The organism is Halomonas sp. ATBC28, assembly GCF_005937175.1.
In the GTDB taxonomy this organism is placed as follows: Bacteria; Pseudomonadota; Gammaproteobacteria; order Pseudomonadales; family Halomonadaceae; genus Vreelandella; species Vreelandella titanicae.
In genome coordinates this window covers 114,248-342,877 of record NZ_VCQL01000002.1, presented here as the reverse complement: position 1 = coordinate 342,877, position 228,630 = coordinate 114,248, and the positions used below count along the sequence as shown (strand labels likewise).

At 55.0% G+C, this 228,630-nt stretch carries 215 protein-coding genes and 2 pseudogenes (2 of these 217 only partly in view); 127 read left to right on the top strand and 90 right to left on the bottom strand.

The features are described from left to right. A protein-coding gene (locus E0L35_RS03610) for an acyl-CoA thioesterase (RefSeq protein ID WP_022521117.1) crosses the window boundary here: on the top strand, positions 1-60 show its 3' end. Its footprint begins 357 nt before the window's first position; only the last 60 of its 417 coding nucleotides appear in the window; its start codon lies off the left edge, out of view; its stop codon occupies positions 58-60. 79 nt (positions 61-139) lie between these two features. Here E0L35_RS03610 and E0L35_RS03605 read toward each other — a convergent pair whose 3' ends face one another. From E0L35_RS03605 to hexR, 3 genes are all read right to left on the bottom strand, one after another. After that, positions 140-1,234, bottom strand: a complete 1,095-nt coding sequence (locus E0L35_RS03605; protein WP_022521118.1) for a TRAP transporter substrate-binding protein — start codon at positions 1,232-1,234, stop codon at positions 140-142. A gap of 131 nt (positions 1,235-1,365) precedes the next feature. Then, positions 1,366-3,564, bottom strand: a complete 2,199-nt coding sequence (uvrD, locus tag E0L35_RS03600; protein ID WP_138799615.1) for a DNA helicase II — start codon at positions 3,562-3,564, stop codon at positions 1,366-1,368. A 77-nt stretch (positions 3,565-3,641) separates the two neighbouring features. Next, positions 3,642-4,496 (bottom strand): transcriptional regulator HexR, encoded by an 855-nt coding sequence (gene hexR, locus E0L35_RS03595; RefSeq protein ID WP_022521119.1) that lies wholly within the window; start codon positions 4,494-4,496, stop codon positions 3,642-3,644. Positions 4,497-4,823: 327 nt separating this feature from the next. Between hexR and E0L35_RS03590 the strand changes: the two genes are divergently transcribed. Further along, positions 4,824-5,039 carry a hypothetical protein gene (locus E0L35_RS03590; RefSeq protein ID WP_035556145.1) on the top strand — a complete coding sequence of 72 codons (216 nt, stop codon included), beginning with the start codon at positions 4,824-4,826 and terminating at the stop codon, positions 5,037-5,039. Positions 5,040-5,072: 33 nt separating this feature from the next. On the opposite strand, the gene E0L35_RS03585 is transcribed toward E0L35_RS03590, so the two are convergent. Continuing rightward, the gene (locus tag E0L35_RS03585) at positions 5,073-6,416 is read right to left on the bottom strand and encodes a sodium-dependent transporter (protein ID WP_138799614.1); all 1,344 of its coding nucleotides are present in this window, start codon (positions 6,414-6,416) and stop codon (positions 5,073-5,075) included. Between the two features lie 155 nt (positions 6,417-6,571). Further along, positions 6,572-7,426: a DUF72 domain-containing protein gene (locus E0L35_RS03580; RefSeq protein WP_027958715.1), complete on the bottom strand. Its 855-nt coding sequence runs from the start codon at positions 7,424-7,426 to the stop codon at positions 6,572-6,574. A gap of 210 nt (positions 7,427-7,636) precedes the next feature. Here E0L35_RS03580 and E0L35_RS03575 point away from each other — a divergent pair, with 210 nt between their 5' ends. After that, the gene (locus tag E0L35_RS03575) at positions 7,637-8,998 is read left to right on the top strand and encodes a VOC family protein (RefSeq protein WP_138799613.1); all 1,362 of its coding nucleotides are present in this window, start codon (positions 7,637-7,639) and stop codon (positions 8,996-8,998) included. Positions 8,999-9,056: 58 nt separating this feature from the next. Then, a complete protein-coding gene (gene aroQ / locus E0L35_RS03570; RefSeq protein WP_039857779.1) occupies positions 9,057-9,500 on the top strand; it encodes a type II 3-dehydroquinate dehydratase in 444 nt (147 codons plus the stop codon). Here the strand turns inward: aroQ and E0L35_RS03565 are convergent. Then, positions 9,493-10,272 (bottom strand): IclR family transcriptional regulator C-terminal domain-containing protein, encoded by a 780-nt coding sequence (locus tag E0L35_RS03565; RefSeq protein ID WP_138799612.1) that lies wholly within the window; start codon positions 10,270-10,272, stop codon positions 9,493-9,495. The genes aroQ and E0L35_RS03565 overlap by 8 nt on opposite strands. Before the next feature lie 230 nt (positions 10,273-10,502). Between E0L35_RS03565 and E0L35_RS03560 the strand changes: the two genes are divergently transcribed. The 3 genes from E0L35_RS03560 to E0L35_RS03550 all read left to right on the top strand — a co-directional run bounded on the left by E0L35_RS03560 (position 10,503) and on the right by E0L35_RS03550 (position 13,653). Further along, positions 10,503-11,489: a tripartite tricarboxylate transporter substrate binding protein gene (locus E0L35_RS03560; protein ID WP_138799611.1), complete on the top strand. Its 987-nt coding sequence runs from the start codon at positions 10,503-10,505 to the stop codon at positions 11,487-11,489. A gap of 76 nt (positions 11,490-11,565) precedes the next feature. Continuing rightward, on the top strand, positions 11,566-12,072 hold the full coding sequence (locus tag E0L35_RS03555; RefSeq protein WP_041157417.1) for a tripartite tricarboxylate transporter TctB family protein: 507 nt from the start codon (positions 11,566-11,568) through the stop codon (positions 12,070-12,072). 75 nt (positions 12,073-12,147) lie between these two features. After that, positions 12,148-13,653, top strand: a complete 1,506-nt coding sequence (locus E0L35_RS03550; RefSeq protein ID WP_041157416.1) for a tripartite tricarboxylate transporter permease — start codon at positions 12,148-12,150, stop codon at positions 13,651-13,653. A gap of 10 nt (positions 13,654-13,663) precedes the next feature. On the opposite strand, the gene E0L35_RS03545 is transcribed toward E0L35_RS03550, so the two are convergent. The 16 genes from E0L35_RS03545 to E0L35_RS03470 all read right to left on the bottom strand — a co-directional run bounded on the left by E0L35_RS03545 (position 13,664) and on the right by E0L35_RS03470 (position 30,767). Further along, a complete protein-coding gene (locus tag E0L35_RS03545) occupies positions 13,664-14,392 on the bottom strand; it encodes an SDR family oxidoreductase (RefSeq protein ID WP_138799610.1) in 729 nt (242 codons plus the stop codon). A gap of 29 nt (positions 14,393-14,421) precedes the next feature. Continuing rightward, positions 14,422-15,372, bottom strand: a complete 951-nt coding sequence (locus E0L35_RS03540) for an AEC family transporter (RefSeq protein WP_138799609.1) — start codon at positions 15,370-15,372, stop codon at positions 14,422-14,424. Positions 15,373-15,573: 201 nt separating this feature from the next. After that, on the bottom strand, positions 15,574-17,436 hold the full coding sequence (locus E0L35_RS03535) for a sugar phosphate isomerase/epimerase and 4-hydroxyphenylpyruvate domain-containing protein (RefSeq protein WP_138799608.1): 1,863 nt from the start codon (positions 17,434-17,436) through the stop codon (positions 15,574-15,576). Positions 17,437-17,510: 74 nt separating this feature from the next. Further along, positions 17,511-18,299: a sugar phosphate isomerase/epimerase gene (locus E0L35_RS03530; protein WP_159178007.1), complete on the bottom strand. Its 789-nt coding sequence runs from the start codon at positions 18,297-18,299 to the stop codon at positions 17,511-17,513. Next, complete coding sequence (locus E0L35_RS03525; protein ID WP_138799606.1) at positions 18,299-19,039, bottom strand: SDR family NAD(P)-dependent oxidoreductase; 741 nt, start codon at positions 19,037-19,039, stop codon at positions 18,299-18,301. The genes E0L35_RS03530 and E0L35_RS03525 overlap by 1 nt, the downstream gene beginning before the upstream one ends. Then, positions 19,036-19,986 carry an NAD(P)-dependent oxidoreductase gene (locus tag E0L35_RS03520; protein WP_051430510.1) on the bottom strand — a complete coding sequence of 317 codons (951 nt, stop codon included), beginning with the start codon at positions 19,984-19,986 and terminating at the stop codon, positions 19,036-19,038. The genes E0L35_RS03525 and E0L35_RS03520 overlap by 4 nt, the downstream gene beginning before the upstream one ends. Continuing rightward, a complete protein-coding gene (locus tag E0L35_RS03515) occupies positions 19,979-20,668 on the bottom strand; it encodes a DUF4286 family protein (RefSeq protein ID WP_022521144.1) in 690 nt (229 codons plus the stop codon). The genes E0L35_RS03520 and E0L35_RS03515 overlap by 8 nt, the downstream gene beginning before the upstream one ends. A gap of 46 nt (positions 20,669-20,714) precedes the next feature. Continuing rightward, entirely contained in the window at positions 20,715-21,992 is a 1,278-nt protein-coding gene (locus E0L35_RS03510; protein ID WP_022521145.1) for a TRAP transporter large permease, read from the bottom strand. 28 nt (positions 21,993-22,020) lie between these two features. After that, positions 22,021-22,488 carry a TRAP transporter small permease gene (locus E0L35_RS03505; protein WP_022521146.1) on the bottom strand — a complete coding sequence of 156 codons (468 nt, stop codon included), beginning with the start codon at positions 22,486-22,488 and terminating at the stop codon, positions 22,021-22,023. Positions 22,489-22,492: 4 nt separating this feature from the next. After that, positions 22,493-23,479, bottom strand: a complete 987-nt coding sequence (locus E0L35_RS03500) for a TRAP transporter substrate-binding protein (protein WP_022521147.1) — start codon at positions 23,477-23,479, stop codon at positions 22,493-22,495. Between the two features lie 620 nt (positions 23,480-24,099). Continuing rightward, the gene (locus E0L35_RS03495; RefSeq protein ID WP_158414237.1) at positions 24,100-24,765 is read right to left on the bottom strand and encodes a GntR family transcriptional regulator; all 666 of its coding nucleotides are present in this window, start codon (positions 24,763-24,765) and stop codon (positions 24,100-24,102) included. 333 nt (positions 24,766-25,098) lie between these two features. Continuing rightward, positions 25,099-25,977 (bottom strand): shikimate dehydrogenase, encoded by an 879-nt coding sequence (locus E0L35_RS03490; protein ID WP_022521149.1) that lies wholly within the window; start codon positions 25,975-25,977, stop codon positions 25,099-25,101. Further along, positions 25,974-27,845 (bottom strand): sugar phosphate isomerase/epimerase and 4-hydroxyphenylpyruvate domain-containing protein, encoded by a 1,872-nt coding sequence (locus tag E0L35_RS03485; RefSeq protein ID WP_138799605.1) that lies wholly within the window; start codon positions 27,843-27,845, stop codon positions 25,974-25,976. The genes E0L35_RS03490 and E0L35_RS03485 overlap by 4 nt, the downstream gene beginning before the upstream one ends. 28 nt (positions 27,846-27,873) lie before the next feature. Next, positions 27,874-29,139: a TRAP transporter large permease gene (locus tag E0L35_RS03480; protein ID WP_171051102.1), complete on the bottom strand. Its 1,266-nt coding sequence runs from the start codon at positions 29,137-29,139 to the stop codon at positions 27,874-27,876. Further along, the gene (locus E0L35_RS03475; RefSeq protein WP_039857768.1) at positions 29,136-29,633 is read right to left on the bottom strand and encodes a TRAP transporter small permease; all 498 of its coding nucleotides are present in this window, start codon (positions 29,631-29,633) and stop codon (positions 29,136-29,138) included. Before E0L35_RS03475 ends, E0L35_RS03480 begins: the two co-directional genes overlap by 4 nt. An 87-nt stretch (positions 29,634-29,720) precedes the next feature. Continuing rightward, a complete protein-coding gene (locus E0L35_RS03470; RefSeq protein ID WP_138799603.1) occupies positions 29,721-30,767 on the bottom strand; it encodes a DctP family TRAP transporter solute-binding subunit in 1,047 nt (348 codons plus the stop codon). A 168-nt stretch (positions 30,768-30,935) separates the two neighbouring features. On the opposite strand from E0L35_RS03470, the gene E0L35_RS03465 reads away from it, so the two are divergent. The 13 genes from E0L35_RS03465 (at position 30,936) to E0L35_RS03405 (ending at position 44,486) form a co-directional block, all read left to right on the top strand. Then, entirely contained in the window at positions 30,936-31,601 is a 666-nt protein-coding gene (locus tag E0L35_RS03465; RefSeq protein WP_138799602.1) for a TetR/AcrR family transcriptional regulator, read from the top strand. 198 nt (positions 31,602-31,799) lie between these two features. Continuing rightward, entirely contained in the window at positions 31,800-33,128 is a 1,329-nt protein-coding gene (locus E0L35_RS03460; protein WP_138799601.1) for an adenylosuccinate lyase family protein, read from the top strand. A 175-nt stretch (positions 33,129-33,303) separates the two neighbouring features. Beyond that, on the top strand, positions 33,304-34,134 hold the full coding sequence (locus E0L35_RS03455; protein ID WP_138799600.1) for a CoA-transferase: 831 nt from the start codon (positions 33,304-33,306) through the stop codon (positions 34,132-34,134). 5 nt (positions 34,135-34,139) lie between these two features. Continuing rightward, a complete protein-coding gene (locus E0L35_RS03450) occupies positions 34,140-34,907 on the top strand; it encodes a CoA-transferase subunit beta (RefSeq protein WP_349304628.1) in 768 nt (255 codons plus the stop codon). Between the two features lie 26 nt (positions 34,908-34,933). After that, positions 34,934-36,136 carry a 3-oxoadipyl-CoA thiolase gene (gene pcaF / locus E0L35_RS03445; protein WP_138799629.1) on the top strand — a complete coding sequence of 401 codons (1,203 nt, stop codon included), beginning with the start codon at positions 34,934-34,936 and terminating at the stop codon, positions 36,134-36,136. Positions 36,137-36,146: 10 nt separating this feature from the next. Beyond that, complete coding sequence (locus E0L35_RS03440; protein ID WP_138799598.1) at positions 36,147-37,325, top strand: alpha/beta fold hydrolase; 1,179 nt, start codon at positions 36,147-36,149, stop codon at positions 37,323-37,325. A 63-nt stretch (positions 37,326-37,388) separates the two neighbouring features. Beyond that, positions 37,389-38,336 (top strand): pca operon transcription factor PcaQ, encoded by a 948-nt coding sequence (pcaQ, locus tag E0L35_RS03435; RefSeq protein ID WP_138799597.1) that lies wholly within the window; start codon positions 37,389-37,391, stop codon positions 38,334-38,336. Positions 38,337-38,440: 104 nt separating this feature from the next. Beyond that, positions 38,441-39,172, top strand: coding sequence for a protocatechuate 3,4-dioxygenase subunit beta (pcaH, locus tag E0L35_RS03430; RefSeq protein ID WP_138799596.1), 732 nt, complete (start codon positions 38,441-38,443; stop codon positions 39,170-39,172). Positions 39,173-39,189: 17 nt separating this feature from the next. Next, positions 39,190-39,822 (top strand): protocatechuate 3,4-dioxygenase subunit alpha, encoded by a 633-nt coding sequence (gene pcaG / locus E0L35_RS03425; protein ID WP_171051101.1) that lies wholly within the window; start codon positions 39,190-39,192, stop codon positions 39,820-39,822. 321 nt (positions 39,823-40,143) lie between these two features. Then, the gene (locus E0L35_RS03420) at positions 40,144-41,175 is read left to right on the top strand and encodes a TRAP transporter substrate-binding protein (protein ID WP_138799595.1); all 1,032 of its coding nucleotides are present in this window, start codon (positions 40,144-40,146) and stop codon (positions 41,173-41,175) included. 6 nt (positions 41,176-41,181) lie between these two features. Then, on the top strand, positions 41,182-41,727 hold the full coding sequence (locus tag E0L35_RS03415; protein ID WP_138799594.1) for a TRAP transporter small permease subunit: 546 nt from the start codon (positions 41,182-41,184) through the stop codon (positions 41,725-41,727). Next, a complete protein-coding gene (locus E0L35_RS03410; protein WP_138799593.1) occupies positions 41,717-43,006 on the top strand; it encodes a TRAP transporter large permease in 1,290 nt (429 codons plus the stop codon). The genes E0L35_RS03415 and E0L35_RS03410 overlap by 11 nt, the downstream gene beginning before the upstream one ends. Before the next feature lie 28 nt (positions 43,007-43,034). Then, positions 43,035-44,486 (top strand): aldehyde dehydrogenase, encoded by a 1,452-nt coding sequence (locus E0L35_RS03405; RefSeq protein ID WP_138799592.1) that lies wholly within the window; start codon positions 43,035-43,037, stop codon positions 44,484-44,486. Here the strand turns inward: E0L35_RS03405 and E0L35_RS03400 are convergent. Further along, a complete protein-coding gene (locus tag E0L35_RS03400) occupies positions 44,479-45,393 on the bottom strand; it encodes a helix-turn-helix domain-containing protein (RefSeq protein ID WP_138799591.1) in 915 nt (304 codons plus the stop codon). The two genes, E0L35_RS03405 and E0L35_RS03400, sit on opposite strands and share 8 nt — an antisense overlap. A 142-nt stretch (positions 45,394-45,535) precedes the next feature. Between E0L35_RS03400 and pobA (E0L35_RS03395) the strand changes: the two genes are divergently transcribed. Together pobA (E0L35_RS03395) and ltrA are read left to right on the top strand one after the other, a co-directional pair. Further along, positions 45,536-46,720, top strand: a complete 1,185-nt coding sequence (gene pobA / locus E0L35_RS03395; RefSeq protein ID WP_039857751.1) for a 4-hydroxybenzoate 3-monooxygenase — start codon at positions 45,536-45,538, stop codon at positions 46,718-46,720. 447 nt (positions 46,721-47,167) lie between these two features. Beyond that, on the top strand, positions 47,168-48,529 hold the full coding sequence (gene ltrA, locus E0L35_RS03390) for a group II intron reverse transcriptase/maturase (RefSeq protein ID WP_138799627.1): 1,362 nt from the start codon (positions 47,168-47,170) through the stop codon (positions 48,527-48,529). Positions 48,530-48,748: 219 nt separating this feature from the next. On the opposite strand, the gene E0L35_RS03385 is transcribed toward ltrA, so the two are convergent. The 7 genes from E0L35_RS03385 to E0L35_RS03355 form a co-directional block, all read right to left on the bottom strand. Beyond that, on the bottom strand, positions 48,749-49,222 hold the full coding sequence (locus E0L35_RS03385) for a MarR family transcriptional regulator (RefSeq protein ID WP_138799590.1): 474 nt from the start codon (positions 49,220-49,222) through the stop codon (positions 48,749-48,751). Between the two features lie 140 nt (positions 49,223-49,362). Continuing rightward, a complete protein-coding gene (locus E0L35_RS03380; protein WP_138799589.1) occupies positions 49,363-50,622 on the bottom strand; it encodes a TRAP transporter large permease in 1,260 nt (419 codons plus the stop codon). A 4-nt stretch (positions 50,623-50,626) separates the two neighbouring features. Continuing rightward, positions 50,627-51,145 carry a TRAP transporter small permease gene (locus E0L35_RS03375; RefSeq protein ID WP_035581674.1) on the bottom strand — a complete coding sequence of 173 codons (519 nt, stop codon included), beginning with the start codon at positions 51,143-51,145 and terminating at the stop codon, positions 50,627-50,629. 48 nt (positions 51,146-51,193) lie between these two features. Further along, on the bottom strand, positions 51,194-52,195 hold the full coding sequence (locus tag E0L35_RS03370; protein WP_009286265.1) for a TRAP transporter substrate-binding protein: 1,002 nt from the start codon (positions 52,193-52,195) through the stop codon (positions 51,194-51,196). Positions 52,196-52,365: 170 nt separating this feature from the next. Then, positions 52,366-53,541 carry a 3-hydroxybenzoate 6-monooxygenase gene (locus E0L35_RS03365; protein WP_009286264.1) on the bottom strand — a complete coding sequence of 392 codons (1,176 nt, stop codon included), beginning with the start codon at positions 53,539-53,541 and terminating at the stop codon, positions 52,366-52,368. Further along, positions 53,538-54,395: a fumarylacetoacetate hydrolase family protein gene (locus tag E0L35_RS03360; protein WP_035581672.1), complete on the bottom strand. Its 858-nt coding sequence runs from the start codon at positions 54,393-54,395 to the stop codon at positions 53,538-53,540. Before E0L35_RS03360 ends, E0L35_RS03365 begins: the two co-directional genes overlap by 4 nt. A 30-nt stretch (positions 54,396-54,425) precedes the next feature. Then, positions 54,426-55,445, bottom strand: coding sequence for a cupin domain-containing protein (locus E0L35_RS03355; RefSeq protein WP_009286263.1), 1,020 nt, complete (start codon positions 55,443-55,445; stop codon positions 54,426-54,428). Between the two features lie 336 nt (positions 55,446-55,781). Between E0L35_RS03355 and E0L35_RS03350 the strand changes: the two genes are divergently transcribed. Continuing rightward, positions 55,782-56,561 carry an IclR family transcriptional regulator C-terminal domain-containing protein gene (locus E0L35_RS03350; protein WP_133731767.1) on the top strand — a complete coding sequence of 260 codons (780 nt, stop codon included), beginning with the start codon at positions 55,782-55,784 and terminating at the stop codon, positions 56,559-56,561. Positions 56,562-56,644: 83 nt separating this feature from the next. On the opposite strand, the gene E0L35_RS03345 is transcribed toward E0L35_RS03350, so the two are convergent. From E0L35_RS03345 to E0L35_RS03290, 13 genes are all read right to left on the bottom strand, one after another. After that, on the bottom strand, positions 56,645-58,102 hold the full coding sequence (locus E0L35_RS03345) for a benzaldehyde dehydrogenase (RefSeq protein ID WP_166650375.1): 1,458 nt from the start codon (positions 58,100-58,102) through the stop codon (positions 56,645-56,647). 264 nt (positions 58,103-58,366) lie between these two features. Beyond that, on the bottom strand, positions 58,367-59,425 hold the full coding sequence (locus tag E0L35_RS03340; RefSeq protein WP_009286254.1) for a hypothetical protein: 1,059 nt from the start codon (positions 59,423-59,425) through the stop codon (positions 58,367-58,369). 31 nt (positions 59,426-59,456) lie between these two features. Continuing rightward, positions 59,457-60,461 (bottom strand): transporter, encoded by a 1,005-nt coding sequence (locus tag E0L35_RS03335; protein WP_009286253.1) that lies wholly within the window; start codon positions 60,459-60,461, stop codon positions 59,457-59,459. A gap of 437 nt (positions 60,462-60,898) precedes the next feature. Then, complete coding sequence (locus E0L35_RS03330) at positions 60,899-61,876, bottom strand: helix-turn-helix domain-containing protein (protein WP_166650374.1); 978 nt, start codon at positions 61,874-61,876, stop codon at positions 60,899-60,901. 257 nt (positions 61,877-62,133) lie between these two features. Beyond that, positions 62,134-62,757 carry an isochorismatase family cysteine hydrolase gene (locus E0L35_RS03325; protein WP_133731764.1) on the bottom strand — a complete coding sequence of 208 codons (624 nt, stop codon included), beginning with the start codon at positions 62,755-62,757 and terminating at the stop codon, positions 62,134-62,136. Positions 62,758-62,811: 54 nt separating this feature from the next. Beyond that, complete coding sequence (locus E0L35_RS03320) at positions 62,812-64,170, bottom strand: TRAP transporter large permease subunit (protein ID WP_022521194.1); 1,359 nt, start codon at positions 64,168-64,170, stop codon at positions 62,812-62,814. Continuing rightward, positions 64,163-64,789: a TRAP transporter small permease subunit gene (locus E0L35_RS03315; protein ID WP_022521195.1), complete on the bottom strand. Its 627-nt coding sequence runs from the start codon at positions 64,787-64,789 to the stop codon at positions 64,163-64,165. Before E0L35_RS03315 ends, E0L35_RS03320 begins: the two co-directional genes overlap by 8 nt. A 2-nt stretch (positions 64,790-64,791) precedes the next feature. Further along, complete coding sequence (locus tag E0L35_RS03310) at positions 64,792-65,874, bottom strand: TRAP transporter substrate-binding protein (protein WP_138799588.1); 1,083 nt, start codon at positions 65,872-65,874, stop codon at positions 64,792-64,794. Between the two features lie 1,033 nt (positions 65,875-66,907). After that, positions 66,908-67,099, bottom strand: coding sequence for a hypothetical protein (locus E0L35_RS26565; RefSeq protein ID WP_244286539.1), 192 nt, complete (start codon positions 67,097-67,099; stop codon positions 66,908-66,910). After that, positions 67,100-67,381 carry a MarR family transcriptional regulator gene (locus tag E0L35_RS26560; RefSeq protein WP_244286538.1) on the bottom strand — a complete coding sequence of 94 codons (282 nt, stop codon included), beginning with the start codon at positions 67,379-67,381 and terminating at the stop codon, positions 67,100-67,102. Between the two features lie 130 nt (positions 67,382-67,511). Beyond that, entirely contained in the window at positions 67,512-68,771 is a 1,260-nt protein-coding gene (locus E0L35_RS03300; RefSeq protein WP_138799587.1) for a TRAP transporter large permease, read from the bottom strand. A gap of 4 nt (positions 68,772-68,775) precedes the next feature. Further along, positions 68,776-69,294 carry a TRAP transporter small permease gene (locus E0L35_RS03295; protein ID WP_035581674.1) on the bottom strand — a complete coding sequence of 173 codons (519 nt, stop codon included), beginning with the start codon at positions 69,292-69,294 and terminating at the stop codon, positions 68,776-68,778. A 48-nt stretch (positions 69,295-69,342) separates the two neighbouring features. After that, positions 69,343-70,350: a TRAP transporter substrate-binding protein gene (locus E0L35_RS03290; RefSeq protein WP_133731761.1), complete on the bottom strand. Its 1,008-nt coding sequence runs from the start codon at positions 70,348-70,350 to the stop codon at positions 69,343-69,345. Between the two features lie 350 nt (positions 70,351-70,700). Here E0L35_RS03290 and E0L35_RS03285 point away from each other — a divergent pair, with 350 nt between their 5' ends. Continuing rightward, positions 70,701-72,590: an FAD-dependent monooxygenase gene (locus E0L35_RS03285; protein ID WP_133731760.1), complete on the top strand. Its 1,890-nt coding sequence runs from the start codon at positions 70,701-70,703 to the stop codon at positions 72,588-72,590. 605 nt (positions 72,591-73,195) lie between these two features. Here E0L35_RS03285 and E0L35_RS03275 read toward each other — a convergent pair. Continuing rightward, on the bottom strand, positions 73,196-73,639 hold the full coding sequence (locus E0L35_RS03275) for an antitoxin Xre/MbcA/ParS toxin-binding domain-containing protein (RefSeq protein ID WP_208862680.1): 444 nt from the start codon (positions 73,637-73,639) through the stop codon (positions 73,196-73,198). Positions 73,640-73,843: 204 nt separating this feature from the next. Here E0L35_RS03275 and E0L35_RS03270 point away from each other — a divergent pair, with 204 nt between their 5' ends. Beyond that, complete coding sequence (locus E0L35_RS03270) at positions 73,844-74,476, top strand: FUSC family protein (RefSeq protein ID WP_349304627.1); 633 nt, start codon at positions 73,844-73,846, stop codon at positions 74,474-74,476. A gap of 45 nt (positions 74,477-74,521) precedes the next feature. Here E0L35_RS03270 and E0L35_RS03265 read toward each other — a convergent pair whose 3' ends face one another. Then, entirely contained in the window at positions 74,522-76,228 is a 1,707-nt protein-coding gene (locus tag E0L35_RS03265; protein WP_138799586.1) for a sigma-54-dependent Fis family transcriptional regulator, read from the bottom strand. A 363-nt stretch (positions 76,229-76,591) separates the two neighbouring features. On the opposite strand from E0L35_RS03265, the gene E0L35_RS03260 reads away from it, so the two are divergent. From E0L35_RS03260 to E0L35_RS03230, 7 genes are all read left to right on the top strand, one after another. After that, complete coding sequence (locus tag E0L35_RS03260; protein ID WP_138799585.1) at positions 76,592-77,008, top strand: cytochrome c; 417 nt, start codon at positions 76,592-76,594, stop codon at positions 77,006-77,008. Positions 77,009-77,012: 4 nt separating this feature from the next. Next, positions 77,013-77,549 (top strand): hypothetical protein, encoded by a 537-nt coding sequence (locus tag E0L35_RS03255; protein WP_138799584.1) that lies wholly within the window; start codon positions 77,013-77,015, stop codon positions 77,547-77,549. Positions 77,550-77,580: 31 nt separating this feature from the next. Next, complete coding sequence (locus tag E0L35_RS03250; RefSeq protein ID WP_138799583.1) at positions 77,581-79,131, top strand: FAD-binding oxidoreductase; 1,551 nt, start codon at positions 77,581-77,583, stop codon at positions 79,129-79,131. 120 nt (positions 79,132-79,251) lie between these two features. Continuing rightward, positions 79,252-80,256, top strand: coding sequence for an MBL fold metallo-hydrolase (locus E0L35_RS03245; protein ID WP_133731753.1), 1,005 nt, complete (start codon positions 79,252-79,254; stop codon positions 80,254-80,256). 51 nt (positions 80,257-80,307) lie between these two features. Beyond that, positions 80,308-81,774, top strand: a complete 1,467-nt coding sequence (locus E0L35_RS03240; protein ID WP_138799582.1) for an aldehyde dehydrogenase family protein — start codon at positions 80,308-80,310, stop codon at positions 81,772-81,774. 92 nt (positions 81,775-81,866) lie between these two features. Further along, complete coding sequence (locus E0L35_RS03235) at positions 81,867-82,775, top strand: transporter (protein WP_138799581.1); 909 nt, start codon at positions 81,867-81,869, stop codon at positions 82,773-82,775. 58 nt (positions 82,776-82,833) lie between these two features. Continuing rightward, positions 82,834-83,922: an NAD(P)-dependent alcohol dehydrogenase gene (locus tag E0L35_RS03230; RefSeq protein WP_138799580.1), complete on the top strand. Its 1,089-nt coding sequence runs from the start codon at positions 82,834-82,836 to the stop codon at positions 83,920-83,922. Positions 83,923-84,051: 129 nt separating this feature from the next. On the opposite strand, the gene E0L35_RS03225 is transcribed toward E0L35_RS03230, so the two are convergent. The 3 genes from E0L35_RS03225 to E0L35_RS03215 all read right to left on the bottom strand — a co-directional run bounded on the left by E0L35_RS03225 (position 84,052) and on the right by E0L35_RS03215 (position 86,689). Then, on the bottom strand, positions 84,052-84,846 hold the full coding sequence (locus E0L35_RS03225; protein ID WP_133731749.1) for an IclR family transcriptional regulator C-terminal domain-containing protein: 795 nt from the start codon (positions 84,844-84,846) through the stop codon (positions 84,052-84,054). Positions 84,847-85,435: 589 nt separating this feature from the next. Next, positions 85,436-86,386 (bottom strand): AEC family transporter, encoded by a 951-nt coding sequence (locus E0L35_RS03220; protein WP_138799579.1) that lies wholly within the window; start codon positions 86,384-86,386, stop codon positions 85,436-85,438. Between the two features lie 72 nt (positions 86,387-86,458). Then, positions 86,459-86,689, bottom strand: a complete 231-nt coding sequence (locus E0L35_RS03215; protein ID WP_138799578.1) for a hypothetical protein — start codon at positions 86,687-86,689, stop codon at positions 86,459-86,461. 54 nt (positions 86,690-86,743) lie between these two features. Here E0L35_RS03215 and E0L35_RS03210 point away from each other — a divergent pair, with 54 nt between their 5' ends. The 9 genes from E0L35_RS03210 to pcaG (E0L35_RS03170) all read left to right on the top strand — a co-directional run bounded on the left by E0L35_RS03210 (position 86,744) and on the right by pcaG (E0L35_RS03170) (position 95,481). After that, the gene (locus tag E0L35_RS03210) at positions 86,744-87,127 is read left to right on the top strand and encodes a hypothetical protein (protein WP_138799577.1); all 384 of its coding nucleotides are present in this window, start codon (positions 86,744-86,746) and stop codon (positions 87,125-87,127) included. Positions 87,128-87,468: 341 nt separating this feature from the next. After that, a complete protein-coding gene (locus tag E0L35_RS03205) occupies positions 87,469-88,797 on the top strand; it encodes an adenylosuccinate lyase family protein (RefSeq protein ID WP_138799576.1) in 1,329 nt (442 codons plus the stop codon). A gap of 187 nt (positions 88,798-88,984) precedes the next feature. Then, entirely contained in the window at positions 88,985-89,818 is an 834-nt protein-coding gene (locus E0L35_RS03200; RefSeq protein ID WP_133732218.1) for a CoA transferase subunit A, read from the top strand. Continuing rightward, on the top strand, positions 89,818-90,591 hold the full coding sequence (locus tag E0L35_RS03195) for a CoA-transferase subunit beta (RefSeq protein ID WP_089691070.1): 774 nt from the start codon (positions 89,818-89,820) through the stop codon (positions 90,589-90,591). The genes E0L35_RS03200 and E0L35_RS03195 overlap by 1 nt, the downstream gene beginning before the upstream one ends. Positions 90,592-90,617: 26 nt before the next feature. Beyond that, positions 90,618-91,820 carry a 3-oxoadipyl-CoA thiolase gene (gene pcaF, locus E0L35_RS03190; RefSeq protein WP_138799626.1) on the top strand — a complete coding sequence of 401 codons (1,203 nt, stop codon included), beginning with the start codon at positions 90,618-90,620 and terminating at the stop codon, positions 91,818-91,820. Positions 91,821-91,831: 11 nt separating this feature from the next. Continuing rightward, positions 91,832-93,001: an alpha/beta fold hydrolase gene (locus tag E0L35_RS03185; RefSeq protein ID WP_138799575.1), complete on the top strand. Its 1,170-nt coding sequence runs from the start codon at positions 91,832-91,834 to the stop codon at positions 92,999-93,001. A gap of 66 nt (positions 93,002-93,067) precedes the next feature. Further along, positions 93,068-94,000 carry a pca operon transcription factor PcaQ gene (pcaQ, locus tag E0L35_RS03180; RefSeq protein ID WP_088700075.1) on the top strand — a complete coding sequence of 311 codons (933 nt, stop codon included), beginning with the start codon at positions 93,068-93,070 and terminating at the stop codon, positions 93,998-94,000. An 88-nt stretch (positions 94,001-94,088) separates the two neighbouring features. Next, positions 94,089-94,820 carry a protocatechuate 3,4-dioxygenase subunit beta gene (gene pcaH / locus E0L35_RS03175; RefSeq protein WP_088700076.1) on the top strand — a complete coding sequence of 244 codons (732 nt, stop codon included), beginning with the start codon at positions 94,089-94,091 and terminating at the stop codon, positions 94,818-94,820. A 16-nt stretch (positions 94,821-94,836) separates the two neighbouring features. Further along, on the top strand, positions 94,837-95,481 hold the full coding sequence (gene pcaG, locus E0L35_RS03170; RefSeq protein ID WP_171051099.1) for a protocatechuate 3,4-dioxygenase subunit alpha: 645 nt from the start codon (positions 94,837-94,839) through the stop codon (positions 95,479-95,481). Positions 95,482-95,576: 95 nt separating this feature from the next. Here the strand turns inward: pcaG (E0L35_RS03170) and E0L35_RS03165 are convergent, their stop codons facing one another. The 3 genes from E0L35_RS03165 to E0L35_RS03155 form a co-directional block, all read right to left on the bottom strand. Beyond that, positions 95,577-96,599, bottom strand: a complete 1,023-nt coding sequence (locus E0L35_RS03165) for a TRAP transporter substrate-binding protein (RefSeq protein ID WP_138799574.1) — start codon at positions 96,597-96,599, stop codon at positions 95,577-95,579. 71 nt (positions 96,600-96,670) lie between these two features. After that, the gene (locus tag E0L35_RS03160; protein WP_133732208.1) at positions 96,671-97,639 is read right to left on the bottom strand and encodes a PDR/VanB family oxidoreductase; all 969 of its coding nucleotides are present in this window, start codon (positions 97,637-97,639) and stop codon (positions 96,671-96,673) included. Then, positions 97,636-98,703, bottom strand: coding sequence for an aromatic ring-hydroxylating dioxygenase subunit alpha (locus tag E0L35_RS03155; RefSeq protein ID WP_249362080.1), 1,068 nt, complete (start codon positions 98,701-98,703; stop codon positions 97,636-97,638). Before E0L35_RS03155 ends, E0L35_RS03160 begins: the two co-directional genes overlap by 4 nt. 141 nt (positions 98,704-98,844) lie before the next feature. On the opposite strand from E0L35_RS03155, the gene E0L35_RS03150 reads away from it, so the two are divergent. After that, positions 98,845-99,522, top strand: a complete 678-nt coding sequence (locus E0L35_RS03150) for a GntR family transcriptional regulator (RefSeq protein ID WP_138799573.1) — start codon at positions 98,845-98,847, stop codon at positions 99,520-99,522. 215 nt (positions 99,523-99,737) lie between these two features. Next, on the top strand, positions 99,738-100,931 hold the full coding sequence (locus E0L35_RS03145; RefSeq protein ID WP_138799572.1) for a DcaP family trimeric outer membrane transporter: 1,194 nt from the start codon (positions 99,738-99,740) through the stop codon (positions 100,929-100,931). A gap of 161 nt (positions 100,932-101,092) precedes the next feature. On the opposite strand, the gene E0L35_RS03140 is transcribed toward E0L35_RS03145, so the two are convergent. Together E0L35_RS03140 and E0L35_RS03135 are read right to left on the bottom strand one after the other, a co-directional pair. Continuing rightward, entirely contained in the window at positions 101,093-102,328 is a 1,236-nt protein-coding gene (locus E0L35_RS03140; protein WP_138799571.1) for a thiolase family protein, read from the bottom strand. A 91-nt stretch (positions 102,329-102,419) separates the two neighbouring features. Then, the gene (locus E0L35_RS03135) at positions 102,420-104,228 is read right to left on the bottom strand and encodes a feruloyl-CoA synthase (RefSeq protein WP_249362079.1); all 1,809 of its coding nucleotides are present in this window, start codon (positions 104,226-104,228) and stop codon (positions 102,420-102,422) included. A gap of 143 nt (positions 104,229-104,371) precedes the next feature. Between E0L35_RS03135 and E0L35_RS03130 the strand changes: the two genes are divergently transcribed. The 9 genes from E0L35_RS03130 (at position 104,372) to E0L35_RS03090 (ending at position 113,773) form a co-directional block, all read left to right on the top strand. After that, the gene (locus E0L35_RS03130) at positions 104,372-104,875 is read left to right on the top strand and encodes a MarR family winged helix-turn-helix transcriptional regulator (RefSeq protein WP_138799569.1); all 504 of its coding nucleotides are present in this window, start codon (positions 104,372-104,374) and stop codon (positions 104,873-104,875) included. A 153-nt stretch (positions 104,876-105,028) separates the two neighbouring features. Continuing rightward, complete coding sequence (locus tag E0L35_RS03125) at positions 105,029-105,673, top strand: TRAP transporter small permease (RefSeq protein WP_138799568.1); 645 nt, start codon at positions 105,029-105,031, stop codon at positions 105,671-105,673. After that, complete coding sequence (locus E0L35_RS03120) at positions 105,673-106,992, top strand: TRAP transporter large permease (protein WP_133732201.1); 1,320 nt, start codon at positions 105,673-105,675, stop codon at positions 106,990-106,992. Before E0L35_RS03125 ends, E0L35_RS03120 begins: the two co-directional genes overlap by 1 nt. Before the next feature lie 163 nt (positions 106,993-107,155). Then, on the top strand, positions 107,156-107,986 hold the full coding sequence (locus E0L35_RS03115) for a p-hydroxycinnamoyl CoA hydratase/lyase (protein WP_138799567.1): 831 nt from the start codon (positions 107,156-107,158) through the stop codon (positions 107,984-107,986). A 51-nt stretch (positions 107,987-108,037) separates the two neighbouring features. Then, positions 108,038-109,486: an aldehyde dehydrogenase gene (locus E0L35_RS03110; RefSeq protein ID WP_138799566.1), complete on the top strand. Its 1,449-nt coding sequence runs from the start codon at positions 108,038-108,040 to the stop codon at positions 109,484-109,486. A 56-nt stretch (positions 109,487-109,542) separates the two neighbouring features. Further along, entirely contained in the window at positions 109,543-110,589 is a 1,047-nt protein-coding gene (locus E0L35_RS03105) for a TRAP transporter substrate-binding protein (RefSeq protein WP_138799565.1), read from the top strand. Positions 110,590-110,928: 339 nt separating this feature from the next. Then, complete coding sequence (locus E0L35_RS03100; RefSeq protein ID WP_138799564.1) at positions 110,929-111,954, top strand: TRAP transporter substrate-binding protein; 1,026 nt, start codon at positions 110,929-110,931, stop codon at positions 111,952-111,954. Positions 111,955-111,966: 12 nt separating this feature from the next. Beyond that, positions 111,967-112,494, top strand: coding sequence for a TRAP transporter small permease subunit (locus E0L35_RS03095; protein ID WP_138799563.1), 528 nt, complete (start codon positions 111,967-111,969; stop codon positions 112,492-112,494). Then, entirely contained in the window at positions 112,484-113,773 is a 1,290-nt protein-coding gene (locus tag E0L35_RS03090) for a TRAP transporter large permease (RefSeq protein WP_138799562.1), read from the top strand. The genes E0L35_RS03095 and E0L35_RS03090 overlap by 11 nt, the downstream gene beginning before the upstream one ends. A gap of 143 nt (positions 113,774-113,916) precedes the next feature. On the opposite strand, the gene E0L35_RS03085 is transcribed toward E0L35_RS03090, so the two are convergent. Together E0L35_RS03085 and E0L35_RS03080 are read right to left on the bottom strand one after the other, a co-directional pair. Then, positions 113,917-115,026, bottom strand: coding sequence for an NAD(P)-dependent alcohol dehydrogenase (locus E0L35_RS03085; RefSeq protein WP_138799561.1), 1,110 nt, complete (start codon positions 115,024-115,026; stop codon positions 113,917-113,919). Positions 115,027-115,054: 28 nt separating this feature from the next. Beyond that, on the bottom strand, positions 115,055-116,464 hold the full coding sequence (locus tag E0L35_RS03080) for an aldehyde dehydrogenase family protein (protein WP_138799560.1): 1,410 nt from the start codon (positions 116,462-116,464) through the stop codon (positions 115,055-115,057). A gap of 266 nt (positions 116,465-116,730) precedes the next feature. Between E0L35_RS03080 and E0L35_RS03075 the strand changes: the two genes are divergently transcribed. Continuing rightward, on the top strand, positions 116,731-117,411 hold the full coding sequence (locus tag E0L35_RS03075) for a hypothetical protein (RefSeq protein WP_171051098.1): 681 nt from the start codon (positions 116,731-116,733) through the stop codon (positions 117,409-117,411). A gap of 7 nt (positions 117,412-117,418) precedes the next feature. Continuing rightward, positions 117,419-117,625, top strand: coding sequence for a helix-turn-helix domain-containing protein (locus E0L35_RS03070; RefSeq protein WP_212751651.1), 207 nt, complete (start codon positions 117,419-117,421; stop codon positions 117,623-117,625). Positions 117,626-117,652: 27 nt separating this feature from the next. Here the strand turns inward: E0L35_RS03070 and E0L35_RS03065 are convergent, their stop codons facing one another. Continuing rightward, on the bottom strand, positions 117,653-118,555 hold the full coding sequence (locus E0L35_RS03065; RefSeq protein WP_138799557.1) for a helix-turn-helix domain-containing protein: 903 nt from the start codon (positions 118,553-118,555) through the stop codon (positions 117,653-117,655). 146 nt (positions 118,556-118,701) lie between these two features. On the opposite strand from E0L35_RS03065, the gene pobA (E0L35_RS03060) reads away from it, so the two are divergent. The 4 genes from pobA (E0L35_RS03060) to E0L35_RS03045 all read left to right on the top strand — a co-directional run bounded on the left by pobA (E0L35_RS03060) (position 118,702) and on the right by E0L35_RS03045 (position 123,473). Then, the gene (gene pobA / locus E0L35_RS03060) at positions 118,702-119,886 is read left to right on the top strand and encodes a 4-hydroxybenzoate 3-monooxygenase (RefSeq protein ID WP_138799556.1); all 1,185 of its coding nucleotides are present in this window, start codon (positions 118,702-118,704) and stop codon (positions 119,884-119,886) included. A gap of 704 nt (positions 119,887-120,590) precedes the next feature. Continuing rightward, complete coding sequence (locus E0L35_RS03055; protein WP_171051097.1) at positions 120,591-122,093, top strand: DASS family sodium-coupled anion symporter; 1,503 nt, start codon at positions 120,591-120,593, stop codon at positions 122,091-122,093. Positions 122,094-122,204: 111 nt separating this feature from the next. Next, positions 122,205-123,026 (top strand): 3-keto-5-aminohexanoate cleavage protein, encoded by an 822-nt coding sequence (locus tag E0L35_RS03050; RefSeq protein WP_138799555.1) that lies wholly within the window; start codon positions 122,205-122,207, stop codon positions 123,024-123,026. 39 nt (positions 123,027-123,065) lie between these two features. After that, entirely contained in the window at positions 123,066-123,473 is a 408-nt protein-coding gene (locus E0L35_RS03045) for a nuclear transport factor 2 family protein (protein ID WP_138799554.1), read from the top strand. A gap of 13 nt (positions 123,474-123,486) precedes the next feature. Here E0L35_RS03045 and E0L35_RS03040 read toward each other — a convergent pair whose 3' ends face one another. Continuing rightward, complete coding sequence (locus tag E0L35_RS03040) at positions 123,487-124,392, bottom strand: LysR family transcriptional regulator (protein ID WP_138799553.1); 906 nt, start codon at positions 124,390-124,392, stop codon at positions 123,487-123,489. A gap of 203 nt (positions 124,393-124,595) precedes the next feature. Between E0L35_RS03040 and salA the strand changes: the two genes are divergently transcribed. The 20 genes from salA (at position 124,596) to E0L35_RS02940 (ending at position 145,687) form a co-directional block, all read left to right on the top strand. Further along, the gene (gene salA, locus E0L35_RS03035; RefSeq protein ID WP_138799552.1) at positions 124,596-125,939 is read left to right on the top strand and encodes a salicylate 1-monooxygenase; all 1,344 of its coding nucleotides are present in this window, start codon (positions 124,596-124,598) and stop codon (positions 125,937-125,939) included. A gap of 39 nt (positions 125,940-125,978) precedes the next feature. Next, positions 125,979-127,151, top strand: a complete 1,173-nt coding sequence (locus E0L35_RS03030; protein ID WP_138799551.1) for an ABC transporter substrate-binding protein — start codon at positions 125,979-125,981, stop codon at positions 127,149-127,151. Between the two features lie 510 nt (positions 127,152-127,661). Next, complete coding sequence (locus E0L35_RS03025; RefSeq protein WP_138799550.1) at positions 127,662-128,780, top strand: muconate/chloromuconate family cycloisomerase; 1,119 nt, start codon at positions 127,662-127,664, stop codon at positions 128,778-128,780. 87 nt (positions 128,781-128,867) lie between these two features. After that, the gene (catC, locus tag E0L35_RS03020) at positions 128,868-129,158 is read left to right on the top strand and encodes a muconolactone Delta-isomerase (protein ID WP_138799549.1); all 291 of its coding nucleotides are present in this window, start codon (positions 128,868-128,870) and stop codon (positions 129,156-129,158) included. Positions 129,159-129,222: 64 nt separating this feature from the next. Then, the gene (gene catA, locus E0L35_RS03015) at positions 129,223-130,194 is read left to right on the top strand and encodes a catechol 1,2-dioxygenase (RefSeq protein ID WP_138799548.1); all 972 of its coding nucleotides are present in this window, start codon (positions 129,223-129,225) and stop codon (positions 130,192-130,194) included. Positions 130,195-130,283: 89 nt separating this feature from the next. Next, positions 130,284-131,651, top strand: a complete 1,368-nt coding sequence (locus E0L35_RS03010) for a Rieske 2Fe-2S domain-containing protein (protein WP_138799542.1) — start codon at positions 130,284-130,286, stop codon at positions 131,649-131,651. 33 nt (positions 131,652-131,684) lie between these two features. After that, a complete protein-coding gene (gene benB, locus E0L35_RS03005; RefSeq protein ID WP_138799547.1) occupies positions 131,685-132,173 on the top strand; it encodes a benzoate 1,2-dioxygenase small subunit in 489 nt (162 codons plus the stop codon). Positions 132,174-132,197: 24 nt separating this feature from the next. Continuing rightward, the gene (benC, locus tag E0L35_RS03000; RefSeq protein WP_138799546.1) at positions 132,198-133,223 is read left to right on the top strand and encodes a benzoate 1,2-dioxygenase electron transfer component BenC; all 1,026 of its coding nucleotides are present in this window, start codon (positions 132,198-132,200) and stop codon (positions 133,221-133,223) included. Beyond that, a complete protein-coding gene (gene benD, locus E0L35_RS02995) occupies positions 133,220-134,020 on the top strand; it encodes a benzoate diol dehydrogenase BenD (protein ID WP_138799545.1) in 801 nt (266 codons plus the stop codon). The genes benC and benD overlap by 4 nt, the downstream gene beginning before the upstream one ends. 63 nt (positions 134,021-134,083) lie before the next feature. Then, a complete protein-coding gene (locus E0L35_RS02990; RefSeq protein WP_138799544.1) occupies positions 134,084-135,328 on the top strand; it encodes a benzoate/H(+) symporter BenE family transporter in 1,245 nt (414 codons plus the stop codon). A 526-nt stretch (positions 135,329-135,854) separates the two neighbouring features. After that, positions 135,855-136,826: a catechol 1,2-dioxygenase gene (gene catA / locus E0L35_RS02985; protein WP_138799543.1), complete on the top strand. Its 972-nt coding sequence runs from the start codon at positions 135,855-135,857 to the stop codon at positions 136,824-136,826. An 89-nt stretch (positions 136,827-136,915) separates the two neighbouring features. Further along, positions 136,916-138,283 (top strand): Rieske 2Fe-2S domain-containing protein, encoded by a 1,368-nt coding sequence (locus E0L35_RS02980; RefSeq protein ID WP_138799542.1) that lies wholly within the window; start codon positions 136,916-136,918, stop codon positions 138,281-138,283. Between the two features lie 33 nt (positions 138,284-138,316). Further along, positions 138,317-138,805, top strand: a complete 489-nt coding sequence (gene benB, locus E0L35_RS02975) for a benzoate 1,2-dioxygenase small subunit (protein WP_138799541.1) — start codon at positions 138,317-138,319, stop codon at positions 138,803-138,805. A 99-nt stretch (positions 138,806-138,904) separates the two neighbouring features. After that, positions 138,905-140,077: an ABC transporter substrate-binding protein gene (locus E0L35_RS02970; protein WP_138799540.1), complete on the top strand. Its 1,173-nt coding sequence runs from the start codon at positions 138,905-138,907 to the stop codon at positions 140,075-140,077. 65 nt (positions 140,078-140,142) lie between these two features. Then, positions 140,143-141,003, top strand: coding sequence for a branched-chain amino acid ABC transporter permease (locus tag E0L35_RS02965; protein ID WP_022521206.1), 861 nt, complete (start codon positions 140,143-140,145; stop codon positions 141,001-141,003). A 12-nt stretch (positions 141,004-141,015) separates the two neighbouring features. Beyond that, complete coding sequence (locus E0L35_RS02960) at positions 141,016-142,074, top strand: branched-chain amino acid ABC transporter permease (protein ID WP_138799539.1); 1,059 nt, start codon at positions 141,016-141,018, stop codon at positions 142,072-142,074. A 3-nt stretch (positions 142,075-142,077) separates the two neighbouring features. Then, positions 142,078-142,845: an ABC transporter ATP-binding protein gene (locus tag E0L35_RS02955; RefSeq protein WP_138799538.1), complete on the top strand. Its 768-nt coding sequence runs from the start codon at positions 142,078-142,080 to the stop codon at positions 142,843-142,845. Continuing rightward, positions 142,842-143,573, top strand: a complete 732-nt coding sequence (locus tag E0L35_RS02950) for an ABC transporter ATP-binding protein (RefSeq protein WP_138799537.1) — start codon at positions 142,842-142,844, stop codon at positions 143,571-143,573. Before E0L35_RS02955 ends, E0L35_RS02950 begins: the two co-directional genes overlap by 4 nt. Positions 143,574-143,647: 74 nt before the next feature. Further along, positions 143,648-144,844: a benzoate/H(+) symporter BenE family transporter gene (locus tag E0L35_RS02945; protein ID WP_138799536.1), complete on the top strand. Its 1,197-nt coding sequence runs from the start codon at positions 143,648-143,650 to the stop codon at positions 144,842-144,844. A gap of 39 nt (positions 144,845-144,883) precedes the next feature. After that, positions 144,884-145,687, top strand: coding sequence for a universal stress protein (locus E0L35_RS02940; protein ID WP_138799535.1), 804 nt, complete (start codon positions 144,884-144,886; stop codon positions 145,685-145,687). 18 nt (positions 145,688-145,705) lie between these two features. Here the strand turns inward: E0L35_RS02940 and E0L35_RS02935 are convergent, their stop codons facing one another. Beyond that, complete coding sequence (locus E0L35_RS02935; protein WP_009286235.1) at positions 145,706-146,608, bottom strand: LysR family transcriptional regulator; 903 nt, start codon at positions 146,606-146,608, stop codon at positions 145,706-145,708. Positions 146,609-146,816: 208 nt separating this feature from the next. Between E0L35_RS02935 and E0L35_RS02930 the strand changes: the two genes are divergently transcribed. Beyond that, positions 146,817-147,260: a universal stress protein gene (locus E0L35_RS02930; RefSeq protein WP_138799534.1), complete on the top strand. Its 444-nt coding sequence runs from the start codon at positions 146,817-146,819 to the stop codon at positions 147,258-147,260. Positions 147,261-147,411: 151 nt separating this feature from the next. Beyond that, complete coding sequence (mscL, locus tag E0L35_RS02925) at positions 147,412-147,939, top strand: large-conductance mechanosensitive channel protein MscL (RefSeq protein ID WP_138799533.1); 528 nt, start codon at positions 147,412-147,414, stop codon at positions 147,937-147,939. 54 nt (positions 147,940-147,993) lie between these two features. Here mscL and E0L35_RS02920 read toward each other — a convergent pair whose 3' ends face one another. The 4 genes from E0L35_RS02920 to hemC are packed head-to-tail and all read right to left on the bottom strand — an operon-like array spanning position 147,994 to position 152,480. After that, positions 147,994-149,271 (bottom strand): heme biosynthesis HemY N-terminal domain-containing protein, encoded by a 1,278-nt coding sequence (locus E0L35_RS02920; protein ID WP_138799532.1) that lies wholly within the window; start codon positions 149,269-149,271, stop codon positions 147,994-147,996. Continuing rightward, entirely contained in the window at positions 149,268-150,746 is a 1,479-nt protein-coding gene (locus E0L35_RS02915) for a uroporphyrinogen-III C-methyltransferase (RefSeq protein WP_138799531.1), read from the bottom strand. The genes E0L35_RS02920 and E0L35_RS02915 overlap by 4 nt, the downstream gene beginning before the upstream one ends. Before the next feature lie 13 nt (positions 150,747-150,759). Then, the gene (locus tag E0L35_RS02910) at positions 150,760-151,539 is read right to left on the bottom strand and encodes a uroporphyrinogen-III synthase (protein ID WP_138799530.1); all 780 of its coding nucleotides are present in this window, start codon (positions 151,537-151,539) and stop codon (positions 150,760-150,762) included. Further along, the gene (hemC, locus tag E0L35_RS02905) at positions 151,536-152,480 is read right to left on the bottom strand and encodes a hydroxymethylbilane synthase (protein WP_138799529.1); all 945 of its coding nucleotides are present in this window, start codon (positions 152,478-152,480) and stop codon (positions 151,536-151,538) included. Before hemC ends, E0L35_RS02910 begins: the two co-directional genes overlap by 4 nt. 136 nt (positions 152,481-152,616) lie before the next feature. Between hemC and E0L35_RS02900 the strand changes: the two genes are divergently transcribed. The 8 genes from E0L35_RS02900 (at position 152,617) to E0L35_RS02870 (ending at position 160,860) form a co-directional block, all read left to right on the top strand. Next, positions 152,617-154,674 carry an EAL domain-containing protein gene (locus E0L35_RS02900; protein WP_138799528.1) on the top strand — a complete coding sequence of 686 codons (2,058 nt, stop codon included), beginning with the start codon at positions 152,617-152,619 and terminating at the stop codon, positions 154,672-154,674. 97 nt (positions 154,675-154,771) lie between these two features. Continuing rightward, positions 154,772-156,175 carry an argininosuccinate lyase gene (argH, locus tag E0L35_RS02895; protein WP_022521219.1) on the top strand — a complete coding sequence of 468 codons (1,404 nt, stop codon included), beginning with the start codon at positions 154,772-154,774 and terminating at the stop codon, positions 156,173-156,175. Then, complete coding sequence (locus E0L35_RS26555) at positions 156,172-156,303, top strand: lipoprotein (protein WP_022521220.1); 132 nt, start codon at positions 156,172-156,174, stop codon at positions 156,301-156,303. Before argH ends, E0L35_RS26555 begins: the two co-directional genes overlap by 4 nt. Before the next feature lie 33 nt (positions 156,304-156,336). After that, positions 156,337-157,608 (top strand): diaminopimelate decarboxylase, encoded by a 1,272-nt coding sequence (lysA, locus tag E0L35_RS02890; protein ID WP_022521221.1) that lies wholly within the window; start codon positions 156,337-156,339, stop codon positions 157,606-157,608. Further along, positions 157,608-158,441: a diaminopimelate epimerase gene (gene dapF / locus E0L35_RS02885; protein WP_022521222.1), complete on the top strand. Its 834-nt coding sequence runs from the start codon at positions 157,608-157,610 to the stop codon at positions 158,439-158,441. Before lysA ends, dapF begins: the two co-directional genes overlap by 1 nt. A gap of 16 nt (positions 158,442-158,457) precedes the next feature. Then, positions 158,458-159,168, top strand: a complete 711-nt coding sequence (locus E0L35_RS02880; protein WP_022521223.1) for a DUF484 family protein — start codon at positions 158,458-158,460, stop codon at positions 159,166-159,168. Next, on the top strand, positions 159,161-160,105 hold the full coding sequence (locus tag E0L35_RS02875) for a tyrosine recombinase XerC (RefSeq protein ID WP_138799527.1): 945 nt from the start codon (positions 159,161-159,163) through the stop codon (positions 160,103-160,105). Before E0L35_RS02880 ends, E0L35_RS02875 begins: the two co-directional genes overlap by 8 nt. Further along, on the top strand, positions 160,102-160,860 hold the full coding sequence (locus E0L35_RS02870; RefSeq protein WP_138799526.1) for an HAD family hydrolase: 759 nt from the start codon (positions 160,102-160,104) through the stop codon (positions 160,858-160,860). The genes E0L35_RS02875 and E0L35_RS02870 overlap by 4 nt, the downstream gene beginning before the upstream one ends. Here the strand turns inward: E0L35_RS02870 and yihA are convergent. Continuing rightward, complete coding sequence (gene yihA, locus E0L35_RS02865; RefSeq protein ID WP_009286228.1) at positions 160,833-161,471, bottom strand: ribosome biogenesis GTP-binding protein YihA/YsxC; 639 nt, start codon at positions 161,469-161,471, stop codon at positions 160,833-160,835. The two genes, E0L35_RS02870 and yihA, sit on opposite strands and share 28 nt — an antisense overlap. Before the next feature lie 350 nt (positions 161,472-161,821). Between yihA and E0L35_RS02860 the strand changes: the two genes are divergently transcribed. The 12 genes from E0L35_RS02860 to E0L35_RS02805 all read left to right on the top strand — a co-directional run bounded on the left by E0L35_RS02860 (position 161,822) and on the right by E0L35_RS02805 (position 171,414). After that, complete coding sequence (locus E0L35_RS02860; RefSeq protein ID WP_022521226.1) at positions 161,822-162,451, top strand: c-type cytochrome; 630 nt, start codon at positions 161,822-161,824, stop codon at positions 162,449-162,451. Positions 162,452-162,654: 203 nt separating this feature from the next. Next, positions 162,655-163,287: a thiol:disulfide interchange protein DsbA/DsbL gene (locus E0L35_RS02855; RefSeq protein ID WP_138799623.1), complete on the top strand. Its 633-nt coding sequence runs from the start codon at positions 162,655-162,657 to the stop codon at positions 163,285-163,287. 5 nt (positions 163,288-163,292) lie between these two features. Beyond that, the gene (locus E0L35_RS02850) at positions 163,293-164,126 is read left to right on the top strand and encodes an endonuclease/exonuclease/phosphatase family protein (RefSeq protein ID WP_089691363.1); all 834 of its coding nucleotides are present in this window, start codon (positions 163,293-163,295) and stop codon (positions 164,124-164,126) included. Positions 164,127-164,227: 101 nt separating this feature from the next. Next, positions 164,228-164,788: a TRAP transporter small permease subunit gene (locus tag E0L35_RS02845; RefSeq protein ID WP_009286227.1), complete on the top strand. Its 561-nt coding sequence runs from the start codon at positions 164,228-164,230 to the stop codon at positions 164,786-164,788. After that, a complete protein-coding gene (locus tag E0L35_RS02840; RefSeq protein ID WP_022521229.1) occupies positions 164,788-166,194 on the top strand; it encodes a TRAP transporter large permease subunit in 1,407 nt (468 codons plus the stop codon). Before E0L35_RS02845 ends, E0L35_RS02840 begins: the two co-directional genes overlap by 1 nt. 168 nt (positions 166,195-166,362) lie before the next feature. After that, complete coding sequence (gene dctP / locus E0L35_RS02835; protein ID WP_009286225.1) at positions 166,363-167,475, top strand: TRAP transporter substrate-binding protein DctP; 1,113 nt, start codon at positions 166,363-166,365, stop codon at positions 167,473-167,475. Between the two features lie 139 nt (positions 167,476-167,614). Beyond that, positions 167,615-168,445, top strand: a complete 831-nt coding sequence (gene thiD / locus E0L35_RS02830) for a bifunctional hydroxymethylpyrimidine kinase/phosphomethylpyrimidine kinase (protein WP_022521245.1) — start codon at positions 167,615-167,617, stop codon at positions 168,443-168,445. A 127-nt stretch (positions 168,446-168,572) separates the two neighbouring features. Further along, on the top strand, positions 168,573-169,418 hold the full coding sequence (locus E0L35_RS02825) for a universal stress protein (protein ID WP_027957986.1): 846 nt from the start codon (positions 168,573-168,575) through the stop codon (positions 169,416-169,418). A gap of 105 nt (positions 169,419-169,523) precedes the next feature. Then, entirely contained in the window at positions 169,524-170,105 is a 582-nt protein-coding gene (locus E0L35_RS02820) for a chalcone isomerase family protein (protein WP_009286223.1), read from the top strand. 46 nt (positions 170,106-170,151) lie between these two features. Further along, positions 170,152-170,589, top strand: a complete 438-nt coding sequence (dtd, locus tag E0L35_RS02815) for a D-aminoacyl-tRNA deacylase (RefSeq protein ID WP_022521247.1) — start codon at positions 170,152-170,154, stop codon at positions 170,587-170,589. Positions 170,590-170,614: 25 nt separating this feature from the next. Further along, positions 170,615-171,223, top strand: a complete 609-nt coding sequence (locus E0L35_RS02810; protein ID WP_217920557.1) for a zeta toxin family protein — start codon at positions 170,615-170,617, stop codon at positions 171,221-171,223. Beyond that, the gene (locus E0L35_RS02805) at positions 171,220-171,414 is read left to right on the top strand and encodes a hypothetical protein (protein WP_022521249.1); all 195 of its coding nucleotides are present in this window, start codon (positions 171,220-171,222) and stop codon (positions 171,412-171,414) included. Before E0L35_RS02810 ends, E0L35_RS02805 begins: the two co-directional genes overlap by 4 nt. Before the next feature lie 81 nt (positions 171,415-171,495). Here E0L35_RS02805 and E0L35_RS02800 read toward each other — a convergent pair whose 3' ends face one another. Further along, complete coding sequence (locus E0L35_RS02800) at positions 171,496-173,472, bottom strand: ATP-binding cassette domain-containing protein (protein ID WP_022521250.1); 1,977 nt, start codon at positions 173,470-173,472, stop codon at positions 171,496-171,498. A gap of 29 nt (positions 173,473-173,501) precedes the next feature. Here E0L35_RS02800 and E0L35_RS02795 point away from each other — a divergent pair, with 29 nt between their 5' ends. The 7 genes from E0L35_RS02795 (at position 173,502) to E0L35_RS02765 (ending at position 179,971) form a co-directional block, all read left to right on the top strand. Continuing rightward, the gene (locus E0L35_RS02795) at positions 173,502-174,089 is read left to right on the top strand and encodes a TIGR02444 family protein (protein WP_039857680.1); all 588 of its coding nucleotides are present in this window, start codon (positions 173,502-173,504) and stop codon (positions 174,087-174,089) included. A 185-nt stretch (positions 174,090-174,274) separates the two neighbouring features. Further along, positions 174,275-175,336, top strand: a complete 1,062-nt coding sequence (locus E0L35_RS02790; protein WP_022521252.1) for a TRAP transporter substrate-binding protein — start codon at positions 174,275-174,277, stop codon at positions 175,334-175,336. Positions 175,337-175,690: 354 nt separating this feature from the next. Continuing rightward, positions 175,691-176,269: a TRAP transporter small permease gene (locus E0L35_RS02785; RefSeq protein ID WP_022521254.1), complete on the top strand. Its 579-nt coding sequence runs from the start codon at positions 175,691-175,693 to the stop codon at positions 176,267-176,269. Between the two features lie 30 nt (positions 176,270-176,299). After that, positions 176,300-177,583: a TRAP transporter large permease gene (locus tag E0L35_RS02780; protein WP_022521255.1), complete on the top strand. Its 1,284-nt coding sequence runs from the start codon at positions 176,300-176,302 to the stop codon at positions 177,581-177,583. Between the two features lie 21 nt (positions 177,584-177,604). After that, positions 177,605-178,048 (top strand): universal stress protein, encoded by a 444-nt coding sequence (locus E0L35_RS02775; protein ID WP_022521256.1) that lies wholly within the window; start codon positions 177,605-177,607, stop codon positions 178,046-178,048. 132 nt (positions 178,049-178,180) lie between these two features. Then, positions 178,181-178,861, top strand: a complete 681-nt coding sequence (locus E0L35_RS02770; protein WP_138799525.1) for an FKBP-type peptidyl-prolyl cis-trans isomerase — start codon at positions 178,181-178,183, stop codon at positions 178,859-178,861. 3 nt (positions 178,862-178,864) lie between these two features. After that, positions 178,865-179,971: a PHB depolymerase family esterase gene (locus tag E0L35_RS02765; RefSeq protein ID WP_138799524.1), complete on the top strand. Its 1,107-nt coding sequence runs from the start codon at positions 178,865-178,867 to the stop codon at positions 179,969-179,971. 13 nt (positions 179,972-179,984) lie between these two features. Here the strand turns inward: E0L35_RS02765 and E0L35_RS02760 are convergent, their stop codons facing one another. Together E0L35_RS02760 and E0L35_RS02755 are read right to left on the bottom strand one after the other, a co-directional pair. Continuing rightward, positions 179,985-180,578 (bottom strand): SCO family protein, encoded by a 594-nt coding sequence (locus E0L35_RS02760; protein ID WP_138799523.1) that lies wholly within the window; start codon positions 180,576-180,578, stop codon positions 179,985-179,987. Between the two features lie 5 nt (positions 180,579-180,583). Then, positions 180,584-181,087 (bottom strand): hypothetical protein, encoded by a 504-nt coding sequence (locus tag E0L35_RS02755; protein WP_039857676.1) that lies wholly within the window; start codon positions 181,085-181,087, stop codon positions 180,584-180,586. 106 nt (positions 181,088-181,193) lie between these two features. On the opposite strand from E0L35_RS02755, the gene E0L35_RS02750 reads away from it, so the two are divergent. From E0L35_RS02750 to E0L35_RS02740, 3 genes are all read left to right on the top strand, one after another. After that, the gene (locus E0L35_RS02750) at positions 181,194-182,108 is read left to right on the top strand and encodes an AEC family transporter (RefSeq protein WP_022521262.1); all 915 of its coding nucleotides are present in this window, start codon (positions 181,194-181,196) and stop codon (positions 182,106-182,108) included. A 529-nt stretch (positions 182,109-182,637) separates the two neighbouring features. Further along, positions 182,638-182,802: a hypothetical protein gene (locus E0L35_RS02745; RefSeq protein ID WP_231500633.1), complete on the top strand. Its 165-nt coding sequence runs from the start codon at positions 182,638-182,640 to the stop codon at positions 182,800-182,802. A 45-nt stretch (positions 182,803-182,847) separates the two neighbouring features. Then, positions 182,848-183,450: a glutathione S-transferase N-terminal domain-containing protein gene (locus E0L35_RS02740; RefSeq protein ID WP_138799522.1), complete on the top strand. Its 603-nt coding sequence runs from the start codon at positions 182,848-182,850 to the stop codon at positions 183,448-183,450. Positions 183,451-183,456: 6 nt separating this feature from the next. On the opposite strand, the gene trmB is transcribed toward E0L35_RS02740, so the two are convergent. The 3 genes from trmB to thiS are packed head-to-tail and all read right to left on the bottom strand — an operon-like array spanning position 183,457 to position 185,269. Further along, complete coding sequence (trmB, locus tag E0L35_RS02735; protein ID WP_138799521.1) at positions 183,457-184,227, bottom strand: tRNA (guanosine(46)-N7)-methyltransferase TrmB; 771 nt, start codon at positions 184,225-184,227, stop codon at positions 183,457-183,459. A gap of 15 nt (positions 184,228-184,242) precedes the next feature. After that, positions 184,243-185,052 (bottom strand): thiazole synthase, encoded by an 810-nt coding sequence (locus tag E0L35_RS02730; RefSeq protein ID WP_022521265.1) that lies wholly within the window; start codon positions 185,050-185,052, stop codon positions 184,243-184,245. 10 nt (positions 185,053-185,062) lie between these two features. Beyond that, positions 185,063-185,269, bottom strand: a complete 207-nt coding sequence (thiS, locus tag E0L35_RS02725; RefSeq protein WP_088700159.1) for a sulfur carrier protein ThiS — start codon at positions 185,267-185,269, stop codon at positions 185,063-185,065. A 137-nt stretch (positions 185,270-185,406) separates the two neighbouring features. Between thiS and E0L35_RS02720 the strand changes: the two genes are divergently transcribed. From E0L35_RS02720 to paoC, 5 genes are all read left to right on the top strand, one after another. After that, entirely contained in the window at positions 185,407-185,802 is a 396-nt protein-coding gene (locus E0L35_RS02720; protein WP_138799520.1) for a DUF423 domain-containing protein, read from the top strand. A gap of 110 nt (positions 185,803-185,912) precedes the next feature. Beyond that, positions 185,913-186,359 carry a DUF411 domain-containing protein gene (locus E0L35_RS02715; protein WP_138799519.1) on the top strand — a complete coding sequence of 149 codons (447 nt, stop codon included), beginning with the start codon at positions 185,913-185,915 and terminating at the stop codon, positions 186,357-186,359. Positions 186,360-186,611: 252 nt separating this feature from the next. After that, complete coding sequence (gene paoA, locus E0L35_RS02710) at positions 186,612-187,178, top strand: aldehyde dehydrogenase iron-sulfur subunit PaoA (protein WP_138799518.1); 567 nt, start codon at positions 186,612-186,614, stop codon at positions 187,176-187,178. Next, positions 187,175-188,125, top strand: a complete 951-nt coding sequence (locus E0L35_RS02705; RefSeq protein ID WP_138799517.1) for a xanthine dehydrogenase family protein subunit M — start codon at positions 187,175-187,177, stop codon at positions 188,123-188,125. Before paoA ends, E0L35_RS02705 begins: the two co-directional genes overlap by 4 nt. A gap of 3 nt (positions 188,126-188,128) precedes the next feature. After that, positions 188,129-190,318, top strand: coding sequence for an aldehyde oxidoreductase molybdenum-binding subunit PaoC (gene paoC / locus E0L35_RS02700; RefSeq protein ID WP_138799516.1), 2,190 nt, complete (start codon positions 188,129-188,131; stop codon positions 190,316-190,318). A 35-nt stretch (positions 190,319-190,353) separates the two neighbouring features. Here the strand turns inward: paoC and E0L35_RS02695 are convergent, their stop codons facing one another. Both E0L35_RS02695 and E0L35_RS02690 read right to left on the bottom strand, forming a co-directional pair. Beyond that, entirely contained in the window at positions 190,354-190,770 is a 417-nt protein-coding gene (locus E0L35_RS02695) for a PaaI family thioesterase (RefSeq protein WP_039857653.1), read from the bottom strand. A gap of 70 nt (positions 190,771-190,840) precedes the next feature. Beyond that, positions 190,841-193,027 carry a malate synthase G gene (locus E0L35_RS02690; protein WP_138799515.1) on the bottom strand — a complete coding sequence of 729 codons (2,187 nt, stop codon included), beginning with the start codon at positions 193,025-193,027 and terminating at the stop codon, positions 190,841-190,843. Between the two features lie 217 nt (positions 193,028-193,244). Between E0L35_RS02690 and E0L35_RS02685 the strand changes: the two genes are divergently transcribed. Beyond that, positions 193,245-194,228: an alpha/beta hydrolase gene (locus E0L35_RS02685; protein ID WP_022521274.1), complete on the top strand. Its 984-nt coding sequence runs from the start codon at positions 193,245-193,247 to the stop codon at positions 194,226-194,228. A gap of 72 nt (positions 194,229-194,300) precedes the next feature. On the opposite strand, the gene E0L35_RS02680 is transcribed toward E0L35_RS02685, so the two are convergent. Beyond that, entirely contained in the window at positions 194,301-195,203 is a 903-nt protein-coding gene (locus E0L35_RS02680) for a LysR family transcriptional regulator (RefSeq protein ID WP_009286202.1), read from the bottom strand. A 140-nt stretch (positions 195,204-195,343) separates the two neighbouring features. On the opposite strand from E0L35_RS02680, the gene wrbA reads away from it, so the two are divergent. Continuing rightward, the gene (gene wrbA, locus E0L35_RS02675) at positions 195,344-195,955 is read left to right on the top strand and encodes an NAD(P)H:quinone oxidoreductase (protein WP_009286201.1); all 612 of its coding nucleotides are present in this window, start codon (positions 195,344-195,346) and stop codon (positions 195,953-195,955) included. A gap of 15 nt (positions 195,956-195,970) precedes the next feature. Then, the gene (locus E0L35_RS02670; protein ID WP_022521276.1) at positions 195,971-196,606 is read left to right on the top strand and encodes a DsbA family protein; all 636 of its coding nucleotides are present in this window, start codon (positions 195,971-195,973) and stop codon (positions 196,604-196,606) included. A gap of 77 nt (positions 196,607-196,683) precedes the next feature. Here E0L35_RS02670 and E0L35_RS02665 read toward each other — a convergent pair whose 3' ends face one another. Continuing rightward, entirely contained in the window at positions 196,684-197,994 is a 1,311-nt protein-coding gene (locus E0L35_RS02665; protein WP_022521277.1) for an esterase-like activity of phytase family protein, read from the bottom strand. 219 nt (positions 197,995-198,213) lie between these two features. Here E0L35_RS02665 and E0L35_RS02660 point away from each other — a divergent pair, with 219 nt between their 5' ends. Then, the gene (locus tag E0L35_RS02660; protein ID WP_249362078.1) at positions 198,214-198,792 is read left to right on the top strand and encodes an NAD(P)H-dependent oxidoreductase; all 579 of its coding nucleotides are present in this window, start codon (positions 198,214-198,216) and stop codon (positions 198,790-198,792) included. A 112-nt stretch (positions 198,793-198,904) separates the two neighbouring features. Here E0L35_RS02660 and E0L35_RS02655 read toward each other — a convergent pair whose 3' ends face one another. Together E0L35_RS02655 and E0L35_RS02650 are read right to left on the bottom strand one after the other, a co-directional pair. Beyond that, positions 198,905-199,165, bottom strand: a complete 261-nt coding sequence (locus E0L35_RS02655; protein ID WP_041157294.1) for a HigA family addiction module antitoxin — start codon at positions 199,163-199,165, stop codon at positions 198,905-198,907. 42 nt (positions 199,166-199,207) lie between these two features. Then, positions 199,208-199,870, bottom strand: a pseudogene (locus tag E0L35_RS02650) (ATP-binding protein); the annotation flags it as partial. Positions 199,871-200,011: 141 nt separating this feature from the next. On the opposite strand from E0L35_RS02650, the gene E0L35_RS02645 reads away from it, so the two are divergent. From E0L35_RS02645 to E0L35_RS02625, 4 genes are all read left to right on the top strand, one after another. Further along, positions 200,012-200,692, top strand: a complete 681-nt coding sequence (locus tag E0L35_RS02645) for a TnsA endonuclease N-terminal domain-containing protein (RefSeq protein ID WP_120386061.1) — start codon at positions 200,012-200,014, stop codon at positions 200,690-200,692. Then, positions 200,685-202,613 carry a Mu transposase C-terminal domain-containing protein gene (locus E0L35_RS02640; protein WP_120386062.1) on the top strand — a complete coding sequence of 643 codons (1,929 nt, stop codon included), beginning with the start codon at positions 200,685-200,687 and terminating at the stop codon, positions 202,611-202,613. Before E0L35_RS02645 ends, E0L35_RS02640 begins: the two co-directional genes overlap by 8 nt. Beyond that, positions 202,610-203,494 carry a TniB family NTP-binding protein gene (locus E0L35_RS02635; RefSeq protein WP_027957960.1) on the top strand — a complete coding sequence of 295 codons (885 nt, stop codon included), beginning with the start codon at positions 202,610-202,612 and terminating at the stop codon, positions 203,492-203,494. The genes E0L35_RS02640 and E0L35_RS02635 overlap by 4 nt, the downstream gene beginning before the upstream one ends. Before the next feature lie 1,606 nt (positions 203,495-205,100). Further along, positions 205,101-206,006, top strand: coding sequence for a hypothetical protein (locus tag E0L35_RS02625; RefSeq protein ID WP_027957958.1), 906 nt, complete (start codon positions 205,101-205,103; stop codon positions 206,004-206,006). A 126-nt stretch (positions 206,007-206,132) separates the two neighbouring features. Here the strand turns inward: E0L35_RS02625 and E0L35_RS02620 are convergent, their stop codons facing one another. From E0L35_RS02620 to E0L35_RS02605, 4 genes are all read right to left on the bottom strand, one after another. Continuing rightward, complete coding sequence (locus E0L35_RS02620; protein WP_230805336.1) at positions 206,133-207,149, bottom strand: L,D-transpeptidase family protein; 1,017 nt, start codon at positions 207,147-207,149, stop codon at positions 206,133-206,135. Between the two features lie 80 nt (positions 207,150-207,229). Beyond that, positions 207,230-208,762: an apolipoprotein N-acyltransferase gene (gene lnt / locus E0L35_RS02615; protein WP_027957957.1), complete on the bottom strand. Its 1,533-nt coding sequence runs from the start codon at positions 208,760-208,762 to the stop codon at positions 207,230-207,232. Positions 208,763-208,766: 4 nt separating this feature from the next. Further along, on the bottom strand, positions 208,767-209,270 hold the full coding sequence (lspA, locus tag E0L35_RS02610) for a signal peptidase II (protein WP_027957956.1): 504 nt from the start codon (positions 209,268-209,270) through the stop codon (positions 208,767-208,769). Beyond that, positions 209,267-211,453, bottom strand: coding sequence for a heavy metal translocating P-type ATPase (locus E0L35_RS02605; RefSeq protein WP_027957955.1), 2,187 nt, complete (start codon positions 211,451-211,453; stop codon positions 209,267-209,269). Before E0L35_RS02605 ends, lspA begins: the two co-directional genes overlap by 4 nt. A gap of 86 nt (positions 211,454-211,539) precedes the next feature. On the opposite strand from E0L35_RS02605, the gene E0L35_RS02600 reads away from it, so the two are divergent. Beyond that, on the top strand, positions 211,540-211,998 hold the full coding sequence (locus E0L35_RS02600) for a helix-turn-helix domain-containing protein (RefSeq protein WP_027957954.1): 459 nt from the start codon (positions 211,540-211,542) through the stop codon (positions 211,996-211,998). A gap of 28 nt (positions 211,999-212,026) precedes the next feature. Here the strand turns inward: E0L35_RS02600 and E0L35_RS02595 are convergent, their stop codons facing one another. The 4 genes from E0L35_RS02595 to E0L35_RS02580 all read right to left on the bottom strand — a co-directional run bounded on the left by E0L35_RS02595 (position 212,027) and on the right by E0L35_RS02580 (position 215,616). Further along, on the bottom strand, positions 212,027-212,809 hold the full coding sequence (locus tag E0L35_RS02595) for a ZIP family metal transporter (protein ID WP_016916429.1): 783 nt from the start codon (positions 212,807-212,809) through the stop codon (positions 212,027-212,029). A 112-nt stretch (positions 212,810-212,921) separates the two neighbouring features. Then, complete coding sequence (locus E0L35_RS02590) at positions 212,922-213,911, bottom strand: M23 family metallopeptidase (RefSeq protein WP_016916430.1); 990 nt, start codon at positions 213,909-213,911, stop codon at positions 212,922-212,924. Then, on the bottom strand, positions 213,911-214,588 hold the full coding sequence (locus E0L35_RS02585; RefSeq protein ID WP_016916431.1) for a thioredoxin domain-containing protein: 678 nt from the start codon (positions 214,586-214,588) through the stop codon (positions 213,911-213,913). The genes E0L35_RS02590 and E0L35_RS02585 overlap by 1 nt, the downstream gene beginning before the upstream one ends. Positions 214,589-214,701: 113 nt before the next feature. Then, positions 214,702-215,616, bottom strand: coding sequence for a cation diffusion facilitator family transporter (locus E0L35_RS02580; RefSeq protein ID WP_016916432.1), 915 nt, complete (start codon positions 215,614-215,616; stop codon positions 214,702-214,704). 204 nt (positions 215,617-215,820) lie between these two features. On the opposite strand from E0L35_RS02580, the gene E0L35_RS02575 reads away from it, so the two are divergent. After that, entirely contained in the window at positions 215,821-216,741 is a 921-nt protein-coding gene (locus tag E0L35_RS02575; RefSeq protein WP_027957952.1) for a bile acid:sodium symporter family protein, read from the top strand. Positions 216,742-216,851: 110 nt separating this feature from the next. Here E0L35_RS02575 and E0L35_RS02570 read toward each other — a convergent pair whose 3' ends face one another. The 7 genes and pseudogenes from E0L35_RS02570 to E0L35_RS02540 form a co-directional block, all read right to left on the bottom strand. Beyond that, on the bottom strand, positions 216,852-218,621 hold the full coding sequence (locus E0L35_RS02570; RefSeq protein ID WP_027957951.1) for a hypothetical protein: 1,770 nt from the start codon (positions 218,619-218,621) through the stop codon (positions 216,852-216,854). Positions 218,622-218,701: 80 nt separating this feature from the next. Continuing rightward, a pseudogene (locus E0L35_RS02565) lies at positions 218,702-219,550 on the bottom strand (magnesium chelatase domain-containing protein); the annotation flags it as partial. Positions 219,551-219,656: 106 nt separating this feature from the next. Beyond that, positions 219,657-220,556, bottom strand: coding sequence for an ABC transporter substrate-binding protein (locus E0L35_RS02560; protein WP_138799513.1), 900 nt, complete (start codon positions 220,554-220,556; stop codon positions 219,657-219,659). 174 nt (positions 220,557-220,730) lie between these two features. After that, positions 220,731-222,833 (bottom strand): TonB-dependent siderophore receptor, encoded by a 2,103-nt coding sequence (locus E0L35_RS02555; RefSeq protein ID WP_138799512.1) that lies wholly within the window; start codon positions 222,831-222,833, stop codon positions 220,731-220,733. 157 nt (positions 222,834-222,990) lie between these two features. Then, on the bottom strand, positions 222,991-223,989 hold the full coding sequence (locus E0L35_RS02550; RefSeq protein WP_138799511.1) for a helix-turn-helix transcriptional regulator: 999 nt from the start codon (positions 223,987-223,989) through the stop codon (positions 222,991-222,993). Positions 223,990-224,038: 49 nt separating this feature from the next. Then, positions 224,039-226,048: a TonB-dependent receptor gene (locus E0L35_RS02545; RefSeq protein ID WP_230805313.1), complete on the bottom strand. Its 2,010-nt coding sequence runs from the start codon at positions 226,046-226,048 to the stop codon at positions 224,039-224,041. Between the two features lie 311 nt (positions 226,049-226,359). Then, positions 226,360-226,707 (bottom strand): accessory factor UbiK family protein, encoded by a 348-nt coding sequence (locus tag E0L35_RS02540; protein ID WP_022521302.1) that lies wholly within the window; start codon positions 226,705-226,707, stop codon positions 226,360-226,362. A gap of 344 nt (positions 226,708-227,051) precedes the next feature. Here E0L35_RS02540 and E0L35_RS02535 point away from each other — a divergent pair, with 344 nt between their 5' ends. Together E0L35_RS02535 and E0L35_RS02530 are read left to right on the top strand one after the other, a co-directional pair. Next, positions 227,052-227,390 carry a P-II family nitrogen regulator gene (locus E0L35_RS02535; protein WP_007112359.1) on the top strand — a complete coding sequence of 113 codons (339 nt, stop codon included), beginning with the start codon at positions 227,052-227,054 and terminating at the stop codon, positions 227,388-227,390. Between the two features lie 45 nt (positions 227,391-227,435). Then, positions 227,436-228,630 carry the 5' portion of an ammonium transporter gene (locus tag E0L35_RS02530; protein WP_009286189.1) on the top strand. Its footprint extends 53 nt past the window's final position, so the window shows 1,195 of its 1,248 coding nt (coding positions 1-1,195); its start codon is at positions 227,436-227,438; the stop codon falls past the right edge of the window.

Genomic DNA, 228,630 nt, shown 5'->3' with positions numbered 1-228,630 from the left:
CGCTTTGTGATGGTTGCGCTGGACGATAATGGGCGCATCCGAGCAGTACATAGCGACTAGCTCACTTCAACTTGAAATAGCAAAAGGGCGCTTAGGGCGCCCTTTTGTCGTGCTTATCGTTTATTTGTCTAGCGGCTCATTAACCGTCGACGTTATCGCGGTTCTTGAGGTAGGCGTATTCACCCACATCGCTGAACGGGCGCAGCAGCTTCTGGAAAGCCGAATAAGACTCGTAAACACGGCGAGACTCTTCGTCGCTGTCGACCTGGCGCTGGATGGCTTCCAGTGAAGAGGTGTGAAGCGCTGCCATTACGTCGTCAGGGAAAGTACGTAGCTGAACGCCATGCTCATCGACCAGAGTTTCCAGTGCTTGCGCGTTGCGGAAGGCAAATTCGCTGATCATGGCCAGGTTAGACGCCCGCGCCGCTTCGCGGATCACGTCCTGCAGGTCTTCTGGCAGGGAGTTCCAGGCATCCAGGTTGATCGTCCCTTCCAGTACCGCAGAGGGCTCGTTCCACGCCGAGGTGTAGTAGTAGTCAGCCACCTGATGCAGGCCGAATGCCATATCGTTATACGGCCCCACCCAGTCAGCGGCATCCAGCGCGCCGGTTTGCAGCGAGGTGAAAATTTCTGAGCCTGGCATAGTAACCGTACTGACGCCGATGCCGTTCATCGCCTCACCCGCCAGGCCCGGCAGGCGAAGTTTCAGCCCCTGCATGTCGTCGAGTGAGTTGATCTCTTTCTTGAACCAGCCCGCCATCTGCGTGCCGGTATTGCCCACGGCAAACGGCTTCAGATTGTGATTGGCGTAGATCTCATCCCAAAGCTCCTGACCGCCACCATGGTACAACCAGGCATTCATTTCGGTAGTCGTCATACCGAAGGGTACGGCGGTAAAGAACTGCGAGGCAGCTACTTTGCCGCGCCAGTAGTAAGAGGCAGAGTGGCCCATTTCAGCGGTACCAGCCGCTACCGCATCGAAGACTTCCAGGGCCGGTACCAGTTCACCCGCGCCGTGGACGCGGATCTGCATGCGGCCGTTGGAAAGCTGTTCTACCCGGCGGGCGAAATCATTCGCACCAGTACCCAGGGCAGGGAAGTTTTTCGGCCACGAGGTGACCATGTCCCAGGTGAAGGTTTCTTGAGCGCGAGCACTTGAGGTGGTTACGAAGGGGGCGGCAACGGCCCCGGCGACGCCAAGGCTGGCAGTTTTGAGGAAGTGACGGCGTTGCATGGTGAGCAAAACTCCGGAGATTATAGGATTTTTTTGTCAGCGCGCACAAAGGCGCAATGTCCGTTCGCCAGTATGCGCTAAGCGGGTTTTAATCGGCAAGCTATTGCACTCAACGCCACGCGCGTAGCGGCTTAAAGCGGCGTTAGCTTAGCAAAACCGAGCACTAGCCATTTCACCCCTTCGCCTTCAAAGCTGACCTGTACCCGGGCGCGGGCACCTTCGCCTTCCGCGTTAAGGATAATCCCTTCACCGAACACCGGGTGCTCAACGCCTTGCCCAACATGTAAAGCGGGTAAATCACCACTGCTCTCGACGCTTTGCTGGGCAAAGGAGGTGCGCGATGCGGTCACCGGGCGGGAAATATGCCCGCGCAGGCGAACTTCTTCCAGCAGGTGCGGCGGTAGCTCGCGCAAGAAGCGGGATGGGCGTGGAAATACCTCTTTGCCGTGTAGGCGGCGGGTTTCGGCGTGGGTCAGGTAGAGCTTCTGCATGGCGCGAGTGACGCCGACGTAACACAGCCGGCGCTCCTCTTCGAGCCTACCCGGCTCTTCCAGGGACATCTTGTGCGGGAAGAGTCCCTCTTCGACCCCAGCAATAAACACCACGGGAAACTCCAGGCCTTTGGCGGAGTGCAGTGTCATTAACTGTACGCTGTCTTCAAACTCTTCGGCTTCGTGGTCGCCAGCGTTAAGGGCGGCTTCTGAGAGAAACGCTTCTAGCGCCGCCATGCCTTCGCCCGCTTCGGGGGCTTCAAAGACATCGCCTTGGATAAAGGCGCGGGCAGCGTTAACCAGCTCTTCCAGGTTCTCGACCCGTGCCTGGCCTTTCTCGCCGCGTTCACTTTTGTGATGCTCTATCAAACCGGTATGAACGGTAACGTGATCGATGATCTCGTGCAGCGCCATACCAGAAGCATCGTTATCGAGCTGTTCAATCAGGTTGGCGAAGGTTTGTACGGCATTGGCCGCGCGACCTTTCAAGGTATCGTCGTTAATCGCATCGTGGAGTGCCTGCCACAGCTGAATGCCTTGTTCACGAGCGCGCAGGCGGACAATCTCGACCGTGCGCGTGCCGATGCCGCGGGTGGGTACGTTAATCACCCGCTCTAGCGAGGCGTCGTCATCGCGGTTGAGCATCAGGCGCAGGTAGGCCAGGGCATTCTTGATTTCCAGGCGCTCGTAGAAGCGGTGACCGCCATAAATACGGTAGGGCATGCCTTGGCGAATCAGCGTCTCTTCCATCAGCCGCGACTGGGCGTTTGAGCGGTAGAGAATGGCGATATCGCGGCGGTTAAAGCCTTCGTCGACCTTTTCTTTGATGGTGTCAACGATATAGCGCGCTTCTTCCAGGTCGTTAAACCCGGCGTAGATCGAGATCGGCTCGCCTTCGATGCCGTCGGTCCAGAGGTTTTTACCCATCCGCTCGCTGTTATGGCTGATCAGCGTATTGGCGGCTTCCAGAATCGCGCTGGTGGAGCGATAGTTCTGCTCTAGACGCACGGTATGGGTTTGCGGGAATTCCTGCTCAAAGCGGCTGATATTCTCCACCTTGGCGCCGCGCCAGCCGTAGATCGACTGGTCGTCATCACCGACGGCGGTCATTGGCGTTTTCATGCCGGTGAGCAGTTTTAGCCAGGCGTATTGCAGGGTATTGGTATCCTGAAACTCATCAACCAGCACGTGACCAAAGCGCTCCTGGTAGTGATTTAACAGCGCTGGGTTATCGCGCAGTAGCTCCAGGCTGCGCAGCAGCAACTCGCCGAAATCGACCAGACCGCCGCGCTCACAGGTGAGCTGGTAGCGCTCGTAGAGCTCAACCATCTGGCCCATGTAGGCATCGCCATCCACATTGACCTGGTGCGGGCGCAGTCCCTCCTCTTTGCAGCCGGAGATAAAGTGCTGCACTTGGCGGGGCGGGTAGCGTTCGTCGTCGATGGCGTAATCTTTCAGCAGCCGTTTGACCAGGCGTAACTGATCGTCGGAGTCGATGATTTGAAAGTGTTGCGGCAGCTTGGCGTCCTGCCAGTGGGTGCGCAGCAGGCGGTGGGCGATGGAGTGAAAGGTGCCTACCCATACATGGCGCATCGAGATGCTCAGCAGCGCCTCGAGGCGGGTGCGCATCTCCTTGGCGGCTTTATTGGTAAAGGTGACCGCCAGCAGCGCGTAGGGTGAAAGCCCTTCGGCCTGCATCAGCCAAGCAATGCGATGAACCAGCACGCGGGTTTTGCCCGAGCCTGCGCCTGCGAGCACCAACAGATTACCTTGGGGGGCGCTCACTGCTTCGCGCTGGGCGGAGTTGAGCTGATCGAGAATCGCCGTGACGTCGTCCATAGTAGCCGCTGCCGGATCAAAAAATAGGCGGCTAGTCTAGCACAGCCAGCAAACTGGCTGTGTATACAGGTTAACGATTAGGACTCTTCAGGAAAGCGCAGCGTGTTGAGGCTCTTTTTAACGGCTTTAAGCTGTTCGGCGAGTTTTGGGCCGCGGGTTTTAGCGACCCCGACCGCGAGCACATCAATCAGCACCAGATGCGCTATACGCGAGCTAAGGGGGGTATAGATTTCGGTGTCTTCATGAACATCGATATACAGTGGCAGGCTGACCTCCTCGGCGAGCGGTGAGCCGCTGGGGCATAGCCCAATCACTGTGGCACCAGCTTCACGGGCGAGCCGCACGCTGGCAACCAGCGCTTTGGTGCGACCCGTTTGCGAAATGGCCACCACCACGTCGCCATCGTTTAAGGTTACTGCCGACATATTCTGCATATGCGGGTCGGCGTAAGCCGAAGTGGAGATCTGCAGCCGGAAAAACTTGTGCTGGGCATCAAAGGCCACGGCTCCGGAAGCCCCAAAGCCATAGAACTCGACCCGGTTGGCCATCGCTAGCGCATTAACCGCTCGGCCCAGGGCGTCGTTATCCAGCCGGTCACGCACAGAGAGCAGCGTACCCACGGTCGAGTCGAAGATGCTATGGGAAAATTCAGCGACCGAGTCGCTATCGTTCATGGAGAACTGCGCGAACTGACTGCCGCTGGCCAGCATTTGCGCCAGCTGTAGCTTGAAGTCCTGAAAGCCATTGCACCCCAGCGCACGGCAAAAGCGCACCACGGTGGGTTCGCTAACGGTGGCTTCGGTGGCCAGATCCACAATTCGCATGTGGATGACCTCTTCGGGGTTGCGCAGTACAAACCGCGCCACTTTTTGCTCGGAGCGTCGAAAGTGCTCCATGCGGCGTCTCATTTCATCGAACAGGGCGCGACTCACGTTCAGCTCCTTGGGTGCTCAACCAACAGATATTCAACAGTACGTCAATATACGGTCGTTTGAAACGGCCGTTTCTGTCTGTCTGTTCATTGTTATGCTTTGCGTACATTCAATGCTGATGTTCACAGTATGCCTCAATGAGTGGATAGGGCCACTAACTATCGGGCCGTGTTTCGTCAGCGTTTAAAGGTCGTTAGCCAGTTTTTTTAAGATTGGTCATCATTTTGTCAAGTAGGTTATAGTAATAATTGAAGTGCCGCACTGCATCATAACAGTCGTCACGGATGCAGGTGGACGAAGGCATATTCATCTGGAGGAACGTCGATTATGAGAAACGTCGAACGAATCACCTCGGTTAAAAGCGAATTGCTCGACATTTTTATGAGTTTGCAAGTGGATGAGCATGCTCAGCGCCAGCGAAGTGCTGCCCAGCGTAGCTTGAGAGCGCGCCGTGGTATTGAGCTGCACAGGGAGTTCCAAAAATTATCGCGGGATATCGCCCCCTTGCCCGACGAAGATCGGCAAGAGAGCGAATTGCACTGAGGTTAGCAAACAGCAGGGAAGTGACGGCTTACCTTAAATAAGCCCTGTCACGAACACCGCAATAACGCCAGCGGGCGCTACATAGCGCGCGATGATATTCCATACGCTTTTACCGGTCGCTGAAAGTTCAAGCTCAGCTTCGACACTTTTGCGATCCAGGCACCAAGCGGCGAAGAGAATCGCGCCTAGCCCGGTTAGTGGCAGCATTATTTTGCTGGTCAGCGTATCCAGCAGATCGAACACGCCCAGCCCAAACATGAGCGGTTCGCTCCATACGTTGAACGATAGCAGCGCCGCAATGCCGAGCAACCAAGCCCCCACGCCGGCCACAACAGTTGCCATGACACGGCTGAGCGGCGTGCGCTCTTCAATAAACTCAACTACGGGCTCAAGCAGTGAAATCGCCGAAGTCAGCGCCGCAAACGTAAGCAGCAAGAAGAACATCAAGCCTAGGATCAAGCCACCATCCATATTGCCAAATGCTAGCGGCAGAGTGACGAAAATCAGCCCAGGGCCCGAAGCGACATCCAGATTATTAGCAAACACGATCGGGAAGATAGCTAAACCCGCGCCTAAAGCGATGACGGTATCCATGATGATGACCGTGCGGGCGGTTTGCAGCAGATCGATCTCTTTGTCCAAATAAGAGCCGTAAGCCATCATGATGCCCATACCCAGTGAGAGGGTGAAGAAGGCGTGGCCCAAGGCGGCTAGCACGGTTTCTGCTGTGAGCTTGCTCCAGTCCGGGTTGAACATATACGTCAACGCCTCGCCAAAGTGGCCGGTTGTCATGCCATAACCGATCAGCACGACCAGCAGTAGTGCGAGGACTGGCATCAGAATGCGTACAGCGCCTTCAAGGCCTTTGGTAACGCCGCGGGCGACAATCCCAATGACCAGCAGCATAAACACGGAGTGGCCCAGCAGCAGCAACCCAGGGTTACTCAACATGCCATTAAATAGCGCGCCAATGCCATCGGCATCTTGACCGCTAAAAGCACCGCTCACCGAGTTGACGGTGTAGTAGAGCGACCAGCCGCCAATCACGCTGTAAAACGACAAAATCAAGAAGGCCCCGACAATGCCGCTAATGCCCACGATGGCCCAGGCTTTGGGCTTTTTCGCCGTGCGCGCTAGCTCTGACATGGTGCTGGCGGGGTTCTTCTGGCCGCGCCGCCCCAATAGCCACTCAGAGACAAGAATGGGCAAGCCGATCAGCGCGATACAGAGCAAATACACAAATACGAAAGCAGCGCCGCCGCTTTCACCCACCATATACGGAAATTTCCAGATATTCCCTAGACCCACCGCTGAACCAGCGGCGGCCAGCACAAAGGTCATTCGCGATGACCACTGCGCATGCGCAAGCTTCGCCATACATCACCCATTAAGTCGATTGTTGTGTAAGTCACTGCGTGTTGAACACGCTAGTTTTCGGAAAATTGCGTCATTGCCAGCGTACTTTTCCGAAAGTAAGCGCAATTTATCTGATCGACCGCAAGCATGCCAGTTAGCTGACCTAAAAAGGTGGGTTAAAACAGTTGGCTTTGCTTTTCACCCGCGAAGGGGCCAAGAGCGGGTAATGGCGTCACTTCTCCTAGTGCGTTATAGAGTAAGCGGGCCATGTGGGGAGACTCGCGGTTGTCCGCAGTATGCACAAATAAGAAAGGGGTTTTCCCCTGACTTATCCACAGCTTTAGGCGGGCTTTCCAGGCGGTGAAGTAGTCACTATTAATCGTTTTGTCAATATGGCCAATAAAGCGAATGACAGGAAAATTTGCCGTGGAAAGCACGTGTAGCGGGAGTTTCGGCTTTTCTTGCTGGGCGTGGGCCAAGCCCAAATGGTCATTTGCCGGGGTTGAGAAGAGCGGGCGCACGTCGAGCATCACGCGGTTGGCCGAATAAGTTATCAACAGGCGGTTAAGGGCAATTTCGGCGGCCCCTTTGTGGAAAAACTCAGGATGCCGAACCTCGACCGCGCAAGGCAAATGGGTAGGCCAAGCGGCAAGTAGCGCTTCAAGCTGGGGAAGCTCTTGGGGGCCGAAATCTCGTGGTAGTTGCACCATGGTGGGGCCAAGGCGGTCGTGCAGAGGTTCTAGCGCCGCTAAAAATGCCCAGGCCTCCTCTAACCGCGTTAGCCGTTGATCGTGGGTTACGCTGGCCGGTAATTTAAAACAAAAGCGAAAGTGGGATGGTGCCTGGCGCGCCCAGGCAGCAATGGTGTCCGGCTTTGGGGTACCGCTATAAAAGGTAGTGTTGCCCTCAACGCTGGAAAACACCGCCGCGTAATCGCTTAGCAGCTCAGTTTTGGCGTGGCGTGGATAAAGGTTGCCCAGCCAGTCTTGATTGGCCCACATAGGCAAGCCTAGATAAAGAGGAAGCGTCATGGGTGCCAGCCTACATCGACAAGATCAAGCGCTAATGTAACAGGTTAAGAGCCTTGCCCGTTAAGCGTGAATGGCGGCTTTTATATAACCTTTGTATGGCTTATATGTATAGCAAGGCGCGGAAAAAGTGAAATTGTTAAGGCGCCGATAGCGCTACTATGTAGGTATAGCCCTTTATTGGCAGTAGCCGTTTACAAACAGGATAGCGCCATGTGTTCAGCTTACGTTAGCAGTGATGAAATCCGCGACCAGTTTTCCCAAGCGATGTCGGCAATGTATCAGCAGGAGGTGCCGCAATACGGCACCTTGCTGTCACTGGTTGAGGCAGTCAACCAGGAGGTGCTAGCCGCTAACCCAGGGCTAAATAACGCATTGCAAAATAGCGATGAGCTGGCGCGTATCAACGTTGAACGCCACGGCGCTATTCGAGTGGGGAGTCCAGGCGAGCTTGCTATGCTGCGGCGAATGTTTGCGGTCATGGGGATGGAGCCAGTGGGGTATTACGACTTATCGACCGCAGGCGTGCCGGTACATTCCACCGCGTTTCGGCCGGTCGCGGATAGTGCGCTCAAGCGTAACCCCTTTCGTGTCTTTACCTCGCTGTTGCGCCTTGAACTAATTGAAAAGTTCGAGCTAAGAGAACAGGCGAGTGAAATTTTAAGTGCCCGCGATATCTTCACTGCCAAAGTGAAAGCGCTTATCAAGCGTTTTGAGCAGCAGGGTGGCCTAAGCGCCGATGATGCCAAGCAGTTTGTTCAGGAAGCGTTGGAAACGTTCCGCTGGCACGACAACGCCACGGTCGACTTGGCCACCTATGAGCGTTTGCATGCCGAACACCGCTTAATTGCCGATGTGGTCTGCTTCCGCGGCCCGCACATTAACCACCTAACGCCGCGCACGTTAGACATTGATGAAGTGCAGCGGCGCATGCCCAGCGTTGGCATCGACCCTAAAGCGACTATTGAAGGCCCACCACGCCGGGATTGCCCAATCCTTCTACGTCAAACCAGCTTCAAAGCACTGGAGGAGACGATTGCTTTCGCGGACGCTGCTGAAGGTAAACACACCGCCCGCTTTGGTGAAATCGAACAGCGCGGTATCGCATTAACGCGCAAAGGACGCGAGCTATACGACCGCCTGCTAGCAGCTGCCAAAGAGAACTCGCCCACAGCAGCCAATAATGACGCCCATCAAGCGTATTTATCTGACGTGTTTAAAGAGTTTCCCGATACGTATGAAACGCTGCGTCGTGAAGGATTAGCGTTTTTCCACTACCAGGCGGTTCAAGGTGTATCTGTGCAAGGGCCGATCTCAGTTGAGCAGGTGGATAGCTTGATCGAGCAAGGCGCTCTGAGAGTTACCCCCATGATTTATGAAGACTTCTTACCCGTGAGTGCGGCCGGTATTTTTCAATCCAACCTGGGGGGAAGCAGTCATGACCATTACGCCAGTAGCGCAAGCCAGCAGGCGTTTGAGCAGGCCCTGGGGAGAGCCGTCATCGATGAAATCGAGCTGTATGCCCAGCGCCAGGAAGCATCGCTTGAACAGGCGCTGGCGCAGTTGGCGGTTTAAGTGATAAAACAGGTAGCTACGTCAATTTACCCACTAACGCTGAAGGTTGAAGAGAGTTATGAGTCAAGGAAAGGTATTGGTATTACATGGCCCCAACTTAAATTTGCTGGGTAGCCGTCAGCCAGAAATATATGGGTACGAGACGTTAGACGACGTGAATAACATCTTGCGGGAGAAAGCAGTGATGGCCGACTGGGACATCACATGCCTGCAGAGCAACCATGAAGGCGAACTGATTGACGCCATTCACGCCGCACGCCTGGATGGCACCCAAGCGATTATTATCAATCCCGCTGCCTACACGCATACCTCAGTGGCCATTCTTGATGCGCTCAATGCTTTTGATGGCAAAGTAATTGAGGTGCATTTATCCAATGTTCACAAGCGCGAAGCCTTTCGCCATCACTCCTACGTCTCGCTGCGCGCCGATGGCGTCATTGCTGGCCTCGGGGTTCAAGGCTATCGAGCTGCGCTAGAGGCAGTGATGGTAGAGGCTAATTAATATGCGCCCTTACTTGAGCCACTTTATTTTGTAAAACAGGTAAGTACACATTAATCAACGTATCAAGATCGACCCGGGCAGCGTTAGTGCTGATATTGATTGCGCCCATTAAATGCTGCTTGGCGTCATAGACAGGAACGGCAATGGAGCGCAAGCCGGAGTCAAGCTCTTGATCAGAAATTGCATAGCCCTGCTGCCGCGCTTTTATTATCTGGTTTCGTAGCTCACTCACATCTGTCACCGTTTTATCGGTGTAAGACTCTAGAGCAACCGACGAAAGAAAGTGATCAAGGTCGGTATCGCTGAGTTGAGCGAGCAACATGCGCCCCATGGAGGTATGAGCTGCTGGCAGTCGAGTGCCCACTGAAAGCGTAATCGCCATCAAGCGATGCTTTGCTGCCGAGCGCGCTACGTAGATAACATCATTGTCATCGAGCACACCAAGCGAGGAGGACTCACCGGTTTCAGCGGTAATGTCTTCGAGATGTTGCTGAATAACATCTCGGTAATTATTAGCCGATAAAAAGGCATAGCCGAGCTGAAGCACGCGGGGTGCCAATTCAAAGTAACGTTGCTGTTTTCGCACGTACCCCAGTGCATGCAGAGTGAGCAAGAAGCGCCTAGCCTTTGCTCTATTCATTCCCGTGCGCGCGGCGACTTCGCTTAGTGTCATACGCGGGTGCTCATGATCGAATGCCTGGATAACTTCCAGGCCACTAGCAAGCGCCGTTACAAAGTCGCGATTGTCTTCACTCAGCATTTCTTCCTGCATTTTTACTATCCATTGTCCTAAAATCTGAGATAAAAGATTAGCGTAAAAAAGTTCGCAGTGCGAACGTGCCTCACTCTTCCAGCCAACTATCTCGCCTCTTACTACTAAAGTTGTGTTTTTTAAAGGGTTAGCAACAACGTAATCTCAAGCTAGATATTACGAATACGTGTACGTCTTACGAACAATAGTTAAGTATAAGCAATCGCTTAGCAACGCACAGGAAGATAACAATGAATAAACTCCTTAGCGCAACATGTCTGGCTGCCTTCGGTAGCGCTCTGGCGCTGGGCCTTGTGGTTTCCTCCGCCAGTGCCAATGAGTGGCCCACCGACGATATTCGTCTTGTCGTCCCTTACGCCCCAGGTGGCACTACGGATGTGTTGTCCCGCCGCGTCGCGGATCTTCTTCAGCAAGAGCTTGATGCTAACGTGGTTGTGGAGAACCGCCCGGGGGCGGGCTCTACGGTGGGCACCGGTCGTCTCGCCCGCGGTGGACGTGATGCCAACCATACGATTCTGATGGCATCACCTGGTCACACCATTGGCGCTGCCATTTACCCTGACCTTACCTACGATCCAGTCGAAGATTTTGTCTTCCTGCAAAATATGATCGATATTCCCAATGTCATGGTGGTGCCCGCCGATAGCCCTTATGAAAGTGTTATTGAGTTCGTTGAAGCGGCCAAAGAAGAAAACATGACTTTTAGCCACAGCGGCGTGGGTAGCTCCATCCATATGTCCGGTGAGTTATTTAAAACGTTGACTGAGTCCAATATGACGGCAGTGCCTTTTGCCGGCAGCGGTGCGTCGCTTCCTGCGCTATTGAGTGGTGATGTCGATGTCTCATTCGAGAACATGCCGACCGTTCTTTCGCACATTCGCGCTGGTGACTTGCGCGCTCTGGCGGTAACCTCCGCTGAGCGGTCAGAGTACTTGCCGGATGTACCCACCCTGTCGGAAGTGGGCGAATATAACCTCGACCAGTTCGTCACGACGGCATGGTTTGGCCTGGTGGCACACAGCTCTTTCCCTGAAGAGGCGCAAAGCGTTATGCAGGACGCCCTGGCTAAAGTGATGGAACGTGAAGAGTTTTTGGACTTTGCTGATCAGTTGGGCGCCGAACCGGGTCAGGTGTCTGGCGAAGAGTTCAAGCGGTTCATCGCCGATGAAGTTGAACGTTGGGAAGGTGTTGCACAACAGGCCGGTATTAGCCAGTAACTGAGTAGTCTTCCGTCATAGCACTGAGGCGAGGGCCGCTGCCCTCGCCTCTCTTGTTTCCCAGGAGAAGGCCGCGATGACACCCTCGGGTTCCAAGCGCAGAGTAAAAATAAAAGACACCAGCGACCTCATCACCGGCATCGTTTTGCTGGGATTTGCCATTGTGTTGGTCTTTTACCTGGTACCCAACTATATAAACGAACCGCCGATCCTACAAAACCCAATGATGTCGCCACGGTGGCTGCCGGCGATTATCGGCTGGTTGATTCTGCTGTTTTCGATTCTACTCATTCTTCAGGCCTTCATTTTGGAGGGAAAAACCGAGGAGGATGAGAGAGCGATTGAGAAAGGCTCTACGCGGCGTTTCGTGCTAATGGTGCTATCGCTGGTGATATATATTGCCTTGTTTGAGGTGATGGGCGCCGTGTTCTGCGGCATTTTGGCAACATTAGTTCTTTTCGTAGCGCACCCGGTTCGCACCTGGTGGGTATATAGTCTGGCATTTCTGTTTCCTGTTGTTGTGGCGCTCTTATTTGTAGAAGTAATGAACGTGCCGCTACCTATAATGCCGCTCGGATTCTGATTCGTGACAACTCTCCTGACACCGGGGTTGGCACAGACCGAGATTGACACACACCGAGAGAGTGCTAGGTGACCTATGGAAAATTTTTCGGAAGTCGTTGGGATATTCTTTAGCCTGGACAACTTTCTGGCCATAGCCGTAGGCGTGGTTATCGGCGTGGTTGTTGGTTCTATCCCCGGTTTAACCGCCACCATGGCGGTGGCATTGGCACTCCCCTTTACCTTCTCCATGCAGCCGGTTGCCGCTATCCTGCTGCTGGTAGGTATCTATAAAGGGGGGATGTACGGCGGCTCCATTACCGCCATTCTAATCAGAACCCCTGGCTCCCCCGCCTCGGCCTGTACGTTGTTAGACGGCTACCCGATGGCCCAGCAGGGGCATGCAAAAAAAGCACTAAAGGCTGCGCTTTATTCGTCGGTGATTGCCGATTTTATCTCCAACATAGCGTTGATCTTTTTTGCCGCCTACTTGGCCAAAATTGCACTGAACTTCGGGGCACCCGAATTTTTCTGGCTGATCTGTTTTTCTCTCACCATTATTATCTCGCTAGCCAGCGGTTCTATGATCAAGGGCCTGATGGCAGCGCTGCTAGGCATTTTGTTGTCCATGATAGGGCTGGATGAGGTCTTCGGTTCCCAGCGGCTTACCTTCGACAACTACAACTTGATGGACAGCATCTCCTTTATCCCCTTGTTGATTGGCCTTTTTGCGATTCCAGAGATTATCGAGTTTTATCGTAAGAAAGCGATCCCTCATATTAAGGCGAAGGCAAGTGGTGCTGGTTTGGCCTTCTCTGAGCTCAAACGTTGTATGAAAAGCATTGTGCGCGGCAGCTTAATTGGCGTCATTATTGGCGCTATCCCCGGCACTGGGGCGACGGCGGCAGCGTTCATCTCCTACAGCGATGCACGTCGACGCTCTCCCAATAAAGCAAATTTCGGCAAGGGTGAGGTAGAAGGGGTGGCAGCGGCTGAGGCCGGTAACAATGGCGTGGCCGGGGCAACACTAATTCCGCTGTTATCGCTAGGTATTCCAGGGGATGTCATCACCGCCATTATCCTGGGGGCTTTTATGGTGCATGGGTTAACGCCTGGCCCGCTTATGTTCCAGGAAAATCTGTCGCTGATCTATGCACTGTTCCTGGGTATTATGTGCAGCTCGGTCATCCTGCTAGTGGTGGGTAACGTTGCCATCAAGTACTTCTCGTTAATTGCTGATATCCCCAAGTCAATTCTCTTTCCCATCGTCTTGATGTTCTGCGTCTACGGCGCTTATGCGGTCAATAACACCACTTTCGACGTGTGGCTAATGCTGGCTTTTGGGGTGTTGGGATATATCTTCAATCGTGCCGCCATACCGGCGGCGCCTTTTCTGATTGGCTTCATTCTGGGGCCGATGTTCGAAGACAACCTGCGTCGTTCTCTGCTCATCGGCTCCAACGACCTGTCGATCTTCGTGCGTGGGCCTATCACCTGGGCTTTCATCGTGCTGACGGTGGGTTCTATTGGCCTAGCCGTTTATCGCTTTGCTGCATCCCGACGTGGCGCGCGAAATAGCACTGACGAGTCACGCCAAACCTGAGTTGCCCGGTCTAACCGACCGTGACTCCACCGCAGACAAACAACGTCTGGCCGGTAATGAAACTGCTGCGCTCGTCGCAAAAGAAACTGACAGCCTGAGCCACGTCTTCAGGTTGTCCCATTCGGCCTAGCGGAATGTTATCGATGATACGTCGGGCGCGCTCAGAGTCGGGCGGGTTGTTCTGCCAGAAGGCACTGGTGGCGATAGGGCCGGGTGCCACGCAGTTGACCGTAATACCGTGCTCAGCAAGCTCCAGCGCCCAGGTGCGGGCCATGGATTGCAGTGCTCCCTTTGTCGCGCTGTAAATAGTGCGCGCCTCTTTACCGAGCACCACACGACTGGCATTCATGACGATACGGCCCATGCCCTGTGCCTTTATAGTGGGCAGTAGCGCTTGAGTGCAGACCAGCGCCGAGCGCACGTTCAGATGCATGAGCTTATCGAAGTCCTCAATCCGTGCCTCTTCAAGCAGCGCTGGTGCCACAATACCCACATTATTGATTAGCCGGGACACCGCATATCGTTCGGCGATTTCCTCCATCACCCGGTGAGTAGCGTTGGCGTCGGCAAGGTCAACTCGGTAGGCGTCTTCTTGTAAAGAGTCGACCTCCGGCGCAACGATATCCGCCACGATAACGCGATAGCCATCCTGCTGGAGACGCAAAGCAATGGCTTGGCCGATGTTTCTCGCTCCGCCGGTTACCACGGCGCAGTCCTGCAGATCAGAGTGTTGGTACATGTTTGTTTTTCTCCGAACACTTTTGCTATTTAAAACGCCATGAGCCCTGACAGTGTCATTAGCCAGATAATCAAGCTAAGGGTAAAGAAAGAGGCTACCGTCGCCACAAGCATTGAGGCAGCACTAACGCCACCTAAACCATAGCGTTGGCCAAACAGTGGGTAAATGCTGATCATTGGCGAGGCCGCAAACAGCAATGCACCGGCCATATAAAGGGGATCAATGTCTGGAACAAAATAGAAGGCGATGAAAATGACCAGCGGGTGAATAAGCAGTTTGCCGACAACGATCTGACCAACATCATTCGCCATACCTTTAACCTGAAGGCCAAATAGTGCGCCGCCGATCACAAACAGCGCCGCTGGGCCCGCCGCTTCGGCGAGCATATCGATGGCTTTAAACAGCGGCGCGGGAATCTTGACGCCGGAAACGGCCAGACAGATGCCGGTTAGTAAGCCTACCAATATGGGGTTTTTGATGAGGTTAAGGGCTGTCTGCTTAAACGTTTTCCATACGCTGGAGCCTTGGTGGTTATCCATTTCGGCCAGAATCAGTGCTGCGGGAATAACCAGCAGGTTTTCAATGAGCATATTGAGCGCTAACAGAACTGCCGCAGGCGAGCCAATCACCATGGCTGCTAAGGGATAGCCAACAAAACCACTATTAGCCGCTGCCATACCGAGTGCCTGCATGGCACTGGCGTTAAGTGGTTGGCGCTGTAGTTTTAAGCAGAGCAGTAACCCCGCACCGAAAACAGCAATAGAGCCCAGGCCGTAAGCAATCAGATAGTGGAGCTTGAAAATATCTTCCAGAGGCTGCTGGGTTAATGCACGAATCACGAGCGCGGGCAGCGCGCAGTAGAGCACAAATACGCCCACTCCTTGCATCTGATCGCGCTGGATAATACCGCTCCATCTCGCTATATACCCTAAGCCAATCAGTAGGAATATGGGAGTGGTAATCCCAAGTATAGCGAGCATGGCGGCCCCTTAGCGCATGAAGGCAAATGGTTAAGTTCGAATAACGAATAATTGTACGCTATTTCTCTTGCGCTTCATGGCATGGAGTGAACAGAAGGCGTGACAAGTTGCTCGATATAATGCGTACGCAGCGGTATCACATGCGGATCGATCTGTTCAGAGGTGATGCAATCGGTGTTTTCAGCCCGCAGACGGTCAGGGTCAAACCGCAGCATCTTGAGCGCTGCCGTTAATTTTCGCTTCCAAGCGCTGCTGCGCGGTGACGCGCACAAAAGCATTCGGCGCACCCAGCCCTTGGTACCCTTCACGCTGCACCAGCTCAAAGAAGAACGCCTGGCGGCCGGGTTGGGTATACAGCTGATGGAAGTCGCCGCCACTGTCTTGATCAAAGAGAATATGGTGATCCTGCATCCACGCATGGGTTTGTGCCGAAAGGTCAAAGCGCGCGGCCAGGTCGCGGTAATAGTTGCCCGGAATTGGCAGTACCGGTATGCCCGCCTGTTGGAGTGCTGCGCTGGTATCGCGCATGGCGTGGGTGCGCAGGGCGACATGGTGAATCCCCGAGCCGCCGTATTGGCGCACAAAACGGTTGCTGGCGGTATCCGGCGAGGCACTGGCGTTAAGCGCCAGACGAAAGCGGCCGTTGTGGTTCTGCAGCACCTGGCTCTGGATCAGCCCGCGGGGATCGGTGACATCGAAGGAGGGCGTTGGCGCCAGCTGGAAAATAGCGCGGTACTGCAGCATCAGCGAGAGGTAGTCGTGGTAGGAGAGTGCCACGCTGATATGGTCGATATCCACCAGCGAACCTTGGGGAACCGGCTGCACATCGACAGGAAACTCACGATCCCAGGTACGGCTTAGCTGCGAGTCATCGATAATATAGGAGAGGCTGCCATCCACATTGCGCAGTGCGCTCATGCGGTGGCTGGCACCGACTTCTTCAGGCTCGACGATAGCGTAACCCAGTTTGTCCGCCCGCTTGAACGCTTCATAAGCGTTGCCGACGCGCAGGCCGATGGCAGTAATGGCGGTCGCGTCACGCCCCGGCACACGGCCGGTGAAACTCGAATCGGTATTGAGCACCAGGTTGACGTCGCCCGCGGCCCAGCGCTCGGCGTTAAGCGTGTGGTGGCGCCCCACGCAGGCCATACCCAACGCACTGAGCAGCTCGCGCAGCGGTGCTAAATCCGCAGGCTCAACGGCGATTTCCAGAAAGGCGACCGACTCGATCGGCTGTGGTGCGGGAATGCCACTGTCGCCCTGCATGCTGCGCAGCAGGTTGTAGGAACGCAGCCCATCCCGGGCCGTCTGGTCGCTGTGGCCCATGCGGAAAACATCGTTAAAGATCTCGTGGGAGAGCGGGCCGTCGTAGCGGGTCTCATCCAACATGGCCATGAATTTATCCATCTGCAGCTCGCCCTGGCCAGGGAAACAGCGGTAGTGGCGGCTCCACGACAGGTGATCCATGGAGAGACGCGGTGCATCGGCGGTCTGCACCAGAAAGATGCGATCCCCCGGAATGCGGCCAATGGTGCCCAGCTCGGTCTGGCGGGAGAAGATATGGAAGGTGTCCAACACCAGGCCGACATTAGGGTGGGCTGCACGGCGAACCACCTCCCAGCTATCGCGGTAGTCGTGAATATGCCGACCCCAGGCCAGCGCCTCATAGGCCACGCGGAGATTACGCCGCGCGGCACGCTCGCCGAGCTCATAGTAGTCATCGGCGGCGCGGCTCAATCCCGGTAGCGAATCAGGGTGGACGGTACTGCACGCCATGAGCAGATCCGTGCCGAGCTCCTCCATCAGATCAAACTTGTGCTCGGCGCGGTCAAAGGCCCGCTCCCGTGCGCGGCCCTGGAGACCCTCAAAATCGCGGAACGGCTGAAGCGTCACCAGCTTAAGGCCGCGGGAGCGAATCAACTCACCCGCTTCCCGCGGCGTGCCGGTGAACGCCGTGAGGTCATTTTCAAACAGCTCAAGCCCCTCAAAGCCGGCTTGAGCAATGGCGTCTACCTTCTCTTCCAGTGATCCGCTTAGGCAAACCGTGGCAATGGATGAGTACATGGCATCACGCTCCTTACATTGAATAGCATCAGTAACCCGCCAGGCGTGGCAGGAAGGTGACTAGCGTGGGTGCTTTACCTACACAGCTTCTCAACCTGTGCCCGTGCTTCGGCCAGTGCTGTACGCCTGGCGTCTCCTTCACCCATGCCAGGTAGTTCAAGAGCTGCATTCCATGTGCCGCGTAGAGCTGAGAGCATGTCCGGAATGGGTAGTGCGCCTTGGCCAGGCATGAGTCGGCCGCCACGTGCTTCGGCAATAATATCGCCTTGAAGCTCAGCCGTGGCGTCGCAAATCTGCACCAGATTGACGAGATCCGGTGGCAGCGTGGCTAACTCTTCAGCAGTTCCGCCTGAGCGGGCAAGATGCAACAAATCCACCAGAATTCGTGCATTGTGCTGTTCAGACTGCGCTACCACCTCACGTGCATCCGACAGCGTGCCAACAGCACGCCAGCGCATGAATTCAAGATGGACAAGCAGCCCGTGTGCTGCTGCGTTTTTGCAGATTGCTGCAAAGCGGTCAATCAACAACGCTCGATCATCGATATCACCGGTAACAATCAATCCGGTTGCTCCCAGCTCCTTTGCTACTTGCAGAAGAGGTCGTAGGGTGTCCGGCGCAAGGTTGTGGGTGATCGGCACTAGCTCTATTTCGCTAATAGCTACGCCCCGGGAATGGGCATAATCACGCAGCGCCAGTGTCTCGACAGAGCCAGGAACCATCGGGTAGACGGGCGTGCCGGCCGCCGCTGAATGTAGGCGCAGCGCGACCGAAGCATGCCCAGTGTCGGCCGCCAAGTCGATGAGCGCAGCAGGCTCGAGTTCCATTGCACTCAAATGTGCGAGTCCGATGGGATGAGCCATTAGTAAGTCGCCCGCCCGCCCGATGCATCGAACACGAAGCCCGTGGTACATGAGCATTCAGGACTAGCTGCGAAGGCCACGACAGCTGCCAGCTCCTCAATACCGAGTAGGCGTTGCATCGGGATCTTCGCTTTCGAAGCAGCGATATGCTCTGCCGTCATTTGCTCTAATAGTTCTGTTTCAACCATTACTGGGGCCACAGCATTAACAGTAACCCCGCTGGTCACTAGCTCTTTCGCGAGCGACTTCGTGAAACCGATGGCTCCCGCTTTAGCCGAAGCGTAGGCAGCGATGCCGGGTACTCCTTCCTTTCCAGCAATGGAGGCGACGGTAACAATGCGTCCGTAGCTCTTTTCAACCATGGCGGGTACGAAGGCGCGGCTAACCAGGAACACGCTATCAAGGTTCACTTGTATCACCCGTCGCCATGTCTCGAAATCATAATCAGCCACGGGGACGACGGGCCCATTAATTCCCGCGTTATTTACAACAATAGATGGAGCGCCATACGTAGTCAGCACTGTTTGAGCGGCAGTGGCAACACTTTCGGGATCAGCAACATCGACGGCCATGGTGTCAATTGGCTCGAAACCCGCAGCCACTGAGTCGAAATACTCGGGCCGGATATCCCAGATAATGACCTGCGCGCCGTCTGCCGCCAGGCGCTTAGCGATCCCACGTCCAATGCCGCGAGCCCCTCCGGTAATGATCGTGATTTGCCCTTCCAGCTTCCTTGTCATGATTCTACTCCAGCGTTCGCTCGGTAATATTTGATCGTCTGTTTCAGCCCTTGAGAAAGTGGTGTGGGCGACCAGTCCACCAATATGGCTGCACTGTCATCGGGTGGCGGAAGCACAATTGGCATCGGATCCCCCGTTGCTGTAACCGAGATATCCTCGCTGGCCTGCTCGTCAAGCATGCGCGCCACCTCGACGGCCTCGATTCTTTGGCCGAACAAATTCACCACGTGCGCGCCCGCAATATCGGCTTTCAGTGCGGCCATAAAGGCTGTGGCCACGTCTGCGACATAAATCATGTCAAGCAACCCTGTAAAGGGAATCGTGAACGATCGACCTTCAGCCACAGCACGTGCAGCAAGGCTTGGTCCAGCAGAAAGGCCTATCTCACGACCAGGCCCGTAAACCACATAAGGCCGCACCCCGACGGAGGCGAGCCCATCATTATCCCAGAAAGACTGCGCGCAGATTTCGCCGGCCAACTTAAAGGCCCCATACAGCGTTGTTGGCTGGGGGGTTGAGCCCCCGCTAGGGCCGTAAACCCCGGCAGAACTCATGTAGATCACGCTCTTCTGGTTGAGTGTTTGTGCGACAGCAAAGACGTTAAGCAGGCCGATCAGATTCACTTCAGCCCCGAGCCGAGGGTTAGCACGGCAGCCGGGAGTCAGCATGCCTGCTAGATGAATGATGCGCTCAGTCCCCATGGCTGCTGCTTGCAACTGATCGGTGTCCCGGATATCGCCTATGTGCCAATTGAGCATGTTGGCGGCATCCGAGCCACAGATCGCGGCCACCAAACGGCGATCCTCTTTCAAGTCAAATACGACGGGGCAGTAGCCCTCAAAGAGTAGTGCGCGCAGTGTCCAAGCGCCGATGAAACCCGCGGCCCCAGTCACAAGAACTTTGGGCGCCTCTGCGGAGGGGAGTGGAGGGAAGGCAAGATCACTCATGGGCATCGACATCGCTCAGTACGTGCTGGGTTTGGTAAAGCGTGATGCAGTCAGACGCAAGTGCTCCCAGGTGATTCTTAAGCGCCACTATCGCCGCCTCAACAGAGGCACGATCCATTCCTTCAACCAACAGAGCAACGGCGACGGTAATGTCTTTATCGCGAGATTCGCGGAAGATTTTCTCCTTTGTGGGCTGCTGGCCAGTGGTAGGATCACCTTCGAGCGCATGAGCTGCCAATATGCCATCAAGGTGCATTATCTTATCTATCCAGTCGCCGTTAGCGAATGCGGTTGCCGTGTCTCGCTTATCTTCTCCAAACTCAAAAGTGGCGATCCAACCCCCGACACCACGCCCTGCACTGCCAAGGACACGGCAAATCGTCCGCGAGGGCGCTATGTATTCCGATAAAATTCGCTGCGTCCAGGGCGTTGGGTCGTTAAGGCGCGCAAGATAAGGCGAAGACTCTAATGTCTCAAGCGTGCGAGTCTCATACATCATAAAGTAGCGACGGTGAGCCGGCGTTCCTTCCACCGCAATACAGCGTCGACCACGAAGGAATCCCGGAACCGACATTCTTTCAGGCATGTGCTCAAGGCTGTGCCAAGCGTTGTAATCCGTCTCTGCTACCTCGGTCACACCGCCCCAATTGGCAAGTATTCCTTGCCCCAAAAATCCCGTCATTATTTGGTTCTCCTGCCGCATTGCCTAAGGAACTGCAGCTGATGACTCAGTAGAATAGTTTTGGTAGTGCCAGCGTCAGCCAAGGCCAGAAGGCCACGAGGCACAGCGCCAGCATGTTGACGGCCAGGAAAGGCAACGAGGCAATAGATAGGCGCCCAACACCGACTCGCGCAATCACCGAGCCTAGATAGATACAGTTGCCCACGGGTGGCGTTACCAGGCCAATCCCTAACGTCATGATCATAATGATGCCGAAGTGCACTGAATCGTAGCCTGCCGCCTCTGCCACAGGCAGCAGTATTGGGGCGAAGAGCACCAGCGCCGGGACAAGATCCATGAACATCCCAACCACCAGCAAAAAGAGAATGATCAATAGGATGATCGTCCAAGGACCGTATCCACCCGTCTCAAAAAGACTTACCAAGGTGGCTGGGTATCTCTCCACAGCAACAATCCAGGCTGTAACGGAGGTGGTAGCGAGGATAAACAGTGGCACGGCCGTGTTGATCGCAGAGTTAACCAGAACCTTCCACATCTGTATCAGCGTCTGATCACGATAGACCACACCGCCTAGCAGCAGCGCATAGATCACGCCGATAACGCCCGCCTCTGTCGCCGTCGTCAGTCCACTTACAATGGCACCGAGCAGGAAGACCGGAAGCAGCAGCGAAAGAAAGGCACTTTTAAAGCTCTCCCAAAGCTCCCTGCGGGTGGCACGGCGTTCGCGGCGTGGCCACTTTTTGCGTTTGGCCATCGTGAAGACCGCCGCCATCAGCATCAGACCCACTAACAAGCCAGGCACAATCCCCGCGAGAAATAGCTGACCCACGCTTTCACCCACCGTAATACCGTAGAGCACCATGGGAATTGAGGGTGGTATCAGTACGCCGATGGTGGATGAGCAAATGGTAATGGCACCCGCATCTTCTCGGGTGTAACCCTGCCGTTCCATTGGCGGTACCATGAGTGAGCCGAGCGCCGCGGTATCGGCCACCGCCGACCCGGAGATACCGCCAAAGAACATGGAGGCGGCAACATTCACTTGTCCCAAGCCACCACGAATATGCCCAACAACTGCATCGGCGAAACGCACTAGACGCTGCGCAATAGACGTTTCGCCAGCCAATGCTCCTGCAAGAATGAAGAGCGGCACCGCAACCAGCGAAAACGACGAAATGGCATTCACCATTTTGTGCCCGATGATCAGCAGCGGGTAGCTGCCATCCAGCCAAATAGCGATGGTAGCCGCAAGCCCCATACCGAAACCGATGGGCACGCCAATGAGCAGCAGCAAGACAAAGACGAGTGCGATTGTCAGCAGCATTTGTTAGTTTCCTATCGGATTAGTTTTATTATGCGTCGCGTCTGACCGCAGCCTTTAATGCCGGGCCCAACCGTTCTAGCACCATGAGCACGATCAGCGCCGAGGAAAAGGGTATAGCGCCATATACCCATGCTTTAGAGATGCGCAACGCTTCAGTGAACGAGGTCATACCCTGTTGTGTTAGCAGAACGCCCTGCCACAACATGATGCCGAAGAAGACTAGCGTCACCATCAGCACAATCACCGCGTTCCAGCGACCGAGCCAGCCTGGCAGCATTTCGCTCACCACGGTGAAAGCGATGTGCGAGTGCTGGTGATAAGCGGCAACGCTGCCGAGAAAGACCAGCCAGACCAGGATGATGTTCGGCACTTCAGTCCCCCAATAAAGAGAAGACTGAAGGAAGTAGCGATAGACAACGCCCAGCGTGACGACAGCCACTAGCGCAGCCAGCAGTAGGCCGATCAGGATCTTCAGGATCCGGCTAATCAGTTCCATGGTTTCAATCCTGGCCAGCGGTGCGGACGGCTTCAATTAGATCGGCGCCAATGCGATCCTCATAGGCTGCCCATGAAGCCTCGGCACCAACGCGAAAACTCTCACGATCCACATCTGAAACGATGGTCATACCACGGTCGGACAGTTCATTCACCAACGCTTCGTTAGCTTCACGTGTAGCTTGCACCTGAGCATCACGACTGATCGTCGCTGCTTCCATGACGGCTTCTTGCAAATCGGAGTCTAAGCCTTCCCAAAAGCGGGCAGACACAATGAACTCCGATGGGATCGAGGCATGCTCAGTCAGCGAAAGCGTGTCCTGAACCTCATCGAAACGTGAGTTAACGATAACCTCAGGTGGGTTTTCCTGCGCGTCCACTACGCCTTGCTGAAGTGCCGAGTAGAGTTCAGAAAAATCGAGCGGTGTAGGGTTTGCGCCCCATTCACGAAAGGCGATGAGCCATGGCTCGACATTCGGCACTCGGATATCGAGCCCCTCCAAGTCTTGGGCCTTGCGGATTGGTACTCCAGAAGTGGTAATGTCGCGGAAGCCCAGCTCCCCCCAACCTAGCACCTTGAAGCCATTTTCGTACATGATGTCATCTAACGTCTGCTGAACCTCACTACCACTGCGTAGGACCTCATCTAGATGGTTGGCATCTCTGTAGATCATCGGCAAATTTAGAACTTCGAGTCGCTGATCAATCTGGCCGTGGCGTCCGACTACGGCTCCTTCAATCACACCAAACTGCATACCTTCAAGGTATTCCGTCTCGGTTCCGAGTTGGGCATTCGGGAAAGCTTCGACCTCAATTTTACCTGGAGCCAAGCGTTCTAGCTCGACCGCGAAATCCTCAATCCAGGACTGGTAGCTATGAGATGTAGGCATAGAGTGTGCTACGCGAAGCGTGATCGTATCTTGTGCAGTGGCGTATTGGGTTCCCAGCGTTATTGCAACAGCAACCGCTAAGGTAAGGGGCTTCTTAAACATTTTGTTTTCCTTTGTTTTTAAGATTACTGGCGGCCTCACTGATAGAAATCTAATTCACTGACATACAGTATGTCAACAAGCAGATAAATGATCACTCAGGAGTATCTTTGCCTTATGGCAGGACGTAAGCACGGGCTCTCAATGAATGAAAAAAGCCTGCATTCAGTCTTTTCAACGGGTTAGCATTGCCTCTGCCTCTGCCTCTGCCTCTGCCTCTGCCTCTGCCTCTGCCTCTGCCTCTGCCTCTGTCTCAGACGCAACGTCATGCTCCCTGGTAAACCATGGCGTTTCGCTGAGTGACTCTGGAAGATATTGGATTGTGTAACAGGATGGCGGGTAAGTGAGGTGCTGTTAGCAGTTCCTTGGGGCTAAGCTAGTCTCTTTGCTATTGCTAGTATGAATCCGAGGTGGTTGAGCTTAGATAGAGAACGCCGCATTCAGCGAGCAAACAGGACCAATGACATGTCAGGCCTGAATTCTGCGAAACAAAGTTCAAGCCATCGTTATCGATTGGTTTGAATAGCTGAAGGGAGGGTTTAAAGACACGTACGCCGTATATAGGCAATATCACCCTTATGCGAAAAAGGGTGTCGAGCCTATGGCTGTCAATTCGGCAGGTATTAGAGCGAGGCAAGCGCCTTCACATAGTTTTCTGTCATTGCCGAGATATGCTGCTCCAAGACAATCAGAAGCTTTTCCTCGTCCCTTTCCTCGAAGGCGTTCCCGATGGCTAAATGCTCGTCATAAGCCTTCGTGCGGTAAATCTGCAGCGGCACGGAAAGGTGCGCACGAAGTGCACTAATACGCCCCGAGATCAGCTCGTAAGCTTGTCCATAATAAGGGTTACCGCAGAATTCGAAGAAAGTGGCATGAAAGGCGTCGTCAGCCTCGGTGTAGGCTAGTAACTCATCGTTGTTACGCGCGTGGCCCATGCTTTCAATTATACGGTTCAGTGCAGACGACGTTTCGGCGGGCGCACTGTTAATAGCCAGCTTCGCTGCACCCAGTTCCATTTGCCGGCGGAAGTCGACCAGCATCTCAATGTCGCTAGCATCTGGACGGAAGACAATGCTGCCTCGACGAGGTAGCACTGTAAGCAGCCCCTGGTGCTGAAGAATCGAGAAAGCCTCGCGGACAGGGGTTCTGCTAACACCCATTTCGGTCGCTACACGCTCTTCCGAAAGTATTTCTCCTAGACCAATCTTGGTGGAGATGATTGCCGCCTTCAGTTCATCCGCTACTTCCATCGCTAGAGTTCGCGGACGTTTAATGCGTCCTAAGTTCATGGTTTGCTTGCTGGGCATATTGGTCTAGTTACCCTCTTTCCGGCTTTTATAGCCCACTATAAATCGCCACTATAAAAAAAAATCTACCATTAGCATACAGTATTCAATTTCTTACGTGCCTATCTTTCCAAATACAACTCTGAAAATAAGTCGTATTGAAGTAGATCATGTCGATTTATATAGCACTCTCTGGTTGAAGCTATCATGTAACCTGAAAAGGGGAATTAGGTTGAGTTTCCTCATAGACCTGTCGTTCTGACAAGGGTTGACGTTGGTGCTTTAAGAACGAAAACGCAGCTCCCTTGCATCTGTTCGTGCTTCATGGCCCGAGCTTTATGTTACGAATTGAGCAGAAGAGGAGACCAACTGTTCAATATAATGCGTACGCAGCGGTATCACATGCGGATCGATCTGTTCGGAGGCGATGCAATCGGCGGTGAAAAAGCGAAACGCATCCACGCCCTGGAACACAAACAGGTCAACACCCGACAGTGTTTTGGCGTCCGCCTGGTGGGCGGCGTTTAACAGCTCGGTGTGGGCGGGGATGTAAACCGCATCAAAGACCCAGTGCTGGCTACTCAGCCCAGCGGTATCGATGGGGCAGCCGGGGTGATTGATGTGACCAATGGGGGAGCAGTTGACCACGCCCTGCCAATGAGGCAGTTCTCGCTGAGCCTGCTCTGGCGTGATGCACGTCGCCTTAATGCCCATCGCGTTAAGATCACGGCTGAGGCTCTCTGCCCGGGCAGTGTCATGTTCAAGAATATTGATGTGGCTAACGGCAAGTTCTCCCAGCGCGCACGCTACCGCACGCCCAACGCCACCGGCGCCAATCAGCAGTACCTCACCCGCGGGTTGGTCGCCGAAAGAGTGGCGGTAGGCGCTGATAAAACCGGTGTAATCGGTGTTTTCAGCGCGTAGACCGCGCTCATCGAACAGCAGCGTGTTGGCGGTGCCTACCCGGCGCACCCCTTCACCGCGGATATCGGCCAGCTGCGCGGCTCTCTCCTTAAAAGGGAAGGTGACATTGGTCCCCCGGTAGCCCTCACTGCGCAGTGCTTGGATAGCGCTGGGAAAGTCAAAACCCGTCACCCCCAGGCTGTCGACTAAATCGTAGCGCACCGGCACTCCCAATGATTCCCCCAAGCGCTCATGGAGATCGGGAGATTGTGATTTTGCTATACCCTCGCCTACTAGCCCCAGTTTGATCATGCTTGGCTCTCCCCCTTGTCTTGATGACGACTGCTAATAGCCGCTTCCAAACGCTGTTGCGCGGTGACGCGTACAAAGGCGTTCGGCGCCCCGAGCCCTTGGTAACCTTCCCGCTGCACCAGCTCGAAGAAGAACGCCTGGCGGCCGGGTTGGGTATATAGCTGATGGAAGTCACCGTCGCTGTCCTGATCAAAGAGGATGTGGTGTTCTTGCATCCATTGCAGGGTTTGCGCCGGTAGGTCGAAGCGCGCGGCCAGGTCGCGGTAGTAGTTACCGGGAATCGGCAGCACCGGCGTGCCCGCCTGCTGCAGTGCTGCGCTGGTGTCGCGCATGGCGTTGGTGCGCAGGGCGACATGATGAACCCCCGAGCCGCCGTATTGGCGCACGAAGCGGTTGCTGGCGGTATCCGGCGAGGCGCTGGCGTTAAGCGCCAAGCGAAAGCGGCCATTGTTGTTCTGCAGCACCTGGCTTTGGATCAGTCCGCGTGGGTCGGTGACATCGAAGGAGGGCGTTGGCGCCAGCTGGAAAATAGCGCGGTACTGCAGCATCAGCGAGAGGTAGTCGTGGTAGGAGAGTGCCACGCTGATATGGTCGATATCCACCAGCGAACCTTGGGGAACCGGCTGCACATCGACAGGAAACTCACGATCCCAGGTACGGCTTAGCTGCGAGTCATCGATAATATAGGAGAGGCTGCCATCCACATTGCGCAGTGCGCTCATGCGGTGGCTGGCACCGACTTCTTCAGGCTCGACGATAGCGTAACCCAGTTTGTCCGCCCGCTTGAACGCTTCATAAGCGTTGCCGACGCGCAGGCCGATGGCAGTAATGGCGGTCGCGTCACGCCCCGGCACACGGCCGGTGAAACTCGAATCGGTATTGAGCACCAGGTTGACGTCGCCCGCGGCCCAGCGCTCGGCGTTAAGCGTGTGGTGGCGCCCCACGCAGGCCATACCCAACGCACTGAGCAGCTCGCGCAGCGGTGCTAAATCCGCAGGCTCAACGGCGATTTCCAGAAAGGCGACCGACTCGATCGGCTGTGGTGCGGGAATGCCACTGTCGCCCTGCATGCTGCGCAGCAGGTTGTAGGAACGCAGCCCATCCCGGGCCGTCTGGTCGCTGTGGCCCATGCGGAAAACATCGTTAAAGATCTCGTGGGAGAGCGGGCCGTCGTAGCGGGTCTCATCCAACATGGCCATGAATTTATCCATCTGCAGCTCGCCCTGGCCAGGGAAACAGCGGTAGTGGCGGCTCCACGACAGGTGATCCATGGAGAGACGCGGTGCATCGGCGGTCTGCACCAGAAAGATGCGATCCCCCGGAATGCGGCCAATGGTGCCCAGCTCGGTCTGGCGGGAGAAGATATGGAAGGTGTCCAACACCAGGCCGACATTAGGGTGGGCTGCACGGCGAACCACCTCCCAGCTATCGCGGTAGTCGTGAATATGCCGACCCCAGGCCAGCGCCTCATAGGCCACGCGGAGATTACGCCGCGCGGCACGCTCGCCGAGCTCATAGTAGTCATCGGCGGCGCGGCTCAATCCCGGTAGCGAATCAGGGTGGACGGTACTGCACGCCATGAGCAGATCCGTGCCGAGCTCCTCCATCAGATCAAACTTGTGCTCGGCGCGGTCAAAGGCCCGCTCCCGTGCGCGGCCCTGGAGACCCTCAAAATCGCGGAACGGCTGAAGCGTCACCAGCTTAAGGCCGCGGGAGCGAATCAACTCACCCGCTTCCCGCGGCGTGCCGGTGAACGCCGTGAGGTCATTTTCAAACAGCTCAAGCCCCTCAAAGCCGGCTTGAGCAATGGCGTCTACCTTCTCTTCCAGTGATCCGCTTAGGCAAACCGTGGCAATGGATGAGTACATGGCATCACGCTCCTTACATTGAATAGCATCAGTAACCCGCCAGTCGCGGCAGGAAGGTGACCAGTGCGGGGACGAAAGTAATCAGCAGCAGAATCAAAAACTGCACGCCCAGCATCGGCAGAATGCGGCGGATAATCGGCCCCATTCCCACGCCGGAGACGGAGTCGGCAACAAACAGGCAGAGCCCCATGGGCGGTGTGATCAGCCCCATCATCAGGTTGAAGATCACCACGATGCCGAAGTGCAGCGGGTCGATACCCAGCGCCATGGCGATGGGGTGAAGGATGGGTACCAGTACCAAAATGGCCGCGATGCCCTCCAAAAACAGCCCCACCACCAGTAGCAGGAGAATGACGGCAATCAGGAAAGTCCACTGGGTGTCGATGCTCATCAGCGCCCACTCGGTGAGCATGTTGGGCACGCGCTCGAAGGTTAATACCCAGTTGGCTGCGGCAACGGCCCCCATGATGACCATGATCACGGCGCTGTCGCGCATGGCCCGGGCGAAGATGCCAGGCAGATTCACCAGTTTGATATTGCGGTAGAGCACCACGCCCAGAATCAGCGCGTAGACCACGGCAAAGGCTGCCGCCTCGGTGGGCGTGACGATACCGGAAAGAATGGCCCCGACCACAAACACTGGCATGAGCGCAGGCAGCAGGCCGTGGAGAAGGGCGTGGCGGCGCGACTGCTGTTTTGACTGGGTGGCGCCAAGGTCACCGGCAAAAAAGTAGACGTAGACGGAGAGCCCCAATGCCAGCAAAAAGCCCGGCACGATACCAGCCAAAAACAGTCCCGGTACCGACACACCCGACACCGTCAGTGCATAGATAATCACCGGAATACTGGGTGGAATAATCGGGCCAATGACCGAAGAGGCAGCTGTGAGCGCAGCGGCAAAATCCCGGGGGTAGCCCTCTTTTTCCATTGACGGTATAAACACCCGCCCTAACGCGGAGGTGTCGGCAATCGCCGAACCGGAAAGACCCGCAAAAATCACCGAGGCCCAGATATTGACGTGTGCCAGCCCCGCCTTTAGGCGGCCGACAATGGCGGTGGCCAGGTTAATAATTCGATGGGTGATACCCGCTTCGTTCATCAGCTCGCCGGCCAGAATAAACAGCGGTATGGCCAGCAGTGGGAAGGACTCCATACCGCCGAAAAACTGCTGCGAGACGATACGGATGTGGTAGGGCAAATCGCCGGTACTCATTAACACCGTCAATGAGCCGAGGATGGCAAAGGCAAACGGCACCCCGAGCAGTACGAGGGCTAAAAGTAGTATAAAAATCATGATGAAGCCTCCTCACCACGCTGATCACACAGACGCAGCGCGCCCATTACCAGTGCAGAGAGACAGAGCAGCGCGCCACCGATGAGCATGGAGGCTTGAAACAGCCACATTGGCATTCCTGTGCTCGACGAGGTGCGGCCTCCGCGGGAGGCGATAAACTCAACGGCTGACACCATCAAGCCAATGCCCACTACTAGCACTATTAGGTCGACAGCCACGGCTTGCCAGCGCACCCAGCGCGGCGGCAGCAAGCGACGAATAAGGTCAAACCCGATGTGCTTGTCCTGTAGGTACGCCCAGGACATGCCAAACATCAGCCCGTAAATCATCAGGTAGATGGCGGTATCTTCTCCCCAGGTAATGGAGCCGCCAAAGGTGTATCGCGCAAAGGCATTGCCTGCGACCAGCAGAAAAATCAGCACCATGGCAAGCCCTGCCAAGCTGCCATTGAACAGGATCAGACCGCGGTGTAACCGGGCGAGAAGAGGAGACATAAGAGCACCTTCGATCGATAGTCAGGCACGCAGGGTTGCGAGTGAACCTCCGAAGGCCCACTCGCAAGCGCTTTGGTTCGGCGGGGATTAGAAGCGCGCGGAAGCCTCTTCCACAGCGGAAGAAAGGCGCTCGATCCACTCTGCGTCATCGCCAAGTTCTTCTGTCAGGTACGCCTGAACCGGTGGCTGGGCGGCTTCGCGGAAGGCCTCCATCTGCTCAGCAGTGGGCTGGGTGATCTCCATACCCTCCGCTTCCAGTTTGGTGATCCCCTCTGCCGAATTGAACTGCTGAATGGCACGGCCGGTAGTGCCGGCGACCACAGCGGCGCGCTTCACCGCGGCTTGCTCCTCTTCGCTAAGCGACTGAAATATCTCATCGTTGATCAGCAGGTGATCCACGCCGTAAACGTGACGATCCAGGGTCAAATAATCCTGAAACTCATAGAAGTTATTGCCGTAGATCACTGAGATGGGGTTCTCCTGGCCATCGACTACGCCGGTGGCAAGGGCCGTTGGCACCTCTCCCCAGGCGATGCCCTGAGGCTCTCCACCTAAAGCACTGACCATTTCCAAGTAGAGCGGAATAGTCTGCACGCGGAACTTCAGGCCCTGCATATCCTCAGGCGAGTTGATCGGGCGCACGGAGTTGGTGAAGTGGCGGAAGCCCGTTTCGCCGTAAGCCAGTGTGCGTAGGCCAGTCTGTTGCAAGCAGTGTTCGGCTAGTGCTGTACCAAACTCGCCGTCCATTACTTGCCACGCCACTGGCGCTGACGGGAAGGTGTAAGGGATATCCGTTACGGCGACCGCCGGGCAGAAATTAGCGTAGGCGCCGGAGACCATCGCAATGCTGATGGTGCCATCCTGGGCGCCTTCAATCAGCTCGGTTTCACCGCCTAGTGAGCCAGCGGGGTAGAGCTCCACGGTGAGATCAGTTTCGGCTTCCACCAGGTTTTTAAACACCTGACCAGCTGCGCCTTTTTTCGAAGTAGTCCAGTCATCTGGGTCAACGTGGGCGAAGCGTAGCGTCTGGGCAGAGGCGTTTGCGGCAGTCACTAGCGTGGCAGCGGCGATGGTGGCTGCTAGCGTGCGCTTCATGGACGTTTGTTTTAGTGCAAACAGTGGGTGTAGAGACATTGTTGTTGTCCTCTTATTGGGCCGTTGTCATGGGGTCTGGAGAAGCCTTCGGTCTTGGCGTGCTTGGCTCTTCCATCCTTTCCTGAGTAACAATGTACGAAATGGTACGTTCAGTCAAGCTATGGCATACTAGACAAAAGACGACCACGACAATAAAAGGCACGCTCTATGACAGCCCCTTCGACCAAGGCCAACCCCCCTGCCGCGCGGCGACGGCGTAAAAATGATCCCGAATCCGTGCGCGCCGATATTCTTGCGGTGGCTACCCGCGAATTCTCAGAAAAAGGCCTCTCTGGGGCCCGGATCGATGAGATTGCCGAGAAAACACGCGCCTCTAAGCGCATGATTTACTACTACTTTAATGATAAAGAGACACTCTACCTACACACCTTGGAAGCCGCCTACCAGAAAGTGCGCCTGCAGGAGGCCGAGCTGGATCTTGACCACCTGGCCCCGCTCGAGGCGCTTAGCCGACTGGTGCGTTTTACCTTCTGCCACCACGCCAAAAACCCTGACTTTATTCGCCTGGTAATGATCGAAAATATTCATCATGGCCGCTTTTTAGCGCAGTCAGAGTTGATTCAATCACTCAATGCCGGGGTGATTGATGTACTCACCAACGTCTATATCCGCGGTGTAGAAGAGGGTTGTTTTCGTGAAGGCTTGGATCCTCGGGAACTGCACTGGCTGATTAGCGCGCTGTCGTTTTTCAATGTCTCAAACCAGCACACCTTTTCGCGGATTTTTGATTGGCACCAAGCCGCGCCTGAGAACCAGCAAAAATTAGAGGAGCATGTTACCGAGATGGTGCTGCGTTACGTGCGTCCTGAATAAGCAACGCCTCAATTGTAGTCAAGAGTCAGCACATGTTGATCCGCAAGCTTGCCTTCCGAAGCAGGGCGACGCTTGTGAGTTCACGCCTACCTAGTTAACGTACAGTTCGAATAGCGAACATATGTACAATTTTGTCTTGAGCCATGCTTTTTGAGCTATTTTTAGGCTCAGGACAGCGTTAATAGGAAGCCTACCGCCATGCCCTCTGCATTTTTAAAACACCCTTTCATGAGCCAGCGAGCCGTTGCTGAGTGTGACGATGACGCCATGGTGCGTGCCATGCTGGCCTTTGAGTTGGCTCTGGCCGAGGTTCAGGAAGCCAGCGGAGCCGTGCCTAGTGGCGTTAGCCAGCAAATGCGTGAGCAGCTTGAGTGCGCCAACGTTAATGTCGCTGAGATCGCCGAGGGCATCGCCAGCGGAGGCAATGTGGCGATTCCCTTCGTTAAACAGAGCCGTGGGCTGCTCGCCGATGAGATCAAGCGCTACTGGCACCAAGGCGCGACCAGCCAGGACGTGGTCGACTCTGCGCTGATGCTGCTACTTAAGCCACGCTTGGCGGCGCTGGATGAATTACTGCTGCGCTGCCGTTCGGCGGCGGTAGCACTTATGGAGACTCACATCGACACGCCCATGGTGGGGCGCACCTTAATGCAGCAGGCGCTGCCGATCACCTTTGGGGTGAAGGTGGCTCACTGGGCAATCGGCCTGGAGCAAGCGCGCCGCCGTTTAAGCGCTGTTGAGCTTCCCGTGCAGTTTGGTGGCGCGGTGGGGGTGCACTCGGGTTGGGATAATCTCGGGCTTGAGTGGATGGACGCGCTAGCCGAGCGTTTAGGCTTGGCGGTGCCGGTGCTGCCCTGGCATACCGACCGCTACCCCATTCATGCCCTCGGCACGGCGCTAGATGCTGTCGCCGGGGCCGCTGAAAAAATCGCCCTGGATGTGTCTTTGCTCACCCAAACCGAAGTCGGCGAAGTGGCGGAACCTTCCGCGCCAGGGATGGGGGAGTCGTCATCCATGCCTCATAAGCGTAACCCTGTACGCAGCGCGCTGATTCGCGGTGCAGCGCGACAAGTGCATGGCCACACAAGCGTGTTGATCAACGCCGCCGCCCAGTCGCTGGAGCGCGGGCTAGGCGAGTGGCATGCGGAGTGGGCGCCGCTGATGGAGAGCGCTCTGCTGGTAGAGGGCGCGCTAGAGCAGGTGGCCGTGCTGCTGGAGGGGCTTGAGGTGTACCCCGACAACATGTGGCGCAACCTGGCGGCCACCGGTGGCGGCATTATGGCCGAGCCCGTCGCACGCTTGCTGGCACCTACGCTAGGCGTGGAAAAAGCCAAAGCGGTTAGCGCGGAAGCGGCTGAAACCTCACGCCGGGAAGCACGCCCCTATTCAGAGGTGCTGGCCGAGCATCCTGAGGTGAAAGGGGCCGTAGACCCCGATGCGCTGAGTAACGCCTGCGACCCCGCTTTATACCTTGGTAGCAGCGCCGCCCAGGTCACTCGTGCCAAAAAATGGTTAGCAGCGCAATAAGCGTATTTAAAAACAAAGCGTTACGTTTAGGTTTGGCGTGGTGGGTGGATTCAGCAGGGTAATTAGGTAAGCACCAATGGGTTTGACCCTATTAGCGTTCAGCAGTAGATTGTTCGTATAGAGGATCTATGTTCGCTTAACGAACATTTCTGCTAATCGCTAAGAGGCACCCATCATGGCCGAGTTTCTCAGCTTGCATGACGCGGTAGCGCGCTACGTCGAAGACGGCGCCACCGTGGCCATGGAAGGTTTTACCCATCTAATTCCGTTTGCCGCCGGTCACGAAGTGATCCGCCAGAAGAAGCGTGACCTGACGCTGATCCGTATGACCCCCGATATTATTTACGATCAAATGATCGGTGCGGGTTGTGCCAAAAAAGTCATCTTCTCCTGGGGCGGTAACCCCGGTGTCGGCTCGCTGCACCGCCTGCGTGATGCGGTTGAGAAGGGCTGGCCGCGCAAGATCGAGATTCTGGAGCACAGCCACGCGGCCATGGCCTGCGCCTTTGAAGCGGGCGCCGCCGGACTGCCGCTGGCGGTTTTTCGCGGCTATATCGGCAGCGAGCTGCCCAGCGTCAACGATCAAATAAAATTCATCGAGTGCCCGTTTACCGGCGAACGCTTGTCCGCCGTGCCGTCGGTGCGCCCGGACGTCTCGATTATTCACGCCCAGCGGGCGGATCGTCAGGGCAACGTGCTGGTAGAAGGTATCGTTGGTGTGCAGAAAGAGGCGGTACTGGCGGCCAAACACAGTATCGTCACGGTGGAGGAGATCGTCGATGACCTCAACGCCCACCCCAACGCCTGTGTGATTCCCAGTTGGGCTATCAGCGCCATCGCGGTAGCCGAGAAAGGCGCATTGCCCTCCTATACCCACGGCTATTACGGCCGCAGCAACCGCTTCTATAAAGAGTGGGATGCCATCGCTCGGGATCGCGACACCTTCACCCAGTGGCTCAACGACAACGTCTTTAATGCCGCCGATAATGTGGGAGGCCAAGCCTAATGAGTCTGGAATACACCTCTTCTGAAATGATGTCGGTGACCGCCGCGCGGGCGCTGGAAAATGGCATGACCTGCTTTGTGGGTATCGGGCTGCCCTCGGAAGCCGCCAACCTGGCACGGCTGACCCACGCCCCCGATGTAGTACTGATTTACGAGTCCGGTACGCTGCAGACCAAGCCCGATATTCTGCCGTTATCTATTGGTGATGGCGAGCTGTGCGAATCAGCGCTGACCACCGTGGCGGTGCCGGAGATGTTCCGCTACTGGCTCCAGGGCGGCAAAGTCGACGTGGGCTTTTTAGGTACCGCGCAAATCGACCGCTTTGCTAACCTGAATACCACGCTGATCGGTGATTACAAAGCGCCCAAGGTTCGTCTGCCGGGCGGCGGCGGTGCGCCGGAAATTGCCACCAATGCTGGTGAAGTCTTTATCACCCTGAAGCACTCCAAGCGCGCCTTTGTAAAAGATGTCGACTTCGTCACCACGCTAGGCTTTGGCCGCGACGGCAAAGGCCGCGACAACGTACCCAATATCGGCAAGGGGCCCACCCGGGTAATCACCGACCTGTGCGTGATGAAGCCCGACCCTGAGACCAAAGAGCTGGTAGTCGTCTCTCTGCACCCTGGCGTTAGCCGTGAAGATGTCGTTGATGCCACTGGCTGGGAAGTCCGCTTTGCCGAGCAGCTTGAGAGCACCCCAGAGCCCAGCGAAAATGAGCTGACGATTTTGCGTGAGCTGAAAGCACGCACTGAGCGGGCCCACGCGGACGTATAAAGGAGCTATTTATGAGCGATGTTGTGATGCAAGACGTCTTTCTATGTCATCCCCGCCGCACCGCCGTGGGACGTTTTGGTGGCTCCCTGGCCAGCGTACGCCCAGATGATTTCGCCGCGACGATTTTTAAAGCCGTACTGGCAGAAGCGCCGGATCTCGACCCTGCCGCCATTGAAGAAGTCTTTATGGGCTGCGCCAACCAGGCCGGGGAAGATAACCGTAACGTGGCGCGGATGTCGTCGCTGCTGGCGGGCATTCCTACCTCAGTGCCCGGCACCACCATGAACCGCCTGTGCGGCTCGGGTATGGATGCGGTGGGTACCGCGTTTCGCGCCATTAAAGCGGGTGAGATGGAGCTGGCGCTGGCAGGCGGCGTGGAGTCCATGTCTCGCGCGCCCTACGTGATGGGCAAGGCCGATAGCGCTTTCGCCCGCAATCAAAAACTCGAAGACACCACCATTGGCTGGCGCTTGGTCAACCCGCTGATGAAGAAAGCCTACGGTATCGATTCCATGCCGGAGACCGCAGAGAACGTCGCCGAGCAGTTCAATATCTCGCGGGAAGACCAGGACGCCTTTGCCCTGCGCTCCCAGCAGAAAGCCGCGGCTGCCCAAAAAGCGAGGCGCTTTGCCCAAGAGATCACCGCCATCGAGATCCCGCGCCGCAAGCAGGAGCCGCTGATCTTTGACCAGGATGAGCATCTGCGGGAAACCACGTTGGAAAAACTGGCAGGTTTGCCCACGCCCTTCCGTGAAGGCGGCAGCGTTACCGCGGGCAACGCTTCTGGCGTCAACGACGGTGCGGCGGCGATGCTGGTGGCCAGCGAAGCGGCGGTTAAACAGCATGGTCTTAAGCCGATGGCGAAAATCATCGGCATGGCCACGGCAGGCGTTGAGCCGCGCATTATGGGCTATGGCCCGGTACCGGCAGTGCAGAAGCTACTCAAGCGCACCGGCATCTCGATGGATGAGATCGATGTGTTTGAGTTTAACGAAGCGTTCGCCGCCCAGGCGTTAGCCTGTATGCGCGACCTGGGTCTTAAAGACGACGACCCACGGGTTAACCCCAACGGTGGCGCGATTGCGCTGGGGCACCCGCTGGGCATGTCCGGTGCGCGCCTGTTAATGACCGCTGCCCATGAGCTGCAAAACAGCGGCAAGCGCTACGCGCTGTGCACCATGTGTGTAGGTGTTGGCCAAGGTATCGCAACGCTGATTGAGCGGGTTTAACGGAGGCTTTATGGCATTTCACACAATCAATGGCCGCAGCGTGGCCTACCGGCTGCTCGGCGCTGAAAGCAATCCTCTGGTGGTGCTGGCGCACCCCCTGGGCATGAGCCAAGCGGTGTGGGATGACGTGATTCCCGCGCTGCTGTCTCGTTACCGAGTATTGACCTGGGATCTGCCTGGCCACGGTGCCAGTCAAGCGGTGAGCGGCGAACAAATCACTCCCGCAGACCTAGCCGCCGAGGCCTTGGCATTGGTGGAACTTGCGGGCGCACAGCGCTTCCACTTTGCCGGGACGTCCATTGGCGGTGTCGTCGGCCAACAGTTGATTGCTGCGCATAGCGACCGCTTGCTCTCCGCTACGCTGACCAACACCGGCGCAGTGATTGGTAATCCGGATCTCTGGAACACCCGTGCAGGCCGCGTACGTCAGGAAGGTTTGGCGGCGATGTCCCAAGAGATTGTGCCGCGCTGGTTTGCCCCGGCAGCCTTTGAGGCAAGCCCGGCGCTGAAAGCGGGCTGGTGCATCCAAATGGGCCGTGGCGACGATGAGTCCTACGCTCAGCTGTGTGAGATGCTCGGCCGCGATACGTTCACCGGCAAATTAGCTGCTAAGAACGTTAAGGTGCAGTTATTTGGTGGCAGCGAAGATATGGCCACGCCGCCCGCGACGCTGGAAGCCCTGGCAGCGGAGTTCGATGACGCACCGCTAGAGATTTTTGACGGCGTGGGTCATGTGCCTGCGGTAGAAGCCCCGGCACTATTTGCTGAAAAACTACTAGCCGTATTGGCGACTGATTTAGGCGACGTGGCCAACCACGGCGTTGCTTACGCCACTGGCCTAGAGACCCGCAAGCAGGTGTTGGGCGAAGAGCACGTGGCGCGCTCCACCGCCAACGCCAACAGCTTGGACGCGCCCTTCCAACAGATGATTACTCGCCTGGCCTGGGGCGAGCTGTGGAGCAATGATGATCTCACGCGGCGCGAGCGCAGCATGATCACCACCGGGATTCTCGCCGCGCTTGGCCGTGAAGAGTTAATGCTGCACTTGAAAACCGCCAAGCGGATTGGCCTAACCCAGGCTGAGCTGCGCCAAGTGTTGATGCATGTGGCGATTTACGGCGGCGTCCCGGCAGCCAATCATGCTTTTGCCTTGGCTAAAGAGCTGGGTTGGGGTGAGTCGTTGAGTTAACGCTCGCCGGTGATGTTCTGACACGCTATCCTCATAACCTAAAGGTTATGAGGATGTTTTTTTATGCTGAACGCACGGATTAAGCTGCGTCATCTACAGGCGTTTCTTGAGGTGGCGCGCCAGCGCAGTTTTGCCCGCGCCGCTGAACGGCTCGCCATTAGCCAGCCGGGTATCTCTAAAACCATCCGTGAGCTGGAAGATACGCTTGCCGTTTCTCTGTTTGAGCGCACCCCGCTTGGCGTTTCACTCAGCCAAGCGGGGCTCACGCTACTTCGCCATGCGGGGCCGGCGGTACGTGCCTTGGAAGAGGGCGTGGATGCCCTCCAATCACAGCAAAAAGGTGCTGACTGGCTACGTATTGGGGCACTTTCTACCGTAGAAAGCCAATTAGTACCTGAGGCACTGCAGCGCTGGCAATCCAATACCACGACCGAGCGGGGGGCGCAGGTGCTAACGGGTACCAGCGCCTTTTTGCTTTCTCGTTTACGTCGTGGGGAGCTGGATGTTGTGGTCGGGCGAATGACCGAGGCTCGGGAAATCCATGACCTGAGTTTTGAACACCTCTACTACGAACGCCTCCAACTGGTCGTCCGCCATAATCATCCTCTCTTGGCACTGCCAACGCTCACCGCCGAAAGCATCAGCACCTACCCTTGGGTTGTCCCACCGCCGCAAACTACGCTGCGCCACCAAGTCGATAGCTTCTGTGTTCGGCATGCCATTGTACTGCCACCTCAGCGCATTGAGACGCTTTCGCTGGCACTTGGCCAGCGCTATGCGCTAACCGGCGATGCCATTTGGATAGCACCGGAAGAAGCAGTACGCACCGTAATTGGGAGCAGCGAGCTGTGCGAGCTGGCGCTGCCCCTGGAGCAGCATGGTGGCTCCGTTGGGATATGTAGTAATCGCTCACTGCGTCCCACGCTTGCCGCCGAGGCGTTTTGTGAAGCGCTGCGTGAAGTCGCTGCTGACGTGGTGGCAGGGCATCGTGATAAAAACCATAACCAATAGGTTATGAGGGTAAGATAAGTTATCAATAGTCAGCTCGAGCGTTAAAAAGGACACTCTCTAAGTAGGACATTACGTCCACCTGTTTAGCTTAGCGAGATATCCATATGCAAAATGACAATAAACGCTTTGTAGCCCGTGACCGCAACTGGCATCCACCTGCCTATGCGCCGGGCTATAAGACCTCGGTGGCGCGCTCGCCCCAGCAGGCGCTGGTAAGTATGCAGCAGCCCACGGCATCTGAGTTGACCGGCCCGGATTTCAGCCACCTACGCATGAGGCCCCACGATAACGACCTGCTGCTGAACTTTCGCCAGGACCCAAGCCAGGGCGGGCTACCCCAGGGCGAGCGGATTATCATGTTTGGTCGAGTGGTCGATCAATTTGGTAAGCCGATACCCCACACCCTGGTTGAGATGTGGCAGGCCAACGCGGGTGGCCGCTACCGGCATAAAAACGATAAGTATCTGGCGCCGTTAGATCCTAATTTCGGTGGAGTGGGGCGCTGTTTGACCGATGAGCAGGGAATGTACCGCTTCCGTACTATTAAGCCCGGCCCCTACCCTTGGCCTAACGATATGAACAGCTGGCGCCCCGCGCATATTCATGTATCAGTCACCGGGCCTTCAATCTCCACCCGGCTGATTACCCAGATGTACTTTGAAGGCGACCCACTGATTCCCCTCTGCCCCATCGTGCATACGCTGAAAGACCCGCTTGCGGTGGAAACCATGATTGGGCGACTGGATATGGCTCACAGCAAGCCGATGGACTGCTTAGCCTATCGCTTTGATGTGGTGGTGCGCGGCGAGCTGCAGACCTATTTTGAAAATCAATAAGGGCAGGGGACAACATCATGAATCAGCCTAACAGCCAGCCGACCAGCGAATTGATGCTGCGTGAAACCGCCTCACAAACTGCTGGCCCCTATGTGCATATCGGGCTTGCTCTCGCGGCAGCGGGCAATCCCGTGCGGAATGAAGAGATCTGGAACGAGATGGCCAAGCCCGACGCCGAAGGCGAGCATATCGAAGTGGTGGGTATCGTCATCGATGGCAACGGCGACCTGGTGCGCGATGCTTTTGTTGAAGCATGGCAGGCCGATGCTAATGGCGACTACCAAGCCGATTACGATCTAAAAAAGCCGTTTAATAGCTTTGGCCGCACCGCTACCACCTTCGATCACGGCAGCGAGTGGTCGCTAACCACCATCAAACCCGGCGCAGTGAAGCACCCCAGCGGCCAGCTAATGGCCCCGCACATTAACCTGACGCTGTTTGCCCGAGGGGTGAACATTCACCTGCAAACACGGCTCTATTTTGAAGATGAAGCTGAAGCCAACGCCCAATGCCCGGTGCTTTCGCGGATCGAGTCACCGGCGCGCCGCCAAACGCTGATCGCCAAGCGCGAAGAGGTCGATGGCAAAGTGTGTTACCGGCTGGATATTCGTTTGCAGGGCGAAGGTGAAACGGTATTTTTTGATTTTTAACCGTTCTAATCAGGTGAAGTCAGAACAAAAAGCGTTGCTCATTACTGAGTAGCGCTTTTTTATTGAGTTAAGACCATGGTCGGGGATAGATGTTGGAAAAGTCCAATTTAATGCTGCCAATGTGCCTTACTGAATGCGCTGATGAGTCGTAACACTGGGGGCATCGGCGTGGGTTTAGGGTAAGCGTGGTTTGACTGCGTTTCACCATAGACGAATGTCGATTAGCTCTAGGCGCTAGAGTGGACTAATCTGGCCTTTTAGAGCGAACTAGTATTCGTTATGCGAACTTATAATAATCTAACAAAAGTCCTGGAGTACCCCATGAAAATAACCCTATCCCGGTGCCTGTTGGCGACCGCTATTGCGGGTCTTGGCATCAGTTCGGTTCAAGCGGAAACCACCCTGCGTATGGCGCACTTTTGGCCTGGCCCCTCTGGCGTTAATGAAGATGTTCTGCAGGCCTGGGCTGATACCGTGGCCGAAGAGTCCGGCGGCGAGCTATCGATCCAAATGTTTCCCGCCGGTACCTTAGCCAAACCGGATTCCATTTATGAAGCCGCCGCCAACGGTATTGCCGATATTGGTGCCACGGCACAGGGCTACACCGCTGGCCGCTTCCCGCTGTCACAGATCGTTGAACTGCCTGGGGTAGCGAGTACGGCAACGCAAGGGGCGTGTGTACTGCAAACGCTTTACGACGACGGTCATTTGGATAGCGAATACGAAGATACCCGCCCGCTGTTTATGTTTACCACGGGGCCTGGCGGCATTCACACCATCGATACTGATGTGCAAACGCCTGCTGACCTGCAAGGGCTACGTATTCGCCGCCCCACTGCTGTCGCGGGTGAAATGCTCGAAAACATGGGTGCAAGCCCAGTGGGTATGCCAGCACCAGATATCTATACCTCCATGCAGCGCGGCGTTATTGATGGCCTAAGCTTCCCCTGGGAAGGCTTAAAAGGTTTTCGCGTTAATGAGTTAGTCAGTTATCACACCGAAGTACCGTTCTATACGCTGATCTTTGTCGCCACCATGAATCAACGCGCTTATGAAGGCTTATCTCCCGAGCAGCAGGCGGTCATCGACAATAATTCAGGCATGAAGTGGGCTGAAAAGGCCGGTGAAGTGTTTGACCGTCTAGATGTGGAAGGCAAGCAGGAAGCGGTTGATGCGGGCCACACCATCCGTGAAATCGAAAACCCGCTTGAGCACCCAGACTGGCAGGAGCCGCTGCAAACCGGTATTGAAAACTACTTAACGCAGTTAGAAGAGCGCGGTTTGAGCCAAGCCCGTGAGGTGTATGAAGCTGCACTAGCAGCGAGCGAGTCTTGTGGTACCCAACAGGGATAAGGTGTTATGCAGTCGACTCTCCACTTTCAGCATATTCTCAACAGGGCCAGCCATTGGCTGGCCCTTATTTGTCGTTTGATTGCCGGAATAGCGCTGATTGGCTTACTGGCAGTCACAATTGCCGATGTAAGTACTCGCTACCTTGCCCGCGTGACGGAAGGCGCTATTTCGTTACGCGTGTCAGGAAGCGTGGAGTTAGTTAGCTATTTAATGCTGTTTGCTTTACTAGCGGCAATGTCCGCGAACGTTGAGAAGAGCCAAGTGGTGGTAGAAGCCTTTTCACACCGCTTGCCCCAAACCATTAAAAACCGCTTACAAGGTCTCTATTTTCTTGGCTTTATGGCGCTGGGATTAATTTTATTTGTAGGTTTATGGGCCTCAGCAGCGGCGGCTGCCCGGCATGGCACTACCACCCAGGATCTGCGACTGCCCATGGGGCCCATTTATCAGCTGGCAGCCGTGCTCAGTTTACTACTGGGGTTACGCAGCTTTATCCATGCCTTGCTAGGCATTCTTTATGGCAAGGGCGAGGAGGCTGCTCATGGGGAGTGAAGCGATTGGCGCTATTGGTCTTGGGTGTTTGCTGGTACTGATGATCCTGCGTGTCCCAGTAGCGTTAACCATGCTCATTGTCGGCGTGGTGGGGTTTGCCCAAATCGTCAGTTGGGATGCGGCAATTGCACAGCTTAAAACGGTACCCGTAGAGGTGCTTTCCAACTACAGCTTCAGCGCCGTACCGATGTTTATTTTGATGGGCGTTTTGGCTGCCCATTCTGGCATGGCCGGAAAGCTGTTTGATTCAACACGTACCATTTGCGGCGGCTGGAAGGGGGGCTTGGCGATTGCGGCCATTGGCTCTTGTGGCATCTTCTCTGCTATTTCCGGTTCATCGCTGGCGACGGCGAGCACCATGACCCGGGTAGCGCTGCCGGAAATGGAGCGCTATGGCTATCACCGTGGGTTGGCCACCGGGGCGCTTGCTGCAGGCGGCACGCTGGGCATTATGATTCCACCCAGTATTGCGCTCTTGATCTATGCCATTCTCACCGAGCAGTCGGTGGGCGATATGTTTATGGCGGGGTTAATTCCTGGCCTGTTGGGCTTGGTGATGTACGCGCTGACGATCTCCGTTGTCATGCGGTTGCGTCCCTCTCTAGCGGTGGCAGGAGAGCCAACGCCCTGGAAAGAGAAGCTGGTGTCGCTCACTGGCTTAATACCGTTCTTTGGCGTTTTCCTGGTGATGATTTTAGGTATCTATTTTGGTGCCTTTACCCCCACCGAAGGGGCCAGCGTAGGGGCATTTGCCACACTGATTTACGCCCTCGTGAAAGGCATGCGCAGTGCCCAGCTGTGGCGCAGCGTACAGGAAACGCTGGCGCTCTCTGCGGTGGTGTTCTTTATGTTGGTAGGGGCTGAAACGCTGGGTTACTTCATCTCGGTATCGCGTATTTCGTTTTCGATTACTGACATGCTCTACGGCATGGATCTCACACCGCTCGTTGTGGTGCTGTGCATCCTGGCGCTCTACTTTGTGCTGGGCATGTTTATGGACTCCATCGCCATGCTAGTAATCACCGTGCCTGTGGTTTACCCGATCATTCAGGCGATGGGCATTGACCCTGTATGGTTCGGTATTCTGACTGTTTTGACGGTAGAGCTGGGGCTGATGACCCCTCCAGTGGGGATGAACGTGTTTGTGATTAAAGCGATGGCGCCGCATGTTGGGCTGGGGGAGATTTTTAAAGGCGTCGCGCCCTTTGTGGTGTCTGACTTAATACGCCTGGCACTGCTAATCGCTTTCCCGATTTTGAGCACGCTGTTTCTGCTCTAGGCTGGTTTTATTACAAGGAGTTAATGCCATGGTCACTATTCAGCTATTGTCCGCGGGTGAAGCAAAAGCCGCTGAGCAAGAGGCCACTTTTACCCGAGCGAATCCGTTGAGTGGCGAGGTTGTCACCACGGCGGCGGCAGCAAGCGTAGGTGATGCAAATGCGGCTGCCGACGCGGCTGGCCGGGCGTTTGATAAATGGTCGCAAACAGGCCCAGGCGAACGGCGCGCCAAATTGCTAAAAGCGGCTGAGCTGATGGAAGCGCGTCAGGGCGATTTTATTGATCGTATGATTGATGAGACTGGGGCCACGCCGGGTTGGGCTGGGTTTAACGTCAAGGTGGCCGCCGATGTATTGCGTGAAGCTGCAGCGTTAACCACGCAAATCCAGGGCGATATCATCCCCTCGAACGTACCTGACAGTATGGCGATGGGCGTGCGTGTTCCCTGTGGCGTTGTGGTCGGTATTGCGCCCTGGAATGCGCCGATTATTTTAGGTACTCGAGCCATCGCTACGCCCTTGGCCTGCGGCAACACCGTTATTTTGAAAGCTTCCGAGCAGTGCCCGGCGACGCATCACTTGATTGGTGAAGTGTTGCAGGAAGCGGGATTTGGCGACGGTATCGTCAATGTGATTACCAATGCACCGGATAACGCCGCTGATGTCGTAAGCGCGTTGATTGCCCACCCTGCGGTACGCCGGATTAACTTCACTGGCTCCACTGGTGTAGGCAAAATCATTGCCGAGCAAGCGGCCAAACAGTTGAAGCCCGTGTTGCTTGAGTTGGGTGGCAAGGCACCGTTTGTGGTATTGGATGATGCGGATATCGATGCCGCCGTGGACGCAGCGATTTTTGGCGCGTTCTTTAACCAAGGCCAGATCTGCATGTCCACCGAACGTGTCATTGTTGATAACCAGGTGGCAGATGCTTTCGTGGAGAAGTTTGCTGAGCGCGCTCGGGTGTTAAAAGCAGGCGACCCGCGTGATGAGAGCAACACCCTGGGCACGTTAATTAACGCGCAGTCAGGTGAGAAACTAAATAGCCTGATTGATGATGCCGTGACGCAAGGCGCGCACTTAGCCGCTGGCGGAAAAGCGCAAGGGGTGGTGATGCAGGCCACGGTCATCGATGGTGTCACCAGTGATATGCGGCTGTATAGCGAAGAGTCGTTTGGTCCTATCGTGGCGGTGATTCGCGTTAACGGCGAAGAAGAGGCAGTGCGCATCGCCAACGATAGCGAGTACGGCCTCTCATCAGCGGTGTTTAGCCGCGATAGCGCACGCGCCATGAAAGTGGCAGGGCGCTTACAAACGGGTATCTGCCATATCAATGCCCCCACGGTACATGATGAGCCGCAAATGCCTTTCGGCGGCGTCAAATCCAGCGGCTACGGGCGCTTTGGTGGTAAAGCAGGCATTGAAGAGTTCACCGAACTGCGCTGGATGACCATGCAGATCGGGCCGCGACACTATCCTATTTAGTGGATTCGTTAGCCGCCATTTGCCGTAGCCGAAAATCCCTTGGTGAAAGGGCGGTATTGCGCTTAAAAAAGCGCGTGAAGTAAGCCGGTTCTGAGAAGCCTAAGCTGTCGGAAACCTCACCAATGGTCATATTGGTGTAGGTAAGCTGGCGCTTGGCTTCCAGCAGTAGGCGTTCATGCAGTAATTGAAGGGCGCTACGCCCGGCAAGTTGGCGGCATAGCAGGTTCAAGTGTGCGCTGCTCACACCTATCTGCTCGGCTAACTGTTCAATGCTTGGCTGTTCACGGTAATGAGCTTCGATCAGCGCTTGGAAGTTCTCAAGAAGCATGCGCCCCTTATCGTACTGGCGGGGGCCATGGCGCTTTGCAGGCCTGTCAGGATAATCGGTAAGACGCGATAACTCTACAACTAACGCCTGTACCAGCGCTTCAAGCAACCGGTTTCGTCCAGGAGCGGGCTGGCGGTACTCCTGGTCAATTTGGTCGATTAACGTTGCAATGCGCTGGGTGTTAGCGGGCTGATTAAGGCGAAGAAAGTCGGCTTTGCGTAGCGCACTGCTTTCACCCATTAGCTCGTTAAGGTGATCGGCCAACGGCTTCGCCAGGGTAATAATGTGACCGCCGATATCGGGAGAAAAATGAAAACCATGGATGGCCATCGCGGGCACAATAATAGTTACCGCGCCTTCAAGGCGTTGTTTAGCTCCTTCAAGCTCTAGTTCAAGGCTGCCGTGGCTGATAAATAGAATATGCACTAAATCAACATGCCGGTGAGGGCGAATGCGCCAATCATGCAGACGGCTGCGCTCGGGAATTGACTCACAGTGTAATAAGTCCGGCGTCGGCCAGTGCTGGGTTTCACCGTATAGCTTGAACACGGGAACATGGGTTGTCGTTGCTGTTTTCACGCGCTGCTCCTCATGCGACTAATGTCGTGCCATAACGCTTGGAAAGTCCAATTAACTGTTCCATTCATGCCTTATTATGCGCATCGTTTCATTGAAAAATACAAGTAACAAGCATTTATATAATGACAACGATGAGGCCCCTATGAAAACCCAGGTCGCGATAATTGGCGCAGGCCCCTCTGGCCTATTGCTGGGCCAGCTACTACACCGCCAAGGCATTGATAACGTGATTGTTGAGCGGCGTAGCGGAGAGTATGTATTAAGCCGTATTCGCGCCGGTGTGCTTGAGCAGGGCATGGTGGACCTACTGCGCGAAGCGGGGGTTGACCAGCGGATGGATGAAGAGGGCTTACCCCATGATGGTTTTGAGCTTGCCTTCGACAACCGCCGCGTGCGTGTCGCTCTGGATGAGCTGACCGGTGGCAGTAAAGTCATGATTTACGGTCAAACCGAGGTAACGCGGGATTTAATGGAGGCTCGTGAAGCTAACGGTGCAACAACACTTTATGAAGCAGAAAACGTTCAGCCCCACGATCTGGAGAGTGACAGCCCCTATCTCACCTTTGAGCACAACGGCGAAACGGTCAGGCTCGATTGCGATTACATTGCCGGTTGTGATGGCTACCATGGTGTATCCCGCCAATCGATTCCTCAAGAGCGTATTAAAGAGTTTGAAAAGGTCTATCCGTTTGGCTGGTTGGGGGTTCTCTCGGACACGCCCCCGGTCTCTGATGAGCTGATCTACGCGCGCCATGAGCGCGGCTTTAGTCTGTGTAGCATGCGCTCCGCCACCCGCAGCCGTTACTACCTGCAAGTGCCGTTAGATGAAAAAGTTGAAAACTGGTCAGATGAGCGGTTTTGGCAAGAGCTGAAGCACCGCCTGCCTGACGACGTTGCCGCAAAGCTGGAGACTGGGCCTTCGATTGAGAAGAGCATCGCGCCGCTGCGAAGCTATGTGGTTGAACCCATGCAGTACGGGCGGCTGTTTCTGGTCGGCGATGCGGCGCATATCGTGCCGCCCACTGGTGCCAAAGGGCTGAACTTGGCTGCCAGCGATGTCAATACGCTTTACCGGTTAATGATGAAGGTCTACCAAGAAGGCCGTACAGATCTGATCGAGCGCTACTCGCAAACGTGTCTGAAACGCATCTGGAAAGCCGAGCGTTTCTCCTGGTGGATGACCTCCATGTTGCATAACTTCTCAGATGAAGAAGATTTTAACAGCCGCATGCAGCTGGCCGAGTTGGATTACGTGACTAGCTCTAAAGCGGGGCTAACCACCATTGCAGAAAACTATGTTGGCTTGCCCTATGAATCGCTTGAGTAGCGTTTAGCCCTTTCTCATTTTCCTCATTGCCCAAGCGTCTGCTTGGGCTTTTTTGTGCGCCCGGCACGGGCGCACTCCTGGAGGTGCAAGTCCTCCCGTAAGCTGGCCACAGCGAACGAAGCGAAGCGCAACTGCGGAAGGGTGACCAACCGTGGGAAGGAAGCGTGGAGCGTAAACCGCGAGCCGATGAACAAGAACCGGATAGGAGGCGCTGCCAAGCAGGGCGAGCGGGCAAGAAGCCGCGAAGCTCTTGTGGCCAAGGCGACGTAGCGTATATCCGGCGGTTGTGCGGTGAAGGAGTGTGTTCTTACCCGGGGAGATCTCGCCTTATGCCTGAAAGGGCAACGTGACCCCACGGAGCGAGAAGTCAGCAGAGGCCGTAGTAGCTCCTCGTTTTTTTTTTTGGAGCAAAGGGCCGAACGAGAAGGAGCGTCAAACGTCTTGTCGATGAGATCAGTAACGCATCAGATGCCCGCGACTGCGGGGCGGGAGAAGGCATGCCAAGGTGAAGCCTTGTCGTCCTGCTCCAGCGATGAAACTGGCCTCCCGCGACAAGTGCCGGAGGACGCAGGGCAAGGTCTGCTTGAGCGGGCCTTCGCAAGAGAGAACATGCTACGTGCATGGAAGCGCGTGCGTGCCAACAAGGGAGCAGCAGGCATCGATGGTCTGGATATTGCTCAGACCGCCGAGCACCTAAGGTGGGCCTGGCCCGATATTCGACAGCAGCTTCTTGCAAGTCGATATTATCCTCAGCCTGTCCGCCGAGTGGCTATTCCGAAGCCAGATGGAAGAGAACGAGAACTGGGGATACCCACCGTGACTGACCGTCTTATCCAACAGGCACTGCTGCAAGTTCTACAACCGCTGATCGATCCTACTTTTAGCGAGCACAGCTACGGCTTCCGTCCGGGCCGCCGTGCCCATGATGCCGTACTAGCTGCTCAGAGCTTCGCCCAACAGGGTTACCACACCGTTGTCGATGTTGACTTGTCTCGATTCTTTGACCGAGTCAATCATGACATCCTGATAGACCGCCTGAGGAAACGCATTCAGGATAATCGTGTTATCCATCTGGTTCGTGCGTATTTGAATGCGGGAATAATGGAGGGAGGGGTGGTCATTTATCGGCATGAGGGGACACCGCAGGGTGGCCCATTATCGCCGCTACTGGCCAATATCCTGCTGGATGAGGTGGATCGCACACTGGAACGTCGCGGACACCACTTTGCTCGCTATGCCGACGACTGCAACGTTTACGTGCGTAGTCAGAAAGCAGGGGAGCGAGTCATGGCTTTGCTACGTCGCTGTTACAGTAAGCTGCGCTTGACGATCAATGAGTCCAAAAGTGCGGTCACCAGCGTGTTTGGCCGCAAGTTCCTGGGCTACGCCCTATGGGAAGCTAAGGGTGGAGATGTCCGACGTGGTATATCAGCAAAAGCGTTGGGGGCATTTAAACAGCGGATTAGGCAACTGACACGCCGAAATGGCGGACGCAGTATCTCACAGGTCGTCGCCTATCTACGACGCTACCTTTTAGGCTGGCAAGGCTACTTTAAGCTGTCGCAAACACCTCGTATCTGGCGGTCGCTGGACGGGTGGATACGACGACGGTTAAGAGCTTTGCACCTTAAGCAATGGCGTCGGGGTAAGACGATTTATCGTGAGCTGATGCGTCTTGGCGCTACGCCGAGGGTAGCACAATCGGTGGCGGCGTTGAGTCGTCGCTGGTGGCACAACAGTCTGTCGGGAGTCCATCATGTATTAACGGTGGCCTACTTTGATCGGCTGGGCGTGCCCCGTCTCTCATAACCTTAACTTCTCGAACCGCCCGGTGCGGACCCGCATGCCGGGTGGTGTGGCAGGGGACCGGTCAGCCATGCTGACCGCCCCTATGCCGATGCTTAAATGTCATGAAAAGTTGTAAAGTTCTCCACGCTTTCATGTCCGGTAATAAAGACATTCTCGGGAGCTTCTTAATAACCAAAGTGGAAGTTATGGGAGGCGTAGGTTCCGCTACAGATAACAGTACTATCTTTCGTTTAAGCGCACTGGCACACGGCTTAAATGGTTATTACCGTTAGCGATCTTTTGCAGCAGAGAAAGCAATATCTGTTGCTCTTCGGCGTTAAGCGGCGCCAGGATATCACTTTGCACCTCTTCAACAGCAGGCTCTACGGCTTCTCGTAACGTCTCTCCTTCCTTGGTAAGCTTCACAACCATCGAACGACGATCTTCAGGGTTGCGGTGCCGGGTAATGAGCCCGCGCTCCTCTAATTTTCGTACTACGACAGCGATGGTATTGCGATCCAATGCCGTATAGCCACCTAAGGAGATTTGGTCACTTGCTCCCATCTCTTCAAGTGCAGAAAGGATTATATATTGCAGTTGGGTAAGGTTGAACGCTTCGCACTTACGCAGAAAAATAGCCACGCTAATTTGGTGGCAGCGTCTTAAAAGATTGCCAGGTAAGTCAAAAGCTTCAGATAGCGGTGATCGAGTCATGTGGAGTCTTATAAAAGGGGAAAATACGCTGTGACCATAGCAGAAGTTTCTGTAATAGGCACTGGATGGGAGCACTGGCCAGCATGATACTAGCCAGTGCCCCACATCGATAAAGAGTAAGCCGGAGGTAGCGGCTAGAGTTAACGGAAAACGTTAACGAGCCAGGGATTAAAGATGACCGCCAAAATGACGAGGCAAGCCGCTATTATGAAAGGCAAGATCCACTTCGTAATGCGGGGCAAGCTAACGTTGCTGATAGCGGAGGCAACATAGAGCCCTGCACCCACCGGGGGGGTTAACAGCCCCAAGCTCAGTGTCATACAGGTGACGATGCCAAAATGGATGGGATCAATACCATAACTTTGCTGCGCCACCGGGAGCAAAATAGGCACTAGGATGATCAGCGCAGCGATCCCATCAAGCACCATGCCTACTACCATCAGCATCACAAACACCAGAAGCATAAATACCAGCGGGCTTTCGGTGGTGCCTTGCATTAGCCCGGCTACTTGTTGAGGTATCTGGTTGTACACCAGTACCCAACCAAAGGCTTTCGCAGCGACAATCAGAAATAGCACAATGGCGGTGTTGCGTGCTGTTCGGCTTAAAACACCAGGTAATTGCCCCCACTTAAGCTCTTGAAAGAAGAGGGCGCCTATCACCACCGCCATTAGCGTCGCAGCCGCCGCGGATTCAGTCGGCGTCACTATGCCAAATGCGATACCGCCCACAATGACGATGGGAATGCTAAGTGTGAGCAGTGCGCCACGAGTCGCACGCCATAGCGGTGTGCGTTCCTGATCAACGCTTCCTTTCTTACGCGCACGGCGCGCCATGATTGTGATCAAGCCGCTGATCAGTATAAACAGCAGTAGCCCAGGAAGAATGCCCCCCATGAACATGGCACCAATCGACACTTGAGCAATGACGCCATAGATAATAAACACCATTGACGGCGGAATAATCGGCCCCAGCAGGCCAGCACCTGCCGTCAACGCCGCGGCGAACCCCTTGTCGTAACCATCACGCTCCAATTCGGGAGTCATTACTCGGCTCATAATAGCGATCTGTGCCGTCGCTGAACCCATAATAGAGGCAAGCATCAAGTTCGAGGTGAGGGATACATAGGCAATGCCGTGAGGAATCCACGCAAACCAGGCACGTGTGGCGGTGATAATGCGACGTGTAATACCACCCTCATTCATGATTTCGCCCAACAGGATAAATAAGGGAATCGCCAGCAGATCAAATACCTCTAGCGAGCCAAAAATAACCTGGGGTAGGTTTTCAAATAGACGGTAGTTACCGGAAGTGATCACGAAGGTAAGTGTTGAAGCCAAGAGGACAAAGGCAATTGGCATTCCAAGTAGCATTAACACAATAAAAGCCGCAAGCGTCATAGGGTTACTCCTCGTCGTTGGCTAGGACGAAACTCGCTCGCGAGCGATCAAAAAGCCTAGCGACGAGGTGAAAAATCGATGTGACGCAGAAAAGCGGCACGATGAGATAGAAGTGCCACTTGGGCCAATCGAGCGTAATAGCGATATCGTAGTGGATCGAAGGTGACCGCAGCCAAGCGATGGCGTACCACAGGACAGTAACCATTATCGCCAGGCAGATCAGCTCGGTAAGCCAATAGCAAACGCGCTGAGCCGCTTTAGGCAGTATCGCAATCAGCATGGTCAAACGTACGTGCTGGTCGTTATGTATGGCGATAGAGATGGCGAGAAACGCCATCCAAATCAGAATATAGACGGCTAGCTCATTGGCAAAAAAAAGTGGGCTGTTGAGTACGTATCGTGCGAAAACATTAGCAATAAGCAACGCGCTAAAAGCTATTATCAGTACGTTGCAGAGCAGCTGTTCAACCCTGGCTAGCTGTCGGCTCGCCTTGGTTAGCCAGGTGTCTTGGGGAAAATGCATCTTGGGTACGCCTCTTTGGTTCGGGGCGCAGAAGCGCCCCGACGCGTTTTATTCAGCGTTAAGGAGTTCGGTGGACTGTTGCTGGAATGCTTGGATAAGCGGATGGTCACCAAAGCGCTCAGCGAACGCTTGGTTCGCCGTGCTGAAAGCGTCTTCAGCGCTTTCTAGCGTATACACATTAATGCGGTCTTCGAGCAAGGTGCGGTTGCTCGCTTCTGCTGCAATTTCCGTCTCAGTACCCCAGGCAAGTGCCTCAGCCATGGCGGTATCAATTAGCTGGCGTTCTGCATCGCTAAGTGAAGCGCGGGATGCTTGGCCCATTATGGCTACCTCAGGAAACGCCATATGGCTAGTCAGTGTTAGATGCTCCGCTACTTCATAAAAGCCCGAACCTACTAAGGCATCGAGGTCAATATCCACACCATCCAGCATACCGTTTTGGAGGCCTTGGTAAACATCCGGCAAACTCGTCGGGGTGGGCCGAGCCTCAACGGCTCGCCACCAGGTATTCATCGCTGCGAACGGAATAATGCGGATGTTTTTGCCGCTAACATCCTCAGTGCTGTTAACAGCGCTTTCGCGCATAAGAATATGGCGCATGCCCGCAAAAGTATAGCCGAATGCGTGCAGACCTTTGCTCTCCAGGTTCTGCAGCATCTGCTGAGCAGCGTCTGTCTCGGTGGCCTTGGCCGCCTCTTCTACGCTGGAAAAGAGGAAGGGAGTGAACCAGCCGACGAAAGCTGGTTCACGCTGGCTGGTAGCTGCGGCGGTCATAAGCCCTATGTCTAGCAGTCCGGTCTCCATTTGGGTGAACATGGCCGATTCATCCCCTAGCTGGCCGGATGGGAAAATGGTAATGGTTAAATCACCATTACTTCGCTCTGCCACTGTGTCGGCTAGGCGTTGGGCGGTTTGATTCAAAATATGCTGAGGCGGAGTAATTAATCCCAGGCGTAACTCTTTGGCCTCGACTTGTGTGCTGGCAATTAACGCTAGGCCTAGCGGAATCGCGCAAAGATAGCGAGTGGCAGTATTTAGTATGTTTGTCATTGTATTTACCTTATTTTTAGAGGTTTTTTTTCTTTCTCACTGAAAATTAGTTGTGCTCTTATAAAATCATAAGTCAAAAACGGAATTCTAAAATTTTATGAGCATGGTAGTTTGCAAGAGTTGTAAACAGTTATTACTTTTTATTAGGAAATTATTATATTAAAAGCGCGTCAAATATCCTTATCATATAGCCAAGCCAGCCCTTCATAAGACTGCTCTGGCGTCCGAGAAGCGAGCATGGCATTGCGCAGTTCAGCCGTAACCCCTGTCGCGTGATAGAACTCACCGTGAACACGGGCCATAATCTGACAGCGTCCGGTGCGCAGGTAGCGCCGCTGCTGGTACGCCTGAAAGGCACTGGCGATATCGTCACTGCAGCGGGCAACCTCATCAGCTAGCACAACAGCATCCTCTATAGCCATGCAGGCACCTTGGGCAAGGTATTGCAACATCGGGTGAGCAGCGTCTCCGACCAGGGTGGCAAGGCCACGGCTCCACTCTTTCACAGGCTCTCTATCGCATAGCACCCACATACGCCAGCTATCAATTTTGGCTAACAGTTCTTGAACCGTATCGCAGGTTCCAGCGAAACGCTGCTTGAGCTCCTCAGGATCTCCTTCTGTATTCCAGCCTTCTACATAGCGATCGCTATGGAACACGGCAACCAGATTGAAGAGCTTTCCTCCACGTAACGGATACTGCACGAGGTGGTTTTTGGGGCCGCCCCACAGAATCATGGCATTCCGACGATAGGCTTCTGGCACTTCCTCGATAGGAATTACCGCACGATAGGCAATGTGACCGGAAACCCTCGGAGCTCCATCGCCGACAATGCTCTCTCGAACCTTAGACCATAGGCCATCGGCCCCTATCAAAGCACTTCCTGAGATTACTTCCCCCTGAGCTGTGGTGACATTCATCTTGCCATTGGCCTCTGAGAAGGAGGCGACCCTAGTAGAGGTTCGAAACTCTATCTGGCTCGATGCACGACACGCGTTGAGCAGTACGTTGTGTAAGTCGGCACGATGGATCAGTGCATAGGGGTACTGGAAGCGTTCGATGAATGAGTCACCCGCCGGGATCTCAACGACCGGCGTGGCATTGACGCTGTCCATCATGATCAGTTCATCTGGCAGCACCGCCAGTTCACGTGCCTGCGCCAATACCCCTAGGCGATCAAGGGCGCGGAAGCCATTCGGTCCTACTTGGATACCAGCACCCACTTCACGAAACTCATCGGCCTGCTCAATAACCAATGTTGGGATGCCGAGACGAGACAAGGCCAGTGCTGATGCAAGGCCACCAATCCCGCCGCCGATAATAAGAATAGGCTGCTGAGTACTCATGATGCCTCCACGTTCACACTGATCTTACCAATACGCTCAATCTCACAATTGATGGTGTCACCAGGCTGGATAGGCCCCACCCCCTCTGGTGTCCCGGTATACAGCAGATCGCCGGGCTCGAGGGTGTAGAATTTGGAGGCAAACTCTATAAGTTCGGCTACATCCATGATCAGATCTTTGGTATTGGCGCTTTGTCGCACTTTTCCATTCACATCTAGGGTCATCGCTAATGCATGAGGGTTTTCTATCTCATCGGCGGTAACCAGCCAGGGGCCCAGCACTGTGTAGGAATCTAGCGACTTACGCAGGCTGCGCTCCTCCGGCCCACGAATCGTGATATCCAGCCCGATGCTGTATCCCGCCACGTAGGACAGCGCATCCTTTGCTAAAACGTTTTTGGCACGTTTGCCAATGATGGCAACCAATTCGATTTCGTGGTCGGTTCGGCGGTCCGGAAGACCGACGTACACAGAATCATCAGGACCGACCAGTGAACTTGTAGCTTTGAGGAACAGCCCTGTCTCCTGTATCTTTCGCACATGTGCTCGGGAGAAAGTCGCGGTATCCTCAATGGCCTCATCCAAGTGGGCTTGGTAGTTGACTGGAGCCGCGACAACCTTGCCGGGGTTGGCAACCGGGGAGCGCAATGTCACCTTGCTGAGAGGATAACGCCGAGCGAATTGTATGGCATCCGCTATGACAGGCATTAATTCTGGTAAGCAAGCAATCAGTTGATCTCCACGGGGATAGGGATATTCCGAGGCACCGATACGAGTTAGGACGCTTGAGACGTCCAATACCTCGTTACCGTCTACGACACCCAGGCGATTGTTATTGAACAAGCAGATTTTCATGCAATGGTTATCCTTTGTATCAGGGAGTTGTCAGGCTTTTTTACTCTCGCCCTTCCAAAAGCCCAAATGTTCCTGAAGGGGGCGATCTGAAAAACTGAACAAAACACATTCATCGGAGGCTTTGAAGCGACGCCAGGCCCAGCCAGGAACCACAAACACATCGTGCTGATTTGCTGTCCACTCCTGATCTCCGACGTGAACGCGGACACTACCCTCCACTACGCAATAGACCGCACCATCTGTTTCCCTATGCTCCACGCCCTGAAACCCAGGTGGCAGAAGCTGTATGTAAGCGCCCATGGTAAGGATCGGTGATTCACCATTGGTGGGATTGGTAAAGGTCAGCTTGAGCCCAATGGCAGGATCACAATCACCACTCTCAGCGAGCTGAGTCAACGCCGCCCGAGTGCGCTTATAGGGGTAGTGGAACAAGGGGCTCGTCGTGCCACTGCCCTGATACCCAACTGGGGTTAACCCGGATGCATAACGCGCTTCAGAGTCGCCCGCCGGTCGACGAACTTCCTGGCGATTGTTCGGATCGTCAGCAGAGAAGCCCGCGTTAAGCATCTGTACGACAGGTACATCAAGGCCATCCAGCCACATCACCGGGTCGCTGCCCTCGGCGCCATGGTCGTGGAACACCCCGGATGGTGTGATCACGAAATCACCAGGGCGCATCATTACTTTTTCACCGTCCACATTAGTGAAGCCACCTTCGCCGCTGAGAATCAGGCGCAAGGCCGAAGCCGTATGCCGATGACTTGGCGCGACCTCGCCAGGCAGAATCATCTGAATGCCTGCGTATAGTGAGGTGGTTACCAAGGATTTACCGCGTAGCTTTGGGTTTTCCAGCACCAGGACGCGACGCTCGGCATCCTCAGCTGAAATGGCTTCACAAGCCATCTCCATGTTCTTGCGAATCGTTTTATCACGCCAGATAACGGGCTCCAGTACCTGTTTAGGCTCACGTGGTGTCAAACCTCGCAGCACCTCCCATAGTGGCGCCATGTTGTCTTTGGAGATTAATTCTTTAAATGCTGTATCGGTCATAGCTCCTCCTTAAGATTCAGCTGATGTGTTTGTAAGGATCAGCAATTATTGTCTCTGCCGTAAATAAAACAATTTTTTTCGTATTGTGATAATTTTGCTTTTTATGCGGTTGGGGTCAAGGCAAAAATATGTATTTGCGACAAAAGTATTATCTTCTGGAGGCTTTGATACAGGCTATGGTGCTGGGCGCTCAAAAATTTTTTTAAGCAATCACAGCGTATTGAGGCAACTGATGGTCATGTGTGACAGTCAGTTATTGCTGTAAGCCCCTAGTGAGCTTTGCAAAAGATGCGCGCAGTGGTTTAAGGGCGCTATTAACAGACTGGAAATGTTGAGGTGGCTTTGAAAGAGAATTCTCAGGAACGGCTGCTGCGATTACTTTCCCTGTTCGCTGATGAAGAAAAAGGGGAGTGGTCGGTCGATGAGGCGTCTATACACTTGGGGATTTCGGCCAGCCAGACCTACCGTTACTTTAGAACGCTTGCCTCGGCCGGTTATATTTCAGCCTATACGACAGGGAGGTATGTACTTGGCCCGGCGATAATTGAGCTGGACCGTAAACTAAGGATTGGCGATCCAATGATTCATGCGGCGAGAAGTATTATGCGAGAAATGCTCAGCACGGCACCTTCTGCCAGTATCGCCATTCTTTGCCGCTACTTCCGCGGCCAAGTAATGTGTGTGCATGAGGAATTCGAGACTTATCAGCACCATGAGATTAGCTATGAGCGTGGCCAGCCGCGACCTTTATATCAAGGCGCTGCATCAAAAGTGATTCTGGCCAACTTACCCTTACGCCAAGCTAGAGCCTACTTCAACCACGCTCCTGATAAATTCAACCAGTTTGGCCTTGGCGCCAATTGGACAGAGGTCAAGCGAAGCCTTCGAGAGCTTAGAAGCCAGCCTGCTATTATCACGGCAGGTGAGCTTGGAACAAGTGCCTCTGGGATTTCAGCCCCTATTTATGACGACAAGCGAGTTCTTGGAAGTGTTAGCCTCGTCTTACCGATAACCGTCGCAACAGAGGAAGTAACCTCTTTTTTGATGCCCGTTGTAGCAGCAGCAGGTCAAGAAATGACCCGTAAAATGCAGCACTTGGCTCAATTGCAGCAGTGATGAAGACGCCATCTATTTTGCCCCGTGCCTGCTTTCGCAGCACAGGGCTTTTTGTCAATCGCAAATGCTTAATTCATTGAGCGCTAGAAGGGATACTGGATACCTTGCTCCATCACACTGACCCATTGGGTGGTGGTGAACTCATCCAGGTTTGCGGGGCCACCGAAGCGACCGCTGGTACCTGAGCGGCCCATGCCACCGAAGGGTACCTGGAATTCGTTATTCACAGTCTGATCGTTGATATGCACCATCCCCACGCGGATGCGCTCGGCGAAGCGTTGGGCACGTTCCGTGGAGGCAGAATGAATGGCAGCGGCGAGTCCGTAGGGCGAGGCGTTGACCAGGGCGATGGCTTCTTCGTCACTATCGAAGAGTGTTATCGGCGCCACTGGACCGAAAATCTCCTCGCCAAAGGCAGGCATTTCTGGCGTCACGCCGCTAAGAACCGTGGCTTCAAAGAAGTTGCCATCGCGTTTACCGCCAGCGACAACGTTAGCACCCATGGCCACAGAGCGGTTCACAATCTCTTCAACGCGGCGCGCTTGGGTCTCGTTGATCAACGGGCCGAGGTGTACCTGCTGTTTCCAAGGATCACCCGTGACTAAGCGCGTGGCCCGCTCGGCGAGTTTGTTCATGTACTTGTCCGCCACTGAACGGTGCACTAAGTGCCGTCCTGCCTGCATGCAGATTTGACCCTGGTGGAGGAAAGCCCCCCAAGCCGCGGAAGAGGAGGCAGCCTCCAAGTCGGCATCTTCTAAAACCACCATTGCATTATTGCCACCAAGCTCAAGGGCACATTTCTTGAGCATACGCCCGCAGGTTTCGCCAATTTTCTCGCCAACGGCGGTAGAGCCCGTAAAGGAGATCATGCCGACATCCGAGTGTTGAACCAACGCCTCACCCACCTCGGGCCCACCTGGTAGTACGTGGAACACGCCCTCCGGCAAGCCAGCTGCTTCTAGAACCTCGGCCATCAAAGCACCTCCACAGATAGCGCTCATTGGGGCTGGCTTCAGGATCACACAGTTGCCCATGGCTAAGGCAGGAAAGACAGAGCGCATGGCTAAGAGGATGGGGAAGTTCCAAGGAGCTATAACCCCCACTGTGCCAATGGGTACCCGCTTCCAGTAATTGCGACGACCTGGCATGCTAGAAGGGAAGATCTGTCCGTTGGGTTGCATGGGGAGTGCTGCGGCCATCTGGGCCTGTTCATAGGTAACCTGCAGTTCCCATTCAGCCTTGGCTGCTGTAGAGCCGCACTCACGAATATTCCAGCGATTGATTTCTTCGGCCCGCTCTTTGAGCAGGGCGGCGGCCCGGCGTAGGATCTCTGCTTTTTGATCGAAAGGTAACGTGGCCCAATGTTGCTGAGCTGAGTTAGCGATAAGTGCAGCGCGACCTACGTCTACGGGAGTAGCCGTCTGAACTTTAGCGAGGACTTCGCCGGTGGCGGGTCCAATTACGGCAGCCTGAGGCCCTTCAGCAGTTTGCCACTGTCCCAGGTAAATTTTGTCTTTCCAGATGGGTGAAGTCTCATTCATGTAAATATTCCTTATTGTATTTGCGAGTGTAATGACTAACTGAGATGGCTTTAATTCGGAAACAACTGTTATGCTGATGTGGAAATATAACTGTTCTAGGAAGTAGGCCAATTGAGGAGAAAGGTAGACGAAATATTATTTGGTGTTTCTGTACTACGTGTTTGTGGCTGCCGCAAAAAATCATTGTTTTACTGGGATAAGGGGCAAGTCAGCAACAATATCTTATTCTAAGTTCTACTTATGCTTCATTGCCCCCGAAGTCTCCTAGTCTAAAGCCCCTGCCTTCTTCTCTAATTCGTCAACAAAATTATCTTCACTGTTACTTTTTTTACTAGAAGCTGCTGCCTCCAGGGCTGCATGGTATGGACAGCCAATAAATTTGGGGTCGTCCTTATATTGTTGAGCAAAGTGTTCAGGAAAGCGTCCATCCAGATCCTTTATCTCGCTCCGAATACTTTTTTTCTCTTCGCTTGACATCCGCAATCTTTCTTCGATATAGCTTTCGGTTGGGTCGTCAGCGTTTTCTTCCATCTGCCAGAAAATATAGCCCATAAGCTTCGGGAGAATCTCCGCAGCCATTGGGTCGGGTGGGTCGATACCGAGCGTTTTTAGCGTAGTGGGTAGCGACATGGCCCTAATTAGCTGATGGCCAAACCAGTGAAGCGGGGGTGGAAAAAACCTGAAAACAAACTGCTCATAGATAGCATTAGCTACCAAGTTGGCTCGCTCGGGTGTCGGCCTAGGAGTGTTTTCATACTGCTCACAGAACTCTACTAGCTCTTCAAAACTATTTGGATAGCCTGTGATGGGTTGACCGTTTTCTGCATAAAAAAGTTTAGACATGTCACGCCAAAAAAGGTGAGCCGCTATTTTCTCTTTTTCAGATATACCAGGGGCCCCCATCTTCAGTTTTAGGCGATGCATTGTGGTTGCAGAAAACGCCAACGTATAGATGTAATCTTCATTATAGGAGAATGCGCCAGGGTACTTTTTGGCCCAATAAACATGAAGCTTATTTATACTCTCAATAGATTTGAGAGTTCTCTCATCGTTAGGGCCATAGAACCACCAAAGAGCATTGGCACTGCCCGTCTGCTCAACCCGCGAGGTGGATTGGTGAAGTACTTTCCCTCCATCTTCACGCCAGACAGCTTTTGACCCCCAGTCCGTTACGATAAAGTTGGGGAAGGTCAATGCATAAATAAAATTTTGCATGAAGTCATTCAATCGATAACTGCTTGAAAGTCTCCATATTTCGATGTAATCTTTATAGGGATCGAGGCTCTCGATCTTATCTGCGATCCATTTTTTTGGCTTATTCATAGCTTTACACCTCGTGGTAGATTCATTTTAATTAAAGTGGATACGCTAAGCGCGCTTGGACTGAGAAGTCGTTTTTTGCGCGATTTTCGACTTCTGTCTCGTGATATACGTTGAACCAAAGCCATGGCCCTTTGGTGTTTTTCCACAATAGCCCTGGTCCAATGCCTAATACCTCCTCTCGCGAATCTTCAAGACGTTGTCCATTGACTTTGTCGTCCTCCAGTTGCTTAAAGTAGTATCCATTTAAGCCAACTGACACGTTCGGAATGACTTCATAAGAGGCGGCGAAGTTTGACCAGGCGGCTTGGCCTGCTTGGGTATCGCGAACTGGATCACCATTGAACAGCTGGTAGGTACTGCTGGCAGGATCGCTGTTTTTGAAGTTGTATAAATAATGCAGCCTCCAGCTCATTTCCCAACGCTCAGCAGGCATCCACGTTGCCGCCCAATAAGGGTTTATCGAGTAAAAATTTGAACCGGGATTAAAGTCTTTAGTCTCATCGTATTCACCTATAGGCAACGAAACATCAAGCGCCAAACGCTGAACGAACGTAGGCCGTCCCTGAGCGTCGACTATTGGATCAAACTGAACCATTGGGCCAAGAGATATATCTCCAAAACCTGTGCCGTTGTCTTTTAATTGAGGGCCTTTAGCCCCAAAATCAGCATCGAGTGAAACGATTGGTAGAATGATGCTCCAGCCTAAATGCCCTCCTCTCCCAATTGTTTTTGGTGAGTAGTAAGTAAATTGATTTACTAAAGTGGTGGCACTGAACTCTGGGTTATCAAAAACCTTATTATCATTGCCATCGTTATCGCGGAAAGACGTTGCTCTACTGTGCTGTAAGTAAATATTGTGATTAAGTCCAGGCGGCCCAGCGAAGCCGTCATAGAAACTGGTATTACCAAGGTTTATGCCACCTGGCTGACTAACGGCAGGTGGGGGTGGACCATTTGCCGCCAAGGCAGAAGAACATACCAGGGCAAATAGAGACGACGATATTATTGCACGTGCGTACATGGGAGCTTTATTCATACATCAAGGCCTGTTGTTATAGTGTTTTTGGGTGTTTAAGTTTTAATGCAGAGGCCTAATGCCTCTGTTGCACCTGACTTTAGGAGAGAAAAAAGATCGTGTCTTGTCTGAAAGCGACATATTTGAACAGCTGTGCCATTACGACATTTCATGAGTCGTAGCGTATGCGAGTTACTTAAAGTTCAAGCTCATGGCCCCCCCTTTGCAAGATACGGGGAGGCATTTTTGAAGGTGATTATTGAAAGCAAGAGGGGTGGGCCTGGAGCTCTGCCAACTGTCAAACAACATATTGTCCGAGAATACGATGGTTAGCCTGTGTTGAGCGAGGAGGGCTTCCAAAGTAGCTCGGCTCATAGCAATGGGTAGCCGATAGAGATGAGTGGGTTTGCTTAATAGCTTTTCGTTAATATTGTTAATTAAAATTAAGTTTTGAAATATCAGCCGGCCCTGGCTGAATCGCGAAAGACTCGCGGTGAAACGCCATAAGAAGCTTTAAATGATCTGCTAAAGTGTGCACTACAGGTAAAACCCCATTTATGTGCTACATCACTAATCGTGCGCCCTATGCTATTTGGGTCTCGAAGGTCTTCTGCACAGCGGGTTAAGCGGCGCTGCCAGATATACTCACTTAAACTACACTCACTTTCATCTTCAAATGCGCGATGAAGGGTTCGTGTAGAGCACTGCGCAATCTGGGCTATTCGCTCTACGGTTAATTCATGGCTAGAAAGGTTCCTATCAACGAAATCTTTTATCCAGTTTTTCTTAAATAAGCGCGGGTTATGCTCAAGCTCTTCTTCCTTGTTCTTGTTTTCAACCGTGTTCTGGAGCAAGGAAATAATACTTTTGCCTAGCGAACAGGATGTGGCATCGTTCAGGAGAGGGTACTGTGTATAGGCGTCGACAATAAAATTATGGAGCATTCGGCCTAGTCCATTCCGATTATTTATGCGTAAATCTTTTGGGATGGTGGCAGGCGTGCCAAGATCGCCACAAAGAAGAATTAAATACTCACAGTTTTTGGTACTTGTAACAGTGAAATGTCGGCCACAGTCTAGAAAGAGGAGGTCTCCGGGAGTGAAGGTAGAGCTTTTACCACTTTGTTCAACCTGGCTCACTCCGCCCATTTGTAAAACCAGCAACCCAGGGTGAGCATCCCGATATGCGGTTTTATTAATGCGTCGAGAAAATCGGTGAGGGCTGCAAACCATTCTGCAGAATTGCAACTCACCAAGCGCGCCGTATTCAAGTCGTCCCTTGAATGGTTCTTTGTATAGTGGTGAAACCGAAGTACTTTCCAATCGCCGGATGCGTTCCGGGGTTTTCCCCAGATGAATACTCATGACATCTTGCCATTCTTTAAGGCGTTTAGTATGGCTGAAATGCTCTGTGCTAACGCTGGAAAAATGTCTCATGGTGCGCACTCATTTTGTGTGAGGTGGCTATTAAAAAGTACATCCTTAGCTTTAGGCTGGCCCATTGCAGCAGTTGCTGGCGGCTATACGGTATTCAAGAATATTAAGCGCTCTAAGCGTTGATGCCCCCCCCCCCGGAGCGTCAGTGCAGGGGCAGCAGCAATAATAGTAATAGGGAGGACCTTGTTGAAACTGGTTTTTTGGCTTCTGCCTGCATCCCCTTTTTTTAATTCATGAACAGCAATATATTGTTTGCTTCAAAGTCTTTCTATGACTCCATCAGCCGATGCAATCTCAGCAACACAGAATGAAAGGCTTGTTAGTGTCGCCTTTTGGACATCTTCGGCACTCATAGCACCGGCACCCAGGTCAGGATGATCCATAGTGCCAGTAGCGTCCGAAACAAAAATGGTTTTGTAATCTCTAAACTGAGCATCTCGAGCAGTCGATTCACAGCACATATTAGTAACAGTGCCAGTAATAATAAGCGTATCAATTCCCCTATTTCTAAGCTGAGTCTCAAGGTCCGTGTTGTAAAAAGCACTGTAGCGGTGCTTTTTGATGACAAGCTCTCCTTCTTGGGGAGCGATGTCTGAATATATTTCTGTACCCGGTGTGTTATCAACAAGAGCTTCTTGGCTGTCGATAGGCGGCCAGAAACCTGACATCAGCCCCATGTCGCCACGATCTTTTCCGTGCACATGAGTTGTGTAAATTACCGTGGCGCCCTTTTTCCTGCAGACATCTATCAGTTTCTTGATATTCGGTACAGCTTTAGTAGCCATGGGTACACACATCGGTGCACCTGGCTTAACAAAATCATTTTCCATGTCAATGACAAGAAGAGCAGTTTTTGTGGGGTTGTTTAGTTCAAATTTCATTACTCATTCCTTCTTAAATGTCTATGGGCTAAATAGGAAATAGTGTCGAAGGAGTCATGGCAACAAACCAGGTAACCAGAGCGCTATTGCAGGGAAGAATATGCACAGAGCCAACCCAGTGATCTGAAGAAGGACGAACGGGATGATCGAACGATAAATAGTGCCGATTCCGATCTTACCTTCCGTAATTCCCTTAAGGTAGAACAGCGCATAGCCAAAGGGCGGTGTGAGAAAACTCGTTTGTAGGTTTATGGCGACCAAAATGGCAAACCAAATCAGAATGGCTTGACTGCTTAGTCCCAACCCGAAATCCAGTATTTCTACCACCGGAGCTACTAGGGGAAGAACCACGAAGCTGATCTCAATCCATTCCAGAAAGAAACCAAGCACAAAGATCAAGCCCATGATCAGCAGTAGCAAACCATAGGGCCCAAGCCCCGTACCAGTGATCAAGGCCTCGATCATGTAATCACCACCCAACCGCTTGAAGACGACAGAAAAACTGGTAGCACCGATCACGACGAACAGAATCATCGCCGATGTGCGGGCGGTCTCCTGTACGGTTTTACTAAGTGTGTTCCAACTAATACTGCGCATCAGCAGCGCAAGGATCACACTGCCCAGTGCACCGATTGCCGCCGCCTCCGTCGGTGTAGCTATCCCTGCCATGATTGAACCCAGTACGGCGAAGATCAACACGCATGGGCCAAACAGGTCCCGCGCCAAGGCTAACATGAGAGGAGATGTGTCGGTGTCAGTGGCGTCGAGGTCCGGCAGCGGCGCCCAATGGGGCTTGATACGAGCGATGATCAATAGGTAAGCAACATAGAGGGCGCCGAGCAACAGCCCGGGAATTAGTGCGGCTTTGAACAAGTCTCCTACCGATACTTGAAGTATCGAGCCCATGAGAACCAGCATGATGGAAGGTGGGATGAGAATCCCAAGCGTACCGGAAGCCGCTATCACCCCACAGGCCATCTCCGGGTGATAACCTTGCCGCATCATCACGGGTAACGCTAGAAGGCCAAGCATAACCACTGACGCACCAATAATGCCCGTACTGGCAGCCATCACTACGCCCAGAATAGCTACAGAAATGGCGAGTCCACCGGGCGTCCGCCCGAATACACGCTGCAAGGTTAGTAGCAATCGCCTCGCCACGCCGGAACTCTCAAGCATTAGGCCCATAAACACGAAGAGCGGGATGGCGATCATCAACCAATTCTCGACCACACCACCGTAGATACGTGATCCTACTGTGGCCAAGAAAGGAACGGGAATGCCGCCGATGAAGGCGAAAATAATGCCTAGCCCGCCTAACAGGAACGCTACAGGATAACCGGTAAAAATACCGGCCAGCAGCGATACCACCATCAACATCGCCAAATAATATTCACTGATGAATTCAGCCATTGTTGACCTCGTGATCTGTCTCCGCTTTTCGCGGGTCAAGGATGATGGTTAGCTTCTCGAATACTTGACCAAGGGCTCCCAAGGCTAAGAAAACCAGAGAGATGGGAAGTATGGCCTTGATCAGATAGCGATCCGTGAGTCCCCCGTAGTTCGATTTCTCCCCTGTCAAGAAGGACATCGTCACGAAGTGCTTAGAAAGCCAAGCGACCAGCAGACAAAAGGGAATCAGCAACACCAAGTGACCGATCACATCAACCATGGCGCGATGACTAGGCGATAAGCGGTGATAAATCAGATCGACACGCACATGGGTATCGTGATGTAGGGCGTAGGTGCCTCCGAACAGTGTCAAGACACCGAAAAGGTGCCACTGAAGCTCAGTGATGCTGTTGATGGTCAGGGCATTTCCGAAAAGGAGCACCTTATCGTTCCAGCGAGCAATCTCGTTGATGCCAGTAGCGTTGAGCAGTACGGTCAACAGGACAGCCGCCATCACCAGCAATACCAGCCAGCTGGTGACGCGACCTACCAACAGCCCCAGCCCGACCAAGGGTCGAGACAGGGCGGAAGAGACCGCAGCGCCACGCTCACGCCAAGGGGCGAGAGGGGCCGTAGTCATAGTCAGTCCCCTTGGACATCTGTTTTGCTAGGAAGGGTTTGGAGGTCATGCCACTGCTGCATCTTTTCGGCATGCTCCATTAGTGATGTGTACGCTTCGTCGAACTCGGGACTCTCAGCCATTAGTTCGCTGCGCACTTCATCCCAACTATCGTGTAGGGCATTGAGAACCTCATCAGGGAATCGGCGGATCTTGACGCCACTCTCTTCCAGTTCACGTAGCGTCTCTACCTGGGCCGGGATCACCTCATCAGCCTCTTTCTGGATATTGGCCTGACAAGCGGTACTGATCTGCCCACGCTGAGCATCGCTGTATCCGTCCCAGACGCTCTGGTTGATGAGCAGTGCAAGCCAGCCTGCCCCTTGCTGCCAGCCGGGGAAATAGTAATACTCGGCAATCTCGTCCAAGCCCATCGCACTATCAACTTGGGGAATCGAGAACTCGGCGGCATCAACCCGACCACGCTCAAGCGAGAGGTAGACTTCGTTCCCGGGAATCAATTGTGTTGAAGCGCCGAATTTGTTTAGAACCTGTGCGCCCAGCCCAGAGATTCGCATCGACAGGCCGTTCAAGTCATCGGTGCTGTTGATTTCCTTGTTGAACCAGCCGCCTGGCTCTTGGGGTAGGTAGGAGCAAGCCAGGAACTTGACGTTATAAGGGTCCAGCGCCTTCTGCAACAGCTCGCTTCCTTCGCCAGCAGACGTCCAGGAGAACACTGCCTCTGCGGGTGGGCTAAAGGGTAGAGCGCCATAGAGATTGGCAATGGGCAAGTTGCCGGAAAGATAGGCGATGCTGGTCCAGCCGGCGGGGATGGCACCAGACGAGACAGAGTTGAAGATCTCAAACGGAGGTACGAGTTCGCCCGGATCATGGACGGCGAACTCAAACTCACCTGACGACATCATTTTGATTCTTTCGGAGATGTTCTTGGCGCTCTGGCCAAACAGGTTCTGAGTAGAGTAGGCGCTCGCGACATCTAGCCTTTCGCTGGCGTGTGCAGTACCTACTGCTGCCGCCGCTATAGCGGCTGCTAGTGGGATGATGCGTGTGGTTGTTGATAAGTGTCCAAGGGTCTTTGTAGTCATCTCATAGCCTTTTTTATATCTGAGTATGTTTGTTAGGCCTTGAGAGGATCACAACCGCCGCAATCTAGAACAATTACTTAATAGGTTTGAAGACATACCTGAAAGGTTTGTCTTGTTAAATTTTTAGAATGCTTTTTATATGAAACACTCTCTTTTTTCCTTTTTAGACAGACCAACTCATTATCTCTGTGCTGCTAATGGAAAGTATCGTGGTTTAAATGCACTGCATTAAACTTTGGTCTTTTATGCTAAAGATGTATTTTTCTCACGGTAGTACGAAACCGAGGATTTTTCATGCCGATATCATACAAATAAGCCCATCAAATACAGCAACAGTGATCCGCTCTGGCTTTGCCGGACAGGGCTCTGCGCTCCCTGAAAATTAAGTGTGGCTGGCACTTCCAATGGTGGCCTACTTTAATCAAAGAGAGATTGTATACTTTAAAATTTAGGGGCGTAGTCTTGTCAGCGTAAAGGTGGATTCAGAGCGGTATCTAGAAAGTCGGAGCCTAGTAGTTGTGTGCAAGCGGACAGTGGGAACTGAAGGTATGCTGGGAAATAGCGACAGCGGTGCACCAGATCAGCATCAGCGAGGCAATTAATTTCAGCCATTTTCCATAGGTGATCTTGGCGATGGCCGGGATTTCTAAGGCGTACCCAGTATAGATGATATTGTTGAAGCTGTCACCAAAGAGTACGGCCAGTTCGTCGGTTTGGCGGTCACAGCAGATCGGGTGGGCCGCAAGATCAGCATGGTGTTCAACGCCTGGTCGTGCCAGGCCCGGAGCAGGAAGTTGAGCAGATCCTTTACTATGAACATACCAACGACGGTTAAGCGAATATCTTGGCCAAGCCAGCCTTCTAGACTGCGACTAAGCTCCGGTACTACTAAGTCCAACTCGACCTACTTCAGAATCACCATAATTGATTGTTCATAATGCGTGCATTACGCATGTGAGATGTCGATTCTTGCTGCGTTTACAATCCCATCATTTATCACTAAGATTATTTTCTGGGAGTTTACGGGTTGGGCCTAGCTTTCATTTAAGCGCACTGGAACACGACTCAGGTGGTTATTGTCACTCGCTAATTTCTGTAACAGCTTTAACAGTACTTCCTGTTCATCAGGAGCAAGCGGCGCCAATATTTCTTGTTGCACTTCTTCAACGGCAGGCTCAGCGGCTTCGCGTAGAGACTCTCCCTCTTGGGTCAGCTTGACGACCATTTAGCGGCGATCTTCAGGGTTTCGGTGACGCGAGACGAGTCCTCGTTCCTCAAGTTTACGCACCACGACCGCCACGGTATTACGATCTAGGGCGGTATACCCGCCCAACGTGATTTGGTCACTAGTGCCCATCTCTTCAAGCGCGGAAAGAATAATGTATTGCAGCTGAGTCGGCTTAAGGGCCTCGCACTTGCGCAAGAAGATCGCCACGCTAATTTGGTGGCATCGCCGTAGCAGGTTGCCGGGCAGGTCGTAAGCTTCAGAAAGCGGGAATCGCGTCATATCAGTTCTTATCGTGGGTGAGAACACGCCGTGACCATATCAGAAGTCGCAGCAGCTGGCACTGATGAAATAGTGTCTGCCCAGCCTTGAACCGCTGGGTAGAAAAAGGGGCCAAAAATCACTCAAGATGTTAGCTGAATAGGCTAACCATCCATGGGTTAAAGATCACCGCGAGAATGACGAGACAGGCTGCTACAATGAAAGGAAGTATCCATTTCGTGATACGGGGTAAACTGACGTTACTAATGGCCGAGGCCACATAGAGACCGGCGCCGACTGGGGGTGTTAAGAGCCCTAAGCTTAGCGTCATGCAGGTGACTATCCCAAAATGAACCGGATCGATGCCATAGTTCTGCTGTGCTACCGGCAGTAAAATAGGCACCAAAATGATCAGCGCGGCGATGCCGTCAAGCACCATCCCCACTAATATCAGCATCACGAATACCAGCAGCATAAATACCAGCGGGCTTTCGGTGGTGCCTTGCATTAGCCCGGCTACCTGCTGAGGTATCTGGTTATACACCAGTACCCAGCCAAAGGCTTTTGCAGCGACAATCAGAAATAGCACAATGGCGGTGTTGCGTGCTGTTCGGCTTAAAACACCAGGTAATTGCCCCCACTTAAGCTCTTGAAAGAAGAGGGCGCCTATCACCACCGCCATTAGCGTCGCAGCCGCCGCGGATTCAGTCGGCGTCACTATGCCAAATGCGATACCGCCCACAATGACGATGGGAATGCTAAGTGTGAGCAGTGCGCCACGAGTCGCACGCCATAGCGGTGTGCGTTCCTGATCAACGCTTCCTTTCTTACGCGCACGGCGCGCCATGATTGTGATCAAGCCGCTGATCAGTATAAACAGCAGTAGCCCAGGAAGAATGCCCCCCATGAACATGGCACCAATCGACACTTGAGCAATGACGCCATAGATAATAAACACCATTGACGGCGGAATAATCGGCCCCAGCAGGCCAGCACCTGCCGTCAACGCCGCGGCGAACCCCTTGTCGTAACCATCACGCTCCAATTCGGGAGTCATTACTCGGCTCATAATAGCGATCTGTGCCGTCGCTGAACCCATAATAGAGGCAAGCATCAAGTTCGAGGTGAGGGATACATAGGCAATGCTGTGAGGAATCCACGCAAACCAGGCACGTGTGGCGGTGATAATGCGACGTGTAATACCACCCTCATTCATGATTTCGCCCAACAGGATAAATAAGGGAATCGCCAGCAGATCAAATACCTCTAGCGAGCCAAAAATAACCTGGGGTAGGTTTTCAAATAGACGGTAGTTACCGGAAGTGATCACGAAGGTAAGTGTTGAAGCCAAGAGGACAAAGGCAATTGGCATTCCAAGTAGCATTAACACAATAAAAGCCGCAAGCGTCATAGGGTTACTCCTCGTCGTTGGCTAGGACGAAACTCGCTCGCGATCGATCAAAAAGCCTAGCGACGAGGTGAAAAATCGATGTGACGCAGAAAAGCGGCACGATGAGATAGAAGTGCCACTTGGGCCAATCGAGCGTAATAGCGATATCGTAGTGGATCGAAGGTGACCGCAGCCAAGCGATGGCGTACCACAGGACAGTAACCATTATCGCCAGGCAGATCAGCTCGGTAAGCCAATAGCAAACGCGCTGAGCCGCTTTAGGCAGTATCGCAATCAGCATGGTCAAACGTACGTGCTGGTCGTTATGTATGGCGATAGAGATGGCGAGAAACGCCATCCAAATCAGAATATAGACGGCTAGCTCATTGGCAAAAAAAAGTGGGCTGTTGAGTACGTATCGTGCGAAAACATTAGCAATAAGCAACGCGCTAAAAGCTATTATCAGTACATTGCAGAGCAGCTGTTCAACCCTGGCTAGCTGTCGGCTCGCCTTGGTTAGCCAGGTGTCTTGGGGAAAATGCATCTTGGGTACGCCTCTTTGGTTCGGGGCGCAGAAGCGCCCCGACGCGTTTTATTCAGCGTTAAGGAGTTCGGTGGACTGTTGCTGGAATGCTTGGATAAGCGGATGGTCACCAAAGCGCTCAGCGAACGCTTGGTTCGCCGTGCTGAAAGTGTCTTCAGCGTTTTCTAGCGTATACACATTAATGCGGTCTTCGAGCATGGTGAGATTACGCTCTTCCGCCTCTATTTGTGACTCGATCCCCCAAGCCAGCGCATCCTCCATGGCGGCGTCTATCAATTGGCGCTGTTCATCAGAGAGCGAGGCGCGCGTGGCCTGGCTCATTACCGACACGGCAGGGAAGGCCATGTGATTGGTCAGCGTGAGATGTTCGGCCACTTCATAAAAGCCTGACCCCACTAAAGCATCAAGATCGATATCCACGCCATCTAGCATACCGTTCTGTAGACCTTGATAAACATCCGGCAAACTGATCGGCATTGGTCGAGCGTCGACCGCTCGCCACCAAGCGTTCATCGCTGAAAAGGGGATAATGCGCATATTTTTGCCAGCAACGTCCGCTGCACTTTCTATCTGCTCGTCACGCATCAAAATGTGACGCATGCCCGCAAATGTGTAGCCAAAAGCGTGAAGTCCTTTGTCTTCTAAATTCCTAAGCATCTGCTGGGCTGCGTCGGTATCGGCCACTTCGGCCGCTTGGGCCACGCTATTAAATAGAAACGGCGTAAACCAACCGACTACCGATGGTTCGCGTTGGCTAGTTAACGCAGCTGTCATAATACCCATGTCGAGTAAGCCGGTTTCCATTTGCGAAAACATCGCCGACTCATCACCCATTTGGCCAGAAGGAAATAACGCTATGGCCATTTCACCGTCGCTGCGCTCGGCAACCTCATCGGCAAATCGTTCAGCGGTTTGTGTCCAGATGTGCTGTGGGGGTGTGATCAAGCCTAAGCGGAGTTCCTTGGCCAAGATTGGCGTGCTAACGGCGAGCAGAGAAACCGAGAGCAGCGTTATGCTCAGGGTAGGGCGGCGCGAAGCGTGTGAGGCGATTGTCATTGTTGACTCTCTTGTCAGTTGTCGCTGGGGGAGTGCACTGGCCTGACCATGTGTTGACCAAATCGAGAAGGTCGAGGCATGCGGATGATTGATTTTCAATATGCGTCATTATTGTGATGATCACAATAATGATCAATTACCCGAAAGTCGATACCGAGACAGAGCCACGGGGTCACCTGAGTCTGCGCCACAGGACGCATGGCCTTGGAGGAAAGTCTAATTGCCCCTTTTTTTATTAATCACAATACTGATTAATATTGGTGGTGATCAATTGTCATTTCAGATACGAACCAAATTCATGATGAAAATTAAACAACGAATGCCCGAAACAAACGGGATGGAGCGAGCAGATGCAGTACTTTCTCGACGGTTACCGCAGTGGCGACCCGCGAATTCACCCGCTGGCCGAAGGGCGCAGCGCCGAACAGGATCCGCTTCCAGAGGAGGTGGATGTCCTGATCGTAGGTACCGGCCCAGCCGGGCTGCTGCTGGCAGCCCAGTTATCGACAACTCCCGAGATTGTCACCCGCGTCGTGGAGAAGGCTGAGGGGCCGCTGGAGGTGGGGCGTGCCGATGGTATCGCTTGTCGTACGGTCGAGATGTTTGAGGCCTTCGGTCTGGCCGGAAGGTTGACCACAGAGGCCTACTGGATAAACGAGACTCACTTCTGGGGCCCTGATGCCGATGACAAGGCCCGGATCACCCGTCTTGGTCGTGTACAGGACGTTCGCGACGGACTGTCCGAGTTCCCGCACGTGATCGTTAACCAGGCCAGGCTGCTCGACTTCCTGCTGGAGTACATGGAGAACTCTCCCAGCCGCCTGCAGGTCGACTACAGCCACGAGACGGTCAAAGTGGAGGTGCCTGAGGCCGCCGACGAGCGAGTCACCGTGACCGTCAACACGCCAGACGGCGAGGTCACCGTCCGGGCGAAGCATGTGGTCGGCTGCGACGGCGCCCACAGCGTGGTGCGCGACTCGATCGGCCGAGTGCCCCAGGGCCACGGCGAGGACAAGGCGTGGGGGGTGATGGACGTGCTGGCGGTGACCGACTTCCCCGATATCCGCTTCAAGTGCACCATCCAGTCCGCCGACGCAGGCAACATCCTGCTGATCCCCCGCGAGGGCGGCTACATGGTCCGACTCTACGTCGACATGGGCAATATTGCCCCTGACGCTTGGCTGACCAAGGAAGATGTGCTGGCCAAGGCCCAGGCGGTCCTGGCGCCTTACACCTTCGAGGTGAAGGAGACCGCTTGGTTCTCCGTCTACCGCGTCGGGCACCGGGTCACCGACAAGTTCGACGATGTCGACGATGATCAGGTGGAGAGTCGAACGCCTCGGGTCTTCATCGCCGGTGATGCCTGTCACACCCATACCGCCAAGGCCGGTCAGGGCATGAACGTGTCGATGCAGGACACCTTCAACCTGGGCTGGAAGCTTATCTCGGTGCTGCAGGGGCGCAGCCCGGCCAGCCTACTACACACCTACAATGCCGAGCGTCACGTCATAGCCGAGAATCTAATCGAGATGGATACCCGCTGGTCAAAGGCGATCGGTGCTGCGCAAGACACCGATGACCCGCAGGCCGCCATGAAAGGCCTAGCCGAAGTGCAGCGCCAGTTTGTCACCAACAGTGAGTTCACCGCTGGGTTCGCCACCCAATACGCGCCGGACCTGCTCACCGGTGACGATACCCACCTGCACCTGGCCACCGGCTTCCCGCCCGGGCGGCGGTTCCATTCGGCCGAGGTGATCCGGCTCGGCGATGCTAGACAGACCCATCTCGGGCATGTCCATCGCGCCGATGGCCGCTGGCGGGTCTATGCCTTCGCCGACATGGTCGACCCGAGAAGCCCGGGATCGCGATTTAACGCGCTGATGGATTTCCTCGCCAGCGAGGCGTCGCCGATCCGTCGATTCACCCCACAAGGGGCCGATCCTGATGCGGTCTTCGATATTCACGGCATCATCCAGCAATCGCATCTTGAGGTGGACTGGGCCGATATGCACGATGTTCTTAAACCACATAAGGGCGCCCTCGGCCTTCAGGACTACCAGAAAGCCCATGCCCCGGTGCTGGGTACCGACCAGGATATCTTCGATCTGCGTGGTATTGATCGTGGCGCCGGTGCGTTGGTGGTGGTGCGCCCGGATCAATACGTTTCGCTTGTGCTCCCGCTCGATGGCTTTGATGAACTTACCGAGTTTTTCACGCGCTTCATGATAGAGGCCACTTGAGCGCTGTTTAATACTTAACCTATAAATGAGTGGGCCAATATACACAGGTTGGTCTGCTTTATTTAAAGTTATCTTTTGTTTTCCTGAGAGAAAATAAAGATTACTAATCAATTGTGTAGAGTTTTAAAACGCAGGTACTGCACTTATTATTTGAATTCTAGGGCTTAGTAGTGTCAGCGTAAAGGTGGATTATGAGCGGCATCTAGAAAAGTCGGAACTTCGGATTTGTGCCGAAACGGGGCAGGGGAACTGATCCCATCTTCGGGCAGATCTTAGTGTTCCACGCTTTTAATTGCGGTGGTGTCGACGTCGTAAATATCGAGCATCATGTCTTTTGGCAACAGCCGGAGATTCGAGATGTAGTTGCCCATTTCGAGCATGACGACCGCAGCTGACAGACCGAAATATAGTACAGGATGACCAGCTTTGTTCCAGCATCCGCTGTCTCGGTAGCTTCCACTCTGGCGGGAAAGGTTGATCAAATAGCTTTGTTTGGTGATTCGATATAACTTCACATGGCCCTAGTGTTGGTGAGTGCTATGGGTATTTATGCTTTTTTTGCGAGATGTTTCATTCCCCCGCCCCCGCACGCATCCAAAATATTATTAGCCGAAATCCCCGAGCTCAATCTTGCCCAGTACATCCCTCACCATTTCGCGGCCAGCGAAGGTATCGAAAAGATCGATGGGCCGAGCCCCATTCAGTGCTCGAACCTCACTGTGCAGCCACTCCTGGGCGCTATCGCGATTACCGAAGACCTTTCCGGCTTCGACATACAGCTTCAGTGTATCCAGCACTTCCTCGCTCTGAGTACGACCCAGGGCCTTACGCTTGTACAAGCGATGCAGGTTTCCTGAGTCAGTTTCTAGTAGCCGCACGAAGACATCTCGATCACCACGCAGGGCATTGACCGCTTTTTGGAGTATGCGGCCAGACAAGCCTTCTCGCACAGCCCTAATGAAAGCCACTTGGTCGGCATACACATCAAGGGGGAGGCCGATATCACCCAGCATGCGGGTACCACAATTGTCTTGTTCGATGAGGTCCATACCATCCTCCTTTATGTATCCGACACGCACAGGATGCTTCACTAGGATGCAGCATGCACATCAAGTTTCGATTCTATTTTTAGTGCTCTTACAGATACAAACTCTCCTCGCTTGGAAAGAGGTGGGCGCCCTCATGCACTGGGAGTGCGTTGGTTGCTGTGGCCGTGGGCAGAAGCCGAATGGGAGCTGGTGGCGATGTAGCTACTGCTGATCTTTATAACGGTGATCCCCTTTTTCCATCGGCGCACGATGAATGGATCAATTGACTACGTCATGATCTTACTGCTGCTATCGCAACCGACGATGCCGCTCTCCGACTTTTTTGCACACTCGCTAGCGTTGGCGGTAGTGGCTGGCCCGCTACTGGCGTTAATCGCGTTTTGGATGATTTTTCCCACCAACGCACGCCGTCGGCAGCAACAGCTTGCAACCATGACGTTGCAAGAGCTTGAAATGATGGCGGTGCGTGGAAAGGGCGGTCGTGATGACATTTGGCAGGCGCGGCTTTACCGCCGTGTGATGCGCCTAGTGCACTGGGCGCATGTGCAGGGCGAACCAACTCACTACGTGGTGGATGGCAGTCTCTCCGCGCTAGCGGTAGGTGAAACGCTGCTTGCCTTAAAATCGTATCGAGAGCAAGCAACGCCTCGTTTGGTACGTCGTTTGGATGCGAGCCTGCGCCACGTTGCCCACCTGCGCCAAGCCCCGCTTGAATCCGCTGCCGCCCTTGAGCGTTTAGCTTACACGCTCGCCCATGCACAGGAAGGGGAACTCGCCAGCCGCGCAAAACATTCAGCGTTAATGATACGCGATAATCGCCGTTTTTTTACGGCGTGATTCCTGGGAGAAATGGAGAATATTATTCGTGCGGGCACACAATAGTTAGAGTCGATGTTTTTTGAGACGGTAGGCATAGGCTGCACGTGTCATTCCTAGACGCTGCGCTGCTGCAGATATATTTCCGCCACTATCACTATTGGCAGCTTGAATTAGTGCTCTTTCTACCTCTTCTAATGTCATGCCAGCGTCTAGGAGTGGTTGAACACGCTGTCTAGGAGATACGTTGCTGGAGTTGTCTTCGAGTGTTGGCATGAGCATGCCCGAATCATCAAGGCCTTGAGCTTTCTCGCGCTCCAGTGTCGGGACGCGGTAATTACCAAACAATGCTTTTTCAGTAATGTGTTTATTGTCAGCAGTGAGAATCACACCTCGTTCGACGCAGTTCTTGAGTTCGCGAACGTTTCCTGGCCAGCGGTACTGGTGCATGGCTGAGCGAGCCTGGTCGGAAAAGCCAAGTGTTCGGCGTTGGTAGTGATGCTCGAAGTGGGTGAGAAAGTGCTCCGCCAATGGCACGATGTCGTCAAGGCGCTTGTACAACGGTGGTACGCTCAACGTAAAAGCGTTAAGGCGGTAAAACAGATCCTGGCGAAAATTGCCCTGTTCAACACGTGTTAGTAGGTCAGTATGGGTAGCGGCAACGATACGCACGTTGACCTCTGTAACACTCTCGCCGCCGACACGTTCGATCTGGCCTTCCTGAAGCGCGCGCAAAAGCGCTGCCTGTGCACGCGGTGAAAGTTCAGCAAGCTCATCCAGAAATAGGGTGCCTCCATCGGCGCGTTCAAAACGGCCCATACGTGACTGCACCGCACCCGTGTAGGCGCCCTTTTCGACGCCAAAGAGCTCTGACTCAATGAGCTCAGGCGGTATGGCAGCGCAGTTTACTGCAATAAACGGCCCGCTGGCGCGGAGGCTGTGATCATGCAGACGTCTCGCAAGAATCTCTTTTCCCGTACCGGTTTCGCCCAGTAGCAACACGGGAACCTCCGAGGGAGCAGCACTGTCGAGCATGGTGATCATCTCTCGAAAGGCTGGTGTTGAGCCAATTGGCCCCCAGGTCTCCTGGTTTCGTGTGCGAGCCAGATCGCTTTCCAGTGTGGCAATACGGGCCTGAAGTTCGTAAAGCTCGTCAATCAGAGGAGCTTCACGCAGTAATTCAGCAAAGGCGACATGATCGGGCCACTCTTCGGCCAGCTTGCCAATGATGCGGCAATTGTCGTCGCCACAGGCTCGGCAACTCACTTCTCTGTACTGTACTTCGCGGCCCAATAGTTGAGTGGCGTAGCCTGACGCGTAACCCAGCAATGTCCAACATGCAGGCTCACGCTGTCGTCCGCGTGCACGCCACACGTCCACTTCAAACGAACCTTTCCATATGAATTCGCTATAAAAAAGATCCTGCTCGAGATTCATCTCCAGGCTGATCGGCACAGCCTGCACATGCCCCTGCAACGCATGTAGCTGTGGCCCAGCGAGAAAGCTCTCTTCCAACCCTAAACGCTCTCCCCTCAACGACTCGCCAAGCTCGGCATCCATCAGTCCTGAGTAGTAGCCGAGGCGCATAAAGATCCCCCGGGCGCGCTCCATGCCCAACGTCGTAATTAACTCGTTGCGAAAGAATGTCGACGCGGCAAGTGGCATCAGCAGCATGCGCTGCTCGCCTAGCCAAATTTGGCCCTCTTCAGGCAGAAAGCGTAGCGCGTCCATTAAGTCGCGAGCATTCGGGTAGTCAGAAGATGAAATAAACATGCCGACTCACGTTGAGGTTGGTAGCGAAGGGGGAAGAAGCAAAAGAGTATCACTTGGTTTGCTGCCTTGGAAAAGCACAACAGCTACAAAGAAGTGAAAGCTGGTTGATGATTTGATGAAGGGTTAATCAAATGATTAAACGTTATTTGCGAACGGATGTTCGCCAAGCGGATTTAAAAGTCATGTAGATCAGTTAATTCCTTGATAGCTGTCCTATTTCTTAAATCGGCACGCTTTTTGAAAGGTAGTTGCTAAAGGACCAGCGATAAGTCATTGATTTATACTAAAGTATTAGATTTTCAATGGTCGTGCTGGGTACCTTGGTTATGACATGCCCCTGTCGAAATAACGGAAGATGCTGATATGTACAACATAACAACCGATAGGAACACCGTGGATAGCAACGGCCCAACCCGCCTGCCGTTTAGGCCCCTTTCATGTCCTGCTATTAAGCGCCTAGCACTTGTAAGTGGCCTGCTGTTGTCACTAACAACCGCTAGCTTGGCAACAGCTGCCGAGGAGCGAGAACCTGCCGAGGTGTATCAACAGGTTTGCTCTCATTGTCACAACTTAGATAAAGCAGTTGGGCCCATGATTACCATGCCTTTTCCTGAAGGGGCCTGGGAGGCGAGGGGTAATCATATTCGTAACACGGTTAGGCAAGGCCGTGCTGCGATGCCTTCATTCCGTGAAGCCAAAATCAGTGATGCCGAGCTTGAGGGACTGATTGACGCTTTATTACGCGGTGAACTGGCAAATGCCGCCACTGGTGAGGAGTAATGCCATGAAGCTAACACGCCGTGCGTTACTCAAAAATAGCTTATTACTGGGCGCCACCGCACCGTTATCGATAGGTAGTGCCTTCGCCGCGAACCAGGCAAATGTGTCGCAGCAAGGCCAGATCAATCTTTACGGTAGTAATAAGTCGACCACCGAGCTAGGGCTTGGGCTCCGTCAGCTAGGTTTGAAACCACGCTATGAAGGACGCCTTAACCCGCTAGCGCTGAGTGCCTTACCCAGCGGAACGCTGGCAGCCGGCTTTACCGATGAGTCGGGGATCGTACTACTTACGAGCCTGCTTGCCGGACGTGGTCGGATTCTTGCACTGGGGCGCCATGAGTCAAACCAGCATCATTTGTTAAGTCACCGCGGGCCTATTGTCGAGCCAACGACTATTGAAACGGGAAGTTGGCAAGCTTCTTTAGGACGTGAATATGCCCGCTTAGCGTTGGCCTCAGCTCGCGATCGTCATGCGCGACATTTTTTGGGCACGCCAACTACGAAGAATGTCAGCGAGCTGAGCTTCCTGGTCCAACTCTGAATCTTTATCACAATAATCGAGAGACACGTTTATGAGCACGACAAAGCGTATTCTGCCTAAAGGCATTGCAGAGGCCGATTTCGATGCCGCATTAAATCAATTTCGCGAAACGATTGGAAGCGAGAGCGTTCTGACCGAGAGCGAACAGTTAGCACCCTATACCAAAATAATGATGGCTGGAGATGCTTCCGACTATATTCCCTCAGCTGCGTTGCTGCCCAATGACGCTGAGCAGGTGCAGGAACTTGTACGTATTTGCAACGAGTATAAAGTACCGATCTGGACCATTTCTACGGGTAAAAACCTTGGATACGGGTCAGCTGCACCCGGCGAAACCGGCCAAGTCATTCTCGATCTTCATCGCATGAATCGTATTCTCAGTGTGGATCCTGAGGTCTGTACAGCGCTGATCGAACCCGGCGTCACGTACCAGCAGCTCTACGACTATATCCAAGAGAAAGGCTACAAGCTTTGGTTAGATCCGCCCGCACCGTCGGCGATTGCTGGGCCAGTTGGCAATACTCTTGATCGTGGTGTGGGCTACACCCCTTACGGCGAGCACTTCATGTTTCAGTGCGGCATGGAAGTGGTGCTGGCCAATGGTGAGATGATTCGCACCGGCATGGGCGGAATTGAGAATTCCAGTTCATGGCAGGTATTCAAGTGGGGCTATGGTCCCTATATCGATGGTCTCTTCACCCAATCCAACTATGGTGTCGTGACTAAGATGGGATTGTGGCTGATGCCCGAACCACCGGCGTATCGTCCTTTCTTGATCCAGTATCAGGATCCGGAAGATATCGCCGAGATCGTTGATGTGCTGCGACCACTGCGTATCTCTCAAATCATTCCTAACGCAGTAGTGATTGTGCATACCCTGTGGGACGCAGGTACCCATGTGGTACGCAAGCACTATTACGATGGTAAAGAATCCATACCAAGAGAAGCCATAGAGCGGATCAAGCAAGATGAAGGCATTGGCGAGTGGAACGTCTACGCGGCGCTCTACGGCACACCCGAGCAGATCGAGGTCAACTGGAATATCGTCGAGCAGGCATTTGGGGCCAGCGGCAAAGCTAAAATCATGTACGGCGATGAAGCCGAACAGCGTGGCGGTGGTTTCGAGTATCGCTCGGCGTTGATGAAGGGCGACATGAATCTGCAGGAGTTTGGGCTGTACAACTGGCGCGGTGGCGGCGGTTCTATGTGGTTTGCCCCGGTGTCACAGCCCAAGGGTAGTGAGACTAAGGATCAGACCGAGTTAGCTCAACAAATTCTCGGCAAGTATGGCTTTGACTACGTAGCCGAATACGTTGTCGGCTGGCGCGATATGCACCACATCATCGATTTGCTCTACAACCGTGAAGATCCAGAAGAGACTCAACGCGCTCATGACTGTTTTGCAGAGTTGATTGATGAGTTCGCCAAGCGGGGCTATGGCCTCTACCGCACTAACACTGAGTTCATGGAGCAAGTAGCCGGAACGTTCGGCGAGCCGCTGCGCAATGTTCATACCGCTCTGAAGAATGCACTGGATCCCAATGGCATCTTATCGCCAGGTAAATCGGGTATCCGTCAGTAGACTTGAGTTCGCGGAAGCCAGTTATGTTCCAAGTTCCATCAACTTCCGCCGCTTGAATTGAGTCTTTCTCAATTTTAGGTACGGGCCATAGAAAATAACGATACAAGAAGGTGGGAACAGATGAAGCCCAATTTCAAGTTTAAGCCAATGATGACCATAACCTTGACAGGCTTACTGGTTATCCAAGCACTGAGTGGCGCGCTAGCCAATAATGGGGATGAAAGTCACCTAAACGCAAATGCCCCTGGTGATAAAAGCAATACGACAGTGGTGATGCTCGGTACAGGAACGCCGGTTTTAAAACATGAGCGGGCAGGCCAATCGATACTCATTGTGGTGGATAAGGAGATGTATCTGTTTGATGCCGGTCCAGGCTTCGTGAGGAACTTCGATGCCCTTTCCGGTGAGGACTTCATGCCTGAGGATATCTACTTCGACAACAATTCGGTTTACGGAGCGATGAACAAGGTGTTTCTCACCCACCTCGACTCTGACCATGTGATGGGTATGCCCGAGCTGATGCTTCGTCCATGGATTATGGGCCGTAGCGAACCGCTGAAGGTAGTTGGTCCCCAGGGTACGAAGGCGATGACCACAAATATTCTTGAAGCGTATGTGGACGATATCGATCATCGGCTGCACGGTACCCAACCTGCTAGCGAAGATGGTTTCACAGTTGAAGTGAGTGAGATCAGCGACACTCAGGTCGTGCACCAAGATGACAAGGTGACCATTACCGCCTTTAACGTTCATCACGGAAGTTGGGCAGATGGCATGGCCTTTGGCTATCGCGTGGAAACACCCGAAAAAACGGTGGTGATCAGTGGAGATACTCGGCATGAAGAGGAGCTTTACCAGTACTTCGATGGTGCCGATATTTTGATTCATGAAGTGATGAGTGAGCAAGGTGTAAGTCAGCTCCCGCAAGATTGGCAAAACTATCTGTACCACGCTCATACCAGTACGCAACAGCTAGCCGAGATAGGTCGTCATATAGCCCCCGAGTTACTAGTAATGAATCACCCATTATTTTTTGGCCAGAGCGACGAACAGCTGACCAATGAAATGGCCAATTATTACGATGGGGAGTTCGTGCTTTCCGAAGATCTCGATATCTATAAATGAGGTTGGTTGCGACCAGTAGTAACGACTCTGAGCATTCAAAGGAGCAACAAAATGAGCGGCACTTATAGCGATTTTTATCTTCAGCCAATCGGTGGTAAATGGCGCGAGGGCAGTAGCGAGCGTACCACCGAAGTTCTCAACCCTTACGACAACCGCGTACTGCTGACGACGCGCTTAGCCAATCGCGATGATTTGGATGCCGCTTTCACGACGGCAGAACAAGCCCAAACCGAGTGGGCGGCGACGCCACCTGCTGAGCGAGCTGAGTTATTGCAGCGTGTGGTCGCGATCTTCGATGCGCGTAAAGAAGAAATTATTGACTGGTTGATTCGTGAATCAGGCAGCACACGTCTAAAAGCAAACATTGAGTGGGGGGCGGCTCGCGGTATCTCCCGAGAAGCTGCCAGTATGCCGGGGCGTGTCCACGGTATGACGATGTCCTCCAACGTGCCAGGTAAGGAAAACCGTATCTACCGCAAACCTCTTGGCGTGGTGGGGGTTATCAGTCCATGGAATTTTCCGTTACATCTTTCTCAGCGTTCCATCGCCCCCGCGCTGGCGCTGGGCAACGCGGTAGTGGTTAAGCCAGCTAGCGATACGCCGGTTACTGGCGGACTACTACTAGCGAAGATCTTCGAGGAGGCAGGTCTGCCCGCCGGCCTACTCAGTGTGGTGGTCGGTGCTGGCAGCGAAATCGGAGATGCTTTCGTCGAACATCGCGTACCCCGGATGATCTCTTTCACGGGCTCGACCCAGGTAGGCCGTGGTATCGGGCGCATCGCCAGCGGCGGTGAACATATTAAGAAGGTGGCGCTGGAGCTTGGTGGCAATAGCCCCTTCGTAGTGTTGGATGACGCAGACCTTGATCAGGCAGTTAACGCCGCGGCGATGGGTAAATTTCTCCACCAAGGACAAATCTGCATGGCGGTCAACCGCATCATCGTTGATGAAAGCGTCTATAACGACTTTGTCGAGCGCTTTGTCACCAAGGTGAAAGGACTGCAAGTGGGTGATCCCAACGATATGGCTACTGTCGTTGGGCCTGTTATCAACGCCAAGCAGCGTGAAGGGCTGGAAGAGAAGATTGCTACTGCCAAGCGTGAAGGCGCTACCGTTTTGGTAGAGGGCGAGATTAATGGCCAGTTGATCCCACCGCATGTATTCAGTGATGTCACCTCGGATATGGAAATCAGCCGTGAGGAGATCTTTGGTCCGTTGGTCGGTATTCAGAAAGCCCGCAACGAGGCTCACGCACTAGAACTGGCTAATGGCACTGAGTACGGCCTCTCTAGCAGCGTTTTCAGTGGCGATATCGAGCGCGGAATGCGCTTTGCCCAGGGCATCAAGGCAGGCATGACTCATATCAACGATATGCCAGTTAACGATGAGGCTCATGTGCCCTTCGGTGGTGAGAAGAACTCGGGCCTTGGTCGTTTCAATGGTGATTGGGCAATCGAGGAGTTTACTACCGACCACTGGATCAGCGTGCAGCAAACGCCGCGTCGTTATCCTTTTTAACTCCCCAGAAGATCCCCCTTTTACCCGTATAACAACGCTTGTCACCCGACTCGGGAGGGTGACTCGTTGGCTGATAAAAGAGACAACAAGCCATGAAAAAAACGTCCTCCATCTTCCTGGCGGCACTCAGTGCTAGTGCCGCAGCGCCTTCGGCACTAGCCGTTAACGGCCACTACTCACTCGGCATCGAGGGCTTGGGCGCAGCGGCGGCACCGCCCCAAGGACTCTATTATCGAGGCTACCTGGTTCATTATGAGGTCGACAGCTTCAATGACGGTTCCGGCTCATCCGTGCCGGGGAACAATAGCGGCACGGTCAGTGCACTAGCCCACCGGTTTATATGGATGACAGATAAGACGGTTCTAGGTGCCGATTACGGCATGGAGACGATTATTCCCATGCTGGATATCGAGTTTGATCTGGATGTTGCCGGGGGGAGCCGCTTCGACGATGACGGCATCGGTGATCTATTTGTTGGCCCAATAATTCTCGGTTGGCACGGTTCCCAATGGGATATTACCTTCGCTGGCGGCCACTGGTTCGACACTGCTGACTTTGATGTCGATAACCCAGCTTCGGTGGGCAAAGGATACGGCACTACCATGCTTACCTTGGGCGGCATGTGGCACTTTGACGAGGAGAAGCGTTGGAACATCTCGGCCCTGTCGCGATATGAGATCAAGACCAAACAAGACGATACCGGCGTCACTCCCGGAGACAGTTGGCTGGTGGAGTGGGGGCTCGGCCATCGCTTGAACAACGGTCTTGAGCTGGGGTTGGTCGGCTATAACGCTTGGCAACTAGAAGCCGATGAGGGGGCGCCAACCACAGACAAGGCGGAGCGCCATGCAATTGGGGCTGAAGCAGGCTACCTGTGGGCCACCACCGGTGTGATGCTCAAAGGGGCCTATTATCATGAGTACGACACTCAGGCCGGAGGTCTAAAAGGTTTGGAGAGCGATGGGAATACTCTCCGCCTACAGTTGACTAAGTTTTTTTGATTTGAGCTGCTCCCGTTCGTTTCGGGCGGGAGTACGAAGGGAGAAAGGGAGAAGAGTCATGCAAATTAAAGCAGCGGTTACAGTAAAGCAGGGTGACGATTTTAAGTGGCAAAACGTGGACTTGACTGATCCGGCTAGCGGCGAGATACGCGTACGTATCGTTGCGACTGGCGTGTGTCACACTGATGCGGTGGCCCGTGACTTGGGGATTGCGCCGTTTCCTATTGTGTTGGGGCACGAAGGAGCTGGTGTCGTCGAGGCGCTCGGTGCAGGTGTGACGGGTCTGGAAATTGGCGACCATGTGGTGCTGTCGTTTGCACACTGTGGAGAGTGTGATCACTGTTTGACCGGGCATCCAACCGTCTGCGGTACATTCAACGAACTCAATTTCGGGGGTGCCATGGAGGATGGCAGCCATCGGCTGCAGCGGGATAACGAGGCACTGGCCACTTTCTTCGGCCAATCTTCATTCGCTACCCACGCCGTGGTAAGCGCGCGTAACGCAGTGAAGGTCGATCGCGAGGTCGAACTAGCGATGCTCGGCCCATTGGGTTGCGGTATTCAGACGGGGGCGGGGACGGTGCTCAACCGTCTTAAACCTGAATTTGGTAGCTCGATTGTGGTGTACGGCTGTGGCGCGGTGGGCCTTTCCGCGGTCATGGCAGCTAAGATCATTGGCTGTCAGCGCATCATTGCGGTGGACGTAAACGAAAGTCGCTTGGCGCTCGCTCGCGAACTGGGCGCAACTCACACCGTTAATGGCAAGCAGGAACAAACTATTGAGCGCGTGCGAGAGATTACCGGTAATGGCAGTGAGTACGCTGTGGAAACAACCGGTGTGCCACTCGTGGTACGTCAGTCACTACAGGCGCTGCGTCCTTTAGGTGTCTCGGCAATTGTCGGTGTCACCCCAGAGGTTACGTTGGATGTTCACCACGACTTGATGGCGGAAGGAAAGTCCCTGATTGGTGTGATTGAGGGCGATTCGGTACCACGGGTGTTCATCCCTCAGTTGGTTGCCTACTACAAAGAAGGTCGCTTTCCTTTCGATAAGCTGGTCACGCTCTACCCAGCGGATCAGATTAACCAAGCCTTCGAAGACTCCAAAAATGGCACTACCGTCAAGCCGGTACTAAAGATCGGCTAAATATGTAGAGACTAATGGGTGAGTTCGACACCGATAATTTTACAAATCTAGGCCGCAGAAATTTAACATTACTAAAATTCTCAGGGCTGTGGTCACTAGCTGCGGCCAAAGCGTTAAACAAAAGCTAGTCTACACACTAATCGTTTGATGAATAAACTGAGCTTTTTCTAACAATAGGGGGTGGTACGTTTTTAGTAGTGTTTGCATATCCACACGAGCGGCGTTGGTGCTGATATTGATAGCACCCAGCAATTTATTATTAGCGTCAAAAACAGGCATGGCAATGGAGCGCAATCCAGAATCAAGCTCTTGATCGGCAATGGCGTAGCCTTGCTTGCGCGCCTTGTGAATACACTTTTTAAGCTCACTTTTGGTTGTAAATGTTTTTTCTGTATAGCGCTGCAACGTTAACCGCTCTAAGTAAGCATCCAATTCAGCTTCTGGCAATTGTGCGAGAAGAACGCGCCCCATGGAGGTATACGCTGCTGGTAAGCGGGTACCTACGGACAGTGTAATGGCCATTAGCCGATGACGTGCCGCTGAGCGCGCGACATAAATGACGTCATCGCCATCAAGCACGCCTAAAGAGGAAGACTCGCCGCATTCATTGGTGATTTCCTCCAAATACTGCTGAATAGCGCTGCGGTAGTTATTGGCGGATAAAAATGAATATCCCAATTGAAGCACGCGTGGCGCTAACTCAAAGTAGCGTTGCTGTTTGCGAACATAGCCAAGTGCGTGCAGCGTGAGCAAAAAGCGCCGTGCCTTGGCTCGGTTCATGCCTGTACGCGTGGCTACTTCGCTGAGTGTCATACGTGGGTGGTGCTCATCAAACGCTAAAATAACTTCTAGGCCGCTCGCTAAAGCAGTAACGAAGTCGCGATCATCTGGGGTTAGCATGTCGTCCTGTAGTTGTTCTTCCATCGGTGTCCACTCATCGAAATATGCATAAAATTAGAGAGCCAATATAGCATGTTGTTCGAATAGCGAACATATATGCGCTCCTGCGCGAACCAGTAAATGATCCTCGTCGAGCCATGAAAAAGTTCATGGCAGGTTAAGTACTTGAGCCAATTCGCTTAGATATTAAAGGTTACGACATTGTCGGGGAAAAGGTGATTGAGGAGCTTTACAGTAACATCTATGAAATGTGTTCCGTTGTAGTGAGCGGTGCGATAATTGTTATAGGAATCGCTAATCATGACGGTGTTCTTGGGGGCGTGTTAATGCCGAGTCGGTAAATTGCGTAACCCAGTGGCCTTATCTGGTGGGCGCCTATCCTGCGTTAACATAGGGCGTCAGCTGCCAATTGAGCCACAGTGCCCATTATCTGTTACCGTTGTGGATAAACCTGCTGAGCCTTAGCCCAACACTACTAAATACACGTTGATAGACCGATGTAACATTATCTTCTCCTGGCGGAACTGGAAAAACAGACGGGCTCCAAAATTTAGAACTTGGTTCCATGTAATGTAGAGGAGAGCGCGTTTTTGCATACTCACTAATGTTCATTTTAGAAAGTTAGGAACCCGGCAATCGTCATTAGCCAAATAGTCAGGCTAAGCGTGAAGAAAGAAGCAACGGTTGCTACCAGCATCGCCGCAGCACTAATGCCCCCTAATCCATACCGTTGGCCGAACAGTGGGTAAATACTGATCATGGGTGACGCAGCGAATAGCACTGCGCCCACCATGTAGAGCGGATCAATGCCTGGCATAAGATAAAAGGTGATAAAAACAATCAAAGGATGAATAAGGAGTTTGCCGACAACAATCTGGCCAACATCCCTCGCCATGCCTTTCACCTGTAAACCAAATAGTGCGCCGCCAATCACAAATAGCGCCGCTGGGCCAGCTGCTTCGGCTAGCATATCGATAGCTTTAAATAGCGGCGTGGGAATCTGAATTCCGGTAACGGCCAAGCAAATGCCGACTAATAAGCCGACTAGCACCGGATTTTTGATCAGGCTAAGGGCTGTCTGCTTAACTGTTTTCCATACGCTGGAACCTTGATGGCTGCCCATTTCAGCTAGAATCAGCGCCATAGGAATTATAATCAGCGTCTCAATGATCATATTGAGCGCCAACAGCACTGCCGCAGGCGAGCCGATCACCATAACGGCAACAGGATAGCCAACAAAGCCACTGTTAGCCGCCGCCATGCCTAATGCTTGCATGGCGCTGGTATGAAGCGGTTGGTGCTGGCGCTTTAAGCAAAGCAGTAGCCCGGCACTGAAAATAAAGATAGAACCCAGGCCGTAAGCGATTAAATAGTTGAGCTTAAAAATCTCTTCCAGGGGCTGCTGGGTTAATGCTCGAATCACCAGGGCAGGTAGCGCGCAATACATCACAAAAACGCCCACACCCTGCATCTGTTCGCGTTGGATAATGCCGCTCCACCTCACTGCGTACCCTAAACCGATCAGCACGAAGATAGGGGTGGTGATACTAAGAATAGCGAGCATCGCAGCCTCATTAGCGCATGGCGACAAAGGGTTTGTTCGTTGAGCGAATAAGTGTACGCTATTTTTAAGGCATCAGGACATGTTATGAGTCGAGAGCGAAACAAGCTGCTGGATAAAGTGTGTGCGCAGCGGTATCACGTGGGCGTCTATTTGCTCGGTGCCAATATGGTCGGCGGTAAAGAAACGAAACGTACCCACTCCCTGAAATACAAATAGGTCTACTCTTGACAGCGTTTTAGCGCCCGCCTGGTGGGCGGCGTTTAACAGCTCGGTATAAGCAGGAATATATACAGCATCAAACACCCAGTGTTGGGCTCCCAGCCCGGCGGTCGAGATGAGGCACCCAGGTTGGTTGCTGTGGCCAATCGGCGACACACCCTGCCAATGAGTCCGTTCTCGCTGTGTCCCTGCTCCGGAGTGATGCACGCCGCGCTACATGCTCTTGCATCCACTGTTGGGTTTGTGTCGGTAGGTCAAAGCGCGCGACAAGGTCGCGGTAGTAATTGCCGAGAATCGGCAGTACCGGAGTACAAGTTTGCTGCAGCGCTGTGCTTGTCGCGCGCATGGAGTTTGTATGACAGGGCGACATGGTGTCCCCGAACCGCCGTGTTGGGGCAGTCAGAGTGGATTCAATCACTCAATACCGGGGTAGTTGATGTGCTCACCAATGACTATATCCGTAGTGTAGAGGATGGTTGTTTTCGTGAAGGCGGAACCTCGGGAGCTGCACTGGCTGATTAGGGCGTTGTCTTTTTCAATGTCTCAAACCAGCACACCTTTTCGCGGATTTCTGATGGGCATCAAACCGCGCCTGAGAATCAGCGCAAATTAGAGTCTCACGTTGACGAGATGTTCATGCGTTCCGTGGATACCGACGCAACGCGGTCGAAATCGTGAATATAGTGACTGCACATAGGCGTTAACTAGCTAGTTTTCGTTGGCAAGCAGGAGGGCGTTTGTAAATTAGCGCTCCATCTATTTAGTGTATAGTTCGAATAGCGAACATATGTACAATTTTGTCCTGAGCCATACATCTGAGCTATTTTTGGTCGCCGGACAGCGTTAATGGGAAGCATATCGCCATGCCCTCTGCATTTTTAAAGCACCCCTTTATGAGCCAGCGCGCCGTCGCTGAGTGTGACGATGACGCCATGGTGGGTGCCATGCTGGCCTTTGAGTTGGCCTTGGCCGAGGTTCAGGAAGCCAGCGGCGCCGTCCCTGGTGGCGTTAGCCAGCAAATGCGTGAACAGTTAGAAAACGCCCCTTTTAATGCTGCTGAGATTGCTGAGGGCATCGCCAGCGGAGGCAATGTGGCGATTCCCTTCGTAAAACAGAGTCGTGCGCTGCTTGCCGAAGAGATCAAACGCTATTGGCACCAGGGCGCGACCAGCCAGGACGTGGTCGACTCCGCGCTGATGCTGCTGCTTAAACCTCGTTTAGCGGCGCTGGATGAGTTACTGCTGCGTTGCCGATCGGCTTCGATAGCGCTGATGGATGCTCATAGCGCTACGCCCATGGTGGGGCGCACCCTGATGCAACAGGCGCTGCCGATCACCTTGGGGGTGAAGGTGGCTCACTGGGCAATTGGCCTGGAGCAGGCGCGCCGCCGTTTAAGTGCTGTTGAGCTACCCGTGCAGTTTGGTGGTGCGGTGGGCGTGCACTCGGGTTGGGATAAACTCGGGCTTGAGTGGATGGACGCTTTGGCCGAGCGGTTAGGCCTGGCAGGGCCGGTGCTGCCCTGGCATACCGACCGCTACCCCATTCATGCCCTCGGCACGGCGTTTGATGCTGTCGCCGGGGCTGCTGAAAAAATCGCCTTGGATGTGTCGCTGCTCACCCAAACCGAAGTCGGCGAAGTCGCTGAGCCCTCCGCGCCGGGGATGGGGGAGTCGTCATCCATGCCCCATAAGCGTAATCCGGTACGCAGCGCACTGATTCGTGGTGCAGCGCGGCAAGTGCATGGCCATACCAATGTTTTGATCAATGCTGCCGCCCAGCCGCTAGAGCGTGGCTTGGGCGAGTGGCATGCGGAGTGGTCGCCACTTATAGAGAGTGCTCTGTTGGTGGAGGGCGCTTTAGAACAATTGGCGGTGCTGCTTGAAGGGCTAGAAGTGAACCCAGTCAACATGCAGCGCAACCTGGCGGCCACGGGCGGCGGCATTATGGCTGAGCCGGTGGCGCGTTTGCTCACCCCAATTTTGGGTGCTGATAAAGCTAAAGCCGTCAGTGCCGCTGCTGCGGAAACCTCACGCCTCGAGTCCCGGCCCTATTCTGATGTGCTTGCTGATCATCCTGACGTAAAAGGGGTTGTGGGCGCCGAAGACCTACGCAATGCTTGCAATCCGGCTTTATACCTTGGTAGTAGTGCGGCCCAAGTATTACGCGCCAAAGAATGGCTGAAAAGTTCATAACTAACTGAAAAATTTTGTCTTTAATCCTTTGGGTGAAAGTGGGTTAAGTCAATCTTGGTAGTTAGTCAGCAACGCAGAATTTGACCCTAATAGCGTTCGGCAGTAACTTGTTCGTATAGAGAATCTATGTTCGTTTTGCGAACAAGTTACCCATAAGTAGTCAACGACACGCTAAGAGGCACCCATCATGGCCGAGTTTCTCAGCTTGCATGACGCGGTAGCGCGCTACGTCCAAGACGGCGCTACCGTGGCCATGGAAGGTTTTACCCACCTGATTCCGTTTGCCGCCGGTCACGAAGTGATCCGCCAGAAGAAGCGTGACCTGACGCTGATCCGCATGACCCCGGATATCATCTACGATCAGATGATTGGCGCGGGCTGCGCTAAAAAGGTGATCTTCTCCTGGGGCGGTAATCCCGGCGTGGGCTCGCTGCACCGCCTGCGCGATGCGGTTGAGAAAGGCTGGCCGAATAAGATCGAGATTCTTGAGCATAGCCACGCCGCCATGGCCTGCGCCTTTGAGGCGGGTGCCGCCGGTCTACCGCTGGCGGTTTTTCGCGGCTACATCGGCAGCGAGCTGCCCAGCGTCAACGATCAAATCAAATTCATCGAGTGCCCGTTCACCGGTGAGCGCCTGGCCGCCGTGCCGTCGGTGCGCCCGGACGTCTCGATCATCCACGCCCAGCGGGCGGATCGTCAGGGTAATGTGCTGGTAGAAGGTATCGTGGGCGTACAGAAAGAGGCGGTACTAGCGGCCAAGCACAGTATCGTCACGGTGGAGGAGATCGTCGATGACCTCAACGCCCATCCTAACGCCTGCGTGATTCCCAGCTGGGCCATCAGCGCCATTGCGGTGGCCGAGAAAGGCGCACTGCCCTCCTACACCCACGGTTATTACGGCCGCAGCAACCGCTTCTATAAAGAGTGGGATGCCATCGCTCGCGATCGCGACACCTTTACCCAGTGGCTTGACGACAACGTCTTTAACGCTGTTAAAAATCATGCAGAGGAGAACAGCTAATGAGTCTCGAATATACCTCTTCTGAAATGATGTCGGTGACCGCCGCGCGGGCGCTGGAGAATGGCATGACCTGCTTTGTGGGTATCGGGCTGCCCTCGGAAGCCGCCAACCTGGCACGGCTGACCCACGCCCCTGATGTGGTGCTGATTTACGAGTCCGGCACGCTGCAGACCAAGCCCGATATTCTGCCGTTATCCATTGGCGATGGTGAGCTGTGCGAATCGGCGCTGACCACCGTGGCGGTGCCGGAGATGTTCCGCTACTGGCTGCAGGGCGGCAAAGTCGACGTGGGCTTTTTAGGCACCGCGCAAATCGACCGCTTTGCTAACCTTAACACCACGCTGATCGGCGATTACAAAGCGCCCAAGGTTCGCCTGCCAGGCGGCGGCGGTGCGCCGGAAATTGCCACCAACGCCGGTGAAGTGTTTATCACCCTGAAACACTCCAAGCGTGCCTTTGTGAAAGATGTCGACTTTGTCACCACGCTAGGCTTTGGCCGCGACGGCAAAGGGCGCGATAACGTACCTAATATCGGCAAAGGCCCCACCCGGGTAATCACCGACCTGTGCGTGATGAAGCCCGACCCGGAAAGCAAAGAGCTGGTAGTGGTGTCACTGCATCCAGGTGTCAGCCGCGAAGACGTGATTGAGGCGACCGGCTGGGAGATTCGCTTTGCCGAACAGCTTGAGAGCACGCCAGAGCCCAGCGAAAACGAGCTGACGATTTTACGTGAGCTCAAAGCGCGCACTGAGCGGGCCCACGCGGACGCATAAAGGAGCTATTTATGAGCGATGTTGTTATGCAAGACGTCTTTCTATGTCATCCCCGCCGCACCGCCGTGGGACGCTTTGGTGGCACCCTGGCCAGTGTGCGCCCGGATGATTTTGCTGCAACGATTTTTAAAGCCGTACTGGCAGAAGCGCCGGATCTCGACCCTGCTGCCATTGAAGAAGTCTTTATGGGCTGCGCCAACCAGGCCGGCGAAGATAACCGCAACGTAGCGCGGATGTCGTCGCTCCTGGCGGGTATTCCTACCTCAGTGCCCGGCACGACCATGAATCGCCTCTGCGGCTCGGGTATGGACGCGGTGGGCACCGCGTTTCGCGCCATTAAAGCGGGTGAGATGGAGCTGGCGCTGGCCGGCGGCGTGGAGTCCATGTCTCGCGCGCCCTACGTGATGGGCAAGGCCGATAGCGCTTTCGCCCGCAGTCAAAAACTCGAAGACACCACCATTGGCTGGCGCCTGATCAACCCGCTGATGAAGAAAACCTACGGCATTGATTCCATGCCGGAGACCGCAGAGAACGTCGCCGAGCAGTTCAATATCTCTCGCGAAGACCAGGATGCCTTTGCCCTGCGCTCCCAGCAGAAGGCCGCTGCCGCTCAAAAAGCCGGGCGCTTTGCACAGGAGATCACCGCCATCGAGATCCCGCGCCGCAAGCAGGAGCCGCTGATCTTTGACCAGGATGAGCATCTGCGGGAAACCACGTTGGAAAAACTGGCAGGTTTGCCCACGCCCTTCCGTGAAGGCGGCAGCGTTACCGCGGGCAACGCTTCTGGCGTCAACGACGGTGCGGCGGCGATGCTGGTGGCCAGCGAAGCGGCGGTTAAACAGCATGGTCTTAAGCCGATGGCGAAAATCATCGGCATGGCCACGGCAGGCGTTGAGCCGCGCATTATGGGCTATGGCCCGGTACCGGCAGTGCAGAAGCTACTCAAGCGCACGGGTATCTCGATGGATGAGATCGATGTGTTTGAGTTTAACGAAGCGTTCGCCGCCCAGGCCTTGGCGTGTATGCGCGACCTCGGCCTTAAAGATGACGACCCACGTGTTAATCCCAACGGTGGCGCGATTGCGCTGGGGCACCCGCTGGGTATGTCCGGAGCCCGCCTGTTGTTGACTGCCGCCCATGAGTTGCAAAACAGTGGCAAGCGCTATGCGCTGTGCACCATGTGCGTAGGCGTGGGTCAGGGTATCGCTACGTTGATTGAACGCGTTTAACGGAGATCGTCATGGCATTTCATAGCATCAACGGCCGTAGCGTGGCCTATCGGCTGCTCGGCGCAGAAGTGAACCCGCTGGTCGTGCTGGCGCACCCTTTGGGAATGAGCCAGGCAGTATGGGATGACGTGATTCCCGCACTGCTGCCCCGCTATCGGGTGCTGACCTGGGATCTCCCCGGCCACGGTGCCAGCCAGGCGGTCAGCGGTACGCAAATTACGCCCGCTGATCTAGCCGCCGAGGCCTTGGCATTGGCAGAACTGGCGGGCGCGCAGCGCTTTCACTTTGCCGGTACCTCCATTGGTGGTGTGGTGGGCCAGCAACTGATCGCCGAGCATAGTGATCGCCTGTTCTCCGCTACGCTGACCAACACCGGTGCGGTGATCGGCAACCCGGATCTCTGGAACACCCGCGCTGGCCGCGTGCGGCAGGAAGGCCTAGCAGCGATGTCTGAAGAGATCGTGCCTCGCTGGTTTGCCCCGGCGGCGTTTGAGGAAAGCCCGGCGCTGAAAGCGGGATGGTGCGTACAAATGGGCCGTGGCGACGATGAGTCCTACGCCCTGCTGTGCGAAATGCTGGGCCGCGACACCTTTACCGGCAAGCTTTCCGGTAAGCGCACTAAAGTGCAGCTATTTGGCGGCAGCGAAGATATGGCCACGCCGGCCGCGACTCTGGAAGCCTTGGCGACAGAGCTTGATGGCGCACCGCTGGAGGTTTTTGACGGCGTGGGTCACGTGCCTGCGGTAGAAGCCCCGGTGCTGTTTGCACAAAAGCTCCTCGCGGTGCTGGCAACTGATCTGGGCGACGTGGCGAACTACGGTGTGGCGTACGCTACCGGCCTGGAGACCCGCAAGCAGGTATTGGGTGGCGAGCACGTTGAGCGCTCCACCGCCAATGCCAACAGTCTTGATGCTTCCTTCCAGCAGATGATTACCCGCCTGGCCTGGGGCGAACTGTGGAGTAATGACGACTTAACTCGCCGCGAACGCAGCATGATCACCACCGGGATTCTTGCTGCGCTCGGCCGTGAAGAGCTAACGCTGCACCTAAAAACCGCCAAGCGTATTGGGCTAACGGAAGCCGAGCTGCGCCAGGTGCTGATGCACGTGGCCATTTACGGCGGTGTTCCAGCGGCAAATCACGCTTTTTCGCTTGCCAAAGAGCTGGGGTGGGGCGAGTAAAGCGCCACTCGCTGTACACGTGCTGACAGAGTATCCTCATAACCAAAGGGTTATTGTGAGGGTGTTATGCTCAACGCGCGGATAAAACTACGGCACTTGCAGGCGTTTCTCGAAGTGGCGCGGCAGCGAAGTTTTGCCCGCGCCGCTGAAAGCCTCGCCATTACTCAGCCGGGTATCTCCAAAACCATTCGTGAGCTAGAGGATACCCTCGCTGTCCAGCTATTCGAGCGCACTCCCCGTGGTGTTTCCCTTACCCAGGCTGGACTGACACTGCTTCGACATGCAGGCCCGGCAGTGCGCGCGCTGGAGGAGGGCGTGGATGCTATTCAGGCCGTTCAAACCGGCTCTCACTGGTTGCGCGTTGGCACGCTATCTACGGTTGAAAGTTGGCTCCTACCTGAAGCTCTGCGCCGTTGGCAGATGAGTACCACCACCGAACGAGGCGCACAGGTGGTTACCGGCACCAGCGCCTTCCTGCTTTCGCGTTTGCGCCGCGGTGAGCTGGATGTGGTGGTAGGCCGCATGACAGAAGCGCGCGAAATTCATGATCTGAGCTTTGAACACCTCTATTACGAACGTCTTCAGCTAGTGGTTCGCGCAGGCCACCCGTTACTGCTCGAACAGGCGCCAGGTGCCGATAAACTCTGCGCCTACCCCTGGATTGTGCCGCCGCCGCAGACCACGCTCCGCCAACAAGTCGATAGCTTCTTTGTACGTCATGGGCTCACGCTGCCAGCCCAGCGCATTGAGACACTGTCGTTAGCGTTGGGACAGCGTTATACGCTTACCGGTGATGCTATTTGGGTGGCGCCAGAAGAAGCGGTGCGTTCAGCCCTTGAGCGCAGAGAGCTCTGCGAACTCGCCCTGCCCTTAGAGCCCCATGGCGGTTCCGTCGGGGCATGTATCAACCGTTCACTGCGCCCTACTCTGGCGACTGAAACGTTCTGCGAAGTGTTGCGGGAAGTGGCTGCCGACGTTGTCAAAGGGCATAACCTATAGGTTATGAGGGTTGGATAAGTTATTAATTGGCAGGTGGTGGATTAACCATGACACTAATACCGTCCGTTTCAATCCTTGAGATACCTGTATGCCAAATGACAATAACCGCTTTGTGACCCGTGACCGCAACTGGCATCCCCCAGCCTATACGCCGGGTTATAAAACCTCGGTACCGCGCTCGCCACAGCAGGCGCTGGTGAGTATGCAGCAACCCACCGCCTCCGAACTGACCGGCCCCGACTTCAGCCACCTGCGCATGGGGCCCCACGATAACGATCTACTGCTGAACTTCCGCCAGGATCCAGACCGGGGCGGACTCCCCCAGGGCGAGCGGATTATGATGTTTGGCCGAGTGGTGGATCAGTTTGGTAAGCCGGTACCGCATACCCTGGTGGAAATGTGGCAGGCCAATGCCGGCGGTCGCTATCGCCACAAAAACGATAGGTATCTGGCGCCGCTAGACCCTAACTTCGGCGGAGTAGGTCGCTGTTTGACCGATGAGCAGGGTATGTACCGTTTTCGCACCATCAAGCCTGGCCCCTACCCGTGGCCCAACGATGTGAACAGCTGGCGCCCAGCGCATATTCACGTATCGGTAACCGGCCCCTCGATCTCAACCCGGCTGATTACTCAGATGTATTTTGAAGGTGATCCGCTGATTCCCCTGTGCCCCATTGTGCATACGCTCAGAGATCCTGACGCAGTGGAAACCATGATCGGCCGACTCGATATGGCGCACAGTAAACCGATGGACTGCCTGGCTTATCGCTTTGACATCGTGGTGCGCGGTGAACTGCAAACCTACTTCGAAAACCAGTAAGGCCAGGGGAAACCTCATGAAACAACCCGCTATTCAGCCCAACACGCAGCCAACTAGCGAGCTTATGCTGCGCGAAACGGCGTCGCAAACTGCTGGCCCCTACGTGCATATTGGTCTGGCGCTCGCCGCAGCCGGCAACCCCGTACGGGATGAAGAGATCTGGAACGAGATGGCCAAGCCCGACGCCGAGGGCGAGCATATCGAAGTCGTCGGCACCGTTATCGACGGCAATGGTGACCTGGTGCGCGATGCGTTTTTAGAAGCGTGGCAAGCCGATGCCGCCGGCAACTACCAATCCGATTACGACCTCAGCAAGCCGTTCAATAGCTTCGGCCGTACCGCGACGACGTTTGACCACGGCAGCGAGTGGTCGCTAACCACCATTAAGCCCGGCGCGGTGAAGCACCCCAGCGGCCAGCCAATGGCGCCGCATATTAACCTGGCGGTCTTTGCCCGGGGGGTCAATGTTCACCTGCAAACACGGCTCTACTTCGATGATGAAGCTGAGGCGAACGCCCAGTGCCCGGTGCTCACGCGTATTGAGTCACCGACGCGACGCCAAACGCTAATCGCCAAGCGAGAAGAGGCAAATGGAAAGGTACGTTATCGCTTTGATATCCGCCTGCAGGGCGAAGGCGAGACGGTGTTTTTTGATTTTTGATCCTGAGCATACAGGGTTTTTAATATAGCTATAAAGGCAGCCAATTGGCTGCCTTTATAGTATGTCGATAGCGATGGTTACTTCTATTTCTTAAACTAAGCCGAGCAGCTTTGCTGTAAATCCATCGCGGCTTTGTAGATATCGTTGGCAGAGTCGCCAACCTCTTCCAAGTAATCATCAATGGTCTGCTGCAGCACGGGGCCCCATTCAGGATCTTCCAGTGCGTCTTCGATGACGACGAACTCATGTCCGGCTTCGACGGCTTCTTCACGCCCTTGGCGTATCATCTCGTCGTAAACCTCCGCCGCGCGAAGCGACCACTCTAAGCCGCTGTGGTCATCAATCACCTGCTGTAAATCGGCTGGCAGGCTGTCGTAGCTGCGCTGGCTCATGGTGGCGAACAGCGAAAGGTCATAGAGGGGGACTTCAGTATGGTACTGCGCCAGTTCATTTAGCCGGAAGGTCTTCATGCCTTCCCAGTTGAAACTGAGGCCGTCGACGACACCACGCTGCATGGAGGTAAACACATCCGGTGCTGGCATACCCACCGCTTGGGCGCCAAGGCGCTCGAACATATCACCCACCACGGGCGTGGGGCGGCGTAGGCGAAGCCCCTCGAGGTCAGCCGGTATTTCAATCAGCTGATCCTTGGTATGCAGATAACCTGGGCCGGTAGTGAACAAGAACAGAGGGCGCGTGTCGGCGTACTCCTGTTCAAAGTATCCCTGATCGTAAAGCGACTGGAGTATGCAGGCTCCTTGGCGGGCGCTTGATGAGACCCCCGGTAGCTCGACGACTTGCGTGAGGGGAAAGCGGCCCGCCGTATAACCTTGGGCAGAGGCACCAATATCGGCGATACCGCTGACAGCACTTTCGTAGGTTTGAGCCGATTTCGCTAGTGTCTGGCTGGGGAAAACTTCTACTGTCAGCTGCCCATCTGACGCCTCCTCGACGCTTTCAGCCCAGGCTTGAAACAGCTCACGGTCTATCATTGAGCCACCCGGCCAAACGTGCGCCACTCGAAGTGTGGTACTGGCTTCCACGGCGGGGGCCGCGAATGAGACGGCGAACACGCCAAACAGCGTCGCCTTGGCTAGATGTGAGGGTATTTTATTCATTGTCGTTATCCTGATGGCTAGTCAACGGGGTACGTTTTTGTAACTGTTTTTATGACTGCTTTTATGCTGGCTTAAAGATCCAACACAAGGGTTTTGCTCTTGGCTCTGGAGCAGCAGGGCGTGAACTGGTCGTTGGCCGCGTGCTCATCGTCATCCAGGTATAAATCCCGGTGGTCGGGTTCGCCTTCAAGTACACGGGTTAGGCAGGTGCCGCAGACGCCTTGCTCACAGGACACCATGATGTCGATGCCATTTTCGGCCAGCACTTGGTAGACCGTTTTGTCGGCGGGCACGGTAAAGGCGGCGCCGCTGCTGGCGATACGCACCTCGAAACTGCCGTCGTCTTCGCTGGTTGTTTCCGCGCCTGCAAAGTACTCGGTATGCAGTTGGTCGGCTGGCCAGCCACACTGTTTACCTGTGGATATGACGGCGTTAATAAATCCGCTAGGGCCGCAGACGTAGACCTGGGCATCAGCCTCTGGCTCATTAAGCAGTTTTTCCAGGTCGAGGGCTGGGGCCGCGGTGTCGTCGTCCAGATAGAAGTGCGCTCTCTTGGCAAAACTTGATGTCTTGATACGATCGCGAAAGGCCATTCGCTCGGCAGAGCGCGCGCAGTAGTGCAGCTCGAAGTCTGCCTCGGTGCGCGCTAAACGCTCTGCCATGCAAAGCAATGGCGTAATGCCAATTCCGCCCGCCAGCAGATAAGTTCGTTTAGCTGGCTTGAGCGGGAAGTGATTTTTAGGGGCGCTAATGAGTAAGAGGTCACCCTCTTGAACTTCATCATGCATGGCGACGGAGCCTCCTCTGGAGGCCTCATCACGCAATACGCCGATCAAGTAGCGATCCCGCTCTTCAGAGTGGTTGCACAGCGAGTATTGCCGGATTACCCCCTCTTTCACCTGCACGTCAATGTGGGCGCCAGCGCTAAAGGGGGGCAGCGGTCGACCATGCGGGTCGGCAAGCTCAAAGGTAGCAATGCCAAGCGCCTCCTCATGGCGAGCTTTTACCTCGACAATAAGCGATAGAGAGGGGTGGCTCATGCCGTTGCCTCCTGGGGTTGCTCGGCCTGCTCCTCTTTTAAGATGCGATCAATAATGCGGCGCGCTTGTACGCCCCCGCCGTCAATATTGAGTTTCAGCAGTTGGCGGTCGGCATAGCGAAGTAGGTTACGCTGCTGTGCCTCGAGCATCTCAAGATCCTCTTCGAAGATCTTGCCCTGGCCCTCGCGGATCTTGTCGGTGAGCGCCTGATCTTCCGGCTTGAAGTTGCGGGCCATTCCCCAGAAGTACCAGATAGAGGTGTCTGATTCTGGGGTGATAAAGTCGACTACGATACTTGAGGCTTTTACATTGGCCGGTGCGTTGGCCCCGCCATTGCCCGCGTGGGCCACGCCGACTTCAATTAACACATGGCTGGGCGGGGTAAAGCGGCAAATCTGCCAGCGATCAACGAGTACGTCGTCGGCAAGCCCGTTACCCCTAAGGGCGGCCTGCCAGAAAGGCGGCGCGGGGATATTCTCCATCTCGCGGCTAGTGACCACCTCATCGCCGTTAACCGTTGTTTCCGGTGCGGCTTCCTCTATCTCTGGCTGGCCAATGCTGGAGGCGTGCACATAGGTCTCATGGGTAAGGTCCATGAGGTTGTCGATCATCAGGCGATATTCACACTGAATATGGTAGAGGCCGCCGCCATAAGCCCAGTCGGGGTTGTTGGCCCAGTGCAGCTCGGGGATCAGATCGGCGTCAGCTTTATCGGGGTCGCCGGGCCAGATCCAGATAAAGCCGTGGCGTTCTTCAACAGGATAGGCACGATTGCTTGGGAAGCCGCGAACCCGCTGGCCGGGCATGCTGTCGCATTTGCCGCTGCAGTTCATTTCAAGGCCGTGGTAGCCGCAAACCAGCTTGCCATCACGGACAAAGCCCAGGGAGAGTGGCGCGCCACGGTGGGGGCAGAAATCCTCCACGGCGGCTACGCGACCTTCATCGCCGCGGAAGAAAACTAGTTGCTTATTGCAAATAGTTCGCCCGAGTGGCTTTTCGGTAAGCTCATCAGGGGTGCAGGCGACGTACCAAGTGTTCATTGGAAAGGGGGTTTGTTGAGTCACGGTTAACTCCTTATGGTTTAGTGTTGTAATTATGCTTATTGGATCCAAAGTAAAGGCTAGGAAGGTTTTTGCAGTCAACCTATACTTTCGTAGAGTTCGCCAATAAATAGCTAAACAGTGTTGATATGAGAGAAAAATTAAATGAGTAACAACGATAAAAGTGTCGTCAGCCGGCTGCGTAAATTGATCAGCGAGGGGAAGTACTCTCCTGGCGAGCGCCTTGGGGAGGTTGCGGTTGCGGAGCAGCTGGGTGTTTCGAGAACGCCGGTAAGGCTTGCATTTCGAACTTTAGAGCAGGAGGGGCTGCTGCAGCAGGCAGGCAAGCGTGGGTTTATGGTGCGTGAGTTTACCCAGGTGGATGTGCACTGCGCGGTTGAGGTTCGCGGGGTATTGGAGGGGCTGGCTGCTCGACGGCTTGCTGAGCAGGGCCTGCCGCCGAGTGTTGATAAGGAATTGAAATTTTGGATCCAAAAAGGAAAGGCGCTAATCGACAAAGGCTACCTTTTGGAATCAGATATTAATCAATGGAGTGAGCTTAATGCACATTTTCACGGCATTATTATTGACTCTATTGGCAGCGGTGTCGTGGCGGATGCCATTGCCAGGAATAATCACCTGCCTTTTGCTGCCGCCGACTCAATCATTATTGATGGTGATGACTTAGAGCGTGAATTTAAAAAATTGCAGTTAGCTCAGTTCCATCATGAGCTTATATTTCAGTCACTTAAGAGGGGGGAGGGAGCCAGAGCCGAAATGCTGATGCGCGAACATGCGCTGATCGGGCTACGGTACCCTGAGCTGCTGGCAGATTCTGAATAAAAATACCGATAATTTAGTTATAGAGTGTAATTAAACCAAAGTATTAACTTAATAAAATCTTTTATATTCAGTAGTTTGTGTTATCAGAAGGATGTATATCCTCCATTGTAATTGACAGATGTAGGTTTTTTTGCAGCTTTGGTACGTAGTGCGGATCAGAGTTCGCATTGAGAACAATTACAACTAGCCACTACGACCAAAAGCAGAGACAAACAATGAAAATTAACCACTTTGTCGCGTGTGTTCTTCTCGCTCCCTGTGCGCTTGCTTCTCAGGCCCATGCATTTGATGTTGTAGAAGCCGGGCAGCCTATCGTTACCGGAGAGCCCAGCCGTGTAGGCCCACCCTGGAATCATCGATCAACGATTAATATTCCAGGCACCAAAACAGATATTGCCTTTGGGGGGTACGTTAAACTCGATGCGTTTTACGACTTCGACTACGACCTGGGGACATCAACTAATCCTTACGCCGTTATGAACCCCGGTAATAGAACCGATGGTCGAACCAGCTTTACGGCCTATGAGTCCCGCCTGAATTTCCGCACCCACACCGCCACTGACTATGGGCGTTTATCGACTTACTTCGAAGGGCATTTTGTTCCCGATGGTAAGTTCGGGCTACGCCATGCGTATGGCGAACTGAATGGTTTTCTCGCCGGGCAAACGTGGTCAAATTTTATGAGCTTCGTGGGCGGAACACGCACCCTGGCACTAGGGGATCCTAAGGGCTACGCCTTCGAGCGGCAGGCTCAGTTGCGCTATACGCAGCCTATTGGGGAAGGGAGTTTCTCGGTTGCATTGGAAAACCCCACTACGGTTATAGCCCGCAATGATGCTTCAGTAGCCGATGGGGAGAGTCAGCTGCCAGATTTGACGCTGCGCTACGAATATAAGCGTTTATTTGCGCTATCGGGGATAGCACGCCAGCTTTCGACCAATAACATCACCAATACCATTGATGACGAAGTCACTGGCTATGGGGTGCAGGCACAGTTTAATTTGCCCTTTAATGCGTCAACCAGCTTGCGAGGCAGTGCCACCTACGGTGAAGGTATCGGTAACTATATGGGTAACCCTGGCAATGTAGGTCACCGTAACGCACCTGACGTCTATGTGAAGGGTAACAATCTTGAAACGATTGAAACCCAGGCATTTGGTCTCTCACTGAATCACTACTGGACGGATAGCTGGTTCAGTTCAGTGGGCGTTTCGCGTCTTGAGCAAGACCTACCCGCAGGCTATGGCGATCATTTCGAAACGCTCAACTATGGGTTTGCCAATGTGATTTGGGATGTTACCGAGCGCATGACGGTAGGTCTTGAGTACCAGCATGCGGATATCGAGCAGGTGAATGGGGTCTCCAATGATGCTAGTCGCCTTCAGGCGAGTGCCACCTTCCAATTCTAGCGCTCTACGCGTTCTCGTTAGGTGGCTGTGTAAGTGATTTACCGCTGTTTCGATGACGTTTTAGGCTGGCGATTTGCCAGCCTTTTTTGGTCACGTATGGAAAAAAGGGGGGGGCTCAAGCGTACATAGAAGGGCGTAGATTAAAGAGGTGAACGAGCGGTTTATTCGGCTGAGTGCTCAAGCAGAATGGCCATGCCTTGACCGCCGCCAATGCAAGCGGCCGCTATGCCATAGCGCAAGCCATCACGCTTGATTTGTCGGGCCAAGGACATTGTTAGCCGCAAGCCCGTTGCAGCCAGTGGGTGCCCAATGGCGATAGCTCCGCCATGAACGTTGAGCTTGGTTGGGTCGAGATCCAGCTCACGTGCAACTGCGAGCACCTGCGCGCCCTGAGCCTCGTTGATTTCGAAGCGGTCGATATCATTGAGAGTGAGGCCGCTACGTTCCAGCAGTAGCCGAATGGCGGGTGCCGGTCCAATACCCATGATCTCGGGGGCTACGCCAACCACGGCCGTGGCGCATAGGCGTGCGAGAGATGACCTGGCCGCGTGAGTCCCTGCCATCACCAGCGCCGCTGCTGCGCCGTCGACCACGGCGGCGCTGTTACCAGCCGTTTGTACGCCGCCGTCGTATACCGGCGGCAATTGGTTCAATACCTTCCGAGGCGAAGGCCGAATATGTGTGTCTTGGTCTACCCGGGTAATTTTACGAGGTAGGCGAATGCGCCTATCACTATAACCGGGGAGGGAGAAGGTTTCGTTTTCAACAGCAATGATATCCGCGGAGAGAATCCCTTGCGCTTGGGCTTCGACCCCCCGGGAGAAGCTGCGCTCGGCATAGGCGTCTACCTGCTCACGAGTGATGGCATAGCGCTGCGCCAGTGTGTCGGCGGTCTGAATCATCGATACATTGGGTGCCGGATCCATTAGCGCTTCCCACAGGAAGTCTTTGAAGGCCACCTGTGGACCCAGTTTGAAGCCACCTCTGTGCGTGTAGGCTGCAATTGGGTTGCGGGTCATGGATTCCGTGCCGACGCACAGCACGCACTTGGCCTGCCCGAGTGCAATCTGTTCCGCAGCTTGTTTCAACAGCTCAAAACCGGTGCCGCAAACACGCTGTGTGTGTAGCGCAGGCACCTCCTGAGGGACGCCTGCATACAATCCAATATGGCGGGGGAGTAAATAGGCGTCGAAACTTGCCTGTGCCACCGACCCAGCGATCACCGAATCAACGCTTGCCGGTGGTGTACCGCTCATGTCTAGTACTGCCTTGGCGACCCTGATGCCCAGATCCGTGGGGGAGATCGCCCCCAGTACACCGTTCAGGTCGGTGAACGGTGTGCGTACAGCGGCAACTAAATGGGTATCCTCAAATGCCGTGTAGTGCCCGCGTGTCATAGTTATTCTCCCAAAATAGCGTAGCGGGCGGCGTATAGCTGCCCGTGCGCTCTGGTGGCGGCTGACGCCCTGATGTTAAAAGTGCCGGTAGTTAAGACGCTGGGCTGTTGGGCAGGATAATGCGTGGATCGTGGGGGGGCTCAGCGTAGAGACAGGCCACGAGATCCGAGTAGCGCTCGCGAACTAGGCGCTGATTCACCGAGCCCTTGTCGGTCAGTTCACCGCGGTCAACGGAAAGCGGTTGATTGAGCAGTAATAGGCGCTCTAAACGCATGGAGCTTGACTGGCCGCGGCAGTGGGTTGCCAGGCGCTGTGCGAACCACTGGTGCAGGCTGGCGTCGGTGGCCAGAGCCTCAAGGGAGCTATCCGCTGAGCCAAGCTTCTGCTCACAGGCGGGAAGGTTCAGCACGACGATGCCCGTCAGGTAGTCACGCCCTTCGCCGACCACCACGATGTCTTGTACCAGCGGGGCAAAGTGCTCGACAAGGTTTAGGCGCAGGGTGCCCACATTGACCCAGGTGCCGGTCACCAGTTTGAAATTCTCGCTTAGCCGGCCGTCAAAGATTAGCCCCCGTTCGGGGTGGTCTGGGTCAAGAAGGCGCATGGCATCTCCGGTACAGTAGTAGCCTTCGTAGTCAAACGCTTCGCTGGTTCGCTGGGTGTCGCGCCAGTAGCCTGGCGTGATGTTGAGGCCCTTGAGGCGCGCCTCCCACTTATCATCCGTCGCTACCAGTTTCAGCGCCATGCCAGGTACGGGCTGCCCGATCAACCCCGGTGTCTCGCTGGGCTCTTCGGTGCAAAATGCCAGGCATGCTTCGGTAGAGCCCAGCCCCGTCAACATGGGAACGGGAGCCCCGCGCGTCTGTTTGCCTAGGCTCTCTAAGGCGGTGCGCACATGGGCGGGCAGTACGGCCCCCCCGAAGTGCAGCATTTCCAGGTCACGGAAAAAGGCTTCACGCAGGGTGTCATCGTTACGCAAGTGCTCGACTAGTGCTTCAAACCCTTTGGGAACATTGCAGTAAAACGTCGGCGATACTTCGCGCAGATTCTCGACGGTTCGCTGAACCCCCTGGGCGGTGGGGTTACCGTCATCAATGTATAACGAGCCTCCGTTATGCATTGCCATCCCCAAAATCGTATTGCCGCCGAAAGTGTGGTGCCAGGGGAGCCAGTCGACTAACACCGGGGTGCGCCGTTCTAGAAAGCTCAGCCGTTTCGCCAGCATGGCTTGGTTGCTGCATAGCATGCGATGGGTGTTAATCACCGCTTTCGGCATGCCCGTTGACCCTGAGGTAAACAGTAGTTTAGCGATACTGTCAGGCGTTACACGGGCGTGGGCATCGTCAACCTCGGCGCTTGCCGGCGTCGCTGCCAGTGAGTCAAATGCCAGGGCCCGCTGAGCTGGTACCTTGGCCACACAGGTGACGTTATTATCGCAAACGGCTGCCAGTGCCTTGCCAAAGCGCGTCTCTTCATCGACAAATAGCATTCCTGGGGTTACCAGCTCCACCACATGCCTAAGCTTAACGAAATCCTCAGACAGCAGCGCGTAAGAGGGCGACACCGGCACGTAGGGAATGCCCACATGCATGGCGGCACAGGCAAGCAGAGCATGTTCGATGCTGTTTCCCGACAGCACCATCAGCGGCCGCTCCGTCGACAGGCCATGATCAATCAGTGCTTGTGCCAGACGAATCACTTGTGGCATTGCTTCACCGAAGGTTAGCGTTCGCCACCTGTGTCGACCCTCTTCTCGCTCAGCCAAAAAGGGGCTCAGTGGTGTTTCACTTGCCCAATGGGTTAGGCGCTGGGTCATGCTGCTGGGATAGCTGGGAACATCGCCCCCGTGTAGTCGGTACTCGTGGAGGGGTGGCTTGGTAAGCGGAGGGGGGAGTGACATGAATAGCTCCATAGCGAAAAATATTGGATTTGTTGTGTGCTGTCATCTTGGCGAATATAGTTATAGTTGTTAACTAGATGATTGGCTAGGATGCTGATTTAAGACCTTGGTTGTAATTATTTAAATAAGATGGGAATTGACGCATGACCACATCTAAAAAAAGCAAGTCTGTTCAGCAAGTTGAGCCCGAAGAAAAAGAGCCGACTTCTGTCGCCGGCCTGGTGCTTGAAAATCGCCTTGGGTACGCCTTGAGAAGGGCTCAACTCTCCGTTTTTAAACATTTTAATGAGGCCATGCAGGAGTATGAAATACGCCCTGCCCAGTTCTCTTCGCTCGTGGTGATTGAAGGCTATCCCGGTATCACCCAAACCAATTTAGCCAAAATACTGGACATTGATCCGCCCAGAATCGTTAGCCTAATTAATAATCTTGAGGAAAGAGGGCTTGCTCTGCGGGTGCGATGTAAGCGAGATCGGCGCTCCCACGGGATTTTTCTTAGCAAAAAAGGGGAAGCCTTAACCGAACAGCTAAAAGAACTGGCTGAACAGAGTGATATCAATGCAACTCAAGCACTTAGTGAAATTGAGCGGCGCCAATTGCTGTCTCTTTTAGTGAAAATATACGCAGCGGATACCATCGAGGAATAAAACTTTAGGCGTATTTTTGTCGGCAACGCTTGCATGCTCTCTCAAAGACAATTACTTATATTAAGTAACTAGTTTGGTTGTGACGGTCTCGCGGTGTATAGCGCAAGGTGTGTTTCAGCCATACAGCGAACTCCAAAAACAAGAGACGAAGCGATGAGCAGCTTAGCGACGGTACCGACAATCGGCACTGCATTGATGCGCCGTAGCCTTGAGACACCCTGTAGGGTTGCCGCGATAAGCGGCGGCTTGCTGGTCGCAGCACTCGCGATCATCACCGTCGTTAGTATTCTTGGCCGGTGGCTAGCCAGTGCGCCAATCTTAAGTGAACTGCCTATATTGGAATGGGTGGGCCCCATCACTGGCGATTACGAGCTGGTGGAAATGGGTACTGCCATTGCCGTTTTTCTGTTTTTACCTTACTGCCATCTTCGCGGTGGGCATGTCACGGTGGATCTACTGGTCATGCATGCGCCGCCCATGATTCAACGCCTGCTCGCTGTTGTCGCAGAAACGCTTTTTTTGGTGGTGGCAGGGTTAATGACCTGGCGCCTCTATCATGGCTTGCTCGATAAACGACGCTATATGGAAACCAGCATGCTGCTGGATATACCGCTCTGGTGGGGGTATGTCGGCGGCCTTGTGGGGTTCGCGCTGTTGACGCTGGTGTGTCTCTATCGCACCTGCGATGCGTTTACTTACGACCCGCCACAGCCCGGTTCTAATCAAAATAGCGCGACTCATAGCAGTTCGGCTCAAGACGGTTCGGATCAAGAAAGCTCCGCCCAGGGAGACCTGTGATGACACCACTCACTTTGGGCGCTAGCGGCTTTGTGGTACTGCTATTCATGATGGCTACGCGTATTCCTATTGGCCTGGCCATGCTAGTTGTCGGTGCCGTAGGTATGATGCTGATCACTGGCCCGATGGGCATTTTAAATGGCTTAAAGACGCTCCCTTACGAACACTTTTCCAGCCATACGCTATCCATCATTCCGCTTTTCCTGCTTATGGGACAGTTTGCGGCGAGAGCCGGTCTCTCCCGAGCCATGTTTCAGGCAGCCAACGACTGGCTGGGTCACCGCCGCGGTGGGCTGGCGATGTCTACCATAGGCGCTTGCGGCGCTTTTGGGGCCATCTGTGGCTCTTCGCTGGCTACCGCCGCCACCATGACCAAAGTGGCGCTGCCCGAAATGGAGCGTCAAGGGTATCGCGGCAGCCTGGCGACCGGCGCACTGGCCGCTGGCGGCACCCTGGGCATTTTGATTCCCCCTTCTGTGGTGTTGGTTATCTACGCAATTCTGGCCGAGCAAAACATTAATGAAATGTTTGCCGCCGCCCTGGTGCCGGGTTTGTTAGCGGTGTTCAGCTATATGCTGGCCATCTCGCTTTACGTGCGCTTTTTCCCTGACAGTGCGCCGAGTAAAGCGAAAGCATCCCGGAGCGAGCGTTGGCGCTCACTGCTGGAGGTTTGGCCAGGAGCAGCGATCTTTATCGTGGTGATTGGAGGCATCTATACCGGTATCTTTACGCCGACCGAAGCCGCAGCCGTCGGTGCGGTCTCCACCGGTGCCCTGGCAATAACAAGAGGCGGACTGCGTTGGAACGGCCTGCGCGACTGTGTACTTGAGACCGCGGTGACCTCGGCAATGATTTTCTTCATTGTCCTTGGCGCCAGTGTCTTCAATAGCTTCCTTGCCCTGACCCAGCTTCCGCAAATGACCGCCGGTTGGATAGTGGGGCTCGAGATCAGCCCCTGGGTGGTTCTGGCCGGCATTCTGTTCTGTTATTTGGTGCTTGGCTGCTTTATGGACAGCCTCTCGATGATCCTGCTCACCGTGCCTATCTTTCTGCCCATCGTCACCGGGATGGACTTCGGCATGCCCGCAACGGATGTGGCGATATGGTTCGGTATTTTAGCGCTGGTGGTCGTCGAGGTTGGCATGATCACGCCGCCGGTGGGGCTGAACATTTTCATTATCCACTCCATGGCGCCACGCATTCCTTTAACGGAAACCTTTAAAGGCATCCTGCCTTTTTTAGCGGCCGATCTTATTCGCATTATTTTGCTGGTGCTCTTCCCCGCCATCTCGCTTGGCTTCGTCTACTTAATCAATTGATCAAGGTGGTCACATGTCCCATGACGCGAGCCAGCGAAGGTTAACGCCCATCGTGATGGCGAGGAGATAGCTAAGCGAAAAGTTCAGCGCTGAACAGATTGTTAAACAGTCGTTTTTGATAAGTAACGTTGTAAGTCGTTTGATAAAACCTGAGGAGTAAGAGATGAGTAACTACCAAGATCGCTGGCAAACCGTGAAAGTAAACGTCGAAGAGGGCATTGCCTGGGTGACGTTGAATCGCCCTGAAAAGCGCAACGCCATGAGTCCGACGCTCAACCGTGAAATGATCGATGTGCTGGAGACCATCGAGCTGGATCAAGAGGCCCAAGTACTGGTGTTGACCGGCGAGGGTGAATCCTTTTCAGCCGGTATGGATCTTAAAGAGTACTTCCGCGAGATCGACGCCAGCCCCGAGATCGTTCAGGTCAAGGTGCGCCGCGACGCCTCTACCTGGCAGTGGAAGTTACTGCGCCACTACGCCAAGCCCACCATTGCCATGGTTAATGGCTGGTGCTTTGGCGGCGCCTTCTCGCCGCTGGTTGCCTGCGATTTGGCGATTGCCGCCGACGAGTCGGTATTCGGCCTTTCCGAAATCAACTGGGGTATTCCTCCAGGCAATCTGGTTAGCAAAGCCATGGCCGACACCGTGGGTCACCGTGAAGCGCTCTACTACATCATGACCGGGGAAACATTTACCGGCCCCCAGGCGGCCAAAATGGGTCTGGTTAACAGAAGCGTGCCATTGACTGAATTACGCGAAGCCACCCGCGAGCTGGCCGCTACGTTGCGTGATAAGAACCCCGTTGTGATGCGTGCTGCCAAGACGGGCTTCAAAATGTGCCGCGAACTGACCTGGGAGCAGAACGAGGAGTATCTCTACGCCAAGCTCGACCAGGCGCAGCAGCTTGATCCTGAACAGGGGCGTGAGCAAGGGCTGAAGCAGTTCCTTGATGACAAGAGCATCAAACCGGGTCTAGAGAGCTACCATCGATAAGTACGGGATCTGAACAACAACAATCGATAATCCTTTAAACGAGAGGTCGTCATGGATCTGAAACTGTTAATTGGTGGAGAGCAGTGTGCTGCTGAACAAAGCGCGAACTTTACTCGGGCCAATCCGCTGACTGGTAGCGTCGTCACCCAGGCTGCGGCGGCCTCTGCCGCCGATGCTGCTCGGGCAGCAGAAGCAGCCGCGAAAGCATTTCCTGCCTGGTCAGGAACGGGGCCCGGCGAGAAGCGCGCCAAGCTGCTTAAGGCCGCAGAGGCCATGGAGGCGCGCCAAGCCGATTTTATCGAACGCATGGTGGATGAAACTGGCGCTACGCCAGGCTGGGCAGGTTTTAACGTGATGGTCGCCGCCAGCATTCTACGCGAGGCCGCGTCGCTGACCACGCAAGTGGGTGGTGAGGTCATCCCTTCTAACGTACCCGATAACTTAGCGATGGGCGTGCGCGTGCCCTGCGGTGTGGTGGTGGGCATTGCGCCCTGGAACGCACCGATTATTCTTGGCACCCGTGCCATCGCCACACCGCTGGCGTGCGGCAATACGGTGGTACTCAAGGCTTCTGAACAGTGCCCCGGAACCCACCACCTGATTGGGGAGGTGCTGATCGAGGCGGGCCTGGGCGATGGCATCGTTAACGTGGTGACCAATGCGCCCCCGCAGGCCGCCGAGGTCGTCGATGCGCTGATCGAGCATCAAGCCGTGCGGCGTATCAATTTCACCGGCTCGACCGAGGTGGGGCGGATCATTGCCGAAAAGGCGGCGCGCCATCTCAAGCCGGTCCTGCTGGAACTGGGTGGCAAGGCGCCGTTCGTGGTACTGGAAGATGCCGACCTGGATGCCGCCGTGGAGGCCGCTGCCTTTGGCGCCTTCTTCAATCAGGGGCAGATCTGTATGTCCACTGAGCGGCTGATTGTGGTGGATGCGGTCGCTGATGCCTTCGTCGAAAAACTGGCTCGCAAAGCACAAACGCTGCGCGCGGGCGATCCTCGGGGGGAAGGTAACGCGCTGGGTACGCTGATCAACCGCGAATCGGGTGAGAAGCTCAATACCCTGCTTGACGACGCCCAACGGCATGGCGCTCGTTTAGCCTGTGGCGGTAAGGCCGAAGGCGTCATTATGCAGCCTACCGTGGTCGATGGGGTTACCAAGGCGATGCGCCTCTATGGCGAAGAGTCGTTTGGCCCGGTGGTGGCGCTGATGCGTGTCAAGGATGAGGAGGAAGCCCTGCGCGTGGCGAACGATAGTGAATATGGCCTTTCTGCCGCCGTTTTCAGCCGCGACACCGCCCGGGCGATGCAGTTTGCCCAACGCATTGAGTCGGGTATTTGCCATATCAATGCGCCTACCGTCCACGATGAGCCGCAGATGCCCTTTGGCGGCGTTAAATCGAGCGGCTATGGACGCTTTGGCGGTAAGGCCGGGATTGAGGAGTTCACCGACCTGCGCTGGATGACTCTGCAGCTTGGCCCGCGCCATTACCCTATTTAGATAAGCCAGGAACTTATGTCTTACAAGAAAGCGAAGTAAATAAGGAGTACATTACAATGACAATAAAACCCACACTCGCCAGCCTCGCGTTGTTAAGCGGCATACTCTTCAGCGGTAGTGGCTACGCCCAAGACACGGTGACCCTGCGCCTGCACCACTTTGCTGCCCCTGCCACGCCAGTGCAGACCGAGTATCTGGAGCCTTGGGCTAAGCGTATCGAAGAGCAGTCCGAGGGGGCTATCAAGGTAGAAATATTCCCTGCCATGCAGTTGGGTGGGTCGGCGCCCTCCCTCTATGATCAAGCCAAGGATGGGGTAGTGGATATTGCCTGGACATTGCTCAGCTATACGCCTAATCGATTCCCGGAGTCCGAGGCCTTCGACCAACCCTTCCTGCCCACAACGGGGGAAGCCACCAGCATGGCAGCCCATGAGTTTGCGACAACGCATATGCAGGCTGCCTTTGAGGGCGTCTACCCTATCGCCGTATTTGCCCATACACCGGGCAAGCTCCATACCAGAGGCGTATCTATTGAAAGTGTTGATGATCTCGATGGCCTGGCCCTTCGTGCGCCTTCGAAGACCATGAACCGCTATCTGGGGCTGCTTGGCGCGCAAGCGGTGGGCATGCCAATGCCGCAAATTCCGGAAGCCATCTCGCGGGGGGTGATCGATGGCCTGACACTGCCCTTTGAGAGCGCTGCGGCATTGGGCGTGCTGGATATCGCCCAGAACCACACCTTTTTCGAGGGTGAACAAGGTTTGTATACGGCGATGATGGTTCTGGGCTTAAACCAAGCTAGCTATGATGCACTCTCGCCGGAACTGAAACAGGTGATTGACGATAATGCCGGGCTTGAAGAGGCGCAGCGTATCGGTCAGGTCATGGATCAAGCGGAAGAGAAGGCGATTGAAGCCATTGAAGCGAGTGGTGAAGGTGAAATGTTCTACATCGCTCAAGACTCACTGGCACCCTGGCAGGCAGCAGCTGAGACGGCCACGGCTCAATGGATTGACGACATGGGTAAGCGAGGCTTTGATGGTCAACTGCTCTATGATGAGGCGACTCGATTGGTAGAGAAATATACCGAGCAGACAATGTAGTCAGTCTTTGCTCTTGTCAGTAAGCCGTCTTCGTACTAACGAAGGCGGCTTTTTATTGATGCATCGGTGGATGACTAATCTCGTGGTAATTCGACTATGGTCGTGAAGTGATATTGGAAAAGTCCAATTTTTCGATGCTATTTTGCTTTTTGGGACAGGTAAGCAGGCTGGAACACTGATTGCCTTTGATCGTGCGGGTATAAAGGCTCGCTGCGGTGCTTAAACATAGACGAATGTCGATTAGCCCTACGCCTCATAGTGGACTAATGTGGTTGCTTAAAGCGAACTAGTATTCGCTATGCGAACTTACAATAATCCAAGAAAGTCCTGGAGGCTCCTATGAAAATGTCCCTATCCCGATGCATTTTGGCAGCGGCAATTACTGGCCTGGCCGTTAGCTCTGCCCAGGCAGAGACCACCCTGCGGATGGCCCACTTTTGGCCTGGCCCTTCAGGCGTTAATGAAGATGTTTTGCAGGCATGGGCCGATACCATTGCGGAAGAATCCAATGGCGATCTAACCATTCAAATGTTTCCCGCCGGTACCCTAGCCAAACCGGACTCCATTTATGAAGCTGCTGCCAACGGTATAGCCGATATTGGTGCCACCGCCCAGGGCTATACTGCCGGTCGCTTCCCCCTCTCACAGATCGTTGAACTACCTGGGGTAGCGAGCACGGCAACGCAAGGTGCTTGCGTACTGCAAACGCTCTATGACGACGGCCATTTGGATAGCGAATACGAAGACACCCGCCCGCTGTTTATGTTTACCACGGGCCCCGGTGGCATCCACACCATCGACACCGATGTGCAAACCCCTGCCGACCTGGAAGGGCTGCGCATTCGCCGTCCCACCGCTGTAGCGGGCGAGATGCTGGAAAATATGGGCGCGATTCCCGTGGGCATGCCAGCTCCCGATATCTACACCTCCATGCAGCGTGGTGTTATTGAAGGTTTGAGCTTTCCCTGGGAAGGCCTCAAAGGCTTCCGCATCAACGAGCTAGTGAGTTATCACACCGAAGTGCCCTTTTATACGCTGATCTTCGTCGCCACCATGAACCAGCGCGCCTATGACAGCCTGACGCCAGAGCAACAAGCGGTAATCGATAATAACTCAGGCATGAAGTGGGCTGAAAACGCCGGTGCGGTGTTTGATCGGCTTGATGTAGAAGGCAAACAAGAAGCTGCTGATGCAGGCCATACCATTCGCGAAATCGAAAATCCGTTAGCGCATCCTGATTGGCAAGAACCGCTCGAAACCGGTATTGAAAACTACCTAACGCAGCTGGAAGAGCGCGGTCTGGACCAGGCCCGAGATGTATATCAAGCAGCCCTGGCAGCCAGTGAGTCGTGTGGTACCCAATAGGGGTAAGGTTATATGAAGTCTACTCTCTATAGGGCCAGCCACTGGCTGGCCCTCATTTGTCGCTTGGTGGCTGGCATCGCACTGATTGGGTTGCTGGCAGTTACCATCGCTGATGTAAGTACGCGTTATCTATCGCGTATAACGGAAGGTGCGATTGCACTGCGCGTTTCTGGCAGTGTAGAGCTGGTTAGCTATTTGATGCTGTTTGCGCTACTAGCGGCCATGGCGGCTAATGTGGAGAAAAGCCAAGTGGTGGTAGAGGCGTTCTCCCACGGCTTGCCGCAAGCGATAAAAAATCGCCTGCAGGGGCTCTTTTTCCTCGGCTTTATGGCGCTGGGGCTGATTCTGTTTGTGGGTTTGCTGGATTCGGCCGCAGCGGCCAGTCGGCACGGCGAAATAACCCAAGACCTGCGGCTACCCTTGGGGCCGATTTACCAGTTGGCAGCAGTGCTCAGCTTGCTACTGGGGATACGTAGCTTTATTCACGCCTTGCTCGGCGTTATTTATGCAGTGGGTGAGGAGGCAACTCATGGGGAGTGAAGCGATTGGTGCCATTGGGCTAGGGCTTTTATTGGTATTGATGATTCTGCGCGTACCGGTCGCCTTAACCATGCTAATTGTGGGGGTATTGGGGTTTGCGCAAATCATTAGTTGGGATGCGGCTGTAGCGCAGTTAAAAACCGTACCGGTGGAAGTACTCTCTAACTACAGTTTCAGCGCCGTGCCTATGTTTATCTTGATGGGCGTGCTGGCTGCTCATTCGGGGATGGCCGGTAAGCTGTTTGATTCAACACGTATTATTTGCGGTGGCTGGAAGGGCGGCCTGGCGATTGCAGCCGTGGGCTCTTGCGGCATCTTCTCCGCTATCTCCGGCTCTTCGTTAGCCACGGCGAGCACCATGACCCGGGTAGCGTTGCCGGAGATGGAGCGCTATGGCTATAACCGTGGTTTAGCAACTGGCGCGCTGGCTGCAGGCGGCACGCTGGGCATTATGATTCCGCCCAGTATCGCGCTGCTTATTTACGCCATTCTTACCGAACAGTCCGTTGGCGATATGTTCATGGCGGGGCTGATTCCCGGTCTGCTGGGGCTGGTGATGTATTCACTGACCATTACGGTAGTCATGTATCTGCGCCCCTCCCTGGCGGTAGCGGGTGAACCCACTGCTTGGAAAGAGAAGCTGCTATCGCTGACCGGCTTAGTGCCCTTCTTTGGCGTTTTCCTGGTGATGATTTTAGGTATCTATTTTGGTGCCTTTACACCGACGGAGGGCGCTAGCGTCGGGGCGTTCGCCACGCTGCTTTATGCCCTTGCGAAAGGCATGCGCGGTGCGCAGCTATGGCATAGCGTACAAGAGACGTTGGCGCTGTCCGCGGTGGTTTTCTTTATGCTGGTGGGGGCTGAAACGCTGGGTTACTTCATCTCGGTGTCGCGCATTTCGTTCTCTATCACTGACCTGCTCTACGGCATGGATCTAACCCCTATCGTCGTGGTGCTGTGCATTCTGGCGCTCTACTTTGTGCTGGGAATGTTTATGGACTCCATCGCCATGCTGGTAATCACCGTACCGGTGGTTTATCCGATTATTCAGGCAATGGGTATCGACCCGGTATGGTTCGGTATTTTGACCGTACTGACCGTTGAGCTGGGACTGATGACCCCGCCGGTGGGGATGAACGTGTTTGTGATTAAAGCGATGGCGCCGCACGTGGGGCTGGGGGAGATATTTAAAGGGGTTACACCCTTTGTAGTGTCTGACTTGCTGCGCCTGACGCTTTTGATTCTTTTCCCGGTGCTCTCGACCTTCTTTTTACTTTAAGTAAATTGAAATAAGCGACGTACAATATCGTCATTACCGCTGTTGAGAGAGGAAGCCGCCCGGCGCAAGGCCGGGCTGAGCAGGTTTTGAGGAGAAAATAGTCGACGACAGGCGAGGGAATAAAATAACCAACGATGCGCGTTTTAGTGGATAGGATGACGCACGATGGGTTTTATTGCCCGGCCATGCTCGGCATCGTCGATCGCCTGGTTGATCTGATCAAAATCGTAGAAGGTCACCAGCCGATCAAAGGGAAAGCGGCCCTGCTCATACAGCCGAATCAGCGCCGGTATAAAGATATCGGGCAGCGAGTCGCCTTCCACAATGCCCCGCAGGCTACGCCCCGCTGACATCATATGGGTCAGATTCAGTTCCACCGTGGTCGTGGGGTCGGAGGCGCCAACAATCCCGCATGTGCCACGCGGCGCCAGTGCATCCACTGCTGTTTGAATGACGGTGGGCAGGCCCGTGGTATCGAGCGCATGATCAACGCCGATGCCGCCCGTAGCGTCGAAGATCTGAGTCATCAGGTCGTCTGCGTTGGCGGGAATGGCATGACTAGCGCCAAGCTCTTTTGCCAGTGCCAGCCGCTGTTCATGGAGGTCGACCGCAATGATGGTGGTCGCACCGGCGACCCCCCCCGCCATGATCGCGGAAAGCCCCACGGAGCCGGTGCCAAACACCAGCAGTGAATCGCCCGGTGCCACAGCAAGCGAGTTCAGCACTGCACCAGCACCGGTTTGCACACCGCAGGCCAGGGGGCCGAGCAGTTCCAGTGGCGCTGAAGTGGGCACCTGGACGATATTGCGTTCATGGCAGAGGGCGTGGCTGGCGAAGGAGGACTGGCCGAAGATATTGGCGTGAACCGGCTCGGCGTCTTTCGATAGGCCGCTGGAGCCATCGGCACGGGTGCCAAAGAAATTCCGTGGGAAAAAATCATGACAGTAGCTGGCCTGGCCACCCGAGCAACTGGGGCAGTGCCCGCAGGAGTTGAAGGTCATGACCACAGGGTCACCGACTCCCACTTTGGTCACTCCGGCCCCAACCGATTCAACAATACCGGCGCCTTCATGGCCGAGTACCACGGGTTGAGGTGTAGGTAGCTGCTGGTCGCGCATGGCGATATCAGTGTGACAAATGCCGGTGGCGACCACACGCACCAGGATTTCGCCCGCACGGGGCGCTTCAAGCTGTAGCGTTTCGATAGAAAATGGTGCCCGAGGCGAGCGGGCAACGGCGGCAATGATATTCATGGCATGCTCCCGGTTAGGTTCAAGTGAGTTACTTAGCGATCACCACCGACTGAATCGCGGTGTATTCGTGAAGTCCTGCCTCGGCGAACTCCACCCCGATGCCGGACTGCTTATGGCCGCCGAAAGGAATGTGCGGCGCCATGGCGAAGTGCTGGTTGACCCAGGCGCTGCCTGATTCCAACCGACAGGCGATCTGTTTGCCCAGCGTGAGGTCTTGCGTCCATACCGAACCGCCCAGGCCATAAGGTGAGTTATTGGCTCGCGCTATGGCCTCATCGATATCATCAAAACGCAGCAGTGAGCGTACCGGGCCAAAAATCTCTTCATCCACCAGCGGGTTACCTTCCTCGATATCGCGAATCAAGGTGGGTTCGACGAAGTAGCCTGGGCCGTAGGTATTGCCTCCAGCAATAACGCGGCCGTGCTGGGGGGCCTGCTCCAGTAGCTTTTGCACGGCCTCGAACTGTTTACGGTTCTGCACGGGGCCATACTGAGTCTCTGGGTCTAATCCTTCGCCTAGCTTGGCGTCGCGGGCCAGCTCGGCGAGGGCGTCGCACATGCGGTCGTAGATGCCAGACTGAATATAGAGGCGCTTAATCGACATGCACACCTGGCCGGAGTTGACGAAGGCCAGCGCGAACAGCTGTGGTGCCACGGCGTCGACGTCCACATCGTCCAGCACGATGGCGGCGTCGTTGCCACCCAGCTCCAGGGTGAGGCGCTGCAAGCTATCGGCTGCAGAACGCATGACTGCCCGGCCGGTGGCCGTGGAACCCGTGAAGGACACCTTATTGATGCCGGTATGGCCGGTGAGCAAGGGGCCAACATCACCACCGTCCGGGAGTATGTTGACCACGCCTGGCGGTACCAGGTCGGCAATCAGTTCACCCAGGCGCAGGGTCGCCAGCGGTGTGGTGGGGCTTGGCTTGATAAGGCAGGTGTTGCCCGCAATCAGCGCTGGCCCCAGTTTGTAGCAGGCCATCACGAGCGGAAAATTCCAGGGCACGATAGCGGCCACAACGCCTAGGGGGCGTCGGTGGAGTTCAGCGCGCTGGCGCTCGTCGTCTTGCAGCGTGCGGGGTGAAAGATCCATTTCAGCGAAATAGCGCAAGATGGCCGGAGCCTGACTGGTTTCGACCGCGGCGCCTGCCAGAGGCTTACCCTGTTCCAGGGTTATCCACCGCTGCAGCTCCTCGGCATTTTCCTCAATGCAGTCGGCGATGGCGTGTAACGTCTGGCGGCGTTGTTCCATGGGCGCGTCCCGCCAGGCTGGCCACGCCTTTCTTGCCGCGCCAATGGCACGCTCGACGTCTTCAGGCGTGGCCTGGGGGCAGTAGGTCAGGGTCTCTTCATTACTGGGATTGATGACGGGCATCTGCTGAGTGCCAGAGACCAGCTCACCATTAATGAGGGCGTGAAATTTATGATTATTTTGCATGATGCTTCTCCTGTTGCGGCTACCCCATTCAATGCCGCATCGCGTGCTTGGTCTTGTGCATCCCTGCAGATTACTTGACGATTTCTGCAACGGTGGGTTGCCAAGCATAAGCACCTGGATCAAGCTAAATAATCGTGAAGTCCTATCAATAATAGAAACAACAAAATCGGAGTCACCCTGACATGAATGCCCTTACCTCAAGAGGGGCAGCATTCCCCGATAGAGCGCCGCCATTCTCGTTAAGCACCACCAGTCTGGAGTCTTTCGTGCAAGCAAACGAAAGGCAGTTGCTGCCCCTTGAGGTCGCACCATTAACGTCCACGTTTTTCGCCAGGCTGCGAGGGCAGGACTTGCTGCAAAGTCGACTGGTATACATCGCCAGCTCGCCGGTGCGCGTTGCTCGCACACCACGGCTAGCGGCGCAGACCGATGGCGATCATATCTTTAAGCTGGTTTGGCAATTACGCGGTGGAGCGCTGATGACACAGGGCGGCCAAACCATCCGGTTAGCCCCTGGCAAGATGACTATTTATCGGCTATCGAGCCCCTATCAGCTGCATACCCACGGGGATTATCGAGCCCTGATGCTGAAAGTCGATCTTGCCGATATGCCTGAATGGCGACGGTTGGCCGAACGTTGTGAAGGGCTTGCCATCCCTGTAGATGCCGCTGCTCATGCTGCGCTAGCCGCACTGCGCGTTCAGCTGAGGTGGGGCAGTGACCCATCGATGGGCCACGTGGAAGACGCCGCCTTGGAGCTGGTGTTCGGGTCTTTCTGGCGCTACCAAAGGGAGCAGCTTTATAACGCACCCATGCCCAGTGAACGGCTTACCAAAGCACGACGTGTGGTGCTTGAGCGCCTTGCCGATACGCTGCTGGCTCCTGAAGATCTGGCCTATGCCCTGAATATGTCGGTGCGAGGGCTTTACGATGAGTTCCGGCGTTAGTTACCGTATGACACCACCCGCAGCATTCATCCGTGAATTACGCTTGGAGCAGTGCTACTTGGCACTGTTAGACGCCACTCCTCAAAGGCGCAGCATCACTCATATCGCTCTGGAGCACGGTTTTTCTGATGGTGCGCATTTTGCTAGGGTGTTCCGCAAGCGCTATGGGGTATCACCTGGCGATCTTCGGGCACGCGGAAAACAGTTGGGTTAGCGGCGGAGCAGTCAAGGAGCCTGGCGTTTATCGTGGGGCCTGCTGCCGCAAGCGAAAATCCCGTGGTGAAAGCGTGGTATTGCGCTTAAAAAAACGCGTGAAGTAAGCCGGTTCAGAGAAGCCTAAGTTGTCAGAGACTTGGCCAATGGTCATATTGGTATAGGTGAGCTGGCGCTTGGCCTCCAGCAGCAAACGTTCATGCAGCAACTGCAGGGCGCTATGTCCGGCGAGTTGGCGGCAGAGCATATTCAAGTGCGCACTACTCACCCCAATCTGCTCGGCTAACTGTTCAATACTCGGCTGCTCGCGATAGTGCGCTTCGATCAGCGCTTGATAGCGCTCTAAATGCTGCCGTCCTTTGTCACTCTGGCGGGGGCCGTAGCGCTTTGCCGTGCTGCCGGTATACGCCACTAGGCGCGATAGCTCGACCACCAAGGCTTGAATAAGTGCTTCGAGCAGGCTGTTCCGGCCGGGGGCCGGTTGGCGGTACTCCTGGTCGATCTGAGCGACCAGGGTGGCAATTCGCTCAGCCCGGTTGGCCTGTAGCAGCGGGTAGAAGTCGGCTTTTTTTAGCGTACTGTTCTCACCCATTAGTGTATGTAAGTGGTCGGCCAGCGGTTTGGCCAGGGTAATAATGTGACCTTCCACATCCGGTGAAAAGATAAAGCCGTGAATAGTCATCGCGGGCACCACGATCGCGCTGGCGCTCTGCAGCTGATGGCTCGTTCCCTCCAGCTCTAACTCAACGCTACCTTGCGCAATAAACAGAATATGCACCAGGTCGGCATGGCGATGCGGGCGTATACGCCAGTCATGTAGCTGGCTGCGCTCAGGGATGGATTCGCAGTGAAGCAAGTCTGGCGTGGGCCAATGCTGCGTCTCGCCATAGAGCTTAAATACCGGAACGGACGTTGCCGACGAGGCTGGCATCACCTACATCTCCTATACGACTAAGGTTGAGTAATAACACGTTAAATGTCCAATAATTGATCTAGATCATGCCTTATTATGCGGCGTGTTTCATTGAAAAATACAAGTCATAAGTTTTTGATAATGACAACGATGAGGCATCCCCTATGAAGACACAGGTCGCGATTATTGGTGCTGGCCCTTCTGGCCTACTGCTGGGGCAGCTACTCCATCGCCAAGGCATTGATAATGTGATTGTTGAGCGGCGCAGCGGTGAGTATGTATTGAGCCGTATCCGCGCCGGTGTGCTTGAGCAGGGCATGGTGGATTTGCTGCGCGAAGCGGGTGTTGACCAGCGTATGGATGAAGAGGGCTTACCCCATGACGGTTTTGAGCTTGTTTTCGACAACCGCCGCGTGCGAGTAGCACTGGATGAACTTACCGGCGGCAGTAAAGTCATGGTTTACGGCCAAACGGAGGTAACGCGGGATTTAATGGAGGCTCGCGAAGCCGCTGGCGCAACCACGCTTTATGAAGCAGACAACGTCCAGCCTCACGACCTGGAGAGTGACAGCCCCTATCTCACCTTTGAACATAACGGTGAAACGGTCAGGCTTGAGTGCGACTACATCGCCGGGTGCGATGGTTACCATGGAGTCTCTCGTCAGGCGATCCCTCAAGAGCGCATAAAAGAGTTCGAAAAGGTTTACCCGTTTGGCTGGTTGGGTATGCTTTCGGATACGCCGCCGGTCTCCGATGAGCTGATTTACGCAAGCCATGAGCGCGGCTTCAGCCTCTGCAGCATGCGCTCCGCTACCCGCAGCCGCTACTACCTCCAAGTGCCGTTAGATGAAAAGGTAGAAAATTGGTCTGACGAGCGTTTTTGGGAAGAGCTCAAGCGCCGCCTGCCTGACGAGGTGGCCGCCAAGCTTGTCACCGGGCCTTCCATCGAGAAGAGCATCGCACCGCTGCGCAGCTACGTGGTCGAACCCATGCAGTACGGGCGGCTGTTCCTGGTCGGTGATGCAGCGCATATTGTACCGCCCACCGGTGCCAAAGGGCTTAATCTGGCCGCCAGCGATGTGAATACGCTCTATCGGCTAATGATGAAGGTCTACCAGGAAGGCCGCACGGATTTGATCGAGCGCTATTCGCAAACCTGCCTGAAGCGCATCTGGAAGGCGGAGCGCTTCTCCTGGTGGATGACCTCCATGCTGCACAACTTCTCTGACCAAGAGGATTTTAACAGCCGCATGCAGTTAGCCGAATTGGACTACGTGACCAGCTCTAAAGCGGGGCTGACCACCATCGCGGAAAACTATGTGGGGCTGCCCTACGAACCGTTGGAATAGCGTCTACCCTTTGTCCATTTATCCTCTTTGCCCAAGCTAACGCTTGGGCTTTTTTTATACCTAAACACCATGAAGCGTAGTGACGTTATTGGCGTTTTCTTGCTTGGTCATCAACGCGTTCTCAGATATAACAGAATCCTCGTACCCAAACGCTATACTGCAGAGCATTAGCGAGTTTTCGTCCAGCTTTAGCTCGTTGCGAATAAGCGTGTGATACCAAGCAAAAGCAGCGTGCAGGGGAGTAGTGATATTCGGGTGGATTGCTTTGGCTGTAATCAACGGTAGCTAACAGCCGCTGGAACGGCTGGCAATCTGCAAAAAATGCGTAACCATTGAGTGGTCGAGCGCAGTGTCAAGAAAGCTGCGCAATCATTTACTGCTCGTGATGGCGCTAACTACATCTATTCAGGTACTCCTCATATGTAGCTGATGACGGCGCCAGTATTAGAGCATCCATTAGTCGTAAACTATACGTGTAATTAAGCAAGATATTCCTATCCCTTGTGGTAGTTACGAATAAGTTAGACACGAAAATGGCAGCTATTTTATAGTTAAATATATGATTTAATTGCCTATTTTTATTTTTATGTAGTCATATCAATTTGCTCAGTTAGGTATACAAATCAACCTGAGAGGTATTGGTAGCACAACATTTCATACGTAACACTCACCTGCACCGTTATTGCTATGCAGGTAAAACGAACATGTCGCATACCACAGGGGCCGTTGAACAAGCGCCCTACGCTGAAGCCTCTGCTTTCAAGCCAATCTCACTTGTAATGGGTATCGTCATTGGCTTGGGTGTTTTCTTCCTTTTGCCTGAAACGCTGGCCTTCAATGCTCGTCTAGTGGCGGGCATTGCTATGCTGATGGCCACCTGGTGGATGACAGAGGCAATCCCCATTCCGGCTACATCGCTGCTGCCGCTTGTTCTGTTCCCTTTTTTCGATATTGCCTCAGTTGGTGAGACTGCCTCACCCTATGCCCACAGCATTGTCTTTCTAGTGTTGGGGGGCGTCCTGCTGGGCTTGGCAACGCAACGCTGGAATTTACACCGCCGCTTCGCGCTACTGACGGTGCTCACCGTGGGTACTAAGCCTGCTCAAATCGTCTTCGGTTTGATGTTCGCTAGCTGGTTTATCACCATGTGGGTGAGCAATACCGCCACCGCAGTGATTATGGTGCCAATTGGAGGCTCGATCATCGCGCTAGTGAAGTCACTGGGTAACGGTGATGACACGCCCAAGTTTTCGGCCTCTGTGCTACTGGGCATTGCCTATGCCATCACCATCGGCTCCATGGCCACATTGATCGGCCAGCCACCTATGGCGCTGATGCGTGCCTATATGGAAGACACCCATGGGCTTAGCATCGGGTTTGGCCACTGGATGCTGGTGGGTGTGCCGTTCTCATTCACCATGCTGATGCTGGCTTGGTTTGTGCTTAACAAACTGGTGTTCCGCTCGGAAGTTGAGAACATCCAGGGTGGCCGGGCGATGATTGAGACAGAGCTCAAGGGGATGGGCCGACTGTCGCCTGAAGAGTCACGTGTATTGATGGTCTTTGCCGGAGCAGTGTTCTGTTGGGTATTCCTGCCGTTAATCGCGAGAATTCCTGTCGTGCAGAGTGCGCTGCCGTGGTTGGGTAACATCAACGATACTAGTGTGGCGATTCTCTCGGCGATTCTGATGTTTGTGATTCCTGCCTCTAAAGGAAAAGGGGCGTTGCTGGAGTGGTCGGCTACCCGTGACGTGCCCTGGGGGGTACTGATTTTGTTTGGCGGTGGCCTAACACTCTCAGCCCAGTTCACCGCCACTGGCTTGAGTGCGTGGGTTGGCGAGAGCGTCTCGGGACTGTCAGGACTGCCGCCAATTGTGATTTTAGCTATCACTGCTCTCGTGATCATCCTATTGACCGAGCTCACCAGCAACACGGCGACGGCGGCTGCCTTCTTCCCGATTATGGGATCTATTGCCGTGGGACTGGGTATCGAACCTTTTCTGATGACCATCGTGGTTACCTTTGCCGTGAGCTGCGCCTTTATGTTGCCGGTGGCGACCCCTTCCAATGCCGTGGCTTTTGCAACGGGTGATCTTCCGATTAAGAGCATGATCCGTGCAGGTATCTGGCTCAACGTTATCGGCTTACTGGTGATCATGGTCGCGCTCTACACCATTGTCCCTCTGGTATTCGATGTCTCTTTCTAAATCGGGCCTGCAAACGTCACTGGCAGCGATTTCGATTTGACGTTGATAAATATCCATTCTATTTTGTTCGCAATAAAAATTAGTGTTCGTAATAAGAACAAAGAGGTTTCCATGTCTCAACCCTGCATAATTTGCGTCGCCATTACCGGCAGCCTGCCACGCAAAGAGAACAATCCTGCCGTGCCCATCACGGTTGAAGAGCAGATTGAAAGTACTCAGGCGGCTTTCGAGGCGGGGGCTACTATCGCTCACTGCCACGTGCGTAACGATGACCAAACGCCTTCCTCTGACCCGGAGAAGTTTGGCCGGCTGATGGAAGGGCTCAAGAAGCACTGCCCCGGCATGATTATTCAGCTCTCTACCGGCGGGCGATCTGGCGCTGGCGAGGCACGCGGCGGGATGCTGCCGCTGAAGCCCGATATGGCAAGCCTCTCGGTGGGCTCCAATAACTTTCCCAATCGTGTTTACGAGAATCCGCCGCAGTTGGTGGAGTGGCTTGCCGATGAGATGCTCAAGTACGACGTGAAGCCTGAAATCGAAGCGTTTGATCTGTCGCATATCCATCAGGCGGTTGCACTCTCCAAGCAGGGAAAGCTGAAAGCACCGCTCTATGTGCAGTTTGTCATGGGCGTTAAGAATTCGATGCCAGCGGACAAGCCAACGTTTGATTTCTATATCGAGACGCTCAAGCGGCTGGCGCCGGATGCACAGTGGTGCGGCGCAGGTATTGGCGCCAGCCAATACCTTCTTAATGAGTGGTCTATCGCCGCTGGTGGCCACACCCGTACCGGGCTTGAAGATAACGTGCGCCTGGATAGCGAAACGCTGGCGCCTTCCAACGCGGCGTTGGTCGAGCGCACCGTCGCCCTATGCGAAAAGTACCAGCGACCAGTGGCTACCTGGCAACAGGCGCGTGAGATGCTTGGGTTATAAACACGACAAAACCGGCAATAAAACCGCAGGAGTAGAGAGATGACCAATGTTACTGTCGTAGGTGATGCACCTGAGATCGACGAGATCAAACGCGTTGTGCAGCTATATGTCGATGGCTTTCAAGGCGGTCGAGAAAAGCTGGAGGAGGCGTTTCATAAGGACGCGTGGATTTTTGCTGTGGATGCTGATGGTAAGTTGGCAACCGACCTAATCAGCGACCGTTTCGAGCGCTGGGCGGCTAGCCACCGTAAAGTGACGAGCCGCTTTATTGCTGTCACCCAGGCGGGAGAGGTCGCCAGCGTATTGCTAGGCTTTGATAATAGCGACAACCTGGCGGATTCCTGGGTCGATGTGATTGCCTTGGTAAAGGTTGACGGCATCTGGAAAATTACCAATAAAACGGCAGCCCATAGCACCCGCGCCGCTTGGGCGAAGCCGAGCTCCTAGGCGTTAATGACCCCTATTCAGAGAACAGAGAAAACATCAGCCCACGCAGCCAGCGGTTGCCTGGGTCTTGATGAAAGCGACGGTGCCAGAAAAGATTAATCGGGATTTCTGGGAACGTTAGGGGGTGCTCACGAATGGCTAACCCGAAACGTGTTCGCGTTGCCTCGGCTAATTTATCGGTGACCGTCACCACTAGATCGCTGCTGCTGACGATATAGGGAACAGCTGCGAAATGCGGCAGTGTTAACCGAACTGGGCGCACAACCCCAGCGTGCGCAAGCTGCTCTTCGATAATGCCATGCCCCGTGCCCCGAGCAACCACCACAGCGTGATGCGCTGCGCGAAACGCCTCAAGGCTAAACTCCTCCGCAGCGAGGGGGTGATGCTCGCGCATTAAGCAAACGTAGCGTTGTACAAACAGTCGCTGCTGGTAGAAGCCTGCCCCTAGTTGCGGGATCAGACCAACTGCCAAATCTATCTCTCCCTCCTCCATCTCGTTTTTCAGGTCATTATGGTGGCTGCGCACGGTATTGAGTGAAACCCCCGGCGCATGGCGTGAAAGATGTTGCAGCAAGCGTGGCAGAAATACTATTTCACCGATATCGGTCATGTTGATATGGAAAGTGCGCTCACTCTTCGCGGGGTTGAAATCGTCGCATAGGCTCAGCGTGTCGTTCATGCGTGCCAACGCATCCGCAATACCGGGGTGAAGTCGACTGGCACGGGGCGTAGGTTGCAGGCCTTGCGATGTGCGCTCGAAAAGTTCGTCCTCCAGCAAGTGGCGTAAACGCTTCAGTGCATGGCTCACCGCCGGTTGGGTGATACCCAAGCGCAGCGCCACCCGTTGTGTATTTTGTTCTTGGTACAACAAGTCAAAAACAACCAGCAGATTCAGGTCAATGTTGGCAAGTTTCTCCATCACCTTACGCCTCGCAATGTATTCCACAATAGTCGAATGTAGCCGTCAGAGAGGTTTTTAACTGGTTGATTCATCTTGTTATTAGCGCCGTTTATAGTCTGAATGAAAGAAGCTGTGTGGTGGCAGTTGAGGCTTCCGAATAGCGTTAGGGGGAGAGCATAGCGCTCAACATATAACGATAAGCCCCTGAGCAGAGTTAAATCATGGTAGCTAACAGCACAGTAGCAAATACACAGCCAAAACGTCTTTCGATTGGCATCGTCGGTGGTGGTATTGGGGGCGTGGCCTTCGCCGTCGCGCTATCTCGAGATAGCCACCTTGATGTACAGCTTTTCGAAGCTGCTCCCCAGTTCTCCGAGATTGGTGCGGGTGTCTCCTTTGGCCCCAATGCGGTAAAAGCCATTCAGCTATTGGGGTTGGAAAACGCTTATCAGCGTATTGCCGATTCCTCACCAGCGCCCTTTGAGGATGTTTGGTTTGAATGGCGGCGTGGTAGCGATGACACTTACTTAACCGCCAGCTTAGCGCCAGGTGTTGGCCAATCCTCGGTGCATCGTGCCGATTTTCTGGATGCCATTGTCGCCAATCTGCCTGAGGGCATCGCCCACTTTGGCAAACGCTGTATAGGCGTTAAGCAAGAAGCCGATAGCGCCACCGCCAGCTTCGACGATGGCACTCACTTTACTGGCGATGTGATCATCGGCTTTGACGGTATTAGGTCTGCGGTGCGCTCTCATGTGCTGCCCCCGGAGCAGTATGGTGAAATTACCCCGTTTTGGAGTGGAACCTACGCTTATCGCGGCATGATCCCCACCGGCCAGCTTGAGGCTGCATTAGAGGCTAAAGGCAGCGAGAAACGGTTAGCGCTAGTCCCCCAGATGTATCTTGGCAAAGATCGCCATATTTTGACCTTCCCGGTTAAGCAGTCCCAACTCGTTAACGTCGTGGCCTTCATTACGGATCGTTCGATACCGAACCCTAAACTGCCCGAAGGCGAAGAGTGGGTTCAAGCCGTCAGCCAGGAGGAAATGCTAGAAGTATTTGAAGGTTGGAGTCCGGCTTGCCAAGCCATTCTTGAATGCATTCCTGAGCCAACGCGCTGGGCGCTGCATGAGTTACCTGAGCTTGCCCGCTACCAGCGCGACCGCGTACTGATCGTTGGCGACGCCGCCCATGCGTTAGTGCCTCACCAGGGGGCGGGGGCCGGTCAGGCGCTGGAGGACGCCTATGTGCTGGCGACTCTGCTGGCGGATGCCAGTTGCCGTAGCCACAACGTGAGCACTGTGTTGTCTGCCTTTGAACAAGTACGCCATAGCCGTACCTGCAAAGTGCAGCGTACCTCCCATGAGGCGGGCGATGTCTACGAATATGCAGGAGAGGGCATCGGCGACGACGAAGCCGAGCTAATTAACAATCTTGAGAGTCGCTTCGAGTGGCTGTGGAATCATGACCCACACGACGATGTGATTGCCGCTAAAAATAGCTTGCAGTTTGAAACAAGCGAGAACTGGGGGGGTGAACCAAAAACTATCCATTTAAAGCAATAACTTCTTTTATAAAGACGAACTACAACAAAGAGTGCAACGATGAAAACAAATAATACAACACTGACGTCGTTACTTGGGGCAGGCTTTTTGCTGGCAGGGCAACTTGCGATGGCTGAAGATGGCGAGCCTGTAAAGCTAGGTTTAATGTTGCCCTATACGGGTACCTACACGGCACTGGGCGAGGCTATTACCAATGGTTTGAAACTCGCTATTGAGCAGAATAGTGGACAGCTTGGAGGACGTGAAGTCGAGTATGTCCAGCTTGATTCCGAGGCCAATCCCTCCAAGGCCCCCCAGAATATGAGCCGATTAGTGAACAGTGACGAGGTCGACGTTGTTATTGGCCCTGTCCACTCAGGTGTGGCCATGGGGATGCTCCGCGTGGCCAAGCAAACCGGCGCTATTACCATTATTCCCAATGCTGGTTTGGGGGCAGCAACGAACGAACTTTGCATGCCCAATGTATTTCGTACTTCACATAACATGTGGCAGGACAGTTACCCTATGGGGAAAGTAGCCTATGATCGCGGCCACCGTGAGATGGTAACGATTACCTGGGATTATGCCGGTGGTAAAGAGGATATTGCTGCTTTTGAGGAGGCGTTTACGGAAGCCGGTGGTGAGATTATTGAGCAAATTCTGGTTCCTTTTCCCAGTACTGAGTTTCAAAGTTATTTGACGCAAATAGCCAGCCTCAATCCCGACGCGGTTTATACGTTCTTCGCGGGTGGAGGGGGTGTCAGCTTTGTGCGTGACTACGCTGCAGCCGGACTTAAGGAAAATATTCCCCTGTTGGGCTCTGGCTTTATGACCGAAGGTAATTTGGCAGCATTAGGGGGCGCGGGCGAGGGGGTGTTAACGACGCTACACTACGCTGAAACGCTGGAGAGTGAAGAAAATCAGAGCTTCGTAGCTGCTTATCAAGAGGCTTACGGTGAGATGCCTGATGCTTATGCCGTGCATGGTTATGACACTGGTGCCATGCTCATACAAGCGCTTGATGCAGTAGAAGGTGATTCCACTGACCGCGATGCACTCATTGACGCACTCGCTGCCGTTGAGCTGCAGAGCCCACGTGGATCATTGCGCTTCTCCAAGTCCCACCACCCGATACAAAATATCTACCTGCGTGAGATCCGCGATGGTCGGCACGAAGTATTATCGGTAGCGCATGAGCTACTCGAGTCACCCGATGCTGATTGCCAGATGTAAGTGAGTTTTTAGAGAGTTAGCGCTTATTATTGTTGGCAGTACGACTAAATCGTGTGATTAGCGTCGTGCTGCCTTCCTGTCCTTTACACCTCATGTCTCAATGATGTGTCTTATTCTTTTGTCGTAAAAGAAACACCACTCAGCTGGCTTTGGCGTATGGAAAGTGTGCCATCACGTTAATAGTTAGTCGCAGATATTATCTACTCACCGTGTCGCTATGCCTTACCCATCATTACGTCGCTCATTTATGTGTAAACCGCCTTTAAAATGCCACCGTATTTATCAATCTATTGATTAGTAAAGGAAATTAAAGAAGGTGAATAGGGCTGAAGAAGCTGAGCAAAGGTAGAGGTGGTTTAATAAAAATAGTTGCCCGTTAAAAAAACAGGCAGTCATCTCCCTTTGTTGATACCTCCTCGGTATGGCTAAGCACCTAAACAATATTGGTTCCCTCTTCCTCACGCAATCAAACTGACATCAAGTCAACGATTGCCAGACGCTGGAGCCTGCATGTCAACCGTCATCCAACATATTGAGACGTTGCTGGTCGACCTACCGACCATCCGTCCTCACAAACTCTCCATGACCACCATGGCCTGCCAAACCATGGTCATTGTGCGCATGCGCCACTCCGACGGTATCGAAGGGCTTGGCGAAGGCACTACCATTGGCGGCCTGGCCTACGGCCCAGAAAGCCCAGAGAGCATTAAGCGCAATATTGATACTTATCTAGCTCCACTGCTGGTCGGCCAGCCCTCCAACAATGTCCACCAGTTGCGTGCTCGGCTTAACCGCCATGCTCGCGGCAATATGATTGCCAAATCTGCATTAGAAACAGCTCTGTTGGATGCTCAGGGCAAACGCTTGGGATTGAGCGTCGCCGAGCTGCTGGGCGGCGTACGTCAGGATCACTTGCCCGTGCTGTGGACGCTAGCCAGCGGTGATACCGCCAAAGATATTGATGAGGCCATGCTGCGTTTAGAACAGCGTCGCCACTGCGACTTCAAGTTAAAAATTGGTGCTAACCCGGTGGATCAGGACGTGCGCCATGTGGCGGCGATCAAGGAAGCGCTGGGTGATCGAGCAAGTGTGCGAGTTGATGTTAATCAGGCGTGGGATGAATCCACCGCCGTTCGCGGTATTCAGGTGCTACAGGATGCTGGCATCGAGTTAATTGAGCAGCCCATTAGCGCTCGTGAACATGCCGGCCTAGTTCGCTTGGCTAACCGCTTCAATGTGCCGATGCTCGCCGATGAGGCGGTGCAAGATGCCCGCGACGGGCTTGATCTAGTGTGCGGCGGCTTCAGTGGTGCCTTTGCGCTAAAGATCGCCAAATCCGGCGGTATTTACGGGGTACTTGAGCTGGCTCACGTCGCCCAAGCGGCTGGCATTGGCTTATATGGCGGCACCCTGCTGGAAGGCACTATCGGTACGGCTGCCTCTCTACACGCCTGGGCAACGCTGCCAACAATGGCTTGGGGCACGGAAATGTTCGGCCCGCTGCTGTTGCAAGACGACATCGTCGTTACCCCTCTCAACTACACCGAGTTTGGAGTGGAGTTACCGCAAGGGGCCGGCCTCGGCATCACCCTGGATGAAGATAAGTTGGCGCACTACTCACGTAAGTAACAGTCACGCACGTAAACGTCACTAAAGTAACGCCACGGCAAATAAAGCCATCGTTTAGATCGCCCGCGATGAAAAGAGGAGAGCCATATGCTGTTTCAAGTTGAGATGACCGTTAAGTTGCCGCCCGACATGCCAGCCGAGCAGGCTGCCAAGATCAAGGCAACGGAAAAGGCGTATTCCCAAGACCTACAGCGTCAGGGTAAATGGCGTCATTTGTGGCGGGTAGCGGGTAGCTACTCAAACATCAGTATTTTTGACGTGGAAGACAACGCTGAGCTGCAGGAACTCGTCAGTAACCTGCCGCTATTCCCCTATATGGAGATCAGTGTCAAACCGCTGTGCCGTCACCCCTCTTCAGTGCGCGACGACGACAGTTAATTATCGATAGAACGCGCCAGTTCTTTTTATAAAACAAAAGCCTATAAAAATAGAGGTTTTCATCATGACCGTGAAGATATTCGATACACCCGAAGTGCAAGATTTCCTAAATGCCGTTGCTGGCGTTGATCAGTCAGGCGGCCACGACCGCGCCAAGCAGATCGTTCATCGCCTGGTTGGTGATCTGTTCAAGCTGATCGATGACTTCGATGTCACCGAGGAAGAGTACTGGGCGGCGGTTAACCTGCTCAATGCCCTGGGTAGCCAGACCCAATTCGGCCTGTTGTCCCCAGGGCTGGGCTTTGACCACTTCCTCGATATGCGTCAGGACGCTATCGATGCCGAAGCCAAGCGCACCGGCGGCACCCCACGCACCATCGAAGGCCCCCTATACGTGGCCGGCGCCCCCGAGGCGGAAGGCTTCGCGCGCATGGACGATGACACGACCGAGGGCGAGACCATGTGGCTGACCGGCCAGGTGCGCGATGTGAATGGCACCCCGATTGCCGGTGCGAAGGTCGAGATCTGGCACGCCAACTCCCAGGGCGGCTACTCGTTCTTTGACCCCTCACAATCCGAGTACAACCTGCGCCGCACGATCTACGCGGACAGCGACGGCCGCTACACCGCGCGCAGCATTATCCCCTCCGGCTACGGCGTACCCGAAGGCGCCCCCACCGATGTGGTGCTCAAGTCCCTGGGCCGTCACGGCGAGCGTCCGGCGCATATCCACTACTTTGTCTCCGCACCGGGCCATCAGCACCTGACCACACAGATCAACCTGGCGGGCGACCCCTACACCTATGACGACTTCGCCTTTGCTACACGGGAAGAGCTGGTGGTGCCCGCCGAGCGTATTGACGACCCGGCCGAGATCGCCAAGCGCGACCTGGATGGCCCCTTCTCCCACGTGGTGTTCGATGTGGAGCTGGCCCAAACCGACGCCGCCGAACTGCAGGTACGTCACGCCCGCCCGCGGGCTAAAGAAGACGACCAGGATCTGGCCAGCCAGCTCGCCGGTACCGCCAAGGTATAACCCTCATGCCTTGAGCAATGCGGGCCTTCCCCTTGGCCCGCCTTCGCAAGACATAACAGCGCGACATCATCAATACGAGGAGAGAGATCATGACGACGCAGCTTGATCAGCTCGAAGCCCGCGTGCGCGGCGCTGTCCAAGATGAGCCCGATAACGGCATCTTCCGCTGCCACCGCAGCATGTTCACCGATCCTGACTTCTTTGAACTTGAGCTAAAGCACATCTTCGAAGGCAACTGGCTGTTCCTGGCCCACGAGAGCCAGGTCGCGGAACCCGGTGACTACATGACCGTCACCATGGGCCGCCAGCCAGTGATTATCACCCGCGACAAGCAGGGCGAACTGCACGGCCTGATTAACGCCTGCGCCCACCGTGGTGCCACCCTATGCCGCCGCAAGCGCGGCAACAAAGGCACCTTCACCTGCCCGTTCCACGGCTGGACATTCAAAAACGACGGCCAACTGCTCAAAGCCAAGAACGAGAAGAACGGCGCCTACCCTGAGCAGTTCAAACAGGATGGTTCCCACAACCTCAAGCGCCTACCGCGCTTTGAAAACTACAAAGGCTTCCTGTTTGGCAGCCTGAGCGATGATGTTCAACCGCTCGAACAACACCTGGGCGAAACCACCAAGATCATCGACAACATCGTCGACCAAGCCCCGGAAGGCCTGGAGATCCTGCGTGGCACCTCCTCCTACACCTACACCGGCAACTGGAAGCTGCAGGCCGAAAACGGCGCCGATGGCTACCACGTCAGCTCCGTACACTGGAACTACGCCTCCACCATGGAGCGCCGCAACTACGACGCGGGCGGCACCAAGGCAGTGGACGCCGACGGCTGGTCGAAGAGCAAAGGCGGCTTCTACTCTTATGAAAACGGCCACATGATGCTCTGGACCCGGCTGCTTAACCCGGAAGTGCGCCCGGTCTATCAGCACAAAGAGCGGATCCAGGAGCAGCTGGGCGAAGCCCGCGCTGACTCCATCGTCAACCAGACCCGCAACCTCTGCCTTTACCCCAACGTCTACCTGATGGATCAGTTCTCCACGCAAATCCGCGTGATCCGTCCCATCGCCGTGGACAAAACCGAAGTCACCATCTACTGCTTCGCGCCCAAAGGTGAAGCCGCCGAAGACCGGCGTGTGCGTATCCGTCAATACGAAGACTTCTTCAACGTCTCCGGCATGGGCACCCCCGACGACCTCGAAGAGTTCCGCGCCTGCCAAGAAGGCTACAACGGCGCGCTGGCCGAATGGAACGACCTCTCCCGCGGGGCCCAACAGTGGATCGAAGGCGCCGATGAAACGGCCCAAGCGATCGACATGAAGCCCCTGCTCAGCGGCGCCTCCCCGGAAGACGAAGGGCTCTACGTGCTGCACCACCAGCACTGGGTCAGCGAAATGCTGCGCGCCATCGACAAAGAGCGCAGCCAATTTATCGCCACCGCGACCGCCTAAGCGCCCAGCGCCAGAAGAGAGGAGAGAAGTGCCATGAGCATTAGCTATCACGACATCCAAGCTTTTTTGTACCGTGAAGCACGGCTACTCGATGACCGGGAGTGGGACGAGTGGCTCACGCTGTACCGTAAGGACGCCGAGTTCTGGATGCCCGCCTGGGACGACGACGACCAGCTCACCCGGGATCCACACAGCGAGATATCGCTGATCTACTACCCCAACCGTGAAGGGTTAGAAGACCGCGTTTACCGGATCAAGACCGAGCGCAGCGGGGCGAGCACGCCGGAACCGCGCACCACCCACCAGGTGACTAACCTGGAGATCCTGTCGCAAGAGGGCGACACGGTAGAGCTGCGGTTTAACTGGCACACGCTCAACCACCGCTACAAGAAGACCGACAGCTTCTTCGGCACGTCGTTTTATACCCTGGACGTGTCGGGTGAGAGCCCGCTGATCACAAGAAAAGTCGTGCAGTTGAATAACGACTATATCCATCAGGTTATCGACGTTTACCACGTGTGACCTGAGGGGAGAGGAGAATTCACCATGAGTTATACCATTGCCCTCAACTTTGAGGACGGCGTTACCCGGTTCATTGGCTGTAAAGAGGGGGAAACCGTTCTCGACGCCGCTTACCGGCAAAAAGTTAACCTACCGATGGACTGCTCTGACGGCGTATGTGGCACCTGCAAAGGCCACTGCGAACAGGGCGAATTCGACATGGGTGACGAGTATCTGGAAGATGCGCTTTCCGATGAGGAAGCGGCTGAAGGCCAGGTGCTCACGTGCCAGATGGTGCCTTCTTCGGATTGCGTTATTCAAGTGCCAGTGGCATCCACGCTGTGTAAAACACAGGTGGGCAAGGTTGAGAGCACGGTAGCAGCAGTTGAGCAACTTTCCGAAGATAGTATTGAGCTCGTCGTTGATTTGGATGATGCCGAAGGCCTCGCTTTTTTGCCAGGGCAGTATATTCATATTGATGTGCCCGGTACTGAGGTGCACCGCTCCTACTCTTTCAGCTCATTGCCGGGGGATAAGCGCGCCACCTTCTTAATTCGCAACATCCCCAACGGGGTAATGAGCGGCTACCTGACCGAGCGCGCGGCGGTGGGTGAAAAGCTTACGCTGACTGGCCCGCTAGGTAGCTTCTACCTGAGGGAAGTGAAGCGCCCGGTGCTAATGCTGGCAGGTGGTACTGGGTTGGCTCCGTTTCTCTCCATGTTAGCGCAATTGGTCGAAAAGGGCTGTGATGCACCGATTCATATGATTTACGGCGTCAATAAAGATGACCACCTAGTCAAAACGGATGCGTTAGATGCCTTCGTAGAAAAAATTCCTAGCTTCACCTACGCCACAGTGGTAGTCGACGAGGCTAGCGAGCATTCGCGTAAAGGTTACGTGACGCACCACATGGACGCCGAGGTAATGCATGACGGCGATGTGGACGTTTACCTGTGTGGTCCGCCCCCGATGGTAGATGCTGTGCTGAAGTACTTCGACGCTGAAGGAATCGAGCCCCAGAGCTTCCACTATGAGAAATTCACACCTAATCAAGTGGGGGAGAGCGCATGAGCAATCAACGTTTTGACGGCCCACGTTTTCAAGATCGAGTAATGGTGGTCACGGGTGCTGCTCAAGGAATTGGGCAGCGGGTTGCTGAGCGCGCCGCCGTTGAAGGTGCGCGCTTGGTATTGGTAGATCGCGCTGATGATATCCACGAGATCGTTGCTGAGCTAAGCAAGCAGGGCTGCGAAGTGTTTGCGGTACAAGCCGACCTGGAAAAATGGGAAGGCGCCGAGCAAGTCATGCAGGCGACGCTCTCTCACTTTGGTCGCATCGATATTCTGGTTAATAACGTTGGCGGCGCAATTAACTTCAAGCCTTTTACCGAGTTTAGCGAGGCGCAAATCGCCGCAGAGATCAATCGTTCTCTAATGCCTACACTTTGGTGCTGTCGTGCGGCGCTGCCAACCATGGTTGAGCAGGGCAGCGGTGTCATCGTCAATGTCTCTTCAGCGGCAACGCGGGGTATTCACCGTATCCCCTACTCGGCAGCAAAGGGCGGTATCAATGCGATGACTGCGTCGCTGGCGTTTGAGTATGCCGAGCACGGTATTCGTGTCGTCGCCACGGCACCCGGTGGCACCGAAGCCCCGCCACGGCGTATTTCGCGTGGAACGCCAACGCCCAGTAACGAGACTGAGAAGGCGTGGTTTCAAGCACATATCGATCAGACTAAGCAGAGCTGCTTGATGAGCCGCTATGGAACATTGGATGAAATGGTCGCCCCTATTTTATTCCTTGCTTCCGAAGAGGCCAGTTATATCACCGGTAGTGTATTGCCCGTAGCGGGCGGTGACCTTGGTTAGCAATAGTGAATTCTAGATAAAACTAGCAATCACTCTAAGCACAATAATCCCCTGGAGTAGACCGTGAAACATATTGAGAAAGGCGTCAGCCTAAGGCATGCGCCCCGCGATTTCCTGCGCGACCTCAATGCCGACAACGCCAGTACTGGGCTAGTGGCGGGAATTTTAGGGCTCAGCGTTGGGGTCGTTCACATCAGCGCTGGCACGTCTGCGGGTCTGGATTCCTCCTTCATCATGATCTGGGTGATCAGCTACTTGATGATCAATGGCCTGTTTGGACTCTTCATGCCGGCCTATTACCGTTTGCCGTTGCCAATGGCTAACTCTATCCCCGGTGCATTAATGTTTGCAGCGGTCATCCCTGTAATCGGCCTAGAGGCTGCATTAGGCGCCAGCTTGATTGCGGGGGCTATTACGCTAGTTGCTGGCGTGACCGGAGTGATGGGTATCGTTATGCGTTTGATACCGATGCCGATAGTGATGGGCATGGTGGGCGGTATGCTACTTAGCTTTGGCCTCAACATGGTTAAGCCGTTGGAGAGCGCTATCGTGCCAGCCTCTATCATGATCCTGGCTTTTTTCTTCTCTGCACGCCTCTTACGTAAGGTGCCGCCTCTGGTTGTGGCGATGCTGGCGGGCATTGTGTACTTGATGGCAACCGGGGTTGACTTGTCCGGTATCGAGGCGACGATCCGTTTTCCCGAGTTCATCATTCCCGAATTCACGTTAGGCGCCTTTCTAACCTATGGTTTACCGCTTGCGATTATCCTGGTGGGCATGGAGACCCCCGCGGGTGTCGGCCTAGTGAAGGGAATGGGTTACAAAGAAGTGCCCGCTAATGGAATCACTGCGGTGGGCGGTTTCGGAACCATGGTGTCTGCTTTTTTCAATCTGCACAGTACCTGTATTGCCGCCCCCATGACCGGCGTCTGTGCCTCACCAGAAGCGGGAGCTCATGACAAACGTTGGGTGGCGGCGGTGATTGCTGGGGCTATCTTTGTGGTTGCCGCGCCTTTCTACGGCTATGTGGTCAGCCTACTGGAGGCTACGCCGCGCTACTTTATTGCCATTATCGCCGGGCTGGCACTTATGCGGGTCATCACCTCCTCAATGGCTATCGCCTTTGCAGGCAAGAAACATGAAATAGGTGCACTGTTTGCCTTTCTAATTGCCGCGTCGGGAATTCAGATTCTCGGTATTGGCGCCACGTTCTGGGCGTTAGTTCTGGGCGTGATTGTTTCGGCCATCTTCGAAACCAGGGATTTCGAGTTCATATTCACCCGCGAGGTAGCCAAAAAGAGCGGCTGATCTCACACAACTCCTGCAACTTCATAGTGGTTATCCTCCTTGACCCGTGTCTGCTTTTGCAGTGCGGGTCTTTTTTGTCCCATTTTACGTTTAACTGTCCCTTTATCCTTTTGTCGCAAGTTGAAATTAATTGTTCCTCCTTTGGAGCAGGTCAGCTGAATGTTATGCCACGCAAAAACCACGATATTGGTTTAAAGGTTAAGTTAATGATGAGTCTGGCTGGGCATTATTAGCAGGCTTAGTATTAATGTTTAGCGATTTTACTTTTAAAATAGAAGGTTAGCTTTTTTTACTGGCTCCACTTAGGAAACAAATATTCAAAATCCCCTCTCTCTGAGATACCTATGAAGTATGGGAAGGAACTCAAACGATATTGGTCTGGAAGTCGCAGCATGATCGATATTAGTGACGAACATAACAACAACTGTCGTCTTTAGGCCCTTGATAGGCGTATTTACTCTTCAGCAGGTACTACCGCTATCGCCGGGCTCCAAGACAACAATAAAACCAACGATAGGGTTTCACCATGACCGTAAAAATATTCGACACGCCCGAGGTTCAAGATTTCCTAAATGCCGTTGCTGGCGTTGATCAGTCAGGCGGCCACGACCGCGCCAAGCAGATCGTTCATCGCCTGGTTGGTGATCTGTTCAAGCTGATCGATGACTTCGATGTCACCGAGGAAGAGTACTGGGCGGCGGTTAACCTGCTCAATGCCCTGGGTAGCCAGACCCAATTCGGCCTGTTGTCCCCAGGGCTGGGCTTTGACCACTTCCTCGATATGCGTCAGGACGCTATCGATGCCGAAGCCAAGCGCACCGGCGGCACCCCACGCACCATCGAAGGCCCCCTATACGTGGCCGGCGCCCCCGAGGCGGAAGGCTTCGCGCGCATGGACGATGACACGACCGAGGGCGAGACCATGTGGCTGACCGGCCAGGTGCGCGATGTGAATGGCACCCCGATTGCCGGTGCGAAGGTCGAGATCTGGCACGCCAACTCCCAGGGCGGCTACTCGTTCTTTGACCCCTCACAATCCGAGTACAACCTGCGCCGCACGATCTACGCGGACAGCGACGGCCGCTACACCGCGCGCAGCATTATCCCCTCCGGCTACGGCGTACCCGAAGGCGCCCCCACCGATGTGGTGCTCAAGTCCCTGGGCCGTCACGGCGAGCGTCCGGCGCATATCCACTACTTTGTCTCCGCACCGGGCCATCAGCACCTGACCACACAGATCAACCTGGCGGGCGACCCCTACACCTATGACGACTTCGCCTTTGCTACACGGGAAGAGCTGGTGGTGCCCGCCGAGCGTATTGACGACCCGGCCGAGATCGCCAAGCGCGACCTGGATGGCCCCTTCTCCCACGTGGTGTTCGATGTGGAGCTGGCCCAAACCGACGCCGCCGAACTGCAGGTACGTCACGCCCGCCCGCGGGCTAAAGAAGACGACCAGAATCTGGCCAGCCAGCTCGCCGGTACCGCCAAGGTATAACCCTCATGCCTTGAGCAATGCGGGCCTTCCCCTTGGCCCGCCTTCGCAAGACATAACAGCGCGACATCATCAATCCGAGGAGAGAGATCATGACGACGCAGCTTGATCAGCTCGAAGCCCGCGTGCGCGGCGCTGTCCAAGATGAGCCCGATAACGGCATCTTCCGCTGCCACCGCAGCATGTTCACCGATCCTGACTTCTTTGAACTTGAGCTAAAGCACATCTTCGAAGGCAACTGGCTGTTCCTGGCCCACGAGAGCCAGGTCGCGGAACCCGGTGACTACATGACCGTCACCATGGGCCGCCAGCCAGTGATTATCACCCGCGACAAGCAGGGCGAACTGCACGGCCTGATTAACGCCTGCGCCCACCGTGGTGCCACCCTATGCCGCCGCAAGCGCGGCAACAAAGGCACCTTCACCTGCCCGTTCCACGGCTGGACATTCAAAAACGACGGCCAACTGCTCAAAGCCAAGAACGAGAAGAACGGCGCCTACCCTGAGCAGTTCAAACAGGATGGTTCCCACAACCTCAAGCGCCTACCGCGCTTTGAAAACTACAAAGGCTTCCTGTTTGGCAGCCTGAGCGATGATGTTCAACCGCTCGAACAACACCTGGGCGAAACCACCAAGATCATCGACAACATCGTCGACCAAGCCCCGGAAGGCCTGGAGATCCTGCGTGGCACCTCCTCCTACACCTACACCGGCAACTGGAAGCTGCAGGCCGAAAACGGCGCCGATGGCTACCACGTCAGCTCCGTACACTGGAACTACGCCTCCACCATGGAGCGCCGCAACTACGACGCGGGCGGCACCAAGGCAGTGGACGCCGACGGCTGGTCGAAGAGCAAAGGCGGCTTCTACTCTTATGAAAACGGCCACATGATGCTCTGGACCCGGCTGCTTAACCCGGAAGTGCGCCCGGTCTATCAGCACAAAGAGCGGATCCAGGAGCAGCTGGGCGAAGCCCGCGCTGACTCCATCGTCAACCAGACCCGCAACCTCTGCCTTTACCCCAACGTCTACCTGATGGATCAGTTCTCCACGCAAATCCGCGTGATCCGTCCCATCGCCGTGGACAAAACCGAAGTCACCATCTACTGCTTCGCGCCCAAAGGTGAAGCCGCCGAAGACCGGCGTGTGCGTATCCGTCAATACGAAGACTTCTTCAACGTCTCCGGCATGGGCACCCCCGACGACCTCGAAGAGTTCCGCGCCTGCCAAGAAGGCTACAACGGCGCGCTGGCCGAATGGAACGACCTCTCCCGCGGGGCCCAACAGTGGATCGAAGGCGCCGATGAAACGGCCCAAGCGATCGACATGAAGCCCCTGCTCAGCGGCGCCTCCCCGGAAGACGAAGGGCTCTACGTGCTGCACCACCAGCACTGGGTCAGCGAAATGCTGCGCGCCATCGACAAAGAGCGCAGCCAATTTATCGCCACCGCGACCGCCTAAGCGCCCAGCGCCAGAAGAGAGGAGAGAAGTGCCATGAGCATTAGCTATCACGACATCCAAGCTTTTTTGTACCGCGAAGCACGGCTACTCGATGACCGGGAGTGGGACGAGTGGCTCACGCTGTACCGTAAGGACGCCGAGTTCTGGATGCCCGCCTGGGACGACGACGACCAGTTGACCCGAGACCCACACAGCGAAATCTCGCTGATCTACTACCCCAACCGTGAAGGGTTAGAGGATCGGGTCTACCGGATCAAGACCGAGCGCAGCGGGGCGAGTACACCGGAGCCGCGGACCACCCACCAGGTAACCAACCTGGAGATCCTGTCGCAAGAGGGCGACACGGTAGAGCTGCGGTTTAACTGGCACACGCTCAACCACCGCTACAAGAAGACCGACAGCTTCTTCGGCACGTCGTTTTATACCCTGGACGTGTCGGGTGAGACCCCGCTGATCACAAGAAAAGTCGTGCAGTTGAATAACGACTATATCCATCAGGTTATCGACGTATACCACGTGTAATCGATAGAGATAAGACAGGGACGTCACTTACTGCGGTACACATCTTGCTAATAACCACCCAAGAACCACCAACAACAACTCAACCCTGGTGAAAATATAATGAAAACATTTAAAAAGACCTCTCTTGCCACGCTTCTAAGCGCTACTGCCATGCTGTCAGCAGGCAGTGCCATCGCCAATGAAGATCCGGTGAAACTCGGTTTGATGCTCCCTTACTCAGGTACCTATACGGCACTTGGAGAAGCCATTACTAACGGCCTAAAGCTTGCCATTGAACAAGAGGGCGGTCAGCTAGGCGGTCGTGATGTGGAGTACGTTGAGCTTGATTCAGAGGCTGACCCTTCCAAAGCACCTCAGAACATGAGTCGTCTAGTTAACGGAGACGATGTTGACTTCGTCATTGGGCCCGTACACTCCGGCGTTGCCATGGGCATGCTGCGCGTGGCTAAGCAGACGGGCGCGATTACGATCATTCCCAACGCGGGGCTGGGTGCCGCTACTAATGAGCTGTGCATGCCTAACGTCTTCCGCACTTCCTTCAGTATGTGGCAAGACAGCTACCCCATGGGCAAAGTGGCCTATGAGCAAGGTCATCGTAAGATTGTCACTATTACCTGGGACTACGCGGGCGGCAAAGAGGATCTGGCCGGTTTCGAGGAGGCGTTTACCGCTGAGGGCGGTGAGATTATCGAGCAGATTTTAGTTCCGTTTCCCAGTACTGAGTTTCAGAGTTATTTGACGCAAATTGCCAGTCTTGAGCCGGATGCTGTCTACACCTTCTTTGCTGGCGGCGGCGGTGTTAGCTTCGTTACCGATTACGCTGCAGCAGGGCTCAAAGAGTCGATCCCTCTTTATGGTTCTGGCTTCCTTACTGAGGGTAATTTAGAGGCCCTGGGCGATGCCGGAGAAGGCGTTATGACCACGCTGCACTACGCCGAAACCCTCGAAAATGATGCCAACCAGGCCTTCGTTTCAGCCTACGAAAATGCCTACGGTGAACTGCCGGATACCTACGCGGTACAGGGCTATGACACAGGCATGATGCTGGTTCAGGCGCTTTCAGTACTGGGTGGCGATACCTCAAATCAGGAGCGCTTGATTGAGGTATTGGCCAACGTCCATTTGGCGAGTCCACGGGGGCCCTTGAGCTTCTCAGACTCCCACCACCCCATTCAAAATGTTTATCTACGCGAGATTCGCGACGGTAAGCACGAAGTCTTACGTATGGCTTATGAGAATCTAGAAGTACCCGATGATGCCTGTCAGATGTAACCACATCGGTATGCATTCTGGGGCGGGCATGGCTCGCCCCTCACTCAGATTCTCGGAGGGATCTTATGGATCTCGCATTTTTCAGCGTACAGCTCCTTAACGGTCTGCAGTACGGCTTGCTGCTTTTTTTGATTGCCAGCGGTTTGACGTTGATTTTCGGCATCATGGGCATCATCAATCTGGCCCACGGCGCTATGTATATGATTGGTGCCTATTTGGTTTACGACCTTACCCTGCGCTTGGGTAATTTTTGGCTGGCTATTCTGGTGGCTATTCCTATCGCTATTGCATTGGGACTTATTATTGAGCGGCTGTTTCTGGATACGCTCTACAAGCGCGATCACCTATATCAAGTATTGCTAACCTTCGGTCTGATTTTAGTGCTCAACGAAGCACAGCGGATTATTTGGGGGGGCGATGTGCATCGTGTTGCGGTGCCTGCACCATTCGATGCCAGTATTCAGTTGACTGATAACTTGCAGTACTCGGTGTACCGCCTCTTTGTGATGGGCGTCTGCCTGGCATTGGCTGGGGTGATCTATTGGGTGATGCGGCATACGCGGCTGGGCATCATCATCCGCGCCGGCGCGGTTAATCGCGACATGGTTGAAGGGCTGGGAATCAATGTCCGTACCCTCTTTACGCTGATTTTCAGCGTGGGTGTTGCGCTCACTGCCTTTGCGGGAATGATCGCCGCACCGCTCACCTCTATCGCGCCAGGCATGGGCGATAGCATTCTCATCACTTGCTTTGTCGTCGTCGTCATCGGCGGTATTGGTTCCATTAAAGGAGCCTTTTGGGGCGCCATCATCATTGGCATGGCCACCACCTTTGGGGCGGTACTCATCCCTAGCCTTGCCAGCATGGTGATCTACCTGATTATGGCGGCGGTATTGCTGGTGAAACCGCGCGGTCTTTTCGCGTGAGGAGAGTAAGAAATGTTACATAGATATCCCAAGCGCGTTGCGTTCATCATGCTGGTATTAACGGCTTTGGTGGCTGCTTTTCCTCTCTGGGGAGAAGCCGTATTCGGTAATCAGGCCAACTTCATGTTGGAGAAACTGACCCTGATGCTGATTCTGGCCCTGTTTGCCATGAGCCTGGATCTGCTGGTAGGCATTGTGGGCTTAGTCAGTCTGGGGCATGCGCTCTTCTTCGGTTTGGGGGCTTACACTCTAGCGTTAGCCAGCCCTGATTTTAGTCCGGCATCCATGTGGTGGATGCTGCCTCTTGTAATGGGCGTCTCTGCGTGTGTGGGTTTAGTGGTAGGTATCTTAGTGATACGCACTAAAGGCATCTTCTTCATCATGACGACGCTGGCATTTGGCCAGATGCTTTACTACTTCATTAGTACATCCCAGTTTGCGGGAGGAACCGATGGTGTTTTTATTATGTTCCGACCGAGTTTGGCATTAGGGGAGCGTACGCTGGTAGATCTTGATAACCCTTACAGCTTCTTTTACTTCTGTTTAGGGATGCTGCTTCTCGGCTACTTCTTTCTACGCTGGCTCACTCGCTCCTACTTTGGTCAAGTGCTCGACGGTATTCATGACAACGAGCACCGAATGCAGGCCTTAGGCTATGCCACCAGCGGCTATAAACTGGTTGCCTTTGTTATCGCTGGGGTTATGGCAGCGATTGCTGGCATGTTAGCGGCGATGCAGTACGGCTTCGCTAATCCGGCTCAGCTGGGCTGGCACACCTCTGGCGAAGTGCTGATGATGCTGATTTTAGGCGGCATGGGCACCATCTTTGGCCCCATTTTAGGCGCTTTCGCCTACGAAATTTTGCTCTATGTTTACGAGCATGCCACGACGCACTGGCCGATACTCATGGGGCTGACCATTATCGTTGCCGTACTGGTGCTTCCTCGCGGGATTGCGGGCTTGATTGTAGCGCCGCCCTGGAAAAGCAAGCCTCAAACGACGACTAAAACCGTCGAAAATCCCAAAGTGTCTCCCTCCGTTCAACCCATTACCCACAATAAGGAGGGCTAAGCTATGCGCGATGAAGTCATTTTAGCCACGCATGGGTTGACTCGCCGATTTGGTGGTTTAGTGGCAGTCAACGACGTTGATTTTGACGTTAAATCTAATGAAATCCACGCTATTTTGGGTCCTAATGGCGCGGGTAAAAGTACGCTAATCAATCTGCTCTCTGGCGAGATCCCCCCTTCTGAAGGCCAGGTGCTCTATCGCGGTCAGCCGATCCAGGGTAAAAGCGCGCGCCAGATCGCCCGCATGGGCATTGGCCGCAGCCACCAGAAAACCAATATATTCCCACGCCTGAGTTGCCTGCAGAACTGTGAACTGGCGGCGCGTATTCATATGGGCGGCGTGTTTGGCAGCTGGCGTTCGCGCCAAACCTCGCGGCAAGTTAGTGAGCGTGCTCAAGAGGTACTGGATACCTGCCAATTGAACCATCGCGCTTATACGACTGCATCAGATATGAGCTATGGCGAACAGCGCCAGCTGCAGATCGCGATGGTATTGGCGACAGCGCCGTCGCTGATGCTACTTGATGAGCCAATGGCGGGAATGGGGCGTGAAGAGACCGCTCAAGTCACCGAGCTGCTCGCCGGCCTAACGGATCGCTACACACTGGTGCTGATTGAACACGATATGGACTCGGTCTTCCGCTTAGCTGATCGCATTACCGTCATGGTCGATGGCTGTGTGTTGGAGAGCGGCCCGACCGAGCAGATACGCTCCAGCGAAAAGGTACGCGATGTCTACCTGGGGCGTCATGAAGAGGGGGCAACCGCATGAGCGCAGAGCAAACCAATACGCCATTGATTGATGCCCGGGGGCTACACACTTACTACGGTGAGAGCCATATTTTGCATGGGGTGGATTTGACCCTGATGCCTGGTGAGACGCTGAGTCTGCTGGGCCGCAATGGTATGGGCAAGACCACGACGCTGAAATCGATACTGGGGTTTGTCCCACCTCGGCGCGGCGAGGTGTTTATTAAGGGCGTCTCGGCGACCAAGCGGCGCCCCTGGCAACTGATTCGCCAAGGGATTGGCTACGTGCCGGAGGGACGCGGTATTTTTCCAGGCGTCAGTGTGCGTGAGCATCTGATTATGGCCGCACGTCCTAATGATCGCGGGGAGTCTCCCTGGACGCTAGAGCGCGTTCTGGATACGTTCCCGCGCCTGGGTCAACGTATCAATCATGATGGTTCCTTTCTCTCAGGCGGCGAACAGCAGATGCTTTCTATTGGCCGTGCGCTGACGACCAACCCCGACCTGATGATCCTTGATGAAGCGACCGAAGGTCTTGCACCGCTGATTCGCGATGAGATTTGGAAGATCATAGGTGAGATCAAAGCGACCGGAATTTCTACCATTATCGTCGATAAAAATATCGATAACCTTCTGAAGATAGCAGAAAAACACCTGCTACTGGTCAAGGGGGAAGTGGTCTATAGCGGTGATTCTCAGGGACTAAAAGATAATCCATCAATTCTTGAAACCCACCTCGGCGTTGCTTGATACAGCTCCGGCAAGCAGGTGCTTGCCGGAGCTGTTGGTTACTCGTTAAATACTGACACGGGGAAGTGTGTTGCATGCAATTTCACAAGCAATTGCAAAAGGATCTGTCGATTCCAGCAATCACTGCTGGCTTTGTAGCGGTGCTGGTCTCTTATTCTGGGCCACTCGCCATCTTTTTCCAGGCGGCTCAGAGCGCCGACATATCCAGCACCATGATGACGTCCTGGGTTTGGGCCATCTCAATCGGCGCAGCTGTCTCAGGTATTTTTTTAAGCCTGTGGTTAAAAGTGCCGGTAGTGACCGCTTGGTCGGCGCCGGGGACTGCGTTATTGGTAACACTGTTCCCGGGGTTGACGCTTAATGAAGCGGTGGGCGCCTACCTAACGGCCGCCGTGATCATTTTTCTGATCGGCGTTACGGGTTCTTTTGACCGTATCATCCGGCTGATACCGCCGGGCATAGCTAGCGCGATGATGGCAGGCATTCTTTTCCAGTTCGGGGTGGGAGTCTTCGTTTCATTGGAGAGCGTGCCAGCACTGGCCATTGGTATGTTTATCGCTTACCTGCTCTTTAAGCGGCTTACCCCTCGCTACAGCTTGGTGCTGCTGTTAATCGCTGGCATCACCTTGGCGGTCTTGTTAGAGGGCGCCAGCCTGCAGGGGGTGTCACTCCAGTTTGCCGAGCCCCAGTTTATCCGCCCCGAGTGGTCCTGGAATGCGACGCTGAGCCTGGCCATTCCCCTGGTACTGGTGAGTTTGACAGGCCAATTCTTGCCCGGCATGGCAATTATGCGCTCCTCAGGCTACTCCACCCCGGCCAGGCCAATCGTTATCGTGGCTAGTGTAACTTCCTTTTTTACCGCCTTTTTTGGCGGTATTACCACTGTAATTGCAGCGATTACAGCAGCAATCTGTACGAGTAAGGAGGCCCACGAAGATCGTGATAAGCGCTATGTTGCCGGGGTGGCAAACGGTGTTTTCTACCTGTTTGGCGCTATTTTTGCGGGCACTATTGTAGCGCTGTTTACCTCGCTGCCGGGGGAGTTTGTGGCAGTACTTGCAGGACTTGCGCTGATTGGTGCTATTACCAGCAATATTAGTGCTTTTGCGGCCGAAAAGAGCCACCTGGAAGCCTCTGTCATTACTTTCATTGCCACCGCATCGGGCGTTAGCTTTTTAGGCTTAGGTTCTGCCTTTTGGGGGGTGGTCGCTGGGTCGCTTGCCTATAACCTGCTGCATCGACGTTTTAGCTCGCTTAACCATAAAACCTAATAACAGTGATACTACTGAAGCGATAGTGGGAGTGTAACCATGGAAAAGATTGTTGTGGCGGTTGATGATAGTGAAAGTGCTTTGCATGCCCTGCAGTTCGGACAAACGTTTGCGGCCCAGCTGGGGGTAGAGGTAAGCGCTATCTCGGTGGTGCCGACGCAAGATGAGATCGGCCCACGGCGCACTAAACTGCAGGGGCGCTTGGCGTCGCAACATATCGAAGCAGTTGCTATCGACGTCGTTGCTCATGATAGCGCCAAGGCTTATCTGGGTGAACTCGCTAGTCGCGAGGATACCGGGCTATGTATGATGGCACATGGTCGACGCCCGGTACCGGAGATGCTGATCGGCAGCGTAACTGCAGGGGTTGTGCGAAGGGCTCAGCGTCCGGTTTACCTGTGTGGCCCCCGCTATGACAGTCGAGCCCACCAGCGGGTCGACGTATTAGCCGTTTGTGTTGATGGGTCTAAGCTATCCGAGCAAATTTTGCCCCATGCAGCAACTTTATCGAAGCGTTTGGGAGCTCGTTTGCAATTGTTGCAAGTGATAGATGCCTCTGCTGCCAGAAAATCAACAGCGTTAGGTCATACCGATGTGATGGAGTCAGCCTATCTAAACGTGCTGGCACGCCGTGTCGAAAGTGAGCAAAAACTGGAAGTAGACTGGGAGGTGCTTCATGGCGACCCCGCCGACTCTATCGTCAGTTATTTAGCGGGTAGCCATAATACGATGCTTGCCATGACCACCCATGGGCGTAGCGGCCTTTCGCAGGTGGTGGCGGGCAGTGTCAGCCACGAAGTGCTGCATGAAGCTTCTTGCCCTGTGGCTGTTCTGCGACCTTGAATCACTGGCTTGCTGCCATTATGGGTAGCGCCCAGAGCGGCGATTTTCAACGAGTACTTCTAAAATAGCATTGGCTTCCTGCATAAGCGGGGAGGGTTTTTCGCCCCGCCGACGGCTGCAGATAACGGGGGATGTAATTGATTTATCGGCCAATGGTACATAGCAAATACCATCGCGTTGGACACGCTTTACCTGCTCTGGAACCAGCGTAATGCCAATGCCGGAAGCGACAAGGCTAAGTGCCGTTTGAACCTCGTTGGCTTCCTGCACAACTTCGACCTTTAATCCTTGACGGCGGAAAATTCCCAATACCATATCGGCAAGGCTAGGACGTGGTTTTGCGGGAAAAAGGATTAGAGGGTAGCGAGCCAGCTCTTCGCAGCTAGGGGTTGTGCCCTCTAGCGGGTGACCGCTAGATAGAGCTGCAATTAATGGCTCGTCGAAGAGAATCTCCTGCTCGACGTCGGGGTCATCAATACGTAAACGCCCGAAGCCCATGTCGATGCGACCCGCTTTGAGCGCCTGAATTTGTTGTACTGTCGTAAGCTCTGCCAAGGAGAGCTCGACATTATCCATGCGGCGCAAATCACGCACGAGCATTGGGAGTTGCCCGTAAAAAACGGACGGTACAAAGCCAATGCCGAATAGTGCCCGCTTGCTACGCGCCATGTGTCGAGTGGCGTCGATGGTGACTTCCACTTTCTCTAAAATCTGCAGAGCGTGCTGCTGAAAAAAGACACCTGGCGGCGTCAAACGCAATCCTCTTGAGCTTCGTTCAAACAGTTCAGCTCCCACCTCTTGTTCTAATTGTTTGATTTGGCGGGAAAGAGGCGGTTGAGACATATGCAACCGTTCAGCCGCACAAGTAAAGTTAAGCTCTTCAGCGACAACGCAGAAGTACCTCAGGTGGCGTAGTTCCATGATACCTCCAAGGTATGAGCGGCTACTTAAACAATATTGGCTTTGTCATTCGCTTGTTAGCATGCTGGCGATGCTTTTCACGTATTGAGGCAACTTAAAAACCAGCCTAACCAAGCGCCATAACGCTACCAGCATTTAAACGTTTAAAAGCGAAATATCGACTACGACTTTAGTAAAGAACGCTAGAATAAAAGGAGGTAGGCCTGCCATGTATGCGCGTATTTTAGTTCCTGTCGACGGCTCTGAGAGCGCTAAACAAGCTTTGAAAGTAGCTTGCAAGCTGCTGGATAGAGAAGGCTCCACGCTCTACTTACTACATGTACCTGAAACGCTTGCCTATGCGACCACACTGGTATGGGGCATTGGTGCGATTGATGCTGGCACTACGCTTGCTGAACGCGAGAAGGTGGGTGAACAGCTATTGGCCCAGGCGGTGAGCTCCGCGCAGGCAGAGGGCGCTAAGCACATTGAAGAGTTGCTGACGGAAGGTGACCCAGCCCGCGCCATTATAGAGGCCGCCAATGCCAATAATGTCGATGCCATTGTGATGGGCAGCCGGGGACTAAGCGACTTGGCTGGTGTGGTGATTGGCAGTGTATCGCACAAAGTGAGCCATTCAGCCAAGTGTCCTGTGATTACGGTGAGCCAATAAAAAGCAGCGGCGATATCTGCCCGCACCTCTCCCGATACAGTTTTCAATCTGCAGAAATTTACTTGTCGCCTAACACACCCTAGCCCATGCTTTTAGCAAGACGCTATAACTCAGGGTATTGGCTAAAAACGAAACGTTAGGACGTTTGAAAATGGCAAAATTTTTCCAGGAATTTCGAGAGTTCGCGGTAAAAGGCAACGTCGTCGATATGGCGGTGGGGATCATTATCGGCGGGGCGTTTACGCTGATTGTGCAAAGCCTGGTGGCGGATGTGATGAATCCGCTGATTGGCTTGCTGGTGGGCGGGGTCGACTTTTCCAATCTGTTTGTGGTGTTACGCCAAGGGGTGGTGGGTGGCCCTTATGCGACGCTGGCGGATGCCCAGGCCGCCGGGGCGGTAACGCTAAACCTTGGGCTGTTTATTAATGCGGTGGTGAGCTTTACGATCGTCGCCTTTGTGGTCTTTCTATTGGTACGTACCATCAACCGTTTAAAGCGCGAAGAGGCGGTGGCACCTGCAAGTCCTACCGAGCAGCCTTGCCCTTACTGTTTGATGGTGGTGCCAATCAAAGCCACCCGCTGTGGCCACTGCACAGCAACGCTTTCTCAGCCAGTGGAGGCTGAAGCGCCGGTTGAAGCAGCACCTGCGCCACCACCAATGCCACCTGCCAAACCTTAGCCACTAAAAAGGGCGCCTATGAAGGCGCCCTTGAGCGTTATAGCAGAAGCGCCACTACGCTCTTTTTTTAATGGTTTTGCTCTCTTTTTGCTTACTGTCGGGCTTTTTGCTGTCGTTAGCATCGCTGGGTTGCGGCAGCGATGGCAGCGATTTGGCCAACATCTCAACACTGTGGCGGTAGTAGAGCTGACTCTTGTTATGCTCGCCCAGGCTTGCATAGAGGCGCGCTAGCTCAGCGCAGACTTCGCCATTGGGGCGCTGACGCTGGCTGGCTTCAAAGTACTCGAGTGCTTTCTGCCATTGGCCGATACGCAGCGAGAGGCGACCACAAGCGAGCAGCAGCTCTGGGTCGTTGGGGCGTTCCTGCAGCCACTTCTCGGCTTTAGCAAGTTGGCGTGCCGCATCTACGTTTAGCAGGCCGTAGCGTTTCACCAGCCGCGCGTCCCAGTGGTGATCCAGCGAATGGTTGAGCAAGCGCTCGGCAATTGGCTCTTCGTTGGCTTGAATCAGCGCTTCGCTGTATAGCACGATCAGTTCGGTGTTGCCGCGCAGGTAGTCGGGCATATCGGCCCAAAGGCCACGCACCCGCTCAATGTTGGTGGGGTTTTGCGCTTCAAACACGATAAGTTCGCGATAGGCTTTAAACTCAAGCTGTTCACGCTCTTGCTGGGTAATGAGTTTCTGCGCCGCCAAGCGTGGAATCAAACGCCTTAAGCCTTCCCAATCGTTGACGCTTAAGTGCACCTGCTTGAGTAGTTTGAGCACCTGCGGGTGGTTGGAGAGCTTCTTATCCAGGCGATTCAGAATCGCCAGCGCTTCTTCGGGCTGCTGACGCTCAATCATCATTTGCGCTTGCATCAGGCCAACGGCGGTATCGGCGCCGTCGGTGGTTAGCTGTGCCTGATTCAGGTGCTCCTGGGATTTCACGTGGTGGCCCTGGTAATGGGCCGCCAGCGCTGCGGATAGGTAGTTGACCAGCGGTGTGCTGGAGTCATCGGCGGCATTAACCAGGGTTTTTTCGGCCTTTTTCCAGCGCCCTTCGGTCAGTGCTACCAGACCACGCACGGTGCGCTGCATGGCGCGACGGTTACGGGCGCGGCTGTTCCAGCTACGAAAGCGCCCCATGGGGCGAATAATACCGCTGAGCAAACGCAGCACGAAGTGTAGGACGATAAAGGCGGCAAACAGCAGTACCAGACCAAACCAAAACGATGTTTGGATGGAGGAGTCGCCCACGCGGATCAGCCAGTAGCCGGGCACCGACATCATCAGATGCCCGAACAGGGCCCCGACGGCGAGGCCTGCGACAATGAGGAGAACAAGCTTTCTCATGAATCACCTCCGCTTTGGCCACGCGTCTCATAGCGGTTGTCGATAAAGCGTGCAAGTTCCTGCTGTGAAGCGCTGATGTCGGGCAGCTCGGGTTTTACCTCGGCTTCCTTGAGCTCTTGAAGGCGCGCAATAACGCTTTGGGTCTCTTCGCGAGTGGTGTCGTAGTAGTCGTTCAGCAGTTGCAGCGCTTTGTCGATACTCGCGTCATAAAGCTCTTTCTCTTCGTTGAGCAGGGCCAGCTGTGTCTGCTCCAGCACTAAGCGCAGGCTTTGGCGCAGGTAAGACTCTTGCTCCGGAGTAATCAGCGCTTCCAGCGCTTCATCGTGATGGCGAACCACCACCAGGTCTTTAAGCTCTTCACCGAAGCGCGCCAGCTGGCGCTGGAAAGTGCCGGTCGGCGGCTGTTCGATGCTGGAGGTTACCGCTTGCTCCTCAATTTCTTGAGAGAGTCGCAGAGAGGAGATACGTTCCTGCTGGGCATTGAGCGCTAGGTAGAGGCCGGTACGGTCAACCTGGGGCACGGCGTCCAGCGCGGCTAGCTCATTGGCAATGGCTTCGCGTACGGGCGTCAACGCTGGGTTATCAGCATCAACTAGGCGCGCATCGGCGGTACGCAGCAGTGCGGCCGCGCCGTCAACGTCGCCTTCCAGTTGCAAGCGCTGATTGGCCAGGCGTAGCAGGTAGGCAGCTTCGGCATGCAGCCACTCGCGCTCGTCGGTATCCTGCTCCTGAGAGAGCTGATCCAGCACTTGGCCTAGGGTCTCATCAACGTCGCTGCGGTAGCTGTCAAATTCATCACGCAGGTCGCCCAGAGTGCTCTGCAACGCTTCATCGCGCTCGGCTTCGCCGCTATCCAGGCGTGATTCAAGGTCGCTAACCGCCTGCTGTGAGGCGCTACCTTCAGCCTGTTGCGCCAGTTCGTCGAGGCGCTGCTGCTGATTATCCAGGCGTTGCCAACCTTGCCAAGCGACGAACGCTAGGGCAATCGCCAGAATAATCACCAGGGCAATTGCCAGGCCGCCACTTTTACCACCACCGCCGCTCTGGCCGCTACCGCTACCTTTGTGGCCGGTGGGCGGCGAGGTGCCCGCCGATGACTTGTCGCTGGTCGGCTTTGACGAGCCGGCGCTTGAAGATGGCGAACTAGAGGTCGACCCACTTGAGGAGGAAGAGCCTGGCTGAGCGGCACTCGGTGACGATGAGCCTGTGCTGCTGGGCGTCGAGGTATCTGCCGGTTTTGCCGCGCTGCTAGCAGCGGTTGAACTCGCAGTGGACGAGCCCTTTCCACGCCGCCGCGACCGACTATTTTTAGCACCACTCTGAGCAGGTGTTGTAGAGCTCGGCGGTGTGTTCGGCTTGCTGGGCTCAGTCGCGTCGGTCGTGGAAGCTGCTTTGTCGGTCGTTTTAGGGACGCCCTGAGAGGCATCGGAGGACGTTGGTTGTACATCGTCCTGATCGTTTACTTGTTTGCTCATGTGTCGCTAGCCCTTAGTAAGTTCCTTGATCGACATCGGCACCCTGTGGGTCGCAGGTCTCCAACGCCGCTATCAACGCAGCTGGCGTAGCTCCGGACGCCACCTTGGGGTCACAAAAACCCAGTATGCCAGCCAGTGTAGCCAAACGGCGACTGGAAACGATTAGCGGTTGGTTCAAGGCCGCCTGATTGCACCATTTTGCCAGATGTTCCAGCAGTTCGCTGCTGGTGACGATCAACGCCCGGTAATTACCTGAAAAAAGGCGCGTTTGCAGAGCGGGTTCAAGGGGGTGAAACGTGCGTCGATACACCGCTACGCGAGTCACCTGCGCCCCCCGCTCAGCAAGCGTTTCAGCGAGCAGCGGGCGGCCACCTTCTCCCGCCACCAGTAGAATACGCTGGTGCCCTAACTGTTGAAGCGAGGCAAGCGCAAGCAGTGCTTCGCTGGTATCTTCACCTGCACTGGGCGCAGGCACATGCACACGTACGCCCAACTGATCATAAAGCGTTGCCGCGGTGGCGCTGCCAACGCTGTAGTAGTCAATGCCAATGGGCAGCTGTGGCCAGAAGCGATCTAGCGCTTCACTCAAGCAAGTGGCCGCAAAGGGGCTGATGACTATTATCTTATGGTACTGATCAATATCCAGCCAGATACGCCGCATTTCAGGGGTTTCTGGTAAGACTTCGAGTTGCATCACGTTGAGTGATTCAACGCTCTCGCCCCGCTCGCGCAGAGCAGCAGCCAGTGCTTCACCGCGCTCGCCAGGGCGGCAGATCAGTACCGGTTGGCTCATATGGCGCGGCCGTAAACCTCAGCCAAAATATCGCCAGCGCCTTGGTCGAGCAGCTCTTCGGCAATGCGAATGCCCAGCGCTTCGGGCTCATGCATCGAACCACGGCCTTCGGCGCGCAGCACTTCGGTGCCCTCTGGGTTGCCCACTAAGCCGCGTAGCCAAAGGGTTTCATTTTCAATATCCAGCACCGCGTGGCCCGCAATAGGCACTTGGCAGCCGCCCTCTAAGCGCGTGTTCATGGCCCGTTCGGCGCGCACACGCGTCGCGGTATCCGCGTCATCCAGCGGGGCTAGCAAGGCAATCAGCTCGGGGTCATGCAGGCGGCACTCAATGCCTAGGGCTCCTTGGCCGCAGGCGGGCAGGCACACTTCCGGCGGCAGTGCCTGGGCAATCCGCTCACCCAAGCCCAACCGCTTAAGGCCTGAGGTCGCCAGGATGATGGCGTCAAATTCTCCCGCGTCTAATTTACCTAGCCGCGTTTGTACGTTGCCGCGCAAGTTGAGAATTTGCAGGTCGGGGCGGGCTTCACGCATCTGCAGGCCACGGCGTAAGCTGGCGGTGCCAATTCGTGCCCCTTCGGGAAGCTCATCAATGCTAGAGTAGTGGTTGGATACAAACGCATCGGTAGGGTCGGCCCCCTCTAGGATGACCGACAGGCCCAGCCCTTCGGGGAAGAGCATGGGTACATCTTTCATCGAGTGGACGGCAATATCGGCACGGCCATCGAGCATGGCGTCTTCCAGCTCTTTAACGAACAGCCCTTTACCGCCAATTTTTGAAAGCGGTGTATCGAGAATTTTGTCGCCCTTGGTAGACAGAGCCACAAGCTCGACCTCAAGGCCGCTGTGAGCCGCCATTAAGCGGTCACGAACGTACTCAGCCTGCCACATGGCCAGTTGGCTTTTACGCGTGGCAATGCGCAGTTTGGTGATTGATAGCACGTTATTCTCCCTATACCGCAGACACGGCGAGTCAAGCTATGATAAGTGTCATCATAAAGCACCGAGCGCCACAGTAAAAATAACGGAACTGATTATGCTCCCGTAACGTGCTTTATCCGTCCCCCTAGGAAATTGTATGTCCTCAGTGTTACCCCGCGGCCAGCTTGACCAGTTTTTCCTGCTTTCACGGGATCTGTTCTGCTGTATCGACTTTAAAGGCACGCTGCTGCAAGTCAATCCAGCCTTCGAGACGCTGCTGGGATATACCTCTGAACAGTTAATCGGGCGTTCCTGTGGTGTCGTCATTAACCCCCTTGACCACCCGGTGATCGAACGGGCGTTACAGCGAGTGCATCAAGGCGAAAAGGTCATTCCTTTTGAGGTGCGCGCTGTTTCCGCAACCGGCAAGCAGCACTGGTTAGAAATTTCGCCGTCGTTGGGGGAGGACGTGATTTACGTAATCGCCCGGGTGATTACGCGGCGTAAAGCTAGCGAACAACAGCTAAAATTATTGGAGCGTAGCGTTGAATCAAGCACCAATGGTGTTCTTATTGTCGATGCTCAGAGCAGCGATCTGCCTCTGGTTTACGTCAACGCTGCCTTTGAACGCATTACCGGCTATTCGCGCAACCAGGCACTGGGGCGTAACTGCCGTTTCCTACAGGGGGAAGAGACCGATCCCGCCACCGTCAAGCAGCTACAGGTAGGGATTGCCGAGCAGCGTGAAGTACACGTGGTCATCCGTAACTATCGGCATGACGGCACGGTTTTTTGGAACGACTTGCACATTTCACCTGTACGCGATGAGAACGGCCAAGTGACCCACTTTGTCGGCGTACAGAATGATATCTCTGAACAGCGCGAATATCAGGCTCAACTCGACCATAACGCCCATCACGACGCCTTGACCGGGCTGCCCAACCGCTTGTTACTTGGTCAGCGCTTGGAAGAGGGGGGCGTGATGGCGCGCCGCTACCATCGCTATATAGCCGTGCTGTTTATTGACCTGGACGATTTTAAGCCGATCAACGATACCTTGGGCCATGAAGTGGGCGACTTTATTCTGGTTGAAGTGGCCAGGCGGTTGGAGAATGAACTGCGCCCCTGGGACACCGTCGCGCGTTTTGGCAGCGATGAGTTTGTGGTGTTGTTGCCGGATCTAGCCCATCAGGACGATGTGATACAGGTGGTCGAGCGGGTTCTCCAGGGGCTTTCGCCGCCCTACTGGTACCGCGACAGCGAGCTGCGCATCACCGCCAGTATCGGGATTGCCATCAATGACGGCAGCATGGACAACCCCCGCCAGCTTATTCAGCAGGCGGATTTGGCAATGTATAAAGCCAAACGGCGCGGGCGCAATACCTACTACTGGTATACCGAAGACTTGAACCGCAAGGTGAGCGAACGGGTTAGCTTACGCAGCGCGCTACAGCAAGCCATTGAGCAGCAGCAGTTCGAGCTTCATTACCAGCCGCAGATTCACGCGCCAAGCGGTCGCGTGGTGGGGGTTGAAGCGCTGATCCGCTGGCAGCACCCTGAGCGCGGCAATATCCCACCATCTGATTTTATTAGCCTTGCCGAGGATACTAGTCAGATCATTCCCATTAGCGAGTGGGTGTTGGCTACTGCCTGTCGCGATGCCCAGCAGCTCAATGGCCTGGGGTTAGGCGAGATCACCATGGCGGTCAATATTTCGCCTATGCAGTTTCAACGCCCTGGCTTCCTCACCTCCATTGAGCAGGTGCTGGCGAGCAGCGGTCTAACGCCAGCGTTGTTAGAGCTGGAGCTTACCGAGGGGGTGCTGATGGATAGCGCCGAACAAGCAATCCAGGCGTTAAAGAATTTGCGAGCGCTGGGAGTCCTGATTGCACTAGACGATTTTGGCACCGGCTTCTCTAGCCTAAGCTATTTAAAGCGGCTGCCGATTAATCGCATCAAGATTGACCGATCCTTTGTGCGCGATGTGATTTCAGACCGCCACGATGCCGCTATTATCGACGGCGTGGTCGCCATGGCGGGGAAAATGGGGCTCGAAGTGTTGATAGAAGGCGTAGAAACGGCAGAGCAGTTTGGCTACCTGCAGCAGCGTCACTGTGACTACTATCAGGGCTACTACTTTGCCCGCCCCATGTCCCTAAGTGCCCTGCACGCGTTTCTCCACAAACCACCTGCCGTCGTAACGTCACGCTCTTAGCCGCCACAGAAATAAAAACGGCGTGCCGCTGACCGTGGTGACTCTGGTACACTTTCTGCTAACGACTCCATTGTTTTGTCAGCAGGATATATCTTCGATGAGCCAAGCCACGAATCAGTCTTGGGGCGGTCGCTTTAGCGAGCCCACCGATGCCTTTGTTGCACGCTTCACCGCGTCAGTTAATTTCGACCAGCGCCTGGCCCCCCAGGACATCCAGGGCTCCATCGCCCACGCCACTATGCTGGCTCGGGTAGGCGTGCTCACCGATGACGAGCGTGATGCGATTATTAATGGCCTGAACGAGATTCAGGGCGAAATCGAGCGCGGCGAGTTTAACTGGTCGGTGCCGCTGGAAGATGTGCATATGAACATCGAAGCGCGGCTGACCGAAAAGATCGGTATTACCGGCAAAAAACTCCACACCGGGCGCTCGCGCAACGACCAGGTCGCCACCGATATTCGCCTGTTTATGCGCGATGAGATCGATGTTATCGAAGTGGAGCTCAAGCGTCTGCGTGAAGGCATGATCGAACTGGCTGATCGTGAAGCCGAGACCATTATGCCCGGTTTTACCCACCTGCAAACCGCCCAGCCGGTCACCTTTGGCCACCATATTCTGGCTTGGCAAGAGATGCTGGCCCGGGATCACGAGCGCCTGCTGGACTGCCGCAAGCGCGTCAACGTAATGCCGCTGGGTGCTGCCGCCCTGGCTGGCACTACCTATCCCATCGACCGCCACGTGACAGCGGAACTATTAGGCTTTGACCGTCCAACAGAAAACTCTCTGGACGCGGTCTCAGATCGTGACTTCGCTATCGAATTCACCAGCTTCGCCAGCATCCTACTGATGCATCTTTCGCGCATGAGCGAAGAACTGGTGCTATGGACCAGCGCCCAGTTCAACTTTATCGACTTGCCCGACCGCTTCTGCACCGGCTCTTCAATCATGCCGCAGAAGAAAAACCCCGATGTGCCTGAGCTGGTGCGCGGCAAAACCGGCCGCGTGTACGGCCACCTGATGTCGCTGCTAACGCTGATGAAATCGCAGCCGCTGGCCTACAACAAAGACAATCAGGAAGATAAAGAGCCGCTGTTCGATGCAGTGGATACCGTGCGCGACTGCTTAAAAGCGTTTGCCGATATGGTGCCCGCCATTGAGCCCAAGAAAGCCAGCATGTATGAAGCGGCGCGGCGTGGTTTCTCTACCGCGACGGACTTGGCCGACTATCTGGTGCGTAAAGGCGTGGCCTTCCGCGATGCCCACGAAATCGTCGGGCAGTCGGTGGCGTATGGCCTTAAAAGCGAAAAAGACCTGTCTGAGATGAGCCTGGATGAGCTCAAACAGTTCTCCGATACCATCGAGCAGGATGTGTTCGAGGTGTTGACCCTGGAAGGCTCGGTAGCCGCCCGGAACCATATTGGTGGCACAGCACCCAACCAGGTGCGGGCAGCTGCCCAGCGAGCGCGTGAGGCGCTGAGTGCGCTCAAGGCGGGCGCATGAAAACGCTGGCAATCATGGCCCTTTCGGCGCTGCTGTTAACCGCGGTTGTCGGCTGTGGGCAAAAAGGGCCGCTTTATCTGCCGGAAGATGCACCCGCTGACGAGCAATCTGCCCAGGCGTCTGAATAGATAGCTGCAGGCCCAGGAGAAGGGGAGAGCACCATGGACTATTTTAATTACCGCGATGGCGTGCTGTACGCCGAAGATGTACCGCTGTCACGCATTGCCGACGAGTTCGGCACGCCCTGCTACGTCTACTCAAAAGCGACGTTTGAACGTCACTTTCGCGCCTATACCGAAGCACTGGGTGGTCACCCGCACCTGATTTGTTACGCGGTGAAAGCCAACTCTAACCTGGCGGTGCTGGGCTTGTTGGCCAAGCTGGGCGCGGGGTTCGATATTGTCTCTATCGGTGAGCTTGAGCGGGTGCTAAAAGCCGGTGGCGACCCGGCGAAAGTAGTGTTTTCGGGCGTTGCCAAGCAACCCCATGAAATGGTTCGTGCGCTGGACGTGGGCATTAAGTGCTTTAACGTTGAGTCACGCCCCGAACTTGAGCGCTTGAATCGTGTCGCCGGTGAGTTGGGGAAAATTGCCCCGGTCTCATTGCGGGTCAACCCAGACGTGGATGCGGGTACTCATCCATATATCTCCACTGGTTTGAAGGATAATAAGTTCGGCATCCCGGTGGATGAAGCGTTGGCGGTTTACGAACTAGCCGCAAGCCTGCCCAATTTGCAGGTGAAGGGGCTCGACTGCCACATCGGTTCACAGCTAACTGAAACCGCACCCTTCCTGGATGCCCTTGATCGCTTACTGGTGCTTATGGAGCGGCTGCGTGAGCGGGGCATCGAAATCGAGCACCTTGATTTAGGTGGCGGTTTAGGCGTGCCTTACCGCGATGAAAAACCGCCCCAGCCGTTTGATTACGCTAGCCAACTGTTGGCGCGGCTTTCGCGTTGGGAAGGTGGCGAAGCGCTTACGTTGCTGTTTGAACCCGGTCGCTCCATCGCCGCCAATGCGGGTGTCATGCTCACTCGGGTAGAGTTTCTCAAGCCTGGAGAGACCAAGAACTTCGCCATTGTCGATGCGGCCATGAATGACCTGATTCGCCCGGCGCTGTACCAGGCCTGGCAGGCGATTGTGCCGGTGGATACTCGTCAAACACGCGAAAGCGCCCTTTACGACGTAGTGGGCCCAGTGTGTGAAACGGGTGACTTCCTGGGTAAGGAACGCGAGCTGGCGATTACCGAAGGCGATCTTTTGGCGGTGCGCTCGGCGGGGGCCTACGGTTTTGTTATGGCGTCGAACTATAACAGTCGCCCTCGCGCCGCCGAGTTAATGGTTGATGGCGACAGCTGCCATGTGGTGCGCGCGCGGGAAACCGTTGCCAGTCTGTGGGCGGGTGAAGCGCTGCTGCCCGAAGGGGGGCGTTGATGCTGTTACACTTCACCAAAATGCATGGCCTGGGTAATGACTTTGTCATGGTGGATCTAGTCACTCAGCGCGCCCGGTTGGACGAAGCTCAGATTCGTGCACTGGCAGACCGGCGTTTCGGCATTGGCTTTGATCAGTTGTTGCTCGTCGAACCGCCCCGGGATCCAGAGATGGATTTTCGCTACCGCATTTACAATGCTGACGGCAGTGAAGTGGAAAATTGTGGCAACGGTGCACGCTGCTTTGCCCGCTTCGTGCGCGATCAGCGATTGACCCACAAGCATGAAATCCACGTAGAAACCGCCGGGGGCCCGTTGGTGCTGACCGTGCAGCACGACGGTATGGTGCGAGTGGATATGGGCCGCCCGCGGTTTAGCCCTTTGGCGCTGCCGTTCGATGCCCCTGGGGATCAACCCCTGCATCAGTTACAAGTGGGTGATGAAACGCTGCAGATCGGCGTGGTCTCTATGGGAAACCCACATGCTGTGATGCAGGTTGAGAACGTTGATAGCGCCCCGGTGGAGCGCCTCGGGCCGTTGGTAGAGGCGCATCCGCGTTTTCCCAAGCGTGTTAACGTGGGCTTTATGCAGGTACTCTCGCCCAGTGAAATTCGTTTGCGTGTGTATGAGCGCGGCAGTGGCGAAACGCTGGCCTGCGGTACCGGTGCCTGCGCTGCAGTGGCCAGCGGTATTCGCCAGGGGCTGCTAAAAAGCCCCGTAAAAGTCCATTTACCCGGTGGAGAGCTCAGCATTGAGTGGCCTGACCCTGAAGGGGCGCTAACGATGGTGGGGCCAGCTACACGCGTCTTCGATGGCCGCGTAGCACTTAATTAATTCGAGGAGAACGGCGATGTCACAAGCCCCTGAACCCCGCAAAACGCTCGAGCCTGATCAAGTGGCGTTCTGGCTGGCGCGTCATCCCGATTTTTTCGTCGGTCGTGAAGGGTTACTGCAGCAGCTGCAGGTGCCCCACCCGCATATCGACGGGGCGGTGTCACTGCTAGAACGCTTGGTGTTAGACCTGCGCAAGCGCGCGGAAACCGCCGAGGGCCGCCTGGAGCACCTGCTGGAAACCGCTCGCCATAACGAGTCCCAGTACCGCCGGCTGCGGGAAACGTTGATAGCCCTGGTGGAAGCGCCGGATCGCGATGCGCTGGCGCAAGCATTGGCCACTCAGCTTAGCGAGCGCTTTGAAACCCCGGCCATGGCGCTGTGGTGTCCGGCCACGTTAAGCGATAGTGAACCGACGCCGCCTCAACCGCCACGGCACGTGCTTGATCAACATGCCAGCACACGGCTGTCGGCGCTGCTGGATGGCCGCACTAGCCGCTGTGTGAAGCTTAGCGTCAGCGACTGGAAGTGCTTGCTGCCCCATGTCAAAGCGCCGCGCAAAGCCGGTTCCTGTGCGATTTCACGGCTCTCGGCGGGTGACCCTTTGGGCTATTTGCTGCTGGCCAGCCCCAGCCCTGACGCCTATCGGGCCAGCATGGATACGCTGTTCACTGAGTACTTGGGTGATATCGTCGCGCGCCTGCTGGTGCGCCTGGGCGACTATGGCTGAAGCTCTTCCAACGGAAATAACGATAGCCAAGCGCGTTGAGGCTTTTTTAGCGGCGCTGGCATACCATGCTAGCCCTGCCACGGTGGCGGCTTATCAGCATGATTTGGCCGCACTGTGTAACTTCACCGAGCGACGCGATGTGACAAATCCTGCAGCGTTAGATACCGCTCTGCTGAGGGCTTTTCTGGGGTCGGAGCGTAGCCGGGGGCTGGCGCCTAGAAGCCTGGCCCGGCGGCGGGCGGCACTTTCCCGCTTCGCCGATTACCTGGTCAAGCAGGATGTGCTGGTCGATAACCCGGTGGGACTACTGCGTACGCCCAAACAGCCCAGCCACCTGCCGCGCCCGGTGGATGTCGACGCCCTGGCGCGCTTTCTCGATACCCCCCACGATGGCTCGCCGCTGGGCGTGCGAGATCAGGCTATTCTTGAACTGTTTTACTCCAGTGGCCTGCGCTTAGCGGAGCTGGCGGCGCTTGATTTGGGCGATTTGCAGAATAGCCGGGTAAGAGTGATCGGCAAAGGCGGCAAGCCGCGTCAGGTGCCGGTAGGGCGCCGCGCCCAGCAGGCGCTGGCTGAGTGGCTGGGGTGTCGCTCAGTGCTGGCACCCATTGATGAGCAGGCGCTATTTGTGGGCCAACGCGGGCAGCGCTTGGGGCATCGTGCCATTCAAAAGCGCTTAGCTCAGCTGTCGCTTGCCCGTGGCTTGCCCGAACACCTGCACCCGCACCGTTTGCGGCACTCCTTTGCCAGTCACCTGTTGGAGTCGAGCCAGGATCTGCGCGCCGTGCAAGAGCTGTTGGGGCACGCCAATCTATCGACCACGCAAATCTACACCCGGCTTGATTGGCAGCATCTGGCGACCAGCTACGACGCAGCGCACCCTCGTGCTAAACGAGGCTCCAACGACAGTAAGAATAGCCCCAGGAGCAAACCATGACGATGCTGCAGGCCATTATCTTCGATTTGGACGACACCCTATGGGACAACCACGGAGTCATGGCGCGTACCGAAGAGGGCCACTACCGCTGGCTACTGGAGGCACTTGAGGCATGGCGAGCGGCACGCCAGGAAACAGCGCTGGCGTTATCCCACGAAAGCGGCGGGCTGGATTATCTGCAGCGCCGTCAACAGTTGGCCAAAGAGGTGCCCGAACGGCGCGGCGACTTCACTTGGCTACGTTTGCGCTCACTGGAGGCCCAGTTAGAACACGCAGGTCTGCACCGCAGTGCTGCGTTGATGTGGGCAGCAGCAGCGATGAATGAGTTTCACCGCCTGCGCGTGCAGGTCACGCCCCATCCAGAAGCGGCCGGACTGCTGGCTGCCCTGGCAGAGCGCTATCAGTTGGCGGCGATCACCAACGGTAATATTCATCTTAAACGTCAGCCGCTGGCTGGCTACTTTCCGGTGGCCATTGCCGCGGGTGAGTTACTGGCGCCCAAGCCTGATCCGACGCCATTCCTCACCGCGCTGTCGCGCTTAAACGTTTCCCCCGAGTGTGCTATGCACGTGGGCGATTCGTGGCAGGAGGACGTGTTACCTGCCCAGCAGTTGGGCATGCACGCGGTATGGATTTCTGAAACAGAGGATCAACCGCTCCCCACGCGCGTGCATCGTATTGCCCATATTAAAGAGCTGCCCAGCATTCTCGAGAAGTTAGAGGCGCCTCATTCTGGCGGTGTATACAGCCACTGATTGAGCTTCTGGGACAGCGTATCGACGCCGTCGCGCTTGAGTGAAGAGAACAGCTGAACAGAGACGAGGTCTTCCCACTCTTTCAAGCGTGAGCGCACTTTTTGCAACGCAGCGCTGGCAGGGCCTTTTTTCAGTTTGTCGGCTTTGGTGAGCAAAATATGCACCGGCATTCCGCGCTGGTCAGCATAATCGAGCATCATTTGGTCGAACTCGGTGAGCGGGTGGCGCACGTCCATTAGCAGTACTAAGCCGCGTAGACTGAAACGGTTGCGCAGGTACTCGGCTAGGTGCTTTTGCCACTCTAGCTTGACCGCTTCCGGCACCTTGGCGTAGCCGTAGCCGGGTAGGTCGACCAAACGCCGCGACTCGTCGTTCATAACGCTGAAAAAGTTGATCAGCTGGGTGCGCCCCGGTGTGCGCGAGGTGCGCGCTAACGCATTTTGTTGCGTTAATGCGTTGATAGCACTGGATTTGCCCGCGTTTGAACGCCCGGCAAAGGCTACTTCTGCGCCGGTATCGTCCGGGCACAGGGCCAGGGTGGGGGCGCTGATAAGAAAACTTGCCGTCGGGTAGTTCAGCCGAGGGACTGGGCTATCATGGGGGGTAGTCATTGGGTTGATCCTGAAAAACGAACATAAAAGCGGCCTACTCTGCGCACTATCACCTCTCTATCGCTTCGATAAAGTAGAACGCATGATAGCGACTCATGATAGAGAATTGAGAGCAGTACCGCGACGAATTACCCCTAAAGCAGTCCAGCACTTGCATTCCCGCCGCTGGGGTGATTCGTTATAATGCAAGCGGTTTATATCTGCGACCTGGGGCGCTAGTGTACCATCGCGATACGTTGTTGGTATTAGCGAAGGTTGGTATTGGCGGAGCTAACCCTGGTAACTTGTGAAACCTGGGAAGCGCCCAGGGTGCGTACCAGTCAAACATAAAACGGCATAGTGGAATAGCAATGAGAAAGTTACTGGCAAGCCTAGCAATTACCATGGGCGCCGTTGGCATCGCCCACGCTCAAACGGACTATCAAGCTGATGCTGACGCATCCGCTGGCCAGGAAATGGCCCAGACCTGTGCCGCCTGTCATGGGCAACAGGGCATTAGCCCATCGGGCGCTTTCCCTAATCTAGCGGGTCAGCAGATGTCCTATCTGGCGAAACAGATTATGGATATCCGCGACGGCAACCGCATGGTTCCCCAAATGGCCGGCCAAGTGGATGACTTCTCCGACCAGGATGCCTGGGATGTGGCAGCACACTTTGCACGCCAGGATGCCAACTTGGGCCAGACCAGCGACGAAGACGCTGAGTTGCTGGCTCGCGGTGAAGAGCTTTACCGCGCTGGTGATATGTCCAAGGGCATTCCCGCCTGTTCAGCCTGCCATACGCCAACGGGTGTCGGTATCGGCAGCGCCGTTTACCCCGGTCTATCTGGGCAGCACGCTCAGTACACGGTCTCAACGTTGCAGGCATTCGCCTCAGGTGATCGTAACAATAGCCCCAATAACATCATGGGCGACATCGCTTCAAAAATGAGCGACAACGATATGGAAGCAGTGGCTAACTATGTCTTGGGTTTAAACTAAGTGTTGGGTTTGAACTAACGTTCTAACCCTGGGCGTTTAAAACCACACATAGACAGCCTAAATACTTCCTTATGCCGTTTGCGGGTTCTCACTAGGCAACGTTCTTGGCAACGTTTGCTAACTGAGGGAACCCGCTAATGTATCCACGGTCTCACCCTTCGCTTACCCATGGAGAAACTTTTACAATGTCTAAAACGCGAGCGATGTTTAAAACGTTAATAGTCGCACTGGCCGGTTTGGGGCTTTCTGCGGCAGTGAGTGCCCAGGAAGTGGTTGAAGGCCAACATTATGAGCTGCTTGAAACGCCGGTAGAAACCCAGGTTGACGACGGGCAAATTGAAGTCACCGAAGTATTTTGGTTTGGCTGCCCGCACTGCTACCGCCTGCAAACGCCGATTAATGAGTGGTACGAGACCCTCGACGATGACGTTAGTGTCGTCAAAATGCCCGCCACCATGGGTGGGGATTGGAATACCCACGCTACAGCATTCTATGCAGCTGAGTCGCTGGGTATCGAAGAGGAGCTACACGCCGACTTCTTTAACGCCATTCATCAGGAAAATCAGTCGCTCACAGAGCCCGATGAGATTGCTGCTTTCTTTGCCAACTATGGCGTCAGCGAAGAAGAGGCCAAGCAAGCGCTGACTGACTTTAGTGTGCGTAGCGCAGTGAATGATGCCAATAACCGTATGCGCAAAATGAAGTTAATGGGTGTGCCTGCTCTGGTGATTGATGGCCGTTTTCTGGTGACGCCGAGCTCAGCCGGTAGCCTGGAAAACATGCCGAAAGTCGCTGAAGCGTTGGTTGAGCAGGTGCGTGAAGAGCGCGCAGAGTAACCGTGTTGCGTGAAGCGAGGGAGCGTGACACAACAGCCATCAATGGCTCACGCTCGACGCTGTTTGAAGATGGGCACTTGCGTTTGCTGACCTTTAATTTGCAGGTGGGCATCCAGACCTCGGCGTACCATCACTATCTTACGCGCAGTTGGCAGCACCTACTGCCCAACCCGCGTCGCCAGAAGCGGCTGGACGTGATGGGCGAAGTGCTGAGCAAGTTTGACGTGGTGGGGCTGCAAGAGGTCGATGGCGGTAGTTTTCGCTCAAGCCGCGTCAATCAGGTGGAGTATCTCGCTGCCCAAGCGGGGTTTCCCCATCATGTTCAGCAGCTCAATCGCAATCTGGGCCACATTGCCCAGCACAGCAACGGTTTGCTCTCGCGCTTGGTACCCAGCCAAATAGAAGAGCACCGTTTGCCGGGGGCAATGCCGGGGCGCGGTGCGATTCACGCCCGCTTTGGCGAAGGGCCTGATGCGCTGCATATCTTTGTTGCCCACCTGGCGCTAAGCCACCGCGGCCGGGTGCGTCAGCTCAACTACTTAAGCGATATCATTCAACCACTGCGCCACGTGGTGGTCATGGGGGATCTCAACTGCACCCCTGACCAACTGCACGCTCACGAGCGTTTTAGTGCGTCGCTACCGCTGCACCCGGTTAAACCCCTGTTCAGTTACCCCTCCTGGCAGCCGCGCCATGCGTTGGATCATATTCTGCTTTCGCAATCGTTAGAGGCCGCCGAAGTGCGGGTGCTGGATCATCTCTTCTCTGACCACCTGCCGATTGCTGTCGATTTACCCTTGCCCGAGGCCTGTTTAGCGGCAATTCGTTCAAGCGTTTAATAATAAGCACGCTGTGCACTCCGTGAGCGCTGCATTGTCCGCGTATATGCGCTATTGTCTGGGACGCTGATCCCCTTAGCCGTTTTACGCGAGACACTCCCATGTCGGACACAACACAACTACCTGCTTTTATTGGTGCGCTGGACCGCGCTTCCGAATGGTTCGGGCGTACCCTTGCGTGGCTGATCATCCTTATGATGTTGATTCAGTTCGCGATTGTACTGCTTCGCTATGCCTTCAGTGTGAATAGCATCTTCATGCAAGAACTAGTGATGTATATGCACGCCAGCGTGTTTATGCTCGCTGCCGCCTATACGTTTCGCCACGACGGCCACGTGCGGGTGGACATCTTCTATCGAGGCATGACCCCGCGCCGCCAGGCGTTAATCAATGTTGTGGGCATTATCACGCTATTGATTCCAGTGATGGTCTTTATCATCGCTTCCAGTCTGGGCTACGTGGCCAACTCCTGGCGCATACTGGAAACCTCCTCCGACTACGGCGGTATTCCGGCAGTCTATGCACTGAAAACCTTGATACCGCTGTTTGCCGTGCTGATGATCGTGCAAGGCGTGATTGAAATTGTGCGCAATGGCTACGTGATGACCGGGCGGATAACGCCGGGAGCTGCCGGTGGCAATCACCTTGAGGAGCGTGTTTGATGCTGGAATTTATGCCAGTTATTTTATTTGCCGTTATCTGTATTGTGTTGATGTTCGGCTTTCCCGTGGCGCTTTCGCTGGCGGGCACGGCGCTGCTGTTTGCCGGAATGGGACTCGGGTTGGAAGCCATCGGTATCGACGCTAACTTTGATAGTGGCTATCTTGCCGCCTTGCCCAACCGGCTCTACGGCATAATGACCAACCAAACGCTGTTGGCGGTGCCGCTATTTGTCTTGATGGGCGTGTTGCTGGAAAAATCCAAAGTGGCTGAGACGCTGCTGGATGCCATGGCCCTGCTGTTTGGTGCCATGCGCGGTGGCCTGGGTATTTCGGTGACCCTGGTGGGTATGCTGATGGCTGCCTCTACCGGTATTGTGGGGGCCACGGTGGTCACCATGGGGCTGATGTCGCTTCCCACCATGCTAAAGCGTGGCTACAGCACCTCGTTGGCAACCGGCACCATCTGCGCCACCGGCACTCTGGGGCAGATTATTCCGCCTTCCATTGCCTTGGTACTGCTTGGTGATGTGCTGTCATCGGCGTATCAGCAGGCGCAGTTGGATATGGGTATCTTCAGCCCTAAAACGGTCTCCGTGGGCGACCTGTTTATGGGCGCGCTGGTGCCTGGGCTACTTCTGGTCGTGATGTACATGGTCTATGTGGCCCTGGTGGCCTGGTTGCGTCCGCATATGGCGCCTGCTGCCGACCGTGAAGAGTTGATGGCCGAGCTTGGTCATACCTCAGGGATTGGCATGCTACTGCTCAAAGGGCTGGTGCCACCGGTGGTGCTGATTGTGGCGGTACTGGGCTCGATTCTTAGTGGTTTTGCCACGCCGACCGAGGCTTCAGCGGTAGGCGCCTTCGGCGCTTTAGTACTGGCGCTGGCTTATCGTCAGCTCGATTGGGCGACGTTGAAGGACGTGCTGCGTTCGACCACTCACGTGACTACCATGGTGTTTTTGATCCTGATCGGTGCAGCGCTGTTTTCGCTGGTGTTTCGCGCTTACGGCGGCGAACACATGGTGACCGAACTGTTCGAGGGTATGCCTGGTGGGGTGGTCGGCGCGACGATCATCGTTATGCTGGTGATCTTTTTGCTCGGCTTTATTCTCGACTTTATCGAAATCACCTTTGTGGTGGTGCCCATTGTCGGGCCGATCTTGCTTGCCATGGGCCTTGACCCGATTTGGCTGGGCATCATGATCGCGATTAACCTACAAACGTCGTTCTTAACGCCGCCGTTCGGCTTTGCGCTGTTCTATCTGCGTGGCGTAGCGCCGCCATCTGTATCTACCTCGGCTATTTACCGTGGCGTTATCCCGTTTATCCTAATGCAACTGGGTATGTTGCTGATGCTAACGTTCTTCCCGCAGTTGGCAACGTGGCTGCCAGCGCAGTTTGGCTAATAAAGGGTTAGTTGAAAAACATCGCTGCTATCAACGTTAAGAAGTGGCAACCTAATTAATAAGCAGTAAATAGCCATTAATGGCCTGAAGTAAACCGCCTAGTGTTCTACGCTAGGCGGAGTATTCCCTACTCATAATAGTAATAATAGAAAGTAAGAGGGTTATTGTATGAAAGCCAAGACACTCCCTACTGCCATCGCCATGACGACTGCACTTTCCGCCAGTTTGTTGGCAGTCTCTAGCGTTGATAATCACGCCCAGGCGCAAGAGGAAGAATTCCGTTGGAAAATGGTCACCTCCTGGCCGAAAAATTTCCCAGGTGTTGGTCAGGGTCCCGAGCGGTTATCCCAGCTGGTCGATGAAATGTCGGATGGCCGCCTGACCATTGAAGTCTTCGGTGCTGGCCAGTTGGTACCGGGGTTTGAGGTGTTTGACGCCGTTTCTGACGGTACCGCTGAGCTAGGCCACTCCGCCTCCTACTACTGGAAAGGCAAAGCGCCTGCTGCGCAGTTCTTTGCTGCCGTGCCGTTTGGCATGAATGCACAAGAGATGAACGCTTGGCTAAGCTATGGCGGCGGTATGGAGTTGTGGAACGAGCTCTACGATGACTTCGGCGTTGACGTCATGGTGGCGGGTGCCTCAGGCGTGCAGATGGGGGGCTGGTACAACAAAGAGATCAATTCGGTTGCCGACCTCGACGGACTGAAAATGCGTATGCCGGGCCTGGGTGGCGAAGTGATGAGCCGCATGGGGGTCGCGATTGTGAATATGCCGGGTGGCGAGATCTTTACTTCGCTGCAATCCGGTGCGATTGACGCAACAGAGTGGATTGGCCCTTACAACGACCTGGCATTCGGACTACATCAAGCCGCCGACTATTATTACTACCCAGGCTGGCACGAGCCGACGGTCATGTTTGAGGCGATTGTCAACGAAGAGGCTTTCGCGGAGCTGCCAGCGGATTTGCAGGCGATCCTGCGTACCGCTATTAGCGACATTAACCAGAGCGTACTGGATGAGTACACCGCACGTAACAACGATGCGCTGGAAACCCTGGTGAACGAGCACGATGTTGAGCTACGCCGCATTCCCGATGACGTACTGGCCCAGGCGCGTGAGCACTCTCAAGATGTGGTCGCCGAGCTGGCTGAATCGAGCGAATTAGCTACGCGTATCTATGACTCCTATCAAGCGTTCCAGGAGAAGGTCGAGGATTACCACGCCATCTCCGAGCAGGCGTATTACAACGCCCGCAACCCGGAAGGTGACACCGCGCAATAGTTTGCCGTGCTTGATACACACTAACGAGCCGCCTTCGGGCGGCTCGTTAGTGTGTTTGGTATGTACGTTTTCGGCAGCATAAGGCGCCCAGCTTGGGTATCCTAGGCGTACAGTGACGTTTTTGCCGTGAAGGAGCCCCATGTCTACCCATTCCCGTCTTCGCAATGTGCTTACCATCGCCGGCTCCGATCCTTCGGGGGGCGCCGGGCTGCAGGGAGATCTAAAAACCTTTTCAGCCCTTGGCGTTTACGGCACCAACGTGATTACCGCAGTGATTGCCCAGAATACCTGCAGGGTGGCCTCGGTGTACCCCGTTTCGCCCCAGGCCATACGCGAGCAGTTGGAACACCTGCTGGATGATGTGGTGATAGACGCGGTTAAAATTGGCATGGTGGCGAGCCGTGAAGTCGCCGAGGTTATTGCTGATGTGCTGCGTCAGCGCCGCCCACGCTGGATTGTGCTCGACCCTGTGATGGTCGCCAAGAGCGGGGATGTTCTGGTCGACGACGCCGGTATTCATGCAGTGCGCGATATTCTCGTGCCGCTAGCCGATGTGATTACCCCCAATCTGCCGGAAGCCGCGGTATTGCTCGACACGCCGTCGCCCACCAGTTTAGACGCCATGGAAGCGATGCTGCCGGGGTTAACGCAATTGGGCGCGCCCTATGTGGTGCTGAAAGGCGGCCATCTGCGCGGGGCAACCTGCCCAGACTTGCTGGCAACCCCCAATGGTCATGAGTGGTTGCCCGCCTCGCGAATCGATACCGACAATTTGCACGGTACCGGCTGTGCTCTCTCCTCAGCGATCGCCGCCTGCTTGGCGAAGCTACCCGTGGATGCCGAAGGGGATGCCCCGGTAGCCGCTATCAGTGATGCCAAGCAGTGGCTGCATGCAGCCCTGGAGGCGAGCGTGCGCTTAAACGTGGGGAAAGGACGCGGCCCGGTGCACCATTTTCACGCTTGGTGGTGATGCTACTAGCTGTAGCCAGTGGCATTTGGGCAACAGTGCTTGCGAGAATGGACATTGCACACCATGCTAAGGAGTGTTTGCTTAACGGCTTGTAAGGCTGAGCTGCTCAGCCGAGGAGCGTTTCGCCATGCCTCGCACCATTCTGTTTGCCACCGATCTTTCCGCTGATAATCGCGCCGCTTTTGCTCGGGCGTTACGTTTGGCCTATGCCCAGGGTGTTCAGCTAGACGTGCTGCACGTGTTGGATCCTTACCTACCCAGACGTGTGCTGCTGGATGTCGAGAGCGCGGTAGTGGAAGACATCACTACCATGTTGACGGATCTACGCGAAGACTATGCCCTAGAGGCGCCGAAAACGCTGATCCAGACCGTGACCGGCTCGCCTCACGTTGAAATCGTCCGCGAAGCTCATGAGCGCAACGCCGAGCTGATTGTGCTGGGCATGCATCGCAAGCGCGGGCAAAAAGACCTGCTGGCGGGTACCACGGTAATGCGCGTGCTGCGCAGTGCACCATGCCCTGTGGTGGTCTCTTCTCACCAGCCCACTCAGCCCTGGCAGCACATCCTGGTACCTATCGATTTTTCGCTGACGGCGCGGCATACCTTGAAAGAGGCGCTGATTCGCTTCCCTGAAGCCACGCTGACACTGTTGCACGCCTGGACACTGCCCGGCGAGCGCGAGTTGGGTTCGCAAGCCTATTACGCCCATTGGCGTGAACATGAAGTGCAGCGCCTGCGTGAGCAGCTGAGTAACGAAGTCGATAGCCTGATGCGCGAGTTAGAAGGAGTTCCCGATGTGGAGTTGGTGTTAGAACAAGGCGCGCCCTGTGATGTGCTGCAAGCATATATGAAGCGCCACACGCCCGATCTCGTGATGATCGGCAGTCGCGGTCAGCCCCACCACACCAGCCAGCTAACCGAGATGCTCCTGTGTGAACCGCACTGCGATTTAATGCTCTGCCGTGCCTGGTAAGTGGGTGGTGTTAATAATCAGTAGTGAACGGCCAATCATATATATTGTACGGAACCTTTATATGGTGTGTTGGTATGTATAGATATACTGCCATGAGGAGGTTCTATGTCTATATGCTTATTAGGGGCTAGGCGCGCCATACAATGGTCACTGCTGTTAGCTGGCCTATCGCTAACGCCTTGGGCGATGGCCAACAGTGTGACGGAAAAAGGCGAAGTGTTTGAGCGCACGGTAGAGGAGCACGGCCAGCGCTATAGCCTTATTGGTAGTGGCGTGTTTCGCTACATGATCTGGACGGCCTATGCGGGCGCCTACTACCAGGCAGGCGAATCCGAGCCACAGCCGTTGAGTGACGTTCCAAGGCGTTTGGAGCTTGCTTATTTCCATGCCATCGACGCCCCTGACTTCTCTGAAGCCACCACAGAAAGCCTTCAGAAGAGCCTCACCGCCTATGAATTTTCCCAGTTGGAAGCAGAGGTTGAGGCATTTAACCAAAGCTACCAGGACGTCAAGCCGCAAGATCACTATGTGCTAAGTTGGGACGGTGACACGCTGCGCCTGGCGCTAAACGGCGAAACATTATATGAGGGTGGTAACGCAGAGCTGGCTAGCGCCATGTTCGGTATCTGGCTGGGTGAGCGGCCTTTGGGTGAAGATTTTCGCAATGCCCTGCTAGGGAAAAATTAACGAGCGGTCGTTATAATGGCCGTTTGCTAGTGGGGAGAGAGACGTTTTGAAGGCACTCATTCAGCGCGTGAAGCGCGCCAGCGTGGAAGTGGAGGGCGAAATCGTCGGCAGTATCGACCATGGACTGCTGGCGCTGATAGGAGTGGAGAAGCACGATGACGGGACTAGCGTGGAAAAACTGCTGCACAAGCTCCTCCACTACAGGGTATTCAGCGACGCCGAAGGTAAAATGAATCACAACCTGCAGCAGGTGAACGGTGGTCTGCTGCTCGTCTCCCAGTTCACCCTGGCGGCGGATACCCGTAAGGGGCTGCGGCCGGGCTTCTCCAGCGCCGCTCCTTCCGCCCAGGGTGAAGAGCTATTCAACTTGCTGGTTACCCAGACCCGTACTGCCTGGCCGCACGTCGCCACCGGTGAATTTGGCGCCGATATGCAGGTGGCGCTAATTAACGACGGCCCGGTAACGTTTTTGCTGGAAAGCTAGTTGTTTACTTTGCAAATATCCTTCGCTGGAAAGGAGAGTCGTCATTACATCGAATACTCAGCCACCCACTTGCTGGATCGTTGCTGGGCCTAATGGAGCCGGTAAGACGACCTTCGCACTTCATTATCTCCCTCAGGTAGCGCATTGCTCCCGGTTTATCAATGCTGACTTGATTGCTGCAGGTCTCTCTCCGCTGGCGCCAGAGCGGGAGCTACTAACCGCTAGCAGAATTTTCTTGGGCGAAGTCCAACAGGCAATTGAGGAAAGAGATGACTTTGCCTTTGAAACAACACTATCTGGACGAAGCTATATGCGGCTGGTGAAACAACTGCTATCAGAGGGTTGGCGCGTAGAGTTAGTTTATCTAGCCCTACCTTCCGTCGAAATGTCACGTCTACGCGTTGCAGAGCGTGTTTCACATGGCGGCCACGATATTCCTTCGAAAGACATTCAGCGCCGATTTCCGCGAAGTTTGCGCAACCTATTAACGCTATTTGCGCCATGTGTTACTCGCGCTCGTTGTTTTATGAATGATGGCGATATGCCAGAACTTGTCTTTGAGCAGCGTGGAAGCAAACGAGATATAATCAATGATCCGTATTTTCAATTAATCTGTAAGGAGTCAGCGTCATGAGCCAGCTTGCACCCGACACGCAGGAAATGCTCAACAGCCTTCGTGCCGCTGTGACAGAAACATTGGAGCGTAAGCGTCGACTTGGCCAGTACGCGGTTATTTGGAAAGACGGCAAACCTGAGTTGGCAGGTGGTGACGCTCCCGAGAACCAAATAGACATCTCACATCCCCAGGGTTCCTCTACGAGCTAATGATCAGGCATTCCAATTCCACGACGGCCCGGTAACGTTTTTGTTGGAAAGCTAGCCCTATTGTTGAGTATTCGCTTTCCGCTAGCTAGCCGTCTCTTCACTGGCGAGCAGTTCTGCTTCCATTGTCTCCAACGCCTCTTCGGCGCTGAGCCACTGCCGCTCTGATTCATCCAGGCGCGCTTTAATCTCTGCCTGCTGACTCAGCGTCTTGGTCAGTTCGGCTTTGCGGCTGCTGTCAGTGTAGAGCTCAGGGTCTGCCAGCACTTGTTCCACCTTATCAAGCTCGTGCTGGGCCTTCTCCATGGCTTTTTCTGCCTGGTCGCGCTGCTTTTTCAGTGGGCGCAGCTTCTCGCGCAGTTCGGCAGCCGCTTTGCGGGATGCTTTACGCGCTTCTCGGCTGTCGCCGCTAGGCTGCTGGTTCTGGCGCTCGGCTTTTTCACCGCGGGAATCCCGACGGCTCTCTTCCAGGCGCGCTTTAAGCCAAGCCCGGTAATCTTCCAAATCACCATCGAAGGGCTCGACACGGTGATCCGCCACCCGCCAGAACTCATCGACCGTGGCGCGCAGTAAGTGACGGTCGTGGGAGACCAGAATAACCGTGCCTTCGAAGCTTGCCAGCGCTTGGGTCAGCGCCTCGCGCATCTCTAAGTCCAGGTGGTTGGTGGGCTCATCGAGCAGCAGCAGGTTGGGTTTTTGCCAAGCGACGAGGGCCAGCGCCAGGCGGGCTTTCTCACCTCCAGAGTAGTTGGCGACTGTGCCGAAGGCGTCATCGCCCTTAAAGCCAAAGCCGCCCAGGAAGTTGCGGATATCCTGATCGCTGGCGGTGGGCGAGAGGCGCTGGACATGCACAAAGGGCGTCGATGAAACATCCAGGCTCTCAAGCTGATGCTGAGCAAAATACCCAATCGCCAAATGCTCGCCGGGTACGCGCTTGCCGTTAAGCAGCTCAAGCTCCCCGGTGAGCGACTTAATCAGCGTCGATTTACCCGCCCCGTTGGGGCCTAACAGGCCAATGCGGCTACCGGGCAGCAGGGTGACGTTGACCTTGTCTAGTTGAATGTTGTCGTCACTGCCGTCGCCCTTTTTACCGCGATAGCCTAGCTGCGCCTGGTCAAGCACCAGCAGAGGATGCGAGGTTTTATCGGCGGCGGGCAGCGTAAAGTGGAAGGGGGAGTCCACATGGGCGACGGCGATATCTTCCATGCGCTCGAGCATTTTTACCCGGCTTTGTGCCTGCTTGGCCTTGGTCGCCTTGGCTTTAAAGCGGGCGATAAAGCGTTCGATCTCTTCCCGGCGAGCCTGCTGCTTGGCGGCTTCAGCCTGTTGCAGAGCAAGCTTTTCGGCGCGAGTGCGCTCGAATTGGGAGTAATTGCCGCGGTATAGCTCCAGGGTTTGGTGGTGCATATGCACGATGTGATCGCATACGGCATCTAAAAAGTCACGGTCGTGGGAAATCAGCAGCAGGGTGCCAGGATAGCGGGTTAGCCACTGCTCCAACCACAGCAGGGCATCTAGATCCAGGTGGTTGGTAGGCTCATCCAGCAGCAGTAGATCGGAAGGCATAAACAGCGTACGAGCAAGATTGACCCGCATCCGCCAGCCGCCGGAAAACGCCGAGAGCGGGCGGGCGAGGTCAGCCTGGACGAAGCCCAGCCCCACCAGCAATTGCGCCGCACGCGACTCCGCACGGTAGCCATCCAGGGTCTCAATCAAACCGTGCAGTTCGGCTTCGCGGTGGGCTTGCCCGGCTTCCTGGGCGGCCAATAAGTCAGCTTCTGCTTGGCGTAGCGCCAAGTCGCCATCGAGTACATACTCGATAATTGGGCGGTCGAGGGCGTCAACTTCCTGGGCCATATGCGCAATGCGCTGGCCGCCACTCATCTCGACATCGCCCTGGTCGGGCGCAAGCTCGCCGAGCAGCAGTTTGAATAGGCTCGATTTACCGGCGCCGTTTGCCCCGATAATCCCGGCCTTTACCCCGTTATTAAGGGTAATGTCCGCGTTGTCGAGTAGCGTTTGCGTGCCGCGTTGCAAGGCGACTTGGCGCAGTGCGATCATGCCTTCTCCCGAAGAAAGTGGGTCATTTGATGCGAGATTCTATTACGCTTGATTCTACCCGATTGCAGCGCCTACAGCAGACACCGTTATGGGATTTTGCACTGACGCTCTACGCTAGACCCGGCGTTGAAGCGGCCTGCCTGAAGCTTCAAGAGGAGGCCGGGCTGGATGTGTGCGAGATGCTGTTGCATTGCTGGCTCTACTCTTGCGGTCTGGAAGCCGAACCTAGAGCGCTGGCTTACCAGCGTGAGCAGCGTCACCTTTGGCAGTGCCATGTAACGGAGGTATTGCGTGGGTTACGCCAAGACTTAAAAGCCTCAGCGGCAGCAAGCGAGTCCGTAAAAGCGCTGCGCGAGACCATCAAACAGGCCGAACTGATGGCTGAGCGTGAGAACCTTCAACGTTGGCAAGCGTGGGCTTCGGCCTCGCCCAGCGATGAGGAACGTGTGGTTAACGTTGTTGAAATGTCGCTAGATGTAGATAAGTGGCTGCTAAAACAACTGTTTTTAGGAAGGTGTGCCCGTCAAGGCGAGGGGAGTATAAAGGAGCAAAATGAGTGGCTTGATTCGCTACAAACGCTTACTTGCCAGCTTGACCCTCACCAAGGAGCGCGCTAGCCTGAAATTAAGCTGTATTTGAAATACCTAGCGCTATTCGCCCGCTAGAACGCAGTATAGAGCAGCACCATTGCCGGTTGGCGAACACCGGTTAGCGAACAACAGTGTCGTGTTGAGATACGCGAGGCTTATCCAGGTTCTTGCGCACTCGTAAAGCGCGCTTACCACTGCAAGGGGAACACCGCATGAAGGCAAGCAAATTCGTTTCTACACGTTCTGTAACTACAAAGTCTGTAACTACAAAGTTAATGACCACGGCAAGTGTGGGTGCACTGCTGTTTGGTCTAAGCGCCGCTGCTCAAGCAGACAACTGGCGCTATGCTCACGAGGAGTATGAAGGCGACGTTCAAGATGTCTTTGCCTATGCTTTTAAAGAGTATATTGAAGATAACTCAGACCACACCGTGCAGGTTTACCGCTTTGGTGAGCTGGGTGAGTCTGACGACATTATGGAGCAGACTCAGAACGGTATCCTGCAGTTTGTAAACCAGTCGCCTGGCTTTACCGGTGCGCTCATTCCGGAAGCACAAATCTTCTTTATTCCTTACCTGCTACCGACCGACGAAGAGACCGTACTGACGTTCTTCGACGAAAGTAAGGCTATCAACGAGATGTTTCCTGAGCTTTACGCCGAGCAAGGCCTAGAGCTGCTGAAGATGTATCCGGAAGGCGAAATGGTCGTGACGACCGACGAGCCGATTAGCTCACCGGAAGATATGGATAATAAGAAAATCCGTACCATGACCAACCCGCTGCTGTCGGAGACCTACGACGCCTTTGGTGCAACGCCGACACCGTTGCCTTGGGGTGAAGTCTACGGTGGTCTGCAGACCGGCATCATTGATGGTCAAGAGAACCCGATTTTCTGGATCGAGTCTGGCGGTTTGTACGAAGTCTCTCCGCACCTGACGTTTACCGGTCACGGCTGGTTCACTACTGCGATGATGGCCAACCAGGACTTCTACGAAGGTTTGTCTGAAGAAGATCAAACGTTGGTGAATGAAGCCTCTGAAGCTGCCTATGACCACACTATTGAGCATATCAAAGGCTTAGCTGAAGAATCATTAGCGAAAATTCAGGAAGCATCTGATGAAGTGACGGTGACACGTCTCGACGAAGAGCAAATTCAAGCTTTCCGTGAGCGTGCCCCGCAGGTTGAAGAAGCCTTCCTGGAAATGACCGGTGAAGGTGGTCAAGAGCTGCTCGAGCAGTTTAAAGCTGACCTTGAAGCCGTAACAAACGAGTAATTAACCTCAAAGCCGCATTGGCGAATGGTTGATTGATCAAGGGGCAGCATAAGGCTGCCCCTTTTATTTTGCGGCGGTTAGGCAGAGGCTACTCGGGCTGGGGTTTGACATCGTTACCGTTGGGTTACGTACATCTAGCGTTGAATCATCGGCGGCCGCAAGCCGTTACGCTTTAGTTAACTCCGCGCCTTGCACGAGGTAAGGCTTGTCTAGCAGTTCTGGTTTAGGCAAGTTGGGAAATAGGCGGGTTTTGACGAGATAGCTTGGATTGAGATAGCTCTGGAATAACGCTGTGTTTATTGTGCCTACGGCACGTAACTGTTGCCGTTAGAGCCGTTCAAAAGGAGTCCGGCCATGACCGATGACGAGATGGAAAAGAGTTACCGTTCCGGCTTGCCGGGGGTACTAGGCGTGATCGACACTGCAATTAGCAAAATAGAAGCCGTGATTCTCGCGATGGGTGTTTTGCTAATGGCGCTGAATACGGTCACCAACGTGGTTGCCCGCTTTGTATTTGGCAACAGCATCATGTTCTCCGGTGAGCTAAACCGCATTTTGATCATCATGATTACCTTTGCGGGTATTGGCTATGCAGCCCGTCATGGTCGTCATATTCGCATGTCGGCTATCTATGATGCGCTGCCGGTAGGTGGGCGCAGAGCGCTAATGATCTGCATCGCGCTGTTCACATCGCTAGTGATGTTTTTCCTGCTCTACTATTCGATCGTTTATATCCTGGATCTGCATAGCAAAGGCAGGGTGTTGCCCTCCTTGGGCTTGCCGGTGTGGATCATTTACCTATGGGTGCCGATGGGCTTTTTAATCACCGGTATTCAATACTTGCTGACCGCGGTTAAAAACTTCACGTCCCACGATGTCTATCTCTCGACGGGCGTGGTGGATGGATATAAAGACACCGAAACAGAAGTCTAACGCGGGGCATTGCACCCTAGGGGAACAGCTATGACGACAATAATGGTCACCACCATGATTGCCCTGCTGCTGCTGGGCTTTCCAATGATGATTCCGCTGATTACCGCTGCAGTAATCGGCTTCTATATGATGTTTAACGGCTTCGGCCAGATGGATACGCTGATCCAGCAGATGATGGCGGGTATACGCCCAGCCTCACTTATTGCGGTTCCCATGTTTATCCTTGCCGCTGATATCATGACCCGCGGGCAGTCCGCTAACCGATTGATTGATATGGTGATGGCGTTTATCGGCCATATTAAAGGTGGCTTGGCGGTGAGCACGGCAGCTTCGTGTACGCTGTTCGGTGCTGTATCCGGTTCTACCCAGGCAACCGTGGTCGCTGTTGGCTCGCCGCTGCGTCCAAAAATGCTTAAAGCGGGCTACTCAGACTCTTTCACGCTGGCGCTGATTATCAATTCCAGCGATATTGCGTTTTTGATTCCGCCTAGTATCGGCATGATCATTTACGGGGTGATCTCGGGCACCTCTATCGGCGAGCTATTTATTGCCGGGATTGGGCCAGGGTTAATGATCCTGGTTATGTTCTCGATTTACTGCATTATCTACGCCATCGTTAAAGATGTACCTACTGAAGCAAAATCGAGCTGGAAAGAGCGCGCAGTAGCGGTTCAGCAGGCTCTTTGGCCGCTTGGCTTTCCGGTCATTATTGTCGGTGGTATTTACGGCGGTATCTTCAGCCCGACTGAAGCTGCTGCAGCCTGTGTGCTGTATGCCATTTTGCTTGAGTTTGTGGTCTTCCGCTCACTTAAGATGAACGACATTTATGCCATCGCCAAATCTACCGGCTTGATTACCGCCGTTGTCTTTATCCTGGTCGCGGTGGGTAATGGCTTCTCGTGGATCATTTCGTTTGCTCAGATTCCGCAAATGATTCTGGAGGCGGTGGGTGTCAACGAAGCTGGCCCCACGGGCGTATTGATTGCCATCTGTATCTCCTTCTTTGTGGCCTGTATGTTTGTTGATCCGATCGTGGTCATTCTGGTGCTAACGCCCATTTTCGCACCCGCCATTGCGGCGACAGGCCTGGATCCTGTGTTGGTGGGTATTTTGATTACCTTGCAGGTGGCGATAGGTTCGGCAACTCCGCCCTTTGGGTGCGATATTTTCACCGCTATTGCGATTTTCAAGCGCCCCTATTGGGATGTGATCAAAGGCACCCCGCCGTTTATTTTCATGCTGATTTTAGCGGCTGCACTGCTGATCATGTTCCCGCAAATTGCGCTGTTCCTGCGCGATGTCGCCTTCCGCTAAACAGCCACAAGGAGTACGCGAATGTTTAATCGCATTTTAGTCCCGGTGGATGGTTCAAAAGGCGCCTTAAGGGCGCTGGAAAAAGCGGTGGGTCTGCATATGCTAACCGGCGCTGAGCTCTATTTGCTGTGCGTGTTTAAACACCACAGCTTGCTGGAGGCCTCGCTCTCTATGGTGCGGCCCAACCAGTTGGATATTCCCGACGATGCGCTAAAAGAGTACGCCACCGAGATCGCTGTGCACGCAAAATCTCATGCGATTGAGCTGGGTGCTGACAGTGCTCGCGTGCGTGCTTTTGTGAAGGGCGGGCGACCTTCGCGCATTATTGTGCGCTTTGCCCGTAAGCGGGAGTGCGATCTGATCGTGATTGGCGCCCAAGGCACCAATGGCGAGAAGAACCCGCTGCTAGGCAGCGTTTCTCAGCGTGTGGCGGGTGCAGCACACTGCCCCACGCTGGTGGTCTAAACCCGCTAAACCTCTCTCCCATTTTGTGGTCTTATTGGCGCCCACCTCCCCGAAGATGCAGCTCGGGGCGGTGGGTGTTAGTCTTTATATGACACTGATCGGCGTACGGCGCCGCTATAAAAAGGATCTTTCATGAAACAACTGCTCTCTACTACGGCTCTGACAGGTTTGCTTTTGGTTGCCCCTTTTGCCGCGGCAGCGCCCGAAACCGATGAACAGCGCTTGGCTTACAGCCTGGGTGTGACCCTGGGTGAAAGCATGCAGGCAGACATCGAAGACCTCGACTTGGATGCGTTCCACGACGGCATGAGCGATGTGTTTGAAGGTAATGACCTGGCGCTCAGTGAAGAAGAGATGACCGAAGCGTTGATGGCGTTCCAAGAGCAATCCATGCAAGCGCGGCAAGCGGAAGCCGAAGAGATAGCGCAGAACAATCTCGAAGAGGGTGAAGCCTTCCTAGCCGAGAACGCTGAGCGCGAGGAAGTGACGGTGACTGACTCTGGCCTGCAGTATGAAGTGCTTGAATCTGGCGATGGCGCCACGCCTGGCCCTGAAGATACCGTCGAAGTGAATTACGAAGGCATGCTGCTGGATGGCACCGTTTTCGATAGCTCTTTTGAGCGCGGTGAGTCTGTCAGCTTCCAGACTAATCAGGTGATCGAAGGCTGGCAGGAAGCGCTGCAGATGATGAGCGTTGGCGATAGCTGGATGCTCTATATCCCTGCGGATATTGCTTACGGCGAAAATGGTCAAGGTCCAATTGGGCCTAACGAAGTACTGACCTTCCGCGTTGAACTGCTAGGTGTCGAATAAGGGATGACTTCAACCCCCTCTTCTAACCTGCATTCTCTCGCTCAGGCACTGGTTTGCTTAGGTCTATGCACGCCGCTGCTAGCGCAGGCCGAGACGGACAGTGAGCCTGAGGATTTGCCCGCCCTGAGTGCTGCGAGTGAGCAGGCCAGCGTAGTGGGAGTATCGTCGGGCGGTTATATGGCGACCCAGCTAGCGGTGGCTTGGCCCGAGCGGTTTAGTGGCCTAGGTGTACTGGCAGCAGGGCCCTGGAGTTGCGCGCAGGGCTCGCTGAGTTTGGCGCTTAATCAATGCATGATGACCCGCCGTGGCGTGCCTTCGCTGGATGAATTGGAGGCTCGCCACCAGCGCTATATTGAGCTTGAACAGGTTGGCAGCACTGAGGCGCTTAGCCAGCTCAGGGCCTACTTATGGCACGGTGAAGAGGATGAAGTGGTTGAGCCACAGCTCGGCGACCTGCTTGCTGAGCAGTGGCAGCAGTGGCTTGCTTCGCCTGATCAGCTACGCGTTGCGCGCAGTGAAAATGCGGGACATGGCTGGCCGATACGCTTACCCAGTGAAGCGGCTCCCGGGCCCCAGGAGTGGGGCGATTGCCGACAGGGTGGCGGTAGTTTCCTGTTATCCTGCGATGACGATATTGCTGGAGAAATGCTGGATTGGCTCTACCCCGAACGAGCAGCCTCGGACGCTGGCGAGTCTAGTCGTGAGCCAGAGGATGAGCAAGGGGGCGAACTAGTCGCGTTTGATCAGTCAGAGTTTGCGGTCAAGGGCCTAGCGGACACCGGCTATGTGTTTATACCCGAAGGCTGTGATGCGGGGGAGTGCCCGGTAACGCTGGCGCTGCACGGCTGCCAAATGAACGCAGAGGCCATTGGCGATACGTTCATACGCTACACCGGGCTTAATGCCTGGGCGGCAGCGCATCAGCAAATCGTGCTCTATCCTCAGGCAGAAAGCAGTATGGCGAACCCCCAGGGCTGCTGGGATTGGTGGGGGTTTGCTGAAAGTACCTGGCAGTTAAGCCCCCAGCACGACACCCGTAGCGGTACCCAAATTGGCGCGCTGCTGGCGATGCTGGATCGTTTACAGGCGGCACCTGAACAAACCGATTAAGAAGAGACTTCGCTTAACCGTCTAGTTCGCTCTCTAATGCGGAGACTAAACCGTGCGGGGTCGGTGAGTAGAGCACTCGCTGCAGAATATCGCCCTCGCGATTAACCAAAAAGAGCGAGGCGCTGTGATCAATGGTGTAGCCCATTGCTGAATCCGGCGCTTCGACTTTCCGCCAGATCACCCCATAGCGTGAGGCGACATCCTCAAGCTGTTCCTGACTGCCCACCGCGCCGATAAACTCCTCGCCGAAAAAGCCCATGTACTCCTGCATGCGCGCGATGGTGTCGCGTTCGGGGTCAACGGTGACCATCACCGGCACTACACGCTCGCGCTGCTCCTCAGAGAGCTGGGCCAGGGCTTGACGCTTAACCGATTGGGTCATGGGACAAATGTCGGGACAGTAGGTGTAGCCAAAGGAGAGTATCGCGACTTGATCTTCATCTAACTGGGTTAACGAGAAATCACCCTGGGTAGAGGGCAGTTCAACTGGGCCTCCTACCGGTTCGCCCTCTTTGGGGGCGAAGGCATACTGATAGAGGCCTATACCGCTGACCACCAGTAAAGCCGCGACTAAACCGGTGCCTAGCCATAAGGGTTTCCTTGCCATATGCGTTAACTCCGAATTACGTCAAAATCGAACCAACTGCCTACCTTGCCTTCTGCGGTTTCCAGTATGACACGTGCACGCCAAGGCATAACGCTTTGAGTGCAAATCCCTACTTGGCCGTGACCTTGAAAATGGCCGGGTGCACCTGCGCTAAGGGCAAAACGGTGTAGCCCCAAATCCATATCTCGACCAATAAAATCTACCTCGACCTGGGTGGCCGTTACACCATCGACTTCCACTTCCAGTGGTAATATCTCTAGTGCATCGATTCGCCCATTTGCCTGAACCGCGAACGTGATGCGGCCCTTATCGCCCAAGGTGGCGGAGCAGGGCGCGGCATGCAGGTTGCAGCTTGATGTGGGCGGAAACCATGTCACATCACTGTCGCGGTGTAGCCAATGTGAAAAGGCATACCACGCGCAGGCCGCTAGCGCCAAGCCAGTGACCAATATCAGTACCCTTAAGGCAGGAAAGCCCGCTGAGTGTGCAGGTTTTGATGTCATCTTCATGGCAGAATAATCGCTACGCAAGCCGTGGGGCGGGGAATCATTGCCATGGTAACAGTAATCGCACCGATATCGCTGTGCTGGGATGTCGCAGGCAAAAGGGACATAAATGGAGAGTATCACTGGCGCTTTAGGCCCACTATTTCTGTTGATCTTACTGGGTGCCGTGCTTGGCTATTGGCGCTGGCCCAGCGACACCTTTTGGCCGCAGATGGAGCGGCTGATCTACTTTGTGCTGTTTCCCGCCATGCTGGTAAGCACTTTGGCCACTGCGGATGTAAGCCAAGTGCCGGTCGGCCGCTTGGCGCTGGTGCTGCTGGGCGCGATGGCGCTGTTTGGCTTGCTGCTATGGCGTTTACGTGGCTGGCTACAGCTAACGCCTGCGGCGTTTACGTCGGTATTTCAAGGTGCGGTACGTTTTAATACCTATGTGGGCGTTGCTGGCGCCGCCGCGCTACACGGCAGCTTAGGAGCGACCACCGCAGCCGTCGCCGTGGCACTAATGGTGCCAGTAGTTAACGTGATGTGTGTGGCCAGCTTTGTCGCCGCTGGCACACTCGGCGGTGCTAGCGTAGGTAAAAGTGCCATGGCGCTGATTAAAAACCCGTTGATCCTTGCCTGCTTGACGGGCATTGGCCTGAACCTTACGAACGTTGGTTTGCCCGGCTGGAGTCAAGATACGGTAGAGCTACTGGGGCGTGCGGCGCTGCCGTTGGGGTTGGTGGCCGTGGGTGTGGCGCTGCGCCCAGCGGCACTGCTACGCATTGACCGCGGCGTGCTGGCCACCAATGGCGTTAAACTGCTGCTCATGCCCGCGCTGGTATTGGCATTCACCTGGATCTTGCAGCTGGATCCCGTAAGCCGCGACGTAGCGCTGCTGTTTGCAGCACTGCCCACCGCCACCTCGGCGTATATCCTAGCCCGCCAACTGGGTGGCGATGCCGAGTTGATGGCGGCGATCATTACGGGCCAAACCCTATTGGCCATGCTCACCCTGCCTTTTTGGCTACAGCTGGTTAGTTGACAGCGAGGCTGCAAAGTTAAATAAAAGATATTCGCATTTGTATTGACGGGGTAAATGAGAACCATTACAGTGTGGTTGTCAGCGTTTGATGAGACGCTGACAACCAGGACAGCTGTTGATTTCAGAATCAGCGCCAGTTTACTGTCATGGTTTCTCCCTCTCATTGCTAGTCACGGTCTTTTTGCCGCTCCAATGGAGCGGCTTTCTTTTTTATGGGTTCCAGTTTCTTATTCATCTCCTGCGGGTGCGATCTTTGCTATCAGCAAGTGGTAATAAAAAATATTCGTATTTGTATTGACGCGGTAAATGAGAACTATTACATTGTGGTTGTCAGCGTTTGATGAGACGCTGGCAACCAGGACAGAAACCGCCAGTTTCCTGTCATGGTTTCTCCCTCTCATTGCTAGTCACGGTCTTTTTGCCGCTCCATTGGAGCGGCTTTCTTTTTTCTACCCCTCTATCATTCATCATCCCGTTTCTAGTGCCTCATATTAAAAGGTACTGCCCGTTAACGCCTGAGACTCACCATTTGATTGATGCTGACGCCATCGCGCAAATCGTGATCACCGGTCATCAAACGTTCTTCACTGCCGAGGCGCTGACTAATATCGCCGAGACCACGCTGGCGAATATCGACGCTTTTGAAAGCGGAAGTGGCACCATGCATCGGGTAGTTAACGCTAAACTGGACTAGCCTTAAGTCGCTTAGCGATCTTTTTAAAATAAACATGAGGCCGTCATGCAGCTCTATTTAAATACTTCTTCTCCCTATGCACGCGTTGTGCGCGTGTGCCTCTATGAAAAGCAACTGATTGAGCGCACCGAGCTTTGCTGGTGCGACCCTTGGGCGGCAGATAGCGAACTGTTGCAGATTACGCCGCTGAGTCGTATTCCAACACTGGTCACAGACGAGGGCGATGTACTCACCGAGTCGCTGTTGATTGCTCACTATCTGGATGCAGTGGGCGAAGGGCCGTCTCTGATGCCCAGTAAAACATTAGCGGAAACCCTGGCGCTGGCAGGGTTGGGGCAGGGCTTGATGGACGCCGCCTTTAATGTGGTGATCGGCCGTAAGCATGCTGGTAATGAAGTGGATACGACGCTGTTGGGGCAGCGCCGTTTAAAAGCGATCGAACGCACTTTGATAACACTCAATGCGCACCCCAGCGTGCTGGCGGGCAGTGCCCAGCGCACCCTGGGGGCGATTACCGTTGCCGTGGCGCTGGCGTATATCAGCTTTCGTCTACCGGCCTTTGATTGGCAAAACCGCTACCCGACGCTACATGCCTGGCAGGCGAAGGTGATGGAGGGCGAGAGCTTTGCGCTTACCACGTTTGAATAGCGCAGGTTAATCACGCCGCTCGTAGATCAAATCCCAAACCCCGTGACCAAGTTTTTCACCGCGGGCTTCAAACTTGGTCAACGGTCGGAAGGCCGGGCGCGGCACGTAGGGGGCGGTTTCTGCGCTGGCGGTGTTGGCATAACCGGGGGCCGCTTCCATTACCTCGGCCATCCACTCCGCGTAGGCTTCCCAGTCGGTGGCCATATGGAAGGTGCCGCCAGGCATCAGGCGAGTGCGAATCAGCTCAACAAAGGCAGGCTGTACGATGCGTCGTTTGTGGTGCTTCTTCTTCGGCCAGGGGTCGGGGAAGAACAGCTGCAGCGTGGTCAGCGAGCCTTCGGGAAGGCACTGTTCGAGCACTGCCAGGGCGTCCTCGCGGTAAACGCGCAGGTTAGTCAGGCCGCGCTTATCAACTTCATCGAGCAGTTTGCCAACGCCAGGAGCGTGGACTTCGATCCCGATAAAGTCGGTGTCTGGGTGAGTCTCGGCCTGTTCTATCAGCGAGTTGCCCATGCCAAAACCGATTTCCACTACCCGCGGTGCCTGACGGCCAAACAGCGCGTCCAAATCTTGGCGGCCGTCTGCGATGGTCAGGCCAAAACGCGGCCAGATATCTTCTAAGCCACGGTTCTGGGCCTGGGTCATACGACCCGCGCGGATCACGTAGCTTTTAATGCCGCGGCGGTGCAGCGGTGCATCCGTACCTTCCGGCCCTGTAGTGGCGTTGCTTTCGGGCGTGACGTGACGTTCGGGTACGCTATCGTTGGGTTCAGTCATGGGGTCTCGAATCAATTAACCGTTAATACGGCCAGCGAAAGGTGAAGAAGGATCGGCGGATTGGCGGCGCGGCATACGGCCTGCTAAAAACGCATCCCGGCCGGCCTCCACGGCCAGCTTCATGGCGTTGGCCATGCGTAGCGGCTCGCGGGCGTGGGCAATGGCGGTATTAAGCAGTACGCCGTCGCAGCCTAGCTCCATGGCCATGGCAGCATCAGAAGCGGTGCCAATGCCCGCATCCACGAGTACCGGTACCTTGCTCTGTTCAACAATCAAGCGCACGTTGTGTGGGTTTTGAATGCCGTGGCCAGAACCGATCAGCGAGCCCAGCGGCATGATGGCGCAGCAGCCCATGGCTTCTAGTTCGCGTGCCACAATAGGATCGTCGCTGGTGTACACCATGACGTCAAAGCCATCGGCGAGCAGCGTTTCAGCGGCTTTTAGTGTCTCGACCACGTTGGGGTAAAGCGTGTGATCGTCGCCGAGCACTTCCAGCTTGACCAGGTTATGACCGTCAAGCAGCTCGCGGGCCAGGCGGCAGGTTCGCACCGCATCTTTAGCGGTGTAACAGCCGGCAGTATTGGGCAGCAGGGTGTAGCGATCGGGGGAAATAGCGTCTAATAGGTTGGGCGCATCGGCGTCCTGGCCTAAATTAGTACGGCGTACCGCAAAGGTCACAATTTCAGCGCCGCTTTGGGCAATGGCGGCGCCGGTTTCGGTAAAGTCTTTGTACTTGCCTGTTCCCACCAGCAGGCGCGATTGAAAATCGCGTCCGGCGATGGTTAGCGGGGTATCGGCTAGCGCTACATGCGTTTGTTGGGTCATAGTGTTTCCTCTAACCGCCGCCAATCGCGTGGACAACTTCTACTTGGTCGCCATCGACCAGGCGGGTGTCTGCGTGCTGGCTGCGGGGGACGATCTCTTCGTTAATTTCGACGGCGATACGACGGCCGCTAAGGCCCAGCTGTTCAACTAAATCGGCCGCAGTTAGGCCAGTTGACAGCGTATGGGGTTCACCGTTTAGACGTATCTGGATAGACATAGATAGGCGTGTCTCATTCGTCGTGGTAGTTCGTTCTCTAAGGCATTCTCTATTGTAGCGGTTTCACACCGCGCAAGGTAAGCCGTAGGTGCAATCAGCGCGATGGATGCCAACCACAATAGGAGTAGGAGAGCAGCGTGCAGCGAACAGATAAAGTGTGGTGGTGTATCGCGGCGCTATCGGGCGCGATGATGGTAATGCTAGGCGCCTATGCCGCCCATGGACTGGCGGCGCGCACCACAGAAGCGATGGTGAGTGCGGTTGAAACCGGCGTGCGCTATCAGGCTTGGCACACGCTTGCCATCATGATCATGCTGGTATGGCGCCATGTGCAGCCGCTTGCCGGACAACGCTGGGTGCTGGCGCTGTGGGTACTAGGCATGGGCTGCTTTTCAGGCTCGCTCTACCTGATGGCGCTGGCAGGGCTGAATCTTGGCATTGTCACTCCCATTGGCGGACTGCTGTTGATGGCCGGTTGGTTGGCGCTGGGAGTGGTAGCTCTGCTAGCGCAGCGCCGTCATCGCTCACCTTGACCTTGGGGCAACACATAGGTTGTAAGCTTCATGCTTCTGACGTTTTTATGGCTGAGTGTCGCTTCGTGTTACCCAATATCTTTTCGCCGTTTTCATCAAGGAGGTTATTTATGAGCCGCTTAACTACCTCGCTAGTCCTGTCTGGTGCTCTGGTTCTGGGGGCGACTTCTGCCCATGCGGCACTGCCTGACGAGGCCACGCTGTATAAAAACCCCCAGTGTGGCTGCTGTGACGCTTATGCGCGCCATCTTGAAGAACTTGGCGTAGAAGTGACGATTGTAGATGACGTAGAGCTGGGTGATATCAAGCAGCAGGCTGGCGTGCCCTATGGTTTAGGATCGTGCCATACCATTGAGATGGGCGCGTATTGGATCGAAGGCCATGTTCCGATGGAAGCCGTGCAGGCGTTGTTTAAGCAGCAGCCAGATATTGACGGCATTGGCCTGGCGGGTATGCCCATTGGCACGCCTGGTATGCCGGGACCTCAGGATGAACCCTATAACGTCTACGCGTTTAGCGATCAGCAAGATGAGCCGTTCATGACGCTGGCGCCGTGATGCTGTGCGCCTAAGGCTCGTTACCTGATGGCGCTTTTTTGCGAAAGCGGACGTACGTAAGGCCTCGCCCATGCTTTTTTGGCGTGGGTATAAAATGTATAGCTTAGCGTAGCAACGGCTTGTACAGAGGGTGCCATAGATTTTTTCAAACCATTATACCCAATAGCCGGGTTGCTCTCCTCAATCATGACTATGCTGAAGTCGTTACGACATTCATAAAACGACAGCAATGAGCAGGGAAGGCGCATAGTTATGAACCCACCTAATAGCGCTGAAAGGCATCACGAAACCGCGCAGAATGGCGCGGAGCGCTCGAACGTCTCTTTAGTGGTCAATGGAGCAAGGCACCAGCTTGAACTGGATAACCGAACGACGCTGCTGGATGCCTTGCGTGAACATTTAAAACTCACCGGCACCAAGAAGGGCTGTGACCACGGGCAGTGCGGCGCTTGCACGGTGTCGGTGAATGGCGAACGGATTAACGCCTGCCTGACGCTGGCGGTGATGCATGAAGGTGATGACGTGGCGACCATCGAAGGATTAGGGGAAGCGGATCATCTTGATCCCATGCAGCAAGCTTTCCTCGATCATGACGCCTTCCAGTGCGGCTACTGCACGCCGGGCCAGATTTGTTCGGCAAAGGCAGTGCTAGAGGAAGTTCGAGCGAACCTGCCCAGCCATGTAACGAAGGATTTAACTGCACCTATTGAGGTGACCGACGCCGAGATTCGCGAGCGCATGTCAGGCAATCTTTGTCGCTGTGGCGCTTACGCCAATATTCTAAAAGCCATTAAACAGGTGGCGGAGGAGCGCGCATGAGAGCCTTCTCCTATGAACGTGTGTCTGATCCCGCCCAGGCGGCCGCCCGTGCCACCGAAGTGCCTGGCGCTAAATTTATTGCCGGTGGCACCAACCTGCTTGATTTAATGAAGCACGAGATTGAAACCCCGCTACACCTGATTGATGTAACGGGTACCGGGCTCAACGCCATTACCCCCACCCCCAGCGGCGGCTTGCGTGTGGGAGCATTGGTGAGTAACAGTGCGCTAGCCGCCGACCCACGAATTCGTCGTGATTATGCGGTGCTCAGCCGAGCCCTTGTCTCGGGCGCATCGGGCCAGCTGCGCAACAAAGCCACTACCGGCGGTAATCTGCTCCAGCGCACCCGCTGCCCCTACTTTTACGACACCGGCATGCCCTGCAACAAACGTTCGCCTGGGGCAGGCTGTGCGGCACTCGGCAAAGGTGCCAACTCCCGTGGGCTGGGCGTTATCGGTACGTCAGCGGCGTGTATCGCCACGCATCCATCGGACATGGCCGTTGCGCTCAGGGTATTGGATGCCGAAGTGGAAACCGTTACGCCGAGCGGGGAGACGCGATACCAGTCGCTGGATGAGCTTTACCAACTACCTGGCGACACCCCAGAGGTTGAAAACACGCTGGCGCCGGGCGAGATGATTACCGGTGTTGTGCTGCCCGCGCCTGTTGGAGGCCGCCACGCCTATTTTAAGGTGCGTGACCGAGCCTCTTACGCCTTCGCGCTGGTCTCCGTTGCGCTTATCCAAACGGCGGATGGCAAAGGCCGTGTCGCGCTTGGCGGCGTGGCCCCCAAGCCTTGGCGCCGTGATGATGCCGATGCGGCGCTGCCGCAGGGAGCATCAGCGGTCATGAACCAATTACTGGACGGCGCCCGCCCGACGCAAGAAAACGCTTATAAGCTTACCCTGGTAGAGCGAACGCTTGCCGCGCTGTTGGCTCAGGAGTGACCCATGGACTTTAATCAATCCACCGAAAATAACCTGTTTGATCGTGCCCGTATTGTCGGCAAACCCCATGCGCGAATCGACGGCACGCTTAAGGTGATGGGCCGTGCGCCCTATGCTTACGAGCGTCACGACGTTGCGGCAAACCAACTGGTGGGTTATCCCCTGTGCGCGACCATTGCCAAGGGGCGAATTACCCATATGGATGCATCGGCTGCCCGTGCGGCACCGGGCGTTGTGTCAGTGGTAACGACGCTAGAGATTGAGCCACTTGATCGCTCGGAAAACAACGTTGCCCGTCTGTTCGGTGGCGATAAGATTGCCCACTACCATCAGGCGATCGCGGTAGTGGTGGCGGATACCCTGGAGCAGGCGCGTAGCGCCGCGGCGTTGATCGATGTTAGCTATCAACAAGAGAAGGGCTTCTTTGATCTTGAGGAGACCTGGAAACAGCCAGATAGCACCGGCGAACCGCTTTCAGATGTGGGGGACGTTGACGCGGCGTTTCAAACCGCGGCCTTCACGCTGGATGAAGTTTATCGCACCGCTTCTCAAAGCCACGCCATGATGGAGCCCCACGCGTCGATCGTCGATTGGTCTGATGGTGGTCAGATGACAGTGTGGACGTCGAACCAGATGATCGAAATGAATCGGCAGGCATTAGCCACGACCTTCAATATCGATCCTGACACGATTCGCGTAGAGAGCCCCTACGTAGGCGGTGGCTTTGGCGGGAAACTGTGGCTGCGCGCTGACGCGGTACTCGCCGCACTCGGCTCGCGGGCCTCAGGGCGGCCGGTCAAGCTGGCTTTACCTCGCCCGCTGGTGTTCAACAATGCGACCCATCGCTCTGGCACCATTCAGCGACTGCGAATCGCCGCCGATGCCCAGGGCAAGATAACCGCTTTCGATCATGCCGCGGTGTCGCATACCCTGCCCGGCGGCAGTGGCGAGAACCCGGTCAGTCAAACCCGCACTTTTTATGCCGGTGCGAGTCGTCGCGTTGCTCATCAGCCTATCGACATGAACCTTCCCGAGTCAGCGGATATGCGCGCCCCTGGCGAGGCCTCAGGGCTTGCCGTGCTGGAAATTGCCATGGATGAAATGGCGCAGAAGCTGGGGATGGATCCCGTTGAGTTCCGGATACTCAACGACACCCAAGTCGACCCAGAAGATCCCTCGAAGCCCTTTAGCGAACGTCATTATGTTGAGTGTTTACGCCAAGGCGCAGCAGCCTTTGGCTGGGAGGCGCGTAACCGCACGCCTGGGGAGAAACGCGAAGGAGAGTGGTTGATCGGTCACGGTATGGCAGGGGCCTATCGCGGAGCGCCCACGTTGGATTCGGGAGCACGCGTGCGTTTGCAGGGCGGGCGACTGATCGTTGAGATCGATATGACCGATATCGGCACTGGCTCCTACACCATTCTCGCTCAGACAGCCGCGGAGACAATGGGGGTGGCCATGGAGGACGTGGAGATTCGGCTTGGCAACAGTGCCTATCCCACTTCTTCCGGATCGGGCGGGCAGTTTGGCGCTACTAGTTCTACCGCCGGTGTGTACGCCGCCTGTGTGGCGCTTCAAGAGCAGATAGCCAAGCGCTTGGGAGTTGAAAAGCCGCATTTTGAAAACAGCCGCGTTCTAGCCGACGATACTGACTTGGCGCTTGCCGATGTGGCAGATGGCGAAGAGCTCGTCGCCGAAGATACGATCCACTTTGGCGACTTTAAGGACGATATGCAGATTGCCACCTTTGGTGCGCATTTCATCGAGGTAGGGGTGCATGCCTATACCGGCGAAACACGTGTTCGGCGTATGCTCGCGGTGTGTGATGCGGGCCGCATCCTGAATCCGGTCACCGCACGTAGCCAAGTGCTCGGCGGTATGACGATGGGCGTGGGTGCTGCTTTGTCGGAGGGGCTAACCGCTGACCTTGAACGCGGTTTCTTTGTTAATCACGACCTTGCCAGTTACGAGGTGGCGGTTCACGCCGATATCCCCGAGCAGGAGGTTATTTTTCTGGATACTAAGGATGCGTCTTCATCGCCCTTAAAAGCCAAGGGGGTCGGTGAGCTTGGCATCTGCGGCGTGGTGGCGGCTATCGCCAACGCGGTCTATAACGCCACCGGCGTTCGGGTGCGTGAGTACCCCATAACTCTTGACCGAATGATCGACCAACTTCCTAATGCTGAAACTTGATGGCCTGACGCGGGGTGGTTCACGATGAAACGTCATCAGGGCTTTTCGGGCAACGCATAGCTGGCGGTGACATGCACCACAGGGCGCGTTTCGTCGCTGACTGAGAAGAGTTGAACTTCGCCCACTGCTAAGCGGCGGCCGAGTTTGATCAGCTTGGCGTGGGCGATAATGTCATGATCACCTGAGGCTGCGCGGAGGAAGTGGCAGTTTAAGTCGCTGGTCACGGCCATGGGTTCGGGGCCAATCTGCGCCAATATCGCCACGTACATAGCTACATCCGCAAAGCCCATCATGGTGGGCCCGGAAACCCGTGGACCGGGTCGCAGATGCTCGTTGCCTATCTTCAAGCGCAGGGTGGCCGTCATTTCGCCCACGCTCTCTATCTTGCCCATCCGCTGGGGAAACACTTCGTCTAAAAAGTGTTCGATTTGCTCGGCAGTCATTACGGTCATTGTTGTTTTCCTTTATAAAAAAGCCCCGAGGGATGAACCTCGAGGCTGATTACACCATAAAACGAACTTACTATGCCTTATGCACCTGGGCCTTATGCACCTGACGCCACTCGTGCAGTAGCGGCTCGGTGTAGCCGGAAGGCTGTACGCGGCCTTTGAAGATCAGGTCGGAGGCGGCTTTGAAAGCCGTGGAGCCTTCAAAATTGGCGCTCATGGCGGTGTAGGTGGGGTCGCCAGCGTTCTGCTCGTCGACTACCTTGGCCATGCGCTTGAGGGTCTCTTCCACTCGCGGTGCATCGACAATGCCGTGGTGTAGCCAGTTGGCAATGTGCTGGCTGGAGATACGCAGCGTGGCGCGGTCTTCCATCAGGCCTACGTTGTGGATATCCGGCACTTTCGAGCAACCGACGCCGTGCTCTACCCAGCGAACTACGTAGCCGAGAATACCCTGGCAGTTGTTATCCAGCTCCTGCTGCTTCTCTTCATCTGACCAGTTGGCGTTTTCCGCTACTGGCACGGTGAGTAGGTCGTCCAGGTAGTCGGGCTCACCCAACGCTTCCAGCTCGCGCTGAACGTCGGTGACGTTGACCTGATGATAGTGCAGCGCGTGAAGCGCAGCGGCCGTAGGTGAAGGCACCCAAGCCGTGTTGGCACCCGCTTTCGGATGGCCGATTTTCTGCTCTAGCATGTTGTGCATCAGGTCAGGCATGGCCCACATGCCTTTACCAATCTGGGCACGACCGCGAAGGCCGCAGGCAAGGCCCACTTGCACGTTGCTCTTCTCGTAGGCCTGAATCCAAGCGGCGCTTTTCATGTCGCCCTTGCGCACCATGGGACCCGCTTCCATGGCGGTATGCATTTCGTCGCCGGTACGGTCGAGGAAGCCGGTGTTGATAAATGCCACCCGTGAAGCCGCTTCAGCGATACACGCCTTGAGGTTAACGGTGGTGCGACGCTCTTCGTCCATGATACCCATTTTCAGGGTGTCGCGGTTCATGCCCAAAATGTCTTCAACGCGGCTAAACAGCTCGTTGGCGAAGGCAACTTCTTTAGGGCCGTGCATCTTCGGCTTGACGATATAAACAGAGCCAGTGCGCGAGTTGCGCGGCTGGTCAGCGTCTTTCTTCAGATCATGCAACGCGAGCAGCGAGGTAACCACGGCATCAAGGATACCTTCCGGCAGCTCGTTACCGTTCTCATCCAAAATCGCCGGTGTGGTCATTAAGTGACCCACATTGCGCACGAACATCAGCGAACGGCCGGGTAGCGTGACGCTGCTGCCATCGGTGGTTTGCCAGGTTCGGTCGGCGTTCAGCTTGCGGGTAAACGTCTTGCCGCCTTTTTCGATCTTCTCTTCCAGATCGCCCTTCATCAGGCCCAGCCAGTTACTGTAAACGCCCACCTTGTCTTCTGAATCCACTGCGGCAACGGAGTCTTCGCAATCCATGATGGCGGTCAGGGCGGCTTCCACCACGACATCTTTAACGCCTGCCGGGTCGGTTTTGCCGATGGCGTCGTTAGGGTCGATCTGGATTTCCAGGTGCAGGCCGTTGTTCCCCAACAGAATCGCGTCGGGTTTCGCCGCTTCGCCGTTAAAACCGATCAGCTTGCCGGAATCCTTCAAGCCGGTTTCACGACCACCTTCCAGCGTTACTACCAAGTGCTCATCACGAATGGCGTAGTTCACCGCATCCCGGTGCGAGCCAGTCGCCAGCGGTGCCGCGCGGTCAAGCACGCCACGGGCGTAGGCAATCACTTTGGCGCCGCGTTTCGGGTTAAAGCTGGTGCCTTTCTCCGCGCCATCCTCTTCGGAAATCGCATCGGTGCCGTACAGGGCGTCGTAAAGGCTGCCCCAGCGGGCGTTCGCCGCGTTCAGCGCATAGCGTGCGTTGCTCACCGGCACAACCAACTGCGGGCCTGCCTGAACGGCAACTTCACGGTCAACGTTGGCGGTGGTCGCTTTTACGTTAGCCGGCGCTTCTGCCAGGTAGCCAACCTCTTTCAGGAAGCGACGGTATCCCGGCATATCGGTGACCGGGCCGGGGTTTTCCCGGTGCCATGCATCTAGCTTCTCTTGCAGCGTGTCGCGCTCTTCGAGCAATTGACGATTTTTAGGGGTCAAATCATGAAACAGGGCATCCACACCGGCCCAAAAGGCGTTTTCATCAACACCTGTTCCCGGTAGCGCCTGCTCATTTATAAAACGATCTAGATCGGCTGCCACCTGTAAACGGTGGCGCGTGATACGCTCGCTCATGGGGTTTCTCCTGTGAGGATGCCAGTGGGTGATGTGTTTGCTACGGTCAGCGTAAAATGTATTTATGGAAAATAATTCCACACCTGGCCGGGCATGTAAACAGCGTAGACCCTAATGCGCTAAAATGCTCGACCAAATGACTAGGCATTTGGTTCTGAAAGCGCGAAACATCAGCCGTGCCTAGGTCAAAGGACAATGGCGTTATGGAGAAACATCGATGAGTGATTTCCAACATCTGGAAGGCTTGTTTCGCCACGCCTCGGGCGATACCGCCCTTAGCCGCCTGTTGCCTGGGGAAGTATTGGCAAACGCCATGCAAGACTATTTCCACCACTATGGCTTGGAAGCACTGCTGTTAGATACCAGTGAAGTGCATGCAGGCTTTATCGATACGGGGCGCTTTGCGCTGTGGTGCCAAGTGTGGAGCCCCCCGCAGCCGGTGGGCACTGCCTTTGTGGTACATGGCTATTTCGATCATATGGGGTTATATCGCCATTTGCTTGAACGCCTGCTGGCTAAGGGCTGGCGAGTGGTGCTGTGGGATCTTCCCGGCCACGGCCTTTCCAGCGGTGCGCGGGCGGCAATAGAAGATTTCGATGATTATCAGCACTGCCTGGCTCACTTGCAGATGACTCTAAAGAGCCAAGGCATGGCGCCTGAGCCGTGGTTAGGCGTGGGCCAGAGTACCGGTGGGGCGATTCTGGCTACCGATGCACTCACCCGTCGTGGGGCTTCCGGCTGGTCGGGTTTGGTGCTGCTGGCGCCCCTGGTGCGGCCTTGGGGATGGAGCCAAACCAGCTGGCTGCACTTGATTGCCAGCCCGTTTGTAAAAGAGTTGCCGCGTAAATATCGCCCCAACTCTACCGACGAGCAGTTCACCGAGTTTCTACGCGAGGGTGACCCGCTGCAGCCCGAGCGTTTGAGCGTTGCCTGGGTGAGCGCCATGCGCCGCTGGATGCCTCGCCTACTGGCCCAGGAGCCCAACCCGCTGCCTACCCTGATACTCCAGGGCGAGCAGGATTTGACCGTTGATTGGGAGTGGAATTTAGCGATTTTGGCGAAGAAGTTTCCCAATGCCGAAATTCACCGCCACCCGGAAGCTCGCCACCACTTGGTAAATGAGGCAGATCCCATTCGTGAAGTGCTGTTTGAAGCGCTGGATAATTTTGTAGATGGGTTTGTCGATAGTGTTAGTAAATAACGTCGGCAATTCCAGACCCTAGAGGCATCCCTGGATCTAGGGCCCTGTTCTACCCTCTCAATGAGCCCTGCTTTACCCCCAGGGCGGTGTGCCGCCGAGCTGATTTACCATGAAGTCTACAAAGCAGCGTACCTTTGGCGAGAGGTAGCGGCTGGCTGGATAGAGAATATAGAGGCCTTGCTCAGGGGGGCGGTATGTCGGCATTATTTCAATCAAGCGCCCAGCCTTGAGATCCGCACTGACTACGAAGGTCGGGGTTAGAGAAATGCCCATGCCCGCAAGCAGCGCTTCTCGCAGGGCGATGCTGCTATTGGCGGTCAGGGTTGCTTTCACTCGCTGTTCGATAGTCTGCCCTGCATAGCCAAGGCGCCACACTTCCGGTGCGGCGCCCAGGCTGTAGAGCAGGCATTTATGCTCAGAAAGTGCTTGAGGTGTTGTCGGTTCGCCGAATCGCTCGAGATAGCCTGGCGAGGCGCACAATACGCGATGAATGCTTTGTAGTCGGCGTGCGATCAGTGATGAATCTTCCAGTGGGTCACCGGCACGTAAGGCGACGTCGAATCCTTCCTCCACCAACGCTACGCGGCGGTCATTCATAACCAGTTCGATGTTGATTTCCGGGTAGCGCTCGGCAAATACGGGGATCAAAGGCGCGATATGCAAAAGCCCCAGCGACATGGGGCAGTTGATCTTAAGAGATCCCCGCGGGATTGCTTGGTGAACTCCCAACGCTAGCTCGGTTTCTTCAATGTCGTCGAGGATGCAGGCGCAGCGTTCGTAGTACGCCCGCCCCGCATCGGTAAGGCTCAGCCGCCGGGTGGTACGCGTCAACAGCGTTACCCCAAGGCTGGCCTCCAGTTCCGCTACCTGTTTACTCACAGCGCCGTTGGAGAGCCGCTGGTCGTTCGCGGCCGCAGAAAAGCTCTGCAGCTCTACGACTCGCCGAAAGGTGCGCATTGCCGTCAGCTTATCCATGCATTGTTTCCAGTAAGGAAAATATCATTTTCGAATACTACTGATTATCTCTATTTAAACAAAGCTTATCCTGGGATTCATGGCGTCGACGAGATCGCCTACTCAGAACGTATTCGAATAGCAACGCATGGAGAATCACGATGACCCGGGTACTAGTCCTTTATTATTCAACCTATGGCCATATCGAGACGATGGCTGACGCTGTAGCGAAAGGCGCGGCCAGCATCCCTGGCACTGAAGTGACCATCAAGCGCGTGCCAGAACTGATGCCAGAAGAGGTCGCCCTCAAGGCGGGGGCTAAATTGGATCAGTCTGCGCCTATCGCCGAGCCGAGTGAACTGGCTGATTACGATGCCATTATTTTCGGCACGCCCACTCGCTTTGGCAATATGGCCTCCCAGATGCGCAATTTCTTAGATCAAACCGGTGGACTCTGGGCTAAGGGGGCGCTTATCGGCAAAGTTGGTGCAGCATTCACTTCCACCGCGAGTCAGCATGGAGGTCAAGAGAGCACCCTATTGTCCTTCCATACCACCTTGTTACACCACGGCATGGTCATCGTGGGTGTACCTTATTCTTGCCCCGACCTTACGACGATGGACGAAATCAGCGGAGGCACACCCTATGGCGCATCAACCTTGGCGGCGACAGATGGCTCGCGGCAGCCGTCGGTGGTAGAGCTGCGCATTGCTGAATTTCAGGGTCAGCACGTGGCATCCATTGCGCGTTCGCTCAGTTCACACAACGATTAGAGGGGGAGGTGAGACATGCATCCATTAAAGGTGGTGTTTGTGCACGATGTTGTTTGCGGTTGGTGTTACCTTCTCTCTCCCCGGCTGCACTCGCTTGCCAAGCAGTTGAACCTGGATGTGCATCACCAGTGCTTTACGCTTCAAGCAAGTAGAGAAGCCATGCTTGAAGCCTTCGGCTCTATGGGTGATGCCAAAGAAACAATTCTCGGTCATTGGGAAAAATGCGTTGCCGCAGAGGATACCCCGCGTATCAACATTGATGGTATGCGTGCTCAAACCTTCGAGTATCCTCACGGGATGCCTGGCGCGCTGGCGTGTAAGGCGGCTGAAATGCAGGCAGGTCAACAAGGGCACTGGCGTATGTTTGATCGTGTTCAGTACGCGCACCTGACGGAGAGCCGCAATATCGGTGATAGCCAGGTGCTGCGATCACTGGCTGAAGAAATCGGGCTCGACATGGTTCGTTATGATCTAGACGTGCTCTCGGAAACAACTCAGCAGGCGGTGGAAAAGGATCACCACCTCGCGTCCAAGTTGGGAGTTCAGTCGGTGCCGACATTGATTGTTGAAGACAGATGGCTGATTAATGGTGCGCAACCGATAGAAAGCCTGCGTCTCCAGTTACAGGAAGTCCGCCAGCATATTGGCTGAATTTGTCGAGAGATTGCTGACGTTTTAACGTGAGGCTAGGGTCATAATTGAGCGCCCCGGCCCCACGCTTGCTCACATTACTGGGCGTTCAGGAAGTCCTCTACATCGAGCAGTATTAGCTCATTATCATCGGCGCGGCCTTGCTGGCGGCCAATCGAGAAAGGGTAGTTGTTGTCATTGGCGACCACGATGGTGCTCTCATCGACACGATCCACGTTCTCAATGGTCACAAAAGGAAAGTTAAAGGTGTCGTTGATCGTGCCACGGGGGGCGATGCCGTCTGGATCCTGAATGTTCATCAGGTCGATATAGGCGATTTTCTCAAGCACACCCTGCTCATTTGTGCGGTTGAGATCGACGAGATAGATGCGTTTGAACTCGGCAGGGTTGTCCGCCCACTCTTCTCGCGGATCGCCTTGGCGGCTATCACGCTCAATGATTAAGCCGCGAGTTCCGCCAATGAGGTTGAAATCGCCAATAGCATGATCCGCTGACTCCAAGGGGTAGTAGCGGGTTGCGTCGCCCCATTCGCCGGTTTCAGTATGGAGCTCGAACATTCTTAATACGGGGGTGCCATCAATCGTTTCCGGGGCGTTGGCGTTGCTGTCCCAGACTGGCTTTTCCAATAAGGGGTAAAGGGTTGTTTGGTCTTCGGAGAGCGCCATGCCCTCGTAGCCACCGGAGCGAAACACTCTCACATCATCAGCGAGAGGCGCGCCAGGGTTCGGGGTGAGGGCAAAGGCATTGTCGGGGGAGCGCATCAGCGTCCCACCAGGATTGGTGGCCAGCACTTGCAGCACTTCGCCCGTATTATTGACCTGGATAATCCAGGGGCCGAACTCATCGCCAATCCAGTAGCTATCGCCCACCGGCTGTATCGATTCAATATCGAAATCAGCTCCGGTTAAAAAACGACCAGGTGTAGCTTCATTCATAATCGGGAAGGGCACCTTGCGGTTGGGATCCGATAGTTGAACGGTTTCCTCGATGATGACGCGCCCAGTGTCCCAGTCAGTCTTTATGATGTTAAACATCAGAATGACGTCGGAGGAGTTCGCCTTGGAGCCAAAGCCGTTATCGGTCAACACCAGGAAACGGTCATTGCCAAGTGAGCGAATACCTGAAAAACCCTGCAAAGGCTGGCTGGGGAAGGGTAGCGCTAAGCCGGTGGCTTGCATGTTCGTATACAACTGCTCAACGCGGCCCTCTTGGCCAGTAAAACGGCCTGAGACGTTATAGTGCTCAGCGGCACCGGAAGGAGCTGCCACAAAGGTGCTGCCGGGTAGCTGGGCATGGCCGGACAATGTGGCGGGAAAACTCTGCTGGGCGTGTGCCGCACTGGTAAACGCAAAGGCGAGTAGAGCAGTCGCTAGTAACGGCTTTGTCATCACTATTTCACCATTTCGGAGGAAAAATTAGGGCAGGTGCAGCTTTTGCTAATTTTCATCCGTAATAGTGATAGTTGAATGACAAAGTGCAGACGTTTTAATGGCAGCAGGGTTTCACGTCGAGTCTGGCCCTGAGTCGTAAAATACGTCTTGCTCAACGGGCGTAAATATTAATAAATGGTGTGGCTTTCAAATACATTATTCAAAGAGGAAATGGCAATGGGATCATCGGTCAAAAAGGTACTGGTCTTTGCAGGCAGTGCCCGAGAAGCGTCACTGAACAAGCAGCTAGCCAAGCTGGCCGCCAAGCGTATTGAGGCGCTTGGCGGGGAAGCAACCTTTATCGATTTAAAAGATTATCCCTGCCCACTGTTTGATGAAGATATTGAAGCCCGGGGCGTGCCGGAGAATGTGCTGAAGCTGCGTGAGATTCTGGCGGATCACCAAGCGGTGATGATCGCTTCGCCGGAGTACAACGGCTTTATCACGTCGCTGCTGAAAAACACACTGGACTGGCTATCACGTCCCTATCAGGATACGCCGGGGCTCAAGTTATTTGCCGGTAAGTGGGCAGCGCTGGTGGCGGCTTCCCCTGGTGGGCTAGGTGGCATCCGTGCGCTACCGCTTGGTCAGCAACTGTTAGCCAATCTGGGGTTGGTCGTGCTGCCACAGCCATTGTCGCTGGCGAAAGCGGGCAGCGCCTTCAATGATAGTGGCGCGTTACATGATGAAACCACGGGGCAGAAGCTGGATGCGCTGTGTCAACGCCTAGTGGATTCACTGGCCGCCACGCACTAACCGCCCAGTGGCTTTCGGGGGCTTACGCCCCCTTTAGCATCCGATCCAGCTGGCGGTAGCCGATGACTTCAATGTAGGTACGGTTGCTCGAGTCGTTAAATGAGAGAATTGTTCATGCCACTTGGTGACGGCGGGCTTCTTCTAGGTCGTAGGCATTCTGCAAACGAAGCCAGTAACCTTCGCTTGTGCCGAAGACCTTGGCTAGACGTAAGTCAGTATCTGCCGTAATCGCTCGGCGGCCCAAGGTGATTTCACCAATGCGGGTCGCTGGGACGCCCATCTGCTTAGCCAGCGCATTTTTACTCAGCGCCATTGGCTGCATGAAATCTTCGTACAAAATTTCACCGGGATGGATATTAGGAAGTTTTGCCATTTTGTCACCTCCCTTTATGAGTGGTAATCGACTATTTCAATGCTAAGTCCCTTTTAGCATCCGATCCAGCTGTCGGTATCCAATCGCCTCAATTAGATGCGGCTGGGTGGGTTTGGGTTCGCCCTGAAGGTCGGCAAGGGTCAGGGCTACACGTAGTACGCGGTGATAGGCGCGGGCGGAGAGCTTGAGCTTTTCCAGCACGCCCGCGAGCCAGGCGCGCTCTTCATCGTTAAGCGCGCAGGCGGCTTCCAGGGCTTTGCCGCTTAGCTGGCTATTCAGCGCGCCACGGGCCATTTGGCGTTCTCGGGCGGCCATCACCCGCTCGCGCACGGCTTCTGACGACTCGCCTTGGGTTTGTGCGGTGAGCTGCTCTGGCGGCAGCGCGGGCACTTCCACTTGCAGATCGATACGGTCTAGCAATGGCCCGGAAAGCCGTGCTTGATAACGCTGGATTTGGCTGGCGGTACACTGACAGCGCTGGCGTGGGTCGCCCAAGTGGCCGCAGGGGCAGGGATTCATTGCGGCTACTAACTGAAATTGAGCAGGGTAGCGACGTTCATGACTGGCGCGTGCGAGATGAATCTCGCCGGTTTCCAGCGGTTGCCGAAGTACCTCTAGCACATGGCGGGAAAACTCCGGCAGCTCATCCAAGAACAGCACGCCGTGGTGGGCCAGCGAAATCTCACCGGGTTTGGGTTTTGAGCCGCTGTCATTTTCAGCAATTGATGCGACCCTCAGGGCGTAATATCGGGCTATTATGGTAGTCTGTACAGGATTGAGTGCGACAGAATTAATAGCAATTGATGCGACAGGCCTTGTTTTATTCAACATTTGGTGCGACTACCCATGCCACTGCCTACATCCGTTCGTAAAATCGGCCCTACCCGACGAAGTGTGTCTGGCTACTATGCCTTTCGCGGGGAGGAGTCTATTGCGTTCGAGTCGACGCTCGAACGTGATTTCCTCATCAAGGCTGACTTTGATGTGAGCGTCCTTGGTGTGATTTCCCAGCCGTGCGAGATCCCGTTTCATCATCCCGTGACCGGTAGGCGCTACACCTACACACCTGACTATTTGGTTTATTACCGTCTCGGTAACCGTCATTACAGGGATTACCCAAAACCTCTCCTGGTGGAGGTCAAACCACGGGAAAAGTGGCAAGCACATTGGCGTGAATGGTCGCCTAAATGGAAGGCGGCGATGCGGCATGCCAACAACGAGGGCTGGGCGTTTCGCATTCATGATGAAAGCCGCATTCGTGATAAGACCTTGGACAACATTACCTTCCTAGCGCGCTATAAGCGGATGGTGTTTCCCTCTGTCGAAAGCCAGGCAGTCCTCAACACGGTGAGGGAAATGGGGGTGGCGACCTTGGATTACCTGCTTTCTCGGTACTTTATGGGCGATATTTACCGGGCAGAGGGGATTGCGCATTTATGGCATCTACTGGCGACTCGGCAGTTAGATTGCGATATGGCCCAATCCTTCAGTCCTCTATCAGAGGTATGGGTACCCGATTATGAATAACCATCGTGGCAGCGCAACTGAACCCAATAACGGCGTCGCCCAAACACGCCAACACTTGCAGATTATGGTGGGTGAGCAGGTTCAGAAAGATGGCACCGTTTACCGAATTTCCCAGGTGCTCGATTTTGAGACAGTCATTGGCATTGCCGTTGAGTCCGGGCGTAGTTGCCCGCTTCGCATCAAAGAACTAGCGCCTCTCAATAGCGGGTCCGTATCCCCTGAGCAGGATATGTCCGAGATTGGGGATGCCGATTGGCGGGAGGCCGAGCATCGCTTTTCCATCATTAAGCCCTTGGTGGATCGCCATACGGTGGGGCGGGATGCAGCGGAGGAGCGTGCGAAACAAACGGGGGTTGATACGGCTACGATCTACCGTTGGTTGAAGCGGTATAAAGCGACGGGCTCGGTGCTTGCATTGATTCCTCAAAAGCCAGGGTGGAAGAAAGGAAAGTTGCGTATCCCCGCGCATGCCGAGGCGGTGATTCAGGAAGTCATCAAAGAGGTGTATTTGACGCTGCAGCGTCCGTCCGCACAAAAAGCGGTACAGGAAGTCATGCGGCGCTGCCATGAACGGCGCATCGACCCGCCGAGCCCTGGTACCGTTCGTGCTCGTCTGCGTGATATCCCAGAGCGTGACCGGTTGCGTGGCCATGGTTTTAGAGACAAAGCCATTAACAAGTTCCAGCCGGCTGCCGGAAAATTTCCCAATGCGGACTATCCGTTAGCCGTTATGCAGATTGACCACACACCTGCCGATATTATTTTGGTCGATGACGTGTATCGCAAGCCGATTGGTCGCCCATGGATTACGTTGGCCATGGACGTGTTTACTCGCATGGTCACGGGGTATTACTTGTCGTTTGACCCGCCCTCTGAAACATCTGTCGGCATGTGTGTGGCGCACTCCATGCTTCCTAAAGATGAGTGGTTGCTACTGCATAATGTGGAGGCTGAGTGGCCGGTATGGGGCACACCCGCCACGATTCATGTCGATAACGGCCCAGATTTTCGCTCTGAGACGTTTCGGCGCTCATGCCTAGCCTATGGGATCAACCTTGAGTTTCGGCCTGTTAAGCAGCCTCGTTATGGTGGCCACATTGAGCGGGTACTGGGCTCTCTTCTAAAGGAAATCCATAACCTGCCTGGGACGACCTTCTCCTCCATTAAAGAGAAAGAGGGATACGATCCAGAGAAGCACGCGGCCATGACGAAAAGCGAGTTTGAAGAGTGGCTGGTGACGTTGATTTGCAAGGTTTACCACCAGCGCCTTCATTCTGGGATTGGTATGTCGCCGATGAAGAAGTGGGAAATTGGTGTGTTTGGCAATGCGGATGTGCAGGGAGTGGGATTAGCGCCGAGGCCTGCTGACAGGCTCTCTGTATTGCTCGATTTTTTGCCCAGCTTTCAGCGTACGATCCAGACCTTTGGTGTGACCATCGATGGCATAAACTATTACGATGAAGCGCTAAGACCTTGGATCAATGCCAAAGATCCAGACATGCCAGACAAGAAACGCACCTTTGTTTTCCGGCGCGACCCTCGCGACATTAGTGTCATTTGGTTCAAAGACCCGGAGCTCGGGCACTATTTTCGCGTGCCCTTTGCCAATCTTGCCCTCCCCTCGATGAGTGTTTGGGAGTATGCCCAAGCTAAAGCGCGCCTTCGGCAGGAAGGAAGAAACTCGGTCAATGAGACTGAAATTCTACGCGCTATTAGTGAGCTGCGAATCCATGTGGAGGAGTCGCAAGCACGTACTAAGCGAAGTCGCCGTCAGGCACAACGACGTAAAGAGCATGAGAAGAAGGTGACGCCTGCAGATCCCCTTTTACATGCGCCCTCAACTGCTGCCCCTAAAGAGACACCCGCTCAAGGGGACGGTCTTTTAACGGGTGATATCGATGTGAACTGGGACATAGCATGAGCACACACCTTCATCCTGATCTTCGTCACGTCTTGGGGCTGTCCGCTAAAGAGCGAATGGAGTTTATGGATCAACCGCGCTGGTTGGGCTATCCATTGGCCAATCGTGTCATTGAGGTCATGCGTGGGTTGATGGAGAAGCCCAGTCGTCCTCGTATGCCTAACCTCTTGCTCGTGGGTGACTCCAACAACGGAAAGACAACCATCGTTCAACGGTTTCGTAAGCAGTACGGTGAAGGCTACGTGAATGAAGACGTAGAGCCCGTGAAGCCTGTTGTTGTCACTCAGGCTCCCCCGAGTGCCGATGAGAAAAGTCTGTATATCGCAGTGCTAGAGAGTTTCTGGGCTCCCTACCGGCCTACAGATCCTGTTCCCAAGCTGCGCTACCAGGTGATTCATCAACTGCGTGCTTGCCATACCCGCTTGTTGATCATCGATGAGTTTCACTCTCTGTTAACCGGTGGTGCTGTTAAGCAGCGCGAAACGATGAATGCCATTAAGCTTTTATGCAATGAGCTAATGATTCCCATCGTTGGTGTGGGGACGCAAGACGCTGTGCGTGTGCTGCATTCAGACCCACAGCATGCGAGTCGCTTTGATGTGGTCGCGTTACCAAAGTGGGAGCTCAATCAGGAGTTTCAGAAGCTGCTCGCTGGCTTTGAGAAGATATTACCGCTCAAACATCCTTCCCAACTGCATGAGCCCCAATTGGCGACCCAGCTCCACGCGATCTCTGGCGGCAATTTTGGCGACCTGCACCGGCTGCTGATTGAGTGTGCCAATGCCGCTATTTTGTCCGGGGCTGAGCGCATCGATGAGAAAATTATTCAGAGTAAATCATGGGTGCGACCTACCCGTGGCATTAGGGAAGTGATGCTGTAATGCCCTGGGCGCTGAGTGTGCCTCTGTTGCCTGAAGAGTCGCTTTCTTCATGGCTGGTACGGGCGGCGTTGAGACAGGGGTGTGATCCCTTGTCGCTCACTGGGGCTATCTGGCCAACATGGCGTATATGGACAAGGGATATTGATAGGGAAATTCCCCTCGTAAGAATGCGCCCATTAGTCAATGCATCGGGGATATCGTCCGCTGAGTTTCAGAAAGCTGGGATGCGGGACGATTGTGAGAAAGTGGCCGGTTACTCATTACTGGAAACGCGGACTTGGCCCTGGTTGTTGGCACTCGGCAGCCGAAATCGAACTCGCCATGGAGGACAACAGATTTGTGCATTGTGTTTGGCAGAGGACTCAGCCCCCTACTTGCGCCGACACTGGCGATTCGCTTGGCACACTGGGTGCCGCTTTCATGGGGTGCAACTGATAGATGAGTGCCCGGTATGCAAGGCCCCTATAGAGCCTCATCGCCTGTCAGCAGAAGATCAACATTTAGCTCAGTGCAGCCGGTGTTATAACGATTTTAGAAAGGCGGTATGCACGTCGCCTTTACCAGAAGCGTTCAGTTTCCAAGTGATGGCTGATCGTGCTTTAACAAGAAGCAACGTGACGTTTAGGGAGGCCCCTATCGCACCCGCCGATTGGTTTTCTATGGTGACCTTCTTTGTTGGCGTTGTTCGGCGTGCAAGTCGGCGGCCTGCGTCACCCCTCGCAGATGCGCTTCTAACATTGGGCATTTCGATGACGGATAGCCAAATGCCTGTGTCTGGGTTGGCGTTTGAGCTGCTGCCTGTCAACGAGCGTTGTGCTTTATTAGCGGCGGTGGAGCGTTTGCTCAGTATAGGCGTTGAAGAAACGTTTAGCGCTCTGGTCGCTTGTAATGTCAAAACGAGCGCGCTTCATGATCCCCGAAAGTCACCCCCCGTTATGTTGTTGCCGTTGTTATCGCGGTTATCTCATCACCCCCATGGGCCGCATCGCCGCCGTGCTCTACCGGCTCATCGCCCCATGTCGGAACGCGCAGTGAGAGCCTCATGGGCGCGCTTAAAACGGAGAATGAAAGCGGAGCCAACCTCTTGAAGCAACACAAAACGGTCGACTGCGATGAGTGTGGTCGAGAAGTCTCCAAATTGTGGCGACGCCATAAAGGGCATGGTTACTGTTCAACTTGCTATGCTCGTGTGTTTAAGCGGCGAATGTGCCCACGATGTGGTGAGTTAGCCCGTCTGCCTAAGAATGACCCAGACGCCGTCTGTCGTCAGTGCAACGTCGACAAACCGTGTGCACGATGTGGAAAAGCCCGTTCAGACTACAACATCGGCAAGGTCACTCCCTACGGCCCTGTCTGTATCGCCTGCGCTCCCTATTTCAAAGAACCAGAGCCCTGCGAGGCGTGTGGGAAAGCATCTCAACGTCTTACCCGAGTGGCGCGTATGGGGCATGATCATCGCTTATGTCCACGCTGTTCGACAGCAGACCACGGTACCTGTTCTGCATGTCGTCGACATCGCTTATTGGTCATGACATCCAGCGGTGACGCATTGTGCAAAGCCTGTAATGAGCAAGGGGAAATTGCCTGTCCATTGTGTGGTAATCCCATGCCAGCGGGTCGAGGCGATGCCTGTGAGCCCTGCTATTGGACGCGCACATGTCGTAAGCGGATCATCATTGGCCAAGCCGGTATCACCACCAAAGCGTTACGTGAGGCCTTTGGGGAATTTGGTGAATGGCTGATTCGTACCACAGGGCCGCATAAGGCTGCCCTCAAGATCAATCATTTCTTCTCGTTCTTCCTTGAGATCGACCAGGCATGGTCACGGATACCGAGCTATTCGGAGCTGCTTCATCACTTCGGTGCGGAGGGGTTGCGGCGTGTAAGACTTCCTATGCGATGGCTGCATGAAGAGCAAGGGGTAGAGCCGGATCACCAAGCAAAGAAGATCGACTCAGAGAAACGACGTATCAAAGCGTGTCTCAGGTCTATGCCGTCCGCTTCTTTATCAGAAAAAGCGCTGCATGCTTATTGGCAGCAATTGGAAACCCGTATAGAGGCGGGCAAAACGTCCCACACCTCCGCACGACTTGCACTAAGAGCGGCAGCCGCATTGCTACTCGCTACTGACCGGGAGGGGCAGCGACTGCCTCAACAGGGCGATGTGGACAACTATTTGCAGGCGGTGCCCGGACAAGCAGCCTCGGTCACGGGGTTTACTAATTTCTTAAATCGCCAACATGCCACCACGTTGGCTCCTCGGGTGGATGTAAAACGGGCAAGAAAGCGGCGAAAAGAAACACTAGCCCGCACCCTGATGACGATGGCCCGGTGTGCTGATCAAGGAGAGGCCTGGAGGGAGGCATGGATCGTTGCTGCCATGGAGTATTTCCATGACACAAAATTAACGCAGAAAATGCTTCGACAACAGACCGTAGAGCGGACGACAGACGGGATACAGGTGGTAGTGGGTGGCGTTACCTACTGGCTGCCTCTGGATATTGAGTGCTAAGACACTGATAGCGCGCAGTCACTTGGAGGGCCCCGCGACTCTGTAGGCGAATGTCGCCCCGCCGTTTGGACGGGGCTATGGCTCTCTACCTATATGCCAGGGCTCAACGGGGTGCCAAAAGGCGTGTCATGACCGTTGAGATGACGTCAAAACCAGGTCTTCATAAATGCCCTTGATAGCCTTCTCTTCTGGGCTGTGGCGCTGTGGCTCCTGTTCCTGCTTTGGATGTAGTGGGGTTATAAGCCCGTTAGAGAGTGACAGGACATCGCTGAGCTGCTCGTAATCGAGGTTTACGTTATCGACATTGTATTGGTTAAGGCGTGTCATGGTCTCTGTGAGTGCGGTCATACTGTGCTCTTCTTCTCCAAGCGGCGGAAAGGCTTGAATCAGCGGCTGACCGCCTTCCCAACCTATCTTGATCGGCTGATTGATGATGTTGACTTGGGTGCCGGGTGGAATGCGGTCAAATATAGATTCGATGTCTTTGGGTAACATGCGGATACAACCTCGGCTTGCGCGCATGCCAATGCCATCGGGCTGGTTGGTGCCGTGAATCAAATAGCCATCGAAGCCTAGGATGATGGCATGGTCTCCTAGCGGGTTATCGGGGCCGGGTGGCACAACGCTGGGCGCGGTTTCACCGCGTGCTTCCGCTTCGCGTTTTACCGACTCAGGCGGGTACCACGCGGGGTTTTTAATGTTCATGGTGGTCTCGGTCACGCCTAGAGGAGTATCAAACCCTTCGCGACCAATGCCAATAGGATAGGTCTCAACACGCGGTGTCTCACCGTTTTTGACATCTGGGTAGTAGTAAAGCCGCAGCTCGGCGATATTGATGACGATCCCAGTACGCTCCACATTCGGCAGAATAAAACGTCCCGGAATAGTCACTTCCGTGCCCACCCCTGGAACCCAGATGCTAACCTCTGGGTTTGCACGGATCATCTCCAAATAGCCAAGGTTGTGACGCCTGGCAATATCTATCAAGGTATCGTCGTAATCCTTTACGATAAAGGTGTCAGCCTCTCCGATAATATTACCTTCCTCTGGTAGCGGGTAATGCCCTTTGGGCCATTCCGTCTCCTGGGCAGTGGAAGGTTGTGCCGCCATGGCGACAGGGAGCCATGCCAGAAACGAAACCATCACACTCACGATGAAGCCGATCTGCATTGGCCATGGGAGGAATCTCTTAAGTATTGCTGCGTTCTTTGCCAAGAGCATCGCTAGGTTCCTTTTTCATCTAATGCGTCGTTTTTTGATCGAGATAAGTTCAGTTGTAACCCGAGCAGTGTCAGCACCGCAGCGAGTATCCAAGCGGGGCCACTACCGGTGCGTGTGAAAGGAGTTAGGCCCTGCATCGGGGTCACCTCGCCAGTTAAACTGGCCGGTTCAAACTGTGGGGCACGGGCTGTGACGTGGCCTTGTGAATCGATGATGGCCGTCACGCCATTACTGGTAGCTCGAAGTAGGTGACGACCATTTTCTAAGGCACGTAGACGCGCCATTTGAAGATGTTGGTGTGGGCCAATGGAGCGCCCAAACCACGTATCGTTGGAAACCGTTAATAGCAGCTCGGCATTACGCGCCTGTTGGGCGACATGGTCGGCAAAAATGATTTCGTAACAAATGGCATTGCCAATGGTGGCTCCAGCCACGTGTAACGGAGCCTGTTCGCCTGTCCCTGGGGTCAGGCGAGGTACTGGCAAGTCGAAAAAAGCAAGGGTGCCAGCGAGGAGACTTTGGAATGGCAAATACTCGCCAAAGGGCACCAAGTGCGCCTTCTGGTATTCGCCCTGCACATCATTTAGCCCTATGACGCTGTTATAAGAGCGCCCTTCACTGTCGCGTTGCAAAATGCCGGTCAACAAGGCGGTGTCAGGCCCCAGGTCGGACGCTACTTGCTCAAGTATTTGCTGTGCTTCCTGCTCAAGCATGGGAAGGGCTGCCTCGGGCCAAACGATGAGATCGATATCCCTTGCTTGCTCCCGTGTCATCGCCGTGTAGATACTGATCGCCTCGCGCTGCCCTTGGGCAGTCCACTTAATGCGCTGGTCAAGATTCCCTTGCAGCAATGCCACCCGGATGGGCTTGCCAGCCGGGGTTGTCCATTGGGCGGGCAATAGGAATGGAACGATCCACAAGGCGGCCATTGGGACAAGGAAACCCCAGCGGCGACGCAGTACCTCTACCCCTAACGTACCTGTCAGCGCGGTCATGAGTGACAGCAAGTACACACCACCAACGGGCGCCCATGGGGCTAGTGGAGAATCTACCTGAGAGGTGCCCAGCAATAACCAGGGAAAGCCGGTGAGCAACCAGGTGCGTAGCCATTCGCTCACCACCCACATACCGGCAAAGCTAAGACAGGCTAACCGTGGCCCCGTGATGCGCCGATAGAGCCCAAAGGGGATTGCAAAGAAGAGCGCCAGGGCGCTGACAAAAAGAGTGGTGAGGAGCATCGCCACCAAGGCCCCGGTGCCACTGAAATCGTGAATAGCAACGAAGACCCATGATGTGCCAGAACCGAACAGGCCTACCCCATAGCACCACCCACGCAGGGTGGCCATGGCGGGCGTTAGCGACTGTATCTTCCAATAGACCAGTGCCACGGCCACTGGGCCAAGCCACCATAGGGAAAAGGGGGCGGCACTCAAGGTGGTCATTACCCCAGCGGCGAGCGCTACAACGCAATCGACTATTGGTGAGGAGCGCCCAGCAAAAAGCGTATATTCTTTATCTTTATCGACCACATCCATAGCGTTACTCAGAGCGCTTAAAAGCAGGACTTTCACGCCATAACGCCACTGCGAACATCAATACACCTGCAAACAGAGCGATATCGGCCATGTTAAAGGCGGGCCAATGCCATTCGCCCCAGTAAATGTCCAGATAGTCGACGACGTACCCTCGCGCTAAGCGATCAACAGTATTACCGAGCGCGCCGCCAAGAATCAGGCTGTACGCACAGGCCTCCAAGCGCGACAGGGGTTTGCATAGCTGCACAACCAATACGACGACCACCACCAACGCTAAACCAAGAAAGAGGTAGCGCTGCCAACCCCCTGCTTCTGCGAGAAAGCTGAAAGCGGCTCCTGTGTTCCCGGTATAAACCCAGTTAAAAAACGGCGTTAGCGGAATGACTTGGCCAAACGACATCTGGGCGTGCACGATTTCTTTGACCAGTTGATCGGCTAGAGCCAATACGCAAGCAAATGTGAACCATGGCCAACGTCGTGAAGGGCTATCGTTTGGCGCTGTTCTCATGACGTTGTTTTTCCTTGTGACAGGCCTGTCATTGCGGTACTGGGCGAAAAGCGGTAACCCAGCAGTCGCATGGCGTTCAACGTCACCAGGACGGTAGCACCGGTATCGGCCATCACCGCAATCCACATGCCGGTAATACCCAGCGCCGTTGTAACTAGGAAAATGGCTTTTAAGCCAAGGGCGAGAACAACGTTGGTTTTCACATTGCGCAGTGTGGCACGAGAGAGGTCTATCAGCTCAGCGATGCCGGTAACGCGGTTCTTGAGCAAGGCTGCATCGGCGGTTTCCAACGCCACATCCGTGCCGCCCCCCATCGCGATACCCACATCGGCTGCCGCGAGTGCCGGTGCATCGTTGATGCCATCGCCTACTTTACCGATGGGGCCACGGCCAGCCGCTTGCCAGTCTCGAACATACGCTGCCTTGTCTTCAGGCATTAGTTCGCCGTACGCTTCAATGCCTAAGCGACCCCCCGTGGCAGCGACGGTGCGGGCATTATCACCGCTGAGCATGACCGCCTGTACGCCCAAACGGGATAGCGCCGCTAGGCCTTCAATGGCATCTTCGCGTGGCTCATCGCGAACCGCGATCAAGCCCAGTAAACGCTCGCCTTCGACGAGGAGAGCGAGGCTCTTACCGGCTTCTTCTAACGCGACAATCCGAGCACTGAGACTTTCCTCAAGGATGACTTTCTCGTGAAGGTGACGAGGCGTCATTAAGCTCAGCTCGCGACCCTCCACCTGGCCGGAAACACCGCGCCCCGCCAGAGCGCGGCCGCCGGTGACGGTGGGGAGGTTGATGCCCGACTGTCGGGCATGCTCAACGATAGCCGTGGCGATAGGGTGACTGGAATCCCGCTCTATTGCGGCGGCGAGCCGCAATACGCTGTTATCGTCTTCCTCAGCAATCCAAGACTCCACATCTGTGACTCTTGGGGTACCCGCAGTGAGGGTGCCCGTTTTATCTAATGCCACCAAGCGAAGCTTACCTAACTGTTCAAGAACGGCTCCCCCTTTGATCAGTAGTCCGCGCCGAGCTCCCGCCGAGAGACCGGCGGCGATGGCGGCTGGGGTGGAAATGACTAACGCGCAGGGGCATGCGATTAACAGCAATGCTAACGCACGGTAAATCGACTCCGACCATGCCATGGTCGATACCAGCGGTGGCACTATCGCCATCAGTAGGGCGAGTAAGACGACGGCGGGCATATAGTAATACGCAAAACGATCAATAAAGCGTGCTATCGGTGCCTTGGCGGCCTGTGCTTCTTCAACCAGACGAATAACGCGTGCGATCGTATTGTCATCAGCGCCTCGTGTTACCTCCACCTCCAGGGCGGCATCAAGATTCACTGTGCCAGCAAAAATGTCATCACCAGGCGCTCGCGAACGGGGTATGGACTCGCCGTTTACCGGCGACTCGTCAATGTCGGAGGTGCCCACCAGGATGCGTCCATCGCAGGGTACGCGATCACCGGGCCGCACCAGCACACGCTGCCCGGGTTTAAGTGACTCCGCCGAGACGTCACGCAGATGGCCATTGTCCATCAGCCTCGCCGTTGAGGGTGTTAAATTTGCCAAGGCTGAGATACTGCGGCGCGCTCGTGAAGCAGCTACCCCTTCGAGTAGCTCACCTACGGCGAACAAGAACACGACCATCGCAGCTTCAGCGGCAGCATTGATGGCCAATGCGCCAAGCGCAGCGATGCACATCAGCATCTCTATGGTAAAGGGATTGCGCATTTTGAGGGCGCCCCAGGCACTCTGCGCAATGGGTATTAAGCCGACTAGCGTGGCCAAAATGAAAGGCATATTACCCAGCGCAGGCCATGCTAAACGAAGCGCGAAGGCTACGATCAGCAAATTGCCTGTGATAATGACCAAGCGCCCTTTAGCGGTTTGCCACCAAGAGGATGAAGCACCAGGTGCGCGTGTTTGGCCATCATGGGAAGCCACTTGATAGCCTAGTTCGTTCAGGATGCCCTCAATGGTCTTTCGCGAGGGGGCCCCGTGATCGTGGTGGTGAATCTTCACTGATCCCGTGACCGAGCTTGCCGTGACTTCCTCAATGCCTTCCAGTCGCTCTAGCGCCGATACAACCTTGCGCTCACAACCGCCGCAGTCCATGCCTTCAACACGCAGCGTCAAGGTGGTAGGCGCTGTTGTCGGCGTTGATGTTTTCATGGTGCCTCTCCTGCCAATGGGCTATGGTTTTTAAGTGTAAACCTTGTAGCAACTACAGCTTCAAGCCCTGCCTAAGGAGTTTTACCATGTCGATGATCGGCCAAAGTATCAGCATTGGTGAGTTAGCACGACGAGCCGATTGCAAACCTGAAACGGTTCGCTATTACGAGCGTATTGGGCTGTTGCGCGATGCGACACGAACCGGTGGGGGGCAGCGCCGCTATGGAGACGACGCTGTGCGGCGCTTGACCTTTATTCGTCATGCCCGTGACTTTGGCTTTTCGGTGGAGTCAGTGCGAGAGCTTTTGGCCATGTCAGATCAACCTGATATGCCTTGCCAAGAAGTCGATGCCATCGCCACGCATCACCTAAAGAAAGTGGAGTCCCGCCTTCAACGACTGTCCATACTGCGTGAGGAGCTTCAACGGATGGTCACGCAGTGTGCCGGTGGTAAAGTGGAAAGCTGCCGAATCATTGAGGTCATCAGTGATCATCAACTCTGTATCACTGAAAAATCGCACGGAGGGGCTCTCGACTTGGGTTAGCACTAACGCTACGCCCCACGCCCAATGGTCAGCCCAGCGAAACATCCAAAAACAGCATGAGTACCAATCCGATGGAGAGGCCCAGCGTGGCCTTTTTTTGGTGCCCGCTTCGATGAGTTTCGGGAATAATCTCATGACTGATCACATACAACATCGCCCCCGCTGCAAAGGCCAACCCCCAGGGCAGTAGCGCTTGTGACATGCTGATGACTCCAGCGCCTAATAAGCCACCCAACGGCTCAACAAGCCCCGTAAGGGCGGCAATCGTCCATGACCGCCAACGTGAATAGCCCACGCCTAGCAGTGATACTGCTACGGCCAGTCCTTCTGGGGCATTCTGAAGTCCAATGCCAATCGCTAGTGGAATGCCTCCTTCGCTTCCCCCTGCGCCGAAGGCCACGCCAACGGCTAGCCCTTCTGGCAGGTTGTGTATCGTAATGGCAATAATAAACAACCAGATACGACGTAGTGAGGCAGCCTCTGGCCCTTCTCGCCCCTGTTCGAAGTGCTCATGAGGTAAGAGTTCGTTCAGTAGTGCGACCATTCCAATCCCTAGCAAGATGGCCGCACAGGCAATGGCAGCAGGTACCACGCTACCTCCGTAACGCAGCTCCGAGGCTTCTAAGGAGGGTATGATCAGTGAGAAGAAAGAGGCCGCTAGCATGACGCCAGCGGCGAACCCCAACGCTAAATCGCGAACACCACGATTCGGTCTTTTGGTAAACAAGATAGGAAGCGCCCCGACAGCCGTCATCAAGCCCGCGGCAAGGCTTCCCAATACCCCCATTGTGACGAGAGAAACCTCTTCCATACCGATTACCTGTCTTGTGGTAGATGAGTGATCACAGCGCTAGGGTTCCATAACGAGGCAAGCACACGTTCACGTTACTAACAATCCATGCAACGTTGCTAAGCACGGGTGGTTACGGCTCGTTAAACGAGATCAAGTCATAAATGGACGCCGTGCCGATAGCTTGTTCCAAGCGATCTCTTGCCTCGTAAAGTGACGCTTGATATTCACCTTGAGTCGGCTGCTCACCCAACATGATGCGTTGACCTTGACCAAGGGGATCAACAGGCTGGTTATTGACTCTCACTTCGTAATGCAGGTTGGGGCCCGTGGCGACCCCGGAGGAACCTACCTCTCCGAGCGACTCTCCCGCATTGACTAAATCCCCAACCACTAGCTGTGGGGAGAATCGGCTAAGGTGTGTGTAGCGACTAATGGCCCCTGTGTCGTGCTCCACCTCGATCACCTGCCCATATCCCCCTTGGCGACCCATAAAGAATACGCGCCCAGGTGCGGTGGCAATGACCGGCGTTCCTGTCGGCGCAGCCAAGTCAATTCCATTATGAGGACGCATCCCTCCATACACAGGATGTCGCCGATTCCCAAAGCGAGACGTTAAGCGGGCACTAAGCACGGGCAACCGCAACGTGCCTAGCAGGGTGTCGCTTTTGAAAAGAGCTACGTCCCCCTTTTGGGTGACCGGCCATATGACCTCCAAGGGCTCTGCCTGATCAGGCAGAGCGGCATAACTGAGGCGTGGTGGCCCAACACGGGCGCCGTCCTGGCGTCGATCTTCCTCCCACACTAATTGAATACGTTCACTGCCAGAAAACTCCAGCGGCGCTGCGATAAACTCGCTGAGCAGTGTTTCCAGTTTAGTGGCGAAACGCGTTGGGACACCTTCTGCTGCCAAGGCCTCGTAGAGGGTGGTATCAATGACGACATCACGCCCAAAGGTTAGGGTATCAACGCTATCGAGCGGTAATGTGCCTTCTTGCTCGCTAGCCGCCTGTAACTTGACAGGGCTAAGTTCAGACGGAGGCAATGACAGATGCGTTTGCCAATTGGCTTCGGCTAGCAAGGGGTAAAAGCCCACAAAGCCTAGTAACCACCAGCGCTGCATCACTGGCCATCCTCTTCCCCAGAGATCTCCGCTACTTCACTCTCAACGGCATCAATCAGCTCTTGCATACCAAAGGGGTCTAAAGGCTCGCCATTGACAAAAAAGGTAGGTGTTTGGCGAATCTGATTGGCTCTGACATCCGCCATGTCTTGGTCAATCACCGCCTGCACCTCAGCAGAAGTCAGTTGCTCTTCGGCAGCCGCTAAATCAAGGCCTCCTTGGCTCGCGATATCGAGGATAGCGGATTCATCAAAACTGCCATGTGAAGCCCATTGATCCTGGCGAGCCAGCAGCCTCTCCAGTACCGGTTCAAAGACGCCCTGACGACGAGCAACTTCTAATACCCGAATGGCCTTATCAGATACGTCGCCGTGGAAAGGAGTGTAGCGCACGATGAGCCGCACTTTTTCTGGGTAGGTTTCCAGAATACTTTTTGTCAGGGGATAGAAAGCACGGCAGGCTTCGCAAGCCGGATCGAAGAATTCCACAATCGTCACCGGCGCGTCTTCTCGTCCCAAGATGGGGGAGTGTGAGCGCACCAAGGAGTCCTCTGCCTGGACACTGCTCTCCTTTGCTGCCTGAGCTTGCATATCTAAGAGGGCAGGTTTCGATACGGCGACGATCGCAGCGGTCAGCATTAACGTACCGGCCAATATAAAAGACGCTTTTTTGAACATGTTTCTCTCTCTTTCTCAACGATGGGGTGGAAAAGTAGGGTTGAAAAATAAGCCAATCGCTATGGGAGTAAGCCGCTCGCTACCTACCTGAGCCGGGAGTCGGCCTCGGTCTATCACTCGTGCCCATATAGATTGGCATTTTGATGCGCGTGGTCACTATGCTCAAACTCTAGGCTGGAATGAGCAATACTGAAGCGCATTTTAAGCTGCTCCTTGATCTCTGCTTTGACGGATTCAAGCTGCTGCCAGCCGGTTTCTGTCAGAACCACGTGGCAGTCAAGGGCTGCCATGTTTTCCTGCATCTGCCATAGATGCACATGGTGAATATCCTGGACTCCCTCGATATCTCGTACGGTCTCAACGACTGCCTGCCCGTCAATGTCCGGGGGAGATCCCAGCATTAGCGTACGGATAGGGCCGCCAATTTCAGAGAAGGCTAGGTAAAGAATATATAGCGCAATCCCTATCGTGATCGCGGGGTCCACCCAGCGCATGTCGTACAGTAAAATAAGCGAACCACCGATAATCACGGCGATGGAGGCAAACGCATCCGATAAGTTATGCAGAAAAAGGGCGCGGATATTGACACTCTCTTTTTGCATTGACCACGTGAGCATGGCGGTAAGGGCATCGACGACGAGCGCGACGCCACCAATAATCACGATCGTCCATCCCTCTATCTCAGGGGGATCGACCATCCGCATAGCGCCTTCGTAAATCAGGTAGACACCGACAATAATGAGGGTGGTGTAATTGATGAGTGCTGCCACTATCTCGATGCGGCCATAGCCAAAGGTCATATGCGCATCGGCAGGCCGTCTGGCGATTTTACGAGCAGCAAAGGCAATGACTAATGCTGCCATGTCAGAAAAGTTATGTAACGCATCAGCGATCAGCGATAGGCTCCCCGCCATAATGCCACCGACGATTTGAGCGATGGTTAAGAGCCCATTGGCCCAAATGGAGATGCTGACGCGCCGGTCGCCAGAGGCAGGATCAATGTGGGGATGATCATGATGATGTCCCATCTGTTACCTTCTCTCGAATTATCTGTTCTTGGTACTATAAAACCTCTAGCAACTAAAGCTTCAACCCTTGAGCATTATCTATTTGCATCGCTGGATTGGGAAGCACGTCCCTAGCTACCAAGGAGCCTTTGTGTGCTGGGCCGAAGGTGATCATGTTTTAGGTGCGGGGCTCAATCCACTTCAACCGGTAACGTCCAATCCACCATGGGTAGATTCATTTATTTTGTCGAGGCGCACCTTGTCTGGTTTGTAATCGTCGTCGCGGGGGGAGGCTTACTCTTTCCGGCCACCGGAATAATGCTTAAGTTCGCGATTGGGCCATTACTGGCATTACTGATGTTGATTATCAGCCTCACATTCGATGCGCATGCAGTGCGCATCGTGTTCCGAAAGCCGTCACGGCAGTTGTTGGCATTGGGGCTGGTCTATGGGCCTATGTCGATTGCCGGGTGGCTAACGGGCCGTCTATTTTTTGGAAGCGGCCCGCTGGCTGCTGGCCAAACCTTGCTCGGCACGCTGCCGACAGATGTGTCTTCTCCTCTTTTGGTACTGATGGCGAAAGGCAATGTGGCGCTTGCCGCTGTTTTCAACGCAGTCAACACCGCGTTATGTCCGTTTATTGTTCCCTTCCTGTTTTTATGGCTCACCGGCCTTCAGTTAGACGTGCCGCTTGGATCAATTATTCTTGAATTAACACTAATCGTGCTTCTTCCTACCGTGATTGGGGTCAGCTTGCGTACAAGGTTCTCGGCTTTCTTTGCACGGCATGATTCAGCGTATGCAGGGATAGGGTCGATTCTGTATCTGCTGATCCTACTCGCCGTGGTCGGGCCGAATGCCACCACGATCATTGGCTATGGCTGGTATGCGTTTGTGATTGCGGGCGCGGCCCTGTGCCTCAATTTGATTGGGTACCTGGTAGGTATGTCCTCACGGTTACTCACCTCTGATCGCAAAGAGGTGATTACCTATCTTTTCACGGTCAGTAAAAAGGAATTCAGCATCGCTGCAGCGTTTGTCGCTGCTTCTGGCTTGCCATCAGAGATCGCAATTCCAGCCGCTTTTTTTGCCGTGATTCAAATGATCACTTCGCCCATCGCAGCGAAGATCCTCGCCCGCCACTGAAGGGATGGCCGTATCGGCTCTTCGTCAGAAGAGCAACCTGCACACGGGGTGTACAGGTTGCTCTTACCGACAAAACAGACACCGCTACTCATAAAGGTGGCAAATAGTACCTATGCTAAGTCACTGCGACCAATACTGACCTTGCTAAAAGCATTTAACACAGAGGCTTCGCAGGGTATCTGTTCCTTTTTGGATTTAGGGTGCTTGAACGTATCGGCGAATCCTGGGCAGTGACCAACTAGTTTTTGGACAACACCTTCTACGTGCCGCACGTTAGACAGCACTTGGCGTAACCACTGCTCGAAGCTGCCTTGGTGGCTCAGCGTGAAGACTAAACCTTTATAGGAAGGAGGCTTGGATGCCTCCTCGCTACCGCCAGCTCTGGGTTTTGGAGGGCGTCGTTGGATCTCCATGAGATAGAGCGTTTGATCTAACACATGCACCCGAACGACGAGCACCCCGCGAGGTACCTTGGTCTGAGTATCAATGTAAACCCAATTAGCGACTGACGTTTCCACCTCCTCGTCTATTTCGAAAGGTTCGAGGCTGATTAACCGAGGGTCAGGAGAAGTGCTGAATCCGTCTTCAAAGGTAAACCAGCTAACGCCACGAATCGTTGCGGGATAGGCCGATTGTAAATAGAGAAGCGCATTCCACATATCACGTAGAAAGCCCTGTGATTCCAGTGTAATAGGAGCATGAATAGACGCTTGTCCCACTCCCTTCCCTGACCCATGTGGCTCCCCAGTGGAGAAAATGGTTTCGTCACCCGGAACGGGGACGCCTCGTGTATCGGGCACGTTTTTTCGGGTATATCGTTTATCCAAGACGGCGCGAGGCTTACCTAAAATAACGAATTCGTCCTCAGTAAGGTCTAGCCAGGAAGAACCATGGTCGGGCTCGTCATCATCCGTCAGGTCAATGACATCGGGGATGTCTTGAAGCTGATGATAGGGGAACTGAGAGGGGGCATCGTCGCCATCGGTGGCTGGTACTGTCGTTGATTTCTCTCTTTCACGGTGGATCGTGGCACCATCGGGCTGCGTACAGCCTAATATCTGCAAGCCTAGGAATGTGTTGCCACCATCAATTGGAACGCCAGAAACAGAGATTTCCCCGCTGCCTTGAAACCATGGAGTGACTTTTAAAAGCATCTTATCTTGGGGGAAGCTGGCTTCAGTCTGCGCATAAATATCTCTGGCAGCTTGTTCGGCATAGGGGTCGTACAGCATGTGCGCGAGCAAAATCGCATCGTGCCTATGAACACGATATGTAAATCTGACAGGCCAGGTACCTGGCGATGGGGGCGCATTAAGCGGTCGATAAAGCCGTTCTTTGACCTCCTCCCAACAGTAAGTGGCGAGCACACGCTTGATTTCAGATGATCGACCGTAAACGCGTGCAAAAAATTCGGTGCAAGGGATGAGCAGATGTTTGCCATCTGGGAGGTCAAATTCAATCAGGTACGATTTGTGTTTTCTGTCCAGCGGTAAATAGCTTGCCTCATGAAAGGAGGTATAGAGGCTGCGCCCTGCTTTGTGCAAGTCGTCTAAGGAGACAATCCGCCAGCCGCCCGGAGAGAACGAAACAGGGAATGTTTTCTCCTCAAATGCGATGCGGGAGTTGCTCACGCCCTTTTCCCAGACGGAGCCGATTCTCAATAGTCCGACATGCGTTAAGACCGTCGTTCGCTTAATCACGTCTCCTAATTTGTTCTCCTGATCAATAGGTCTTAAAAATACATAAATTTTAGGGACGCTTTGTGAGCGGATATTTTTGAAGATAGGCCCGTACCACCAAACGACCAAGCGCTCAGTTTCGTCTTTAAGGGTGCCATCTTGAAAGCTAAAGGTTCTGGATTGTTTGAGAGAAACGGTCACAAGGGCGTGCTCTATGTAAACTCAACATAGAGATTGTCGCAGCAATTATTGTTTAGTCGCAACAATTGTTGAAAATGACAGCCGCCACCTACCAGGGCGGCGCCGCTGGCACTGTGATGGGGCTGTCGAAATGGCCTTCTTCCCCAGTCCGCTTCCAGCGGTAACCCGCAAACCGAGCGCACAGCAGCGACTGCCAGAGCATCCTCCTCAGAGAGCGGCGGCAGAATGCCCGGCAGGCGGCTGGCCAGCATGGTTTTGCCGGTGCCAGGAGGGCCTGCAAACAACAGGTTATGCCCCCCGGCCGCCGCGACTTCCAGCGCACGGCGAGCCTGCTGTTGGCCGCGCACATCGGCAAGGTCATCCACCGGGGCGGTGGTTTTCACCGAAGCGCTGAGCTTGTGCGGGGGTATCTTCTCTTGAGCGAGTAAGTGCGCCACTACCTGCCAGAGAGTATCGGCAGGCAGCACCGGCAAATCGCCTGCCAGGGCGGCTTCATCGGCGCAGTCGCGGGGAATGATCAGTGCTTTTTTCGCCCGCCGGGTGGCCAGGGCAAAGGGCAGTATGCCCGGCACCGCGCGCAGCTTGCCATCCAGGGCCAGCTCACCAGCGCACTCCATACCTTCCAGCGCTTCCACGGGAATTTGCCCGGAGGCGGCGAGGATACCTAGGGCAATGGGCAGATCAAAACGGCCACCCTCCTTAGGTAGATCGGCGGGGGCGAGGTTTAAGGTAATACGGCGGGTATTGGGAAAATCAAAGCCTGCATTAACCAGTGCACTGCGCACCCGTTCGCGGCTCTCTTTTACCGCCGTTTCCGGCAAGCCCACTAGCGTTAGGCCCGGCAAGCCGTTGGCCAGATGTACCTCAACATGCACCGCCGGTGCATCTAAACCTACGCCTGCGCGCGTGGCTACGATGGCAAGCGTCATCGCCTTTCCTCTGCTGTTGTTACTCACGACAATGTAAGCTAAAGCTACGTTACCTTAAGTATTTAACCTATCGTAATTAAGAACGCTTTGGTAGCTTCACGTTCTTCTACTCATTGCCCTGATGGCTAACCGATGGCGCAGCCTCTAGCGCCGTAGTCAGCTTTCGGGCAAAGCGCTGGGCGGAGGGCAGTGCGCCGAAGCTCCATACCGGCGGCAGGCGAACTATCCTGTCGTGCCTGACGCTGGGGAGCTGCTGCCACAGGCCGCTTTTTGCAAGCTTCTCTTCGGCTCCGGCGGGCAGCGGGTCGATGATCACCAGCGTAGCTTCTGGGTAGCGCGCCAGCGTTTCAATCCCTACCAGTGCAAATCCCCAGGCATTCGTGGCTTGATCCCAGGCATTGGAGAGGTCGAGCTGTTCCAGCACGGCGTTGTACAAGCTGTTTTCCCCAAACACCCGCACGTGGCGGGCATCCATAAACTGCACCATCAGTAGCGGCGCGATTTCTGACTGTGAGAGGGGCCGGGATTCGCGCAGCGTGGCCATCAAGGCTTGGGTCTCTTCAATAAGCTGCTCGGCCTGGGGCTGGCGCTCGGTTAACTCGCCTAGCTGACGGGTCAGGGTTTGCATTTCCTGCCAGGTATCGGTGCCGGGGGAGTAGAGCGAGAACAAAGTGACCGGCGCAATTTTCTCCAAGCGTGGCGTTAAACCCGCGAACATGGGCGAAATCAGCGTCTGCTCTGGTGGCACCTGGGCTAGCAGCTCCAGGTTGGGCTGGGTGCGCAGCCCCATATCGCTAACATTATCAGGAATGCGCGGTTCGCCTACCCAGGCACGGTAGTCACTCTGCTGGGCGACGCTGCTTACAGGCGCGTCAATAGCCAGCAAGGTTTCGGCGATCGTCCAGTCGACCGTGGCCCACTGGGCCTGGGCGTTAGAAATGCTCAGCAGGCAGGCGGCAAACAGCCCGCAGCGCGCGAGCAAACAGAACAGGGAGGTGTGGCGCATGGTGGTGAGAGGCCATCCGGAAAAATAAGAGATACATTTAAACGATAATATTTATTGTTTGCAAACGGGCATTTAAGTAAAAAATGCCCAGGCGTAGTGGCCTGGGCAGGTGAGATCACGATTACTTAACTATGCTTAGTATAAGGACTTGTAAAGGGGCCTTAGAATCGGCGCTTAGAAACGGTAGTGAACGCTGGCGGTTACGCCGCGCTCGGCACCGAAGTAGCAGTACTCCAGGGAGTTGCAGGAGGCCACGTACTCTTTATCCAGCAGGTTATTCACGTTTAAACGTGTTTCGACACCATCTACGCCGAGTTGGCTGAGGTCGTAGCCAATGGTGGCATCCACCAGGGTGTAGTCGGGCACGGTTTCGGTGTTGGCTCGGTCAGCGGCGATATCCGCGTAGTGGCGCACGCCGACCCCCATATCCACGCCGTTCAGCCAGCCCGCGTTGGCCTGGTAGTGGCCCCAGAGCTGCACTTGATGGCGAGGGGCGTAAATCGCGTTGTTGCCCTGGTTGCCATCATCGCTTTTGGCGTAGGTGATGTCGGTGAAGCTATAGCCTGCCTGAAGCGAGAGGGTATCCGTTAGCTGGGTTTGCGCTTCCAGCTCCAACCCTTGGGATTCGATCTCCCCTACGGCTCGGTATGGGTCGGTGGGCTGCTCTTTGGTGGCGACGTTCTCCTGACCGATATGGAACAGCGCCGCGCTGTATTGGTTTTGGCTACCGTTAGGCTGGTATTTAACGCCGGTTTCCCACTGTTCGCCTTCCATGGGCTGGAGCAGATCGCCACTCTCATCCACGAAACTGGTGGGGGTGAAGGCGGTAGAGTAGCTCAGGTAGGGCGCTACGCCGTTATCGAACAGGTAGACCACCCCGGCGCGGCCACTGAACTGGGTGTCGCTAAGGGAACTGGTATCACCGCTATCGCGGTTGGCATTGTCGATATTGACCCAGTCGTAGCGGCCACCCAGGGTGAAGCGCCAGTTATCGAGGGCTATCTGGTCTTGCAGGTAAACCCCGGTCTGGTCGATCTCATGGCGTTCGCGCACCGGGGCGTAAAACTCGATGGGGTCGCTGCCATAAACCGGGTCAAACGCATTGAGCGGCGGGAAATACCCAGTGGGCCACGATACGTCGTTTTCCCGCTGCTGGTAATCCACTCCAAACAGCAGCGTGTGATCCATAAAGCCGCTGCTGAGTGTGGCTTCAAGCTGGTTATCGAGTGTCCAGGCTTCCAGAGATTCATTGCTGCCGGAGTAGTAGCGGGTGAGTTCATTAGACGTCGGTGACGTCCAACCAAAACCGTAGACCTGATTGAGCACTACGTCGGAATTGAGATAGCGCATCAATTGACGGCCGGTCACCTGGTCGTTGAAGCGGTGTTCCAGGGCGTAGCCGAACATGCGTTGGGTTCGCTCGTAGGTGTCGTAATCCTCTTCACCATCAAAGAAGTTGTTGCTGATCTTGTGGCCATTATGGGCGACCACGGCCCCCTCATAGGGTACGCCGGAGTGGTAGCCGCCTTCGGGTTCATCCTGTAGGTAGGCTTCTACGGTGAGGCTGGTGTCATCGGTGATATCCCAGGTGAGCCGGGGCGCAATGGCATAGCGCTCCTCTTCTGCCGGGCCAAACTGGGTATCCGCGGCGCTGGCAATCCCGGTCAGGCGAAAGGCCACCCGCTGCTCTTCGCCAATAGGGCCGGTGAGGTCAAAAGCGGCGCTGCGCTGGTTATTATTACCCACTCGAAAACGCAGCTCACCGCCCTGTTCAAATTCTGGCCGCTTGCTGTTCAGGGCGACTACCCCGCCAGGGGAGGCGCGTCCATAGAGTACCGAGGCGGGCCCGCGCACCACTTCAATGCTTTCCAGAAACCATGGGTCAATGCGCATACTGCTATGGGAGTTGGCATCCCCCATTACTTTCAGGCCATCCAGGAAGGTATTGCTCAAGCTGCCGTCAGAAAAACCGCGCAGTACCAGGTAGTCGAAGCGATTGGAGGCGCCTACCTGATTGCTGTAAACACCTGGCGTGTAGTCGGTGGAGCGCTGCACGGTACTTACGCCGCGGTTATCCATCTGTTCGCGGGTGATCGTGGAAACGCTCTGGGGTATTTCGATCGTCGGCGTTTCCACTTTGGTGGCAGCCTGCTGGGCAGTCACCGTGACGGTGGCTAACTCGGTGCTTTCTTGAGCGTATACCGGGGAAACAGCCAGTGCCGAGAGAACGGCGACGCTAAGCGGAGAGCGTAGAAAACGGTGATGGGGGATGAGCATGGAGGCACCTGCAATAAGCATCAATTAACCAATGTGTTAATGAGAATTATTGCGCTTAATGGCTACTGAAAGGTATGCGCAATGACAAAGGGAGTATGCGTACTGCCAAAAAACGTCCAACAGAGGAACTTAGCGCTCCAAAAACAACCCTGCGGCTTTAATGGCGATGGTGTACTTCATGGGGCGCAATGCCAAAAGCGCGCTTAAAGGCGGTGGCAAAATTGGTGGCGTGGCGGTAGCCACAGGCGTGAGCGGTTTGCTGCACGCTATAACCTTTGCGTAAGTACGCTTGAGCTTGGGTCAGGCGACAACGTCGTAGGTAGTCGAATATCGAGCAGCCGTAACAGCGGTGAAACTTGGTGCGTAGGCTGCTCGGGCTCATCGCGGCATTGCGGGCCAACTGCTCAAGCCGATAATCCTGGTTGGGGGAGTGTTCGAGCTGCTGACGCAAGTGCTCCAGGCGCTGGTGGTCGCGCTGGGTTAAACCCGGTGGCAGGCTGACTGCCTTTTCTTCGTCGCTGGACTCAAGGGAGGCGGCAGGCAGCCCATGAGCTAACAACTGGAGCGCGAGCCCCTGCCATAGCAGGCGCTGCCGCTCTACTGGCCAGTTCGAAGCCAGTGCTGCCTCCAGGCTATGGATAAGGAACTGCGGCACCTGCCAAGTATGCAGTACGGGCGCTGCCGGAGGGGCAACATTGATAGGCGAACAGCTAATGGGCGAGAAAGAGAGAGGCTCTGTGCAAGCCAGAATCGATACGTTGAGAATGCGCAATCGTTGTGGCGCGGGCTGGAAGACCTCAAGCCCGGTCTGCTCGTTGAAATGGGCACTGAAGGCGTCGCCGGCCTGCAACTGAAACGACTGGTGCCCTAGGCCGACTTGGATATGGCCCTCGAGTATCACGCTGAGAAACCACGGCGCGGCACGCCGGGAAGTGGAGGCGTAAGCGTGCAGGACATCAAGATCAGAGTGTGTCACCCGCAGCGTGGGGTCTACCTCAACGTCCATCACCCGCCCATGGGCAACACAAGGCGCTGGCTGGGAGCGGTCAGGCGCTTCGGGAAAGCGGTAGTCGATCCCGAAGCGCTGACCAATAGCCAGCAGGTCATGGGTGGTTAGTGGTACGCAAGATGGCGTTATTGAGCCGAGTGTAGCCATCCCCGTTACCTCACCCTTGAGCGGTTGTCAGCGAGTAGCGAACCAGCACTCAGTACTCCATCGACCAGTTCAGGGTGTAAGTACGCCCGCGGCCCTGGTAGTCGTAGAGGTACTCTGGGCCGTAGTAGGGCGAATAGAACATGGCGGCTCGCTGACCCCAGACGGTGGAGTACTGATCATCCAGCAGGTTCTGCACTCCCAGGCTTAAGGTGCCAAAATCGGTTTCCTGGCTGAGCGATAAGTCGAGGGTGGTATTGCCATCGATCTCGCGGTCGGCATCGTCTTTCAGGTCGAAGTTGTGGTTGGCCTGCAAGCGAGCCGAACGTACATAGTCCGTCCAGCCAATAAAGGCAGTGGCGGAAGAGAGCGATGCATAGCGGGCGTCACGCTTCTCCCACTCCCCTTGGTCGTTCTCCTGCTCGGAACGCACCAGGTGCAGGGTGCCCCCTGCCTCCAGGCCATTATCAAAGTAACGGGTCACGGCGCTTTCCAGGCCGAAGTCGCGTTTCTTCTCATCGACGACGCTGACGCTTAAATCCTCGGCGTTCTCTACCGCTTTGTCCGACCAGGCGTAGTAAAGCGCTGTTTGGGTCGTCCAGTTGCCACCCTGGTAGCGCCAGCCTAGCTCTATCTGATCCGTCTCGATGGCAGATAACGGGTTGTTATCGACACTTACGTCGGGGCTCTTGCCGTAATATTTGGCAGGATCTGGCAGTTCGAAGCCCTGGCTAAACTGCAGCCAGTTCTGGTGACCGTTGCCGTAGTCGTAGAGGGCGCTGGCATTGAAGAGCGTTGCTTCATAGTCATTCTCGCCGCCAGGAATCCCCTGGAATTCATCCACCTCGACGTCCATATGCTGCTGCCGCAACCCTGCGGAGAGCTTGAGCGCCTGGGTGGCCTGCCAGTCGCCCTGGAGGAAGCCTGAAAGCCCGTCCACTTGATAACCGGGGTAGCGAGGCTCAACCCCCGATGCCTGCTGAACCAGGCCGCCGGAAGCATCCGATATGTCGGTATCGAACAGCATCTGGCTGGCATCGAAGGTTTCACGATCCAGATCGAGGCCGTAGGTTAGCGAAACGTCATCACCCAGGCGCGATTCAAACAGCGCTTTGATGCCGCTTAAATCGGTGTTTTGTTGCGAGGCGCGAAATTGCAGGCCGTCGGCGACTGGGTAGGGAAATGCCTGGAAGCTGGACTCCTCCTCCCGGTGGAACGCCTGCAGGTAGAAGTTTTGCCCCCACAGGTTGGCGTGGTGATAGTTGACGTTGACGAGCTTACGGTCGGTTTCCGGATCGCGCTGTGAACGGTAGCCATCGCGAATTTCGGCATCGTTCAAGTTGGGCGTGGCAGCGTCGAGGTTGGGAAAGTAAACACCCCGGTCACCTTCATAGCCTGAACGGTACAGCTGGGCACCCAGTTCCAGACTCTGTTCATCGGTCAAGCGGAAAGAGAGGTTGCCCAATACATCAATGCTGCGATTATCCTGTAGGTCGGTCTGGGCGATATCGGGAAAGATTTCCTGGCCGCTGCCGTCATAGTGGCGGCCGTTGTCGCCAATGGCGGTACCCAGATAGCCTTGAACCCGCTCGTTACCACCGCTGATGGATTGTGCGAGGCGTCGATCTATGTCATCGCTGTTGTTGAAGCCGGTGGTGATGCCTGCTTCAGTACGCCAGTTCAGGCCTTCTTCACCTTTGCGGGTAATGATATTGATCAAGCCCCCCGTAGCACCGCCGCCATACAGGCTGCTGGCGCCGGAAAGCACTTCCACGCGCTCAATATTGAAGGGATCGATGGCATCGAACTGTCGGGAAAGCCCACGGGAACTGTTCAGCGATACGCCGTCGATGAGCACCTGCACGCCCCGGCCTCGCATGTTTTGCCCATAATTGGTGCGCCCTTGAGGCGCCAGATCCAACCCCGGTACCAGATGCCCCAATGCTGTCTTTAGGTCTGCACCATTGCGGGTCTGCTGTTGCAGCATCTCTTTGTCAATTACCCATACAGCACCGGGAATTTGACTGATCTGACTAGGAGTGCGCGATCCAACGACCACCATGGTCTCGTCGGCGCTAGACGCAGTATTTTGGGCGAAAACGCCATTGGAGAAGCTCAGTAACAGGCCGGTGCCAACAAGCCCAGATATTGAAACAGACGACGGCGAAAAGAAAGGCTTTGCAAAAGGCAGCTTTGCAACAGATAGGTTTGATAGTGACAGGGCGTGCATAGTGAACAATCCGCAGACGGTAAGAAAATCAAAGGCGGAGAGTATCACCACGAAAAACAAAGTCAACGATAGTGATTCGTATTTATTTTGCGGTGCGCGCAGCAATAGGCCATTTCCCTATTGCTGCTAATGAAGCTTGAACGTTAAGCGGGTTTATTCTTCTCGTCTTCTGCATCTGATTCCGGCGCATGCTGCTCTGGAACTGGTGGGGCTTCAGCTTCGAGCGGCGTGGACGTCGTTGGCGCGGAGGCATCAACGGCTGCTTCAAGGTTAGCGACTTGGCGCTCTAACGCCTCTACCCGCGAACGGGTGCGCTGCAGTACATCCATTAAAATGTCGAAATCTTCCCGTGAGACAAGCTCCAGGCGGTCGAAGGCGCCACGCACGACTTGCTGCACGCCCTTTTGAATATCTTCTGGCGCCTGGGAGGCGTTTTGTAAACGGTCACCAATCTGCTGGGCCAAGCGGCTAATACGGTCTTGAGGCGCCATCGTTCTCTCCTAGATAAACCTGCTTTAAATATTGCTTACCGGTAAGGATACGCAACAGTTGGCGAATTCGCATGTATCGCGTGCTTTTACTGCTTAACCCAGGGTGTGCATCGAAATAGAGCAGGCTACTTTTGCTTACGCTCTTTTTTGGTGCAATAGCGGTGGTGTGACAATGGCTTTGCTCGGATTTAGCCCTGAAGATTACTTTTGGTAGCGGCTAATCAACTGACTTTTAAGAAAAAAAAGTCAGCTGGCACAGTATGCGCATTATCGGTTCAGGTGCTTATTCTGGCGGCTGTGCCGCTACCAATCTAGCAGGACTTATCCAGCAGGGGAGATCCGGGATGAAACTCATCACCGCTATCATCAAGCCATTTAAGCTCGACGACGTTCGTGAGGCATTGGCCGACAACGGCGTTCAGGGCATTACGGTCACTGAAGTTAAAGGTTTTGGCCGTCAGAAAGGGCATACCGAGTTGTATCGTGGCGCGGAGTACGTCGTCGACTTTCTACCCAAGGTAAAAGTGGAAGTGGCCGTAGACGACGCCCGTTTGGAGAGCGTATTGGATGCAATCTGTAGTGCGGCTAACAGCGGCAAGATCGGTGACGGCAAGGTGTTTGTGACACCGCTTGAAGACGTTATTCGGATTCGGACAGGCGAGCGCGGTGCAGACGCCGTTTAACGCTGCTTTTTCGGATCATTTCTATAGTTCAACGGGGAACTTACAATGAATGAGTTGACTGATCTGAGCTACGCGCTCGATACGTTCTACTTTCTAATTTGCGGTGTGCTCGTCATGTGGATGGCGGCAGGCTTCTCCATGTTAGAGGCGGGCTTAGTACGCTCCAAAAACACCGCTGAGATACTGACCAAGAATATCGCGCTGTTTGCCATTGCCTGCACCATGTATCTGCTGGTGGGCTACTACATCATGTACTCCAGCAGCGCTGGCGGCTTCCTGCCCAATCTGGGCTTCTTGATTGGCGCTGAAAACAGTGTGGATGCGGTTACCGCAGGCGGCGATGACGCGCCCTACTACTCCATGCGTTCTGACTTCTTCTTCCAAGTCGTGTTCGTGGCAACCGCCATGTCAATTGTGTCGGGTGCCGTCGCTGAGCGTATGAAACTGTGGGCATTCCTGGCCTTTGCTGTGGTAATGACCGCGTTTATCTATCCGGTGTCTGGCTACTGGACTTGGGGTGGCGGCTGGTTGTCTGAAGTGGGCTACTCTGACTATGCGGGTTCCGGCATTGTGCACCTTGCCGGTGCGGCGGCTGCGTTAGCGGGTGTGATCGTGCTAGGCCCACGTAAAGGTAAATACGGTAAAGACGGTTCTATCCACGCTATTCCCGGTGCCAACATGCCGCTGGCAACGCTGGGTACCTTCATTCTGTGGATGGGCTGGTTCGGTTTCAATGGCGGTTCCGAGCTTAAACTTGCGGCTGTCGATTCTGCTAACAACGTGGCTCAGGTGTTTGTAAACACTAATGCAGCAGCGGCAGGTGGTGTGATTGCGGCACTGATCCTGGCCAAACTGTGGTTCCGCAAAGCTGACCTGACCATGGCATTGAACGGTGCCCTGGCTGGCCTGGTGGCCATCACCGCCGATCCGCTCTCTCCGACCGCACTGAGCGCTACCATTATCGGCGCGATTGGCGGCATCATCGTGGTCGCAGCCATCGTCACCCTCGATAAAGTGAAGCTGGATGATCCGGTCGGCGCGATCTCGGTTCACGGTGTTGTCGGTATCTGGGGCGTGCTGGCAGTGCCGCTGAACAATGACGGCGCATCATTCGGTGCCCAGATCATCGGTATCGTAGGTATCTTCGCTTGGGTATTCCTGGCCAGCCTGGTGGTATGGCTCATCCTGAAAGCCATCATGGGCATCCGGGTTAGCGAAGAAGAAGAGTATGAAGGCGTTG

What these genes read in the sequence shown, in the direction of transcription:
- E0L35_RS03605 (WP_022521118.1), bottom strand. Translation starts at nt 1,234, where the DNA reads ATGCAACGCCGTCACTTCCTCAAAACTGCCAGCCTTGGCGTCGCCGGG.
- uvrD (WP_138799615.1), bottom strand. Translation starts at nt 3,564, where the DNA reads ATGGACGACGTCACGGCGATTCTCGATCAGCTCAACTCCGCCCAGCGC.
- E0L35_RS03590 (WP_035556145.1), top strand. Translation starts at nt 4,824, where the DNA reads ATGAGAAACGTCGAACGAATCACCTCGGTTAAAAGCGAATTGCTCGAC.
- E0L35_RS03585 (WP_138799614.1), bottom strand. Translation starts at nt 6,416, where the DNA reads ATGGCGAAGCTTGCGCATGCGCAGTGGTCATCGCGAATGACCTTTGTG.
- E0L35_RS03580 (WP_027958715.1), bottom strand. Translation starts at nt 7,426, where the DNA reads ATGACGCTTCCTCTTTATCTAGGCTTGCCTATGTGGGCCAATCAAGAC.
- E0L35_RS03575 (WP_138799613.1), top strand. Translation starts at nt 7,637, where the DNA reads ATGTGTTCAGCTTACGTTAGCAGTGATGAAATCCGCGACCAGTTTTCC.
- aroQ (WP_039857779.1), top strand. Translation starts at nt 9,057, where the DNA reads ATGAGTCAAGGAAAGGTATTGGTATTACATGGCCCCAACTTAAATTTG.
- E0L35_RS03565 (WP_138799612.1), bottom strand. Translation starts at nt 10,272, where the DNA reads ATGCAGGAAGAAATGCTGAGTGAAGACAATCGCGACTTTGTAACGGCG.
- E0L35_RS03560 (WP_138799611.1), top strand. Translation starts at nt 10,503, where the DNA reads ATGAATAAACTCCTTAGCGCAACATGTCTGGCTGCCTTCGGTAGCGCT.
- E0L35_RS03555 (WP_041157417.1), top strand. Translation starts at nt 11,566, where the DNA reads ATGACACCCTCGGGTTCCAAGCGCAGAGTAAAAATAAAAGACACCAGC.
- E0L35_RS03550 (WP_041157416.1), top strand. Translation starts at nt 12,148, where the DNA reads ATGGAAAATTTTTCGGAAGTCGTTGGGATATTCTTTAGCCTGGACAAC.
- E0L35_RS03545 (WP_138799610.1), bottom strand. Translation starts at nt 14,392, where the DNA reads ATGTACCAACACTCTGATCTGCAGGACTGCGCCGTGGTAACCGGCGGA.
- E0L35_RS03540 (WP_138799609.1), bottom strand. Translation starts at nt 15,372, where the DNA reads ATGCTCGCTATACTTGGGATTACCACTCCCATATTCCTACTGATTGGC.
- E0L35_RS03535 (WP_138799608.1), bottom strand. Translation starts at nt 17,436, where the DNA reads ATGTACTCATCCATTGCCACGGTTTGCCTAAGCGGATCACTGGAAGAG.
- E0L35_RS03530 (WP_159178007.1), bottom strand. Translation starts at nt 18,299, where the DNA reads ATGGCTCATCCCATCGGACTCGCACATTTGAGTGCAATGGAACTCGAG.
- E0L35_RS03525 (WP_138799606.1), bottom strand. Translation starts at nt 19,039, where the DNA reads ATGACAAGGAAGCTGGAAGGGCAAATCACGATCATTACCGGAGGGGCT.
- E0L35_RS03520 (WP_051430510.1), bottom strand. Translation starts at nt 19,986, where the DNA reads ATGAGTGATCTTGCCTTCCCTCCACTCCCCTCCGCAGAGGCGCCCAAA.
- E0L35_RS03515 (WP_022521144.1), bottom strand. Translation starts at nt 20,668, where the DNA reads ATGACGGGATTTTTGGGGCAAGGAATACTTGCCAATTGGGGCGGTGTG.
- E0L35_RS03510 (WP_022521145.1), bottom strand. Translation starts at nt 21,992, where the DNA reads ATGCTGCTGACAATCGCACTCGTCTTTGTCTTGCTGCTGCTCATTGGC.
- E0L35_RS03505 (WP_022521146.1), bottom strand. Translation starts at nt 22,488, where the DNA reads ATGGAACTGATTAGCCGGATCCTGAAGATCCTGATCGGCCTACTGCTG.
- E0L35_RS03500 (WP_022521147.1), bottom strand. Translation starts at nt 23,479, where the DNA reads ATGTTTAAGAAGCCCCTTACCTTAGCGGTTGCTGTTGCAATAACGCTG.
- E0L35_RS03495 (WP_158414237.1), bottom strand. Translation starts at nt 24,765, where the DNA reads ATGAACTTAGGACGCATTAAACGTCCGCGAACTCTAGCGATGGAAGTA.
- E0L35_RS03490 (WP_022521149.1), bottom strand. Translation starts at nt 25,977, where the DNA reads ATGATCAAACTGGGGCTAGTAGGCGAGGGTATAGCAAAATCACAATCT.
- E0L35_RS03485 (WP_138799605.1), bottom strand. Translation starts at nt 27,845, where the DNA reads ATGTACTCATCCATTGCCACGGTTTGCCTAAGCGGATCACTGGAAGAG.
- E0L35_RS03480 (WP_171051102.1), bottom strand. Translation starts at nt 29,139, where the DNA reads ATGATTTTTATACTACTTTTAGCCCTCGTACTGCTCGGGGTGCCGTTT.
- E0L35_RS03475 (WP_039857768.1), bottom strand. Translation starts at nt 29,633, where the DNA reads ATGTCTCCTCTTCTCGCCCGGTTACACCGCGGTCTGATCCTGTTCAAT.
- E0L35_RS03470 (WP_138799603.1), bottom strand. Translation starts at nt 30,767, where the DNA reads ATGTCTCTACACCCACTGTTTGCACTAAAACAAACGTCCATGAAGCGC.
- E0L35_RS03465 (WP_138799602.1), top strand. Translation starts at nt 30,936, where the DNA reads ATGACAGCCCCTTCGACCAAGGCCAACCCCCCTGCCGCGCGGCGACGG.
- E0L35_RS03460 (WP_138799601.1), top strand. Translation starts at nt 31,800, where the DNA reads ATGCCCTCTGCATTTTTAAAACACCCTTTCATGAGCCAGCGAGCCGTT.
- E0L35_RS03455 (WP_138799600.1), top strand. Translation starts at nt 33,304, where the DNA reads ATGGCCGAGTTTCTCAGCTTGCATGACGCGGTAGCGCGCTACGTCGAA.
- pcaF (WP_138799629.1), top strand. Translation starts at nt 34,934, where the DNA reads ATGCAAGACGTCTTTCTATGTCATCCCCGCCGCACCGCCGTGGGACGT.
- E0L35_RS03440 (WP_138799598.1), top strand. Translation starts at nt 36,147, where the DNA reads ATGGCATTTCACACAATCAATGGCCGCAGCGTGGCCTACCGGCTGCTC.
- pcaQ (WP_138799597.1), top strand. Translation starts at nt 37,389, where the DNA reads ATGCTGAACGCACGGATTAAGCTGCGTCATCTACAGGCGTTTCTTGAG.
- pcaH (WP_138799596.1), top strand. Translation starts at nt 38,441, where the DNA reads ATGCAAAATGACAATAAACGCTTTGTAGCCCGTGACCGCAACTGGCAT.
- pcaG (WP_171051101.1), top strand. Translation starts at nt 39,190, where the DNA reads ATGAATCAGCCTAACAGCCAGCCGACCAGCGAATTGATGCTGCGTGAA.
- E0L35_RS03420 (WP_138799595.1), top strand. Translation starts at nt 40,144, where the DNA reads ATGAAAATAACCCTATCCCGGTGCCTGTTGGCGACCGCTATTGCGGGT.
- E0L35_RS03415 (WP_138799594.1), top strand. Translation starts at nt 41,182, where the DNA reads ATGCAGTCGACTCTCCACTTTCAGCATATTCTCAACAGGGCCAGCCAT.
- E0L35_RS03410 (WP_138799593.1), top strand. Translation starts at nt 41,717, where the DNA reads ATGGGGAGTGAAGCGATTGGCGCTATTGGTCTTGGGTGTTTGCTGGTA.
- E0L35_RS03405 (WP_138799592.1), top strand. Translation starts at nt 43,035, where the DNA reads ATGGTCACTATTCAGCTATTGTCCGCGGGTGAAGCAAAAGCCGCTGAG.
- pobA (WP_039857751.1), top strand. Translation starts at nt 45,536, where the DNA reads ATGAAAACCCAGGTCGCGATAATTGGCGCAGGCCCCTCTGGCCTATTG.
- ltrA (WP_138799627.1), top strand. Translation starts at nt 47,168, where the DNA reads ATGAGATCAGTAACGCATCAGATGCCCGCGACTGCGGGGCGGGAGAAG.
- E0L35_RS03385 (WP_138799590.1), bottom strand. Translation starts at nt 49,222, where the DNA reads ATGACTCGATCACCGCTATCTGAAGCTTTTGACTTACCTGGCAATCTT.
- E0L35_RS03380 (WP_138799589.1), bottom strand. Translation starts at nt 50,622, where the DNA reads ATGACGCTTGCGGCTTTTATTGTGTTAATGCTACTTGGAATGCCAATT.
- E0L35_RS03375 (WP_035581674.1), bottom strand. Translation starts at nt 51,145, where the DNA reads ATGCATTTTCCCCAAGACACCTGGCTAACCAAGGCGAGCCGACAGCTA.
- E0L35_RS03370 (WP_009286265.1), bottom strand. Translation starts at nt 52,195, where the DNA reads ATGACAAACATACTAAATACTGCCACTCGCTATCTTTGCGCGATTCCG.
- E0L35_RS03365 (WP_009286264.1), bottom strand. Translation starts at nt 53,541, where the DNA reads ATGAGTACTCAGCAGCCTATTCTTATTATCGGCGGCGGGATTGGTGGC.
- E0L35_RS03360 (WP_035581672.1), bottom strand. Translation starts at nt 54,395, where the DNA reads ATGAAAATCTGCTTGTTCAATAACAATCGCCTGGGTGTCGTAGACGGT.
- E0L35_RS03355 (WP_009286263.1), bottom strand. Translation starts at nt 55,445, where the DNA reads ATGACCGATACAGCATTTAAAGAATTAATCTCCAAAGACAACATGGCG.
- E0L35_RS03345 (WP_166650375.1), bottom strand. Translation starts at nt 58,102, where the DNA reads ATGAATGAGACTTCACCCATCTGGAAAGACAAAATTTACCTGGGACAG.
- E0L35_RS03340 (WP_009286254.1), bottom strand. Translation starts at nt 59,425, where the DNA reads ATGAATAAGCCAAAAAAATGGATCGCAGATAAGATCGAGAGCCTCGAT.
- E0L35_RS03335 (WP_009286253.1), bottom strand. Translation starts at nt 60,461, where the DNA reads ATGAATAAAGCTCCCATGTACGCACGTGCAATAATATCGTCGTCTCTA.
- E0L35_RS03330 (WP_166650374.1), bottom strand. Translation starts at nt 61,876, where the DNA reads ATGAGACATTTTTCCAGCGTTAGCACAGAGCATTTCAGCCATACTAAA.
- E0L35_RS03325 (WP_133731764.1), bottom strand. Translation starts at nt 62,757, where the DNA reads ATGAAATTTGAACTAAACAACCCCACAAAAACTGCTCTTCTTGTCATT.
- E0L35_RS03320 (WP_022521194.1), bottom strand. Translation starts at nt 64,170, where the DNA reads ATGGCTGAATTCATCAGTGAATATTATTTGGCGATGTTGATGGTGGTA.
- E0L35_RS03315 (WP_022521195.1), bottom strand. Translation starts at nt 64,789, where the DNA reads ATGACTACGGCCCCTCTCGCCCCTTGGCGTGAGCGTGGCGCTGCGGTC.
- E0L35_RS03310 (WP_138799588.1), bottom strand. Translation starts at nt 65,874, where the DNA reads ATGACTACAAAGACCCTTGGACACTTATCAACAACCACACGCATCATC.
- E0L35_RS26565 (WP_244286539.1), bottom strand. Translation starts at nt 67,099, where the DNA reads ATGGTCGTCAAGCTGACCCAAGAGGGAGAGTCTCTACGCGAAGCCGCT.
- E0L35_RS26560 (WP_244286538.1), bottom strand. Translation starts at nt 67,381, where the DNA reads ATGACGCGATTCCCGCTTTCTGAAGCTTACGACCTGCCCGGCAACCTG.
- E0L35_RS03300 (WP_138799587.1), bottom strand. Translation starts at nt 68,771, where the DNA reads ATGACGCTTGCGGCTTTTATTGTGTTAATGCTACTTGGAATGCCAATT.
- E0L35_RS03295 (WP_035581674.1), bottom strand. Translation starts at nt 69,294, where the DNA reads ATGCATTTTCCCCAAGACACCTGGCTAACCAAGGCGAGCCGACAGCTA.
- E0L35_RS03290 (WP_133731761.1), bottom strand. Translation starts at nt 70,350, where the DNA reads ATGACAATCGCCTCACACGCTTCGCGCCGCCCTACCCTGAGCATAACG.
- E0L35_RS03285 (WP_133731760.1), top strand. Translation starts at nt 70,701, where the DNA reads ATGCAGTACTTTCTCGACGGTTACCGCAGTGGCGACCCGCGAATTCAC.
- E0L35_RS03275 (WP_208862680.1), bottom strand. Translation starts at nt 73,639, where the DNA reads ATGGACCTCATCGAACAAGACAATTGTGGTACCCGCATGCTGGGTGAT.
- E0L35_RS03265 (WP_138799586.1), bottom strand. Translation starts at nt 76,228, where the DNA reads ATGTTTATTTCATCTTCTGACTACCCGAATGCTCGCGACTTAATGGAC.
- E0L35_RS03260 (WP_138799585.1), top strand. Translation starts at nt 76,592, where the DNA reads ATGTACAACATAACAACCGATAGGAACACCGTGGATAGCAACGGCCCA.
- E0L35_RS03255 (WP_138799584.1), top strand. Translation starts at nt 77,013, where the DNA reads ATGAAGCTAACACGCCGTGCGTTACTCAAAAATAGCTTATTACTGGGC.
- E0L35_RS03250 (WP_138799583.1), top strand. Translation starts at nt 77,581, where the DNA reads ATGAGCACGACAAAGCGTATTCTGCCTAAAGGCATTGCAGAGGCCGAT.
- E0L35_RS03245 (WP_133731753.1), top strand. Translation starts at nt 79,252, where the DNA reads ATGAAGCCCAATTTCAAGTTTAAGCCAATGATGACCATAACCTTGACA.
- E0L35_RS03240 (WP_138799582.1), top strand. Translation starts at nt 80,308, where the DNA reads ATGAGCGGCACTTATAGCGATTTTTATCTTCAGCCAATCGGTGGTAAA.
- E0L35_RS03235 (WP_138799581.1), top strand. Translation starts at nt 81,867, where the DNA reads ATGAAAAAAACGTCCTCCATCTTCCTGGCGGCACTCAGTGCTAGTGCC.
- E0L35_RS03230 (WP_138799580.1), top strand. Translation starts at nt 82,834, where the DNA reads ATGCAAATTAAAGCAGCGGTTACAGTAAAGCAGGGTGACGATTTTAAG.
- E0L35_RS03225 (WP_133731749.1), bottom strand. Translation starts at nt 84,846, where the DNA reads ATGGAAGAACAACTACAGGACGACATGCTAACCCCAGATGATCGCGAC.
- E0L35_RS03220 (WP_138799579.1), bottom strand. Translation starts at nt 86,386, where the DNA reads ATGCTCGCTATTCTTAGTATCACCACCCCTATCTTCGTGCTGATCGGT.
- E0L35_RS03205 (WP_138799576.1), top strand. Translation starts at nt 87,469, where the DNA reads ATGCCCTCTGCATTTTTAAAGCACCCCTTTATGAGCCAGCGCGCCGTC.
- E0L35_RS03200 (WP_133732218.1), top strand. Translation starts at nt 88,985, where the DNA reads ATGGCCGAGTTTCTCAGCTTGCATGACGCGGTAGCGCGCTACGTCCAA.
- E0L35_RS03195 (WP_089691070.1), top strand. Translation starts at nt 89,818, where the DNA reads ATGAGTCTCGAATATACCTCTTCTGAAATGATGTCGGTGACCGCCGCG.
- pcaF (WP_138799626.1), top strand. Translation starts at nt 90,618, where the DNA reads ATGCAAGACGTCTTTCTATGTCATCCCCGCCGCACCGCCGTGGGACGC.
- E0L35_RS03185 (WP_138799575.1), top strand. Translation starts at nt 91,832, where the DNA reads ATGGCATTTCATAGCATCAACGGCCGTAGCGTGGCCTATCGGCTGCTC.
- pcaQ (WP_088700075.1), top strand. Translation starts at nt 93,068, where the DNA reads ATGCTCAACGCGCGGATAAAACTACGGCACTTGCAGGCGTTTCTCGAA.
- pcaH (WP_088700076.1), top strand. Translation starts at nt 94,089, where the DNA reads ATGCCAAATGACAATAACCGCTTTGTGACCCGTGACCGCAACTGGCAT.
- pcaG (WP_171051099.1), top strand. Translation starts at nt 94,837, where the DNA reads ATGAAACAACCCGCTATTCAGCCCAACACGCAGCCAACTAGCGAGCTT.
- E0L35_RS03165 (WP_138799574.1), bottom strand. Translation starts at nt 96,599, where the DNA reads ATGAATAAAATACCCTCACATCTAGCCAAGGCGACGCTGTTTGGCGTG.
- E0L35_RS03160 (WP_133732208.1), bottom strand. Translation starts at nt 97,639, where the DNA reads ATGAGCCACCCCTCTCTATCGCTTATTGTCGAGGTAAAAGCTCGCCAT.
- E0L35_RS03150 (WP_138799573.1), top strand. Translation starts at nt 98,845, where the DNA reads ATGAGTAACAACGATAAAAGTGTCGTCAGCCGGCTGCGTAAATTGATC.
- E0L35_RS03145 (WP_138799572.1), top strand. Translation starts at nt 99,738, where the DNA reads ATGAAAATTAACCACTTTGTCGCGTGTGTTCTTCTCGCTCCCTGTGCG.
- E0L35_RS03140 (WP_138799571.1), bottom strand. Translation starts at nt 102,328, where the DNA reads ATGACACGCGGGCACTACACGGCATTTGAGGATACCCATTTAGTTGCC.
- E0L35_RS03135 (WP_249362079.1), bottom strand. Translation starts at nt 104,228, where the DNA reads ATGTCACTCCCCCCTCCGCTTACCAAGCCACCCCTCCACGAGTACCGA.
- E0L35_RS03130 (WP_138799569.1), top strand. Translation starts at nt 104,372, where the DNA reads ATGACCACATCTAAAAAAAGCAAGTCTGTTCAGCAAGTTGAGCCCGAA.
- E0L35_RS03125 (WP_138799568.1), top strand. Translation starts at nt 105,029, where the DNA reads ATGAGCAGCTTAGCGACGGTACCGACAATCGGCACTGCATTGATGCGC.
- E0L35_RS03120 (WP_133732201.1), top strand. Translation starts at nt 105,673, where the DNA reads ATGACACCACTCACTTTGGGCGCTAGCGGCTTTGTGGTACTGCTATTC.
- E0L35_RS03115 (WP_138799567.1), top strand. Translation starts at nt 107,156, where the DNA reads ATGAGTAACTACCAAGATCGCTGGCAAACCGTGAAAGTAAACGTCGAA.
- E0L35_RS03110 (WP_138799566.1), top strand. Translation starts at nt 108,038, where the DNA reads ATGGATCTGAAACTGTTAATTGGTGGAGAGCAGTGTGCTGCTGAACAA.
- E0L35_RS03105 (WP_138799565.1), top strand. Translation starts at nt 109,543, where the DNA reads ATGACAATAAAACCCACACTCGCCAGCCTCGCGTTGTTAAGCGGCATA.
- E0L35_RS03100 (WP_138799564.1), top strand. Translation starts at nt 110,929, where the DNA reads ATGAAAATGTCCCTATCCCGATGCATTTTGGCAGCGGCAATTACTGGC.
- E0L35_RS03095 (WP_138799563.1), top strand. Translation starts at nt 111,967, where the DNA reads ATGAAGTCTACTCTCTATAGGGCCAGCCACTGGCTGGCCCTCATTTGT.
- E0L35_RS03090 (WP_138799562.1), top strand. Translation starts at nt 112,484, where the DNA reads ATGGGGAGTGAAGCGATTGGTGCCATTGGGCTAGGGCTTTTATTGGTA.
- E0L35_RS03085 (WP_138799561.1), bottom strand. Translation starts at nt 115,026, where the DNA reads ATGAATATCATTGCCGCCGTTGCCCGCTCGCCTCGGGCACCATTTTCT.
- E0L35_RS03080 (WP_138799560.1), bottom strand. Translation starts at nt 116,464, where the DNA reads ATGCAAAATAATCATAAATTTCACGCCCTCATTAATGGTGAGCTGGTC.
- E0L35_RS03070 (WP_212751651.1), top strand. Translation starts at nt 117,419, where the DNA reads ATGACACCACCCGCAGCATTCATCCGTGAATTACGCTTGGAGCAGTGC.
- E0L35_RS03065 (WP_138799557.1), bottom strand. Translation starts at nt 118,555, where the DNA reads ATGCCAGCCTCGTCGGCAACGTCCGTTCCGGTATTTAAGCTCTATGGC.
- pobA (WP_138799556.1), top strand. Translation starts at nt 118,702, where the DNA reads ATGAAGACACAGGTCGCGATTATTGGTGCTGGCCCTTCTGGCCTACTG.
- E0L35_RS03055 (WP_171051097.1), top strand. Translation starts at nt 120,591, where the DNA reads ATGTCGCATACCACAGGGGCCGTTGAACAAGCGCCCTACGCTGAAGCC.
- E0L35_RS03050 (WP_138799555.1), top strand. Translation starts at nt 122,205, where the DNA reads ATGTCTCAACCCTGCATAATTTGCGTCGCCATTACCGGCAGCCTGCCA.
- E0L35_RS03045 (WP_138799554.1), top strand. Translation starts at nt 123,066, where the DNA reads ATGACCAATGTTACTGTCGTAGGTGATGCACCTGAGATCGACGAGATC.
- E0L35_RS03040 (WP_138799553.1), bottom strand. Translation starts at nt 124,392, where the DNA reads ATGGAGAAACTTGCCAACATTGACCTGAATCTGCTGGTTGTTTTTGAC.
- salA (WP_138799552.1), top strand. Translation starts at nt 124,596, where the DNA reads ATGGTAGCTAACAGCACAGTAGCAAATACACAGCCAAAACGTCTTTCG.
- E0L35_RS03030 (WP_138799551.1), top strand. Translation starts at nt 125,979, where the DNA reads ATGAAAACAAATAATACAACACTGACGTCGTTACTTGGGGCAGGCTTT.
- E0L35_RS03025 (WP_138799550.1), top strand. Translation starts at nt 127,662, where the DNA reads ATGTCAACCGTCATCCAACATATTGAGACGTTGCTGGTCGACCTACCG.
- catC (WP_138799549.1), top strand. Translation starts at nt 128,868, where the DNA reads ATGCTGTTTCAAGTTGAGATGACCGTTAAGTTGCCGCCCGACATGCCA.
- catA (WP_138799548.1), top strand. Translation starts at nt 129,223, where the DNA reads ATGACCGTGAAGATATTCGATACACCCGAAGTGCAAGATTTCCTAAAT.
- E0L35_RS03010 (WP_138799542.1), top strand. Translation starts at nt 130,284, where the DNA reads ATGACGACGCAGCTTGATCAGCTCGAAGCCCGCGTGCGCGGCGCTGTC.
- benB (WP_138799547.1), top strand. Translation starts at nt 131,685, where the DNA reads ATGAGCATTAGCTATCACGACATCCAAGCTTTTTTGTACCGTGAAGCA.
- benC (WP_138799546.1), top strand. Translation starts at nt 132,198, where the DNA reads ATGAGTTATACCATTGCCCTCAACTTTGAGGACGGCGTTACCCGGTTC.
- benD (WP_138799545.1), top strand. Translation starts at nt 133,220, where the DNA reads ATGAGCAATCAACGTTTTGACGGCCCACGTTTTCAAGATCGAGTAATG.
- catA (WP_138799543.1), top strand. Translation starts at nt 135,855, where the DNA reads ATGACCGTAAAAATATTCGACACGCCCGAGGTTCAAGATTTCCTAAAT.
- E0L35_RS02980 (WP_138799542.1), top strand. Translation starts at nt 136,916, where the DNA reads ATGACGACGCAGCTTGATCAGCTCGAAGCCCGCGTGCGCGGCGCTGTC.
- benB (WP_138799541.1), top strand. Translation starts at nt 138,317, where the DNA reads ATGAGCATTAGCTATCACGACATCCAAGCTTTTTTGTACCGCGAAGCA.
- E0L35_RS02970 (WP_138799540.1), top strand. Translation starts at nt 138,905, where the DNA reads ATGAAAACATTTAAAAAGACCTCTCTTGCCACGCTTCTAAGCGCTACT.
- E0L35_RS02965 (WP_022521206.1), top strand. Translation starts at nt 140,143, where the DNA reads ATGGATCTCGCATTTTTCAGCGTACAGCTCCTTAACGGTCTGCAGTAC.
- E0L35_RS02960 (WP_138799539.1), top strand. Translation starts at nt 141,016, where the DNA reads ATGTTACATAGATATCCCAAGCGCGTTGCGTTCATCATGCTGGTATTA.
- E0L35_RS02955 (WP_138799538.1), top strand. Translation starts at nt 142,078, where the DNA reads ATGCGCGATGAAGTCATTTTAGCCACGCATGGGTTGACTCGCCGATTT.
- E0L35_RS02950 (WP_138799537.1), top strand. Translation starts at nt 142,842, where the DNA reads ATGAGCGCAGAGCAAACCAATACGCCATTGATTGATGCCCGGGGGCTA.
- E0L35_RS02945 (WP_138799536.1), top strand. Translation starts at nt 143,648, where the DNA reads ATGCAATTTCACAAGCAATTGCAAAAGGATCTGTCGATTCCAGCAATC.
- E0L35_RS02940 (WP_138799535.1), top strand. Translation starts at nt 144,884, where the DNA reads ATGGAAAAGATTGTTGTGGCGGTTGATGATAGTGAAAGTGCTTTGCAT.
- E0L35_RS02935 (WP_009286235.1), bottom strand. Translation starts at nt 146,608, where the DNA reads ATGGAACTACGCCACCTGAGGTACTTCTGCGTTGTCGCTGAAGAGCTT.
- E0L35_RS02930 (WP_138799534.1), top strand. Translation starts at nt 146,817, where the DNA reads ATGTATGCGCGTATTTTAGTTCCTGTCGACGGCTCTGAGAGCGCTAAA.
- mscL (WP_138799533.1), top strand. Translation starts at nt 147,412, where the DNA reads ATGGCAAAATTTTTCCAGGAATTTCGAGAGTTCGCGGTAAAAGGCAAC.
- E0L35_RS02920 (WP_138799532.1), bottom strand. Translation starts at nt 149,271, where the DNA reads ATGAGAAAGCTTGTTCTCCTCATTGTCGCAGGCCTCGCCGTCGGGGCC.
- E0L35_RS02915 (WP_138799531.1), bottom strand. Translation starts at nt 150,746, where the DNA reads ATGAGCAAACAAGTAAACGATCAGGACGATGTACAACCAACGTCCTCC.
- E0L35_RS02910 (WP_138799530.1), bottom strand. Translation starts at nt 151,539, where the DNA reads ATGAGCCAACCGGTACTGATCTGCCGCCCTGGCGAGCGCGGTGAAGCA.
- E0L35_RS02900 (WP_138799528.1), top strand. Translation starts at nt 152,617, where the DNA reads ATGTCCTCAGTGTTACCCCGCGGCCAGCTTGACCAGTTTTTCCTGCTT.
- argH (WP_022521219.1), top strand. Translation starts at nt 154,772, where the DNA reads ATGAGCCAAGCCACGAATCAGTCTTGGGGCGGTCGCTTTAGCGAGCCC.
- E0L35_RS26555 (WP_022521220.1), top strand. Translation starts at nt 156,172, where the DNA reads ATGAAAACGCTGGCAATCATGGCCCTTTCGGCGCTGCTGTTAACCGCG.
- lysA (WP_022521221.1), top strand. Translation starts at nt 156,337, where the DNA reads ATGGACTATTTTAATTACCGCGATGGCGTGCTGTACGCCGAAGATGTA.
- dapF (WP_022521222.1), top strand. Translation starts at nt 157,608, where the DNA reads ATGCTGTTACACTTCACCAAAATGCATGGCCTGGGTAATGACTTTGTC.
- E0L35_RS02880 (WP_022521223.1), top strand. Translation starts at nt 158,458, where the DNA reads ATGTCACAAGCCCCTGAACCCCGCAAAACGCTCGAGCCTGATCAAGTG.
- E0L35_RS02875 (WP_138799527.1), top strand. Translation starts at nt 159,161, where the DNA reads ATGGCTGAAGCTCTTCCAACGGAAATAACGATAGCCAAGCGCGTTGAG.
- E0L35_RS02870 (WP_138799526.1), top strand. Translation starts at nt 160,102, where the DNA reads ATGACGATGCTGCAGGCCATTATCTTCGATTTGGACGACACCCTATGG.
- yihA (WP_009286228.1), bottom strand. Translation starts at nt 161,471, where the DNA reads ATGACTACCCCCCATGATAGCCCAGTCCCTCGGCTGAACTACCCGACG.
- E0L35_RS02860 (WP_022521226.1), top strand. Translation starts at nt 161,822, where the DNA reads ATGAGAAAGTTACTGGCAAGCCTAGCAATTACCATGGGCGCCGTTGGC.
- E0L35_RS02855 (WP_138799623.1), top strand. Translation starts at nt 162,655, where the DNA reads ATGTTTAAAACGTTAATAGTCGCACTGGCCGGTTTGGGGCTTTCTGCG.
- E0L35_RS02845 (WP_009286227.1), top strand. Translation starts at nt 164,228, where the DNA reads ATGTCGGACACAACACAACTACCTGCTTTTATTGGTGCGCTGGACCGC.
- E0L35_RS02840 (WP_022521229.1), top strand. Translation starts at nt 164,788, where the DNA reads ATGCTGGAATTTATGCCAGTTATTTTATTTGCCGTTATCTGTATTGTG.
- dctP (WP_009286225.1), top strand. Translation starts at nt 166,363, where the DNA reads ATGAAAGCCAAGACACTCCCTACTGCCATCGCCATGACGACTGCACTT.
- thiD (WP_022521245.1), top strand. Translation starts at nt 167,615, where the DNA reads ATGTCTACCCATTCCCGTCTTCGCAATGTGCTTACCATCGCCGGCTCC.
- E0L35_RS02825 (WP_027957986.1), top strand. Translation starts at nt 168,573, where the DNA reads ATGCCTCGCACCATTCTGTTTGCCACCGATCTTTCCGCTGATAATCGC.
- E0L35_RS02820 (WP_009286223.1), top strand. Translation starts at nt 169,524, where the DNA reads ATGTCTATATGCTTATTAGGGGCTAGGCGCGCCATACAATGGTCACTG.
- E0L35_RS02805 (WP_022521249.1), top strand. Translation starts at nt 171,220, where the DNA reads ATGAGCCAGCTTGCACCCGACACGCAGGAAATGCTCAACAGCCTTCGT.
- E0L35_RS02800 (WP_022521250.1), bottom strand. Translation starts at nt 173,472, where the DNA reads ATGATCGCACTGCGCCAAGTCGCCTTGCAACGCGGCACGCAAACGCTA.
- E0L35_RS02795 (WP_039857680.1), top strand. Translation starts at nt 173,502, where the DNA reads ATGCGAGATTCTATTACGCTTGATTCTACCCGATTGCAGCGCCTACAG.
- E0L35_RS02790 (WP_022521252.1), top strand. Translation starts at nt 174,275, where the DNA reads ATGAAGGCAAGCAAATTCGTTTCTACACGTTCTGTAACTACAAAGTCT.
- E0L35_RS02785 (WP_022521254.1), top strand. Translation starts at nt 175,691, where the DNA reads ATGACCGATGACGAGATGGAAAAGAGTTACCGTTCCGGCTTGCCGGGG.
- E0L35_RS02780 (WP_022521255.1), top strand. Translation starts at nt 176,300, where the DNA reads ATGACGACAATAATGGTCACCACCATGATTGCCCTGCTGCTGCTGGGC.
- E0L35_RS02775 (WP_022521256.1), top strand. Translation starts at nt 177,605, where the DNA reads ATGTTTAATCGCATTTTAGTCCCGGTGGATGGTTCAAAAGGCGCCTTA.
- E0L35_RS02770 (WP_138799525.1), top strand. Translation starts at nt 178,181, where the DNA reads ATGAAACAACTGCTCTCTACTACGGCTCTGACAGGTTTGCTTTTGGTT.
- E0L35_RS02765 (WP_138799524.1), top strand. Translation starts at nt 178,865, where the DNA reads ATGACTTCAACCCCCTCTTCTAACCTGCATTCTCTCGCTCAGGCACTG.
- E0L35_RS02760 (WP_138799523.1), bottom strand. Translation starts at nt 180,578, where the DNA reads ATGGCAAGGAAACCCTTATGGCTAGGCACCGGTTTAGTCGCGGCTTTA.
- E0L35_RS02755 (WP_039857676.1), bottom strand. Translation starts at nt 181,087, where the DNA reads ATGAAGATGACATCAAAACCTGCACACTCAGCGGGCTTTCCTGCCTTA.
- E0L35_RS02750 (WP_022521262.1), top strand. Translation starts at nt 181,194, where the DNA reads ATGGAGAGTATCACTGGCGCTTTAGGCCCACTATTTCTGTTGATCTTA.
- E0L35_RS02740 (WP_138799522.1), top strand. Translation starts at nt 182,848, where the DNA reads ATGCAGCTCTATTTAAATACTTCTTCTCCCTATGCACGCGTTGTGCGC.
- trmB (WP_138799521.1), bottom strand. Translation starts at nt 184,227, where the DNA reads ATGACTGAACCCAACGATAGCGTACCCGAACGTCACGTCACGCCCGAA.
- E0L35_RS02730 (WP_022521265.1), bottom strand. Translation starts at nt 185,052, where the DNA reads ATGACCCAACAAACGCATGTAGCGCTAGCCGATACCCCGCTAACCATC.
- thiS (WP_088700159.1), bottom strand. Translation starts at nt 185,269, where the DNA reads ATGTCTATCCAGATACGTCTAAACGGTGAACCCCATACGCTGTCAACT.
- E0L35_RS02715 (WP_138799519.1), top strand. Translation starts at nt 185,913, where the DNA reads ATGAGCCGCTTAACTACCTCGCTAGTCCTGTCTGGTGCTCTGGTTCTG.
- paoA (WP_138799518.1), top strand. Translation starts at nt 186,612, where the DNA reads ATGAACCCACCTAATAGCGCTGAAAGGCATCACGAAACCGCGCAGAAT.
- E0L35_RS02705 (WP_138799517.1), top strand. Translation starts at nt 187,175, where the DNA reads ATGAGAGCCTTCTCCTATGAACGTGTGTCTGATCCCGCCCAGGCGGCC.
- paoC (WP_138799516.1), top strand. Translation starts at nt 188,129, where the DNA reads ATGGACTTTAATCAATCCACCGAAAATAACCTGTTTGATCGTGCCCGT.
- E0L35_RS02695 (WP_039857653.1), bottom strand. Translation starts at nt 190,770, where the DNA reads ATGACCGTAATGACTGCCGAGCAAATCGAACACTTTTTAGACGAAGTG.
- E0L35_RS02690 (WP_138799515.1), bottom strand. Translation starts at nt 193,027, where the DNA reads ATGAGCGAGCGTATCACGCGCCACCGTTTACAGGTGGCAGCCGATCTA.
- E0L35_RS02685 (WP_022521274.1), top strand. Translation starts at nt 193,245, where the DNA reads ATGAGTGATTTCCAACATCTGGAAGGCTTGTTTCGCCACGCCTCGGGC.
- E0L35_RS02680 (WP_009286202.1), bottom strand. Translation starts at nt 195,203, where the DNA reads ATGGATAAGCTGACGGCAATGCGCACCTTTCGGCGAGTCGTAGAGCTG.
- wrbA (WP_009286201.1), top strand. Translation starts at nt 195,344, where the DNA reads ATGACCCGGGTACTAGTCCTTTATTATTCAACCTATGGCCATATCGAG.
- E0L35_RS02670 (WP_022521276.1), top strand. Translation starts at nt 195,971, where the DNA reads ATGCATCCATTAAAGGTGGTGTTTGTGCACGATGTTGTTTGCGGTTGG.
- E0L35_RS02665 (WP_022521277.1), bottom strand. Translation starts at nt 197,994, where the DNA reads ATGACAAAGCCGTTACTAGCGACTGCTCTACTCGCCTTTGCGTTTACC.
- E0L35_RS02660 (WP_249362078.1), top strand. Translation starts at nt 198,214, where the DNA reads ATGGGATCATCGGTCAAAAAGGTACTGGTCTTTGCAGGCAGTGCCCGA.
- E0L35_RS02655 (WP_041157294.1), bottom strand. Translation starts at nt 199,165, where the DNA reads ATGGCAAAACTTCCTAATATCCATCCCGGTGAAATTTTGTACGAAGAT.
- E0L35_RS02645 (WP_120386061.1), top strand. Translation starts at nt 200,012, where the DNA reads ATGCCACTGCCTACATCCGTTCGTAAAATCGGCCCTACCCGACGAAGT.
- E0L35_RS02640 (WP_120386062.1), top strand. Translation starts at nt 200,685, where the DNA reads ATGAATAACCATCGTGGCAGCGCAACTGAACCCAATAACGGCGTCGCC.
- E0L35_RS02635 (WP_027957960.1), top strand. Translation starts at nt 202,610, where the DNA reads ATGAGCACACACCTTCATCCTGATCTTCGTCACGTCTTGGGGCTGTCC.
- E0L35_RS02625 (WP_027957958.1), top strand. Translation starts at nt 205,101, where the DNA reads ATGCCAGCGGGTCGAGGCGATGCCTGTGAGCCCTGCTATTGGACGCGC.
- E0L35_RS02620 (WP_230805336.1), bottom strand. Translation starts at nt 207,149, where the DNA reads ATGGTTTCGTTTCTGGCATGGCTCCCTGTCGCCATGGCGGCACAACCT.
- lnt (WP_027957957.1), bottom strand. Translation starts at nt 208,762, where the DNA reads ATGGATGTGGTCGATAAAGATAAAGAATATACGCTTTTTGCTGGGCGC.
- lspA (WP_027957956.1), bottom strand. Translation starts at nt 209,270, where the DNA reads ATGAGAACAGCGCCAAACGATAGCCCTTCACGACGTTGGCCATGGTTC.
- E0L35_RS02605 (WP_027957955.1), bottom strand. Translation starts at nt 211,453, where the DNA reads ATGAAAACATCAACGCCGACAACAGCGCCTACCACCTTGACGCTGCGT.
- E0L35_RS02600 (WP_027957954.1), top strand. Translation starts at nt 211,540, where the DNA reads ATGTCGATGATCGGCCAAAGTATCAGCATTGGTGAGTTAGCACGACGA.
- E0L35_RS02595 (WP_016916429.1), bottom strand. Translation starts at nt 212,809, where the DNA reads ATGGAAGAGGTTTCTCTCGTCACAATGGGGGTATTGGGAAGCCTTGCC.
- E0L35_RS02590 (WP_016916430.1), bottom strand. Translation starts at nt 213,911, where the DNA reads ATGCAGCGCTGGTGGTTACTAGGCTTTGTGGGCTTTTACCCCTTGCTA.
- E0L35_RS02585 (WP_016916431.1), bottom strand. Translation starts at nt 214,588, where the DNA reads ATGTTCAAAAAAGCGTCTTTTATATTGGCCGGTACGTTAATGCTGACC.
- E0L35_RS02580 (WP_016916432.1), bottom strand. Translation starts at nt 215,616, where the DNA reads ATGGGACATCATCATGATCATCCCCACATTGATCCTGCCTCTGGCGAC.
- E0L35_RS02575 (WP_027957952.1), top strand. Translation starts at nt 215,821, where the DNA reads ATGGGTAGATTCATTTATTTTGTCGAGGCGCACCTTGTCTGGTTTGTA.
- E0L35_RS02560 (WP_138799513.1), bottom strand. Translation starts at nt 220,556, where the DNA reads ATGCGCCACACCTCCCTGTTCTGTTTGCTCGCGCGCTGCGGGCTGTTT.
- E0L35_RS02555 (WP_138799512.1), bottom strand. Translation starts at nt 222,833, where the DNA reads ATGCTCATCCCCCATCACCGTTTTCTACGCTCTCCGCTTAGCGTCGCC.
- E0L35_RS02550 (WP_138799511.1), bottom strand. Translation starts at nt 223,989, where the DNA reads ATGGCTACACTCGGCTCAATAACGCCATCTTGCGTACCACTAACCACC.
- E0L35_RS02545 (WP_230805313.1), bottom strand. Translation starts at nt 226,048, where the DNA reads ATGGTGGTCGTTGGATCGCGCACTCCTAGTCAGATCAGTCAAATTCCC.
- E0L35_RS02540 (WP_022521302.1), bottom strand. Translation starts at nt 226,707, where the DNA reads ATGGCGCCTCAAGACCGTATTAGCCGCTTGGCCCAGCAGATTGGTGAC.
- E0L35_RS02535 (WP_007112359.1), top strand. Translation starts at nt 227,052, where the DNA reads ATGAAACTCATCACCGCTATCATCAAGCCATTTAAGCTCGACGACGTT.